Consider the following 227,252-nt stretch of genomic DNA (forward strand, 5'->3'; position numbering starts at 1 on the left):
CTCGGAGTCGTGCAGCATCCAGAAGACCTGCTCGGCCGACGAGGTCGGGTACAGCGGCACGGACTGGGCCCCGACGGTCCACAGCGCGAAGTCGAACAGCGTCCACTCGTAGCGCGTACGGCACATCAGGGCGACCCGGTCGCCGAACCGGACGCCGTGCGCGAGCAGCCCTTTGGACAGTGCCAGCACCTCGTCACGGAACTGCGCCGACGTCACGTCCTGCCAGCGGCCCTCACTGTCCTTGCGGCCGAGCGCGACGTGGTCGGGGTCGTCGAGGGCATGGTCGAAGACCGCGTCCGCAAGTCCGCCGACCTGAGGCGCCGCGGCCAGGGGTGGGACAGTGAACTCGCGCAATGGCTGCTCCTTGTGGCGCTCCGCACAGCGCCGTGACCGTACCCCACGATTTCGTCGGGCGGGAGGGTCCTCGTGAACTGTGGACGAAAGACGTAGACACAGGTCAGGGGTGGTGAGCGGGGAGCGGAGGGGTGCCCGGGAGCCATTTACTGACTGGTCGGTAAGGAGTCCGGCCCTCAATCTCCACCGAATCTGTACCGCGCGATCACCGGCGCTCTACGGGTGACGGTCCCGGTGCGTACCGGATGGAATGCTTCCGTCGACTTTGCTGCACCGCGTTCCGTGTCCCGTCGCCGGGGCCGCCGCCGTTGCCGCGAAGCACCGCCGGGCTGCCACCGTTTCCGGGAGAGCCGTCCTCAGCGGGGCGCGGGGCCGTGCAGCCGGTCGCCCGCTGCCAGCAGCGATGCCGCCAGCGCCTGCGCGGCCTCCTTGGCCGCGTCCCTGCGGCGGCCCTGGAGGAGCACGAAGTCGACGGTGCCCAGCTCGGGCAGCCCCGCCCGGTCCGGCACCGTCACCAGGCCGGGCGGGATCAGCCCCCGCGTGTGGGCCATCACGCCCAGACCGGCGCGGGCGGCGGCCACCAGTCCGCTGAGGCTGCCGCTCGTACAGGCGATGCGCCAGGACCGTCCCGTCTGCTCCAGCACCTCCAGGGCGCGGGCCCGGGTCACGGCCGGCGGCGGGAAGAGGATCAGCGGCAGCGGGCGCTCCGGATCCACCCGCAGTCCCTCGGCCGAGATCCACACCATGCGGTCGCGCCAGACCAGCTCGCCGTGCGTCGCGCCGGGGCCGCGCTTGGCGAGCACCAGGTCCAGCCGGCCCGCCTCCAGCCGCTTGTGCAGGGTGCCCGACAGCTCCACGGTGAGCTCGAGGTCCACCTCGGGATGATCGCGACGGAACGCCTCGAGGATCTCCGGCAGCCGGGTCAGGACGAAGTCCTCCGACGCGCCGAACCGCAGCCGCCCGCGCAGCCGCGTGCCCGTGAACCAGGCGGCGGCCCGCTCCTGTGCCTGAAGGATGGTGCGGGCGAAGCCGAGCATGGCCTCGCCGTCCTCCGTCAGCTCCACGCTGTGGGTGTCACGGCTGAACAGCGGCCGGCCGGTGGCGTCCTCGAGCCGGCGCACATGCTGGCTGACCGTCGACTGGCGCAGCCCGAGCCGGCGGGCGGCCTGCGTGAAGTTGAGCGTCTGGGCGACGGCGAGGAACGTACGCAGCTGGGTCGGGTCGTACACGCCGTCCATCGTAGGTCGGGTCATCGGGGAACGTGATGACAGTGAGTGCGGCGTACGGGATTCCCGATCGGCCGCCGGGAGAGGAGCATGGAGAGGGCACGTCCTGAACCGAGAGCAAGTGGAGCACATGAGCCGCCGCCGCACCCCGCGCCTGCCGTCCTGGCTGCCGATCGATCCCTACATCCTGGCGCTGCTCGGGACCGTGGCCCTCGCGGCACTCCTGCCGGCCTCCGGCCGCGCGGCCGACGTCGCGGGCGGGGCGTCGACGGGTGCGGTGGCCCTCCTGTTCTTCCTCTACGGCGCGCGGCTCTCCACGCGCGAGGCGCTCGACGGACTGCGGCACTGGCGGCTGCACGTCACCGTGCTCGCGGCCACGTTCGTGGCCTTCCCTTTGCTGGGACTGGCCGCCCGCGGGCTCGAACCGACCGTGCTCACGTCCGAGCTCTACAGCGGGCTGCTCTTCCTGTGCCTGGTCCCCTCGACCATCCAGTCGTCGATCGCCTTCACCTCGATGGCGCGGGGCAACGTGCCGGCAGCGATCTGCGCGGGCTCCTTCTCCAGCCTCGCCGGCATCGTCCTCACGCCGCTGCTGGCGGCCCTGCTGCTGGGTGGCGGGGCAGGCGGCTTCTCCGCAAACTCGCTGCTGCGGATCGTGCTCCAACTCCTTGTGCCGTTCCTCGCGGGCCAGTTGCTGCGCCGCTGGGTGAGCGGCTTCCTGGTCCGCCACAAGAAGGTGCTCGGGTACGTCGACCGGGGCTCGATCCTGCTTGTCGTCTACACGGCCTTCAGCGAAGGCATGACCGCCGGCGTCTGGCACCAGGTCACCCCGGTGCGGCTCGGTGCGCTGCTCGCCGTCGAGGCGGTGCTGCTGGCGGCGATGCTGACGCTCACCTGGTTCGGCGCGAAGCGTCTCGGCTTCGGGCGCGAGGACCGGATCGCGATCCAGTTCGCGGGCTCCAAGAAGAGCCTCGCGGCGGGACTGCCCATGGCGACCGTGCTGTTCGGGGCGCAGGCGAGTCTCGCGGTGCTGCCGCTGATGCTCTTCCACCAGATGCAGTTGATGGTCTGCGCGATGATCGCGAAGCGCCGCGCCCAGGACCCGGACCACACGGCGCCTGCCCCGCGCCGTGCCCCTGCCGCGCTGTGAACCCGCTGAACGCGTCGGACCGGCTGCTCCGACGCGGAGGCGCTGCCCCGCCATCGGGCGTGCCGCCGTCGCTCCCAGAGGTGCATGTGTATTCGCCGGCGAGGGAGCACACCGCGGTGCAGGTCCCGCGTTGAATATCTGGCCTGAATGGCTCGGCGACCGGCGACCGGCGACCACGAACGGGCCCGCGACGGCACGCGTGCCGGGTGTTGGGGCAGTGGTGCTCCCGGCGCGGCGGCGAGTGGCGCAGGGGGCGCCGGCCGGGAGGCCAAGGGCGATGAACGCGAGTCCCCGCTGGACCTGTAGTCCTCCGAACCGGAGCTGGAGGAGGCCGGGCCCGGCGCTGATCGGCGACAAGAACTACTTCGGCTGTGACGTCGAGCGGCAGCCGGCCGAGCCGGGCCTCCGGCTGCTGCGGCCGACCCGCACGGACGCGCCGGAGCGGCCAGAGCTGAGCCGTTCGAGCCGCTGCGGCAGGTCGTCGAGACGCTCAGCGCACATACCGATCAGAGCCGGACGATGAGCAGGACGATGTCGTCGCGGGCGCCGCCGGCCACGCCGAGGTGGGCCAGCAGGGCATCCGCGAGGCGTTCCGGGCTGAGGGCGCGGTACCGGCCGAGGGCGTCGGTGAGGCGGGCGAGCCCCGCATCGAGGTCTTCGCCGCGGCGTTCGATCAGGCCGTCGGTGTAGAGCACGAGGGTGTCGCCGGTGGTGTAGGGATGGCCGGCCTGGGGGCGGGGAACGTGCTGCGGTCGGGCACCCAGCGGTGGGTCGGTCGCACGGTCCAGCAGTTCACAGTCACCGTCTGCGTGCAGAAGGACGGGGGGTGGGTGGCCTGCGTTGCTGTAGATGATGAGCTGACTTCGGGTGTCCACGAGTGCTTTGACGGCGGTGGTGTTCAGCGCACCGTCCACCGACCGGGCATACAGGCCCAGGACCTCCAGCGCCTGAGCAGGCCGCTCCAGTGCACGGATGGCGGCGCTCAGAGCGCTGCGCAGCATGCCCATCACGGCTGCGGCCTCCAGCCCGTGGCCCACGACGTCGCCGACCGCGACCGCGAAGCGGCCGTCCGACAGGTCGGCCAGGTCGTACCAGTCGCCGCCCACGTTCAGCGAGCCGGTCGCGGGAAGGTAGCGAACCGCGACGTCCTGGTGCCGGGCCAGGTCCGGTACCTGGAGCATGGCTTCCTGCAACGCGACGGCCACCTCGCGCTCCCAAGTGTGGGCCCGCCGCAGTTCTTCGTTCAGCCGCTGCAGCTCGCGAGCCCGCGCGTAGAGTTCGGCCTCCAGCGTCTGCCACTCGGCAAGCGGCCTGTCGCCGGCGGTATGGGCCTTGACGAATTCAGTCACGTCCTCGGCCCGGTGGATGATCCACGCGACGTTCCCGTCCGGTCCGAGGACCGGCGTGTTGACGGGGGACCACCATCGCTCCTCGAACGCACCCGGCCGGCCCATGACGGGGATGTCGTACCGCTGCAACGCGATGGTGTCCGGCTGCCCTGTCGCCAGGACCCGGCGCAGCGAGGCGCTCAGGTTGTGCACTCCGTCGGCCTCGGGGTTGCCGGGATTGTCAGGGAAGGCATGGAAGACGTACTGCCCGATCAAGGACTCCCGGCTGCGGCCGGTCGCCTCCAGGTAGGCACGGTTGACCTCCACGATCACCAGGTCCGGGCCCAGCACCAGACACGGGCTCGGCGTGGCGGCGAACAGCGCCGCATAGTCCATCCCCGCCATCGCCACCGCCTCCCGCACGCGGTCCACAGCCGGACTCGTCCTTTCACGCTACGACCCGCCCAACGCGCACGCCCGCCACGGCAGCGCCGCCCCGCTGGAGGGAAACCACGGTGCAGGTACCCCTGCACCGTGGATCGGCAGGTCGTCTTAACCATTACGTAGCGGACCCGCCCACAGCCTCGTACGGGCCGACGAGTCGGCCGGCACGCCATTGCGGAGCCCCAGGCGCTTCGGGCGCGCGGGTGCATGGCCGCAGTGGCAGCCTGGAGGTACAGCCCGCCGGGGGCGACGCCCCGCGGCACTCCCTGGAGGGAGGACCGGTGCCGGCTCAACCTCTTGATGACAAGACGGTGGCCTCCCTGGTCGGCGACGCCATCGCCGCCCCTTCGCTGCACAATACGCAGCCCTGGCGGTTCCTCTACTTCAAGGAGAGCCGCACCGTCCATGTACGCTCCGATCCCGAGCGGACCGTCCCGCATGTCGATCCTCAGGGCCGCGCCCTGCGCATCAGCTGCGGTGCCGCGCTGCTGAACCTGCGGGTTGCCGCAGCCCGTGCGGGCTGGGACCCCGTGACGATGCTGCTGCCCGCGCCCGAGGACCCCGGCCTGGTGGCAACGGTGCAGATGCTCTATCCGACGCGTCCCGACGAAGGACTCGCCCGGCTGTATCCCGCGATCCACAGCAGGCACACCAGTCGGTTCCCGTTCGACGAGAGGGACATACCCCCAGCCGTGCGGACCGCTCTGGAAGAGGCCGCGGCGGCGGAAGGGGCCCGTCTGCAGTTCCCCAGTGCGGCGCACCTCGAAACGGTGCTGGAACTCGTCCATGAAGGGGAGGAGCTGCAGCTGTGGGATCCGGGTGTGCAGGAGGACCTGGCGCGCTGGACCCGCACCGATGCGCAGGCCGAGGCCGCAGGGGAGGGCATACCGGAATACGCGTTCGGCCCACGCGAACGAGGCGGCAGGGCTGCGATGCGTGACTTCGCGGGCAGGCGCGACGTGCCCGGCCGGGGCACCGCCGATTTCGAGGCCTCGCCGCATCTGGCTCTGCTGACCACGACTCAGGACCGGCCCGAGGACTGGCTGCGTGCCGGGCAGGCGCTGGAGCGCGTCCTGCTGCTGGCCACTCTCGAGGGCCTGGCCAGCTCGTTCGCCACACAACCGGTGGAGCGGCCCGATCTTCGGTGGGTCCTGCGCGATCCGGTGCACGCGCGCGGAGCGGTGCAGATGGTCATACGCCTCGGCTACGGCCCACCTGGCCATGCAACGCCTCGCCGCCCTGTGTGGGAGGTACTCAACATCGGCGTGTAACCGGACCCCGGCGCGCAGCACCGCATCCGCTCAGCATCCTCGGCGGCACAGCTGTCGACCTGCTCCTGGCCAGCCGCTTCTCTCCCGCCGATGCACAGCGCCGCTTCGTCCGGCCGCTCGACGGCCTGCCCTATGCCGCCGGGAGGTGCGTGGTGCGACCCTGCCGGGCGGCGGTGTGCAGCGCCGCGACGACGGCCGTGGTCGTCGGGTTCGCGGTCTCGGTGTGACGCGTCGCGGCGAACAGGAGGCGCAGGATCGGGCGATCCTCGATGGGCGCCGTGCGAATTCCGGGGGCGGCCGGGTCGATGGCCGTTCGAGGGACGAGCGCGGTGGCCAGGCCGGCCCGTGCGAGGGCGAGCTGGGCTGCGATGTCGGCGGTGATGTAGCGCGTCGTGGGTGTGAAGCCGGCCTGGTGGCAGGCGTGCAGGATCGCCTGACCGCAGTCCGTGGTCGGCGGCGGCACGGCGAGGCTGTGCGTGACCAGTTCCCGCAGGGCGACGGGCCGCTCGTCGGCTTGGTCGGCCGCGGTGACGACGAGCAGCGGATCGTCGAGCAGCGGCGAGACCTCGATGCCTCGGGGCGCGGTATCGGGAAGGTGGTGATACCGCTGACCCAGCACCACATCGACGGTCCCGAGCGCGAGTTCCCGCAGTTGCGCCTGGTCGGTGACCAGACAGGTCACGGTGAGCTGCGGGTGGTGTGAGCCCAGTGCGGTCAGCGCGGGGGCCACGATCCTGGCGACGGTTGACGGCAACGCGGCGAGCGTGGCGGTGGCGCCGACCGTGCCCTTGACCGCCGCGAGGGCGCTCTCGGCTTCCTCCATGGCATCGAGGATCCGGTCGGCGTGTTCGAGGAGCACCCGCCCCGCCTCCGTCAGTGTCACGGTTCGCCCGTCGGGGCGCAGCAGATCGACTCCCACGTCGCGCCGCAGCGCGGACAGTTGCTGGGACACGGCACCGGCGGACAGCGCCAGTGACTGGGCGGCCGCTGCGATGGAACCGCGGGCGGCGACGGTCTTGAGCATGTGCAGACGGCGGATATCCAGCATGACTCGATAGATTACCTAAAGGGTTTCATCAGAAATCATCCCCTTGACCTGATGGGTCATGGTGAGCGACCTTCAGCGCATGGAAATCTTCGACTGCATCGCCGCAGTTGCCCGGCCCATCCACGATTTCGGTGACGAGTTCATGTCCGACAAGGCGACCGCCGCCGTCGGTCTGAGTGCCGGGTTTCCCCCCGGGCGAGGCTTCTACTGCCGCGGACGGTTCGGGGTGCTCGGCGAGGCACCGGCCTCGGTGGTGCAAGCGGCACAGGGCTTCCTCGGCCCCGGCCTGGTCACCGCGGGCTGGCTGGCGGGACGGGCCGTGATGCCGGCGGAGGAAGCCGCTGTCTGCTATGCACAGGCCGTCCGGACGTGGGGGCGCGCCAACATTGCCGCTGACGTGGACGCGGAGCACTTCAACCGCTTGGCACAGCAGCTGATTGACGCCGCCGATGCCGACGCACTGCCTCTGTTCGCCGGCTGGCGCGCGCAGACCTGCCCCGGCAACGACGCGGTCGGTGCGGCCATGCAGCGCATACACGTACTCCGGGAACACCGCGGCGCGTGCCATCTGGCGGCGGTGCGCCTGTGCGGGCTGAGCGCCCGAGCGGCGATGGTCATCAACCTCGGCGTCGAACAGGCAACCCACTACGGCTGGCCAGAGCCACATCCCGTTGCCGCAACCCTGATCCCCCGATGGCAGCGTGCCGAGCAGCTCACCGACGAGCTGCAGGCGCCGCTCTACGCCACACTGACCGACCGGCAGCGTACCGAATTCGCCCAGCTCGTCCACGCGTTGACCGCCTCCCTGACCCCGTGATCGGACATCGAGAACACCAACAGGGGCACGAAGCCCACGCGGGCGCCACCACCGGCGCTGAAGGCCAACCCAGGTCAAGGCCAGGCGCGGCGCGTGTCTTGCCAGGTGGAATGGTGTGCGCCGGCGTCGCGGGGCGCGGCACGATCGCGGCCATGCTGATCGCTCATGAGGGTTGTTCGCCGACGGTCCACCCAACGGCCTATGTTGCTCCGACCGCCACGCTGTGCGGGGACGTGCACGTGGGCGCCGGGTGCCGGGTGCTGTTCGGTGCGGTGCTCACCGCCGAGGGCGGGCCAGTGGAGCTTGGCGAGGGCAGCATCGTGATGGAGAACGCGGTCCTGCGCGGTACCCGACGGGATCCGCTGATTCTGGGACGGCAGGTTCTGGTCGGCCCCACCTCCTACCTGACCGGCTGCCGGGTCGACGACGAGGTCTTCCTGGCCACCGGCAGCCGCGTCTTCAACGGAGCACGGATCGGGACCCGCTCCGAGGTGCGGATCAACGGCATCGTGCATCTGCGCACCGTGCTGCCCGCCGACTCGATGGTGCCGATCGGCTGGGTCGCCGTCGGCGACCCGGTGCGCATCCTTCCGCCGGAGGACCACGACGGGATCTGGGCGGTGCAGAAGAACCTGGACTTCCCCGGCCACGTCTTCGGGCTGGACCGCCCAGCCGACGGCGAGAGCCTGATGCCGGCCATATCGGAACGCTTCGGCCGCGGCCTCGGCCGCCACAGCAACGACCAACAGATCTGAGCCCCGCACGGCTCTCTTCCATGAGTGCTCGCCCCGCCGACCCCGCGTGACCTGCCCGATGCCGGCCGCCGCACACCGATCGCCACCAGCCGCCCCGGCACCCGGCCGCGCATGACGGACCGGCTCACCTCGCACGCCGAAGGCCTGGGCGAAGGCCTCGGCGCAGGCGAGTAGGGGTGCCTGTCACCGATCCTGCTGGCTTGTTCGGCCGTGGCTCGGCTTGCCTGGTGGAGCCGGGGGGTGGATGGCAGGACCGAGCGCCTCCGGTCGCAGTCCGGTCATCAGGGGCAGCGCGTGGGCGATTTGGGGCGGCGGGCGGTGTCGAGGCGCTGGCGGGCCGGGTCCGCGAGCTGTGCGCCGGTGCCTTGGCAGGGCTTTCGTGGGTGGGGGCCGGAGGCCGCGTGCCCACTCCTTCCCGTCCGAACCGTAGAAGGCGATCCCCACCGGCTCCGGGTCGAAGGCATCGCCCCGGTCCCGGTCGATCGCGGCCTCGTCCCCCGGGCCCATCGTGTCCGTGACTGCCAGGCGCGGAACGGGCCCCCGGCCCCGGTCCGGGTCGTACGGCTGGGAAGATCACCTTGTGACGACGTTCGCCATACGCCCCTTCGGCGCCCGCCCCTGCACCCTGGTCGTCTGCCGTGGCTGTTGCTGCGGTGACGCACTCAAGAACCCCGGTACCGATCACGCCGGGCAGCTCGCCGGACTGCGGGACGCCGCCGCCGCGTCCGGGGGGCGGCTCGCGGTGCGGACCAGTGACTGTCTAGGACCGTGCGGTCAGGCCAACGTGATCGTCGTGCAGCCGTCGACAGAGGGGCGCCGCCGCGGGGGGCGTGCCGCGTGGATCGGCTGGGCGCTCGACGACGACGCCACCGACGACGTGCTGGCGTGGGCGGCGGCAGGCGGGCCGGGGATCGCCGAACCGCCGCCGACGCTCACGCTCCAGATGATCCCGCCGCCGTCGGGCGCCGCGCGCAAGCGGTAGCGCGGCTTGCCGCCCGACCCGGTCCGGTTCCGGCGTCCCGCTGTGGGGCAGGACGGTGTCCACGCGGGCGTTGATCACGAGCGGCACTCCGGCATCGTCCGCTGCGGAGCGGACGTGACCAGGACCGGCACGGCACTTGGACGCCGGCCAAGCTGACGCCAGGCCGAGGTGGTGTTCCATCGCGACCACCGATCGATGCCGAAGCGCTCAACTGCGTCGGTACGGCTCTCCCGCGAGAACCGGCTCTCGCGGCGCTCCGACGGCGCCACCTGCGTCGATGGTGCGCGGGCCGCCCATCCGACACCACCTGTTCCGTCGAGGCCGGAGATGCGTACGCATGTCCGATATGCGCAATCTCTTGACGTAATGAGTTCAAATCGGCACGCTCCGTAATCGGACAATCGCGGAGTCGGGCACATCGGCGTGCCCGGCTCGCTGCTTGGATTTCTAGGGGGAATCAATGCACGCGTTATCAACGCGTATGCGTATGCCCATGCCCATGCGGGCTCTCTTGGCCGGATTCGCGGTCCTGGCCCTCGCCCTGAGCGGCCTGGTCGCCTTGGCGCCCAGCGCCTCGGCCGCACCCGTGCCCGACGCCTCGGCCAGCCCCACGGCCGTCGCCCGGTACGGCACCTCGACCGTGACACTGAGACTCGACGGCGAGTCCAGTACTCAATCGACACCGACCGACCTGGTCCTCGTACTCGACGAGTCCGGGAGCATCGACGCCACCGAGTGGGGTCAGCTGAAGGACTTCGCCAAGAGCGTGGTCAACGGCGTGGCGGCCCACGGCCTGTTCACCAACGGCGGCAGGGTCGGTGTCGTCGGATTCGCCGACGGCGTGACACCCCCGGTCAGCGCGCTCAGCGGGGACAAGGACGCCGTCCTGAACGCCATCGATACCAACCCCAAGCAGAACACCGGCACCTGCATCGCCTGCGGCCTGGCCGAGGCCAACGCTGTCATGGGGGCGGACGACCCCGCCCGCAATCAGCTCGTGATCGTCATCACCGACGGCGAGGCGACCAGTGGCGACACCGCCGCCGAGGCCGCGGCACTGCAGGCCAAGGCCACCGTCTTCGCCGTGGGCGTCGGCGGAGGGGTCCAGCAGGCAACTCTGGAGGTCATCGCCAGCGGCCCCGGCTCCGACAACACTTTCTCCGCCGGTGACTTCGCCAACCTCGACACCCTCCTGAAGGCCATCGTCGAGGCGGTCGTGGTGCCCGGTGCCACCCACCCGTCCATCGCCGTCACGCTCGACGCGCCCTGGGAGCTCGTGGCCGGCACCGTGACCGCGAACCTCGCCGGATCGGTCGTGAACAACGTCACCGCCGACGGTTTCACCTGGTCCCGGGCCGATCTCGGGGACGAGGACCTGGAGATCACCTACCAGGTGAAGCACCGCGGTGCCCCCTGCGGGCCGCTGGACGTGAACAAGTCCGTCGTCTACCACGACGACCAGAACGCCTCCGTCACCTTCCCGAAGGTCGTCGTCACCGTCAACTGCCTGCCGCCCGTCGCCGACGCCGGGCCCGACAAGACCGTCGACGAGGGGTCGTCGGTCACGCTCGATGGTTCCGCCAGTCACGACCCGGACGGCACTGTCGTCTCGTACGCCTGGAGCGGTGCCGATGCCGGCGTCGGATCCCTGGCGAACGCCGATGCGGCCGTGGCCACGTACAACGGTCTCGACGACGGCGGCGACGCCGTGACGCTCACCGTGACGGACGACAATGGCCTCACGGACGACGACTCCACCACCGTGACGGTCAAGAACGTCGCCCCGGACCTCACCCTGACCAACTGCCCCGTCGATCCCCACGCCGTCGGCACGGACATCTCCTTCGCCGGCACGTTCACCGACCCGGGCACCCTCGATACCCACACGATGTCGGTCGCCTGGGGCGACGGCACCACCACCGATGTGCCCGGCGTGAACTCCCCGGTGGGCGGCACGCACCAGTACGCGGCCGCGGGTATCTATGACATCGCCGTCACGGTCACGGACGACGACGGCGGCTCGGACACCCAGCACTGCGGCTTCGTCGTCGTCTACGATCCCAACGGCGGCTTCGTGACCGGCGGCGGGTGGATCAACTCCCCGGCCGGCGCCTACCCGGCCGACCCAGGGGCCACCGGGCGCGCGGACTTCGGCTTCGTGTCGAAGTACAAGAAGGGCGCGACCGTACCCACCGGCAGCACGGAGTTCCAGTTCAAGGCCGGAAGCCTCAACTTCCACTCCGCCGACCACCAGTGGCTGGTCGTCGCCGGTGACAAGGCCATCTTCAAGGGCACGGGCACGGTCAACGGCGCCGCAGGGTACTCGTTCATGCTCACCGCAACCGATGGCACGCCGGACACGCTCCGAATGAGGGTGTGGAAGACGGTGGACGACACCCTCGTCTACGACAACCAGATCGGCTCGGCGCCCGACGCCGACCCGACAACCGCCATCGAGGGCGGGTCGATCGAGATCCACAAGGGCTGACGCCCCAAGCTCGGCCGGCGGTTCCCACCCAACGCCGGCCGGGCACGGGCCGTGGACCTCTTCGTCTTCACCGCTTTCATGTGAGCAGGTCGGGCTCTGATCATGTCCGACCTGCTCACATGCCTGGACCGGCTTGTGCGGGTGGCTGCTCGGTCGGTGGGCGGCCCACATCTTGGACGTCGAGCCATGCGTCCCCGGTACTTGGGTGTGATGTATCAGCGATGGCGCCTTTCCTCCCTGCCGGAGCCTGCCGTGTCTTCGGCGTCGCATCTCCGGCTCGACGAGCCCTTGAGGCGAGCGGAGGGTGCCGCATCGAGGGGAGCGGCGCCGCTGCCGTGTTCAGGACAGCCGTCGGGCACCGCGTGTCGGACCGCTGAGCGGCCGCGCACACGGAAGGACCCGGGCGGCGCAGGGGGCGTTCCCCGCCGACCGGGTCCATATCCCGTGCAGCGGGGCGCGTCAGACCCCAGTGCGCAGGGCGATGCGCTCGTCGCCCGCGTACACGTTCATGCTGCTGCCGCGCAGGAAGCCGACCAGCGTCAGACCGGTCTCCGCCGCGAGGTCCACCGCCAGCGACGAGGGCGCGGACACGGCGGCGAGCACCGGGATGCCCGCCATCACCGCCTTCTGCGCCAGCTCGAACGACGCCCGCCCCGAGACCAGGAGGATCGACCGGGACAGCGGCAGCCGGTCGTCCGTCAGCGCCCGGCCGATGAGCTTGTCGACCGCGTTGTGCCGACCGACGTCCTCACGGATGTCGAGCAGCTCGCCCTCCGGCGAGAACAGCGCCGCCGCATGCAGGCCCCCGGTCCGGTCGAAGACCCGCTGCGCCGCCCGAAGCCGGTCGGGGAGGCCGGCGAGCAGAGCGGGCTCGACGCGGACCGGGGGAGTGTCGGCGATCGGGAAGTGCGCGGTGGTGCGTACGGCGTCCAGGCTGGCCTTGCCGCACAGACCGCAGGACGACGTGGTGTAGACGTTTCGTTCGAGGGTGATGTCCGGGACCGGGACGCCGTCCGCGAGCGCCACGTCCACCACGTTGTACGTGTTGGTGCCGTCCTCCTTGGCGCCCGCGCAGTACACGATCGACCGCACCTGGGAGGCGGCGTGCAGCACGCCCTCGCTGACCAGGAAACCCGCCGCGAGCGCGAAATCGTCGCCCGGGGTGCGCATGGTGATGGCGAGCGGCTTGCCGTTCAGCCGGATCTCCAGCGGTTCCTCGGCCACCAGCGTGTCGGGACGGGACGTGACCACCCCGTCCCTGATGCGGATGGTGCGGCGGCGCTCCGTGACCCGTCCCATGGCGATCAGTCCCATTCGTTCGATCAGCGCTGCTGTACGTGTTGATGGCCGAAACGGCCCTTGATGCAAGGGTTGCCGTGGGTCACCGGTGTCGTGGGCGAGGTGACCTTGACGATCTCATTCTCCTGCACAGGGAGGGTGAGGTTGCAGCCGACGCCGCAGTACGCGCACACGGTCGTCGTCCCGGTCCGGGCCGACTCGTCCCAGGTCCCGGCCGCCCGCATGTCGAATTCCGACTTGAAGGAGAGTGCCCCGGTCGGACACACCTCGATGCAGTTGCCGCAGTACGCGCACGCCGAGTCGGTCAGCGGCGCGTCGTGCTCCGTGGAGATACGGGCGTCGAAACCGCGTCCGGCGACGGCGATGGCGAACGTGTTCCGCCACTGGTCGCCGCAGGCGTCGACGCACTTGTAGCAGAGGATGCACTTGTCGTAGTCGCGGACGTAGAGGTCGTTGTCGATCTTCGGTTCCTCGTTCATCCGGGCCGCTTCCGGGCCGAAGCGGTCCGGCTCGGCCTCGTACTCCTTGATCCACTCGGCGGCACGCGGCGTCGTGGACAGATCCGTGGGCGAGGCCGGCAGCCGACGCGCGCCGCGCACCCTTCGGGAAGCTCCAAAGTCCGGGGCGGGAAGCTGTGGGAACACATGCCGCCGTACCGGTCGGTAGCAGCCAAGACTGGGTCTTTCCTGCTTACTGATCGAGGAGAACGCCATCCATGACCGGCTCACGTGTCGTCGCGCTCGGGCACTACCAGCCCTCCAAGGTGCTCACCAACGACGACCTGGCGGCCATGGTCGACACCAGTGACGAGTGGATCCGCAGCCGTGCCGGCATCCGGACCCGCCATGTCGCGGGCCCCGACGAGCCGGTCGATGAGCTCGCATCGCACGCCGCGGCCAAGGCGCTGGCCGCGGCCGGGCTCACGGCCGCCGACATCGACCTGGTGCTGGTCGCCACGTCGACGGCCGTCGACCGCTCGCCCAACATGGCGGCGCGGGTGGCGGCCCGGCTGGGCATGGGCTCGCCCGCGGTGATGGACCTCAATGTCGTCTGCGCCGGGTTCACCCACGCGCTCGCCACCGCCGACCACACCCTGCGGGCGGGTGCGGCCTCCAGGGCGCTGGTCATCGGGGCGGACAAGATGGCCGACATCGTGGACTGGACCGACCGCTCGACCTGCGTCCTCGTCGGCGACGGCGCCGGTGCGGCCGTGGTGGAGGCCACCCCCGAGAGGCAGGAACCCGGCATCGGTCCGGTGCTGTGGGGTTCGGTCCCCGAAATGGGGCACGCCGTGCGGATCGAGGGCACTCCGGCGCGCTTCGCGCAGGAGGGCCAGGCCGTCTACCGGTGGGCCACCACGCAGCTGCCGCCGATCGCACGCAAGGTCTGCGAACGTGCGGGCGTCGCGCCGGAGGAACTCGCGGCGGTGGTCCTGCACCAGGCCAACCTGCGGATCATCGAGCCGCTCGCGCAGAAGATCGGCGCCGTCAACGCCGTCGTCGCCCGCGACGTCGTCGACTCCGGCAACACCTCGGCCGCGTCGATCCCGATGGCGCTGTCCAAGCTGGTCGAGCGCGGGGACATCCGGTCCGGCGACCCGGTGCTTCTCTTCGGCTTCGGCGGGAACCTCTCGTACGCGGGCCAGGTCATCCGCTGCCCCTGACGCCCCGGGGCGGCACACTGAACGGCATGGTGAACAAGTGGAGCGCCGGGCTGCTGCTGTGGCGGCGGCGGGAAACCGGTGTCGAGGTGCTCCTCGGGCACATGGGCGGCCCGTTCTGGGAGTCGCGCGACGAGGCGGCATGGTCGATCCCGAAGGGTGAGTACACCCCTGACGAGGAGCCGATGGCCGCGGCGCGGCGGGAGTTCGCGGAGGAGCTCGGGCTCGAGGCCCCGGAGGGGCAGTGGCATCCGCTCGGCGAGGCGCGGCAGCCGAGCGGCAAGGTCGTGACGGCCTGGGCGTTGGAGGGCGACCTGGACACGTCCCTCGTCGTGCCGGGAACCTTCACCATGGAGTGGCCGCGGGGCTCGGGCCGGTTCAGCGAGTTCCCGGAGATCGACCGGGCGGAGTGGTACGGGCTTGACGAGGCGCGGCGGAAGCTGGTCAGCGGACAGCGGGTCTTCCTGGAGCGGCTGATTCCGCTTGTGGGGCAGGACGGTTGACGTGACCGGTTGGAGGGCCGGCGACGCACCGAGTCGGAGGCCGACCAACTCCTGTCCGTGCGCACGCTGCCGGAGGCGGAGGCCGCCAGGCTCGCGGCCGCGAACTCCGGCACGGCCGGCATCGAGGCCCTCGAGGAGCTGTGCGCCAAGGGGGAGCAGGCGGTCGCGGACGACGACGTCGACCTGGCGGTCGCCACCAACGTCGTCTTCCACGCCAAAGTGATGGAGTTCGCCGGCAACCTGGTCCTGGCGGAGCTCGCCGGGCAGGTCGACCGCAGTGTCCGCTGGTACTGCACCCCGGTCGCCCGGCGGCGGGGACGCCAGTCGTGGATCGAGCACCGCGAACTGATCGCGGCCATCTCCGCCCGCGACGAGAAGCGGGCCACGGAGGTCATGCGGGCGCACACGGAGAACACGCGCAAGACCTACCACCAGCACGAGCAGTCCTGACCCGGCGCCCGGTCGGGCGGGCGGGCGGTTCAGGTGGGCGGGTGGACGGCCGCATGTCGCCGTGCCGAGGTCTCCGTGTCGGTGGTAGCACTGACTGCGCCGACGAAGGAGAGCCGCCGTGGGAAGAATCGTGATCAGCGAGAACGTCTCGCTCGACGGAGTCGTCCAGGACCCGACCGGTGACGAGGGCTTCGAGCGCGGCGGCTGGTTCGCCCGGATCGGCGACAAGGACCGCGGCGCGTGGGCCGAGGCCGAGTTCGACGAGGCGCTGCGCGCCGATGCCCTGCTGCTGGGGCGCCGGAGCTACGAGTGGTTCGCGGCGCGCTGGCCCTCCCGCAGCGGCGCGTGGGCGGACAGGCTGAACAGCATGCCCAAGTACGTCGTCTCCTCGACCCTCGAAGACCCCGACTGGAACAACTCGTCGGTCCTGAAGGGTGAGGTGGTGGGCGCGGTCTCCAGGCTGAAGCAGGAGCTCGGCGGTGAGATCGTCGTCTACGGCAGCCGTCGGCTCGCCCGCACGCTGATGGAGCACGATCTGGTGGACGAGCTGCGGCTGATGGTCCATCCGGTGCTGCTCGGCGCAGGCGAGTCGATCTTCGGCGGGATCAGCGAGGAGAAGCCTGTCCGCCTCCTCGGCAACCGTACCGTCGGTGACGGCCTCGCCTGTCTCACCTACGAGCTCCTCCGCGACGCCTGACCTTCGTACACCCGTCCGTCGCACGTCTCGCGTGCCCGCTTTCATCCAGATTTGCGCACGTTCGAACGTACCCGGTACGGACAAGGGCGACAGGCTCGGCGTCGACCCGGCGACCGCTCTTTGTCCCGGGTGTGGAGAAAGTTGGACCGGACTGCGCGCAAGTTCTTCCCAGTTCGGTGCAGCGCTGCTACGTTCCCCTCGAAAGCCCGACGGAGACAGCCGACCGGGTCCCCAGCCGAAGGCCAGGGGAGGGGAGGGGCACGTGAGACGGATGACCGCTCGACCCGCGAACGCGCATCAGGCGCGACTGCTCCGGCTGCTGCGTGACGGCGGGCCCAACTCACGCGCGCAGCTGGGGGACCAGGTCGACCTGTCCCGGTCCAAGCTGGCCGTGGAGGTCGACCGGCTGCTGGAGACCGGACTCGTCGTCGCCGACGGGCTCGCCGCCTCCCGCGGCGGCCGCCGGTCCCACAACATCAGGCTCGCGCCCGCGCTCCGCTTCCTCGGTGTGGACATCGGCGCCACCTCGATCGATGTCGCCGTCACCAACGCCGAGTTGGAGGTCCTGGGGCATCTCAACCACCCCATGGACGTCCGTGAGGGTCCGGTCGCCGTCTTCGAGCAGGTGCTGTCGATGGCGGCCAAGCTCAAGGCCTCCGGTCTCGCGGAGGGCTTCGACGGCGCCGGCATCGGGGTTCCCGGCCCGGTCCGCTACCCCGAGGGCGTGCCGGTCGCGCCCCCGATCATGCCCGGATGGGACGGCTTCCCCGTACGGGAGGCCCTCAGCCAGGATCTCGGCTGCCCTGTCATGGTCGACAACGACGTGAACCTGATGGCGATGGGCGAGCAGCACGCCGGTGTCGCGCGGTCCGTCGGTGACTTCCTGTGCATCAAGATCGGCACGGGCATCGGCTGCGGCATCGTCGTCGGCGGTGAGGTCTACCGCGGTACGACGGGCAGCGCCGGCGACATCGGGCACATCCAGGTCGCACCCGAAGGCCGGGCCTGCGCCTGCGGCAACCGGGGCTGCCTGGAGGCGCACTTCAGCGGAGCCGCCCTCGCGCGCGACGCCGAGGAAGCCGCGCGGGCCGGCAGGTCGGTGGAGCTCGCCACCCGGCTGGAGGCGGCCGGGCAGCTCACGGCCGTGGACGTGTCAGCGGCCGCCGCGGCCGGCGACGCCGCGGCACTGGACCTCATCCGTGAGGGAGGGAACCGTCTCGGCCAGGTCATCGCCGGGCTCGTCAGCTTCTTCAACCCGGGTCTCGTCGTGATCGGCGGCGGGGTCACCGGCCTCGGCCACACCCTGCTCGCGAGCGTACGGACCCAGGTCTACCGGCAGTCCCTGCCGCTCGCGACCGGCAATCTCCCTATCGTGCTCGGCGAGTTGGGACCGGCCGCCGGCGTCATCGGCGCGGCCCGACTCATCAGCGACCACCTGTTCTCGCCGGCCTGACCGGGCCGGACGACTCGTCACGCACCACAACACCGTCGCAGTACCGAACGGCACCACCCGCACCACCCCCGCAGCGCGGAACACCACGGCGCCACCCGCACGCCGAACACCACCGCACCACCCTGCACACACCGCGCCGCGAACGGCGCCCCGCACTGGTCGCGTGGCATCCAGGCCACGCCCGCTTCCACCCGTACGCCCCGGCACTCATGACGCCAGGGGCGCCCCAGAGCCGCCCGCGATCGCTACCTCAACCCCCGTTCCGCCCTGCCCGCTCACCGGCCGCACCCGCCGAGGGGATTCGTCATGGCACCAGAACCACCCCTGCTCACCATGTCCGGCATCACCAAGTCGTTCCCGGGCGTCCGCGCCCTGGACGGCGTGGACCTCGAGGTCCAGGCCGGTGAGGTCCACTGCCTCCTCGGCCAGAACGGCGCCGGCAAATCCACCCTGATCAAGGTGCTCGCCGGGGCCCACCAGCCCGACGGCGGGGAGATCACCTGGCGGGGCGAGGCAGTCTCCCTCAAGTCGCCCATCGCGGCCATGCGTCTCGGCATCGCCACCATCTACCAGGAACTCGACCTGGTGGAAGGGCTGTCCGTCGCTGAGAACGTCTTCCTCGGGCACGAGCCCACGTCGGCCGGATTCGTCGTGCGCGGCGGGGCGGCCCGCACCGCGGCCGCCGGTCTCCTCAAGAGGCTCGGCCACCCGGAGATCGATCCCGCGCGGCTCGTCGGCGACCTCTCCGCCGCCCAGCAGCAGATCGTCTCCATGGCCCGCGCCCTGTCCCACGAGGTACGGCTCATCGTGATGGACGAGCCGTCCGCCGCGCTCGACCCGGACGAGGTCGACAACCTCTTCCGCATCGTGGGCGACCTGACGGCGGACGGGGTCGCCGTCGTCCACATCTCCCACCGCCTGGAAGAGATCCGGCGGATCGGCGACCGGGTCACCGTCCTCAAGGACGGCAGGGCCGTCGCGGTCGGACTGCCGGCCAAGTCCACCCCGACCCGCGACGTGGTCGCCCTGATGACCGGGCGCAACGTCGAATACGTCTTCCCCGAACGTCCCGCCGCCGGCGCCGCCGAGGGCAGGCAACCGGTGCTGAGCGTCGAAGGGCTCACCCGGCACGGCGAGTTCACGCCCGTCGACCTGGAGCTGCGGCCGGGCGAGATCGTCGGCCTGGCGGGGCTGGTCGGTTCCGGACGCAGCGAGATCCTGGAGACGATCTACGGAGCACGCAGGGCCGACGCCGGCCGTGTCCTCGTCGACGGCACCGCCCTGCGGCCCGGCAGCGTCCGTGCCGCCGTCCGCGCAGGCATCGGGCTCGCCCCCGAGGAACGCAAGGCGCAGGGCCTGCTGATGCTCGAGTCGGTCACCCGCAACGTCTCCATCTCCACGCTCTCCCGCTTCTCCCGCTCGGGCTGGCTCGACCACCGTGCCGAGCGGGCCGCCGCGCAACAGGCCGCCAGGGAACTGTCGTTGCGCCCCGACAACCCCGACGCCCGCATCCGCACCCTCTCCGGCGGCAACCAGCAGAAGGCGGTGCTCGCCCGCTGGCTGCTGCGCGGATGCAAGGTGCTGCTGCTGGACGAGCCCACCCGCGGCGTCGACGTCGGCGCCCGCGCCGAGCTCTACGCAGTGATCCGCCGGCTGGCCGACGAAGGCCTCGCCGTACTTCTTGTATCCAGCGAAGTGCCCGAAGTCCTGGGCCTCGCCGACCGGGTGCTGGTGCTCCGCGAAGGCAGCGTCGTGCACGCGGCGGACGCCCGGGAGCTCGACGAGCACCGCGTACTCGACCTCGTGATGGAAGGGAGCTGAGACGGCATGACGCAGCCGGCCACCCCGGCGCAGCAGGACGCGCCGATGCCTGCCGCCAAGTCCGCAACGGACAAGGGGGGTTCACACCGTCCGCTCGGACTGCGCCTCGACGTCCGCAACCTGTCGCTGCTCGGTGTGCTCGCCGTGCTCGTGGCGGTCGGCGGCATCACCAAACCGGACGAGTTCCTCGCGACGAGCAATCTCCAGCTCGTCCTCACCCAGGCTTCCGTCATCGGTGTCGTCACCGTCGGCATGACCTTCGTCATCACCAGCGGAGGGATCGACCTGTCCGTCGGTGCCATCGTGGCGCTCGCCTCGGTGTGGGCGACGACGGTGGCCACCCAGGAGTACGGCTTCACCGGCATCCTGTTCACCGCGGTGATCGTCGGCGTCGGCTGCGGACTGGTGAACGGCCTGCTCATCGCGTACGGCCGGATGGTGCCCTTCATCGCCACCCTCGCGATGCTCGCCTCCGCCCGCGGTCTCGCCCTGCAGATCACGGACGGCAAGACCCAGATCGTCACCGTCGACTCCGTGCTCGACCTCGGCATCAGGGACGCCTACATCCTCGGCATCCCGCCCCTGGTACTGGTCTTCGCCGCCGTCACCGTCATCGGCTGGCTCGTCCTGGGCCGCACCACCTTCGGCCGGCGCACCGTCGCCGTCGGCGGCAACGCGGAGGCCGCCCGGCTCGCCGGCATCGACGTCCGTCGCCAGCGGCTCTACCTCTACCTGCTGTCCGGCCTGTGCTGCGGGATCGCCGCCTTCATGCTGATCGTGCTGGCCGGCTCCGGCCAGAACACCAACGGCAACCTCTACGAACTCGACGCCATCGCCGCCGCGATCATCGGCGGCACCCTGCTCAGCGGCGGTCGCGGCACCATCGTCGGCTCCGTACTCGGTGTTCTCGTCTTCACCACTATCACCAACATCTTCGCCCTCAACAACCTCGAGAGCGCCGTCCAGCAGATCGCCAAGGGCGCCATCATCGTCGCCGCCGTACTCGTCCAGCACCGGACCCTGCGCGGCCAGGACTCCTGACACCCCGCAGCGTGCGCGGCAGCCGGGCCCGACCCTCCGCGCACCCCCTCTCCGTATATCCGCAGCACCCGCCAGGACCGCCCAGTGAAGGGGTAGACCCGCCATGCCAGAAACCCCGTCCACCAGCCGCAGAGGACTGCTCTTCGGCACCGCCGCGATCGGCGCCGGCGCACTGCTCACCGCGTGCACCAGCAACGAGCCCAAGAAGCAGGAGGCGGCCACCGACAATGCGCCGGTCGCCGACGACAAGCCCGGCAAGGCCGTCACCATCGGCTTCGCGGGGCCCCAGGCCGACCACGGCTGGCTGAACGCCATCAACCAGAACGCCAAGTCGCGAGCGGAGCGTTACTCCGACGTCACCCTGGAGATCACGGAAGGGTCCAACGACACGGCCGCCCAGATCGGGCAGGTCCAGACCCTGATCAACAAGAAGGTCGACGTCCTCGTCATCCTGCCGGCCGACGGCAAGGCACTCACCCAGGTGGGTCTGCAGGCCATGAAGGCGGGCATCCCGGTCGTCAACCTGGACCGCATCTTCGCATCACCGCAGGCCTACCGCTGCTGGATCGGCGGCGACAACTACGGCATGGGCCTCAATGCCGGCAACTACATCGGCGAGCAGCTCAAGGACAAGCCGAACGCCAAGGTCATCGAGCTCGCCGGGCTGGACAACCTGGAGCTCACCAAGCAGCGCACCCAGGGCTTCGACGACGCCCTGAAGAACTATCCGAACATCAAGAAGGTGGCCCGCCAGGCGGCCGACTTCACCGTGGAGTCCGGCCAGGCCAAGATGGCCCAACTGCTCCAGGCCCAGTCGCAGTTCGACGCGCTGTGGAACCACGACGACGACCAGGGCGTGGGCGCGCTGCGCGCCATCGCACAGGCCGGCCGCAAGGACTTCCTGATGGTCGGCGGCGCCGGGGCGAAGTCCGCGATGGACGCCATCAAGGCCGACGACAGCGTACTCAAGGCCACCGTCCTGTACCCGCCGACGATGGCGGCGTCCGCCATCGACCTCGCCCGCGCCCTCGGACAGGGCAAGGGCATCAGCGGCATGGCCGAGCTGGAGATCCCGGCCTCCCTCACCCTCTACTCGGCCGTCGTCACCAAGGACAACGTCGACGAGTACCTGCCCACCGGCTTCAACTGAGCGGAGGCGCGCCCGCCCCCACCGAGCACACCGACGAGACCGTTGACTCCGACGAGGAGGATTCCGTATGCACCAGAGGGACAGTGAGGCCGCACCGCCGACACTCGGCGTCGGCATGGTCGGATACGCGTTCATGGGCGCCGCCCACTCCCAGGGGTGGCGCACCGCGGGACGCGTCTTCGACCTGCCGCTGCGGCCGGTCCTCGCCGCGATCGCCGGCCGTGACGCCGCCGCAGTGCGTGCCGCGGCCGGCAAGCACGGCTGGGCCGCGGCGGAGACCGACTGGCGCGCCCTCGTGGCCCGCGACGACGTGCAACTCGTCGACGTCTGCACACCGGGCGACAGCCATGCGGAGATCGCGATCGCGGCACTGGAGGCGGGCAAGCACGTCCTGTGCGAGAAGCCCCTGGCGAACTCGGTCGCCGAGGCGGAGGCCATGGTCGCGGCGGCCGCACGGGCCCGGCGCAACGGACAGCTCGCGATGGTCGGTTTCAACTACCGCAGGGTGCCCGCGCTCACCTACGCCCGCCGGCTCGTCGCCGAGGGCAGGATCGGCACCCTGCGGCACGTGCGGGTGACCTACCTACAGGACTGGCTGGTGGACCGGGACTTCCCGCTGACCTGGCGGCTCGAGCGCGAGCACGCGGGATCAGGGGCGCTCGGTGACCTCGGCGCCCACATCGTCGACCTCGCGCAGTACCTGGCGGGGGAGCCCTTGGTGGGGGTCTCCGCCCAACTGGAGACGTTCGTCAAGGAGCGCCCGCTGCTCCAGGGCGCCTCCGCCGGCCTGACCGCGTCGGGCGGCACGCAGCGGGGGCCGGTCACGGTCGACGACGCGGCAGTCTTCACCGGCAGGCTGGAGTCCGGCGCGCTGGCCACGTTCGAGGCGACCCGGATGGCCTCGGGCCGTAAGAACGCCCTGCGGCTGGAGATCAACGGTGAGCAGGGCTCGCTCTCCTTCGACCTCGAGCGGCTCAACGAGCTCTCCTTCCACGACCACCACGAGCCCGCCGCCACGGCCGGGTTCCGCCGGATCCTCGTCACGGAGGCGGAGCACCCGTATCTGGAGGCGTGGTGGCCGCCGGGCCACGCGCTCGGCTACGAGCACACGTTCGCGCACCAGGCCCGCGACCTGGTCGAGGCGATCGCCTCGGGGACCGATCCGGTCCCGTCGTTCGCCGACGGGCTCCAGGTCCAGCGGGTGCTGGCGGCGGTGGAGGAGAGCGCACAGAAGAACTCCGTCTACACCCCCGTCCAGGCGGTGGAGGCAGTACAGGCTTGACGGCCGGCAGAGATCCGGCAGGACCCGGTTTGGAGGCGCCATGCCACGCCCGTTCACACTGTTCACCGGCCAGTGGGCCGATCTGCCGCTCGAGGAGGTCTGTTCACTCGCCCGCGACTTCGGCTACGACGGTCTGGAACTCGCCTGCTGGGGCGACCACTTCGAGGTCGACAAGGCCTTGGCCGACCCGTCCTACCTCGACGGCAGGCACGCCCTGCTGGAGAAGTACGGCCTCAAGTGCTGGGCCGTGTCCAACCATCTGGTCGGCCAGGCGGTCTGCGACAACCCCATCGACGAACGCCACCGGGGCATCCTGCCCGCCCGGATCTGGGGCGACGGGGAACCGGAGGGCGTACGGCAGCGGGCCGCCGCGGAGTTGAAGGACACCGCGCGGGCCGCCGCGGCCTTCGGCGTCGACACCGTCGTCGGATTCACCGGCTCGTCGATCTGGCATCTCGTCGCGATGTTCCCGCCGGTGCCCGAGCGGATGATCGAGCGCGGCTACGAGGACTTCGCCGAACGCTGGAACCCGATCCTCGACGTCTTCGACGCCGAGGGCGTCCGCTTCGCCCACGAGGTGCACCCCAGCGAGATCGCCTACGACTACTGGACCACGAAACGCGCCCTGGAGGCGGTCGGCCACCGGCCGGCCTTCGGGCTCAACTTCGACCCGAGCCACTTCGTGTGGCAGGACCTGGATCCGGTCGGCTTCCTGTACGACTTCCGGGACCGGATCTACCACGTCGACTGCAAGGAGGCCCGTAAGCGTCTGGACGGGCGCAACGGGCGGCTCGGTTCGCATCTGCCGTGGGGTGACCCGCGGCGCGGCTGGGACTTCGTCTCCGCCGGACACGGTGACGTGCCGTGGGAAGACGTGTTCCGGATGCTGCGCTCGATCGGCTACGAGGGACCCGTCTCGGTGGAGTGGGAAGACGCCGGCATGGACCGCCTGATGGGCGCTCCGCAAGCGCTTGCCGATCTGAAGCGCTTCGACTTCGATCCTCCGTCGGCCTCGTTCGACGCCGCGTTCTCGGGCGGCGACAGCTAGAAACGCCCAGGTACGGCCCGGTGGCGAGGGATGTCGCCGGGCCGGTCAGGGCTGCCCGGGCACGCCTTTGTCCTGTGCTGGGAAAAAGTTCAACTTCCTTGCTGCACAAGGGCTTTCGGTCCAGGACCAACCCGGCTACGGTCCCATCTCGTGTACACGACATAGGTGGTTCGGGAGTGACGGCGCACTCCGGTTCCACGGCACACCGCCCCGTTCGACCGGCCTTACCGGAGGACATTCGTGCACAGAACAAGGCCCAGGGCCCGCAAGGCTCTCGCACTCCTCACCGGCGGTCTTCTGGCCGCCGGCTCGCTCGCCCTCACCGCGCCGACCACCGCGTCCGCCGCAGACCCCCAGACGGCGGTCGCCGCGGCCGCGGAGGAATTCCAGCAGGTCACACTCGCCAAGGGCGGTGAGGAGACCGGCGAGCCCATGTCGCTGGCCGTCCTGCCCGACCGCAGTGTGCTGCACACCTCCCGCAGCGGCGAGCTGCGTATGACGGACGCCGCCGGCAACACCCGCGTCGTCGGCGCCGTCCCCGTCTACTCGCACGACGAAGAGGGACTCCAAGGCGTCGGCCTGGACCCGAACTTCGCGCAGAACCGTTTCATTTACCTCTACTACGCACCGCCCATGGACACCCCCGCGGGCGACGCCCCGGGCGAGGGCACCGCGGCCGACTTCGCCAAGTACGACGGCGTCAACCGGCTGTCGCGGTTCGTGCTCCGTGCGGACGGCACGCTGGACAACACCAGCGAGAAGAAGATCATCGACATCCCCGCGACCCGCGGCATCTGCTGCCACGTCGGCGGTGACATCGACTTCGACGCCGAGGGCAACCTCTACCTGTCGACCGGCGACGACTCCAACCCCTTCGCCTCCGACGGCTACACGCCCATCGACGACCGGCCCGGACGCAACCCCGCTTACGACGCCCGCCGCACCTCCGGCAACACCAACGACCTGCGCGGCAAGATCCTCCGTATCAAGGTCGAGGCCGACGGCTCGTACTCCATCCCCGAGGGCAACCTCTTCGCCCCCGGCACGGACAAGACCCGGCCCGAGATCTACGCGATGGGCTTCCGCAACCCGTTCCGCTTCAGCGTCGACAAGAAGACCGGAGTCCTCTACGTCGGTGACTACGGCCCCGACGCAGGCACCGCCGACCCGAAGCGCGGACCCGCCGGCCAGGTCGAGTTCGCCCGCCTCACCGGCCCCGGCAACTTCGGCTGGCCGTTCTGCACCGGCGACAACGACCCTTACGTCGACTACGACTTCGCCACCAAGACCTCCGGCGCGACGTTCGACTGCGCGAATCCGAAGAACACCTCGCCGCACAACACCGGCCTGGTCGACCTGCCGCCCGCACAGCCCGCCTGGATCCCGTACGACGGCGGCTCCGTCCCCGAGTTCGGCAGCGGCTCCGAATCCCCGATGGGCGGCCCGGTCTACCACTACGACGCCGGGCTCGACTCCCCGGTGAAGTTCCCCGAGGCGTACGACGGCGACTTCTTCGCCGGTGAGTTCGGCCGGCGCTGGATCAAGCGCATCGACATGGCGGAGGACGGCGCCGCCCGCTCGATCAACCCCGTCCCGTGGACCGGCACCCAGATCATGGACATGGCCTTCGGCCCGGACGGCGCGCTGTACGTCCTCGACTACGGCACCGCCTGGTTCGGCGGCGACGAGAACGCCGGCCTGTACCGCATCGAGAACGCCACCGGCGGACGCTCCCCGGTCGCGGAGGCCTCCGCGGACAAGACGTCCGGCCAGGCGCCGATGCGCGTCAACTTCTCCTCCGGCGGAACCACCGACGCGGACGGCGACGCCCTCACCTACAGCTGGGACTTCGGCGACGGCGCCACCTCCACGGAGGCGAACCCGGTCCACAACTACACCAAGAACGGCACCTACACGGCGACCGTCACGGCGAAGGACCCGACGGGCCGCACCGGCTCCGCCAGTGTCCACATCGTCGTCGGCAACACCGCACCCAAGGTGGAGCTCGAACTGCCCGCCGAGGGCAAGCTGTTCGACTTCGGCGACGAGATCCCGTTCAAGGTGACCGTCACCGATCCCGAGGACGGCACCATCGACTGCACCAAGGTCACGGTGAACTACGTCCTCGGCCACGACAGCCACGGCCACCCCATCACCTCCGCCAAGGGCTGCGAAGGCACCATCAAGACCTCGGCCGACGGCGGACACGACCCGAACGCCAACATCTTCGGAGTCCTCGACGCCGAGTACACCGACGGCGGAGGCGGCGGCCAGGCCGCGCTGACCAGCCACGACCAGGCACAGCTCCAGCCGCGCCACCGGCAGGCCGAGCACTTCGACGGCCAGTCCGGCATCAGGACGTACGACAAGGCGGCCGCCCACGGCGGCAAGACCGTCGGCGACATCAACAACGGCGACTGGATCTCCTTCGAGCCCTACGACCTGACCGGCTCCAAGAAGCTCACCGCCCGCGTCTCCTCCGGCGGCGCCGGCGGCGTCCTCGAGGTGCGCACCGGGGCCGTGGACGGCAAGCTCCTCGGCTCCGCACCGGTCCCCGTCACCGGCAGCTGGGAGACCTTCCAGGACCTCGACGTGGCCCTGCGGGGCGTCCCCGAGCGGACGACGGAACTCTTCCTGGTCTTCAAGGGAGGCGCAGGAGCGCTTTACGACGTGGACGACTTCAAGCTTTCTGAGACCCCCGTCGACAAGGCCGCCGAACGCGTCCTCGTCTTCTCGAAGACCGGCGGCTTCCGCCACGACTCCATCCCGGCGGGTATCACGGCCCTGAAGGAACTCGGCGGCTCCGCCGGCATCACCGTCGACAGCACGGAGGCGGCCGGCCAGTTCACCGCAGCCAACCTCGCGAAGTACGACGCCGTCGTGTTCCTCTCCACCACGGGTGACGTGCTCAACGCCGAACAGCAGAAGGCGTTCGAGGACTACGTCGCGGCGGGCGGCGGCTACATGGGCGTCCACGCCGCGGCCGACACCGAGTACGACTGGGAGTTCTACGGCGGCCTCGTCGGCGCCTACTTCGCCTCCCACCCGCACATCCAGCCCGCCACCGTCCGCGTCGAGGACCACGACCACCCGGCCACCTCGCACATCGACGGCCCCTGGGAGCGCACCGACGAGTGGTACAACTACCGCACCAACCCGCGTGAGCAGGCCCGCGTCCTCGCCACCCTCGACGAGACCACCTACCAGGGGGGCACCATGAAGGGCGACCACCCGATCGCCTGGTGCCAGACCTACGAGGGCGGCCGCGCCTTCTACACCGGCGGCGGCCACACCAAGGAGTCCTACGCCGAGCCGGCCTTCCGTCAGCACCTCCTCGGCGGACTGAAGTACGCGACCGGCCAGGTGACGGCCGACTGCAAGCCGCGGACCGGCTACCGGACCATCTTCAACGGCGAGACCCTCGAGGGCTGGAAGCAGGCCGGGCCGGGCAAGTTCAACGTCGTCGACGGCGAACTGCGCACCGAGGGCGGCATGGGCATGCTGTGGTACCAGGCCAAGGAGCTCGGCTCGTACTCGCTGAAGCTCGACTGGAAGATGGAAGGCGACGACAACTCCGGTGTCTTCGTGGGCTTCCCGGCCTCCGACGACCCGTGGTCCGCCGTCAACAACGGCTACGAGGTCCAGATCGACGCCACCGACGCCGCCGACCGCACCACCGGCGCCGTCTACGGCTTCAAATCGGCCGACCTCCAGGCCCGTGACCAGGCTCTGAAGCCGCCCGGCCAGTGGAACAACTACGAGATCCGGGTCGAGGGAGAGCGTCTGCGGGTCTTCCTCAACGGAGTGAAGATCAACGACTTCACCAACACCGACCCGGTCCGCAGCCTCAAGGACGGCTACATCGGCATCCAGAACCACGGGGCCGACGACCAGGTGTCCTTCCGGGACATCCAGCTGAAGGAGCTGCCCTCCTAGGCTGCGGGCCGGGGCCGCCCATTTGCCGGCGGCGGGCGGGGAGGCGCCGTACCCCCCGCCCGCCGTCCTCCACCACATCGGAAACGTCGACTGGCAGGGAGGCAGCCCGTGACAGACGGGAATGCACGCACCGGAGTCTGGTTCGTCGGAGCACGCGGCTCAGTGGCCACCACAGCCGTCGCCGGATGCGCGGCGGTCACGGCCGGGCTGCACCCGCCGACCGGCATGGTCACAGAGACCCCGGCCTTCGCCGGGGCCGGGCTGCCGCCCCTGTCATCCCTCGTCTTCGGCGGACACGACACCGCCCACTGCCCGCTGCCCAAGCGCGCGGAGCACCTCACCGAAGCGGGCGTCCTGCCGCACGGCCTCGCCTCCGCGGTGCGTGCCGAACTCGCCGCCGCCGACGCCGGGATACGGCCCGGCGGACCGGGCGCCGGCGACACCCGCGGCGACGAGGAACTCATCAGCGCGTTCGCCGCCGACATCGACGACTTCCGCACACGCAACACCCTCGCCCGTGTCGTGGTCGTAGGCGTCTCCTCCACCGAGCCACTGCCCGAACCGGGCGCACTGCGGCTGCCGCCCAGCTCCCTCTACGCGGCCGCCGCCGTGCGCGCAGGCTGCCCCTACGTCAACTTCACCCCTTCCACCGGGCTGCGCACCGACGCCCTCACCCACGCCGTCGCGGCCAGTGGACTTCCCCACACAGGCCGCGACGGCAAGACCGGCCAGACGCTGCTGCGGGCGGTGCTCGCCCCGATGTTCGTGCAGCGTGCCCTGGACGTACGGGCCTGGTCGGGCACCAACCTGCTGGGCGGCGGGGACGGGGCGGCACTGGCCGACCCCGCCGCCGCGGCGGCGAAGAACGCCGGTAAGGAACGCGTCCTCGCCGACGTCCTCGGGCACACACCGCAGGGCGAGGTCCACATCGACGACGTGCCCGCGCTCGGCGACTGGAAGACGGCCTGGGACCACATCGCCTTCGAGGGCTTCCTCGGGTCGCGCATGATCCTCCAGACCATCTGGCAGGGCTGCGACTCGGCGCTCGCCGCACCGCTGGTCCTCGACCTGGCCCGGCTGCTGGCCCGGGCCCATGAGGCGGGCCTGTCCGGGCCGCTGCCCGCGCTCGGCTTCTACTTCAAGGACCCGGACGGCGGACCGGCGGGCCTCTCGGAGCAGTTCGCCGCCCTCCTCGGCTTCGCGGACCGTCTGCGGGAGGCCCGGTGAGGCCGCGCGACTGGGCCGAACTGCTGCGCGTGTCCGCCCTGTTCACCGTGCCCGGTGACGCAATCGCGGGGGCGGCGTCGGCCGGGGGACGTCCCAACAGGGGCACGGCGCTCGCCGTGGGAGCCTCGCTCTGCCTGTACGAGGCGGGCATGGCGCTCAACGACTGGTCCGACCGCGACGAGGACGCGATCGACCGGCCCCACCGCCCGATCCCGTCCGGCCGGATCTCGCCGGCTGCCGCACTGGGCGCGGCAGGAGCGCTGACGGCGGCGGGCCTCGGCCTCGCCGCCCGCGCCGGCCGCCCCGCCCTCGCCGTGGCTACGGCACTCTCGGCGGCGGTCTGGGCGTACGACCTCCACCTCAAGCACACGAAGGCCGGTCCGGCGGCGATGGCGACGGCCCGCGGCCTGGACCTGCTGCTGGGCGCGGCGGCAACGTTGTCCGCGACCGGCCGCCGTACGGCGGCACGGCCGGCCCCGGACCGCGCCGGCCACGGGCGGGGAGGGGGATCGTCCGTCCTGGGATTCGGCACTGCCGCGCCCGCCGCCGCGGTACTGGCCGCGCACACGTACGCCGTCACCACCGTGTCCCGGAACGAGACCCAGGGCGGTTCGACCCGCGCCCCGCTCGCCGCGCTCGCGGCGACCGGCGCGGTCGCCGCCTTCGCGGCGCGACCACGCGGGACGACGGCGCCGGCCGTCACCGTGGTGCTCGCCGCCGCGTACGCCCGTACCGCCGCCGTCCCCTACCTGCACGCCGCGCTCAATCCGTCCCCGCCGCTGACCCGGCGCGCCGTCGGCGGCGGCATCCGCGCCATGATCCCGCTGCAGGCCGCCCTTGCGGCCCGGTCCGGGGCGGGCGTCACCGGGCTCGCTGTGATGGGGCTCGTACCGCTCGCCCGCAAGCTCGCACGGAAGGTGAGCCCGACATGAGCCTCGCCCCCCGCCCGGGAACACGATCGGCCGCCGGCTCGGGCCCGGCGCCCGGCACCGAGTCGGCCACCCGTACCGGCCCTGCCGCTCGCACCGGCCATGGCACCCGCCCCGGTCCGGACGACCGACCGGGAACGGGCACCCGCCCCGGTCCCGACGACCGACCTGGCGCGGACAACGACGGCGCCCACACCCGCGCGGGAGCGGGCCCGGCCTCCGCTACCGGCCCGGCCCCCCACGCCAGGTCCGGCGACGGCGCGGCCGGCGATCGGCTCCGATTCGGCTACGGCACCAACGGGTTGACCGACCTCCGTCTCGACGACGCCCTCGGGCTGCTGTCCGACCTCGGCTACGACGGTGTCGGACTCACCCTCGACCACATGCACCTCGACCCCCTCGCCCCCGGACTTGCCGCGCGCACCGGCCACGTCGCCCGCCGACTCGGCGAGCTCGGCCTCGGCGCCACGGTGGAGACAGGCGCCCGCTACGTCCTCGACCCGCGCCGCAAGCACGGCCCGTCCCTGCTCGACCCCGACCCCGAGGCACGCGCCGCCCGCACCCGGCTGCTGGTCACCGCCGTCAAGGTGGCGGCGGACCTCGGCGCGCACGCCGTGCACTGCTTCAGCGGCATCACCCCGCCCGGCACCGACGCGGACACCGCGTGGAAGCGGCTGGAGGAGGCGATCCTGCCCGTGCTCGACGCCGCGGCCTTCGCCGGCGTCCCCGTCGCCGTCGAACCCGAGCCCGGCCACCTGCTGAAGAACCTCGCCGGCTTCCATCAGCTGCGCACGGCCCTCGGCAACCCCACACCCCTCGGCCTCACCCTCGACATCGGTCACTGCCAGTGCCTGGAACCCGACCCGCCCGCGGACTGCGTCCACGCGGCCGGTCCCTGGCTGCGGCACGTCCAGATCGAGGACATGCGGCGCGGCGTGCACGAGCATCTGCCCTTCGGCGACGGCGAGATCGACTTCCCGCCCGTGCTCGAGGCCCTCGCCGCCACCGGCTACCGGGGTCTGACGGTCGTGGAGCTGCCCCGCCACTCCCACGCGGGTCCCGAACTGGCCCGCCGGTCCATCGAGTTCCTCCGTACCGCAGTCGCGAAGGGAGCACCGGCACCGTGACGCAGACCGCGCCCTGGACCGTTGCGGAAGTCGAGGCCCGGCTGGCCGACGACACGGCCCGCGCCTGGCTCGGCGAAGCACTCGCCGAGGCGGCCGGCGCCGCCCAGGCACCGCCGGCGCCGTCCTCCCCGTACACCGCGCACATCTGGGAACTCCGGTTCGCCGCCGCGGGCCGCCACTGCGGGCAGGACAACGCGGACGCCGTCCGTACCCTGCTGTTGACACAGGCGCGGGCGGGCCTCGACACCCTGACCCGGCTCTACCGGCAGGGCAGTGCCGCCGAACGGCGCGCCGTGCTGCGGGCGTTGCCGTGCCTCGTCGAAGGTCCGCACGCCGTGCACCTGCTCGACGACGCGCTGCGCACCAACGACACCCGGCTCGTCTCCGCCGCCGTCGGCCCCTACGCCGCCGCTCATCTCGACCCGCACGCCTGGCGGCACGCCGTGCTCAAGTGCCTGTTCACCGGGGTGCCCCTCGACCACGTCGCGGACCTCGAACGGCGGGCCCGCGGCGACGGCGAACTCGCCCGAATGCTTTGCGACTACGCCGCCGAGCGCACCGCGGCGGGCCGCGACATCCCCCGTGATCTCGACCGCGTGCTGACCCTGACCGGCGAGAAGCCCCAGCGGCCCCAGGAGCTGTGATGCGCATCTTCGACCCGCACATCCACATGACGTCCCGCACGACCGACGACTACGAGGCCATGTACGCCGCCGGTGTGCGCGCCCTCGTGGAGCCGTCGTTCTGGCTCGGCCAGCCCCGCACCTCCCCGGCCGGCTTCTTCGACTACTTCGACGCCCTTCTCGGCTGGGAGCCGTTCCGCGCCGCCCAGTACGGCATATCCCACCACTGCACCATCGCCCTCAACCCCAAGGAGGCCAACGATCCCCGCTGCACGCCCGTCCTCGACGCGCTGCCCCGCTATCTCGTCAAGGACTCGGTCGTCGCGGTCGGCGAGATCGGCTACGACTCGATGACCCCCGCGGAGGACACGGCGCTCGCCGCGCAGCTCCAGATGGCCGCCGACCACGGCCTGCCCGCCCTGGTCCACACCCCGCACCGCGACAAGCTCGCCGGCCTGCACCGCACCGTCGACGTCATCCGCGAGTCGAACCTCCCCACCGAGCGGGTCCTCCTCGACCACCTGAACGAGACGACCGTGAAGCCTGCCGCCGACAGCGGCTGCTGGCTCGGGTTCTCCATCTACCCCGACACCAAGATGGACGAGGACCGCATGGTCACGATCCTGCGGACCCATGGGATGGAGAAGGTACTCGTCAACTCCGCCGCCGACTGGGGCAGAAGCGACCCGCTGAAGACCCGCAAGGTCGGCGACGCCATGCTCGCGGCCGGCTTCACCGAGGACGACGTCGACCAGGTCCTGTGGCGCAACCCGGTCGCCTTCTACGGCCTCAGCGGCCGACTCCAGCTCGACATCCCGGAGCCGGAGGACCTGCACGAGGGCAACTCCATCCTCCGCGGCGGGGAATGAGGGGAGCAGAGAATGCGCTTCCGTCACCCCGACGGCTCGACCGTCCACCTCTCCTACTGCACCAACGTCCACCCCGCGGAGACACTGGAGGGTGTCCTCGCGCAACTGCGTGACCACTGCGAACCGGTGCGCAAACGCCTCGGCCGCGACCGGCTCGGCATCGGCCTGTGGCTCGCCAGGGAAGCCGCCCGCGCCCTGGTCACCGATCCGGCGGCGCTGCGGGGACTGCGCGCGCAACTGGAGCGGCGCGGCCTCGAGGTCGTCACACTCAACGGGTTCCCCTACGAGGGCTTCGGTGCGGAAGAGGTCAAGTACCGCGTCTACACGCCGGACTGGACCGACCCCGTACGACTGACCCACACCAGCGACCTCGCCCGGCTTCTTGCGGCGCTGCTGCCGGACGACGTCACGGAGGGCACCATCTCCACCCTCCCGCTCGCCTGGCGCACCGGCTTCGACGACGTGGCCGCCGCCACCGCCCGCACCGCGTTGACCACCCTCGCCGAGCGGCTCGACGCCCTCGAGGAGCTGACCGGCAAGTCCGTCCGGATCGCCCTCGAACCGGAACCCGGCTGCACCGTGGAGACCACCGCCGACGCGATCGGACCGCTCACCGCCGTCCCGGGCGACCGGATCGGCGTCTGCGTCGACACGTGCCATCTCGCCACGTCCTTCGAGGACCCGGAATCCGCCCTCGCCGCCCTCGCCGCGGCCGGCGTCACCGTTCCGAAGGCGCAACTGTCCGCCGCGCTGCACGCGCAGAACCCGCACCTGCCGGAGGTGCGCCAGGCGCTGGCCGCCTTCGCGGAGCCGCGTTTCCTGCACCAGACGCGTACCCTCACCGCGGCCGGTCTGCGCGGGACGGACGACCTGGACGAGGCCGTCGCCGGAGGCGCGCTCCCTGACGGCGGCCCCTGGCGGGCGCACTTCCACGTCCCCCTGCACGCGCCGCCCGCCGAGCCGCTCACCTCGACGCTGCCCGTCCTCCGGGACACCCTGACCCGGCTCGTGGGCGGCCCGGAGCCGCGGACCCGCCACCTCGAGGTCGAGACGTACACCTGGCAGGCCCTCCCGCCGGATCTGCGGCCCCGCAACCGCGGTCAGCTCGCCGACGGCATCGCCGCCGAACTCACTCTGGTCCGCGACCTGCTGACCGACCTCGGCCTGAAGGAGCTGCCATGAGCGACACGCGCCCCACTCCGCTGCTCGTCCTCGACGTGGTCGGCCTCACCCCCCGGCTGCTGGACCACATGCCCCGCCTGGGTGCGCTCGCCGCCGCCGGCTCGCAGGCCAACCTGACCACCGTGCTGCCGGCCGTCACCTGCGCCGCCCAGTCGACGTTCCTGACCGGCGTCCTCCCGGCCGAGCACGGCATCGTCGCCAACGGCTGGTACTTCCGCGAACTCGGCGACGTCCTGCTGTGGCGTCAGCACAACGGTCTGGTGGCGGGCGACAAGATCTGGGACGCGGCCCGCCGCGCCCACCCCGGTTACACCGTCGCCAACATCTGCTGGTGGTACGCGATGGGCGCCGACACCGACATCACGGTCACTCCCCGGCCCGTCTACTACGCCGACGGCCGCAAGGAACCGGACTGCTACACCCGCCCGTCGGCCCTCCACGACGAACTCACCGAGAAGTTCGGCACGTTCCCCCTCTTCCACTTCTGGGGACCGGGCGCCGACATCGTCTCCAGCCGGTGGATCGCCGACGCGACCCGCCACATCATGCGCACCCGCCGGCCCGACCTGACCCTGTGCTACCTGCCGCACCTGGACTACGACCTCCAGCGCTACGGCCCCGACGACCCCCGCTCGCTGAAGGCCGCCGCCGACCTCGACGCCGTCATCGGCCCGCTGCTCGACGACGCCGAGCGCGAGGGCCGTACGGTGGTCGCCCTGTCGGAGTACGGCATCACCCGGGTCAGCCGCCCCGTCGACATCAACCGCGCGCTGCGCCGGGCCGGTCTGCTGGAGGTCCACACCCAGGACGGCATGGAGTACCTGGACCCGATGACCTCGCGTGCGTTCGCCGTCGCCGACCACCAGCTCGCCCACGTCTACGTGCGCCGCCCCGAGGACCTCGACGCCGTCCGTGAGGCGCTCGACGGGCTGCCCGGCCTCGGGGAACTCCTCGACGACGAGGGGAAGAAGGCCCACGGTCTCGACCATCCCCGCTCCGGCGAGCTGGTCGCGGTCGCCGAACCCGACGCCTGGTTCACGTACTACTACTGGCTCGACGACGACCGCGCCCCCGACTTCGCGCAGCTCGTCGAGATCCACCGCAAGCCGGGCTACGACCCCGTCGAGCTGTTCATGGACCCGCACGACCCGTACGTACGGCTCAAGGCCGCCAAGGCCGTTGCTCGCAAGAAGCTCGGCATGCGCTACCGCCTCGCGGTCGTGCCGCTCGACCCGTCACCGATCCGCGGCAGCCACGGCCGTCTCCCCGCGAGCGACGAAGAAGGTCCGCTCCTCCTGTGCTCCACCCCCCGCGCCGTCACCGGCCGCGTCGCGGCCACCGATGTGAAGTCCCTGCTGCTGCGGCTCGCCGGCCTCGACTGAGGCGGCGACCGTCACGCGTCCGCACCCCCGTGAAGGAAGAGAGATCATCGTGACCGCGTTCAACGACGATTCCGTCACCGGCGACGGCCTGCGCCGCTCGCTCGGCGTCAGCCGCCGCCGTTTCCTCAGCACCTGCACCGCCGCCGCTGCCGCGGCGATCGCCGCTCCCGTCTTCGGTGCTTCCCCGGCCCTGGCCGTGGACACGGCGGACGACAGAGCCGAGGACCACGGCCGTTCCGCGCTGGTCCCGCCCCACAAGCGTGGCATCATCCTCTACACCGTCCGTGACGCGACCGGCCGCGACCCGCTGTCCACGGATCTGCCGTCGGGCTTCCGCGAGGTCTTCCAGCAGCTGTCCCGCTACGGCTACAAGCAGGTCGAGTTCGCCGGATACCGCCAGCACGCGAACGCCCCGGGCGGCGCGAGCCTGGAGACCGTCGCGGGCGCCAGGCTCATGCGGTCCTGGCTGGACGAGTACGGGCTCACCGCGCAGGGCAACCACGGCTTCATCCCCGGCTCCTGGCCGCTGACCCCGTCGGACCTCGACACCTTCAAGCGCCATCTGGAGATCGCCAACATCCTCGGCATGGGTCACATGGGCACCGGCGGCGACCCCACCGGCAGCTCCTACCGGGCCGACTGGGACGTCGCGGCGGAGAAGTGGAACGCGCTGGGCGGCATCGCCCGCCGCGAGGGCATCAAGCTCTACACCCACAACCACGACTCCGCGTACGGGTTCCTGCTCGACGGCGGTCCGCCGGACGCCCAGGGCCGGCCGACCCGCAGCTCCGGCATCCGCAAGCTCGAGTACTTCCTTCAGGTGACCGACCCCCGCGACGTCTGGCTCGAGATGGACATCTACTGGGCGCACGTGGCGCAGTACAAGTTCCACACGTACACCGCCCACGACGGATCCACCGTGGAGCAGGTCTTCGACCCGGCCGGTCTGGTGGTCCGCCACAACGTGCGCTATCCGCTGTTCCACGCCAAGGACGGCACGGTCAACGCCCAGAACGGCCAGGGCTACGACATGGTGACGTTCGGCGAGGGCGACATCGACTACCGCAGGTTCTTCAGGCGGGTGGGGGCGAAGAACTACCACAACCCGATGATCGAGCACGACGGCGCGCCCAGCGCCACGGTTCCGGGGCAGTCCCTCGAGGTGGCCCGCAAGAGCTACGACAACCTCGCGGCCCTGCGCGCCCGGCACTGACGGCACGTCACCGTTCGGCCGGCGCGTCAGGCGCCGGCCGAACAGTGACGTCCCGAACTGCCGCAGAAAGGCGCTACCGACCAGTAGTGTGAATGTCGTCTCCCGGCCATCATTAAGCGCGAGCATGTCAAACCGTCCGCCCGGAAAGGGCGGACGGCACTCCTCGAGCTGCCCGCAAACCCAGGAGACCCCCCATGCATGCACGCAGCACCCGCACGGCCGGCGCGGCCGCCGGCGCCCTCGCTCTGGCCTTCACCGTGGCCGTCCCCGCCGCGACCGCGCAGGCCACGACGACCGCCGGGGCACCCGCTCGGACACAGGTACAGGCACAGGCACAGAGCGTCGACTACGACACCTGGCGGCGCGACGTCGCCGCGGTCGTCGCCCAGGCCCGCCCCTACATCGAGGAACGCACCGCCGACGCGGCCGGCGAGAAGCAGGCCATCGTCCTCGACATCGACAACACCTCACTGGAGACGCACTTCCACCCGTTCTGGAAGCTGCCCACCCCCGCCATACAGGAGATGCGTGAGCTCGCCCGCTACGCCGACTCCTGTGGCGTCGCCGTCTTCTTCGTGACCGCCCGCCCCGGCATCATCCACTCGCTCACCGACTGGAACCTGAAGCAGACGGGCTACCCGGTCGACGGACTCTACGTCCGCGACCTGCCGGACCTCTTCGGTGAGGTCAGCGCCTACAAGACGGAGAAGCGCGCGGAGATCGAGGCCAAGGGCTACACGATCATCGCCAACATCGGCAACAACACCACCGACCTCGTCGGCGGGCACGCGGAGCGGACCTTCAAGCTCCCCGACTACGACGGCCAGTTGTCGTAGGTCCTTCCAGACACCTCGGACGACGGCCGGACGGCCGCGGTGACCGGTCTCCCGGCCGCCGCGGCCGCCCGGGCCGCACGTCCCACCGTGGTCCCTCAGCCCATGTCCCGGCTGATCGGCTGCGGATCGGCCGCGATCCGGCGCTTGCGCGGCGCCCCGGCGGATGCCGTCCGCACCGGCCACCCCCTCGCAGTCGAACACCCCGGCGACCCGCTGCCCGCCCTCGACTTCGGTCCGCTCATCAACGCGGCCAAGGCCAAGGAGCTGGCCGACCAGGTCGCAGAGGCCGTCGACCGCGGAGCCGTCCCCCTCCGCCGAGGGACGCTCGCCGACGGCCGCTTCCTCCCCGGCCAGGACACCTCCGCCTACCTCCCGCCCGTCACCCTCCTGGGCCCACCGCCGTCGTCCCCGCTGCACCACGCCGAACTCTTCGGCCGGTCGACACCATCGTCCTCGTCGACACGGAGGCGGAACTGCTCGCCGCGACGAACGCCTCCGGCGGCGCACTCGTGGCGACCCTCTCCACGGACGACCCGGCGACCTTCCGCCGCCTCGCCCACAGATTCGCGCCTTCAAGACCGGCCACAACAAGCCCCGTTCGCGCGGTGACCGCGACGAGCTGTTCGGCGGCTTCGGCGCCTCCTGGCGCGGCGCGTTCGTCGTCGGCGAGCTGCTGGTGCGGGGCCGTGACGGAAGGCCCGGCGGGGGAGCGGCTGCCGGGCAGCTTCCCTGACTACCAGCTCAACGCCTGACGGGTCGTCCGGACCCTTGGCCGGACGCCCGCACGTCCCGGTCCGTCCCTTCCCCCGACGCGCCCGGGACGGTGCGGGCCTTAGCCCGTTCGCACCTTCCACGCCGTCACTTTCGCCTCGGCGTGTCCGAAGCGGCGACCTGCGGCAGTGCCGGAAGGAGGCCGGATCCTGCGCCCTACCGGGTGACCCAGGTGCCCGGACCTCGCATTGCGATGATCACCGACTGTGGGTTGCCTCGTACACGGAGCACAGCAGAGGAGCCGCGCAGAGGGCCGGACACTGCTCCGCTGGAGGAAGACATGCGCATCGCCCGTACCGGTCTCAAGGTCGCCGTGATCGTCGGCGCCCTCGCACTCGCCGCGCCGGTCGCCGCGGCCGAGGACAGCGACATCGAGATCAGCCCGCGAAACGCCCCGGGGACCACGGTCACGGTCACCACCACCGCCTGCGGCGATGAGACCTACGGCAAGGGGGAGTCGGAGGCAGGCGGGCAGTTCCACCTCTTCGAGGGCGACCGGAAGGGCGTCCTGGTCGGCGAGTTCCGAGTGCCCGACGATGCCGCTCCGGGCACCGACACGGTGACCCTGAAGTGCCCGCCCCGTACCAAGGTCACCGGTACCCACCGGATCGGCGACCGCCCCAGCGGAGGCGTCGAGGCGGGCTTCGGTGACGCCACCGGCAGGAGCGCACAGCTCGCACTGGGCGGGCTGCTCCTCGCCGGAGCGGTCGCCGGCGGAGCGGCGAGGACGCGCCGCGCCTCCGGCGGCGTCCGGACCTGACGCCACCGCCTCTGCCCACCGGCCCCCGGTCACCGCCACGGCGACCGGGGGCCGGCCGGGTCCCATGCACACCTCCGCCCATTGCCGAGCAAAGGCTGCCCCGATGGACGACGCCCCGACGACACGGACCACCGAAGCGACCCGTCTTCCCTCGTACAAGCTGCTCTTCTGCGCCGCGATCGCCGGGGCCGTGCTGGTGGGCGGCGCGCTGCACGAGGACCGACCACCGCAGCCGGCGCCGGCGCAGCAGCGGGCCGCGGCCGCGCGACCGGCCCCGGAGCGTGCGCCGCAGCCCCCGGCCGTCGGGCCTCTCGCCCCGGCGGAACCCGTCCGCCTGCTGATCCCGGCCATCGGTGTGAACGCCCCACTGACCCGCCTGGGGTTGAACGAAAAGGGCGCGCTGCAGCCGCCGCCGGCCGCCGCGCCCGCCCTCGCCGGCTGGTACGGCGACGGTGCGACGCCGGGGGAGAACGGCACGGCCGTGACCGCCGGACATGTGGACACCCCCGCCGGACGGGGAGTCTTCTACCGGCTCGGGGCGCTCGGCAAGGGCGACACCATCGACGTCGTGCGCAAGGACCGGCGCACAGCCGTCTTCACCGTCGACGCCGTGGAGGTCCACGACAAGAACGACTTCCCGGACGAGAAGGTCTACGGCGATTCCGGTCGGCCCGAACTGCGGGTGATCACGTGCGGCGGCGACCGGTCCGCGAAAGGCGGCTACGAGGGCAACGTCGTCGTCTACGCGACACTCAGCGCCGTGAAGTAGCCACCCGCGCCCCGCCCGACCGCCGGTCCGCGCGCCGTCCCGGTGTCCTCTGGTCGGCGGCGGCGGACGGCCGGACCCGGCGTCCCGCTCGAACACCGGCCGGACCGCGACTGCCGGTCAGCCGATGCCCTGGCGGTCCGGTTCGAGGGCGAAGTCGCCTTCGGCCGGTTCCCGTACCGACTGCCGCACTGCGAGGACCAGCATGTCCCGGTGACGCTCGAGCGGAGCACGCCGCTCAGGAGGGACGAGCCCGAGCAGGTCCTCGAACCCGGCCATCATCCGCCGCGTGACCTGAGGGTTGCCCACCGCGCACCCCCGCAGCTCGGCGAAGCCGAGGTCCACCAGGTCCTCCCACCCGGACACCGGCTGGACCAGCCGCACCAGGCCCTTCCCGTCCTGGTGGTACACCGCGCCGAGCGGCCGGTGGGCGACCACGGCGAGATACTGCACGATCCGGTCCAGGCACTGCACGGCCGTGGTCGGGTCGTTCACGGAAGACGACAAGGCGCGGAGCCCGATGTCGGTCAACTGCCGCAGCCCGAAGGTCAGATCACGTCGGAACGTGCGCTCCACGCCGACCGACACGGCCGACTGGAGCGCCCGCCGGGCCGTGAACGGCAGGGGCCGTCCCGTGCCGCCGTGGACCGTGAGGACGGGCGTGCCGGGCACGACGAAGTCCCCGACCCGGGGGATGAGCCGCAGCATCACGTCATGGCGCCGGGCCACCCGCACCAGCCGGGCGACCTCCACGTCCCGCAGTGCCCCCGAACGCCCCTGGTGACTGACGCGGTCGGTCTCGTCACCGAGCGGCTTCCCGGGGGCGTCGGACCACGGCATGCGCGCCAGCGCCCCGAACGCCTCCCGCGTGACCCGGTCGACCACGGGGCCCACCTTCATCAGCTGGAGCGTCTGCGTCACATAGGCGATGAACAGCAGCAGACTCAACGCGACCATGAGCAGCGTCAGAATGCTCTGCACCACCGGCACGGACGTGACCTCCAGGGGGTCGCGTTCGCTCTCGAACGCCGTCAGCACCAGCAGCGACAGCAGAAACGTGGAGAGGAACACCGAGAAGGTGAGCTTGCTGATGCGGCTCCTGATGAAGATGCGAACGACGCGGGGGCTGTAGTTGCCGGCCGCCATCTGCACCGCGACGAGCGAGATGCTGAAGACGACACCGATGAAGGTCATCATCGCGGACGCGATCGTGGTGACGATGGTCTTGGCGTCGTCGGCGATCGCCATGAGTTCGCGAAGGCTCTGGTAGTCCTCTTCGTCCCGGAGCGTGTCGACGATCAGGGCGTCGAGGGCGTCGGCCAGGGCCCAGACGACGAAGACGAGGACCAGCGCCACGGTGGGGGCGAACCAGAATGTCTCGCGCAGGTGCTCGCGCAACACGGACAGGACGCGGGGCGGACGATAGGTGCGACGTTGACTCACCCGGCCGACGGTAGTCAAACGCAGCGCATCTGCTCGGATACACGCTGTAGCGCAGCTCTCGAGTGCCGCTCGCACCCCACTGACCACGCAATATGCAGGTGAGAGGCACCGCAAACCCCTGGTATTGTTGTCCATGTCGCCGCGGGAGACCGGGGCGAATCACCTGAGTCCGGGTGGCGGAATGGCAGACGCGCTAGCTTGAGGTGCTAGTGCCCTTTATCGGGCGTGGGGGTTCAAGTCCCCCCTCGGACACCAGCAGGACCCCAGTTCGCCTGGGGTCCTTTTGCTTTTCCGTGAGAGCGTGGTGGGGCCCGGGCTGTTCCGTGAGAGCGTGGTGGGGCCGGCGGGGCGCGAGATGGAGCCCCTACTGTGATCGCCATGACCTCTCAGCGGTTCGGTGGATCCTCGCGCATTCGGATGGCCGCGGCAGCGGCGGCGGTCCTGACCGTCGCGGCGGGACTCGGCGTCAGTGCGATGGCACACGGGAGTGTCGCGAAGTACGCGGGGGACGCGCTCTACACGGTCCTGATCCTTGCGCTCGTCGTGCTCGTGGCGCCTCGGGCGCGGCCCTTCGCCGCTGCCGGTGCGGCGCTGGCGTTCAGCTGGGTCGTCGAGTTCTTGCAACTCACCCCGTTGCCGGCCGAGTTGGCCGGGCGGAGCGTCGTCGCCCGGCTCGTCCTCGGATCCACCTTCAACCCGCCCGACCTCTTCTGGTACGCCGCGGGCGCCGCCGTGGGATGGCTTGCCCACGCCTCGTTCGCGCGCCGGTCCGGCCCGCCGCCGCCTCCGGTCCCCGCCCACGCGTATGTAGCGGAAGGCAGGTACTGGGTCCGGCCGCCGGACCGGTGAGCTCGCCGAGGCAGCCCGTGCCGTCAGGGGAAGTCCGGGGACTCGTCGGGGGTAAAGCCCTGCGAGACGGGCTGCCATACGTCGTGGTCCTCAGGCATGATCAGTCGACGCTGCCTCGACAGTCTCGATCAGCTGTGCGGTGCTCAAGGGGACGGCCGCTGCGAAGACCCGCCCGAGGTTTTGGCAGTGCGGCACCGGGCGGAGTTCCTCCGAGTACGGCTCCTCGACGACCGCGAAGAGATGGGCCAGGGTCCGGCCCAGCGGACCTGCCACGGGCGACAGTTGATGCCGGCGGTGCGGACTCGGGCCCCAGCGCCGCACCATCCCGTAAACCGTGCTGAGCGACACTCCCATGACGCTGCGAGTGGTCACAGTAACTGACGCGGCATGCGAACTGGCGATGTCTCCTTCGTGGAGGGGCGCGTGTGACGGGCGGAGGCGACCGTGCCGCCGCGCGAGCGGCAGGGTTCAGTCCGCGGCACCGCTGCGGCGGGCGTAGGCGCGGGCGGCACGGGCCCGGTCTCCGCAGCGCGTGGAGCACCAGTGCCGCCGGCCGTGGGTGCGCAGGAGGAACCGGTCGCAGGGGGCGGAACCGCAGGCCGCGAGGAGGCCTGCGTCCGGTCCGGTGAGCAGGTCGGCGGCGTCGGCGGCCAGGGTCGCCAGCGCGTGGTTGACGGCCTGGTCGGTGGGGTGCGCCTGGACGCGGCGCAACCCCTGGGTGTCGTCCCAGGTGAGCAGGGGTGCGGAGGGTACGGCGGTCAGGGCCTCGTTCACCGCGCGCAGGGATTCCTCTGGCGGGGTGGCGCCGTCGACGCGCGCACCGAACAGGGCGCGTACATGTCCGCGCAGGGTGCGCATCCGCCGGGCGCACACCTCGTACAGCTGCACGTCAGGGGTGGTCAGGTCATGGGCGGCGAGCCAGCGCATGGCGGACGCGGGTGCGCCGAGCAGGTCGTAGCTCTGGCCTGCCGGGAGGGTCGCCGCGGTGTCGGCGAAGTCCAGGGAGCGGTACCGGTCGGCGCCGGGGGCCGGGGGCAGGGCGGTCTTCGCGGGGTCGGTGGCCAGGGTCTCGTCCATATCTCTCATGGTAGCGATTGCGTTTTTCCGTGATGCTTGCTTACTCTATGCATCACGGAAAAAGTGCAAGCTATCCGTGAGAAACGAGGAGACGGCATGTCCCAGCACGACGACCAGCAGTTCCCTGTCCGCGTCTTCGGGGGCCCGACCGCCCTGTTCGAGTACGGCGGCCTGCGCTTCCTGACCGACCCGACCTTCGACGGTCCCGGCGACTACCCCTCGGCCGGCCCGATCCTGACCAAGACCGCGCCCTCCACGGCCACGCCCGCCGAACTCGGCTCCGTCGACGTGGTCCTGCTCTCGCACGACGAGCACGCCGACAACCTCGACACCTCCGGGCGCGCCCTGCTCGCCGACGTCCCGCTCACGCTGACCACCCCCGGCGGCGGGAAGCGTCTGGGGGAAAGGGCCAAGGGCTTGGCCGACTGGGAGTCGATCGAGTTGGAGCGTCCGAGCGGCGGCACGATCACGGTCACCGGTGTCCCCGCCGTCCACGGTCCCGGCCCGCGCGAAGAGGTCGAGCCGTTCACCGGCGAGGTCGTCGGCTTCGTCCTGACGGGGGAGGGCCTGCCGACGGTCTATGTCAGCGGCGACAATGCCTCGCTCGACGCGGTGAGGGAGATCGCCGAGCGCTTCGGCGCGGTGGACACCGCCATCCTGTTCGCGGGAGCGCCCCGCTTCCCCGTGCTCTTCGACGGCGGGCTGCTCGTCCTGGACAGCGCTCAGGCCGCCGAGGCCGCGCACATACTCGGCGCCCGCCGCATCGTCCCCGTCCACCACGACAGCTGGGCCCACTTCACCGAGGGCCGCGACGAACTGGCGGCCGCCTTCACCGCCGCCGGCCTGGCCGACCGCCTGGACCGGGGCTGGATCCAGCGCGCCTGAGCGGACACCTTCCGTTCAGGAACCACGTCCACACCGGCCGGGGCCCGTCACGCGCGGGGCCCGGCCGCGGTGCGCGCGGGCCGGATCCCGGCGTCGAGGAAATCCCCCGAGCACCTCGGCCCGTCCGAGTCCTCAACGGCCATCTGGCGTGCGCCCTGGCCGAGTTGGGCCACGGTAACAACGTCCTGGTCTGCGACGTCGGCATGCCGGTCCCGTCGTCGGGCCCGTGGTCGACCTTGCCTTCCGGGCGGGCATCCCGCCCTTCGCCTACGTGCTCGACGGCCTGCTCGACGAGCTGGTGATCGGTCCGCGACCGCCGCCCACGAGGTCCACGACGCCAATCCGTCAGCGGCCCGCCTGCTGGGGAACGGCTCCCGTCGCTGGACTTCGTCATCCACGACGAGCTCAAGGCCCGCATCCGCGACGCCGGTCCGGTGGTGCGGACGGGGGGAGGCGCGGCCCTGCGCGAACGTACTGCTGCGCTGCGGCGTCTTCGTCTGAAGCGGAACGGGCCGACTGCGACGAGTGTCCGGGTCCGGTCGTCCGTGAGGAAACGGTGGCCGTCTCTTCACGGTGCGTTCCAAAAGCCCGACCGTGATGAATGCCGTGCGGTGGCCCGGGGATCTCACCGGGCCACCGCCTTCGGCGTATTCGGGCGCCCTACCCGCAGAGAGGGATCGTCTCGGTTCCCGGCCCGCCGCCCGTACCGGAATTCCCGCTGCCCGATGATTCGCGGCAGAACGCGACAACGTGCCGGAGCGTGCAAGGCATGCGAATGGGCCCCGGTACTGGAAACGTTCCGGGGCCCGCTCGAGCAATGCACAACCGACAGGGCCCGAAAGCGGTCCTTCTCGGTCTGCGGTGGTATCAGAAGCCGGTCGTCTGCACCGAGACGAGACCGGTGGCCGCGGCGACCGGCACGACTGCCGCGACGGACTGGACGGTGCCGACGACGTCACCGACGTTCACGGCGGCGCCGTAGCTGTTGACACCGACGTGGGCGCTCGCGATACCGCCGGCAATGCCGTCCAGCTCGCTCTCGGAAATTTCGGCGGTCTCAACCGGGGTGAAGCCGTTACGCACTGTCTCTCCTTTTCCGTACGGGGGGATTCCTGAACTGACGCCGACCGTACGCGCGTCAAAGGGGAACGGGCCGACGTGAACCGTCGCCTTGCGCCCGGAATGGGCATCCACGATCAGGACTCCCGTTACCGAGGATGAGATCACGCCAACGGGTCAACCGGCAACTGGCGTTCCGTTTCTGACGGGTGAATACTTCTTCACGACAACACCAAATAGCGTGCACTTTTCCGCGCGGCAGCGGGGGCGAACAGCGCCTCCGTCCCCCCGGGCGCTCGAGGCCTTCGGCCGACCCCCGGGCCTCTGCGGATGCGGCATCGGCGGCCGCCGCTCCGGGTTGTGGCGGCCGGCGGGTCTGACTGCGGGCTGCGGGGGCAGACGAGCCGTAAGCGAACACAATGTGAGGGAGTTGTCCGATGCTGGGTTTGGCCGCCGCGGTGATGTTCTTCATCGCGTTCCTCATCAACGCCGCCGAGATCGATACGAACGAAGTCTTCGCGTCGACGAACGTGATGCTCCTGGGCCTGATGCTGCTCGCACTCCATGTCGCAGGCGTCGGCACGTCCTGGAGGTCCGGCCGGACCCGTCGGCGCTGAGAGCCTGACCCGTACCGATGCCCCGTGCCGTTTCTCGCACACGGCCCGTTCGGCTCGCTCGGTGAATCGAACCGGAGGACATGATGGCCCTGATGACAACGGCGGCCGTGGATGCCGCGGCTGCTTCCGGATGGCTGCACGTCACGGTGATCGTGGTGGCGCTGTCCGTCCTCGTGCACAGCCTGATCCGGCACAACCGCTGACGCCCGCCTCGGGCCGAGCCACGACCCTGGTGGTGCCGACCACCCGACACGAAGTTCCAGGTGACCGGGCCCGGCGGTCCGGGCCCCGGCGGTCCGGACGCCCGGGGCGCCCGACCCCGAGGGGGCATGGCAGGCCCCGGACCGTACGCACACCCCGCCCCGCGCCGGCGGGGACCTCGTCCGGTGACGGCAGGGTGACGAGCGTGCCGCCGTCCCGCAGCACCGCGAGCGACCGCGGCCCGTACTCGCCTCCGATCGAGTCAGCCCTGCGCGGGGTCGTCGGGCCGGGAGCGTCCGGGGCCGCCCGTGGCCGACACGACCCTGAGGCCCGACGCGCCACAGCATGACGCATACGCGCCGGACGTCGTCCGCCACCGCGCAGCTTCGCCTTCGAGGTCGGCGCGCCCGGTGTGCACCGTGCCTCGGCTGAGGGCCGGGGTAGCGGGGCGAGACGAGGTGGAGGGCGGCGGGGCGCGAGAGGGGCGCCGGATCGGACACGTCGCAGATCGGTCAGGAATCGAGAAGCACGGTCACCGGGCCGTCCCTACCATGATCGTCATGGACATCACCATTCACACGAGCTTCCTCCCGCACAACGACCCGGACGCGTCGCTGGCCTTCTACCGCGACGCACTGGGCTTCGAGGTCCGAAGTGACGTCGGACAGGGCACGATGCGCTGGATCACCGTCGGCCCCGTCGGCCGGCCCGGCACGTCCATCCTCCTGGCACCGCCGGCGGCCGACCCCGGCATCACCGAGGACGAGCGCCGCACCATCACCGAGATGATGGCCAAGGGCACCTACGGCTGGATCCTGCTGGCCACCCCGGACCTCGACGGCACGTTCGAGAAGGTGCAGGCATGCGACGTCGAGGTCGTCCAGGAGCCGACCGAGCAGCCGTACGGCATCCGCGACTGTGCCTTCAGAGACCCCGCGGGCAACCTGATCCGCATCCAGGAGCTTCGCTGACCGCTCCGACCGGTGGCGGTCACTCCGCGCAGTCCGTTTCCGGCGCGGTCCCTCCGTGGCGGTCCGTCCGTCGCGGTCCGCTCCTCGCCGTCCGCTCCTCCAAGCAAAGGAGTCTTCTCATGTGTCGTCCCGCATGGGCGCGCGCACTCACTATGGCGCACCGCCTGAGCGAGCTCGCGCGACTGCGTCGCGTCCGTGACCGGATCGACCGGGAGTACGCGCAGCCGCTGAACGTCGAGACACTGGCCCGCGGCGCGGACATGTCCCCCGGCCATCTCAGCCGCCAGTTCCGGAGCGCGTACGGCGAGTCGCCCTACGCCTACCTGATGACACGCCGCATCGAGCGCGCCACTGTGCTGCTGCGCCGTGGCGACCTCAGTGTCACCGAGGTCTGCCTGACGGTCGGCTGCTCGTCGCCGGGGACCTTCACCACCCGCTTCACCGAGCTGGTCGGCATGCCGCCCAGCGCCTACCGGCGCCGCGTGACCCGCACCGCTGAGGGGGCGCCGCGGCCCGTGGCGAAGCAGGCGACAAGAACGGTCAGGAATGAAGAAGCACCGGTCGCAGAGCCGGAACTAGCGTGAGGACCATGGAAAACATCGAGTGCGTCACCCTCGAGGTGGCCGACCCCACGTCCGCCGAAAAGCTCTACACGACCGCCTTCGGCCTGGGCACGCAGTTGCGCCTGCGGGCCTCGGAGGCACCGACGACCGGCTTCCGCGGCTTCACGCTGTCGCTCGTCGTGTCCCAGCCGGCCGACGTCAACGCCCTCGTAGACGCCGCCGTGGAGGCCGGCGCCGCGACGCTGAAGCCCGCCACCAAGTCGCTCTGGGGCTACGGGGGTGTCGTACAGGCCCCGGACGGGACGATCTGGCAGATCGCGTCGTCGTCGAAGAAGGACACCGGCCCGGCCACCCGGCAGATCGACGAGATCGTGCTGTTGCTGGGCGTAGAGGACATGAAGGCCACCAAGCAGTTCTACGTCGACCGTGGCCTCGCCGTGGCGAAGAGCTTCGGCAGCAAGTACGTCGAGTTCGCCACCGGTTCCGGTCCCGTCAAGCTCGCGCTGTACAAGCGTCGTGGCCTGGCCAAGGTGGCCGGCGTCTCACCCGACGGCACGGGATCGCGCCGGCTCGTGATCGGAGGCGACGGCGGATCCTTCACCGACCCCGACGGATTCAAGTGGGAAGCCGCAGCGCCGGCCCCCACCGCCTGATTTTGATGACCGACGCAGTCCGCCCCTGACGGGCGGGCTCTCCACGAACCGACCGGAGGATGCATGACGAGCGCGCCGCCGCGTGGACTCGAGGAAAGACTGCGGGACACCCGCGCCAGACTGGAGAGCGACGTCGATCTCTGGGTCGCGACATCGGGCGCCCCGGGCGGCGTCCACCTCATCCCGCTCTCGTACCTCTGGGACGGGACCGCGTTCCTCATCTCGACGCCGCGCTCCTCGGTCACGAGCCGCAATCTGCTGGCGGACGTGCGGGTGCGTCTCAGCTTCGGGCCGACCCGCGATGTCGTCCTCGTCGACGGCACCGCCGAGCCGGTGGACGTCGCCGGCCTCGCACCCGGTACGGGGGACGCGTTCGCGACGAAGACCGGTTTCGATCCCCGCGAGCTCGACGAGCCGTACCAGTACTTCCTGATCCGGCCGCGACGCATACAGGCCTGGCGTGAGGCGAACGAGCTTCGGGGCCGCGACCTGATGCGCGACGGCTGCTGGCTGGGCTGACCGCGCACGGCGACCCGACCCGTCCGGTCCGCGAGCGGTGCGACCCGCGTCTCCTGTCGTCGTGGGACCGCTGATCCGGCAGGAGCCTGTACATGCCTCATGGAAGGCCTGTCCGTACCGCGGTTGCGCGGTGTAGGCGCCGGGCGGGAGCGTTCTGCGGATCCGGCGACCCGAGCCCGGTGCGTCCGGTCCCTTGCCGCCGTTCTGCCGTGGTGGCCGGCCGCCGTGCGCGGTTCGCGCGGCAGGGCCGCCCGGCGTCGGCGTTCACTGGGCGGAGCGGGCCCCGGGAGCGGCCGCGTCGACGGGGACGAGCACGGCGGTGATGTTGTCGTGCCCGCCCGCGTCCAGCGCGTGGCGGACCAACTCCCTTACGGACGGCAGTAGATCGACGCCGTCCGCCGACGCCCGGGACAGGCGGCTGAGCATGTCCCGCAGGCCTTCGGCTCCGGGCAGGTAGCGCCACAACCCGTCCGTGCAGAGCAGCAGGCGACCGGGCACGGAGGGCCGGTAGCTCCGGACGCGTGCTTCCGTATCGTCCGCGTCCGCGCCCAGCCAGGCGGCGAGGGCGTCGTGTTCCCCGAGGTCGTCCTCGGTGAGCGACATGCCGGTGCCCTCGTCCGGCAACCAGTAGGCCCGGCTGTCGCCGACCGACGCACTCCAGATTCCCGCCGGGCCCGCCACGCCGGCGACGAACGTGCAGGCCGGTGACAGGCCCGTGTCGCCAGGGTCGGCCAAGGCGGCAACCGCCTGTGCCGCGCGGGCCACGGCCTCGCGGAGCGCTGTCTCGGGCAGCACGCCCAACGGCAGTCGCGCCGCCAGCACCCGCGCCCCCACCTCGGCCGCGACCTGAGCGGCGCGCTCCGAACGGGGCGACATGGAGACGCCGTCGCAGACGACTCCGATCGTCCAGTCATCGCGTCGGGTCAGGGCCATGGCGTCCGCGTTGACGTCACGCCGCTTGCCGCGGTCGCTGACGCCCGCCGCGCCGTCCGGGGCCGTGACCTCGAGGTGCGACCGGAAGGCCGGCTGCGCGTGGCCGCATTCCCAGCAGTGGCCGTCCGGGGCGACGATCCCGCCGCACCGGACACACATCTCGTTCTCGCTCATCGGGAGGATCCTGACAGACGGTCCTGCCACGTCCTGGCGCCGGCGGACGTGGCCGGGCGTCCCTCTGTTCACCGGGACCGCGCCCCGCCACTATGGCGGAGCCATGTCAACGCACGCACCCCCCCTCGGCCATGGCCCGTGTCAGGTTCCGGCGCACATCGACCGGCCGGTCGCGGGACGCGCGCGCCGGAAACGGACGGTCGGTCATGTACGGATCCCCCGGCAAGGTGAAGGTGGTCGTCGTGACCGCCCTGACCGCGCTCCTGGCGAGCACGGCGGCCACGATCCCGGCAGAGGCGGCGGCTACGGTGCCACCGCTCCCGCCGACGTCGACCGTGGCCTTACCGAACGAGGCGGCCCCCGTCCCGCCTCCCGCCGCTCCCCTTTCAGCCCCCGTCCCGCCTCCCGCCGCCGGCCCCGTTCCTTCGGCCGCCCCCGAATGGACCCCGCCGCTGAGTACTCGCGGCCGCTACATCGTCGACGCCGACGGCAACCGCTTCAAGCTCAAGTCCGGCAACTGGCACGGCGCGAGCGGCACCTGGACCGGAACCGGCGACCGCGACGACCCGGCGAACCACCACGCGGGCGAGAAGGCGGACCGTATTCCGCTCGGGCTCGATCGGGCCCCCATGTCCGAGATCGTCGCCGGCTTCCGTGAGCTGGGGCTCAACAGCGTCCGCCTGCCCTTCTCCAACGAGATGGTGCACGACCGGCGCCCCGTCGCCGACGCGTCGGTGGCCGCCAATCCGGCCCTGCGCGGTCGTACACCCCTCCAGGTCTACGACGCCGTCGTTGCCGCCCTCACCGGCGCTGGACTCGCTGTCGTCCTCAACAACCACACCAACACCACCCGTTGGTGCTGCGGTGTCGACGGCAACGAACGCTGGAACGCGAGCCGCGCCGACGCCGAGTGGGAGGCCGACTGGCTCTTCATGGCCCGCCGCTACCGTCACGAGCCGCGCGTCGTCGGCGCCGACCTCTACAACGAGGTGCGCCGTTCGGTCTGGGACGACCCCAACTGGGGGCTCGGTGGCCGCCATGACTGGTTCGCCGCCTCGCAGCGCGTCGGTGACCGCATCCTCCAGGAGGCCCATCCGGACCTCCTGATCGTGGTCGAGGGCATCAATTGGACCGGCGTCCCCGTCGACGGCCTTCCGCACGGGCGCCCCACACTGGAGCCCGTGCAGCGGCTGTCCCACACGCTCGTACGGTCAGGCAAGCTCGTCTACTCCGCCCACTTCTACGACTACACCGGCCCTCACCACACCGGCGCCACCGGCGTGGGCGAGACCTCCGACAACCGCTACCGCGACTTCGGCCGCGAGGAGCTGTTCGAGGTACTCGACCGGCAGGCCTTCTATGTGTCCGGCCAGGCCGGCCGGCACTTCACCGCGCCCGTGTGGATCAGCGAGTTCGGCATCGGCGGCCGTGACGAGCACGGCGAGAAGCCACGCGCCTGGTTCGAGAACTTCATCGACCATCTCATCGCCAGGGACGCCGACTTCGCGTACTGGCCGATGGTCGGCTGGCACGAGGACCGCAAGGGCAACGGCTGGGCCCTGCTCCACTGGGACTCCGCCGGTCGGCGCATCGGCGTCTTCGACGGTGACGACTGGCGCGCCGGCGCGTGGAGCCGCCTCGTCGCCGCCGAGGGGCGCACCGGTCCAGTCCCCTACACGGACCGCTGGTCCATGCTCGGCCCGGACCACGGCGACTTCGTCCAGTCGCTGCGGATGCGGGCCGCGGGCGACTGGGACGTCGGCGCACGCAAGGCGGCCTGCCCCGACGGCCAGCGACTGGCCGGCCTGGCCCGTACCGGGGGCCGTGGCCTGTGCACCGACACGACAGCCCGAGATCTCTGGGCGGCCGACGGCCCGTACGAGGTGGTGCGCGACGAGCGCCACGTCGCGGCGGGTGGCGACTGGGCGTCGGGCTACACCAAGCTCCAGTGCCCCACAGGCCACTTCCTCACCGGCTACAGCGTCCGCGGAGCAGCAGTCTCGGCGGCCCTGTGCGTCGCGGCCCGGACGCCGCTCGGTGCGGGCGGCCGGACCGTCTGGTTCGACCGTGGCGACAACCGCCCGCCCGAGGCCCGTGGAGGGGACTTCGCCCATGGCCGGTTCAAGGGCCAGTGCGCGGACGACGAGTACGCGGCCGGTATCGCGTACACCGGCCGCGTGGGCTCGTCCCGGACACCGGACGCGCTGCTGTGCCGGAAGATGGGCTGAGGGGGTCGCCTCGCCGGCACCGGAGCATGAACCGAGGAAGTTGCGAACGCCGGCTGACTCGTTGGAAGGCGGACTCGGCCCAACGGCGCACCAGGCCGAGCACAGGCTCGGCGGATGCGCCGGCTCACGGACGGTGAAGCCTTGTCAGGGACCGTGCACGAGGCACTGGGACGGGAGCCGACGTCGCCGGAGCAGACCAGCGATCGGCCTTCCGCCTCGATGCGCACGGCGAAGGCCGGTATGCCGTGCGCCGGTTGCTGTTCACCAGCGCGCCGCCGGAGCCCGAGAAGGGGCTCCGGCGGCCTTGCGCCCGGACGCTCCCGAGGCGGCCTGACCAGCAAGATCCACGCCGCCTGCGACGCCTCCGCCGACTGCCGGCCTTCGCGCGGGCGATTCCGGGGCTCCAGGTCAGCGCAGCGCCTTCGCGCGGCTCAGCGCGGCCACGCCCACCGCGGCGAGTGCGATCTGGAACAGCCACTCGATCCAGTCGACGCCGTCGGTGTCGGCCACGCCGAACGCGGCGGCGAGAGCGGTGCCGAGGAAGGCGGCGGCGATGCCGACGACGATGGTCCACAGGACGCCGATGTGCTGCCGGCCCGGTACCGCCAGCCGTCCGAGCACGCCGATCAGGGTGCCGATGAGGATCGCGCTGATGATGCCGGAAATCTCCATGATCGTACCCTTCCTGTTGTTCTGTGTCGTGAATACGGGTGCCCCTCATGGCTCGGAGCACGCCTGCTCCCCCTGGAGGGCCGTCCGCATGGTCCGGGCGTTGACAAGCTGACGATGCGTCAGTCACGGTGTGGGGCATGGCGAAGATGCGTGCGCGTCTGCTCGTTCTCCTGGCCGCGGTCCTTGTGGCTGCCGCACTGACGAGCGCCGAAGCGTCCCAGGCCACGGCCACGGCCTCCGCCCCGGACCGGCTGCCCGGCGCCCTGTGGTTCGACGAGCCGGCCGCCGGCATCCTCACCGTCGAGGACGGACGCTTCACCGACGGGCTCGGCCGCGAGGTCGTGCTGCGCGGCTACAACGTCTCGGGCGGGGCCAAGCTCCACGAGAACGGCGGCCTGCCCTTCGCCTCCGTCGCAGACGCCGAGAAGTCCGCGGCCGCGATGCGCAGACTCGGCGGCGCCAACACCGCGCGGTTCCTGCTCTCCTGGGCATACACGGAACCGGTGCGCGGCCGCGTCGACGAGCGTTACCTCGCCGCCGTCACCGAACAGCTGCGCGTCTTCCTCCGGGCCGGTATCCGCGTCTACCCCGACTTCCACCAGGACCTCTACTCCCGCCACCTCTTCCACGAGGACAGCTGGTACACCGGTGACGGAGCCCCCGCCTGGGCCGTGGAACAGGGTAACTACCCGCGCGAATCCTGCGGCGTCTGCCTGTTCTGGGGCCAGAACATCACGCAGAACAAGGCCGTCACCCAGGCGACGTACGACTTCTGGCACAACAGGGGCGGTGTCCAGGACGCCTTCCTCGACACCGCCCGGTCGGCGATGGCGTACCTCGCCGAACATCTCACTCCTCCCGAGTTCGCCGGCATCGCCGGATTCGACCCGTACAACGAACCGCACGCGGGGACCTACGAACCGGGCCAGAGCAGCCGCGCCTGGGAACGGGACGTGCTCTGGCCGTTCTACGAGAAGTTCCGCGCCCGGATGGACGAGGCGGGCTGGCGCGACAAACCCGCCTTCGTCGAACCCAACCTCTTCTGGAACGCCAATCTCGACTTCCAGCGACAGGCAGGCGGCCTCCTCGACGCCGGCGCCGCCCTCGGCCCCCGCTATGTCTTCAACACGCACTTCTACGACCAGAAGGCCATCTCCGGCGTCTTCATGTGGGGCAAGGCGAAGAACGGCCAGTACGCGGGCGACTTCGCCACCGTCCGCGACCGTGCGGCCGGGGCCGGCACGGCGGGGATCGTGAGCGAGTTCGGCCACCCCCTGACGGGGACGGCCGCCGACAAGGCCCCGACCGTGCTGAAGGCGATGTACCAGGCCCTCGACTCCCGCCTCCCGGGCGGCACCTGGTGGTCGCGGCCGCAGGACTCCGGCCCGGTCCTCTCCGGTACCCAGTGGCAGTGGGACATCTACAACGGCCGCCACCACGAGCTCATGAACGGCAACCCCGACAAGGTCCTGACCGAGGGCGACGCCTGGAACGACGAGGACCTGTCCGCCGTCCGCCTCGACGACTCGCGCACCGCCGTGCTCCGCCAGGACGCACGGCTCCTCGACCGCCTCTATCCGAGCGCGACGGCGGGCCGCGTGGTCGGATTCAGCTACGAGGACCGCTCCCGCGACGACTCCACCACGCTCACCTGGAACCCGGTCCCGGCCTCGATGCCACGCCTCGCGGAACTGGTCGGCACCGGCCGGTACGGGGTGCTCCTCTGGCGCCCTGACGGCACGTCCGCCCCGACGGAGCTGCACCTCCCGGCGTCGTTCGACCCTGCCCGTACGACGGTGGTCTCCGACCTCAAAGCGCTGCACGGCCTGCCTTCGTACGAACCCGGCACGCCCGTGGCGGCGGCCCCCGAACCGGGCGGCACGGGCAGCCGCCGCCTCCTGCTCACGTCACAGGGCGGCGACCCGGGCATCCACGTCGCTCTGGTGACGGACGGCGCGACGGCGCCCTCAGCCGACCTGCTGCGGGCGGCCCGCGCGGAACTGACGCAGTGGGCGGGAGGCATGCGCTGAGTCGGGCGGCCGGGACGGCAGCGGGCCGGCAATGCGGTGCCGGCGACGGTGGGCGGGACGAGGGCTGTCGACCGAGTCGTACCGCCAGACCACCGGGACGCGCGGCGCGCATGCGATAGCTGGGTTCCAGCGGGACGCCGATGGCCTGCGTCCCGCGAGGCAGCCGCGGAACCGAGCAACGCCAGACCTCCCGTTGCCGCGATTGTCCGCGCCCGGCCCCTCGGGACCGGGTCGGCCGGAGGGCTCGACTTTGATCACGCACGGCGACGGAGAGCCGTCGATTCCCGAGGCGGGGTGAGCCTTCGCGCTGTCCGTGATTTGAGGTTCGCCTGAGCCAACTGCCCGTTGGAGTGCCGCAATCAGGCGTCTGCGCGTGATCCACGTCACTGGTCATTGTGCCTCGTGATCGCAGCGCGGTAGGAACGGCCCAGCAGATCACCCAGAGCTCTCTTCCATGCATTGCTCAGGGTGACGGGTTTCGGCTCCCTGACCAGGAGCCGTCTCAACACACAAATGAAACGGGGACACATGAGCCGGATCGCGATGCGCACCGCACTGCCTCTCATGACCGCCGGCACCGTACTCCTGGCAGGAGCCGGCGCGAGTGCCGCCGCTCCGGTGGACGAGCCGACTCCGGCCGAGGGCCCGAAGATCGTTCTGGACGACGGACGTGTCGTCGGCGTGGACGACCCCGTCACCTTCACGTTCGAGGGGGAGGAGCCCACGGCCCTGCCCAAGCCGGGAAAGGGGGACATGGGCGTGATGGCCTGCCCGGAGGTGAACAACCGGCCGACGTACACCGTCAAGGGGTCGCCGTACTTCATCGCCGACAAGAAGAAGCCGCAGTCGACGTGGCTGCTGCCACGTCAAACCGTGTCGTGGACGGTGACCGGCAGCCACACCTTCACCTGGGACATCGGCGCCAGCGCCGAGGCGGAGGCGGGGGCCATCCTGGCCAAGGCCAAGGTCAGTGTCGACACCAAGATCAGCAACGCCTGGACGTGGACCGGGACACAGACCGTCACCGACACGAACACCACCTCGAAGGGCTACCGGGCGGTGCTCGGGCAGGTCGGCTGGAAACTCACAGGCGTGAAGACCTGGATCGCTCCGCCCTGCAACGTCAAGAAGAAGACCATCGTCGTCCTGGCTCCGCGGAAGGGCGACATGTCGATCGGGCGGCAGGGTTCATGAGGGGGAAGCAGAGAGCGGACGGCAGGGCCGTACAGCGTCTCTCTGCGGGCCTCTCCGTCGCCCTCGCCGTCACAACGCTGCTAGGTGTAGGGGCGTGCAGCTCGGGCGAGCGGTCCGCATCGCCTTCGAAGAGCCCGGGTACGACGGGATCCGCCGCGGCGGCGACGCCGGACACGGCCGCCGCCGAGGCCGCGAAGTCCGTATTGGAGAAGACCTTCGTCACCAGGGAGTCCCTCGGGGGCGGGTCCGGCGGGCTGCAGCGGCAGTTCGGCAACACGCATCCCACCACACCGGACGACGTGCTGAGCGTGACGTTCGCGTTCACCTGCACGGGTGGCGCCACGGTGAACCTTACGTTCACCGTCGCGGACGAGGAGGTGTCGTCGGCCGCGGGCACCCATGTGTGCGACGGTTCCGTATTCCAGCGGAGCGTCGAGCTGCCCAAACCCGGTCCTCTCGGCTTCTCGGCCGCAGTCACCGGCTCCGAGGGCGGCGGTTACGCATACGCCTACTACGCCGAGAAGAAGCGGCTTCCGTAGCCCGAGCCGGCTGACAGGTACGGCCCCCACCCCCGCCTTGTGCTCGGGCGGGGGCTCAGCCGATGCGGGTGGTCGTGCTCTCGTCGTTGGAACGCGCGCGTGCGCGCCGTAGGAGCGGATGCCCAACTCTCGTCCCACCGCGAGCATATGGACGTTGATTTCGCGCGGCCCCGCGACCCCGACTGTGGCCCCGTCCGGTGGCCGGCCAGGTCGGCCGACGGCTGCCCAGAGCGGATCCGGTGAGCAGGGCGTGGATCTGCCCCGGCGCCGGCGGCGGCCTTCCGGGCAGGTCGTGGCGCCCTCGAGGCGACGACGACCGTGGACCGGGGAGCCGGGGGAGCCGCGCTTTCAGCGCAGAGCGACAAACAGGAGCACGGCCGTCGTCATGGCGGCGGCGGCCCCCGCGGCGACACGCGAGACCCAGCGGCGCGACGGGATCCAGGTCACCTGGGGCCGGGTCACGCCCGCGTAGACGTAATAGACGCGGTTCTGTTCCTCCGCCGGCACCACGCGCGCGAGCGGCAGGTGGCGGATCGAGACCTGCCTGCTCACTTCGCCCCTCCTCTTCACGAGGCTCCGCTCGATAGCGGAACGATGGTGAGCGGCGAGATCCGCGGGCAGCCGGTCCTTCGCCCCCACCACTGCCTCCCGCCACGCGCCCCTGCCCTTGAGCCGTGACCGGATGATCCACGGCGCGCGCGGGGGTGGGGGAGTCACGTCCTCCTCCTCCGGCGCCCGGGTGATCGCCGCGCCCCGCCAGATGGTGAGGCGTCCCTTGCCGGCACATGTGCCGCAGCTCCACCGTCCCCGCCCCTGGCAATGCCCGCACTTCACTTTGCCGTCACCACCGCAGTCGGTGCACAGCGTCCTTCCCCAGCCCAGGCAGCGAGGGCACGCCGTACCGGACGCCTCGCACAGGGCGCAGTCGACGCGTACGCCGGGGCGCTTCACGTTCTGCGGCGCGACGGGTGTCACGGGAGCCTTGCGCGATCCTCCCCGCCCGCGGCACTTGGTGCAGGAAGTGACACTCTTGCAGTCCGTGCACGGCACCTGCGGTTCGCACTGAAGGCGCCCCGTCCCCCTGCAGTCGGTGCACTGCTGCTTGCCGTTGCTGCAGTCGTGGCACGGCACTTCACGGACCGAACCGTCCAGAACGATGTGCACGGTCCCACGCCGGCGAGGATCCTTCGGCGGGTCCTGCCGATAGGCGTCCAGGTCCTCGACGACCGGGCGTCCCGACAGGTCGAACGGCGCCGGGCGGGTCTGCTCGCCCGTCGTCCGCGACTCGATGCAGCGGGTGATGGTGCAGTCGAGAAGAGGCTGGTGCTCGATCCTGGCACTGCTCGCCAGGCGCCGCAGTTCCGTGTCGCCCGAACGTCCCCGGTGCTCGGCGACGGCCGCGAGCACCTCGTCGTCGGGCAGTGCGTCGTTCGATGCGTCGGCCATCGCAGAGTCCCCCTCCACGGTAGCGCCTGGTCACCCGCCGGGCGGCGGCGCCTGTCGTTGCGCAGGGCCCAAGTCTGTCGCAGAGCGCCGATGTCCGGAAGGCCACCACAGCGGCGGGCCGGCCGGCACGCCCCCCGTGTCGCCGCGAGTCCCGGGGTGCGTGGCCACAGTCGGGTCGGGGATCGACGGTGCGCCCGACACCCAACGCACCGCGGGGACTTCTTCACGAAGGAGGCGGCAACCTTCCCACTCGCGGCGACGAACAGTGCAGCAACGGCCCGGACTTCCATCGCCCAGGTCGGTCAAGACGTGTCCTTGTTGATGGCCCCGCCGTTCAGACCATGGGTGAACTGAGTCGTGACGAGCAGTCGCACGGTCCTCTGCGGCCTGTCCTCCCACGCCAGATTGGGCCGGTCGGGATCAACCCACGGCAACGTCACTTCCACAGTGGGGAAGCGGTTCGCGTACTCCTTGATCGCCTTCGCCAGTTCATAGGGCACACGGTGCGGTGCGCCCTTTGTTGCCCTTCGGCGGACCGAAACCGAACTTGCCGTTCACTTTGACGATCTGCCGGACGATTTGGATGTCCTCGCCGTCAACGTCGTCGGGGGATAAGCCGAGCACCTCTCCCTGTCGCAGGACAGCACCCACGGCCAGGTCAACGAGAACGCGGTAGCGCTCCGTCGCTTGCCGCCCGGCCGCCACAGTGTCCTGAGTCCAGGCGAGCGCCTTCGACTTGGGCAGGCGGGGCGCTCGCAGATCGGAATCACGGAACGGATTGGCGGGGATGCGTTTGGCTTTGTGCGCTGCCTGGAGAGTGGATGAGAAGTGCGCCCAGGTGACTACGAGTGTGCCGACCGTCGGTGATCACGTCGCAGGAACGGCGAAGGCCCACTCGATGGGGTTGTCGTTGTGCGCCCCAATGCGCCCATCGTGTGCGCTGTGAGTGCTCTGACGCTGCTGCTTGATCTGGAACTGACTCGCCCGCCGGAGGTTCATCGATCGAGGGCCATCCGGTGGCGTGCCGTCAACTCGGGGGTCTAGCGGTTCGGTTGTGTGAGGTGACAGTCAGGTGAACAGAGAGCAAGTGTTTTCCGCTACGAGCAAGGCCATGGGAGCCGCGACAAGGGTTACGGTCCGAGTCGTCGTGAGGTCTCAGCTCAAGGGAAAGATCGGTGATGTGGCGGCAGAGGCGGCGGGCGAAGCGGCCGGAGCTGCTGCGGGCAGTGTGGTCGAGGATGCTACGAAGGCAACGCTCGACTATGTTGCCGACGATCTGAAGGACGACGCGCAGGAGGTCATGGACGCCTGTGTCGAGGCGGCAGTCGACGGCGTCTCGGCGGTGAAGCAGAGGGTGAAGGATGTCCGTGAGGTCTACGAGACAGTGGCCGCAGCCCCGGATATCGCGAGGTGGGCTGCCGATCGGCAGCTCGGCAAGCTCGAGGATCGCGTTGAGCTCCCGCTCGCTCGAGAAGGGGTAGGGCTTGTGCGCCGTCAGGTGCGTGGCTTCTCAGTGTTCTGAAGGCCTGCCCGACTCGTGCCGACGATGCCATGCCTGGGGTCTGTTCAAGTCCACCGGCGGGATCTGTTACGCCTACCGCGACTGGGCCGGACGCCACTCCGGCGAAGCCGCGTGCACGTCGTGCGAACGTACCGCATCGCTCAACTCGGTAGGCGAGTAGCGTCTGTGCTGGCGTCGGAGCCGGTCCTGGGCGCGCGACCCCCTAATCCTGATCGCCTCGAAGCTGGGAACGGCGGCAATATTTCTTTGCGCACCGCGACTGCGGCGCTATGCCCGCGACAAGGCTCAAGCGACCAAGGGCGGCAAGGGGGCGCGCTACCGCCGACTCCCCGCCAGGAAGGGCATACGCCGTCGCTACACAACTTCGTTTGGATCAGCAGGTGGTGATGCCGGTCGTTCCGGGTGGCAGTCTGGGGCGATGAGACCCTGGAACACCTCCACCGAGGACAACCTGCGGCATCTGCTCAACGAGTGGGATCCGTTGGGCGTCGCTGACGATGTGCAGGACGAGTACGACTGCATGCTCGCCCCTCTCCTCCAGCGGCTCGGTTCCGGCGCCAGCCGGACCGAGATCGGTGAATACCTGCGGCACGAGATGGAAGATCACTTCGGTCTCGACCCTCTGGGCTCGCGGCCGGAAGCAATGGCCGACCGGGTGATGGGCTGGTGGACATCGACCGACCCGGTCGATGGTGTGGCCGGCACATAGCGCTCTTTTCCGACCGTCCGGTCGTTGGGCGGGGCGTGCCGTTGACTGATGCGCAGTGGGCGCGGATCGAGCCGTTGCTTCGGGACCGGGCGCCGAGACGGGTGGCCGCTGGCGGGACCATCGTGAGGTGATCGATGCGAGCGCAACACCGTCTAGCGGTGCGTCAACCGTCTCAAGCAGTGGCGCCGTATCGCCACCCGCTGCGAGAAGACCGCGACCATCTACCTGGCCGGACTCCACATCGCTGGCATCTTCCTCTGGTCCGCCCGGTGATCCAAACGAAATCGCCCAGCCCGGGAGTCTCGGCTCGTAGACGCAGAGACAGTGCCGCCCCGATCATCCGATCGGGCCGGCTTTCTGCTGTAGGCGCGCTGGCGGGAGGACTGAGCCTTGGGAGCCACTGGGGAGTGGGGAGCATTTGGGGAGGGATGCAAACCCTCGGATCAACACTCGTCGGACTCTCGAACGGAACGCATCGGAACTGTTCTGAGCAGGGGATACAAGGTCCACAGGACTCGCCGGTCATGTCGCCGCAGCTGAGGAAAGTTGGCCTGGCAGAACACCGCGTACAACCAGCCGTCGCATCCGAGTTACTTCCTCCGGCGGTGACGATGGGTCCCGGGCCGCGCCGGCGGCCCGGGACGGGGCCGCTCAGGCCGACGCCCCCACCGCGTCGACCAGTTCGGCGAGCGCAGCGGCCAGGGCCTCGAGGCCCGGCCCGGCGGGGCCGCCAGGCTCAGACATGTAGATGTCGCGGCGTATCTCGACCATCAGTGCGCCGACCCGCCGGTCCTTGCCGTAGTGCTTCAGCGGGACGTACGTGCCCGCGAAGGGGCTGTCCTGGCCGGTGCCGCCGAAGCCCGAGAACGCCTTCCGCGCCGCGGCGAGCAGCTCCGGCGGCGTGTGGAAGGAGTCCGTGCCGAGGCAGATCGGGGGCCGGGGGCCATCGCCGTGCAGCTCGTAGGGGAGGGCCTCGGTCGGGTACGAGTGCACGTCGATCACGACCGCCCGCCCCACGGCGTCCAGCCGGGCGTCCACGGCGTCGGTCACGGCCCGCGCGTACGGAACGAAGTAGTCCGCGATCAGCGCCGCCGGGTCGAAGCCGGACGGGCGAAGCCGTTCCCGGTGAGTGGTCCGCGTGTAGACGGCGCCCATGCCGACGGCCAGCATCTCCTCCCGCTCGTCGGGGAAGCGCTCGGGGTCCACGACAAGACGCGAGAGCCCATTGACGAAACGCCAGGGCGCGACGGTCGCGGACGCGGCGGCGATCTCGGCGATCTCGGCCGTGTGGGAGTCGGTGATGTGGTCGAGCTCCGTCTGGAGCGCCGCGTCGTCAAGCACGATGCCGGCGCGTACACCGTCGGGCACGGCCCGGGCGGAGTGAGGGACGTGCAGGATCACGGGAGAGTCGGCCGCCCCGGGCAGGAGCTGGTAGGAGGCCGGGGTGCTGGTGTCGTTCACGTGGTTCCTTGCCGTGGTGGTTCGAACTCGGGGAGGCAGCGCGCCTCTCCGCCACGGAGACACCCGGTCGCCGTGACGCGCGGACGATCTCCACCGACTTTAACGGCGGGGTCCGACAACCACCTTTGGGGCCCAGCGCCGGGCCGTGCGGCCCGCCCACGAGAGAGCCGGCGTGGGCGGCCCGCAATCCGGTGGAGGTGCGTGCCGGCGACGGACATGATGGGCCGCATGACTCACCTCCCCCTTCCTGTAGAGGCCTTGATCGTGGTCGACGTCCAGTCGGCGTTCGTCACCGGCGACGGCGCCGTCCCTGACGCGGCCCGCTTGGTGGACCGGACGACCGACCTGATAGCCCGGGCGCGGAAGAGCGGGGCGCTCGTCGTCCACCTGCAGAACGACGGGCCCACCGGGTCGGAGGACGAACCGCACACCCCGGGTTGGGAACTCCACCACCCTGTCCTGAACGGCCCCACAGAGGTCGTGATCCGCAAACCGCAGGACGACGGCTTCGCACGGACGTCGCTGGGCAGCCTGCTCACCGACTCGGGCGTGAAGTCGATCGCCGTCTGCGGTGTGATGTCGGAGATGTGCGTCCAGGCGACCGCGCGCACGGCCCTTGCGCTCGGCTACCGGGTCGTCCTGCCGCACGACGCGCATGCGACGCAGAACATCCCGGCCGCGCCCGGCATCAGCGACGCGATTCCCGCCGCGACGGTCTCGCGGGTCGCCGAGTGGGCCCTCGGGAGCGACGTCGAGATCACGGCACACGCGTCGGACGTGCACTTCGCGGCCGTGCCTCCCCACGGGCCTCGGTGACGCCCGCGCCCCATAGGCAACGGCCCGGTCGGCCCACGCCCTCACAAGGCGGGACACCCCGGACGGCCGCGCCCGTGCCGTGTGGGGATCGCCGTCGGCGCCGCGTTGTCAGTGGGGTGGGCTTGTATGGGCGCATGACTGTTCATGACGTCGCGGCCGCGCTGCCCGCCATTCCCGACCTGCTGAAGTTGTGCCGTTCGATCGCCATGGCGGAAGCCGTGCTGAACCAGGGCGATTACCGGTACTACACCTTCGACGCAGCATGGTCGGAAACGGAAGAGGTCTTCGCCATGCGCAACGGCAGCGGGGACGAGTTCGACATCGTGTTCTCGCCCGCGGGCGTGTACGTCCGCGGCTTCGACCACGAGTCGCCGATGAGCCCGTACGCAGAAGACGCGGTCTGGCCGGGCGTGCTCGACGACGTGCCCGACGTGTTCCGCGAGTGCGTCGAGGAGCCGGCCTTCATGGACGAGGACATGCCCAGAGTGACCTTCTGCCTGTGGCGCCGGACGGGCGACGACCGCTGGCACGCGGGCCGGATCGACTTCCCCGACGACGGTGACGACCCCGACGGCTCCGGGTGGATGTTCGACCTGCCCGTCGACCCGAGCCCGGAGGCGTTCCAGTCGTTCGCCGAGGACTACTACGAACGGCCCGTCGACCTGGTCGCCGTGCGCCGCATATACGAGCAGCGGCCGTTGACCCAGGACCTGGTGGAGCGTCTGAACCCGGCCGCTTCCTTCGACCAGGCCGTGAAGGAGGCGAAGGAGATGGGCTACCCGGTCTGACGGCCCGACCGGCTCGGGCGTCGCCCGCGCCGAGGGGTACACCGCAGCGCGGGTGCTGCGCCCGCCCGCGTTCGGCTTCGGGTCACCATTGGGTGATGAGCGGCGCGTCCGGTTCGTGCCGCCGCCAGGCTTCGGTGACCCGTGCGATGCGGGCCGGGGCGGCGATGCCGCGCACGGTCGCGATCTTGCCGTCGACGATGTCGAACGTCACGGTGCCGACGACTCGGTCGCCGACCACGAAGAGGATGCCCGGGGAGCCGTTGAGGGCCGCGTAGTGCACGGCAGGCGTGCCCCCGGCGAATCGCCGTTTGGCGGGGGTGGGTTTGAAGCCGGCCCGTGCGACGGCGGCGACACGCTGCGGAGTGTCGAACAGCAGCAGCCTCTCGGCCAGTCCGGCGCCGTCGGAGATCGCCGTCGCGTCGTCGGTGAGCAGCGCCACCAGCCGTTCGGTGCGGCCAGAGGAGGCCGCGGCGAGGAATTCCTCGACGATCCTGCGGGCTGACGCCTCGTCGACTTCGCGGCCACCGCGGCGGCGCGCCGCGGTGATGCGGCGCCGGGCCCGGTGGAGGTGCTGCTGGCTTGCCGACTCGGTCATGTCGAGGATCTCGGCGATCTCGGCGTGACTGTGGGAGAACGCTTCACGCAGGAGGTAGACGGCCCGCTCGAGAGGTGACAGGCGTTCCATGAGAGTCAGCACGGCCAGGGAGACCGATTCACGCTGCTCGAAAGTGTCGGCGGGGCCGAGCATGGGGTCGCCGTCGAGGAGTGGTTCGGGCAGCCAGGCGCCGACGCTGCGTTCGCGGCGGGCCTGTGCCGAGCGGAGCCGGTCGAGGCACAGATTGGTGACGACCTTCGTCAGCCATGCCTCCGGCACCTTGATCAGCTGTCGGTCGGCGGCCTGCCAGTGCAGGAACGCGTCCTGCACGACGTCCTCGGCGTCCGTGGCGGAGCCGAGCAGCCGGTACGCCAACGAGGCCAGCCGGTTCCGGCCGGCCTCGAACCGATCGGTGTCGAAGCGATCAGTGGCGGTGCTGTCCACGCGCACCACCCTAGGCGGCCACGCGCCGGTCGATGGTCGCATTCGGTGCGGCGGCCAGGCGGTTCTTGCGCCTGGGCACGTAGAAGGTCGGGTGCGCGATGCTCCACAGCGACATCTTGAGGATGCCCGCCTTGATCCGCGCGGCCTTCCGGCCGCTCACGTACTTCGCCTTTGCCCGCGCCTCGTCGTCGACCATCTGCAGGATGCCGTCCCGCCGGCCGAGGCTGATGTGGTTGCCCAGGTAGAACAGCTTGACGTTCGCGACCTTGCGGCCGGTCAGGCGTCCCACGATCGCCGCCGTCGCCTGCTGGCCGGTGGAGCCGGCCGAGGCGCAGGACATCGGCAGCGGCCGGCCGTTGTCGCCGACGGCGTAGGAGCTGTCACCGGCGGCGTAGACGTTCGGGTGCGACACCGACCGCATGGTGCGATCGACGACGATCCGACCGTTCTCTGTTACCTCCAGCCCGCTGGTGGCGGCGATGGGGTGGACCGTGAATCCGGCCGTCCACACGGTCGCGTCGGACGCGAGGACGGTGCCGTCGGCGCACAGCACCCGCGTGGCTTCGACGGCTTCGACGCCGGTGTGCTCCAGGACGGTGATGCCCAGCCGGTCGCATGCCCCGCGCAGGTGGCTGCGGGCTCCCGGGGAGAGTGGTGCGCCCAGCTCGCCGCGGGCGATCAGCGTCACCGACAGGCCGGGCCGGGACTCGGCGATCTCGGTGGCCGTCTCGATGCCGGTCAGCCCGTCGCCGACGACCAGCACACTCCCGCCTTCGCGCCGCCTGCCCAGGCTGTCCAGGCGCTCGCGCAGACGCAGCGCCGCGGGCCGGCCGGCGACGTCGAAGGTGTGCTCGGCCACGCCGGGAACGCCGTGGTCGGCGACGTGGCTGCCGAGCGCGTAGAGAAGTGTGTCGTAGCCGATCTCGCCGCCGCCGCCCGCATCGGCCACGGAGACGACCTGGCGCTCGGGGTCGACGGTGGTGACACGGGCCACGCGCAGCCGTATCCCCGTACCCGCGAAGAGGTCGGCGAGCTTCGGAGCCTCGATCTCCTGTCCGGCCGCGAGCTGGTGCAGCCGCAGCCGCTGGACGAAGTCCGGCTCGGCGTTGACCACGGTGATCTCGGTGTCCGCCGGGGCCAGCCGGCGGGCCAGGTTCCCGGCCGCGTAGGCCCCGGCATAGCCGGCGCCGAGGACGACGATGCGGTGCTTCATGTGTCGCTCCTGTCGGTTCACTTGCTCCTTGTGAGTTGAGCGGAACGGCGACCTGATTCCTGACAGGAATATCTTGTGACGTGGGTCACAGGTCGGCGGGGGGGGCGCCGCCCGGCGATGCTCGCGACGCCGAGGTGGCGCGGTCAAAGGCCGGGCTGAACGAGGCGATCCGACCTGTCACCGTCGAAATCGACGTCATGCTCGTCGGGAGGAACGACGTCTGTCGGGGACTGCCACGCCCATGCGGGGCGTTCAGCGGTCGCCGCGCGTGCTTCGTCCCCGTAGTGAGGACAGGACCAGGCGTCCGTAGCGGGTGGTGAGCACCAGTGCTGTTGCCGCCAGGGCGCCGATCAGGGCGACGGCGAGGGCGGTGAGGCCCTGGGCGCCCAGGACCTGGAGGATGCTCAGGGCCGTGCCCAGAGGCAGACCCAGGATCGTCAGGACGCCGAGCGCACCGGCGATCTGCTGGCTCTCCTGGGTCTGAACCAGCCGGGCGTAGTCGGCCGCCTCGGCCAGGATCTCGTCGAACCTGGCAGGCAGCCGGTGCTGGACCTGGAACGTCAGCAGCAATTCATTGGCCGGGCCGTGGGCCGTGAGGTGCTGGCGCCAGTAGGTACTGCGGAAGGTGGCGATGTGCCGTTCCAGGTCGGACACCCGGCGGGCCAGCTCGGGGCCGTCGAAGACGCCGGACAGGCCGTCGGTGAGCTCGTCGATGTGGTCGCGCTGGATGGTGCCGAGGAGCAGGGCGTCGAGGTAGACGGTGCGGGAGTGCAACTCGGCGAAGGCGTAGAAGTCGCTGCCGCCCGGGTCGGCCCGGTGGCCGAGGAACGCGGCACCGTGTCGCAGTACGAGGGCGCTCCAGTCGGCGGATATCCGCAGTGCGTGCTCGGTCCGCCGGGGCCACTCCTCCAGCGGCGTGGGGAAGTCGGCTGCCGTCGACCGTGAGGCGAGGGACCACAGCCACCGGTCGGCGCTCTCCGGCAGCCGGCCCTCGGTGTCCCGCAACGCGGGCGTGTGGTGAACGTCGGGCGTCAGGAACGCAACCGTGTACGGGCGGGCGATCGCGAAGGGCGCGGAAACCCCACGCGGCGTCGCGATGCCGTCGAGCAGGGCGGCGGGGGACAGGGGACCGTCGAGGGGGTCCGGTACGGCGGTGTCGCGTCGGCCGATCGCACGCAGAGTCTCCAGCAGTGCGGGGCCCTCGACGTCGAAGTGGAGGACGGCGAGCGCATGGTCCGGATGCCGGGCGGTGGCGGTACGCAGCAGCTCGGCGCCCTTCAGACGCAGCGCCTCGTGCCGTACGTCCATGAACCGGTGCCAGCGGCAAGGCCGTTCCGGGGTCCCGTACAGGGCACGCGCGGCGGCCGGCGTGAAGTACGTCTCCCGGGTAGCGGCGTCGGTGCGGCGGCTGCCCAGGTCGAAGGGTATGGGCCCGACCTGCCACAGGGGGCGGGCGGTGAGCCGGACCGGCACGATGACGACGAGGGTCTGGCGGACGCCGATGAGGGAACCGAGATCCGTGGCCAACGCGGGAACGCCTCCGATACGGGAACCGGTGATCATTGCGGGCGGGGCTCAGAATACGGGTGGCACGGGGTGGACGTCCCCGGTCGGGCGAGCGACTCATAGGACCCAATCCCATTGCGGAGGGCGACGGTTGATCGCGCGGCGATCAACCGTACGTTCGCTCGGCGGCCCGCCCCTTCGGCTTCGTGACGAGGACCAGCGGATCCTCCTCCCACCGCCCCGCCCCCGACCGGTCCTCTCCGCCGGCGTTCGGTCCCCCGCGGCGGCGTTCATGCGGCGCCCACCGCGAACGGTCCGCCCTCGCGGAAGGCCAGCTCGGCGAAGCGTTCGCCCATGCGGCGGTGTGTCGCGGCGTCCGGATGGAGCTGGTCGGGCAGCGGTAGGTCGTCGAAGTCCGCCTCGCCGTAGAGCTCGCGGCCGTCGAGGTGGTGCAGGTGCGGGTCGTCGGCCGCCCGCTGTCGCACGATGCGGGCCAGTTCCGCCCTGATGACGTTGAGCGTCAGTTTTCCCGCGGCGCGCTCCGCCGGGTCGCCCGCCGCCAGCAACCGCAGCTTCCCGGCGCTGAGTTCGCTGAAGTCGGGGAGGCTGGGACCCGGGGTGTCCTCATGGATGGGGCAGTACAGGGGCGAGACGACCAGCAGCGGCGTGGTGGGATGCCCCTCGCGGATCGTGTCGAGGAAGCCGTGCACCGCGGGGGTGAAGGCCCGAAGGCGCATCAGGTCGGTGTTGACCAGGTTGATGCCGATCTTGACACTGATCAGGTCGGCCGGGGTGTCCCGCATGGCGCGGGCGGTGAACGGGTCGAGCAGGGCGCCGCCGCCCAGACCGAGGTTGGTCAGCTCCACACCGGCGCGCAGTGCGGCCAGCGCCGGCCAGGTCGTCGTCGGGCTCTCGGCGTCGGAGCCGTGGCTGATCGAACTGCCGTGGTGCAGCCACGCCCTGCGGCCCCGGTCGGGAACGGGCTCGACGGGGGCGTCGGTGCGCAGGGCCACCAGCAGGGTGATCTCGTTGTACGGCAGCCAGATCTCGATGTCCTTCTCCTGGTCCGGCAGTCCGGTGAAGCGGACGGTGCCGACCGGGCCGGGCCGGCTCTCCACCGACCCGGTGGCCATGTCGGTCATGAGGACGTTGCCGCCGGTGACACTGGCGCGCCCGGCCGGCCGGCCGTCGACGAGCAGGTCGTACACGCCGTCGGGGCGGGGCGGAGCGCCCTCGTAGGCCACCTTGGTGCGCAGGGCGTCCAGTTCCACGGCGGTGGCCCGGGTACGGAACACAACCCGTACGCCGGAAGGTTGGGACTCCGCCATGGCCACCTGGCCGTCGGGGAACTGCGCCCGGGCCCGGGCGGGCAGCCGGTGGGGGAGCAGGCCCTGCTCGGTGCGCTCCAGATCGAGCGCACCGCGCACCAGGTCCGCGGTGAGGGGTGTGGTGACCCACCCCGTCGGACGGGACGCGGAGGGGGCGGCGGGGACGGCGGGGCGGGGGTCGGGCCGGTGGTTCATGTCCTCAGCCTGTCAACCGGAATCCGGATACGCACATTCTTTTGCCGTGTCGCCCGGCTCGGCGGCCCCGCCTCGGCCCGTGGCGGGGCCCGAACCTCAGGTTCGGGCCCCGGGGCGTCACCGCGCGCGGATCCCGAGGAAGCGCTGCCACCAGGCGGCACGCGGCGGCGCGACGTCGGCCGCCACCGGCATCGGCGGCCGGACCGGCGCGACGGCCGTCGGCAGCGGCTGCGCCTTGGCCGGCGTGCTCGGTTCCGGTGCCTCCACGGCCCCACTGCGACGCGGGGTGAAGCGTGCGGGCAGGCTGTTCAGCCGGGTGGAGACGAGCGAGGAGGTGAAGTCCAGCTCAGCCTCCGACACGGCGAGTTCGATGTCGGGGAGCCGTGCCAGCAGTGTGTCGATGCCGGTGTCGGCGATGGCCCGGCCGATGTCCTGGCCGGGGCACTCGTGCGGACCGGCGCTGAACGCCAGATGCGAACGGTTGCCGTGCACGGGCGCATTCAGGTCGGGCCGGATCTCCGGATCGACGTTGCCGGCCGCCAGGCCGAGCATCACCATGTCGCCCGCCCGGATGACCTGGTCACCCAGCTTGGTGTCCCGTCGCGCCCAGCGGAAGGCGCCGACCGACATGGGCGGAGCGTCCCACATGACCTGGTCCAGGGCGTCCGGCAGAGTCAGGGAACCACCGGAGAGGCTCGCGCGGAAGCGCCGGTCGGTCATGACCGTCCGCAGCGTGTTCGCCATCAGGTTGGTCGTGTTCTCGTGTGCGGCCACGATGGCGTGGCGCAGGTGCTCCATCACCTCCTGGTCGCTGAGCTTCGACTCATGGGCCAGGAGCCAGCTCGCGAGGTCGTCACCGGGGGCGGCCTTCTTCCGCTCCACCAGGTCGGACATGAGGGAGACGACGTACTCGTTGCTCTGCAGCGCCGTCTCTGTGCCCTTGACCATGTTGCGCACGGCCGTACCGAGGGGGAGCGCGTCCTCGTCGCGCACGCCCATCTGGCGCGCGAGGACCAGGACCGACAGCTTCTCCGCGAAATCGGTGACGAGGTCCGCCCGGCCGGTGCGGGAGAACGAGTCGACCAGCTGCTGGGTGTGCCGGACGACGTAGCGGCGAATGCCGTGGCGGTTGAACTTGCCCAGACTCTCCGTCACCGCCGCCCGCAGCCGCGCGTGTTCCGGGTCGTCCGCGAAGACGAGCAGCGGCTGCCAGGCCGTGATCGGCAGGAGTGGCGAATCGGCCGACAACTGCACGTTCCAGATACGGGAGTCGCACGACCACAGCGACGGGCTGCGCATGACGTCGAGGTTCTCCCTGTGCCCGAGGACGAACCACGCGGGTACGTCACCGGGGAGCAGCACGGGCGCCACCTGGCCGTGCTCGCGGCGCATTCTCTCGTAGAGGGCGTACGGTGCGTCCGCCTCGGGCCCGTACAGGCGCTGCCGTCCGTCCAGGCCGTGGGCGTGCGCGGGGCACTGAGGGGGCGGGACGGTGCCAGGCGTTCCGGTGCCGTCTGCATACGGGATGGTCACGAGGCCCTCCGAGGGCGACTGCTTGCGGTCAACGTGATGCCCCAGCCGCCCTTTCAACCCGTGAGTGACACCCCTCCGCGTCCTGGCGAGCGGCGGCCTCTCGGTACGCGCGTCGCTGTGGCACCGAGGCGGTGCGCTGCCTCCGCGTGAGGCGTCCTCTTCGAAGGATCGAGAAGCGGGAAGCGTCCGCAGCATACGCTTCTTGACCCCCAGTCAGCACAACATCACATAACACCACAGGTGCCGCATGGGGGTGTTGCCCTCCTTGTGGCGCCCTCGCGCCGAACCGCTGCGGATGGTGTGATCAGGCCAGGTCATCCCCAGGACGGCCGACCGCAAAGAGCAAGAGAGGACCCCCTTATGTCAGTTGAAGAGCTGGGCAGAGCCGAATCGGTCATCACCCGCGCCCCTGGCGCAGTACCTCTTCTGGGGCATGCGCTCACGTTGTGGCGCGACCCGCTCAAGTTCGTGCAGTCGCTCCGCGGTCACGGCGATGTGGTCCGCGTGGACCTGGGGCGCTTGCCGGTGTATGTGGCCACCACACCCGAACTCGTGCACGAGATCACCGTGGCCCAGGCCCGCAGCTTCGAGAAGGGAAGGTTCTTCGACAGGCTGCGCCCTCTCGCGGGCAACGGCCTGGCGAACGCCGACGGCGAACTGCACCGCCGGCACAGGCGGATGGTCCAGCCGATGTTCTCGAAGGAGCGCATACACGGCTACTCCCACACCATGCGCCGCAATGCAGAGGCGATGGCCGACTCGTGGGCGCCCGGCAGTGTGGTCGACATCCAGCAGGCGATGGCCGCTTACGCCATCGAGACGCTCGCCGACACGATGTTCTCGACCGAGATGGGCATGCCGGCCGTCGACGCCGTGCGCAAGAACCTCCCCGTACTTTTGAAGAATCTCCTCATACGGGCGGCCTCGCCCAAGTTCCTCGACCGGCTTCCGATCCGGGCGAACCGGGACTTCGACAGGGCCGCCGCCCAACTGCGCTCGGTGATCGACGAGGTGGTGGCCCAAGCACGCCGCGACGGACAGACCGACCGGTCCGACCTCCTCACCCTGCTGCTCGCCGCCCAGGACGAGGACAGTGGGCAGGGGCTGACCGACACGGAGGTCAGGGACGAGCTGAGCACCGTGATGTTCGCGGGCGCGGAGACGACCGCGTCCGCTCTGGCCTGGGCGTTCCACGAGCTCGTCGCCCGCCCCGACATCGAGGAGAAGATCGTCGCCGAGATCCGGTCCGTCGTGGCGGAGGGGCCGGTCACGATCGACCACGTCCCGCGGCTGACGAGCATCCGCCGGGTCCTCGACGAGGTGCTGCGGCTGCACGGGGTCACCCTGCTGATGCGCCGGACCACCGTGCCGGTGCAACTCGGTCGGCACCGGCTCCCCGCCGGGACAGAGGTCGCGTTCAGTCTCTACGCCCTGCACCGGGACCCTGCCGTCTACGACGACGCCGCGTCGTTCGACCCCGACCGATGGCTTCCTGAGCGGCGAGCGGCCGTCCCCCGTCACGCCTACGTCCCGTTCGGCGCAGGCAACCGCAAGTGCATAGGGGACCAGTTCGTCTGGACCGAGGCGACGATCGCCATAGCGACCGTCCTGCAGCGATGGAAGCTGAGCCCCGCGCCCGGACACACGCCCAAGGAGGTCGCCTCCGCCGTCGTGCACGCGGACCGCCTCCCCATGACAGTAAGTCCCCGGGACTGACCGGGCGACGGCCGGCATGCGGTGGTCGTCGCGACCGTCGGGCGACCGCGCAAGTGCCGGATCTGGAGGGCACGTTCGGGTCGTCGGCCGGCTGTCCTCGCCGTGGGCTGCCCGCCCGCGCGAGTCACCCGAGCAGCTCGTGCGTCACCGTCACCGGCAGTGCGGGGTTGGCGGCGGCGTGCCCGCCCCGCTTCCCGTCGTCGAGGAGGGTGAGCAGCCGCTCGTCCTGCAGGCGGGCCGCCCCCGCGTGGATCGCCGCGTCCGGGTCGCGGGTGAGCCGGTCGGCGGGTGTGGGCGCGAGCCCGGGTCGAGGACGGCCAGACGGCGCTCGTCGCGGCCGCGTCCGTGAAACATGCGCTCGACCGGGAAACGCGCATGCTCGGTGAGCAGCTCGCGGGCAGTGCCCCGGTGCTCCAGGTAGCCGCAGCGGCAGTTCCGGCGCCGCCGGATGGTTGTGGGCCAGCAGGACCCGTACGCCCAGGTCGTCGTCCGCTGCGAGGAGCCCGATGAGCTTCGCCCTCGTACTCCGGTTCCAGCAGCCTCAGCAGCTGGCCGGCCGGAGTGGCCGGGTTGACGGCCAGGCCCTCGAGTCGCGCGGTCACATCCCGACCGCCTCGTATTAGTCGTTGTAGTGGCGGTTCCCGTCGTACTCATGGTCCTCGGGGCAGGGCAGGGGCTCGGTCACCCATCCCGCAGTCAGGACCAGACGGGAGGTGCGGTGGACGGTCAGGAAGCCGAACGGGCGGTCGATGACCACCTCGACGTGGCGGACGGTGTACCGCGGCGGAGGTGGCATACCGCTGGCCATGACGTTGACCGCGGTCACTGTCGCGGACTCGAAGCCCTTGGCGTCGAACATGGCAACGGCGCCCTGGCCGGCCGAGCCGACCGCCAGCGGACAAGGGCTGATACCGGGGAAGTGACCGAAGCTCGTGTCCATGGCCGTGGACAGGCCGAACAGGGCGGGTACCTTCAACAGATCGTGGGTCGCCGCAACGCGGAACGCGGCCGTGAGGACTTCAAGAACGGGCCGTGGGATCCGGCTGCGTACCTTCGACACCCGCAGGCCCGGGCCGGCCTCCCCGAGGGGAAGACGGTCACCGGGCACCGGGGCAGCGCCGGTGCGGGCGAGAGTGTCGATTCCGTGGCGCAGCACCTGGGAGGGCGTCATGTTCGCCGGGCCGAGCAGAAGATGGACGTCCACCCCTGTTCCGCCGAGGATCTTGAGCACCGTCAAAGGGCCGTCCGCGGTCTCCGCCACGGCCACCCGGTCCAACAGCGAGGTGGTGCGGTGCAGCCCGAGCAGCAACCGCCCCTGCCACGGGCCGTGGTCCGGGACCACCTCCGTCTCGAAAAACGGCCGCAGCCATCGTGTCCGCACCGACTGCGCCGCGGCCAGCACGAGCCGCGTGGACTTGTCGATGTCCACCGGCATCCTGCGGACCAGGCCTTGGGTGCGGTCGTCGACCCATCCGTCGAGCGTCATGCGGTCGGTTGTCCGGTCTCCGGTGATGGTGCCGGTCGTTCCGGCGGGCAGCCGTGCCGCCCAGTCGGCATGCAGCGGCAGATCGGCCCGGGTCCAGAGACCGAACGCGGCCCGTGTGCCGCGGATCACGCCCAGCGCTTCGAGGAATCCGCGCGCGGCTCCGGCCGCCTCGGACGCGGGCAGGCCGGTGGCGTCCCCGAGTTCGTCCCGCGCCGGTCCGCCGGCGGCGTCTTGGAGACAGGCGAGCAGCGGCCACAGGCTCGTGGCGGAGACGACGGTCCCGCCCGGTCCCGGCAGGCCGCCGACCCACCTCTCGGTGAGCCGGTTCACGGCACGTACGGACGTCGCTGTCGGCTGCACTCGATCCCCCGGGTCTCACAAGGCACCGTGACCGTCGGTCCTGAGCACTCAGCGCGCCGGCTTGGCGGCAGTTGGCCGCCACGCCGCCTCGGGTACTGTGTCCGCCTCCGGCGCGGTCACCACCGGGGCGGATCGTCCAGGTCACGCTGGAACAGGGGAACGGGTACCACGGAACAGGACGATCACTCGCATCCTCGCCGGTGGTGGAACCGACGTCCAGGGGTTATCGCGAGGGCCGGCCGCTGATCGATGACCGAGGCGCCTTGGCGTTTCATCGATTGATGCGCACGGGAGCGATGAGTTCCGGCGGTGCCAGCGGTCTGCTTCAGTGACGGAACAGACATGAGGAGATACGACGATGGTCGAGATCAAGACCCGCACGCTGGAGACCCCCGGTGCCACGATCTGGTACGACGTGCGGGGAGGCCGGGCCGATGCCGGGGCCGACGAACCCGTCCTGTTCTTGGTCGGTTCACCGATGGACGCGAGCGGTTTCGTCACGCTCGCGTCGCACTTCACCGACCGGACGGTCGTTACCTACGACCCGCGCGGGGCCGGCCGCAGTGTGCGTAAGGACGGCGCGACGGAGATCGTGCCCGAGGAGCACGCCGACGATCTGCGGCGGGTGATCGAGGCGCTCGGCGCCGGGGCCGTGGACATGTTCGCGAGCAGCGGTGGTGCCGTGAACGCGCTCGCCCTCGTGTCGCGGCACCCGGAACTGGTGCGCACACTCGTCGCGCACGAGCCGCCGGCCGCGCCGGTCCTGCCGGACAGCGAGGCGGCGCTGGCGGTCTGCGCGGACATCCATGCGACGTACCTGCGAGACGGACTGGGTCCCGCGATGGCCAAGTTCATCGCGATGGTCGGCCGCAAGGGGCCCTTCCCGGCCGACTGGGCCGACGAGCCGGCCCCCGACCCCGCCGCCTTCGGACTGCCGACGGAGGACGACGGCTCGCGCGACGACCCGCTGCTGGGCCAGAACATGCGCGGTTGCACCGGCTACCGGCCCGACTTCGACGCGCTGCGCGCCGCCTCCACGCGCATCGTCGTCGCGGCGGGCAAGGAGTCCGAGGGCGAGATCTGCGCGCGCGCCGCAGCGGAGGTCGCCGCCGGACTGGGCACCGAGCCGGTGATCTTCCCCAGCGACCACGGTGGCTTCATGGGCGGCGAGTACGGCCAGCACGGGGCGCCGGCCGAGTTCGCGCAGACTCTCCGCGAGGTGTTGCACGCGGAGGGCTGACGGGCGCTCAGGCCCAGGGTGGGTGCGGGGGCGCGCCGGAGAGGGGGAGCGGGGCAGCAGCGTTTCGCGGACGACGATCCGCTGCATGCCCCGCCCGAGCCGCCGCCCACACGCCACGGCTGCTGGGAGGTGACCTCCGGTCGGCTGCGGGCCGTCGAGCAGTAGCTGCGCGAGACCACGCAGATGCAGGTCGAAGAAGGCGGCCGGGCAGTCACGCGTCAGCCGCCACGCGCGCTGCCCCTAGAGCGGCGCCGCAGCATCGGTGAGGCCCAGTTGGTCGGCCGGCACCGGCAGGTCCGTGAGCGAGAAGTGCTTCCGTTTCGACCTGCTCGACGCGCGGGTCAAGTGAGCACCCCTCCGCCGGAAAGGCGGTGCCGACAGACGCGTACGCTTCGTCGACGGCGGCCACACGTACCCCCCGGCTCGCCAGGTGGTTCCGCCAGGGAGGCGATGGTGCCGCGCGGCATCGAGTAGCCCGGCGAGAGCAGCATCAGCGGGAAGCGACCGGGCGCGGGCGGGTGCCCATGCGCAAGAAAGTGCGTGCGTGCGGACCTGACGGTTCCGGCGGGGACGACACCGCCGGGACCGTCAGCTTTGCAGCAGGCGGGCTTCCTCACCGCACATGTACGCCGCCGGAGTGCCCGTTCCCGGCCGGGTTCGACGACGGCTGGGACCTCTACACCAAGTCGGACACCGGGCCCATCGGCGCCGTGACCATCGAGGACTCCCTCGCCTACGAGAACGGCACCCTTTCCGACGGCACGCAGAACTCGAGCGGTGACCGCAACGGCTACAAGCTCGGCGGCGAGGACATCAAGGTCGACCATGTCATCCGGCGCAACATCGCCTACGACAACGGCAAGCACGGTTTCACGTACAACAGGAACCCGGGCACGATGACGGTCTCGGACAACATCAGCATCGACAACACCGAGCGCAACTTCTCCTTCGATGCGGGCACTTCGGTGTTCCGGAACAACGTCTCGTGCCGCAGCGGCGACGGCTCGAACGACAAGACCGTGGGCAACGCCGACAGCACGAACCAGTTCTGGACCGGCTCCAACGGCTCCCGCTGCTCCGCCTACGCGGGAGCGTTGAACTGGTCGTACGGGGCTGACGGTCGCCTTGGAGTCACCTTCGGGGGCAGGGCGGTCACGCGGTAACCTGCCGCGCACGGTACCTGCCTGCCCGGCCCATCCGGTTCACGGACGGGCCGGGCCGGGCCGCGGAGACGCAGCGCCAGCGCCGTCCAGCGCCACGAAGAGATCGACCACGATGCTCACCGGGACGTGATGCGGACGTGATGCCTGGTAGATCTAGGTCCTTGGGAAGGTTCCGCGGGAGGTGCGGGGATGAGTTTCCGGCTGGCGGCGTACGCCGTGTGCATCAAGGACGGTCGGGTGCTGCTGGCCCGGCACGTATCACCGAAGGGTGAGTCGACCTGGACTCTTCCGGGCGGCAGGGTCGAGCACGCGGAAGATCCGTTCGACGCTGCAATCCGGGAAGTCGCTGAGGAGACCGGATGCGACGCCATGGTCGAGCGCCTGCTGGGGGTGGACTCGAGGGTGATCCCCGCGGCTACCGCGCGTGCGGGAGTCGAGCACCAGAATGTCGGCATCTTCTACCAGGTCCGCATCACCGGCGGCCGACTCCGGCCTGAGCCGAACGGTGAAACCGCCGAGTCGATCTGGACCCCCATTCCCGACGTCGCTCGCCTGCGTCGCTCCTCACTGGTGGACATCGGCGTCGCTATGGCGCAGACCCTTCCGGTAACCGGCCACGTCGCTCCCGTCCCGGTCGGCGGCCTGATCCAGCACTGAGACGCCACCAGTTATCTGGCCCGGTCGGCAGGCATCCGGCACCGGATCATGGAAGGCGGCCGACAAGCATGCCAAAGACAGAGGCACCCGGCCGCTCAGGCGGGCATGGGCTCCAACTCGGCCTCGTCGAAGGGCGGGTAGCTTTCGCCGCCGATGCGCTCGGCCGCGTCGATGTAGTCGGCGAGCACGTCACGGGAGCGGGCGAGCGTGGCCATCTGGTCGTTCAGTCGCTGCAGCCGTGACCGCATCGCGGCCAGCAACTCGGGGCAGCCGATCAGCTCCGGGGCCTCCCCGACCGCACAGGGCAGCAGATACGCGATGTCCTCGGAGGACAGCCCGGCACCGAGCAGATGCCGGATCTGCTTCACGCGCAGCACGGCGCTCTCCTCGTACTCGCGATAGCCGTTCGAGCCGCGGTCCGCCTCCAGCAGGCCCTGGGCCTCGTAGTAGCGCAACTGGTGGGCGTTCACGCCCGTCCGGCGACTGAGTTCCCCGATCCGCATCGAAACCTCGCTTGACCTTCACACCGGTATCAACGTTGACGATGCTGCCATGAACAACGAACCCGACACACCTGTGACAGTCATCGGACTCGGACTCATGGGCCGGGCACTTGCCGGCGCCTTCCTGAAAGCCGGGCATCCCACAACCGTCTGGAACCGTACGGCCTCCAAGGCGGACCAGTTGGTGGCCGACGGCGCACGGCTTGCGCCGACGGTCGGCGACGCGATCGGGTCAGGTTCCCTGGCGATCATCTGCGTCACCGACTACGAGGCCGTGCGGGAACTGCTCGGCGCGAGCGATGTCGAGCTGAAGGGCACGACGTTGATCAACCTGACCTCGGGCGACTCGGCCCAGGCCCGGGAAGCCGCTCGATGGGCCGAACAGCGAGGCGCCCGCTACTTGGACGGCGCGATCATGGCCGTCCCGCCGGCCGTCGGAACCGCGGAGGCGGTGATTCTGCACAGCGGTCCGCAGCCGGACTTCGAGGCGCACAAGTCGACACTCGAGGCCCTCGGTACCGTCACCTACCTCGGTGCGGACCAGGGGCTGGCGTCCCTGTACGACGTGGCCGGCCTCGCCATGATGTGGAGCGTCCTGAACGCCTGGCTCCAGGGCACTGCCATGCTGCGGACGGCCGGTGTCGACGCCGCGACGTATGCGCCGTTCGCGCAGCAGATCGCTGCCGGCGTGGCCGAATGGCTGCCGGGGTATGCCGAGCAGATCGACAGGGGCTCCTTCCCGGCCGAGGTGTCCGCGCTGGAGACCGACGCGAGGGCCATGGCGCACCTGATCGAGGAGAGCGACGCGCTGGGGGTCAATGCCGAACTGCCGAAGCTGTTCAAGGCGATGGCCGACCGTGCGATCGCCGCCGGGCACGGCGGGGAGCAGTATCCCGTCCTGATCGAGGAGTTCGCCAAGCCCAGCGGCGACGCCTGACCCATGCGACACGGGCATTCAGCCTCGGCGTTGCGCGGGCCGGGCTGTCCCGGGCCTTCCGCCCGCACGTCGACGAGGTGCTGCGCTGCCTTGCCGACGTGAGGCCGGCACGCCGGTCCCCGTGCGGGCCCATCGCTGATGCTCCCGTCCGCCTCACCGCTGCGGGGCGCCACACTCCGGGACGTCGGGCAGCCGGCTCCCCGGCGCGCCCGGTTGTCGGCGTCCACCGTGCCCGTGGCGTGAGGGCCGGACGGGGGCAGATCCACTCCTGCCGCGGCCCGCGTGGCCGGATTGTCCGCCGGCGCTGGCTTCGCCGTCTTGACGTCGGCCGTGCCGCCGGACCTGCGCGGACATGGCGCGCGGCGCACCGAGCACCTTCGGGATGAAAGGTAAGATCATCATTTCTTATGTCGCAAGCATCGACGGGGGATGCGTATGTCGTTCGAGGAGGAGTGGGCCGGTCTGAAAGCGGATGCGCTGGCACGCCAGTCCACCGCGATGCGGCTCAATCAGGTCGCTGACCCTGGTGGCGGCGCCAAGTCCGCGCCCGGTGGGGAGCTCGACTACAACACAGCGTCCATCAACGGCAATGCGAATCTACTGATCGAGATCGCGGGATTCCTGCACGAAGGAAGGCCCGACGGCGACATCTGCACCATGGCGAGGGAACCCAGGGCGCACAGCGACGTTGCCACGCAGGTGAATCGCTTCAGCACTTTCGCGAACGATCAGTTCCTCGACACGGTCGCCCTCCTCGCGGCGCTGTCCACGAAGCTGAGGACCGCCGGAAGCGACTTCGTGAAGGTGGACGACGACAAGGCCGCCCGGTTCCTCAAGTTGATGCTCGAAGGCGACTACGTGGCACCGGAGGCACGGTGAGCGGGATCAGCTACCGCAAGGACGTCGAATTCCTGGAGGAGTGCAACCCGGCCCTCGTCGAGCGCAACGCCGACGAGTTCAAGCGCATCCGCGACATGCTCACGGAGGTCGACAGCCCGGCCGAGCGCGCGGAGAAAAAGACGCACTGGTACAGCGAGGGCAGCAAGCACTACGAAGCGCGTGTGGCGGAGGCCCGGAAGCTGTTGGCAGGCCTTGCCGAGGGGTACGGCAAGGCAGCTGGAGCTCTGAACGCGTATGCGGGCGCTCTCGAGACGGCCAAGAGCCACTACTCCAACGGAAAGGCGGACGAGCGGGCCCTCGCCTCGCTGATCGGCACGAAGGGCACGGCGATCACCCGTGAGGCTCAGGACGCGGAGCCGATGCGCCAGTGGGAGGATATGAGGGGGACGACCGGTGTACTCGACTTCTTCGCCGAACTCACGATGGACGTCGACGACATCCGGGACGAGGCCAACCGTCTCCATGACGCCGCCGGAGGCAACTTCCACCTCGCCAAGGTCTGTGAGAAGGAAGCGCGCGACGTATGCGTCCACGGCCTGAAGCAGGCCTACGACCTGCTGCCCGAGTTCCGTGTCAGGATCGATGAGAGAGTGGACATCCTTGCGGCCATCGCGGCGATGCGCAGCGAGGCGACGGAGGCACGGAGCAACCCGCTGACCCGTCTGCCCGGCAGCGGTCCCAAGCAGGACTTCACCGCACCCGTCGGGGACGCTCTTGTCTCACCGACGCTCCAGGACATCCGGACGCGGCTTTCCCACCTACCGGGAGCAACGGACAGCTACTGGTCCCCGCCGTCGTCGGACCAGGAACGCAAGGAGTGGATCTCGGCGAACAAGGCGATCATCGAGGCCGCCGCGAAGAACGCGGGCCTGCCGGCGGACATGGTGGCGGGCATAGCCTGGAACGAGATCGGTGGGCAGCCGGGAGTCCTGGACGACATCACCGACACGGTCCGTGAGCAGGCAGACGCCCCTTGGGGGCTGAGCCCCGTATCACCGGAGAACCTTCCGTGGCGGCTCGCAGGCAACCCCGACGAAACGTCCTTCGGTCCCATCGCGATCCAGGTACGCCGCGGCGCCGAGGTCCTCGGCTACGACCCGGCCGACCTTACAGAGCATCAACGGGCGGTCGTGGAGGAGTCACTGCAGGACCCGGGACAGAACATCTTCATCGCCTCGGAATACCTTGCTCAGTTGAAGGCAGAGAGCGAGTTCGCCGACGTGCCTCCCGAGGACATGACCTCGGCCCAGTACCAGGAACTCGCCGCTCGCTACAACGGTGGGCCCAACTGGGAGGGCAGCAAGGCCCAGGGCTACGGCGACCGGATGGTCGACAACCTGGACAACGCAAGGGAAGCATTGCGCTGATGTACGACCGTACACAGCAGTCGACAACCTCCGGCGAACAGGGATGCCTCCGGTGGGTTCTCGGCGTACCGCTGGTGATCCTCTACCTCGTCGCCGGATGGTTCTGCTGGACCGCGCTCACCATCCGGCCCTCGGGGCCGTGGGACGACGACGCCCGCGCCGGAATCGTCCTGTCCTGCGTGCTGACCATCGCTGCCGCGGGTCTTGCCCTGCTGATCACCCTCACCCCATCGGCGCGACGCGCGATGAACAGGTGGTGGCTGGCGCCGCCGGTGGTCCTGGCCCTGGTGGCGGCGGTGCGGTGGGCAGTGACGAACTAGAACTCCAGCAGACGCTGGCATCGACAACATGCAAGTGGACGCGTTCGCCGCCGTTCTTGCCGAGTCGATGAGCATCCCGGACGTGGAGCGCGACGAGCTGCAACGGCGGTGCCGCACCCCGATCGAGGCGGGCAAGGAGAGCGAGAGTCCTGGGAAGAGGCCTGCGGAGCCGACTGTATCCGAGGCCACGACCCGCGGTCGCCGCGATCGGCACCGGGTGTGCCTGCCGCGCTCTAAATGGACCTGAAGAAACAGCCCTGATCCGACAGGTGGCTCCTGGATGGCGAATGCCTCGCGCCACCGCCCGCCAGGGTGCACACGGTGCTGAGGCGACCACTGTGGGACGGCAAGGAGAGTGCGGGCGGCTTATGGCAGAACTCCCCGACAGCTGACAGAAAGTCATATCGTCGCTCCTGCGTGATACGGCAGGCCGGAGTGACGGGAGACGGATCTACCCATGCAGGCCAAAGAGACGCTGTTCGCCGATCTGGTGCAGGGCAGGGCCCAGCAGTTCCAAGTGCCGCTCTACCAACGGACGTACTCCTGGACCGAGAAGCAACTCGCCCAGTTGTGGAGCGACATCCTCGAGCAAGCCGAACTGCTGGAGACCGACGACAAGGCCAGCACCCACTTCCTCGGCTCCGTGGTCCTCGCGCCGTCCCCGCAGAACGAGGCGACGTTCCCGCGATGGCTGGTCGTCGACGGACAGCAGCGGCTCACCACGCTCTCCCTGGCGCTCACGGCGATCCGTGACCACATCGCCGACGCTCGACCGGACGAGGCCGAGCGGATCGGCGAGGAGTACCTGATCAACAAGCGGAAGAGCGGGAACGACCACTTCCGTCTGCTGCCGACCCAGGCCGATCGAGCTCAGTACGCCGCGCACGTCCGAGGCGCGCACGCGGAACACGGAGCCGGCGACAGCGTCGCCGCCGCCTACAAGTTCTTCCGCCGCAAGCTCGTGCAGGCCGAGGACCCGGCCGCACCGCAGGATGTGTTCCGCATTGAAGAGGCGATCACCTCTCGGCTGACGCTTGTCTCGGTCACCGCAGAACGCGGTGACAACGTCCACCGCATCTTCGAGTCGCTCAACAACACGGGTCTCAAGCTCAGCCAGGCCGACCTGCTGCGGAACTACCTGTTCATGCGGCTGCCCGAGCGCGGTGAGCACGTGTACGAGACGTACTGGCTGCCATTGCAGGACAGCCTCAGCAACGAGGAACTCGAGCAGCTCATGTGGCTGCAACTTGTACTCGAGGGCGACGACCGCGTACGCCGCCAGGACCTGTACACCGCCCAGCAGCAGCGTTTCGAGAAGGGAGCGGCGAGCGAGGAGGAGATCGAGGCCTACATCAAGGAACTCCGCCGACGCAGCGTCCACTTCCGCAAGATGATCCACCCTGGGGAGGAAGCGGACCCGTCGGTCCGCGCACATCTGCGCCGTCTGCACGACTGGCAGGCGATGGTGACCTACCCGGCTCTGATGCTTCTGCTCGACCGGCGCGAACGCGGACACCTCGACGCGGCGGAGACCGCCCGCGCCCTGTCGTACATCGAGAGCTTCCTGGTACGGCGGACCATTTGCCGCGTGCCGACGAACAACCTCAACCGGATCTTCCAGTCCGTGCCGGCTCAGCTTCCGCTCGACGTACCCGTCGCGGACGGACTGCATCAGCTGCTCTCGTCCCCGAACCGTTTCTGGCCCGACGACGACGAGTTGCGGGACAAGATCCGCAGCGCGCCGTTCTACCAGTACGGGCGGTGGCATCAGCGCAAGCTCGTGCTTCAGCGGCTCGAGGAGAGCTACGGCCACCCGGAACCGGTGGACTTCGCCGCCGCACAGCTCACCATCGAGCACGTCATGCCGCAGGCACCCGGGGACGAGTGGCTCCGCATGCTGGCGGAGGACGGGTCAGGGGAGGAAAGCGCGGAAGAACTGCACGCCCGCCTGCAGCACACCCTCGGGAATCTGACCCTCACCGCCCTCAACTCCGAACTGTCCAACCACCCGTTCGAACGCAAGCAGGGTCTCTTGGACGGCAGTCATCTGGAGATGAACCGCCGCATCGCCGCCACCGAACGCTGGGGCGCCCGTGAGATCCTCACGCGTGCCGACGATCTCGCCGACCGTGCCGCTGCGCTGTGGCCCGCCCCGCTGCGCCACGTACGCCGCGCAGAGCGCTCCCGCGACTGGCACCTCGCCCACCAGGTGCTTGCCGCGCTGCCGCACGGCACATGGACCTCTTACGGAGACCTCGCGGCATTCCTCGGCTCGGGTGCCCAGGCCGTCGGCAACCACCTCGCCAACACCGCGGGTGTGGCCAACGCCTACCGGGTACTCAACGCCGACGGGCGGGTGTCCTCCGGGTTCCGCTGGGTCGCCCCTGAGGAGGAGCAACAAGACCAGGACGTCCGCGCCCGCCTGGTCGCCGACGGAATCCACTTCACAGCCACCGGCGCCGCCGATCCCGCCCAACGATTGGTCGGCGACGACCTCGCCCTGCTGCTCACCGGCGCCGAGGACGACGGGGGAGCGGACGAAGACCAGGCGCAGGTGGCCGCATCGGAACAGGGGCACGAGACACGGACCGAACGCTTCCGCCGTCAGCTCACAGCGGACGACAGTCCCGAGACAGTGGCAGCGGTGTACGAGCTCTTCGCCACGTGGGAGGGGCTCGGCGGCTGGGTCGGCCACGGCGCCGGACACGTCACCACCAGCGCCTATCTGATGCTTGGCGAGGCAGGGAATCCGGGGCGCGGTATCTGGCCGATGACCTTCTACCCGGGCAGCGGCCGCGGCGGGTCGGTGGAAGTGGTGTTCCAGTATCTCGCGGCACGTGAACCGTTCACCGACCGGCCGCTGCGGGCCGAACTCCTGCGGCGGCTCAACGAATTGGGCGGTGTCGACATCCCTGAGGGCAAGCTGGAACTGCGTCCCGGCTTTCGGCTCTCACTGCTCGAGAAGGAGCGCAACAGGCGACTACTGGCACAGACGCTGGCCTGGTTCCGTGACCGATGGGAGGAACGGGACGAGCTCTGAACCGCGCGGCCGACGACAGGGGCTACGACGAACGGGCCGGGCCCAGGCGGTTGAGATGTCAGGTACGTGCCGCTCGACGCACTGTCCTCTACTTCACGGTTCGGCCAGGACGTCCAGCGTCGCGAGAGCGCCGTCTTCATCCACACACCGCAATGGGCATCGCCTCATTTGACGACACCGGCCGACGCAGCCGCCCCTGCCCCCAGCCCCGCCTGCGGCTGTCCACCGTCGACGGGGATGTGGGCGCCGTTGACGGCCTCGGAGGCGGGGGAGAGGAGGAAGGCGACTACGCGGGCCACCTCCTCGGCGTTCAGCAGCCGCCCGCTGGGGTTGCGGGCCGCATAGGCGGCATAGGCCTCCGGATCCCGCTGCCGGAGCCGGTCCCAGCTCTTGCCGGGCAGGAGGATCGAGCCAGGGCTGACGGTGTTCACGCGCACCCGGTAGGGCGCCAACTCCTGGCACAGCGCGCCCGCGAGGTAGATCTCCGATGCCTTGGCCGCACCGTACTGGGCGGGGAATCGTGGCTTCCAACCGGAGATCGAGGAGATGAGCACCACGGAGCTGCCCGGTCGGAAGGCCTCGAGCGCCGACCTTACGGCCCGGACCGCGTGGCCTCCGTTCAGTTCCCACGTCGCCTGCCAGTCCTCCCGTGTCGAGTCGAGGAGACCACCGCCGCGTTTGCCACCGATGTTGGCGACCAGGCCGTCGAGGCCGCCGAGCCTGGCGGCTGCGTCGACGGTGAAGTCCTCCAGTTCGTCCGGGGCGAGCACATCGACGGATCCTGTGACGACCGTGCCGCCGAAGTCCTCTTCCACGGATGAAGCCGCGCGTGCCAGAGTCTCGCTGTCCCGGCCACAGATCGCGACCGACGCCCCTTCCGCCGCGAGGAGGCGGGTGACCGCGTAGCCGAGGCCGCGGCTGCCTCCGGTCACCAGGAACGTCCGCCCGCGCAGGCCGTAGGAGACGGCAGGTGCTGTGCTCTCTTCCATGAAGGTCACTCTGCCATCCGGCTGCTCCAGCTCATCAACGCACCAGTTTGCGGATGACGATGCCGACGATGAGCGTGGTGAACAGCATGCCCGCGGCCGTGAACGAGACGGCGAGCGCGGACCATTCGGCCGTCTTCAAGTCCGAGGGCATCCCGGTGCCGACGTTCAGCCACAGTGCCAGGGCCAGTACGAACGACTTCCCCGCGAGAGTGACATCCGCCAGCCCCTGCCCGGGGGAACGTAACGCACCCGCCAGGTGGAGTACGACCGCTGTCAGCAAAACGCCCGTTGCCAGGACGCGGGCCGGGTTACGGGCCCGCACTCCCCAGCCGAGAACACCCCCGAGCAGGCCGCGCGTGATACCGCGACGGATCGGTGGTAGGAGGCGGGCCTCACGCTGTCTGGCGAGGTAATAGAGCTGATCAACCTCACGGTTTCGGTTCCGCCTCGCCAGAGCGGACCGGACGGACTCCAGTGCCACGGCACTGACTTCGGTGAACGAGCGCTCCAGGAACGAGACGATCTGGCGCCCGTCGCGGAACACCTGCCCGGACAACTCCATGTCTCCGATGCTGGAGGAGTCGTCGAGGCTGTAGCGGGAGGCACCGGCGGGCAGCCCGAGAGTTCCGGTCACAGAGGAACCGTGCAGGCTGATCACCGAAGACGTCTCGGAGGACGAAGTGAGTGAAAGAACTGTCGTGTTGTGCAGGGAGAGGCGTGCGGTCGCTCCGCCGGCGTCGGTGCCGCCGCTGTCGTCGGTCTTCAGACCGTGGACGTCGACCGGGCCCCGGACGGTGCTGTTGGTGATCGTGCTGTCCTCGGCGGGGATCACCAGGCCGTTGACACGCACGGTTTCGCTGCACCGCAGCTCGTTCGCCCGAAGTGGCTGGTCCAGACGGACGCGTTGCAGGGTGAGCTCCGGGGTGTCGACACCGTCGAGTTCGAGAGCGGACAGCCACAGATCGTCGAAGGTGATGTCCTCACGGGCGCGCAGACCCCGGACCTCTACGCGTGGACGGCCGCGGCGGCCGCCGGTGACCTGGCTTCGGATCGTCAGTGCCGACAGGCGGGTGTTGCTGATCCTGACCGGCCCACGGAGGGCGTTGATCTGCACCAGTTCCTCCACACGCAGCCGCTCCAGGCGGACGCCGCTGCAGGAGTGGAGAGCAAGGAAGTCCAATGCGGTGTCCGTGACCGTGACGTCACAGCCCATCGAAGCGTTCCGGATGGTCAGGCGCCCGATGCGGGAGTTGACCACCAGCACGGCGTCCGCCTGGGCGTGGTCGATGACGAGCTCGTCGAAATGGCATGACCGCACCGTCAGCGTTCCGTCCACGCTGAGACGGTCCAGGAAGACGCGGTCGCCGGAAACACTGTCCAGAAGGAGGTCTGTCGTCACCTCGTCATGGCGAAGGTGGACACTGCGGTCGGCGACCGTTCGCTGTCGACCGATTCTGGCCAGGTCCTCGAGCGTTCTGATGGTTCCCACGAGCATCCCCCTGCTGCGTGTGGCGGTGGTCGTTCGCTTCCACGGCCTGCCCGTGCCGGTGGGAGGTCACATGTGGGCTCGAGCCGGTGGGCCAGGCTCGAGGCCGAGCGTCGCGAACAGGTCTTCGGGGTGCACGGCTTGCGGTGCCCGGTCCGCTGCTGCCGCGATGTCCTTGGCTGTGCGTTCCGCGTCCGACCTGTCCGTGCGGACGACCAGGTCGAAGAGATTCCGTAGATCGGAGCCGAGCAGGTCCTGGGCTGTCTCGTCCCAGGCGGCGAGCCGCTTGGCCGTGTCGGTGTCCCCGCGTTGCCGTGAGCGTGTGTCGCACACGTCCCTCGGCACCCAGAGCAGCACGCGCAACCACTGCACCGGCGCACCTCTCAGCAGCATGCGCATGTCCGCGACATTGCCGATGTGCGTGACGGGGACCAGACCGTGGTCCTGAGGTTCTGTCAGGGACTGGCGGTCGACGGCGTAGATGTTGCCGTAACGCCGGGTCTCCACGACGATCCGGTCCTGCCGGCGCAGCGATTCGAGCTCCTCGGCCGACACGAATCGGTAGCCCGTCGACCGTCCGGATCCATGCTTCAGCTTCGTCACCAGCCGGAAGCGGGGGTCGACGGTCTGCAAAGCTGCCGTCACGGTGTCCTTGCCCGATGTGGGCGGCCCGTACAGGACGACTGCGCTCACGCGTCCCCCAGAAGCCGTTGTGCGACGGACTCGACCTGCTCGGCCAGCGGGCGGGAAGCGCCGATACGGTTGTCGATCACGTGGTGGGGAACGACCGGCCGGCGATCGATGTCGATTCCGCTCGTGTACTCGGGCCAGTGAGTGAGCTTCCACGTGTCGCGCGAGGCGTCGCGTGAGATGAGCCGGTCACGCATGGACTCCAAGTCGCTGTCCACCCACAGTGTTTCGAATCGGGCCCCGATCCTCCCGCACCTGCGCCGGACGCGCGCTGTCCACTGGGCGTCAGCACTCTCGGCGAGGAACGGTGCCACCGCCACCACGGAAATGCCGCACTCGAGGTTCTCCCAGACGGACTTCATGAGGCAGGCGTACTCCAGCGGCCGGGCGTGCTCGAGATACATCTGGCTGTGCCGGTCGTCCGGGTCCCCGCCCAGGGCCTCGAGGAGCCGCTCGGTCATCGGCCGGCTCAGCGTGTCCTTGTCGAGCATCGCCCATCCGGTGGCGGACGCCAGGATCTTCCCGGCCTCGGACTTGCCGGAGCCGGCGTAGCCCGCCACCAGGGCAAGAGTGATGGTGCTTGCGCCCAACGCTGTGGTCACTTCGCCCGCCCCCTGGATGACTTGAACACCTGTCACCAAGTTTAAGGGCAGTCGGCGCCTAGGTGATCAAGATTCCGTGATGACGGGCGAGTTGTCGGGTGAGCCGCGCCGTCTGCTCGCAGCAGGCAGAGGAGACGCGCCAATGAGCAGGGCGGCGACGGCGGCAGCATGGCAGTTGCGGGACAGGCCGGCCTTGGTGTCGGGCCGTCCTCGCGATCCGACGGGTCTTGTGTCAGAACGCGTGCAGACCAACCCGGGGCTGTTCGGAGCTCACGTTCTCGATGTAGATCTCCATCCATGCGACCTTGCGCCGCCGATCGTCCCCCACACACGGTGGACAGACGCTTGCCCGGAGGGGGCCCTTCAGCGTCTGGGGCTCCGCGAGGCCAAGGTGTCTGAAGAGCTCACGCTTCGGCGTAAAACTGCTCTTCCACCGAGCCGGTGGGGCTTCTGACCGTAGGCCCTTCGCGATCTGTTCCGCGGTGGTTCTGTCGGTGCGGAAGGTGAGGATGTAGCTGTCCTCTTGAAAATTGACCTGTACGGCGCCCTTCACCTCTGAGGCGCCCTCTGGGATCCGGATCCTCATGAAGCCGGCTGCCTCAGCTGCGCCGACCCCTTCTTCCAGTACGGGTAAGGGCTGTTGCGCGTGACCCCGCCCGGGTCTCCGACGGAGCAGGAAGCGATCAGCTGCGCGGGGAACAGGGCGGCGAGCACGCTCCAGCGCTTGTACCGGGTGCTCACCGGTTCTCCTCGTCGCCCCGCGAGTCGTCACCGCGACTGCCCTCGCGGCCCGGGTCACCCGGCTTGACGGCGGGTTCCGCATCGCTGCTCATGTCGTGGTTGTAAGTCGAGCTGCTGTCGAGCATGTCGAATCCTGGGCGATGCCGACTGACGATCCGCCGCATCAGCCTTGATCTGATCCCACTCGTCTCAGGCCATGGTCTCTCCCCCGATTGATCACTTCCACGCAAACGTACAGAGCGGCATTCGCAACAGGGAGACATAGCCCTCGCCATGAGTGCGCAAGAGGTGGCCGAATCGTGGTGTTCTGGGCTTCGCTGTACGGCAAGGTGACATTTCCGTGCCGAACACCTGGCGCGGCACCATCGCAGGCTTGAGAGTTTCACGTTCAGCGCCCGCGACCGATCACACTCCCGCCGCGTACGTCCAGAAGTCCCGCATCGGCTCAGGGAACGTCGGGCCGGACATCTGCAGCTGGGTGAGAAGGATCGTGACGGTGCCCGTGGACGGGATGACATGGGCGGCCGTGCCAGTGCCGCCGACCCAGCCGTAGCGGCCCGGGACGCTCCACGGTTCGACCGGCTCCACGTCGACCGCCCCGCCGAAGCCCCAGCCCATGCCCTCCAGGAACAGGCCACCGGCCTTGCGCTGGGACACGGTCAGGTAGTTGGTGGTCATCCGCCCCACGGACTCGGCTGTGAGCAGGCGGTCGCCGGATGCCGTCGCGCCCTGGTCGAGGAGCATGCGGGCGAAGGAGTGGTAGTCGTCGACCGTCGAGACCAGACCGCCCGCGCCGGACGGGAACGCGGGCGGCGTGCTCCACTGGCCGTCCGGTGTGTCGGCCAACTCGAGGGCGCCCATGGGATCCACCCGGTAATAGCTGGTGAAGCGGTCGCGCTTGGCCGGCGGTACCGCGAACGCGGTGTCGGCCATGCCCAGCGGCTCGAAGAGCCGTTCCGCCAGGAAGTCCGGCAGCGAACTGCCCGAGACCCTCGCGATCAGTACGCCCTGGATGTCGGAGCAGATGTTGTACAGCCAGGCCTCGCCCGGCTGGTAGAGCATCGGAATCCGGGACAGCGCGGCCATCCACTCATCCGTCGGAGGGACGGCCCGCGGCTGCGGCGGACCCTGCTTCAGCTCACTGACCAGCGGTTCGACCGCCGGCAGTGAGAAGTCGGACGGGAAGCCGTACCCGGCGCGCGAGACCAGCAGGTCGAACACGGTGATCGGCCGCTCCGCCGGAACCACGTCGTCGACCGGACTGTCCGGCGTGCGGACGACCATGGGGGAGGCAAGCTCCGGCAGCCAGGTCCCGACCGGGTCGTCCAGCGCGATCCTGCCGTCCTCGACGAGCATCATGACCGCAGCGGCCACGACGGGCTTGGTGATCGAGGCGATACGGAAGATCGTGTCCCTGGCCATCGGAGCTGTGCGCTCGGCATCGACGTGGCCCACGGCCTGTACGTCCACCTGATCGCCCCGCGCGACCATGGCCACCGCGCCGGGGAGCGACTCGGTGTCGACGTGTTCACTCAGGACGTTGTGCAGATCGGTCATCGGGCCACCTTCTCGTGTGTGCGGTCAGAAGAAGGACTGCCACAGCGACAAGGAGTCATCGCTCGCCCCATCAGCGGGACCGTCAAGAGGCGTCGACCCGGTCACACCGGTCCCCAAGTCCGGATACGGTCCCGCCAACCGGGCCGCGCGCCAGGCCGTCGAGCAGCGCGGCCCCTCGGCTCTCCCGGATCCAGCGGCAGCGCTTGCGCACAAGCGCGGCACCCAACACGGCTCATGTCGTGCGCGCCCCGGACGCGCCTGCAGTGCGGTGGACACCGAGCGCAGCGCCGCCCGCACCTCGTCGCTTCCCGCCCCCTGGGCGGTGAAGCACGCCGACCGCGTGGCGACACAGGCCACCGCGCAGGCCGCCCGCGGGGCGGCAACGGCCCACCGTGCAGGCCTCCGCGGGAGCACCGGCCCATCGCGCAGGTGGCCCGTCCGGCCCATCAGTACGCGCAGTCCGCGGCTCGGGGTGAACACACTGTTGCCCATGGCAGAGCAACGTGAACGCCGCGGCCGCGCCGCGACCGCTGTCTCCTCCCCTCCGCCGGTGGAGGGACCCGAGGAGGCCGCCGGCCGGGCCTGTCGGTGCATCACCGGACTCACCGGTCACCCGGCGGAGGGAGTGTCCGCCATCAGCCGTTCCGAGGACGGCTGGCACGTCGACGTCGATGTGCTGGAGGTGCCGCGCATTCCCGACACCACGAGCCTGCTCGCCACGTACGAGGTGGAACTCGACCGGGACGGCGAGCTCCTGCGCTACCGCAGGGTCCGCCGCTACCGGCGCGGTGCGGCCGACGACTGAAGCCACCGCGCAGCCGACCACCGCGCAGCGGTACCCGAAAGGACGGCCCGCCATGACCACCACTTACACCGAGCAGGTCGCGTGTGTGCCCCGCGCGGGCACTCTGTACGACGTCATCGAGATCATCCTCGACCGCGGCATGGTGATCGACATCTTCGCCCGCGTCTCCCTGGTCGGCATCGAGATCCTCAAGGTCGACGTGCGCATCGTCATCGCCAGCGTCGACACCTACCTCCGCTTCGCCGAGGCCTGCAACCGCCTGGACCTGGAGACCGACACCCGCAGCAAGACCGTGCCCGAGCTCTTCGGCGGCGGGGCCGTGACCAGAGCGGTCGGCAAGAAGGCGGCGGGGAAGGCCGTCAGGTCGATGGGCGAGAAGGTCAGGAGGGCCGTCGGGGCCCGGGACGGCGACGAGGACGTGGAGCCGGAGGAGGAAGCACCGGCGGAGGACGAGGCCCTGGCGGAGGAGCAGGCCCTCGAGGAGGAGCCCCGCCCGCGGCGGCGGACCGCCACCAGGACCCGCGGCAGCCGCCCGCGCACGGCCCGGCGCGCCGAGGAGGACTGATCTGTGATCGCACGGGACCTGTACGTCTACGGCATCGTCCGCGCCGGTCACCGGCTCCCGTCCGGAGTCGTCGGCGTCGGTTCGCCGCCCGCTGCGGTGCGCGGCCTCCCCGCGGGCCGACTGGCGGCCGTGGTCAGCGACGTGCCCGAGGGACTGCGCGCCCGCAGACGCGACCTGATGGCCCATCAGGACCTCCTCACCTCCCTCGCCGCGCACGGCGCGGTTGTGCCCATGCGCTTCGGCACCGTGTGCGGCGGCGAGGACGTTCTTGTGGAGCGGCTGGCCGCGACCGAGCGCCACCACCTGACCTGCCTGGACCGCATCGACGGCCGCGTGGAGATGAACCTCAAGGTGCTGCCGGCCCAGGAGGACGGGCTGGCCGACCTCCTCAGGGACGACGCGCACGTACGGCGGCTGCGCGACGAGGCGCGCCGCCGCCCCGGCTACGAGGCGAACCTGCGCCTGGGCGAGGCGGTGACGGCGGGCCTGGAACGCCGGGCCCGGGAAGCGGCGGCACATCTGCTCCGCGAACTCTCCGCACTCGCCGACGGCACCGCCGCGGGGCCGGAGGTGGCCGGATGCGTCCTCAACACATCCTTCCTGGTCGACGGTTCCGGTCACGACCGGTTCACGGCCGCCGTCTCGCGCCTGGCCGCCGGCCACCGAGGCCGCGCCGAGCTGAAGCTGACGGGGCCGATGCCCTGCTACAGCTTCGTCGGCCCCGAGCACGCACCGGTCGGGGCCTGAGCGGCATGGGCCTGCTGACCGGGATCCTCCTGTTGCCGCTCGCACCCGTCAGGGGCGTCGCCTGGCTTGCCGAGCGCATCAACGACGCGGCGGAGCACGAGCTGTACGACCCGTTGGTCCTGCGGGCGCGGCTCGCGGCCCTGAACGAGGCGCTGGAGGGCGGGGAGATCGACATCGAGGAGTTCGAACGCGAGGAGGAACGGCTGCTCGATCTGCTCGAGCACCGGATGTTCCGCGCACCGCCCGCCGCCACCGAACCGACACCAGGAGCGCACCGATGAACGACAGCACCGGGACGGCGCTCGCAGCGACGGGGGCCCGGAACACCGCGTCCTGGGACGCACCCGCTTCGACGGCGGCCCCCTACGGGCCGCGCACAGCGAATCTCGCCGACATTCTCGAACGCGTTCTCGACAAGGGCATCGTCATCGCCGGCGACATCAAGATCGACCTTCTCGACATCGAACTGCTGACCATCCGTCTGCGGCTGTTCATCGCCTCGGTCGACACCGCCAGGAAGGCCGGCATCGACTGGTGGGAGACCGACCCGGCGCTCTCCTCACGTGCCGCCCGCGATGCGCTGGCCGAGGAGAACCAGCGGCTGCGCGAACGGCTCGAAGCGCTGGAGAGCGGTGACCCCCCGACAGCGGGGGCGGGCGTGGCCGGGGAACCGGCCGGCACGTGACCCCCGCCCTCGCACCCGTCACTTCCCCTCCCCTTCCCCGGGCGAGCCCGGGACCTTCCACATGAGGAGCACCCGATGACGGCGGCCCCTTGCACGACCGACGTCTCCACCGCCACCTACGTCTTCGCCGTCTGCCGCGGCGGCGACCTCGCCGCCCTCGAAGGCCTGGCGGGCCACACGGAGGGCGGACACGTCCGCCTGCTGCCCGTCGGCTCCTTCACCGCCGTGGTGCAGGACGTGCCGGCCGACAGGTTCTCCGAGGAGGCCGTGCGGGAACGGCTCTCCGACGGCGCGGAACTCGAGCGCTGCGCCCGGACGCACCACGCCGTGGTCTCCGCGACGGCGCGCTGCGCCCCTACCGTCCCCCTGCCGCTGGCCACCCTCTACCTCGGCGACGAACGCGCGCGCACCGCGCTCGGGAAGCGCGAGCGGCGCCTGCACGCCGCGCTGGACCGCATCGAGGGCCGCGTCGAGTGGAGCGTGAAGGCGTACGCCGTACCGGTGCTCCCCGACGCACCGGCCGGGCGTCCGGGAGCTACCACCCCGGCCACGGCCCCCAACGCCCCCTCTTTGGACGGTCCCGGTGCCGGCCTCGCCTACCTCGAGCGGGTGCGCAGCCGGAAGCAGGCGCGCGACCACCGGCAGGAGACCGCACTGCGCGCCGCCGAGAAGGTGGACACCGCCATGCGGGACCTCGCGGTGGCCGCCCGCCGGCTGCGCCTGTACGGCCCGGGCCCGGGCAAAGACCGCCGTACCCAGGTGCTCAACGCCGCCTACCTGGTGGCGGCGGGCCGCGAAGAGGAACTGGCCGCGGCCCTCGGGCGGCTGCGGCAGGAGGCGGAGGCGGATGGCGTCCGGATCGAGGCCTCCGGGCCTTGGGTGCCCTACTCCTTTGTGGACGGGGGCGACACCGATGACCTCGACGGCTGAGACCGTCCCGTGGGACGGCGCCTGGGAGGAGGGCGGCCCGCTCGGCGTGCCCCTGGTGGACCTGCTGGACCGGGTCCTGGGCACCGGTGTGGTCGTCAGCGGCGACCTGGTGATCGCCATCGCCGAGGTGCCCTTGGTGCGAGTCTCCCTGCACGCGCTGCTGTCCTCGGTCAACGAGCGCGTCCCCGCGCCATGGGGGGACGGTGGACCACTGTGACGGCGGACCGGGTCGACCTCGACGCCGACACTGTCGGACGCGACCTCGTCGCACTCGTGCTGACCGTGGTCGAACTGCTGCGGCAACTGATGGAACGGCAGGCGATCCGCCGCATCGACGAGGGGGACCTCACCGACGACCAGGTGGAGCGCATCGGCCGGACTCTGATGCTGCTGGACGAACGGATGGCCGAACTCCGCGACCACCATGGGCTGTCGCCCGAGGACCTCAACCTCGACCTGGGCCCCCTCGGGACGTTGCTCCCCCGGGATTGACCCCGCGCCCTGATCCCCAAGGCAGGAGCGGCCGGCGATCGCCACCCAGTGGTCGACGCGGTCCGGGGCGCAGGCGACAGGGAGCCGCGGTCGGCGATCGGGCGGATCCGGTCGGATTTCGCCCTGGCTCCGCAGAGTCCGTGAGATACACGCTGCCGTGACGGGTCCCGCGAACGAAGAGACCTCGGGGAGACCCCCGGCCGGCCGGGGGACCGCGCCAGGGGGTCTTTGACCCCATGCTGCGGCGCGCTCTCCGGCGGCCGGCAGACCCCGCGCACCTCAGCGCCGCAGATGCCCCAGCACCGACCGCACCGCCCGGGCCACCGCCTCCCGTGCCTCGTCCGTGTGGTCGATCGTCTCGAAGCCGTGATGGCCCTGCGGCACGTCGACGATCTCGACAGTGGCCTCGCAGTCCTCGGCGGCGGTCAGGAATTCCTCGACCGTCGCCGCGATCTCGGGCCGTTCCAGTCCCACCCGGGTCAGTACGACCGGCAGTCGGCCCGCCTTGCGCACCATGGCCGCCGGGCGGAACCGGGAGTCGGTGAGCGGCCACTGCGGCAAGGGCGCGAGCACCGGATACGTCGCCGTGACGCAGCGCAGCCACGCCGGGGGCGCCGCGAGCCAGTCCGCCGACAGGAGCCCGCCGCCGGAGAAGAACCACAACGCCACCCGATCCCCGTCGACGCGCGGATCCGCCCGTACGAGCCCCACCGCTTCCGCGACGTCCTCCGCGGCACGCCCGTAGTCGGTGAGGTCGTGCAGCCGGTGGTCCAGCGTCACGCCCACCGCACCCAGCGACGCCACGTACGAGGCGTAGCCCACGAAACCGGGCCAGTCCCGCGGGGTGGGGCGTACCTCGGCGGAGACAGGGCCGCCGTGGACGAAGACCACCGCGGGGCGGGGCTCGTCGGTGTCGGGGAGGTAGAGGTCCACCCGTCCCGTGCGCTCGCGGTGCTGCTCCGGTACTTCGAGGAGGAACGGCCGCAGATGCCCGGGCTGCTCGCTCACGGACGGGGAGATCCGGTGGCCCTCTCCCGCGGCGGCCCGGCGCAGCACCTCGGCCAGCTCGCCCGGCGTGGAGAGCATCGGCCAGTGCCCGGTGCCGAGTTCGAAGAAGGTCACCCGGGGGTCGGTGAGCACCTGGAGGCGGGGGTCGCCCAGGCCGACCAGGCCCTCGACCATGGCGATGCTCGAGCCGTTGGCGACGCACAGGACGCCCGTCGTCGGCACGCCGGACAGCGCGCCCGAGAGCCGCAGGGGCCGGGTGAGCGTGCCCTTCGGCTGCGGGGCGGCGAGCCGGGTCAGCCGCGCCAGCGCTTCGGCCGGGACTCCGTCGGTGCTGCCCCATCGCTGCCATTCGTCGGCCGGAGGCGGTGGGATCAGCCCGTCCTCCGCCGCCTGCCCTGCCACGGCCGCTCCTTCTGCCGTCGTCCCCGTTTCATGCGTGGTGTCCGCCAGCAGTTGGTGGACCGTCTGGTCGGGAACCAGCGCGAGGGCGGCGTCGCCGTCCTGCGGCATGCCCGCGTCCAGGTGGACGATCCGGGCGACGCGCCCCGAGCGGCGGTCGGCGGCGCCCAGTACAGGGTGGATGCCGTAACCGTGGCCGACCAACACGACGTCCGGTGCCGCCGGTTTTGCCGGAGCGGGCTCCAGATGGTCGATCAGCTGCACCAGGTCCTGGATGTGCGTCTCCAGGTCCGTGTCGGGGCCCGCCAAGTGGCGGCGGTCGCCCATTCCCGTGAGTGTCACGGGATGCACCTCGGCGCCCGACTCACGGAGTGTCGCGGCCACGTCGCGCCAGATCCAGCCGCCGGTGAAGGCGTCCGACACCAGGATGAAAACCGTCATCACGTCTCCTCGTATACGTGGTCCGCACGACCGGCCGGTCGGGCCGTCCGTGCTCGCCGGTACCGTAGGAACTCCCCCTGAGGGAGGTTCAACCTTGTCGCCTGACGGCATGTGGAGCATCGGAGAGCTCGCGGAGCACGCGGGCGTGACCGTCAAGACCGTCCGCTTCTACTCCGACCGCGGACTGCTGCCCGAAGCCGCTCGCAGCAGCGGGGGCCACCGGCGTTACGGCCCGGAGGCGATCGAACGGCTGCGCCTGATCCGCTCGTTGCGCACCCTCGACCTGCCGGTCCCCGTCGTCGGCAGGGTCCTCGACGAGGAGGACGCGCTGGAGGACGTCGTCGCGGGGCAACTGCGGGCGATCGGCTCCCGGATGACCGCCCTGCGCTGGCGGGAGGCCTCCCTGCGGCTGCTCCAGGACTGCACCCCCGAGGAACGCGTGGACCGGCTGCGGCTGATCGGTTCCGTGACCGCCCCGCCCAGTACGGCGGCGCTGGCGCGCTTCTGGCGGCGCTGGCTGCCCGCACGGCTGCCGGCCCGAGTGGCGTCCGCGGTCGTCGACCAGGCCGTTCCACAGCCACCGGACGACCCGGCCCCGGGCCAGGTCCTCGCCTTCGCGCGGCTGCACGCCCTTGTCTCAGGGCCCTGCCACGGCAATGAGGACTGCCGGCCCGCGGCGCACCGGCCGGACACGGGGTACCGCCCGGCCGTGCTTTACGAGGGTCTCGGCGAGGCGTACGGGCTCGCGGCGCGGCACATGCTCGACCGGCAGCCGCCGCACGAGGGTGAAGCGCTCGACTGCTTCGTCGCCGCCTACGCCCGCTCGTGCGGTACGCGCGACACACCTGACTTCCGCCGGCTGCTCGCCGGCCAGCTCGCGGCGGACCCTCGGATCGACCGCTACTGGCAGCTCGCCGGCGAGCTGTTCGACCCGTCGCAACCGACTCCCGGCGCTGCCCACGACTGGCTCTGCGCCGCGTTGAACCCGGTTCAGGCGGCCGGGGCGTCCGCCTGAACCGGCACCGCTCCTGCCGGGTGTGCGTCCGGGCCGGGCCGGACGGCGCCGGGGGGTTCGCAGGCCGAGGCCGGCCCGGGTGCCTCGCTCTGGACGACCGCCTCGCCCCCGAAGCGTCCGTCTGGACCGGGCAGCTTGCCCCGGTGCGTCCGCCCGGGCACGCCCCTCGCCCGCGCTCGCCCGCCCTGGGGCGAGTGCCTCGCGCCCCTCCCGGCGGCCGGGCCGGCCACCGCCACCACCGTTGGCACGGGCCGACAGCGCTCCCCTGTGCGGACCCGGTCGGGGGGCGGCCGTCGTCGTCGGCGAGGATGGGCGGGTGGCCCATCGCATCAGCACCCTGATCTCCGCGCTCGGCGTCTTCGCCGCCTCGATGCTGCTCATCGCCGCCGTCGTCGAATACCGGGCGGGCGCCTCGGCGCTGTGGGTGGGGCTCGGCGTCCTCGTCTTCGTGAGCGCGGTCCACACCCTCGTGCGTGACATCCGGCGCCCCCGCGCGCGTTGGCGTCCGCGCCGGCCTACGCCCGACGAGTAGGCGGCGTCAGCGGCCTCGCAGCTTCCGTCCGGCGGCCGGTGGCCGCACCGCCTCGCGGCCCCAGGCACCCGCATTGTCCGCCGGTTTCGACACCCGGCATGCGCTCCGTCAGGACCGGTCGTCCCTCCGTCGTCGCCCGCTCCTCCAGCGCGCGATCCCCTCGGGCGCTACCGCCGACCCCCCTTCCGAACCCCTCGCGGGGTCGGCGGTAGCGCCCGAAGGGTCGGTCGCCGAGTCGTTCGAAGCGCTCCTTGCCGGGCCGGCCGGAGCGCCCGAAGGCTCGCCCGGAGGGCCCGTCGCGTCGGCCGGAGCGCCCCCCGCCGGCTCGGCCGGAGTGTCCGCCGCCGGCTCGGCCGGAGCGCCCTTCGCCAGGTCCGCCGGAGTACCCGCCGCCGGCTCGGCCTCAGCGCTCCTTCCCGGGCCGGCCCGAGCGTTCCCCGCCGGCTCGGCCGGAGTGTCCGTGAGCCGGTCGGGCGTCGGGCCGCCCACCGTATGGGGGCGGCGGAGCAGCCAGGAGGCCAGGGGTTCGGTCCAGCGGGTCGTGAGTGGGCCGATGAGTACGAGGATGAGGACATAGGCCGCCGCCAGCGGGCCGATCCTCGGCTCGGTCGCGGACGCCAGGCCCGCGATCACGATCGAGAACTCGCCGTGGGCCACCAGTGTGCCGCCCGCACGCCAGCGGCCGCGGGCGCCGATGGCCGCGCGGCGGGCCGCGTACCAGCCTGTGGCCGTCTTCGTCACCATGGTGGCCGCGGCGAGTGCGAGCGCGGTGAGCAGGACCGGCGGGATATCGTTCGGGTCGGTCGAGAGGCCGAAGAAGACGAAGAACACCGCCGCGAAAAGGTCCCGCAGCGGCGCCATGATTTTGCGCGCCCCCTCCGCGACCTCGCCCGACAGGGCGATGCCGACCAGGAACGCACCGACCGCGGCGGACACCTGGAGCTCCTGGGCGATGCCCGCGACCAGCAGGGTGAGGCCGAGCACGACGAGCAGCAGCATCTCGGGGTTGTCGGAGGACACCGCCCGGCTGACCAGCCGGCCGTGGCGCAGGGCCACGTAGAGCACGAGGCCGACCGTGCCGAGCGAGATCAGCAGCGCGATGCCCGCGCCTGCCAGGCCCAGACCGGCGATCAGCGCGGTGAGCAGCGGCAGGTAGAGGGCCATCGACAGGTCCTCGATGACGAGCACGCCGATGATGACCGGCGTCTCGCGGTTGCCCAGGCGGCCCAGGTCGACGAGGACCTTGGCGATGACTCCCGACGAGGAGATCCACGTGACGCCGCCCAGGGCGACGGCACCCACCGGGCCCCAGCCGAGCAGCAGCGCCGTGCCCGCCCCCGGCAGGGCGTTGAGGACGAAGTCCACGACGCCGGACGGGTACTGGGTGCGCATGCTGTCGACCAGTTCGGACGCGCTGTACTCGAGGCCCAGCATGAGCAGGAGCAGGATGACGCCGATTTCGGCGCCGACGGCCACGAAGTCGCCGCTCGCGCTCAGCGGCAGCAGCCCGCCGGAGCCGAAGGCGAGTCCGCCGAGGAGGTAGAGGGGTACGGGGGAGAGACCGAAGCGGCCCGCGAAGCGGCCGGTCAGGCCCAGACCGAGCAGGATCGCGCCGAGCTCGATCAGCAGCATCGTCGTGTCGTGCACGGTCAGCCTCCGGCGATGATCTCGGCGAGGGCGTCGACGCCCTCCCGGGTGCCCACCGCGACGAGCGTGTCGCCCGTGGCGAGCCGGAAGCCGGGGCCGGGGGACGGATGCGCCCCCGTCCGTCGCAGCACGGCGACGACCGACGCGCCGGTTCTTGTCGAAGCGCGGGCGTCACCGAGCGGCCGCCCGACGTAGGGCGACCGGGCTCCGACGGGGATGTGCTCGGTGACGAGGTCGATGCCGTCGGTCCGTACGGCGTCGATGGGTTCGGCGTCGAGGAGATGGGCCAGCGCCGTGGCCTCCTCCGGCCCCAGCGGTACGGAGAGGAGGCAGGCGTCGGGGTCGTCCGCGCCGTAGAAGCCGAGGAAGCGGCGGCCGTCGTTGTGCACGACGACCGAGACGTGGTGGCCGCTTTCCGTGCTGAAGTCGAACTGGGTGCCGACGCCCGGCAAAGGGGTGCGACGGGTGGTCATGCTCGCCTCCCGGGAGCGGCTCCCCGAGGGAGAGGATGCGTCCTGGATCGTTATATATCGTTATGCACTGTTTTTTGGGGGGTGCTGATCAGTCTAAGGAGCCGGTCGCCGTAACGAACGTGATCACTGGGGCGTACCGACGTGACCACTGGATCCGTACAGGTTGGGCACGGGTGCCGCGGTCCCATGTCACAGACCTGTCGGGCCCACTCGTTCCATGTGCGAGAGCCCGTTTCGGAAGCAGGAAGGGTGATGACCGTGCGAGTGTTCGTGGCAGGCGGGGCCGGGGTCCTGGGGCGGCGGCTGGTGCCGCAGCTCGTGGCCAGGGGGCACCAGGTGACGGCCATCTGCTGGCCGCCGCCGAGAAGGCCGGCGTGTCCCACGTGGTCGCACAGAGCTACGCCGGCTGGAACGGCATCCGCGAGGGCGGACGGGTGAAGACGCAGGAGGACCCGCTCGACCCGATGACGGGGACGGCGGCGGGCCCGGGGATGGAGGCGATCCGGTACGTCGACGACGTGGTCGTCGAGGCCGGCGGCGCGGCCCTGCGGTACGGCGGGTTCTACGGGCCCGGTGCCACCGACGCCCAGGTCGAGCTCGTACGCAAGCGGCAGTTCCCGCTCGTCGGGGGCGGCACCGGCCACAGCTCGTGGGTGCATGTCGACGACGCGGCGAGCGCCACCGTCCTGGCCGTGGAGCAACGGGCGAAGGGAGTGTTCGACATCGTCGACGACGAACCGGCCCCGGCCGCCGAGTGGCTGCCCCACCTGGCGGAGTGCGTGGGCGCGAAGCCGCCGATGCGGGTCCCCCGGTGGCCGGCCCGGCTGCCGGCCGGGGAAGTGGCGGTGGCGATGATGACCGAGGGGCGCGGCTTCTCCAACGCCAAGGCCAAGCGGGAGCTCGGCTGGGAGCTGCGGTATCCGTCGTGGCGGCAGGGCTTCCGGGACGGCCTCCTGTGACCCGGACGGACGCGTTGGAGGAGCAGCGGCCGCTGTGGTCCGGTCGCCTGAGTGCTCCGCGGAGCCGGTCCGCTCGCCGCGAAGCGGAACGCGGCCGGGATCTGTGACGCAACCAGCTTCCCAGGTAAGGGAGTTGCTTGCCGTCCGTAGCAGGTCCTGCGAAGATCGTGCGATCGTCCCGTGACCGGGAAGAACGGGCGTCGAGCAGTGAGGGAGCCCCGCATGACCGGGACCGAGCCGGCCGCATTACGCATCGACACCAGCAGGCCGCACCCGGCCCGGGTGTACGACTGGTTCCTCGGCGGCAAGGACAACTACCCGGTCGACGAGGAGCTCGGCCGGCAGATCATGGGCGTCGACGGGACGGCCCGGCACGTCGCCAGGACCAATCGCTGGTTCATGCAGCGCGTCATCCGCTGGCTGGCCGGCGAGGCCGGGATTCGCCAGTTCCTCGACATCGGTACCGGCATCCCCACCGAGCCCAACCTGCACCAGGTGGCCCAGGGCATCGCCCCCGATGCCCGGATCGTCTACACCGACAACGACCCCATCGTGCTGACCCATGCGGAGGCGCTGCTGCGCAGCAGCCGTCAGGGTGTCACCGACTATGTGCAGGCCGATGTGCGCGAACCCGGGCGCATCCTGGCGCAGGCCCGGAAGAACCTGGACTTCACGCGGCCCGTGGCGCTCTCCCTGGTGGCGCTGACGCACTTCCTCGGCGACGAGGACCGCCCCTACGACCTGGTGGCCCGGCTGGTGGACGCCCTCCCGTCCGGGAGCTACCTCGTACTGTCGCAGCTGACCGCCGACTTCGATCCGGTCGCCGTCGGGCGGGGCGTGGCGATGTACGCGGCCGGCGGCGTGACCCTCGCGCCCCGTACCCGGGACGAGATCGCCCGCTTCTTCGACGGCCTGGAGCCGGTGGAGCCCGGGATCGTCCAGCTGACCGATTGGCACCCCGAGCTCGCCGTGGGCGAGAGCGTGGACGAGAACGCCGTGATCTCGCTGTACGGTGCGGTGGCCCGCAAGCCGTAGCCGGAGGGAGCGGACGGGACGGGAGCCCGCCGGGTCACCGCCTGAGGGGCAGAGCCGGCGCGTGGCCGGCGGCCGGAGAGCCGTGAGCCCCCAAAATCCGCTTATGATGCACCGGTGTTCGATTCCCGGCACATCAAGACGTTCCACGAAGTGGTCAGGACCGGATCGTACTCGGCCGCCGCGCGTGCCCTCGGCTACACCCAGCCCGCCGTCACGCAGCAGATGAAGGCCCTCGAACGCGACGTCGGCTCACCGCTGTTCGTCCGGGTCGGCCGGGGCATGCGGCTCACCGAGGCGGGCGAGGCGCTGTCCAGGCACGCGACGGCGATCCTCGACTCGATGTCGGCCGCGCAGGAGCAGGTGAACGCCCTGACCCGGCTGCGCGCCGGGCGGGTCCGCCTCTGCGCCTTCCCGAGCGCCAACTCCACCCTTGTCCCCGAGACGCTGGCCCGCCTCACGGCCGCGCACCCCGCCATCCGCGTCGACCTGCTGGAGAACGAGCCGCCCGAGTCGCTGCGGCGCCTGGCGCGGGGCGAGTGCGACATCTCGCTCGCGTTCACCTACCCGGGGCTGCACGAGGAGGTGCCGGAGGAACTGGTGGAGATCCCGCTCCTCGAGGACCAGCTGACCGTGCTGCTGCCCGGCGGCCACCACCTCGCCCGGCGGCGGATCGTCCGGCTCACCGACCTGGCGGCGGAGCGCTGGATAGCCGGCTGCCTGCGCTGCCGCGCCAACCTCCTGCACGAGTGCGCGGAGGTGGGCTTCGTCCCCGACATCGCCTTCATGACGGACGACAACCTGGCCGTGCAGAGCCTCGTCGCGGAAGGGCTCGGCGTCGCCATGATCCCGGCGCTCGTACTGAACTTCATGCGCCACGCCAAGGTTGCCGGCCGCCCGCTCCAGCCCGCCTCACGGCGCAAGATCTCGGCGTACGTGCTGAAGGAGCACCTGCGCATCCCCGCGACCGCGCTCGTCCTCGCGGAACTGAGGACGGTCGCCGCGAACAAGACCGGCTGCTGACCGGGCGGCAGCCGGGCAGGCTCCCCAAAGGCCCATGCATAAGCAGTGCTTGGGGAAACCGAAGAAACAGTCGTTGGACGTAATGGTTCCGCCGTTCGAGGCTTGTCGGTATGACTCCGGCTCCGACCGCGCAGAGCGCATTCACGGCCCCCCGTACCACTGAACGTCTCGACGCCCTCATAGCCGGCGTGCGCGAGGTGGTCGGGCGAGGGCTGCCGCCCGACCCGACGGCGTACCTGGTCGGCGAACGCCTGGCGCCGCATCTGGGCGCCGACGACCTGCTCACCCCGGAGCAGCGGCAGAGCGACCCGGACCGCTACCGGCAGCACCTCCTGCACGCCGAGCACGACGGCAGCTTCTCCGTCGTCGCGCTCGTCTGGCTGCCAGGACAGGGGACCTCCGTGCACGACCACGTCTCCTGGTGCACCACCGGCGTGCACGAGGGCCAGGAGCACGAGCGGCGCTACCGGCTCGTGCCCGCCGCCCGCGCGGACGGCACCGCGCGGCTCGTCGCCACCGCCGACGTGGTCGGCGAGCAGGGCGACTTCTGCGGTTTCGCCCCGCCCGGAGACATCCACCGGGTCTGGAACCCGGGCCCCTCCACCGCGATGTCCCTGCACGTCTACGGCGCCGACATATCCCGGCTCGGCAGCAGCGTCCGCCGCGTCTATGCCCTGCCGGCCGACCGCTGATGGCGCTCCTTCGGGACCGCCCCGCCGCACCTTCCCGGGTCCGCGCGGCAGGCACCCGGCTGCGAGGGCTCACGCTCGCGGCCCTCGGCGTCGCGCTCGCCTGGTCCGTCCACCGGATCCTGCCCGGCGTACCCATGCTCACCGCCGCCGTCGTGCTCGGCGTCGCCGCCGCGCACCTGCCCCGGCTGCGGGCGACCGTACGCGGACCGGCCCGGCCGGGACTCTCGTACGCGGGGCGACGGCTGATGCGCGCCGGGATCGTGCTCCTCGGCCTGCGGCTCGGCCTCGACGACGTGCGGGGCCTCGGCTGGAGCACCGTCGCCATGGTGCTCGGCGTCGTGACGGCCACGCTCCTCGGGACCTGGTGGCTCGGCCGGCGGCTGGGACTGACGGGTGACCAGCCGCTGCTCATCGCCACCGGCTACGCCGTCTGCGGCGCGTCGGCCATCGGCGCCGTGGGGGAGGTACGGGACAGCGACGAACGGGACGCGGCCACCGCCGTCGCCCTGGTCACCCTCTGCGGGACGTTGGCGATCGCCGTACTTCCCCTCCTCCAGGGGCCGTTGGGGCTCGGTGCCGCCGAGTTCGGCCGCTGGGCGGGCGCCAGTGTCCACGACGTCGGCCAGGTCGTCGCCACCGCGCAGACCGCGGGGGACGCCGCGCTGGGCGAGGCCGTGCTCGTGAAACTGATGCGGGTGGCGATGCTCGGCCCGCTCGTCGCCGTCGTCGCGCTGGCCGCCCGCCGCGGGAACAGGGCCAGTAAGGGGGCGAGCGGTGCGCGAGGGGCGCCTCTTGTGCCGCTCTTCGTCGTGGGGTTCCTCGCCGCCATGGCCCTGCGCAGCACCGGGCTGCTGCCCTCGGCGGCGCTGGAGACCGCGCACGTCGCGCAGGAACTGCTGCTCGCCGCCGCCCTGTTCGGGCTCGGCAGCGCAGTCGACCTGCCGTCCCTGACCCGCACCGGCGGCCGCGTCGCGGCACTCGGCCTGTCGGCGTGGCTGGTCGTGGCGGGGCTGTCCTACGCGGGAGTGCTGCTGGTGGCGTGACCGGCGCCGGAAGGTGAGCCGCGGGCGGCCGGGCGCGTACGCCGTACGCGAGGGGAGACGTGTCGTGCCCGGGGGCCGGGAAGCCCATGCGTCCCGACAACGGCCGCATGTGGGGTTGCGGCGTGGCCGGTCGGCCTCCCGGCAGTCCCGGGCACACACGGAAACTAGGGCCCCCTGACCCGTGCTGCCTATAGGGACCCGCTCATCTACCTATACGCAAAGAATCGACCGGGCCCGGGTGCCACGCGGCCCTCTCGCCCGCCGCTGTGCCGTCGGCCGCCCCGGCTCATTCGGGGCGCTGGGCGCGCGTCCGGGAGAGACTCTGCCTGGACAGCGACTCCAGCTTGCGCCGGGCCCTGGCGACATGCTGCTCCACCGTACGCGGCGACAGATGCAGCGTCGCCGCGATCTCCCGGTTGGTCAGGCCCGTCGCCGCCAGGTCCGCCACCTCCTGCTCGCGCGGCGAGAGCCGGTCGCCGTAGCTCGGCCGGCCGCGCGGCCGCTGCTCGTCGGCTGGCTGGTGCGCCCGCAACTCGGCCCGGATGCGGGCGGCGTCCCAGACCGCGCCGAGCTCGGTCAACTGCTCTACGCACGAGGTCAGTTCGGCCACCACGGCGGCCGTGTCCGTACCCGATGCCAACTGGCAGCGCGCGGCCCCCTCGGTGGCCAGAACCGTGGCGTACGGGCGTGGCATGCCCGCGTATTCGAGGGCCGCCCGGCGGTACCGTTCGGCCGCGGTCCGCGGGTCGCCGTCCGCCTCGGCGAGCAGCGCGCGGCACCAGTCCAGCGCCGCCGCCGACGCGGGTGCCTGGCGGCCGTCGAGGCCCGCCTCGTATTCGTCGATCATTCCCTGCGCGGTGTCGCGCCGGCCCGCGCGCAGCGTCGCGTCGACGGCCCACGGCGCCAGCTCCGCCGCCCACACCCACACGCCCTTGTCCCTGATCCGGTCCCAGGCCATCGACGCCTCGGCAACCGCCGTTCCGACGTCGTCCCGGACCAGGGCCATCCGGATCAGCGCGCCGGAGGCGGCCGCCACGTGCGGTACGGCGGAACCGTCCGTCTCCCGCGAGCCGTCGCCGGCGAGCCACGCCGTCGCCTGCTGCCACTCGCCCCTGGAGATCGCCATCAGCCCCAGCACGGTACGGCCGTCGACGCCCTGGCCCGGCATGGTGTCCGCCTCCGCCACGAACGCGCGGGCCCTGCCGGTCAGTTCCGACCAGTCGCCCTCGGCCCAGTCCAGCAGCAGCGAGGTGCCGCGGGCGCCCTGCTCGACGTACGTCGCTCCGCTGCGGGCCGCCAGGTCCACACCCTCGGCGAGGAGTCCGCGGGCGGGTCCGAGCCGGCCCAGCCAGAGCGCGCCGTCCGCCGCGTTGCACAGGCCGCGGGCGACGTGCTGGCGGCAGGCGGCGTCCTCCGTATCCCTCGGCAACTGCTCGAGCACCTGCCAGGCCGCCGGGTCGCCGATGTACATGAGAGTGCCCGCCCGGTTGGCGGCGACCGCGGTACGGGCCTCCTCGTCGCCACTGTCCGCGCCGGCCTTCTCCGCGCGCTCCAGCCAGTACAGGTTCCGTTCCAGCGGCACCGTCGACAGCAGCGGCATCGCCAGCGCCGCCATGGCCCTCGCCGCCATCAGCGGCCGCTCCTCGAGTTCCTCCACCGCCTGCTGGAGCTCCAGCCAGCCCTGCATGCCCGCGACCGCCTGGTTGCACAGCAGCAGACCGAGGTCGAGCCGGATCTGTCCCCGCACGGCGGCCGGCAGGGACTGCTCGTCGAGGATCTGCCGCAGCACCGTCACCGTCTGGTCGCTGCGCAGCCCCAGCACGGCGCTGTGCGCCAGCAGCGGCGCGAGCCGGGCCCGCGCGGCAGGCGGCACCGTCGGACGGGACAGCGTCCGCTCGAGGATGTCGATCGCGGCCTGGTGCTCGCCGTCGGCCGCGCACTGGAGCGCCGCGTGCTCCACGGCCCGCAGCCACGCCTTCGTCTGACCGCCGTGCCGGCGGTGGCGGGCCAGCGGCACCCACGGCACCGGGTGCCTGCGGCCGAGGGCCGTGGCGGCCCTGCGGTGCATCTCGCGGCGGACGGGGCCCGGCACCTGCCCGTAGACCGCTGTCGCCGCCATCGGGACGAAGAATCCGTAACGGCCCTCGGTGTCCTCCCGCAGCACGCCCGCGCGCAGCGCCTCGACCAGGGCCTCTGTGCCCTCGCCGTCGTCCGCGCCGGCGACCGCGGCCAGCTCGTCCGCCTCCACCGGCTCGTCCAGCACGGCGGCGGCCCAGGCGAGGTGCCGGGCCCGGTCCGTGAGCGCCGCGGTACGGCCGAGGGCGAGGTCGGCGAGACGCGGCGGGACGCCCACTGCCTCCAGGTCCCTGACCGAGTAGCGCTCCCGCCCGTCGCCCGACTCGCGCAGCAGCCGCACCGTGTCGGCGACGACCTGCGGCACGCCCCCGGACCGTTGCTGGACGCGGACGATCAGGTCGGAGGGGCAGCGGCCGGGGTCGAGTCCCTGCTCGACGAGCTCGCGGACCTGCCGGGCGTCAAGGGGGCCGAGCCGCAGGCGCAGTACGGCGAGGGAGGCGGGGAAGTGGGCCCCCCTGCCCAGAGGGAGGCCGGGCTCGCGCAGTTCCTCCGGGCGGTACGTGACGATCGCCGCGAGCCGGTCCGGTGGCCGGTCGAGGAGCCCGCGCAGAAGTTCGAGGGCCCGGCGGTCGGCGCGGTGGACGTCCTCCGCGACGAGGAGGAAGCGCTCGCCCCGTTCGAGGAGGGATGCCAGGGCGCCCGGCAGATCGGCGGGGGCGGTCGGTTGCAGCGGGACGCTGCCCGCCGCCGTCTCGGCCGTCTTCTGCCGGGGCCGGCACTCGACGGCCGCTCCGGACGACGAGAACGAGACGACCACACTGCGCACGGACCGGGCCGCGGCGGCGCTCACCAGACGCGACGCGAGGCGCGTCTTCCCGGTCCCGGCCGGGCCGTCGACCAGCAGCAGCGCGGGCTCGTCGGCGGACGGCCCCGCGAGCACGCGCTCCAGCCACCGGCCGGCCGCCTCGTCACTCCACGTGTCCACCGAATCACTCTCCTCGGAGATTCCAAGGCATTTCGATTCTTTACGTATACGGGTTTCAGTGTCCCTGATTGAACGGGAGGTGTCCGAATACGAGTGTTGGCGTTGCCGCAGAACAGCTGCGTGGCTTTCGACGGCCAGGTTGGAGAAGGACTCCCCGGCCGCTGGACCTGAGTCAGGGCGATGCCGCCCGACCGAACAGGAGCCCATGTGATCGCCATGGAACGTGCACCGAGCCCTGCCCCCGGGCGGGCCGGGCCCACCTCGGCGTTGCGAAGCCTGGCCCATTGCGCCATGCCCGCCACGCCGGAGGCCGCACGCGCACTCCGGCGCTTCGCCAGGGCAGTCGCACGCCGATGGCGACTGGCCGAGCACTTCGACGAGGCGCTGTCCGTCATCGTCACCGAACTGGTCACCAACGTGGTGCTGCACAGCGGCAGCCCATGGGTGTCCACGGTGATCAGCGTCCGGGGCGACGCGCTGACGGTCGAGGTCATGGACGGTGGCCGCTGGAAGCACCGGGTGACCCGCCGGCAGGAACCGCTCGACGCCGACGTCCCCTGCGGGCGCGGTCTGCGCCTGGTCGACGCCTACGCGACACGGATCATGACGCACCGCATGGAGCTGGGCAGTGTGGTGCTCGCGGAGATCGCGCTCCACACCAGGCCGCCCTTCGTGCGCGACCCGCTCCAGGCCTTCGACGCACATCTGTGAAACGGCCCGGTGCCGCTCCGGATCATCCGGAACGGCACCGTGTGCGCGTGCGGCTCAGCGTGCGCCGAGCAGGTGGTCCATCGCCAGCTGGTCGAGGCGCTCGAACGCCATCCCGCGCTCGGCGGCGGCGTCCACGTCGTAGTCCTCGAACGCCGTCCGATCGGCCAGCAGCGCCGCCAGCCCGTCGTCCGCCGTCGGCCGCGCCAGCTCGTCGAGGCGCGAGGCTCGCAGTGCCTCACGGACGTCGGGGTCGGCGCGAAAGGCCGCGGCGCGCTCCTTGAGGAGCAGGTAGTTGCGCATGCAGCCCACCGCCGACTCCCACACGCCGTCGAAGTCCTCGGTCCTCGGCGGCTTGAAGTCGAAGTGCCGCGGGCCCGCGTAACCGGCCGTCTCCAGCAGGTCGACCAGCCAGAACGCGGACCGCAGGTCACCGGCGCCGAAGCGCAGATCCTGGTCGTACTTGATGCCGCTCTGGCCGTTCAGGTCGATGTGGTAGAGCTTGTCCGCCCACAGCGCCTGCGCGATGGAGTGCGGGAAGTTGAGCCCCGCCATCTGCTCGTGGCCGACCTCCGGGTTGACGCCGTACAGCTCCGGGCGCTCCAGGCGCTCGATGAACGCCAGCGCGTGGCCGACCGTCGGGAGCAGGATGTCGCCGCGGGGCTCGTTCGGCTTGGGCTCGATGGCGAAGCGCAGGTCGTAGCCCTGCTCCGTGACGTATTCGCCGAGCAGGTCGAAGGCTTCCTTCATCCGGTCGAGCGCGACGCGCACGTCCTTGGCGGCACCGGACTCCGCGCCCTCCCGGCCGCCCCAGGCGACATACGTCTGCGCGCCCAGCTCCACGGCCAGGTCGATGTTGCGGATGGTCTTGCGCAGCGCGTACCGGCGCACGTCGCGGTCGTTGGCGGTGAAGCCGCCGTCCTTGAAGACCGGGTGGGTGAAGAGGTTGGTCGTCGCCATCGGCACGATGAGGCCGGTGGCGTTCAGCGCCTCACGGAAGCGCTTGATGTGCGCCTCGCGCTCGCTGTCGTTCGACCCGAAGGGGATCAGGTCGTCGTCGTGGAAGGTCACACCGTACGCGCCGAGATCGGCGAGCCGCCGGACGGACTCGGCAGGGTCCAGGGGCGGCCGGGTCGCGTCCCCGAACGGGTCCCGGCCCTGCCAGCCGACCGTCCAGAGGCCGAAGCTGAACTTGTCCTCGGGGGTGGGGGTGAAGCGTTCCGTCATGGCCATGTCCGCCTTGGATCACTGTTTGTTTTCTGACCTTACTAATAATGCACATCGATGTCCGATTGCAGAAGTCCCTCGTGCACTGTTGTAGCGCGGGCGCGTGACGTAATTTGTTTCCAGCTCGGCCAAATGGCCGCGCGCGGGCCCATGGGAGAGGTGCGGCTATGCCGGCGAACGCGGTCGTCATCGGGGTGGACAGCTCCACACAGTCCACGAAAGCGGCGTTCACCGACGTCACCACCGGGCGGCTCCTCGCCGTCGGCAGGGCGTCCCACCACGTCACCGGCGAGAACGGCGCACGGGAGACCGACCCCGAGGTGTGGTGGCAGGCCCTCGCCCACGCCGTCGCCGCCGGCCTCAAGGAACTGGCCGGTCTCGGCATCGAACCGGCCGCCGTCACCGGCATCGCGGTCGCCGGACAACAGCACGGACTGGTCGTCCTCGACCGCGCCGGCGCCCCGTTGCGGCCCGCCCTGCTGTGGAACGACACTCGCTCCGCGCCGCAGGCCGCCGCCCTCACCGAGGCACTCGGCGGCTCCGACGCGTGGACCGCCCGGACGGGCTCCGTCCCCGTCGCCTCCATGACGGCCGCCAAATGGCAGTGGCTGCGCGAGAGCGAGCCCGCCGCCGCGGACGCCGCGGCGGCGGTGCGCCTCCCGCACGACTTCCTCACTGAACGCCTCTCCGGCGTCGCCGCCACCGACCCCGGCGACGCCTCCGGCACCTGCTGGTACTCGACCGCGACCGGCGCCTACGACCCGGCACTGCTGGACCTCGTCGGCCTCGACCCGGCGCTCCTGCCGACCGTCGCGGCGACCGGCGCCACCCGCGTCGGCCCGCTGACGCCCACCGCGGCGGAGCGGCTCGGCCTGCCCGCCGGGATCGCGGTCGCCGCCGGAACCGGTGACAACATGGCCGCGGCCGTCGGCCTCGGACTCGGCGGAGCGGGACTGCTCGACCACCCGGCCCTCAGCCTCGGTACGTCGGGCACCGTGTTCGCCGCGAGCCGCACACGCCCCGCGTCACCGGTGCTCGCCGGGTTCGCGGCGGCGGACGGAACGTACCTGCCGCTCGCGTGCACCCTGAACTGCACCCTCGCCGTCGACAAGGTCGCGTCCCTGCTGGGCCTGGACCGGGAAGCGGCGGAAGCGGGTGGCGAGGTCGTCCTGCTGCCGTACCTCGACGGCGAACGGACGCCCGACCTGCCGGGCGCGTCCGGCATGCTGACCGGTCTGCGCCACACGACGACCCGCCAGCAGATCCTCGGCGCCGCCTACGAAGGGGCGGCCGTGACCGTGCTGCGCGCCCTCGACGAGGTCATGCGCGCCTGCGGCCAGGACCCGGCGGATCCCGATACCGCCGCGCGCCCCCTGCGGCTGGTCGGCGGTGGGGCGAACGGCCGCCACTGGGTGGAGACCGTGCGCCGTCTGTCGGGCCGCCCCCTGCTGATCCCCGCCAACGGCGAACTCGTCGCCCTCGGCGCCTCCGCGCTGGCCGCGGCGGCGGCGACCGGAGCGGATCCGGTGGCACTGGCGGCGGACTGGGGAGCGGGCTCGGGGACGCAACTGGAGGCGGTGGAGCGGGACATGGAGACGTGGGAGCGGGTGTCGTCGGCGGTGGAGAGGGCGGCGACGGGCTGACGGGGGCGTGCCTCAGGGGGCCGCGCCGCCGCGCGGGGCATGTTTCCCCCGCCCCTTCCCGAGACCGGGCTCCGCCCGGACCCGTACCACGCTCCGCGCGGTTCCCAAACGCCGGACGGGCCGGATCTGCCAGGCATGTCCGGCCCGTCCGGCGTTGAGACCCCGCCGATGCGTGTGGGCGCTGTGGTGCCCTTCCGTGCGTCAGTCCGTCACGCGCTCGAAGACGGCCGCCAGGCCCTGCCCGCCGCCGATGCACATGGTCTCCAGCCCGTAGCGGGCTTCCCGGCGGCGCATCTCGTGTGCCAGGGTCGCCAGTATGCGGCCTCCGGTCGCGCCCACCGGGTGGCCGAGCGAGATGCCGGATCCCTTCACGTTGATCCGCTCGTGGTCGGCCTCCGACAGGCCGAGTTCCCGGGTGCACGCCAGGACCTGCGCGGCGAAGGCCTCGTTCAGCTCGATCAGGTCCAGGTCGGCGAGCTTCAGCCCGGCCCGGTCCAGCGCCGCCCGGGTCGCCGGTACGGGGCCGATACCCATCGTCCCGGCGGGCACCCCGGCCCGGGCGAAGGACACCAGGCGCACCATCGGGGTCAGGCCCAGCCGCTCCGCGGCACCGGCGCTCGTCACCAGGCAGGCCGCCGCCGCGTCGTTCTGCCCGCTGGCGTTGCCCGCCGTGACCGTCGCCTGCGGGTCGGAGCCGATGGTGAGGGGCCGCAGCGAGGCGAGCTTCTCCGCCGTGGTGTCCGGGCGCGGGTGCTCGTCCGCCGAGACCAGCGTCTCCCCCTTGCGGCCGCGTACGGGGACGGGCACGATCTCGTCGTCGAACAGCCCGGTCTCCATGGCCCGGCCGGCCCGCTGCTGGGAGCGCAGCGCGAGGGCGTCCTGGTCCTCCCTGCTGATCCCGTACTCGCGGCGGAGGTTCTCCGCGGTCTCGATCATGCCGCCGGGCACCGGGTGGTTGACGCCGCCCGCGGTCACCCTGCCGCGTGCCAGGGAGTCGTGCAGCTGAAGGCCGGGGCCCTTGATGCCCCAGCGGCCGTCGTGGGTGTAGTACGGGGCCGCGCTCATCACCTCGACGCCGCCCGCGATCACCACGTCGCTGAAGCCGGCCCGGATCTGCATGGCCGCGTCCAGCACCGCCTGAAGGCCCGAGCCGCAGCGGCGGTCGACCTGCACCCCGGTCACGGACACCGGCAGCCCGGCGTCCAGGGCGGCCACCCGGCCGATCGCCGGGGCGTCCGACGTGGGATAGGCGTGACCGAGGATCACCTCGTCGACCCGGTCGGGGGCGATGCCGGTGCGCCGCACCACCTCCGCGATCACGTGCGCCGCGAGAGCCGCGGGGCGCAGGCTCGACAGGCCGCCGCCGAACCTGCCGATCGGGGTGCGGAGCGGTTCGCAGATGACGACATCGGACTGACCGGACATGCGGTGGCCTTCCTGGGTACGGGCGGTGGATGCTCTGCCGACCCTTCCACCGGCCGCCGCGTCCGGTCCAATATCCGATCGGGACCGATTGAGACGGCGGACGAATCAATCGGGCGGGCGGTGAGGGGTCGGTCCGCGCAGGGCGGTGAGAGTCGGTCGCGCCGGCGGTGAGGGGTCAGTCACGCGGCACGCCGGCCGGTCCGGGGGCGTCGGCAGCGCCTCGGCGGCCACCGCCAGCACACTGCGCAGGGCCGCGGACGGATTGTCGGTGCGCCAGGCGAGCGCTGCCTGGAGACGGGTCGGCGGGCCGGCCAGCGGCCGGTGCACCAGGCCCGTCTGCTGGATGTGCAGACAGGAGGAGAGGGTGAGCGTCACTCCCACGCCCGCCGCCACCAGCGCCAGGATCGTGTACGAGTCGGGGGCTTCCTGCACCACCCGTGGATGGAACCCGGCGTCCTCGCAGGCCCGGAACGTGGCATCGCGCAGCGTGGAGCCGGCGTTCGCGGGGAAGCTGACGAACGGCTCCGCGGCCAGGTCGGCCACCGCGATCCGCTCACGGCTCGCGAGCGGATGGTCCTGCGGCAGCGCGCACAGCAGCTCCTCCTCGCCGATCACCCGCGTCTCGACACCGGGCCGGCCGGCAGGCAGCCGCACGAAGCCCAGGTCGAGCGAGCCGTCCGCGACCTTGGCCAGGGCGACATCCGCGTACGTCTGGCCCTGCATGACCAGCTCCAGGCCGGGATGGGCGGCCCGGACCGCCCGCGTGAGCAGCGGCAGGGAGTCGTGAGAGGAGGCGCCGGCGAAGCCCACCGTGACGCGCCCGTACTCTCCCTGGCCCGCCGCCTTCGCCACCCGTACGGCGATGTCCAGATCGTCCAGGACGGTGCGTACCGGCTTGAGGAAGGACTGCCCCGCGCTGGTGAGCCGCACCGAGCGGGTGTTGCGCTCGAAGAGCTGCACGCCGAGCTCGCGCTCCAGCTGGCGGATCTGCTGGCTCAGCGGCGGCTGGGCAATCCGGAGCCGTCTGGCGGCGCGGCCGAAGTGCAGTTCCTCGGCGACCGCGAGGAAGGAGGTCAGATGGCGCAGTTCCACGGTCGTCCCGTTCCGTTCCAGCCGGATCCACTGGACGCCGGTGGCTATTTCTCCTGACGTCTCAATGTGACCTTAATTTGGTATTGGACAGTAATCAATGGTGCTGGCAGCGTGTGGGCCGTGGACAAGACCATGACGATGAAGGACGCGATCGCCTCGTTCGTGCACGACGGCGACACGGTGTCCCTCGAAGGCTTCACCCATCTCATCCCGACGGCCGCCGGCCACGAAATCATCCGCCAGGGCCGCAGGAACCTCATGGTGGTGCGGATGACGGCGGACATCGTGGTGGACCAGCTGCTCGCGGGCGGCTGTGTCACCAAGCTGGTCTCCTCCTTCGTCGGCAACTCCTCGGCCGGCTCGCTCGGAGAGCTCCGGCGGCGTATCGAGTCCGCCGACCCCGAACCGCTGGAGTTCGAGGAGTACAGCCACTACGGGATGATCTGCCGCTATCTCGCCGGTGCTCAGCGGCTGCCCTTCCACCCGCTGCGCTCCTATGCCGGAAGCGACCTCCCGTCGGTCAACCCCGGCATCCGCAAGGTCACTTCGCCCTACCCGGGCCCGGACGGCGCCACGGAGGAGATCTACGTGGTCCCGCCGGTCCACCCGGACGTGACCATCGTCCACGCGCAGCGCGCGGACCGCGCCGGCAACACCCAGGTGTGGGGCCTCACCGGCGTCCAGGCGGAGGCGGTCCACGCCGCGAAGAAGGCCGTCGTGGTGGTGGAGGAGATCGTCGAGGACGAGGTGGTGCGCTCGGACCCCAACCGGACCGTCATCCCCTCGCACGCGGTCCATGCCGTCGTCGCCTGCCCGCGCGGCGCCCACCCGTCCTTCGCCCAGGGCTACTACGACCGGGACAACGCCTTCTACCGGTCCTGGTCGCACATCAGCAAGGACCCCGCCCGGCTGCGGGACTGGATGGCCGAGTGGGTCCACGGCACCCGCGACCACGCCGAGTACGTAGCCAAGCAGGGCGAGGAGTTCTGGGCGGGGCTGGCCGTGGGCGAGGCGATGAGCCTGCCCGTGAACTACGGACGACGGCTGTGACCGCGCCACCGGCGGACGCACAGCCGGACCGGCGGGCCGAACGACGACCGAACGACGACCGAACGACGGAGAGAAGAAGATGACAGCCGCCGGCACCGCGACCTCCTCGGAGCTCCTCTCCGTCGTCGCGTCCCGTGAACTCGCCGGGCGACGGACCGTTTTCGCCGGGATCGGCCTGCCCACCCTGGCCGCCTCGCTCGCCCACCTCACCGTCGCGCCTCGCCTCGAGATCGTCTACGAGTCGGGCGTCTGCGGCGCACACCCCTCCCAATTGCCCGAGACGATCGCCGACGCGGTCCTCATCACCGGCGCGGAGGCCGTCCTGTCCATGGCGACCCTCTTCGGCTCCGTCCTCCAGGGCGGTCACATCGATGTCGGCTTCCTCGGGGCCGCCCAGATCGACCGCCACGGCAACCTCAACTCCTCCGTCATCGGCGACTGGGACAGGCCGAAGGTCCGCCTCCCCGGCTCCGGCGGAGCCATGGAGGTCATGGCCAACTCGGGCGAGGTGTTCGTGGTGATGCGCCGTCACGATCCCCGCTCGTTCGTGGCCGCACTCGACTTCTGCACCTCGCCGGGCCCCGATCGGGCGCTCGCCGACGGCATCACGCCGCGCGGCGCGGGAGTCACCCGCGTCATCACCGACCTGGGCATCCTCGCCCGCGCGGGCGCGGGGGAGGAGCTGCGGCTGGTCGCCGTGCATCCGGGTGTCACCGTCGACCAGGTCCGCGCCGCCACCGGCTGGGACCTCCAGCTCGCCGACGAGGTCGACACTGTCGAACCGCCCACCGCGGCCGAACTGCGGCTGCTCCGGGAGGACGTCGACCCCGGTCGCGTCTATCTGCGCTGAGACAGGGCCGGGCGCCTGCTCGCCTCCATCGTCTCGGTCGCGGCGTCGATCGCCGAGCGGGCGATCGCCGCGCCCGCCGACATCGATCTCGCCGTCACCGCCGGCCTCCGCTACGCACGGTCCGCTCGCGTGGGGCGACCGGACCGGCGTGACACGGAGTTCGACGGCAGCGAGCGCACTCGCCGGCCCTCCGGCTTCGACCAGGCGGGCGCCGGCGTGGTCGTCACCGAGGATCCCGGCGCGGAACCGCCGACACTGCTCCAGCCCTCCGGCATCACGACGCAGCACCCGCCCCTGAGGTCCCTGCCCTGACCGTGACCGCTGCACGGGGACAGGCGCTCCATCACGCCGGCTGGCGCGGCGCGTACGCCACCGGGTCGGCCAGGACGTCCTGGACGACGAGGGCCGCCGCCCCCCGGGCGGCGTCCGCCGCGGGGGAGGACGCCCGCAGGCGGGCGCTCGTCGGGGACCACAGGCCGGAGACCACGCGCGCCTCCAGCTCCGCGCCCGTCGGCGGGCCCAGCCACGGCATCAGGGGCCGGTAGACCCCGCCGAGCACGACCGCGTCCGGGTCGAAGAGGTTCACCGCGCCGGACAGCGCGCGGCCCAGCGCCCTGCCCGCCCCTGACAGCGCGGCGAGCGCCGCGTCGTCGCCCGCCCGTGCACGGGCTTCCAGTTCCGCCATGCCCGCCGCGCCGGCTCGTTCGTCGAGGCCCGCCGCACGCAGCAGCGCGGCCTGCCCGGCGTACTGTTCCAGGCAGCCACGGGATCCGCACCGGCACAGCGGGCCGTCGTCCGAGACGGAGACATGACCGATCTCGCCGGCGAAGCCGTTCGCCCCGCGCAGCAGTTCGCCGTCCAGCACCAGCGCGCCGCCGACCCCGATCTCACCTGAGAGGTACAGGAAGCTGCGCACGTCGCCGAGGCCGCCGAACCACAGCTCGGCGAGCGCGGCGAGGTTCGCCTCGTTCTCCGAGTGCACCGGCAGGGCGGGCAGGCCCGGGCGCAGCGCGGCGAGGGCCTCGGCGAACGGGCTCTCCGCCGGGACGGAGGTCCAGCCGAGGTTGGGCGCCTGGAGCACCGAGCCGCCCGAGATCAGGCCCGGCAGGGCCAGCTCCGCGCCGACCGGCCGCAGTTCCTGCTCAGTCGCCGACGCCAGCGCGCGGGCCGCGATCCGGGCGGCGCGGCCGAACACCTCCGCCGGCGCGGCGCCCCGGTTGTCCAAATGCTCCACGAGCCGCACCCGGTCGGTGCCGGCGAGGTCGACGACGCACACCGCGACGTAGTCGACGTTGATCTCCACGCCGACGCCCGCGAGGCCGGTGCGCGCGACCTTGAGCACCGTGCCCGGACGGCCCGCCTGGCCGCTGAACGTCTTGCCCGACTCGGAGAGGAATCCGCTCTCGATCAGCTGCTCGACCAGCGAGGAGACGGCGGCACGGGTCAGGCCCACGCGTGCCGCGACACCGGCGCGGGTGGCCTCGACCTGGTCGCGGACCGTCCGCAGGACCAGGCTGAGGTTGTGCCGGCGCACGGTCTCCCGGTCGGCCTTCGGCTCCATCGGAGTCCGGCCGCCCGTCCTGGCGCGGGTGCTGCCTGAGTGATTGCCGTTCATATTGCCGCTGAGCCTAGGCGATGCCTGTGACGTGCCGGTCGCCGATCCCCGCCGCGTCAGGCGTCGGCCGGGTCCGCCTCCCGCTCACCGCGCGGTTCCCTCGCGATGCGCAGCTCGTCGTCGCTCAGCGGCGGCCCGGTCAGCGGCTTCAGCGCCGGGCCGCGGAGCACCGCGAGCGCGATCTCCGGCTTCAGCAGGGAGCCGGTCGGCGCGGACAGGGTCATCACGTCGAACAGGGCCTTGGCGACGAGTGGCCGTCCCGTCGCGGTGAGCATCAGCCGGTCGACGTAGTGTCGGAGCACCTTCGCCGCCGCGCCCGGGTCCTTGCCGATCGCCCCGGGATAGAGGATGTCCTGTCCGGTGGCCAGGTCCCACGCCGTGCCGACCGGCCCGGCGAGCGAACGCTGCACGCGGCGGGCGAGCCCGGGGGAGCCCATGCCGTGCAGGGCCAGCGCCCGCCGCAGCGCGAGGACGCCCTGGGCGGCGACCGACATACCGTGCCCGTAGACGGGGTTGTAGGTGGCGACCGAGTCGCCGACGGCGACGAAGCCCTCCGGCCAGTCGCGCAGCTTCTCGTAGTAGCGGCGGCGGTTGACGGTGCTCCGGGAGACGACGACGTCCGTCAGCGGTTCGGCGTGGGCGATGAGCTCGGCGACGACGGGATGGCGGACGGAGCGGGCGAAGTCCTCGAACTCGTCGGCGGCGTTCGTGGGCTGTCCGCCACGCGTGCCGGACAGCGTCACCAGCCACCGGCCGCCCTCTACGGGCACGATCGTGGCCGTGCAGCCCGGCCTGGGCTCACGGGCGTCGGCCTGCACATTGACGACCGGGTACTCCTCCGAACCCGCGGGGGCGCGGAAGATCCTGCTGGCGTAGGCGAGCCCGGAGTCGACCTTCTCCTCCCGGACCTCGCCGACGCCCAGCCCCTTCAGCCACTCGGGGGCCCGCGACCCCCGGCCGCCGGCGTCGACGACCAGGTCGGCGGGGAGCACCCGCTCGCCTGTCTCCTCGCCGCGCACCCGTACGCCGGTGACCCGGCCGGCGGCGCCTTCCAGACCCAGCAGTTCGGTCCGACACAGGACGGTGACCCGGGGGCTCGTGAGCACCTGGTCCCGTACGACCCAGTCGAGCAGGTCCCGGCTGCAGGCGATGAGGAACTGCATCTCCGGGAAGCGGCGGAACCAGCCCTGTGCCGACATCGACACCAGCCCGGTCGGCAGCGGGATCCGGCGGGCGCCCGCGGCGAGCCAGCGGTCCGTGGTGCCCGGCAGCAGTGACTCGATCGCCCGTGCCCCGCCAGACCACAACAGGTGCGCGTGGTGCGCCTGGGGGAGGCTCCTGCGCGACAGCGGCCCCTCCGGCAGGACGTCGCGCTCGACGACCGTGACCTCCTCGGCGTATTCGCGAAGGACGCCGGCCGTCAGCATGCCGGCCAGGCCGCCGCCGATGACCACGGCTCTGCGCGGTTTGTTCCTGCTGGTTCTCACGGGATCGCTGCTCATAGGGTGCCGCTCTCTGACCTGGCCGTACGCAGGCGTGCTCCCGCGACGACGGGTGAATGACGCAGGGCGAGGGACATGCGCACCAGATCACGCGGTCCCGTGGCTGCGACGGAGGTGTAGGCCTCTGCCGACCTGACGATCCGCCCCTCGGGGTCGGCGGCGCGGGCCCGCAGTGCCGCGGCGACCATCGCCGCGTCCGCGATCGCGTCCGCCTGCCGGGGGTCGGCCCCTTCGGCGACCGCCTGGTCGTAGGCGTTCGCCCGCAGGACGCGATCGAAGTACGGGTCGAGCTGGAGCATGCCGTCGTGGATGTCGGACTCCCGTTGCGTCACCCGCAGCTCGACCGGAGAGAGCCATGAGATCCGCACCGAGGGGCTGTGGTCCGGGGCGGCGGAACGCAGCTCGCGCCACAGCGTTCCGAGCCGCCGGTAGGCGGCCCAGGCGTGCCAGCTGTCGGACAGCCGCTGGCCCGCGAGCGGCAGTACGAAGCCGACGGCGCTCAACAGCGCGCCGACCGAGGCGAGCGGCGGCGCGGCGAGTGTGGACAGGTAGTCCCAGTCGTGGCCTGCCCAGCGGGCGCCGACGGCGGACGACTTGGTGACTCCGTAGGCGAGGTTGAACAGCGATCCGACGACGATGGTCACCAGCCCGCCGCGGAGCCAGCCGCGGACCTTGAGCGACCAGCGCCAGCACAGCACGGTCATGCCCACGGCGGCGACGCTGTGGGCGGCCAGGTAGAGCGCGATCATCTCGCGCATGTACGGCGTCCTGGCGTAGTAGGTGTCCAGGTCCCGCAGTCGTTCCACCGGGGCGTCGCCCATGGCGAAGAGCACGATGAGCGCCACGACGACGACACTGTACGCGCCCATCCAGCGCAGGGAGATCCGGCGGGTCTCCTCGGGCGGTCCGCCGCGCCAGTTGACGAGGAGGACCAGGCAGGAGGCGCTGAACGCGGAGAGGATGCAGTAGACCAGCGGGGCCGAGATGTTGGGGACACCGGTGATGCGGTTGACCTCGGCGATGGTCGGCGGCGCGGCGAAGAAGAACGTGGACGCGCCGAGGACGAGAAGTGCGCAGACGGACCGGAGGAGCGGGTCGCGCCAGTCGCGCCGCATTCCCGGGATCTTGAACGCGAGTGCGATTCCGAGGGCGGCTGCGGGGATGTAGTAGTCCGGTCCGTTCACGCCTCAGCCCTGTGGCCCGCGGTATCCCAGCGACGCCTCGATGCGGCCGGCCAGCCCGTCGCGGCGGACCGGACCCCTTCCGTTCGAACCGGCCAGCCAGGCACGGCACTTGCTGCCGAGCAGCAGGCCGAAGCTCTCGGCCTCGTTCTCCTCGGCCTGGTCGAAGCGGGTGCGGGCGGCGACCTTGAGAACGGTCGCCTGGAGGTCGGCCTCGTGGGACAGCAGCCGTGCGGCGACGGCGGCGCCCTCGACGTGGTGGCTGCAGTGCCCGGCCTTCATGTGCCACAGCTCGTGGCCGAGAATCACCAGCTGGTGGTCGGGAGCGGTGCGCTCCTCGATCACCACGAGGTCCTGCTCGGCCATGTCGAGCCACAGCCCGCTGGCGGTGCCCGGAGGGAAGGACGCCATGCGGTAACGCACGGGCCTGCCACGGTGTTTGCTCATGCCCCGGCACAGGGCGGAGTAGAGGTCCGCGGGTTCTGCCGGTGCGGGCAGATCGATTCCGCCGACCAGCTCGCCGCACAGCCGGCGCATCTCTTTGCCTATGCTCACCGCTCTCCCCTCCCCGTCAGAACCTGTTGAGACACGTACAAATCCAAGCCTGTCCGGAAATCAGGGCTCCGTGGGAGCGTCAGGCGCCGGCTTCACGCTCTCCAGAAGCATGTCGAGCCATTCGGTCACCTTGTCCCGGTGCTTGTCGGTGGGGAGTTGCGCCGCGCGCCAGGCGATGCCGCGTACACCGTGGTCCTGGAGCAGCCGCTCCAGCGGGTCGCCGTCGCCCGTGTAGTCGTGCAGCAGACTCTGCTCCGTGCGCTGGAGGGCGCTGTCGAGCGCGTCGGCGTCGTCGGCGGTCAGGAACCCGGCGTGCACCTTGAAGAAGCGCTGGATCGCGTCACAGTGCTCCATCGTCGGGCGGCGGTCGCCGTTGATGAGCGCACCCGCCTGCTGGCGCGACATCCCAGCGCCGTCGGCGATCTCCTGCTGGGTGTACCGGCGGCCGTTGGCCTTGAGCCGGGTACGTCGCAGCAGGTCGAAGCGTTGCAGGAAACGTGCCTGGAGGTCCGGTTCGCCGGCCGGCCGTCCGTCGAGGAGGGCCCGCACGACGTCGGCGGGAACCCCCGACGCCTCGGACAGCTTCTGGACGTCGAAGACCTCGCTGTGGCTCATTCCGAGCTTGTCCGCAAGTTCGGCGACCCGGGCAACCGATGCCGCCAGAGGGCCTGTGGCCGTCGGACCCGGAACCGAGAAGCCGTCTGTCACCAGTAGGTCTCCTAGATCACGCGAGGTAGCCCCGCATCCTATGGGGCTGCCGGAAGTTAACCCTATTCAGGTCACGGCAGCCAAGGTCTTGCCACAGCTGTGGCGCGAATTAAGCGCTCAGCGGCGTGGAATGCCACGATAGTTGACATCCCCTCGTTCGCGGTAGCAGGATCGCCACGCGGTGTGAAGATCCAAAGGGTGCTGTCGCAGCGGGACTTGCGGCCGGCTCCGAGAAGGGTGGCGTTCTCGATGACACATGAGGCGGGCGTCGAACGCCGGGGTGTCCAAGGACGCCTCAGGCCCGTCGGCGCCGCGCGGGCCACGGCCCGTACGAAGAGGCTCGGGGACGCCCTCAAGCGACGCCGTGAGGAACTGGGCCTGAGCCTGGAGGAGGTCGCGGCCCGCCTCGGCATCACCGCCTACACCTACGCCACCTGGGAACGCACCCCGGGCCGGCAGTGGCCCGAGGACACGCTCTGCGCCCTGATCGACGCCCTGGAACTCAACGACCAGCAGGGCGGGCGGCTGCTGCGCCTCGCCGTCGACCGTGACGTGCCGGTGCGGTACGACTCCTTCGGCGGGGAGACGCCCGTCAGGCCGTCAGGTCCGGTGCCGCCCTCACGTCCGGTGCGCCGCCCGGCGCCGTCCGGACCCGCCGCGCCGGTCCCGCCGCCGGTGCCCGTACGTCCGCCCGAGCCCAGGCCGCCGTCGCGGCAGGAGGAGCCGTCGGCCCCCGAGACGCAGGCCTATCTGCGGGACTACGCCACGATGATGGACGCGGTGCCGCTGCCTTCCGTGCTCTTCGACCGGCACTGGGACGTCGCCCACGCCAACCCCGCGTTCGATGCCCTCTTCCGTGACATCGGACCCCATCCGACCGCCATGCCGGACCGCAACTTCCTGCGGTTCGTGCTCTTCCACCCCGACGCGCGCACGGTGCTCGACGAGCACGAGACGAGCTGGTGCCTGCCGTTGATGGCGCAGTTGGCCGCGGCCCTCGACAAGCACGGCGACGACGATGCGCTTCAAGCCATTCGTGACGACATCGCGGACGACCCGATCATGGACGCCGCGTACCGGTGCGGGCTGCCGCACTGGATGAGCGCCGTGGGCGCGCTCGCGATCCACCACGACGGAGCCGTGCGCCCGGTGAACCATCCGGACCCGCGCTGGGGCCGCACCCAGTGCAGGATCATCGACGAGACGCCGACGACCCTGCGGGACAGGGAGTACACCCGGATGACGCTCGTCCTGAGGGAGAACCGGTCGAGCGCGGTGCCCGGCGTGCGCCGGGGCAAGACCCATCTGCGGGCCGTCTCCGGCGGCTGACCGGAGGCCGGAGCCTCTCCGGCCGGTGCCGGGCCTCCGCGCCCGGCACAGCTCCCGGCATCCGCTGGGCACTCACCCACATGATCGATGAGACGGGCCGTTACGCGCGCCACGCGGACGTCACCGCGAACTCATCGAAGGCTCGACCGGTCGCTGATGAACCGCCGGGCCGGCACGGTCGATCGGCCGGAGTCGGGTGGCGAAGCCGGTGAAGGCGTCCGGGAGGCGAACTCGTCCAGGCCTCAGCGCATCGCGGCGATCGCCCACTCCGCGACGAGCGCGACCGCCACGCCGATGCCCAGGACCAGGGTGGCCCACCGGGTGCGTCCGGCGCGGCTGAGGACCAGCGCGCTGCCGGAGAGGATCAGCGCGATGCCGTAGAAGCCCACGGTGAGTACCGAGTTGGTGCTGCCCAGCCGCAGCGCGAGCATGGCACCCACCGCGATCATGATGGCGGCCGACAGGGCTATCCGGACACGGCGGGCCTGGCGCGGTGTGAGGCCCTGCCGTTCGGGGCCCGTGTTCGCTTCCGACATGCACAGAAGCCTATCCCGGCGGATCGCCTGGCGGTCCGGCGGACCTCGCGGGTGCTCCGGCTCAGCCCCGTGCCGAGCCGGTCAGGCCGGCCGGCCAACGCGGCGTGGTGCCAGTGAGTTGACAGGTCATCAAGAACAGCGGGATGGGCGGCGTGTACGGGCTCGGGCCGTCCGGTCGGCAGATCAGCCGGGCGCCGCTGGCGGGCACCCGTGCCCCGCGGGCGTAGTGGGACGGCAGCGGCCAGATCAGGTCGAGGTCGGAGCCGGCGGGAACGATCCACCACCACCAGGCCCCGTCGGCGAACACGCAGCCGGTGCTCCGCATCCGGGCGAGCAGGCGGATTCCGTAGTGCGCGGGGACGCCGACCGCGTCGCACCCCAGCGTGGTGGGGAGCGCGGCGGGGACCTCGAGTCTGCTCAGGAGGTCGGCATCGTCGTGACGCACGCCCCGGGACAGGAGCGGCGCCAGGTTCCTCAGCACGGCCACTCCGACGCCGATGCCCCTTCCCTGGACACGGCACCGGATATGAAGGGCAGTTCGGCCCAGACGACGCGGCCCACTCCCGGCGCGGCGTCGTACGTGCCCCAGGCGCGGCTCACCGCCTCCACGAGCAGCAGTCCCCGCCCGCGCTCGCCCTGCGAGCCGTGGCAGACGCGCGGGCCGGTGGTGGCGGCGCCCTGGTCCTGCACCGTCACGCGCAACCGGCCCGCGCCGGCGAGGAGTTCGCAGCCGACCAGATGGCCGCCGGTGTGGACGATGGCGTTGGTGAACAGCTCGGAGAGCACGAGCAGGGCGGTGTCGCGGGCGTCTCCCTCGACGCCCCAGCTTCCCAATCGCGCGGAGACCAACTTTCTTGCCCGTGAGACCTGTTCGGCGCGCGCCGGCAATTCGAAGGCATACCGGGTGAGATCGGTCCCCGCAAGGGAGTCCAGGAGCTCGTTGGCGAGCGCGTCACGGTTCACACGACCACTCTCCCGCTGCAGCCATCACATTGGCAACCCCCACTATGAAAAATTCAGAGTGGGCATATTCATTGAATGGGTGCCATGGCACACTGCTCGCAAACAAGCACGTGGGGAGGTCTCGAAGTGAGTGAACCGCGGTCCGCCCCCACCGTGGGGCAGGTCGTTCTCGGCAAGCGTCTGCAGGATCTGCGGGAGCGCGCCGGCCTCAGACGCGAGGAAGCGGCCAAGGTCCTCCGCGTAGCCCCCGGCACCATCCGCAGGATGGAGACCGCCGAGGTCGCGCTGAAGATCCCGTACGTCCAACTGCTCCTCGGCGCCTACGGGATCGGCGACGAGGAGGCCCGCGGTTTCGTCGAGCTGGCCGAAGAGGCCAACAAGCCCGGCTGGTGGCAACGTTTCCACGACGTCCTGCCCAACTGGTTCAGCATGTACGTCAGCCTGGAGGGTGCCGCAAGCCTCATCCGTGCGTATGAACCGCACTTCGTGCCCGGTCTGCTCCAGACCGAGGACTACGCCAGGGCCATCATGATCGGCGGAGCCATCGGCCACACGGAGCCGGACGACGTCGAACGCCATGTGGCGCTGCGCATGGAGCGCCAGTCCCTGCTGACCCGCCCGGACGCCCCCAAGCTCTGGGTGATCATGGACGAGACGGTGCTGCGCAGACCCGTCGGCGGGCCCGGCGTGATGAAGGCCCAGATCGAGAAGCTGCTCGAGGGCGCACGGCTTCCGAACGTCACCTTGCAGATCGCCGAGTTCGCGGCCGGCCACCATCCCGGCACGTACGGACCCTTCGTCCTCTTCCGGTTCGCGGTGGCCGAGCTCCCGGACATGGTCTACAGCGAGTACCTGACCGGTGCCGTCTATCTCGACGCGCGCCCCGAGGTCGCCACACACCTCGAGGTCATGGACCGCATGGCGGCTCAGGCCGCGACAGTACAACGCACGAAGGAGATCCTCGACGATCTCCGCAAGGAGCTGTGAATGAAACGCATATACAACGGAATGCCGGCCGCCGAGCTGGGTGAGGAAGGCTGGCACAAGCCCTGGAGCGGCGGCAACGGCGGCAACTGCGTCGAGACCATGAAGCTGGCCGACGGCAGGGTCGCGGTGCGCCAGTCCGCCGACCCCGACGGACCGGCCCTGATCTACACCTCCGGCGAGATCGAGGCGTTCATCCAGGGAGCGAAGGCGGGCAAGGCGGATTTCCTGGTCGCCTGACCTGCTGCCGCGGGGGCAGCAGGCCGGCACGGCATCAGGAGTACGGGCACGGGAGCGGCGCTCCGGCGGCCCCGAACACGCTCGCCGAGGCCGTGGTGGTGCGGACCCACCGCACCACCACGGCCCACCGCACCACCACCCTCAACGGTCCATGACGACCAGGGAGTCGACCCGGCGCTCAGCCGGGACCGCGAATACCGGAACACGTCCGCCCGGGGTGATCGACCCGAGGACGCGCGCCCCTCGGGCACCCGTGCACGCAGGCACGGTGCCGGCCACGCCGTGCACCGTCAGGAAGCCGAGCACGGCGAAGGCGTACGCCTCCTTCGCGGCGGCCGGCACCCCCAGCTCATCGGAGGTGCGCAGCGGTGTTCCGGCCAGCTCGGCCCGCAGCGCAGCCATCAGCGCCGGGTTGTGCGTGCCGCCTCCCGACGCGACGACCTCGGTCGCGCCCAGCGGCCGCAGCGCGTCCGCCACGGTCCGCGCGGTCAGCCGCGTGAGCGTGGCGATCACGTCCTCGGGCGGCAACGGGCCCACGCCGCCCAGCGCTTCACGCACATGGCCCGTGTGGAACAGCTCCTTGCCGGTCGTCTTCGGCGGAGGCAGCCGGTAGTACGGCTCCGCCAGCAGTTGGTCAAGGAGCGGCTGATGGACCCGTCCCGCGGCAGCCAGCGCCCCGTCCATGTCGTAGCGGAGCCGTCCACCCGTCAGCTCCACCACCGCCGCGTCCACCAGGGCGTTCGCCGGCCCGGTGTCGAACGCGACCGGGTCCCCCGCACCGCCCGCCACGGTGACGTTCGCGATCCCTCCCAGATTGAGGGCTGCCGGCACGCCCGGCCGGGCGCGCAGCCACAGCAGATCCACCAGGCTGACCAGCGGGGCGCCCTGACCGCCCGCCGCCACGTCCCTCGGACGGAAGTCGGACACCACCGTGCAGTCCGTCGCCTCCGCGATCCACGCCGGCTGCCCCAGCTGGAGCGTGCCGTGGACCTGCCCGGCCTCCGCCCAGTGGTACACGGTCTGCCCGTGCGAGGCCACCAACTCCGCTCGCCCCGCGCACAGTTCATGGTCCGCGCGGACCGCCGCCGCGGCGAACGCCTGCCCGATGCGGGTGTCCAGCAGGCACACCCGCTCCAGCGAGGTCGCGGCGGGCGGCAGCGCTCCCGACAGCGCCGTGCGCAGCTCGTCGTCGTACGGCTCCCGGATCAGGCCGAGCGGGGACAGCTTCAGCGTGCCGTCCTCCAGGACGATGTCGGCGGCCGCGGCGTCGATCGCGTCGTACGACGTCCCTGACATCAGCCCGACGACCCTCACCGCAGCGCCCTGCGGTGATCGTCGCCGCGCAGCGTGAGGAGCGCGAACACGCTGACCGCGCAGGTGGCGGCCGCGTAATAGGCGGGGATGTCGACACTGCCCGTCCGTTTGATGAGCTCGGTGATGACGAGGCCCGCGCACCCCGAGAAGACCGCGTTGGACAGCGCGTACGCCAGGCCGAGTCCCGTACAGCGCACCGACGTCGGGAACATCTCCGCCAGCATCGCCGGCCCGGGGCCCGCGAGCAGGCCCACCACGGCGCCGGCTGCGAAGACCGCGGCGCCCTTGGCGGCCGCCGAAGCCCCCTCGTCCTGAAGGAGGTTCATCAGCGGCAGGGCCAGCAGCACCACCAGGGACGCACCTGTCAGCATCACCGGCCGCCGGCCGACCCGGTCGCTGAGCAGCCCCGCCGGGATGATCGACGCCGCGAAGCCCAGGTTCGCCAGGACCGTGGCGATCAGCGCCTCCCGGAACGACGCGTTCAGACCGAACTGCAGATACGACGGCAGCACCACCAGGAAGGTGTAACCCGCCGCCGCCCAGCCCATGATCCGGCCCGCGCCGAGCACGATCGCCCGCACGACCTCCCGGGGCGGCGGTGGCGCGACCGGCGCCGCCTCCGCCTCCCGGAAGCGCGGCGTCTCCTCGAGACGCAGCCGCAGCCACAGGGCGACCGCGCCGAGGGGAAGCGTCAGCAGGAACGGCAGCCGCCAGCCCCAGTCCTTCAGCGCCGCCTCCGACAGCACGGTCGCCAGCAGCGCCGCCGCCCCCGCGCCGCCGAGCAGGCCGAGCGCCACCGTGAACGACTGCCACGACCCGTACAGGCCGCGCCGGCCGGGCGGCGCGAACTCCGTCATCAACGACACGGCCCCGCCGAACTCGCCGCCCGCGGACAGTCCCTGGACGATGCGCAGCAGGGTGAGCAGCCACGGCGCCAGGGCGCCCATGGTGGCGTACGTCGGCAGCAGACCGATCAGGGTGGTGGCGAGCGTCATCAGGCCGATGACAAGGATCAGCGTCGGGCGGCGCCCGATCCGATCACCGATCCGGCCGAACAGCGCGGCCCCGACCGGGCGGAAGAAGAACGCGAGCGCGAACGACGCGTAGGTCTTCACCAGTGCCTCGACGTCGCTGCCGCCCTCGGGCGTGAAGAAGTTGGCGGCGATGATCGTGGCGAAGTAGCCGTAGACACCGAATTCGTACCACTCGACGAAATTGCCGACCGAACCGGCCAGCAGCGCACGGCCGGAGCGGACGGGCGAGGCTTCGGACCGTTCGGCGGAGGTGGTCATTCCTCCTTCCTGCCCACCGGGACAAACCCGGACTCCCGTCCTGCGGCCACCGCTGCGCCGACAGCACCCGCAGGCACGGCCCGGCGCCGCCGGACCAGCATCCCGGCCACCACCGCGGCGGCCGCGAGGGCGTACGCCGTCGTGCCCACCACCGAGCTGTCCCCGTCGAGGTGCACCGACACGTACTTGGCCGCTCCCGCTGCCGCGACGCCCAGCCACTCCCACCGGCCGTCCAACGCGACCAGCGCCACCAGGAGCAGCGCGTACCAGGAGTATCCCGGCGTCATCAGCAGGAACACCGTGCCCGTCACCGCCACGGCGCCGCTCCAGGGCCGTTGCGGGTCGCCGCGGCGCACGACGTGCACGACCACCGCCGCCGTCACCAGCAGCGCCGCGGGCAGAGCCCAGGCGTCGGGCAGCACCAGCCGCAGCAGCGCGTAGCGGTTGCGGGCCGACGGGTCGTCGTATCCCTCCTCCTCGGTGTAGCCGCCCAGGTAGCCGAGCACGGAGCCCTCCGACAGCAGCACGTGCGGCAGGTACGTCACCGCCACAACGGCCGCGGCCGGCACCAGCACGGCCGCCGCGTCCCGCCACCGCCGGACGCCGGACAGCGCACCCGGCAGCACCACCGCGGGCAGCAGCTTCGTCGCCACCGCCGCCCCGAGCAGCACACCGCCCTCGAAGCGCCCGCGCACCACCACCCACAGTCCCACCACCGCGAGCAGGACTCCCAGAACGTCGGCGTGCGCGTTGTTCACCGCCTCCACCGGGACCGCCGGACACCACGCCCAGAGTGCGGCCTGCCGCGGATCACCGCGACGGCGCAGCACCAGCACGAGCGCGACGGTCGTGCCGACCGTCAGGAGCGCACCGCCCGTCTGGAGGGCCTTGTGCCGGGCGTCCTCGGGCGACAGCGCGTGGACGACCAGGAAGTAGCCCTGCGCCACCGGCGGATAGATGGTGTGCTCCTGCGGTCTGTTGATCCGGGTGCAGTGTCGCTCGCCCGCGGGCCCGTCGATGCGCGACCGCTCCGGCAGCGCACAGTCCGCTCCGCGCGGGAACAGCCAGTCGTCGCGCAGCCCGGCGAGCGCCGGATCGGCGGGCGGACGGTCGTACGGCGACATCCCGGCCGCCTGCACCCTGCCGTCCCAGGCGTAGCGGTAGGAGTCGGTGCTCGTACGCGGCGGGGCGAGCAGGCCCGTCGCCGCGACCGCGACGCCACCCGCGACGACCAGTGCCACGGCGTGCCGCACGGGCGTCCTGCGCAAGGCGAGGACGGCCGCCGCGAACAGCAGCCAGCAGGCGGCGTACCACCGTGCGAGGCCGCCTGGATCGGTGACGTAGCCGTCCTTGAGGACCGTCGCCGCCAGCACGGCCGTCAGGCAGGCGACGAGGAGACAGGCGGTGAGCGTGCGCGTGTTGATCACGGTCACCAGCCTTCCAGCGTCAGCGGCCCGAACGGGGGAGACGCCTCCTGACGTCCGCGTTCCGTAAGGTGTCGGATCCCTCGCACCGGCCCCGGCGGAGGTCTCATGGAAGACATGAGGATCCGACCACCGATCACCCTCCGGCCGCCGGGCTTCACCGGCAGGCTGCACGACGCCCGCACGGCCACCTCCGTCGGCCGCCTGCTCGGCGTGGCGATCGCCGTGTGCTTCGTGACCGGGGTGATCAGCCATTACCTGCAACGCCCGCCGGACTGGCTCGCCGGCTCGCTGCCGAGCCGGCCGTACTGGGGTTACCGCCTCAACCAGGGCCTCCATGTCGCGAGCGGCATCGCGGCCGTCCCGCTCCTGCTCGTCAAGTTGTGGACTGTATATCCGAGGCTGTTCGTGCGGCCCGCGCTGCGCTCCCTGCGGCACGCCCTCGAACGGCTGTCGGTGGGCGTGCTGGTCGCCGCGGCCCTCTTCCAGCTCACCACGGGACTGCTGAACACCGCGCAGTGGTACCCGTGGCCGTTCTCCTTCGTGCCCGTCCACTTCGCGGTGGCCTGGCTGCTGGCGGGCGCCCTCGTCCTGCACACCGCCGTCAAATACCCGCAGATCAAAGGCCACTGGAGCCGGCGCTCGCCCGGAACGCTCGAACTGCCCGCCGCGGACGGACCGGACCGGCGCTCCCTCCTCACCGGCGTCGCCGCGGCCGTGGGGGCGGTCACCCTCACCACCGTCGGCCAGTCCCTCACCCCACTGCGGCGCCTGGATCTCCTCGCGCCCCGTCACCCCGACCACGGAGCGCAGGGCCTGCCCGTCAACCGCACCGCCGTCGCGGCCCACGTGAGCGTCCCGGATCTCACCGGCTGGCGGCTCACCGTCACCGGCCCCCGCCCGTACACGCTCACCCTCGACGAGCTGGCCGCACTGCCCCAGCACACTGTGACCCTGCCCATCGCCTGCGTAGAAGGCTGGAGCAAGTCGGCGCGCTGGACCGGCGTACGTGTCCGGGACCTGGTGGAGCGGGCCGGCGCACGACCCGGCACCGCGCTGAGGGTCGTATCGCTGGAGCGGCGCGGCGCCTACCGGGTGATGGAGATGGGCGGCGGATACACCGACGACCCGCTCACACTCCTCGCGCTGCGCCTGGGCGGCGAGGTCCTCTCCCTCGACCACGGCTTCCCCGCCCGGATCATCGCCCCCAACCGTCCCGGCGTGTGGCAGACCAAGTGGGTCGGCAGGATCGAGGTGCTGTGATGCGTATCGCGACAGGGGCAGCCGGCGTCGCCCTCATGGGCGTCGGCGTCTTCCTCCTCCTCAGTGGCGGGCAGGCAAAGGACGTCGCCCTCTGGCTGGCGGGAGCGGTCGTCCTCCACGACATCCTTCTCGCCCCGCTGGTGCTCGCCGCCGGGCTGCTCCTCGCACGGCTCCCCGGCCGGGGACCGCTGCGCGGGGCGCTCGTCACCGCCGGCTGCCTGACGCTGATCGCCCTGCCGGTCCTCTTCGCCCCCGGAACGCCGCACAACCCCTCGGTCCTTCCACTGGACTATCCGCGCAACTGGCTGCTGTCCCTTGCCGCTGTGGTCCTCGCCACCGCGGCGGTGGTACTCCTGCGGCGGCTGCGCGGCACGGCCGCCGTCAGGCGGCTCCGAACGGACGGTCACGGCGCGCGTCGTGGAGCACGGAGCCCCACCAGTCGAGCTGGTCGAGCATCGTCTTGGCCGCGGAGGTGGGGCCGTCGGGGTCGATGAGCGTGCCGTCGGGAGCGAACAGCTCGTAGTAGCGGGGGAACGAGACCATGTCGCGGACCGTGTGCGCGTGCAGCTCACCGAACACCTGGCGCAGCTGCTCGATCGCCAGCAGACCGCCGCTGCCGCCGCTGTAGCCGACGAAGCCGATCGGCTTCGCCTGCCACTCGGTGTAGTGCCAGTCGATCGCGGCCTTCAGGGACGCCGGGAAACTGCGGTTGTAGTCCGGTGTCACCACCACGATCGCGTCGGCCGCCGCGAGCCGCCGTGTCAGCGGGGCCATGTCCGCCGGCCGCTCCATGTCGGGCTGGAGCGCCGGCGGCAGGGGCGGCAGGTCCAGCGGCAGCGGTGTGTCCGCCAGATCCACCACCTCGACACCGAACCGGCCGTGCTGCCGGGCCTGCTCGGCGAACCACTCGGCGACCACGGGACCGAAGCGGCCCTGGCGGACGCTGCCGATGACCACCACCAGCTCGAGCTTCTTGGCGGACTTCTTCTCGACGTTGTTCTCGGACACGTATGTACTCCTCGAAGGACAGGGACGGCCCCCCTCGGGGCCGACGCGTCCCAACCTGCCGTCCCGGGCGGCACCGAGAAAGGCCGGGCCGAGACTGGTAGTGACAGGGCCACCGTCCCGACGCTCCGGGCTGTTACGTTCGAACGGTGAGCGACAACGAGTTGGGCCTGTTCCTGCGCACGCGCCGCGAGGCGGTCGCCCCCGCCGACGTGGGCCTGCCCGCCGGTCCCCGACGCCGTACTCCCGGCCTGCGCCGATCGGAGCTGGCGACGCTCGCCGGCGTGAGCGTCGAGTACGTGACCCGCCTGGAACAGGGCCGGGATCGGCGGCCCTCCCCGCCGGTGCTCTCCGCGCTCGCCGACGCGCTGCGGCTCTCGGCCGGCGAACGTATCCACCTCCACCGGCTCACCAAGTCCGCCGACGCCGGCTTCAACTGCATGGGCGGCGCGAGGCCGGCTCGTGACGTCCGCCCCACCGTGCGGGCCCTGCTCGAACGGCTCGAGCCCGCGCCCGCGGTGCTCGTCAACCGGCTGAGCGAACTGCTGGCCTGGACCGTAGGGTACGAGCGGCTGTTCGGCCCGCTCGGCATGCTCGACGGCACCCCGCCCAACGCGGCCCGCTTCGTCCTCACCGACGACCGGGCCCGCGCCGCCTACCCCGACTGGGAACACGTCGCCGACGAACAGGTCGCGTCGCTGAAACACGGGCCGTTCCGCGCGGACACGCACATCGCGGCCCTGGCGGACGAGTTGACCGTGACGGTCGGCACGGTCTTCACCGACCGGGTGGAACGACTGCCGGGGCTCCCGCGGGCGAACGGCGTCACGCGTTTGGTGCACCCGGAGGCGGGGGAACTGCGGCTCGCCTACGAGACGCTGGACCTGCCCGCGGACGACGACCAGCGCCTGCTGGTCCACGTGCCCGCGGACGCGGCGTCCGCGGCGGCGCTGGACGCGCTGACGGGGCGTCGGCCGGGGGCGCTGCGGGCGGTCCCGGGCGGCTGACGGTACCGCTGCGCGGGGTGAATCGGCCCGCGCCGTCGCCCGACACGCCGTACCGGATCGGGAGGGGAACGCACTGCGTCTCGGCGGAGGCCGCCGTCCGCCATCGCGTCGACGTCCTGCGCGCCGGGCTCCCGCCCGGCGCTGACGTTCCGGCGCCTCGGCCGACCGGTCCGGGGCGGCGGACCGGAACGACCGCGCCCGAGCCACGACACCCTGACCGAGCATCCCGCCCCCTGCCGCGGGCGTTGTTCTGCTGTCGCCGGTCAGCGCCCCTGGGAGGCGGGCGGGGCGACGGGCAGCCGGACCGCGCTGTATCCGGCCCGGCTCCTGGGCCGAGTTACGCGGCTCGGTCGTAGGTGTAGTGCGGGGTGTGGTCGAGCATGTCGGCCGGGGTGACATCGTTCCAGGGACGCATGGTGTCGTGGAGGTCGACGACGTTCGCGGTGCCTGTCTCGGGGAGATACGGGGAGTCGGGGTGCAGGGCCTGCCATTCGGTCCAGAGCTTGTCGATGAAGGCATGGTGCAGCCAGAACACCGGGTCGTTCGGTGAGACTCCGGTGGCCATATGGCCGCCGACCCAGACGTGCACGCGGTTGTGGAGGTTCACTCCACGCCAGCCTTCGAGGTGGTTGCGGAAGCCGTCGGAGGCGCTGTTCCAGGGCGGCATGTCATAGGTGCTCATCGCGAGGACGGTGTCGACCTCGGCGCGGGTGGGGAGTTGACGGCCGCCTGCGCCGAGCGCCCGGCGCAGGTAGCCGCGTCCGTCGACCCGTATGGAGATTCCCCAGCCGCCGGTGGCGGCGGCGAACGGCCCGTCCATCACCTGTCCGTCCCTGCTGCGGCCGCTGCCGCCGAGGAAGTCCGCCGCCCAGAGTGAGGCGGCGGGCGTGCGATCGGCGGTCCAGTCCCAGTACGGGAGGGCGACGGACGGGTCGACGGACTGGAGAGCCTGCTCGAATTCGATGAGGAAACGTCGGTGCCAGGGCAGGAAGGACGGGGACCGGTGGCCGACCCGGTCGCCGCTGTCGGTGTCACCCATGATGAAGGCGTTGTGGGTGGTGACGAACGAGTCGTAGCGGCCACCGCGCTTGAGTTCGAGGAGTGCGTCGACGAAGGCGCGCTTCTCGGTGCTGGTCAGGTCTGCCTGGTTCTTGCGTACGGTCATGGTGACTGGTGCTCCGGGCTCAGGAGAGGGCGAGGGGGACGAGGGCTGCGCCCTGAAGTTCCCGGACAGCGGCGCGAGCCGCGGCGCGCGGGGTGGAGAGCGGCTCGTAGTGGGTGATGACGCTGATCCATGTGCCGTCGGCGTTGCGCATGAGGTGCAGCTCCTCGCCGTCGACATGCACGGTCCAGCCGCCGCCATGGTGGTCGTGGTGGCCGCCGCCGTGGCTGGGTGCGCCCTGGATGCGGCGGCCCAGGTAGACCTCGTCGAAGGCACCGGATGCGTCGTGGGCGTGCGGCGTGGCCGGTGTCTTCGGTGCTCGGTCACGTGCGCTGCCGACGGCGGGCGCGGCGCCGATGACCGCGAGGCCGGCGGCGGCGCCGACGGCGCTGAGGGCCTGGCGGCGGGTGAATCGGGACATGGAGGGTCTCCCCAGGTGCAAGGTGTTTCGGGACTGCAGTGCGATCGACACCGCGGTCGCATGCCTACCTGGGTCCGGCCGGTGAGCCGAAACCGGCGGTACGGGGTTGGGCATCAAGTGGACAACTGGCCATGTGAGGTACAAACTTGAATAAAGTTGATCTTACTCTGGCGTCGCCTTCGCCTCGCCCCTGAGCGGAGATTCCACCATCGACGTGGCCAAGAGGCGGAGAATTTGCGGTGAGGGGCCTTCGGTTGTGTCCACCCTCACGTTCTCAATATGACCGGAACATATGCCTGTGCCGGTGTCCGTGAAAACCGGCATCGTGCTCGCCGAGCACTACCTCCGAGGCGATACGGTGCCCGCCGCAGGGGAGAGGGTCGGCCCGGCCAAGGGACGAAGCCGGGCTCCTGCACTCGCGTCGAGGGCGCTGGACATCGGCCAGGGCGGTAGGGGTCGGGTCCGGCGTGGCCTCGAGCCGCCGGGTATGGACGACGGCGACCGTGCCGTGCTGCTCCGGCGGTTCACCGGCGAGGCCCGCGCAGCGGTCCCTCTCAGCCACTCCGGGATCATCACCATCCATGACGTCGTGGAGTACCACGGTGCCCCCGTCATCGTCATGGAGTTGATCCGCGTGCAGTCCCTGGCCGCCGCCATCCGCCGCCGGGGCCGGCCGCCCGTGCAGCGGGGGGCGAGATCGGCGGCGCCCTGCTCGACGCGCTGACCGAGGCGCACGGAGCGCGGATCACCGACCGTGACATCAAGCCGGACAACGTGCTCCTGACCAAGGACCGTGTCGTCCTCGCCGACTTCGGTATCGCCCACCTCGCGGACGCCAATCAGGCCGTGGAACGCCCGCCGCAGGCGCTATGCCTCTACCCCCCCCCCCCGCCGCATCGCCACGAACCGTCGCCCTCCGGCCCCCCACACGTCCTTTGGCCCCCACCCCGCCGCCCGCCCGTACCGCAGCAGTGCCTCCGTGCCCACCCGGGCCCAGGGGAACGCCGAGCCCTCCGCCGTCGTGCCGTCGAAGACCTGGACGACAGTGCGTTCGTCCACGTCCAGCGGGGCCGCCTCCGCGATCAGCAGACCGCCGGGCCTGACGAGTTCGGCCACCCGGGACAGGAGCGCGCCCGGGTCGCCGCCGATGCCGGTGTTGCCGTCGATCAGCAGAGCCGTGTCCCAATGGCCCTCCCGCGGCAGGGGTTCGAACACGGAGCGGCGCAGCGCGCTGCCGCCGATGCGTATGGCGCGGGCCACGGCCTCCGGGCTGAGGTCGATGCCGAGCGCGGTCCGCCCCTGCGCGGCGAGCGCGGCGACCAGGCGACCGGGACCGCAGCCGATGTCCAGGACGGCTCCGTGGCTGTGGGAGAGGACCGTGCGATCGGCGGCGTCCGGTTCCGCGCACCAGCGTTCGACCTCAAGGGGCAGCAGCCGGCCGTCGGGGCGGCGCAGGAACAGCGGGCCGCGGCCGGTGCGAAGGGCGTCCGTGTACGGGTCGGCCTGCCACGGAGGCGCGGTCACCGCGCCCCCGCCCCCGCTCCTGAGCCGGCCTTGGCCGTCGTGACCAGCGCCGCGGCGAACCGCGTGTGTGGTGCGGCGGTGGCCACCGCACGGGCATCGTCGGGCGTGTCGACGTCCCGTAGCGTCGGCAGTTCACGCACCGTCAGTCCGGCTCCGACGAGCCGCTTTCGCTGTGCGGCGCCCGTGTCGGGCGACGACATGGGTACGCCGAGCACGAGCCGGCCGTGCAGGGCGGGCGAGCCGAGGCCGAGGGCCCAGAACCCGCCGTCGTCCGCAGGGCCGAACGCGGCCTCCCCGGGGCCCGGTTCCAGCCCGGCGGTGAGGAGCCGGGGTGAAACCTGCGGGGTGTCCATCCCGATCAGCAGGGCCGGCCCCTCGGTCCCGCACAGCGCGAAGGCGGCCGCGAGCCGCGCGTCGAGGCCGCCGCCGCACTGCGGTGCGACCTCGAGGCCCGGCGGCAGCCACGCCCCCGATTCTCCGTCGAGCACCAGGATCCGCCGGCGGGCGGGGGTGGCGAGGACCGCGTCGAGGGTGTCCCGCAGGGCGGCCTCGGCGAGCGCGGCGGCCGCCTTCGGGGTGTAGGCGGGGGTGAGCCGCGTCTTGACCCGGCCGGGCACCGGTGCTTTCGCGATCACCAGCAGCGTGCCGTTCACAGGGTGCCGCCGTTCACCGGGGAACGCGGCTGTTCCGCCAGGACCGCGCCCATGTCCCGTACGGCGTGCCAGGTGCCCCGCCAGGTGCCCGTCACCTTCGACTTTCCCGTTCTCGGCAGGTAGGGGACGTCGACCTCCGTCACCCGCAGGCCCGCGTCGCATGCGCGGACCACCATCTGGAGGGGGTAGCCGCTGCGGCGGTCGGTCAGATCGAGGGCCAGCAGGTCGGCGCGGCGCCCGGCCCGAAGGGGGCCGAGGTCGCGCAGCCGCAGGCCGGTGCGCCGGCGCAGCATGCGGGACAGAGCGGCGTTGCCGGCCCGGGCGTGCGCCGGCCACACTCCCCGCTTCTGCGGTCGCCGCCGCCCCAGCACCAGGTCCCAGTCGCCGTCCGCGATCCGCCGGACGAACCCGGCCAGCAGTCCCGGGTCGAGCGACGCGTCGCAGTCGCAGAAGCACACGTACTCGGCCTCCGCCGCCCGCAGCCCCGCATGGCAGGCGGAACCGAAGCCGCGCCGGGGCTCTGGTACGACGAGGGCGCCGAGCGCGCGGGCGATCTCGGCGGAGCCGTCCGTCGAGCCGTTGTCGACGACGATCGCCCGCCAGCCGGCCGGGATGCGGGACAGCACCCAGGGGAGTGCCTCCGCCTCGTCGAGGCAGGGCAGGACGACGTCTGCGGTCAGCATGCCGCCCCCGGTCCGTCCGCGGCGAATTCGGCCATGCCTTCGTCGAAGCCGATGCGGGGTTTCCAGCCCAGTTCGGTGCGCAGCCGTGCCGAGTCGGCGGTGATGTGCCGAACGTCGCCGAGTCGGAACTCGCCGGTGACGACCGGCTTCGGCCCGCCGTGCGCGGCGGCCAGCGCGGCCGCCGTCTCACCGACGGTGTGCGGGGTGCCGCTGCCGGTGTTGTACGCGGTGAGGACTCCCGGCTGCCGCCCGTGGACCGCCTCCAGGGCGACGGCGTTCGCCTCGGCCACGTCCCGCACATGGATGAAGTCCCTGCGCTGTCCGCCGTCCTCGAAGACGCGGGGCGGCTCGCCGCGTTCGAGTGCCGACCGGAAGAAGGCGGCGACGCCGGCGTAGGGGGTGTCGCGCGGCATCCCTGGGCCGTACACGTTGTGGTAGCGCAGCGCGACGGCGCGTCCGCCCGTCGATCTGGCCCAGGCCGCCGCCAGGTTTTCCTGCGCCAGCTTCGTCGTGGCGTACACGTTCCGCGGGTCGACGGGCGCGTCCTCGTCGACGAGACCGGGGACGAGCGCGTCGCCGCAGGTGGGGCACAGCGGCTCGAACCGGCCGGCCGCGAGGTCGGTCGCGGCGCGCGGACCGGGCCGTACCCGGCCGTGCCGGGCGCAGTCGTAGCGGCCCTCGCCGTAGACGACCATCGACCCGGCGAGCACCAGATCCAAGACCCCTGCTTCAGCCATCGCCGCGAGCAGCACGGCCGTGCCGTGGTCGTTGCAACTGACGTAGTCGGGCGCGTCGGAGAAGTCGGTGCCGAGGCCGACCATCGCCGCCTGGTGGCAGACGGCGTCCACGCCGCGCAGTGCGTCGGCCACCGCCACCGGGTCCCGCACGTCCGCGTGGATCCACGCGGCGCCGGATGGCAGGGGCGGCCCGGGACGGGCCGCGGAACGGGAGACGGGGAGCAGGGCGTCGAGGACCACCGCGTCATGGCCCCGCGCGGTGAGCGCCGTGACGATCTGCGAGCCGATGAAGCCCGCGCCGCCTGTGACTAGTACACGCATGCTGCGACGCTACGGCGGGCGGACCCGCGGATCGCCGGTCCGCGCCGTGCCGTCACAGGTACGTAAGGACTGCGCTGCTCCGGTCGGGTGCCCCGCTCCGCCTTACGGGGCTGTCAGATACGCCAGCCCCGGATGCGCGGCCCGGTAGCCGTCGAGGAGGCGGCGGGCCACGCTCACCGAGTCGACCAGCGGATGCAGCGCGAAGGCCTTCACCGCGCCCGCCCGTGAACCGCTCTGCGCCGCGGCGAGCACCTCGCGTTCGACTGCCTTGACCGCGGTGACGAGCCCGACCGCGTGGTACGGGAGAGGGTCGACGCTCACCGGATGGGCACCGCCGGCGTCGACCAGGCAGGGGACCTCGATGACGGCATCGGCGTCCAGCACGGAGAGGGTGCCGCGGTTGCGGACGTTGAGGATCAGCGTGGTGCGCTCGTCGCGGGCGACGGCCCGCATCAGGGCGAGCGCCACCTTCTCGTAGCCGCCGGACTCCAGGTCGTCCTCGTCGCGTTCGCCGACGCCCGCCGCGTCCCGGTTGGCGGCCATGTATGTGGCCTCCCGCTCGGCGAGCGTACGGCGCCAGGCCGTCAGGGCCGGTGTGTCGGAGCGCTCCATCTCCGCGTAGAAGCGGTGCTGTTGGCGGCCGAGGAACGCGCCCCGGGTCTGTTCGGCCTCCGTGTAGGCGCGCACCGTCTCGCGGTTGAAGTAGTAGTAGTGCAGGTATTCGTTGGGCACGGCCCCCAGCGACCGCAGCCACTCCGGCCCGAAGAGCCTGCCCTCCTCGAAGGAGGACAGCGCGTCGTCGTCGGCGAGGAGCTGCGGCAGTCGGTCGCGTCCGCCGACGCGCAGGCCGCGCAGCCAGCCGAGGTGGTTGAGGCCCACATAATCGATCCAGGCGCTCGCGGGGTCGGCGCCCAGCACCTTGGCCACCCGCCTGCCGAGCCCCACCGGCGAGTCGCAGATCCCGATGACCCGGTCGCCGAGGACATGGCTCATCGCCTCGGTGACCAGGCCGGCCGGGTTGGTGAAGTTGATGACCCACGCGTCGGGGGCGAGCGCCGCGATCCGGCGGGCGATGCCCACGGCCACGGGCACGGTGCGCAGCCCGTAGGCGATGCCGCCCGCGCCGACGGTCTCCTGGCCGAGCACGCCCTCGCGGAGGGCGACCCGCTCGTCCTCCGCCCGGCCCTCCAGCCCGCCGACCCGGATGGCGGAGAAGACGAAGTCCGCGCCGCGCACGGCCTCGTCGAGGTCCAGGGTCACGAAGACCTCGGGCGCGTCCGGGTGCCCGGCCGCCTGCTCGGCGAGCACCCGGGACACCGCGTCCAGCCGGCCGCCGTCCACGTCGTGCAGGGTGACGCGGGTGACCCGCCCCTCTCCTTGATCGCCGAGCAGCGCCCCGTACACCAGAGGGACCCGGAATCCGCCGCCGCCGAGAATGGTGAGCTTCATGCCCGTACGCTACTCGGCGCCCGCGGGCGGGCCGGTCCTACGGGGGTGATGCGTCGGAGGCCCGGCGCGTCCGCACCGAGGGGCCGAGTCGTCATCCGAGGTCGAACGCGTTGGGCAGGCCGAGGCGGTGGCGCGTGCGGTCGTGCCGTTTGAAGGGCTCCATCTCAGGGGCACGGAACAGCGGTGTGATCGTGCAGCGTGGGGCGGTGGAGCCGGCGTTGTCCAGCAGGGCGTTGACGGCGGCGCGGGCGGACGCGTTCGCGCCCTCCATGGTCGCGAGGTCGATGTCGACCGAGACGTAGTCCCCGGCGAGGAAGAAGTTCGGGATGCGGGTCGCGGCCTGCGGGCGGTTGTGGAAGGTCCCCACCGGGTGGATGAGGAGTTCGTCGTCGTTGGTGGGGTGCGGGGTGCCCAGGCCATCGACGCCGGGGTCGAGGAACCAGGAGTGCAGGGCGCTGTCCTTGAGGACCACCTTGCCGGTGTCGTTCAGCGCCGCCTTCAGCTGTGTCCACACCTCTTTGGCGACCTCCGTGCGGGTGCACTGCTTCGCGGTCCTGCCGTACAGGATGCCGGGCCGGTCCCATTCGGAGACGTCCACCGACAGGCAGTCCACGGCCACGCCGTCGCCGTAGTCGGCCGGGAAGTCGCGGCCGGGCCAGTGCGCGGCCTGCTGGATCGCGGTCAGCGCCCAGGGCGAGTCGATGCAGTTGAGGTGGCCGTGCAGCAGCGGGGCGCGCTCGGTGAGATAGAACTGGATGCCGGTCATCCAGTCGGTCCGAAGCTTGTCGCAGCGCACGAGCTGCGGGTCGGCGGCGCGCAGTGCGGGTCCCCAGGTGCGCCGGGCGTGTTCCACCGGCATCGCGGAGATGTAGTGGTCGGCGGTCACCGTCTCGCGCCCGCCCTGCGGGTTCTCGATCACGGCCGCGGTGACCCGTCCGGCGGCGTACTTCACCTCGCGTACGGTCCAGCCGACCTTGAACTCCACGCCGAGGGAACGCAGATGGGTCACCCACGGGTCGATCCAGGCCTCGTTGGTCGGGGCGTCGAGGATGCGGTCCAGCGGGCCGTCGGCCCCGCGGCCCAGCGCGTTGAGGACGAACGCCTCGAACAGGGTGGCGACGGTACGGGTGCTGGCCTCCTCGGCCTTGGTCGCGACGATATTGCGTGTGAGCCCGACGGCGAGGATGCGCCGGTAGTCGTAGCTCATCTCCTCCGCCCTGATGAACTCCCACCAGGGTGTGGCCTCCCAGGTCCGGTCGCGGCGCTCGTCGCAGCTGGTGAGGAAGACGAGCATGCGGTTCACGAAGTACGCGGTCTCGTGGAAGGGGATGCCGAGGGCCGTGTCCAGCATCGCGGTCAGGGCGCGGCGGATGTCGTCGAGGGTGAGGCCGGGGGGCCGGTGGCCGGGCCAGGGGAGCGGGATGCGCAGGTCCTCGCGGCCGGTGCGGCTGAACGACATCTCGGCCGGTGCGACCAGGTTGTCCCGGACGCCGCCCGGCTTCCCCGGGAAGGGGATGCGGCGCATGGTGTCGGGCAGGTTGTGGTAGATCCCGGGGATGAAGCGGAAGCCGTGCTCCGCGGGCAGGGGTCTGCGGCCGCCCCTGGCGCTGTCGGGCACGTCCATGCTGCGGGCCTTGCCGCCGAGCGCCCGGCGCTCGTAGACGGTGACCCGTAACCCGCGCTCGGCGAGTTCATGAGCCGCTGTCAGCCCGGCGACGCCGCCGCCGAGGACGGCGACGGAGAGGGCCGGCGCGGCGGCGGCCGCGGTCCCGGAGGCCGTGGCGGTCGCCAGTGCCGCGGTGCCGCCCACGGCTGCGGCGCCCGCCATGAACGTGCGTCGTGAGGTAGGCCGTGCGGTACGCCGTGACGTGCCGGAACGATCCATCCGAAGCCCCTTACCGACGGTAACTTTCGTTTCCGGCGCTGGAGCATACGGAGGTCCCCCACGACTCGGAAGCCACGCGTGGGCCGCCATTGCTCAATGGCTGGAAAATGAAGCCATGGCCCGACGAACCAAACACACCAGAAGCACCATGCCTCCCACCCTCACCGCCGAGTCGCCCTGCCCGTGCGGGCTGCCCGCCCCGTACGGGGAGTGCTGCGGCCGGTTCCACAGCGGGGAGGAGTCCGCGCCCACGGCAGAGCTGCTGATGCGCTCGCGCTACAGCGCCTTCGTCGCCCATGACGCGGCGTACCTGCTGCGCACCTGGCACTCGTCGACCAGGCCCCGGCACCTGGAGCTGGACCCGGGCATGCAGTGGACCTCACTCGAGATCGTCGCCACCACGGAGGGCAGCGCCTTCCACTCGAGAGGCACCGTGACCTTCCGTGCCCGCTACCGCCACCACGGCAACCGGGGCGAGCTGCACGAGCACAGCAACTTCGAGCGTGAGAACGGCGCTTGGGTGTACGTCGACGGCACCTTCATCGACTGAGGACGCGGACGGTCAGCGCCGCCGGCGCGGCATGACCGTGAGCCGCGGGTCGTACGCGGCCAGCACCTTGTTCGCCCGCGCGAGAGTGGCGAGCGCGTGCTCCCGGTCCGCCCGGTCCTCCGCGCACAGTGGCCCGCGGAACAGGCTCACCTCGCGAGCCGCGCACTCGGCGTCGATCTCCGCCTGGAGGATGTGGACCGGCATGCAGGACCCGATCAGCGCCGCGACGCGGTCGGGGATCGGCACCGGGACGAGGGGGGAGGCGGTCACGTGAAGTCCTTCTTTACCGTACGGGTCGCCCCGTGATCTCTCGTTACGCGGGAGTGAGTCGACCGCGTCCCGGCGGCGCTGCTCAGGAGGACGAGGGCGCCGTACGAGAGGCGCGCACCGCACCCTTCGCCCGGCTGTCCGCCCCCGGCGGCACCGCCGACATACCTTACGCGAACGCCGCCGAAGCACCCGAATCGGCGGCCTTGCGGCGCAAAGGAGGGCACGGGCGGCCGGAATCGGGGCCTCGGGGGCCGAATGCGCAGCTCAAGTGGGTGGAACGGCGAGCGGGTTGATCACTGCGGGGCCGCGGCGGGCCCTTCACGTCGCACCGCCGCCATGTTCCGGCCACGGCCGGAACGTGCCCGCCCCGGTGGTCCGGGCGGCCGGCGGCCGCCCTCTGTGGATCTGCGCGGCCTCCTGCGTGGCCAGGAGTCCCCGCGGCCGGCAATGCGAAAGCGCAGTTCAGGCCATTGCTGACGCCATGCGCAGCGTCATGCCTGCCCGCGGCGCCGGCCGGAGCACGGGCCTGTCGGCCGGCACGGGCCCCTCGGCCGCGGGCCCGAGGGTGACACTGGCCACACTCGGCCCGGGGATCGCCGACGGGGAGATCGTCCGGCCGGGACGAGCCCTCCCGCGGCCCGCCACCGGTGACGGGCGCCCGGTGATCACCGGCCCGCGGATGAAGCATTCCGGTCGCCTTCATCGATCACCGCGCGCCGCCCGCGGCAGGCGCGGACCGGCGGTCCGGTTTGCGGTCCGGAACAGTGGCGGGGCACGCCGTGCGACAACGGCAAGGAGTTCGTCCCCGCCGCCGACGAGGCACTGCCCGCCAACACCCGGCTGATGATCGAAGGCGAGACCGTACTGCGTACCCGGTCCGAACACGGCAGGGCACTCGAGGACTTCGCGGGCGGCGCCGGAAAACTCGCGGCCCGCTGAAGGACTCGGCCACCGACCTGCGCGAACGCCGCCGCACCAGGCGCCGCGGGACAGATCAGCGGGCTGCTCCGCGACCTCGACCCGGCCGTCGGCGTCGTCGTGGCCCACCCGGACGACGGCCGGATCCCGGCGACGACCCTTCGCTCACCCGCCTGACGGCGGCAGCACCTGGGCCAGGTCGTAGCTCACCGGCTCCTCCAGCTGCGCGTACGTGCAACTGGAGGGGTCCCGGTCCGGGCGCCACCGCCGGAACTGCGCCGTGTGCCGGAAACGGTCACCCTCCATGTGGTCGTAGGCCACCTCCACCACCCGCTCGGGCCGCAACGCCACCCACGAGAGGTCCTTCTTCCCGGACCAGCGGCTCGGCGCCCCCGGCAGCCGCGCGCTCGCATGGGCGCTCTCCTCCGCCCAGGCGGCCCACGGGTGACCGTCCACCGGATCCATGAGCAGCGGCTCCAGCTCCGCCACCAGCTCCTCGCGCCGCTTCATCGAGAACGCCGCGCAGACGCCGACGTGCTGGAGCGCCCCCGAGTCGTCGAACAGCCCGAGCAGTAGCGAACCGACGACCGGGCCGCTCTTGTGGAAGCGGTAGCCGGCGACGACGACGTCGGCGGTGCGCTCGTGCTTGACCTTGTACATCAGCCGGGTGTCCGGCCGGTAGGGCAGATCCAGCGGCTTGGCGACGACGCCGTCCAGCCCCGCCCCCTCGTACTGGTCGAACCACTGCTGCGCCACCTCGACGTCGGTCGTCGTCGGCGTGAGATGTACCGGCGGCCGGGTGTCCGCGAGGGCCTCCTCGAGCCGCTCCCGGCGCGCCCTGAACGGGGCGTCCATGAGCGACTCGTCGCCCAGCGCGAGCACGTCGAAGGCGACGAAACTGGCCGGCGTCCGCTCGGCGAGCATCCGCACCCGGGAGTCCGCCGGATGGATACGTTCCGTGAGCCGGTCGAAGTCCAGCCTGCCTTCGTGCGCGATGACGATTTCCCCGTCGATGACGCAGCGCGTGGGCAGATTCTGGGAGAGCGAGGCCACCAGCTCAGGGAAATACCTGGTGAGAGGCTTGCCGGTGCGGGAACCGATGACCAGATCGTCCCCGTCACGGTGCACGATCGCCCGAAAGCCGTCCCATTTCGCCTCGTAGTGCATTCCCGGCGGAATCTTCTTGACGGCCTTGGCGAGCATCGGCTTCACGGGCGGCATCACGGGCAGATCCATGGGTCGATTCTGCCCGATATGCGACATAATCGTGCTCGGCCTACCGTGGCCCACATGGGTGCAGCGGTGGAACTGGAAGCAGGCGGGCGGAGCGTACGGCTGTCCAACCCCGACAAGATCTACTTCCCCGCGCGGGGATTCACCAAGCTGGACGTGGCCCAGTACTACCTGTCCGTCGGGCCTGGCATCCTGCGCGCGCTGCGCGACCGGCCCACCACCCTCGAACGCTATCCGGAAGGCGTCGAGGGCGAGTCCTTCTTCCAGAAGCGTGCCCCCAAGTACCTCCCCGACTGGATCCCGACCGCCCACATCTCCTTCCCCAGCGGGCGCACCGCGGACGAGATCTGCCCCACCGAGGTCGCCGCCGTGATCTGGGCCGCCAACCTCGGCACTCTGCCCTTCCACCCCTGGCCCGTACGCAGGGACGCCGTCGACCACCCCGACGAGCTGCGCATCGACCTCGACCCGCAGCCCGGCACCGACTTCAAGGATGCCGTCAAGGCCGCCCTCGAACTGCGTCCCCTGCTGGAGGAGCACGGCCTGCGCGGCTGGCCCAAGACTTCCGGAGGCCGCGGGGTCCACGTCTTCGTGCCGATCGAACCCCGCTGGGAGTTCACCGGCGTACGCCGCGCCGCCATCGCCGCGGCCAGAGAACTCGAGCGGCGGATGCCGGGGCGGGTCACCACGGCATGGTGGAAGGAGGAGCGCGGCGAGCGGATCTTCGTCGATTACAACCAGACCGCCCGCGACCGCACGATCGCCTCCGCGTACTCCGTCCGCCCGAACCCGAACGCGCTCGTGTCCGCCCCGCTGCGCTGGGACGAACTCGAAGACGTGTCCCCCTCGGACTTCGACCTGGCCACGATGCCGGGGCGGTACGCGGAACTGGGGGACGTGCACGCCGACATGGACGACCACGCGTTCTCGCTGGACAGCCTGCTGGAACTGTCGCGGAAGGACGAGCGCGACCACGGGCTGAGCGACCTGCCGTACCCGCCGGACTATCCGAAGATGCCAGGGGAACCGAAGCGGGTGCAGCCGAGCCGGGCGAAGAAGCCGGCGGGCTGAGCGGACGCCCGTGCTCGGCCCGGCCACCGTCTTCTGTCCCCTGTCGGCCGGTCCCTGCCCGGCGATGGGCGTGGCCGCCACGAGTTGGTGATCTCGCGGAAGCGCGACTCGCGCTCGTCGTAGTCCGGTCCCGCGGTCATGGAGGCGAGGGACGACGGCTGCGTGCGTCCTCGGACCCCCATGGCGCGGTCGACACCACCACCTTGCCGTCGGCGGGGTCCAGGAGTCGGCGGCCAGGCAGCCCGGCGTCCGACGGCGCCTCGGCGACCCGGTGGACACCCGCGACGAATCCCGCCGGTGGCAAGGGTGCGGTCAGTGGCCGGCGACCATGCCGACCTTCATACCGGTCTCCTCGTGGCTGCTCGACAATGGGACGTCTGTTGCTGCCGGGCATGACGCGGTGTCACGGCTGCGGCGCCGACTCGCGCCATTCGCGCCCGATACCGCGCATCAGCGGCGGGTAGACGAGCAGGTGCCGGAAGGGTGCGATCGCCGCCATGTACGCCTTGCCGAACAGGCCGTTGGGCTTCACCAGCACGGCCATCCGGCCGCTGTAGCCACCGGACCCGTCCGGGACCCAGCTGAGGTGCATCACCCCGTGCATGGTCCGGTTGGCCATTTCCGCCGCCCACTCGTCGTCCGTCAGGTAGACCGAGGTGAAGGGGAGGAGGTCGAACTCCGGCCCCGTCGGGCCGTCGCGCAGATCCTGGGGCAGCCGGTCGCGCAAGGTCGGAACCCGGGAGCCCACCCCCGTCTTCGGATTGTCCCAGCCGAACAGTTTCCCGAGCTTCCAGCGGATCGCGAAGAGAGTGCGGGCAACCCGTGAGGGATTGTCCGATGTGTCTCCCACGGACATGTTACGCACCAGTCGCGGGAAGTCGTCGGGGCCGCCGGGCGTCGGCAGCGCCCAGACGTCATAGAGGCGGAAGTCGTGCGCGATCTCGTGTATCCGCCAGGGGCGGGATGTGTGCGCGGTGTCGGGGAGCTTCACGAGTGTCTCTCCTTCGATGTGGCGGAGTACGAGAGGTGCGTGGCACGGGGATCGAGCCCGAGGGCGCCGGCCGCGGCCGCGGCCACGAGCGCTGCGTCCTGCGGTACTTGGCCGGCCAAAGCGATGGACGCGCCTTCGACGGCGCCGACGTAGGCGAGTGCGACGTCCCTGGCCGGTGGCCCGTCGGGAATCGACCCGGCCTCGCGTCCGGCCTCGATGAAGCCGACGCAGGTGTCGGTGAGCGCTTGGTAGCCCTTCTCCACCTCGTGCGCGATCGGATGGTCCTGCCCGGAGAACTCCAGGCGCAATGCCATCGCCACGCGGGCGATGTCGCGACGGCAGAAGACGGTGTGGGCGCGCGCGAGCGTGAGCAGCGCCGCGACCGGATCCGACTCCTGCTCGACCTGGCGGCCGACCTCCTGGTCCCAGGTGTCCAGAACCCACTGGGACGCCGCCAGGGCCAGGTCCTGCTTGTCCTTGAACTGGTGGTAGAGCGCGCCGCGTGTGTACCCCGCCTCCCTTGCCACCTGCTCGAGCACGAGGTTGCCGTAGCCGTAACGGGAGAGCCCCCGCGCGGCCGACTCCAGGAGCGCGTTGCGCGTGCGTGTCCGGCGCTCTGCCTGTGTGGAACGACGTGGGCTCGGGGAGTCCCCTCCGTCTGATCGGCTTGGTTCCTCCTGACGTACATGCATGCACGTATCTTACTCGCGGCTCGACGGCCGTCGGCCCACGCCCCCTCACCGAGCCGTTGGTGCACGTCAGCAACGTCGAGGTACAAATTCACCGGCGCCGGCTCAACCACCGCCCGCCAGGCGGTCGGAACGCTGCCGGTGTCCCGGGCGCCGGTGCGTTGCGTCCCGCCCGCTGCCGCGGAGCAGGACCGGCCCCGGCACCGGGGCAGAACCGTCCACCGCGTCGTACCGTCGTGGGCCCTGCTCCGGGTCAGCCGGTGCCGGCCGCCAGGTAGTCCGTCAGGGAGCGGCGGGGGGCCCAGCCCTGGGTGCGGGCGCGGGACACGTCGAGGACGACCGTGTGGGCGAGCTGGTCCACCGCGTAGCGGCTGAGTGCCGACTCGGTGCCGGCGCGGCGTGCGACGGCCTCCGCCGTGCGGGCCGCGAAGTCGGCGAGGCCCAGCGGCAGATGCCGGAGACGGGTCGTCACCCCATGGGCACGCAGGACCTGTTGCAGGGCCGAGTCCCTGGCGTACGGCCAGGGGTCGGCGATGTTGTACGCGCCGGGAGGCCAGCCGGGCGCCGCGAGACACGCGTCGGCCAGGTTCTCGACCGCCGTGAGGCTCAGCCGTACGTCCGGGCCCGGGAGCAGCAGCGTGCCCGCCCTGACCCGGGACAGCAGACGAGGCAGGAGTTGGGTGTCACCCGGGCCGTACACGGCACGGGGTCGCAGCACCACGGCGCCCGCCCGGAGGGCGAGTTCCTCGCCGGCGGCCTTGGTGCGCCCGTACGCATTGAGGTGCCCGGTCCGTGGATGGTCCTCGCGGATCAGGCGACGGTCGAGGCGCGGGTCGTAGACGCTGGCGCTGCTCACCCACACGACGGGACGGTCCCCGGCCGCTGCCAGCAGCCGTGCGGTGCCCTCCACGTTGACCGCGTGCATGCGCGCCTCCGCGCCGGAACCGGGCGGGGGGTCGCCCACCGCGGCCGCGCAGTGCACCACCCGGTGGACGCCGGACAGGTCGGGCCGGCCCGACGCGGCGTCCCAGAACCGGAACTCACCGACCGGTCCCGGGCGGCGGCCCAGGCACACCACGTCGGCGCCCTGCGCCGCGGCCGCCCGTGCGACGTGGCCGCCGCAGAAGCCCGAGGCGCCCGTCACGGCGATACGGGTCACCGGGCCACCTCCACGGAGGAACGGACGACCAGCTTGCGCCAGCTGGGGAGGGCTGCCCCGCGGTCCACGACGGCACTGACGACGACGGGGCGATGGGCCGACAACACCGCCAGTACGTCGGCCAGTTGAAGCCGGGCGAGCCGGGCCCCGGGACAGGTGTGCGGACCGGCGCCGAAGACAAGGCGGGCCACGTCCGGGGCGGCGGGCCGCTCGGCGTCGGGGCCGCTGCCGTGCGCGTCCACCGCGTGACGGGCGACCAGCAGCAGACGGTCGCCGGACCGCACCGGGCAGCCCGCCACCGTCCCGTCCGCCGCGGCGACCCGCGGCAGCAGGGGTGAGGCAGCTGTGACCCTCAGCAGTTCGTCCACCAAGGGCAGACGCAGTCGTTCGTCCGCCGCATGGTCCCAGAGTCCGGCGTCCGCGCACCAGGCCACCGCCCTGGGCAGCGCGGCGAGCGTCGTGTTGACGGCGGCGACCGCCACCATCGCGGACAGCGCGTCGTCCCCCTCGCCGAGCAGCCGCCGCAGTCGCTGTGTCGCACGGGCCGACGCGGCATGTGCTCCCGGCCGGCGGGGGCCGGGGAGCTCACTGCGGACCGAGGCGGCGGCCAGATCGGCAGCGGCCGCCGCCACCGCGGCCGGGGACGCCTCGGAACCGAGCAGCGCGCAGACGACCGTGCCCGACAGTTCGCCGGCGAGTGCCACGAGGTCCACCTCGCCGCCCTCGGCCAGCGGTTCCAGTCGTCGGGCGAGCAACGGTCGCCACACGCCGCGCAGTTCCTCGACACCGTCCGCACCGAGTGCACGAGCCAGGGCCCGACGCCCGGCGCGATGTCCCGCGCCCTCCTGGTCGAACAGCACTCCCGCGTCGTCGTGGCCCGCCGCGCGCAGCGCCGATCGCGCCGCCCCTCCCGTCGTCCCGGCGGCCGTACGGTCGAGGGGCAGGCGGGTCAGTACCTGGCGGTAGGCGTCGGTGTCGTGTACGAGCACCGTGCGGCCGATCCGGCGGACGGCACGGCCGCGGGTGGCGGCGAGCAGGGCGAAGAGGAACGGATGGGAGCGCAGATAGACCCGGCGGTCACGCCGCCGCGCCCGCGCGAGCCCCGTGCCGGCAGTCATCGGGAAGCCTCCTTCGCGGCGAGACGTTCCGCCGCGAGGAGAGCCGTGGCCGCCCGGTCCGGCTTGCGGGACCGGCCGGACAGCGGGACGTCCGCGAACACCAGCGCGTCCGGGCGGGCGGAGCCCATCCTGCGCAGCGGTCCGGCGAGAGCGGAACGCAACTGTGCCTCCCCGTGGCCGGACCGGGGCTGAACGACGGCGACCAGCCGCTCGTCGCCGTCGCCCGCCGGAACGCCGACGAGTACGGCGAGCTCGACCCCCGGCACCTGGAGGGTGGGCTCGTACAGACCCGGGTAGATGTTCTCCGCGCGCCGCAGCACCATGTCCTTGCAGCGGCCCTCCAGCACGATTCGGCCTGTGGTGTCCAGATGTGCCCGGTCGCCGGTGCGCACCCAGGGGTCGGGAGCCTCCCCGAGGTAGCGGTGCCTGGCCGCGGGGCCGGTCAGCAGCAGCTCGCCGCCCTCGGTCCGCACCTTGACGCCCGGAAGGGGAGGACCGACGAGATCGCCCGCCCCGTCGAAGGCCGCCTTGTCGCGTGATTCGACGGCAGCGGCGGGGAACAGTTCGGTGAGCGCGTACACCCCCCAGGCCTCCGCGGCGCCCGCGCCACGGACCCGGCCCAGCAGTTCGGCACTCGCCGGCGCCGACCCCGTCCACACCCTGCCCGTGAACCGTGCCCCGGCGCGGAGGGCGTCCCGCAGTTGCGGCGGTGTCAGATAGGTGTCCTGGGGGCACAGCCGCCGCAGCTGCCGCGCGAGGACCTTGGGCGAACGCGCGGGCAGCGCCACCGGCGCACCCTGGGCGAGTGACGGTACGAGGACGAAGAAGGTCCCCCCGACGACCGGTAGGTCCGTCCGGGCGCCCATCAGCGCCGAGACCGTCTCCATCCCGGCGGCGAGCCCGGAGCGGGTGTGCACGACGGCCCTCGGCCGGGAGGTCGTGCCGGAGGTGAAGACGATGACGGCGTCACCGTCGGCGTGGTCACCGGCGGGGACACGGACGTCGGCCCGGCCGAGCGCGGGCGCACAGCCGGGGAGCCTGCGGCCGACCGTCGCCACCGTGCCGAACTCGTCGAGGACGGGCAGGGCGAGCCGTGCCCGCGCCGCCAGTGGGCGGGCCCACCCGGCGACCGCCTGCGCCGCGGCGTCGGCCAGCACGAGCGAGGGCCGGGCCGACGCGAGACGGGCGCGCAGCACATCGGGACCCGCGCCCGGATCGAGAACCGCGCCCCGCAGCCCGAGCCGCCACAGGGCGAGCAGGACGGCGAGCGCCCGGGGACCGGGACGTACCGCGACACCGACGGTGTCGCCCGGGCGCAGTCCACGCGCGTGGAGCGAGGAGGCGTACGCGTCGGCCAGGCCGGCGAGTTCGCCGCGGGTCGCACGGACCCGGGGACGCCCGGTGCGCGTGGCGCCGAGCACGGCGGGCTTCTCCGGAGAGGCACGCAGGGCATGGTCGAGTCGGTCGAGCATCAGAGCCGTCCAGCGGTAGGTGACAGTACGTCGGGATGCGCGGGTGGGCGCCGCGTCAGCGGGGGTCGTCCCCGCGTCCGCCGCTGCCCTGGTCCAGGTACCAGCGGGCCGTGCCCCGGATGCCGTACGCCCGGAGTCTGCGGGTGGAGTTCTCCACGACCATGTCCCGGCAGCGCACGATCCGGTCCGTCTGCCGCCGCACCCGGTTCAGGAACAGCCGGTCCGTCGGCGAAGGCCGGCGGGGCATGCCGCCGCAGGCCAGATACAGGTCGGCGGTGACGGCCATGTTGTTCCCGGCGTGCATGCGGTACGGGGCGAGGTAGCCGTTCCTGCGGGCGTGCGCGGGCCGGAGTCTGCCGAACAGGGCGGCCAGGCGGACCAGGGCCGAGAATCCGGCCCGCCCGAGCGGTCCGTGCTCGTCACGGCGGGCGACGATCCGCCCGCACACCAGCGCCGGTCCCGGCCGGTCCGTCATCGCGGCGCGGGCGGCGGCCGTCCAGCCGGGCCGGGGCAGGCAGTCGGCGTCGGTGCGGGCGAGCAGGGTCGCACCCCGTGCGATGGCATGGCGGAAACCGGAGTCCACGGCGCAGCCCACACCCTTCTCCGGCTCGTCGATGACCTCCACGGGGAACGGCGCGTCCGAGGCGAAGCCCCGGGCGATGGCGCCGGTACGGTCCGAAGAGGCGTTGTCGACCACGAGCAGCGTGAAGTCGCGGTCCCGTTGCGCCGCGAGCGCCCGCAGCGTGCCGGTGAGCCGTTCCTGCTCCTGGTGTGCGGGCACGATCACCCAGAGGTCGTTCATGACTTCTCCCAGATCATCGTCATGATGCTGATGCCGCCGCCGAGACCGACGAACAGCACCCGGTCGCCGGTCGCCAGTTCCCCGTACGCCCGCTCCAGTTGCACACCGATGCTTGCGCTGGCGATGTTGCCCAACTCGGGGACGGTGACCACGAGCTTGTCCGCGGGGGCGCCGGTCAGTTCGGCGAACCGCTCGAGGTAGGGCACGGTCACCTGGTGCACCAGGACCCTGGCAAAGCCGTCCCAGTCGAGGCCGGCGCGGTGCAGTGTGCGCTCCACGACCGAGGCGCCCACCTTCTCGAAGACACCGCGCAGTTCGTGGCCGTCTCCGCGGAAGTAGGTGTGCTCGTCGCCGCGCGGGTGCCGGGAACCGCCGCCGGGGATGCCGCCGACCTCCCAGTGCTCGGAGTGCGTCTCGGTGTCCACGTCGAGGATGCCGCCGTGCTCCACCGCCTCCAGGACCACGGCCGCGCCGGCGTCGCCGAAGGTGTAGCCGGCGAAGCCGTCCCGGAACTCGGCGAAGTCGGCCGGTGAGCGGCGTATCGCGCGGGTCGGGGTCTCGCCCGTGACGACGAGGGCGCGCCGCGCCCGGCCGGCCAGGATCGTGCTGCGGGCGACGTCGATGCCGTTGACGAAGCTGTTGCAGGCATTGGTGACATCGAGGGCGTGTGCCTTCGAGCCGAGCTCGGCCTGCACGATGTGCGCCGTCGCGGGTTCCACCATGTCCCGTGACGCGGAGGCGAACAGCAGCAGGTCGATGTCGTGCGGACCGAGCGACGCGTTGGCCAGCGCCCGGCGCGCCGCGCGCAGGGCGAGCGTCGAGGCGTACTCGTCGTCGGCCGCGACGTGGCGGCTCTCGATGCCGGTGGCCTGGGCGAGCAGCGTGCCCGGCAGGGACTTCGCGATGTGCCGGGTCGCTTCGCGCTGCAGGCTGTGCGATGTCAGCACCGCCTCGGGAAGAGCGCTGCCGACGCCGGTGATACCGACCCGCGGACGCGGATCGCTCGTTTGTTTGAGCATGCGGCGATGGTTTCAGGCCTTGATCGGCGTCGCCTGAGTACGCCTGCTCAATTACGGGGAGGCCGGGCTGAGTAGTCGAGACCTGGTCCTTCGGCCGGGTGGGCTCGCCCCCTCCGCTGAGCTCACCTCTTGCGGGCGTCCCAGGGGGTGCCGAGCCAGCCGTCGAAGGAACGGATCAGGGCCACCAGAGCGGCCCCCAGCCGCCAGTCCAGCCCCGGTGCGCACAGTCGCAGCTTGTCCCCGAACGCCTTGAATTCCAGGAGCAGTTGTCCGCTCGCACGCCACATGACGCGCCGAGGGCCGCGGGGCAGGTCGCCACTGCCTTCGACCAGGGCGGCCACGAGGAGCAGCGGCAGCAGGGGGGACAGGAGCCACCACACGAGCCACCAGAAGATCCGGCCCTTGTAGCCGACCGCCTCCGGCAGACCGGGCTGCCGCACCGTCCAGCGGGTCCGCACGCCCCATCCGCGTAGCGCCTTCTTGTGGACGAGCGTGCCGATGACCTCTCCGTGCGCGCCGAGCACCTGGAACGTGGTGACTCCGCCGCGCGCGGACTCGGTCACCACGGTGGCCACGCGGCTCCCGCGGTGCTCATCGGCCCACAGGACGAAGGAGCGGGCACCGCGGGCGCGCGCCGCGAGGTAGGCGGGTATGCCGCCGGGCGGGAGCTCGCGCTCCACATAGGCGACAGGCCGGGGCGGTCCGGAGCCGTCGGTGAAGTCGACCACGTCACGGACGGACGCGGGGACGCCGCCGCCTTCCCTGTCCTTGAGCCGCGCCGGAGGGATCCTCATGGTCACGACAGCCGTCACGTGCATGCTCCTTCATGGTCCGTCCCCTTGGCGCGGAGACCGCGCCCCCTGTCCTGCCGGGCCCGGCTCCGAACCCGCGCCGGATCGCCCGGGCGCTCGGACACATTAGCGGCGTGGGCGGAACGGCCGACTGCCCCACCGCCTTTGGACGGTGGGGCAGTAGGTTCCGGGAAGCCGCAGCGGCTCACCCGGTGGGCATCAGAACTCCTTGATCCTGATGTTGCGGTAGGAGATCACGTCCGTGGTGCCATGGACCTGGAGGCCGACGTAACCGGTGGCGTAGCGGCGGCCGTCCGTGCCTGGGTCGTCCGACCGGGGCGGCTGGAAGACCTGACCGCCGGTGTTGTCGAACTCGTTGATCAGCTTGCCGTTGCGGTAGACCGAGTAGTGCTGGCCCTCCACACGGATCTCGTAGTCGTTCCAGGTGCCCTTCGGCGTCACACCCGCGCCGCCGAGGCCGACGCGGTCGAAGCCGTAGATCGAGCCGCTCTTGTACATGTCGCCGTCGGGACGGTCCAGGATCTGCACCTCATGGCCGTACTTGATGGCGACCCACTCCGGGCGGGACTCCTCCGGGTTGTCGTGGACGTACGGGAAGCGTACGAAGACACCGCCGTTGGCGTTGCCGGCGCCGGGGGCGTCGTCCCGCCACTGGAGCTTCAGGGAGAAATCGCCGTACTGCCGCTGCGGAAACCACAGCATGCCCATGCCCGGCACCGTGGTGCTGCTCGTCATGGCTCCGTCCTCGCTGAGCGAGAACCTCCCGCCGCCGACGTGCTGCCACTTGGCGAAGGTCTCCTCCGTGCCGTCGAAGATGTCGCGGTAGCCGCCTGTCTGCCCGGGCCTGCCGATGCCCGACTCCCTGGCCGCGCGGGTGATCTGCCGGTACTCACGGCTGTCGATGACGCCATCGTCGAGGAGCCGCTCGAGCACCTCGTCCACGTGCTTGAGGAACAGTGCGTGCGACGACCAGTCCTTCTCGTCCTCGATCAGCTCGTTGATGGTGCAGCGGCTGCCCGTCATGCGGTTCGGGATGCCGGTGTCGACCGTGCCGACGATGACCGTCGCACGCTCGTCGTATTCGGGGCACACGGGCGCGGGGACGCCGCCGCCCTCCGCGACCGAGAACGTCAGGCTCTTGGCCTGCGAGGTGTTGCCGGCGTTGTCGGTCGCCCGGTAGAGGACCGTGTGGTAGCCGACCCGGTCGACGACCACCGGAGCCGTGTAGGCGAGGTAGGGGCCGCCGTCGAGGGAGTACTCGACCTTGTCGACGCCCGAGCCGCCGGAGTCGACCGCGACGACCGTCACGGTGGCCCGGCCGATGTAGGCGCCGTCGGAGTTCTGCCCGCCGGAGATCCCCGCCGTGGTCTGCGGCGGCTCCTTGTCCTCGGCCGGCGGTGAGACGATCGTGAAGTCCACGGCCTTCTCGGCCGCGGCGTTGCCGGCCCTGTCGGTGGCCCGGTATCTGACCGTGTGCGCGCCCGTCTCGTGGACCATCACCGGGGCTGTGTACGGCTGCCAGGCGCCGGTACCGACCGCGTACTCCACGGTGTTGACGCCGGAGCCTGTGTCGGAGGCGGTCACGGTGACCGTGGCCATCCCCAGGTAACGGCCCTGGTCGTCCTTCTCCCCGCTCACCGTGGCCGAGGTCTCCGGTGAGGTGGTGTCGTCCGTGGGCGGCGCGGCGACGGTGAAGTCGACGGACCTCTCCGCCTCGACGTTGCCCGCCTTGTCGTACGCGCGGTACCGGAGGGTGTGGGCCCCGACCTCGTCCACGACGACGGGCGTCGTGTACGGCTGCCAGGGACCGTCGGCGCCGAGCGCGTACTCGATCTTGTCGACGCCGGCGCCCTCGTCGGTGGCCGCCAGAGTGACCGCGGCCTGGCCGATGTAGGCGCCGTCGGCGTTCCGGTCACCTTCCACCTTCACCGTCGTCACGGGCGCGGTGGTGTCCTCGCCGCTGCCCGCGGTGACGGTCAGGATGCCCTGCATCGAGCCGTGACCGGGGATGGTGCAGTGGTAGAAGTAGCGGCCCTCGGTCAGATTGACCCGGGCGGTGTGCTTGCCTCCCATGTCGTCGTTCGGGTTCGCCAGCAGGTTCAGCTGGACGTCGTTGTTGAACTCGACGTCGGAGACCGAGAACGTCAGGGTGTGCGGCATCCCGGTGGTGTTCCCGGTGGCCGCGCTGTTCTCGAAGACGATCGTCGCCGGACCGGCCACCGCGGTGGTCGGGAACGACAGATAGCGGTCGATGGGGTCACCCGCGGTCCATGTCAGGACCTGTTCCGCGGCGGCCTGCGGGGCGCTGGTCCGGCCGTCGTCGGTCTTGCCGTACGCTGCGGCCGACATCAGCCCGACCACCATCGCCACGGCGGCCAGCAAAGCCGTCCACACGCTCGCGGTTCTGTGTCTCACGGTCACTGCGCCGCCTTCCTCGCCAGCTGGTCCGCGGCCGGGGTCGCCCCGCCGCCCTTGTAGGTCACGCGCCACAGCGCGGAGTTGGAGTCGGAGGTGAAGAAGCCGCGCCCGTAGTCCAGGACGTACAGCGATCCGTCGGGCGCGAACTTCCAGTCCATGAGGTTGCGGATTCCGCCGGTGCCGGTCGGGATGATCTTCTTGAGCGACTCGGCGTGCACCGGGAGCCCGCCCTTGCCGACCGTCCTCGGATCGGTCAGCACCGCGTGCCTGGGCTGGTCGCCGTCGTAGAAGTCACCGACGAACCACTTGCCGTCCCAGTACGCGGGCCACTTGACCGCCGAGTCGCTCGCCGAGTCGAAGCGGTAGACGGGGCCGTTCATGGTGGCCTGGCCGCCGCCCCTGAGCCACGGCAGCAGCAGCTTCTGCTCCTCCTGCTTGTAGCTGGGAACGCCGTTGGCGTCACGCGGGTAGTCCACGCCGCCGCCCTGCGGCGAGTACCAGATGGTGTTCGGCGTGACGGGCGGCAGGTTCACCAGACCGTCGTTGTTCGGCGACTCGTTCTTCGGCGCGTCGCAGTCGTACCAGCCGAGCGGCTGGGCCGGGTCGGGCAGATTGCGGTCCCGGTAGGGCTGGTTGTTGCCCATGCAGTACGGCCAGCCGTGGTTGCCGGCCTGCGTGATGGCGGCGAACGTGTCGTACTTGGCCGGACCCCAGGTCGTCGAGGGGGCGCCTGCGTCCGGACCGACCCATCCCGCGTAGAGGATGTCGGTGCTCTTGTCGACGAAGATGCGTGCCGGGTTGCGCACGCCCATCACGTAGATCTCGCCGCGGGTCTTTCCGCCGCCCTCGGCCGTCTCCTCGCCCGTGAAGAGGTTGCCATCGGGGAGGGTGTATGTGCCGTCGTCCTCGGGGTGGATCCGCAGGATCTTGCCGTTGAGGTTGTTGGTGTTGCCCGCGGTGCGGCGTGCGTCGGCGAAGGACACGCCCATGAAGCTCGGCTGCGGGTTGTTGCCCGAGTATCCGCCGCTGAAGCCGGACGAGTTGTTGTCGCCGGTGGCGATGTAGAGGTTGCCCTTGGAGTCCCAGGCCATGCCGCCGCCGGAGTGGCAGCAGCTGTGGATCTGTACCGGCCAGTCGAGCAGCACCTTCTCGCTCGCCGGGTCCAGCCGGTTGGTGGCCAGGTCGAGCGTGAAGCGGGAGACGCGACGCTCGGCCATGTGGGTCTCGCGGTCGATCTCCGAGTGGGGTGTGTAGTGCAGATACACCCAGCCGTTGGTCATGAAGTCCGGGTCCAGCTCGATCCCGAGCAGCCCCTCCTCGCTCTTGACCAGCTCGTCGCCGCCGCCCTTGTTGCCGAAGACCGTCAGCGCACCGGCCTTGGAGACCTTCTTGGTCTTCGGGTCGTAGACGTGGACCTCGCCCTGGCCCTTGCCGATCTCCGGGTTGTTCCAGTCGGTGACGACCGGCCGGGAGGAGTCGGCGCCGCCGCGCCCGATGTACAGCACACGGCCGTCGGGTGCGACGACCAGCCCGTGCGGTTCGCCGATCTGGTCGTTCTGACCCGGCTGGTTGGCCCGGGTGACCCGCTCGGCCGTGTAGTTGGCGTCGATCGTCGCCTTGCAGTCGGCCTGGGAGACGCGGGTCGTCCAGGCGAGCGCGCCGCGCAGATGGTCGCGGAAGTCGGTCTCCGCGAAGCTGTCGGCCGTGCCGCCCATGCCGGTGTAGAAGGAGCGGCCGCCGTCGTAGTCACGGCACCAGGAGATCGGATGGTCCCAGCCGTTGCCCTTCGCGGCCGGCGTGTAGGAGTTCTCCTTCAACCGGGCCACCGTGTGCACCTTGCCCGACGGGTTCTCCGCCCAGTTGAACCACTTGTCGGGCCGCTTCCACTGCAGGGGCAGCGACTTGGTGGCCGGATGGACGCGGTCGCCCACCTCGACGACGGCGCGCTGGGTGCTGCTGGGCGCGCCCGTCGGCCGGGCGCCGATCAGACCGGTGAACCAGTCGGAGTACGGCTCGGTGCGCGCGGCTTCGTGGATGCCGACGAATCCGCCACCCGCCTCCAGATAGGACTCGAGGCCCGCCTCCTGATCGGGATCGAGCACATCGCCGCCGCCGGTCAGGAACACGACCGCGTTGAAACGGCCGAGCCGCTTGGCGTTGGTGAACACCGCGGGATCGTCGGTGGCTTCGGTCCTGAAGCGGTTCGCGGCGGGGCCGGTCAGTCCGATCGTCTCGATCGCTGCGATACCGGCCTCGACGGCCGGCGACTCCGCCGTGGCGGAGCCGTGGAAGACGAGCACCTTCACGTTCGCGCCGCCGGGCGGCGACGGCAGGGACAACGTTGTCGCCGGTGGCTCCGGATACGGTTCGGCGCCGGCGGGGCTGCCGCCGCCGAGCAGCGACGCGGTCATGGCGCCGACGCCGAGTGCCGCTGCCAGGAGGTGCTTTCGGGATCTCGTTCTTCCGGACCTGTGATGTGGTGCGCGCTGCATGGGTCACCCACCCCTCTGTGGTCACAACAACAGCCGTTGAAGCTAGACCTCTTCTCGCGGTTCGCCAATAGGTATGACTGCGATGCGACCAACTTTGTCCTGACCGTGGATAAACGAGGCCCGCCCGGCTACCGTGTGGCCGTCCCCGGGGTCATTCGCCCCGTCAATCTCTGCCGACGACTGGAGAGTTCGACATGGACAGACGGAGCTTCAACCGGCGTCTGCTCGCGGGCGGCGCGGCCGCGGCGGCCACAGGTGTGACATCGTTGTCGATCGCTTCCGACTCCAAAGCGGCGCCGGCTCCGGTGAAGGGCGCGCCCCGCCTCGCTCCGGCCGGCGGCCAGGTACGGCACCTCAAGATGTACGCCGAGAAACGGGCCGACGGATCGATGGGCTACGGCCTCGAGAAGGGCAGGGCGACCGTCCCCGGGCCACTGATCGAACTCGTCGAGGGCGACACGCTGCACATCGAGTTCGAGAACCTCATGGACGTGCCGGTCAGCCTGCATCCGCACGGCGTCGACTATGACATCTCCAACGACGGCACCAGGATGAGCCGGAGCCACGTGGAGCCGGGCGCCACCCGCACCTACACCTGGCGCACCCACGCACCCGGCCGCCGTGCCGACGGCACCTGGCGGCCGGGCAGCGCGGGCTACTGGCACTACCATGACCACGTCGTCGGCACCGATCACGGCACCGGCGGCATCCGCAAGGGCCTCTACGGCCCGATGGTGGTGCGCAGGAAGGACGATGTCCTTCCGGACAAGCAGTTCACGATCGTCTTCAACGACATGACCATCAACAACCGGCCGGCGGCCGATCCGCCCAACTTCCTTGCCACGGTGGGGGACCGGGTCGAGATCATCATGATCACGCACGGCGAGTACTACCACACGTTCCATATGCACGGTCACCGCTGGGCGGACAACCGGACGGGCCTGCTGTCAGGCCCCGAGGACGTCAGTCGGGTGATCGACAACAAGATCACCGGCCCGGCCGACTCCTTCGGCTTCCAGGTGATCGCCGGCGAACACGTGGGTCCGGGTGCGTGGATGTACCACTGCCACGTGCAGAGCCACTCGGACATGGGGATGGCCGGGTTCTTCCTCGTCGCCAAGGAGGACGGCACGATCCCCGGCCACGAACCTCACCATCCCGCCTCCGAAGAGGGCCACGCCCATTAGATTCCGGCGCGCGGCCCGGGCCTGGGCCGAGGCGCTCAGGTCCCACACCTCCCACGTGGTGTGTGGCGCGGCCTGCACATGGATGCGCGGGCCGCGGCACCCCACCCGGCGGCGGCCGACGGCCGATCCGTCGGGCCGGACGAGTGCGGTGACCGCGTAGGACTCGGCGGCGGTGCCGGTGAGCGTGCACAGGACGAGCCGGTCGGCCTCGTCCCCGTACCCGCCGAAGAGGGCGGCACCGCCGCCGTGCACCGCCACGGCCTGGGCCCCCGCGACACCGGTGCTCCGCACCCGCACCGGCTCCCGGTCGCGGATCCGCAGCAGCGGCCAATAGGTGTACGGGTACGTCCATGCCGTGTCCCCGTCCACATTCAGGGCGTAGCACTCCGCGACGAGCCCGATGTCCGGCGACGGTTCCAGAGCCCACAGGGCCTCACCGGTGCGTGCGCCGTACGGCGTTTCGCCGGGCGCGCCGTGAAGGTTTCGGGCGGGATCGGTAGGAGACTCGGGGATCGACGGCGGCCGTCTCCGAAGGAGGACCTGTGCTCAGCGCTCCCTACGTCACCGGCTCGCCCAACTGGATCGAGCTCGGCACGCCCGACGTCGAAGCCGCCAAGACGTTCTACGGCGGCGTGTTCGGCTGGACGTTCGTGTCGGCGGGGCCGGATGCCGGCGGTTACGGCATGTTCCAGCTCGACGGGAGGACGGTCGCCGCCGTGATGACCGTGCCGCCGGACAAGGGCCCGCCGGGCTGGAACGTCTACTTCCAGACGCCTGACGCCGACGCCATGGTCAAGGCCGTCGAACAGCGCGGCGGGAGTGTCGTGGTCCGGCCCATGGACGTGTCCGACCAGGGGCGGATGACGATCTGCCTCGACCCGGCGGGAGCGGCCTTCGCGGGCTGGGAACCGGGCAAGAACAAGGGACTCGACCGGGTCAGCGACATCGGGGCGCTCGGGTGGCTCGAGCTGTTCACCCCCGATCCCGCCTCCGCCCTGGCGTACTACGGCGGCATCTTCGGCTGGGAAGCCTCCGAGATGCCCATGCCGGACGGCAGCGGCTACTACACCATGGTCCGTCCCGGCGGCGCGGCGCAGGACACCACGTTCGCCGGCGTCCTCCAGATGAGCGCCGATCGGCTCAGGGCGTCGGGCGGGCCCTACTGGCTGGCGTATTTCGGCGTCGAGGACTGTGACGCCTCGGTGGCCAGGGCGCAGGAACTGGGCTCGGAGATCAAGCGGGCACCCGTCGACGTTGAGGGTGTCGGCCGGTTCGCGAAGCTGGCCGATCCGGCGGGCGCGCGGTTCGCCCTCGTCCAAGGCTTCACTGCCGCGGGAGCGACCGGTGGGACCCGTCCGCCGGGCGGCCGTTGAATGTTCGTTGACACGATGTTTATCAGCGGCGGGCAGCGTGGTCCGCATGCCGATCAACACCACAATCACCACCGAACACGAACTCTCCTGGCAGGAGAGCGCGTTGTGCGCCCAGGCCGGTCCCGAGTTCTTCTTCCCTGCCCCCGGCTCCTCCACCCGTGAGGCCAAGCAGCTCTGTGGAGCGTGCGAGGGCCGGGCGGCCTGCCTGGAGTACGCGCTGACACACGACGAGAGGTTCGGCGTCTGGGGCGGCCTGTCGGAGAAGGAACGCCACCGCCTCAAGCGCACGGCCCGCTGAGCGACCCCGGCCGCGCCGCGCACAGCCGGCGCGGCAGGCCCACGAGCTGACAGCGCGGCTCACGGGTCCGGGCGCGCCGCCGGGCGGCACGACAGCCACCCGGCGCGGCGGCTCATGAGCCGATGCGGAAGGTCTCTCCGTAGACCCGCCAGGTGAGAGGCGTGTCCAGGTCCATGTTCCCCTCGCGCAGGAACACCCGCTGAGCGGTGTCGATCCGCGAGGAGTCCCTGGTCTGTTCGGTCCTCTGGCGGCCGATCACGGTCCGGCCGGCGTCGAGGAAGGCATTCAGGTAGGCCTTCTCGTCGCCGCCCTCCGCCGCGGTGTCGGCGGCCTTCATCGCGGCCTCGCGGATGCCGTAGAAGCCGTCCGGGCCGAGCCCCGGCCCGTGGAGCACCATCGCGTCGTAGTAGATGAACTGGCCGAGCGTGGACAGGCCGTCCATCTTGGCCAGCCGCACGGCCGGGTCGAAGTAGATCCGGTCGCGCATCACGTCCTGTGCCTTGCGGAACCGGGGGTCCTCCGCGGCCTTCGCCCACGCCGCCTCGAAGGGCGCGCCCAGTCCCTCGTGCGAGTCGCTGCCGTCGACCTCGCGGAGCGCGGGGAGGTACGCGGCGAGCGGGTTGTCCGGGTGCTCGGCCGTGAAGTACTCGACGAGCTGGAGCATGTCGTTCGTACCCGAGCAGAAGCCGATGATCCCGGCCGTGTAGCCGTTGCCGTCGCCGATGTCCTCGATGGCGCCGTACTGGCGCTTCCAGTCCAGCGTCGAGTTCTCGGCGCTCGACACCAGCCGGGCGGCGATCTCTTTCTTCGCGGGGTCCGCGAGGCCCGGCGGCAGCGCGTCGATGCGGTCGTCCCGCTCGCGCTGCTGTGCCGGGCTGCCCGCCTTGAGCGGGTCCGGGGCGAAGGCGGTGGGGCTGACGCGCAGGCTCGGGTCGTCCTTGGGGCGTAGCGACTCGCCGCCTCCGCCGAAGTAGACGGAGGCGGCAACAGCTACAGGGGCGCCGAAGAGGACGACGCGCGTCAAGGGTTTCACGCGGGACAGCGTACGGTGCCGCCCCGCGCCCCAGTAGTCCCGGGTTCGGCCCGCCCGTACGGTCGCGGCCGGGGCCCGGCCACCTTCGCCGCAGGCCCTCGTCGGGAGCGAGGGCCACTGACACCGCATGCCCTCGTCCGAAGCGGAGGCCACCGGCGCCGGCGTTGGCCGGCGTGGGTCCTCAGCCGGCGGCGCGCGCCGCCATCCGGGCCTTGCGGGCGGCGAGCTTCTCGTCGAACTTGAGCGCCTCCGCGTCCAGCCCGTTCATGTACAGGCCGAGCTCCTCCTGCGCCTTGAGGCCCTCCGGGCCCAGACCGTCGATCTCCAGGACCCTGAGGTAGCGCAGCACCGGCTGGAGCACGTCGTCGTGGTGGATACGCATGTTGTAGATCTCGCCGATGGCCATCTGCGCGGCGGCCCGCTCGAAACCGGGCATACCGTGCCCCGGCATCCGGAAGTTCACGACCACGTCCCGCACGGCCTGCATCGTCAGGTCGGGGGCGATCTCGAAGGCCGCGCCCAGCAGGTTGCGGTAGAAGACCATGTGGAGGTTCTCGTCGGTGGCGATACGCGCCAGCATCCGGTCGCAGACCGGGTCGCCCGACTGGTGGCCGGTGTTGCGGTGGGACACGCGCGTCGCAAGCTCCTGGAAGGCGACGTACGCCACGGAGTGCAGCATCGAGTGGCGGTTGTCGGACTCGAAGCCCTCCGCCATGTGGGCCATCCGGAACTGCTCGAGTTTGTCCGGGTCCACGGCGCGCGAGGTGAGCAGGTAGTCCCGCATCACGATCCCGTGCCGGCCCTCCTCCGCGGTCCAGCGGTGCACCCAGGTGCCCCAGGCGCCGTCGCGGCCGAAGAGCGTCGCGATCTCGTGGTGGTAGCTGGGGAGGTTGTCCTCGGTGAGGAGGTTCACCACCAGCGCGATCTTGCCGATGTCCGTGACCTTGGACTGGGCGGGGTCCCAGGCCTCTCCGTCCTCGAAGAAGCCGGGGAAGTTGCGGCCGTCGGAGAAGGGGACGTACTCGTGCGGCATCCAGTCCTTGGCGACCTTCAGATGGCGGTTGAGCTCCTTCTCCACGACCTCTTCCAGCGCGTACAGAAGTCGCGCGTCTGTCCACGCTTCCGAACTGCCGAGGTGGGGAGAGGTGATCGTCACGGGGGCTCCTGGGGGACGGGAGAGTTACCTACGTACTCGTAGGTTACGAAACCGTAGGTTAAGCACGTCATAAGGCCCCGTCCAAGCCCGGATCCGCGATGCCCGACTACGTACCGTTATAAGGGCAGCTCCGGCGCGGTAGGGAGAGCCGTGTCACGGTCTCCTTCTGCTACCGAAGCGGCCGGATCATTCGCTGTCCGCCGGACGCGTCGGAGCAGGCGGCACGGCGGGTCGTCGCGCCGTGCCGCCTGCCCCGCGGCTGTCGCCGTACGGTGCGGCGCGGCCGGGCGGGTCGGACCGGTCTCCCGGTGCCTCGCCGCCGGCCGCGCCGCAACCTCACCCGAGGGGACCGCACGCTCACCCCGTCGGGAACGCCCCTTCCCGCAGCTCCTCCGCCGAGACGTCCCGCAGCCCGCCGTCGAGCAGCAGCCGCCGCGTGACGCCGATCGAGTCGAGGAACGACGCGTCGTGGCCGGCCACGATCAGGGCGCCCCGGTAGGACTCCAGGGCGGCCGTCAGACTGCGCACGCTCGCCATGTCGAGGTTGTTCGTCGGCTCGTCCAGCATGAGCAACTGAGGCGCGGGTTCGGCGAGCAGCAGCGCCGCGAGTGCCGCACGGAACCGCTCGCCGCCCGACAGTGTCCCGGCCGGCTGGTCGGCCAGGGCGCCCCGGAAGAGGAAGCGCGCCAGCCGTGCCCTGATCTGGTTGTTCGTGGCGCCGGGTGCGTAGCGGGCCACGTTCTCGACGACGCTCAGCCCGTCGTCGAGGAGGTCGAGGCGCTGGGGCAGGAAGCGGAGCGGGACTTCGGGCACCGCCTCGCCCGCCACCGGCTCCAGCTCTCCGGCGATCGTGCGCAGCAGGGTCGTCTTGCCCGCGCCGTTGCGCCCCACGAGCGCGATCCGTTCGGGTCCGCGCACCTCGAGCTCTCCCTGCACCTCCGCCCCGTACCGGAGCCGCAGGTCCCGGAGCCGCAGCACCTCGCGACCGGGGTGGACCAGTGTGCTGGGCAGCTCGATACGGATCTCGTCGTCGTCGCGTACCGCCTCCACGGCCTCGTCGAGGCGCTCCTTCGCCTCCGCGAGTCTCTCGCTGTGGAGGATGTGGTGCTTGCCCGCCGACTCCTGGGCCGAGCGCATGCGGGACCGCATCACGATTCTCGGCTCCCGTTTGGTGTCGTACATCTTCTGGCCGTACCGCTTGCGACGGGCCAGCTTGATGTGGGCGTCGGCCAGTTCGCGTTTCTGGCGCTGCACGTCGGCCTCCGCGACACGCACCATCCTCTCCGCCGCCTCCTGTTCGACGGCGAGCGCCTCCTCGTAGGCGGAGTAGTTGCCGCCGTACCAGGCGACCTCTCCGTCGCGCAGATCGGCGATCTGGTCGACCAGTTCCAGCAGTTGACGGTCGTGGCTGACGACCAGCAGCACACCTGACCAGCGCGTCACCGCGTCGTAGAGGCGCCGGCGGGCGTACAGGTCGAGGTTGTTGGTCGGTTCGTCGAGCAGCAGCACGTCGGGACGCGCCAGCAGTAGCGCCGCCAGCCGCAGCAGGACCGCCTCGCCACCGGAGACCTCGCCGATTGTGCGGTCGAGACCGATGTGGCCGAGACCCAGTTGATCCAGGGTGGCGTGCGCGCGCTCCTCGACGTCCCAGTCGTCGCCGACCGCGGTGAAGTGCTCCTCGCTCGGATCGCCCGCTTCGATGGCGTGCAGCGCGGCGCGGGTCCGGGCGATGCCGAGGACCTCGTCCACCCGCATGCCGGTGGCGAGCACCGCGTTCTGCGGCAGGTAGCCGATCTCTCCCATGGTGCGGACCGAGCCCTCCGTCGGTACGAGCTCGCCGGCGAGCAGCTTCAACAGGGTGGACTTCCCCGAGCCGTTGAGCCCGATCAGCCCTGTGCGGCCCGGCGCGACCGCGAGGTGGAGGTCCTCGAAGACGACGGTGCCGTCCGGCCATGCGAAGCAGAGTTGGGAGCAGGTGAGAAAGGTGGGGGAGGTAGACACGTGGCCTCCGGTTGCTGGGTACGGGCTGGGAGCAACGGTGGAGACACCTGTGCGACGTGACGGATGCCGGAAAGGGGCCGTGAGAGATGCCGAAGACGCCGGGAACGAGGAAAAGTCCCGGTCGGGGACAGCGGACGGCATGAATCGTCGAGGTCGCACGCAAGCGCACAGGCGTGAGCCGTGCTGCACGGTGTCTCAAGACCTCAGACGTGCAACGTCCTACTCCGATCGACGACAACAGAACCGCCATACACCGTAAGAAGCCCCCGGGACCGTGTCAACGGCATTTCTCCGGCCCGGGGAACGGTGCCGCAGGGCTCGGCCGGCGGCTGAGGCCGTGCGGTGGCGGGAAGTGGCGGAGGGCGTCAGGCGGCGTCGCGCAACAACTCCGTCAGGTCCTGGTCCAGCCCCAGGTACAGGTGCTCGAGCCCGACCGGGACCGCCTCGTGCGCGCGCTCGAGGAAGCGCCGCAGATCCCCGGTGCGGATGTGCACCATGGCCATGCCCTCCGGGGCGTGGAACTCCAGCACCGTCCGGTCGTAACCGTACGGCCGCAACCGCACGTCACCGAGGCCGGCCGGTTCATGGACACCCTCCGCGAGCAACTCCCGCGAGAACGCCCAGGACACATCCGTGCCCTCCAGGGTGGCCGGTCCGGGGAAGTCGATTCGGACGGCGAAAGGATCACGGCGGTCGTAGTGCAGCGTCGCGGGAACGGACTCCATCTGCGGTGCGGACGCGACGAGTCGGGCCTGGACGGTCTGCTCGATGACGGTGGACAAGCCCCGCTCCTTCGTGTGCGGCTCGCTGGGTCCTGATGGCGCAGGTCTCCCTGATATCTCAGAAGACGTCGGAAGGACCGATTCCGTGCACCCGGGAAGAGAGTGACATGTGTCACCGCCCGCCGTCCGGCGCACACTCGGATCACCACACGGCGGAGCCGGTGCCACGCACCCTGGACGGGTCCCGGCGTGTGGGCTAGCTTCCAGCGCCATGAGGTCCATGGGGAAGACGAGACGAACGCTGTCCATGGGGCTGTGCGCCCTCGCGGTGGCGGCCGCGACCGCCGTACCGGCGCGGGCGGAACAGGCGCCCCCGGCGGCGGACCGGCCCGCGGCGGCCGGTACCCCGGGCTGGAGCCTGAAGGACACCGGAACCGATGTGCGGTTCCGGGGCCTCGCGCCCGTCAGCCGGAAGACCGCATGGGTGGCCGGGTCCAAGGGCACCGTGCTGCGCACCACCGACGGCGGCCGGAGCTGGCTGGACGTCTCACCGCCCGGAGCCGGCACGCTCGAGTTCCGTGACGTCGAGGCGTTCGACGGCCGGCGCGCGGTGGTCCTCGCCATCGGCGAGGGGCAGGCGTCCCGGGTGCTGCGGACCGAGGACGGCGGGGCGAGCTGGACCGAGTCGTTCCGCAACACCGACGCCAAGGCGTTCTACGACTGCATCACCTTCTTCGACAGCCGGCACGGCCTGGCCATGAGCGACCCCGTGGACGGGAAGTACCGCATCCTCTCCACCGGCGACGGCGGGCGGTCCTGGAAGGTCCTCCCCGACGCCGGCATGCCGCCCGCCCTGCCGGGCGAGGCCGGCTTCGCCGCGAGCGGCCAGTGCCTCGTCAGCTCCGGCCCGAAGGACGTCTGGCTGGCCACCGGCGGCGGTGCCACGGCGCGGGTGCTGCACTCCCCGGACCGCGGGTTGAACTGGACCGTCGCGGAGTCGACGATCCCGGCCGGCGACCCCGCACGCGGCGTCTTCGCGCTCGCGTTCCGCGACCGGACGCACGGCCTCGCGGTCGGCGGCGACTACCGCGCCGACCAGGCCTCGCCCCGGGCCGCGGCCGTCACGGCCGACGGTGGCCGCAGTTGGCGTCAGGCCCAGACCCCGCCGCCCGCGTACCGCTCCGGTGTGACCTGGCTTCCGCACAGCAGGGCCGCCGCCCTCGCCGTCGGGCCGACGGGCACGGACCTGACGACGGACGGCGGCCGGACCTGGCGCACGGTCGACACCGGCTCGTTCGACACCGTCGACTGCACCCCCGACTTCGGCTGCTGGGCCTCCGGGGAGAAGGGCCGGGTCGCGCGTCTGGAGTTCTGAGACCGGGCGGTCGGGCCGTCAGGGAGCCGGCTGCTGGCGGTAGGGAGCCAGTTCCGGCGCTGTCTTCGTCGCGATGAACTCGGTGATCCGGTAGGCGCACACGGCGCCGACGACGAAGGGGTCGGTCGCCGCGATCTTCTCGATGCCGGCGCGATCGTCCCCGACCGCGAGGATGATCCCGCCGTCGCGCGGCTTCTTCCTGCCGGAGGCGATGAAGACGCCCTCCTCGTACAGGTCGTCCAGCCATGCCACATGGGCTTCCATCAGCGGTTCGACGCGCTCGACCGGCGCGGTGTAGGTCAGTTCCATCACAAACATGACCGCCACGCTACCGGGCCCCTGCCACCGGGCGGCGGTCGCTCGGGGGCAAGCCATACAGTGGGCGGCATCATGAAGATCGTCGAAGCGCCCTCCGGCTGGCCCGTGAACGAGGAAGAGGCCCTGGCCGTCCAGGACGAACTGCGCACCCGCGTCGTCCTGGACGAGCCTGGCCCACCGGTCGGCACCGGGCTGGTGACCGGCGTCGACGTGGCGTACGACGACGACCGCGATGTCGTCGCCGCGGCGGCGGTCGTGCTGGACGCGGCGACGCTGGCCGTGGTGGAGGAGGCCACGGCCATCGGCCGGATCACATTCCCCTACGTGCCCGGGCTGCTTGCCTTCCGCGAGATCCCGACGGTGCTGGCTGCCCTCGAGTCGCTCACGGCCGGACCCGGCCTGGTCGTCTGCGACGGCTACGGCCGCGCGCACCCAAGGCGGTTCGGGCTGGCGAGCCACCTCGGGGTGCTGACGGGGCTGCCCTCGATCGGCGTCGCGAAGAACCCGTTCGTCTTCACCTACGGCGAACTCGGGGTACGGCGGGGCGACTTCGCGCCTCTTCTTGCCGACGACGGCGAAGAGGTCGGCAGGGCGCTGCGCACCCAGCGGGGCGTGAAGCCGGTCTTCGTCTCCGCGGGTCACCGGGTGACGCTCGACGCGGCATGTGCCCACACGCTGCGGCTGGCGCCCGAGTTCCGGATCCCGGAGACGACCCGGCGCGCGGATGCCCTGTGCCGGAGGGCGCTCGTGGAGGCGACAGGCGTGTGACGGCCGCGGCGCCCGCGTCGGGGTGGGGCCCGTCACGTCCGTGACGGGCCCCACCCGTGGTTCAGGCGGCCTTGCCGCCGTCGATCGCAGCCGAGTACCCGAAGGCGGACACGGCCTGGTAGTACGTCCACGCCGTCGAGTTGCACGCGGTGCGGGTGGCGCCGGAGTACCGGTTGCACACCCGCTTCAGGTCCTCGTAGAACGCCGAGTCCAGTCTGGACTTGTTGGCGTCGAAGCTACCGACGGCCTTGTAGTTCCGATAGCCGAAGTCATGGCGTGCGCATGACATCCTGAAAGGGAAGCCGAACGGGTTGTCCGGCGACGTGGAGCAGTAGTCCGTGGACCAGTTGAAGCCGTAGGCGCTCCAGGCGCCCTGGTTGGCCCGGGCGGCCGCCCAGGCGTTGTAGCTGGTGGCGCTGGTCTGGGTCCAGGAGCTGAGCACCTGGAGCTTGTCGGCGGGGGCGGCGGAGGCCGACCCGGCGGGGATCAGAGCGGCGGGCAATGCCAGAGCGGCCGACACGAGCGGCAGGGCGAAACGGCGACGCATGCAGAAACCTCCACGTATGGACGGGGGTCGGTGCGCGCCACGTGGCCTGTCCACGGGCAGGTCCAGAGTCCTGCTATACGCGCGTCCTGCACAGCCTTTGCGTCGCATGCAACGGATGAAATCTTCGTGTCGGACCGGAGGGTCGTGGCTCCGACACCGGCCACAGGCAAAGGAATTGATGACGGGTCCGCCCCGCAGGGTCGTTCAGGGCCGGCGGCCGTGGAAGGGTGCGGCGCGGATCGTTGGTTCTCCCAGGGGATGAAGTGGCCGCCGTGGTCGTGGGCGTTGACGCTGACGTGGTTGAACCAATCGGCCCGCGGCCCGGTCTTGAACGCCCCGGACGCGCTCGTCGGCGGTGCGGACGCCGGGCGGGTTCTCGTATGCGACGAAGGTGAGGCCGACCGGGTGGGATGCGGTCGTGGGAGGGGGCCCAGGGGTAGGGATGGGCGTCGGCGTACTAACGCGTCGACGTGGCGACGGAGTTGTTCACCCAGTGGATCGTTGCGTGGGTGAGCAGGTCGTCCCTCGTGAAGACGGAGTCGCCGTCACCGCCGTTGTCGCTCCAAGCGTTCCAGCACTCCTGCAGCCAGGCGAGCAGTCCGGCGGGTGAATCGCTCGGCCCGGGGGCGAGGGCGGCCGCTCGCCGACCCGGCCGCGTTCGGCGGTGACCCCGCCGACGCCTTCGACGTCACGGGCGCGCAGGTCCTCGAGGACCTCGTCGGACACATGGATCGGGGCCGGCTCCAGGGGGAAGGCGCGCGGGGTGGTCATGGCGTGGTCCCCTCGGGGAGGGGCGTGTCGTTCCATGCCAGGGCGGGTCCGGGGCAGGGCTGCCCCGGCCAAGGCGGGACCCGGGCCCGGCCGCGGGGGCAAAGGCCCGCGCGGGGCGGGGGCAGGAATGTACCCCGCCCCCGCGCGCGTACCGCGGGGCTGCGACCGCCGCGTCGGCTACCGGGTGTGTGCCACCCGGAAGTGGATGCCTGCCCGCTGGAGCCGCGTCAGCAGCGCGTCGCCCATCGCCACCGCCGGCGTCACCTGACCGGAGGTCCTCGGCAGCGTGTCGCCCGCCATGCACATCGCCGCTTCCGCCAGGATCTTCGCCGTCTCGTCGTAGCCCGGGTCCCCGCCCTTCACCTCGGTGAAGACCCGGCGCCCGCCGCCCTCGCCGACGAAGCGCACCGAGAACCAGCTCTCCGCCCGGCGCTTGGCGCTGGGGCCGTCACCCGGGGCGTAACGGCCCGTCAGCCACCGCCGTGCCGCGGGGATCTGCGCGAGGACGAGGCCCGCGCCGACGGCGGCCGGGCCGCCGAGGGCCATCGGCAGGGTCTTCACCGCCGCGTAGTGGCGGTAGCGGAAGTCGGGGCCGTAGCGTTCCAGCGCGCGCGCCGAGCGGACCACGATCTGCGCGTCGATCGTCGGCAGGGGCAGCGCCCATGCCCCGGTCTCCCGGCTGAAGCGCGGCCCGCCGAGCGGGGCCTGCGCCCGGCGGCCGACCAGCCGCGGTTCGTGGAGCCGGCGTTCGCGTGCGGCGCGCAGCGTTTCACGGCCGCGGCCCATGGCGTTGAGCGCCGAGGCAAGTGTGCCGCCGGAGAACATCGCGTTGGAGCGCACGAAGCCGTCGACGGTGAGCGGAACGCCTTCGGGCAGCCGCTGCACGGTGAAGTACACGCCGAGGTCGTGCGGGACGGAGTCGAAGCCGCACGCGTGGAGAAGGCGTGCGCCGGTCTCTCGGGCCCGCGCGTCGTGCCGCACGTACATCAGGTCGACGAACTCGGGCTCCCCGGTGAGGTCCAGGTAGTCCGTACCGGCGTCGGCACATGCCGAAACAAGGCCTTCGCCGTACCAGACGTACGGGCCGACCGTCGTGGCGACGACCCTGGCGGAGCCGGCGAGCTCCCGCATCGAACCGGCGTCGGCGGCATCGGCCTCGATCAGCGCCAGGGCCGCGCACGACGGGTTGATGACGGCCAGTTGCTCCCTCAGGTGCTCGAGCTTGTCGCGGCTGCGTCCCGCGACTGCCCAGTGGCAGTCCTCGGGCGCGTGCCGCGCCAGATACTCGGCGGTCAGCCGTCCGACGAATCCGGTGGCCCCGAAGAGCACGATGTCGTACGGGCGCTGCGCGCGGTCCGTCCCGCTGTGGCTGTTCACTGGCTCCTCCGCCGTCAGGCTGTCCCGGCGGATCGGGGCGGCAGACCCTGCCCCACGCCGTTGTCGCTGGCTGAGGCTAGCGCGCGCGGCGGCCACGCAGAAGATCCGGTTTCCCTTGGTGATCCACCGGTGATCAAGTGGGTCGAGACTCTAAGCGCTTGCTCGGCCCAAACCCTTGTCATAACTGGAACGCGTTCTTACCATCACTGGTGTTACATCATTTGTGTCACATAGCTGGGGGCTGAATGACAGCGTCAGGTATCGGCCCGCTGGCCGGGGTGCGAGTGGTGGAGCTGGCAGGCATCGGGCCCGGCCCGTTCGCCGCGATGCTCCTCGGCGACCTCGGGGCCGATGTCGTGCGCGTCGACCGCCCCGGCGGTGCCGGGCTGGCCATCGACCCGGCGTACGACCTCACCAACCGCAACAAGCGCTCCGTACTCATCGACCTCAAGGCGGCCGACGGCCCCGCCCGCGTCCTCGATCTCGTCGAGCGCGCCGACATCCTCATCGAGGGCTTCCGGCCCGGCGTCGCCGAGCGCCTCGGCGTCGGCCCCGACGACTGTCTCGGCCGCAACCCACGTCTGGTCTACGGACGGATGACCGGCTGGGGCCAGCAGGGCCCGCTTGCCCAACGCGCCGGCCACGACATCGCCTACATCGCCCTGACCGGCACACTTTCCATGATCGGCAGTGCCGGCGAGCCGCCCACCGTGCCCGCCAACCTCGTCGGCGACTACGCCGGCGGCTCCCTCTACCTCGTCATCGGCGTGCTCGCGGCCCTCCAGCACGCGCGCGCCGAGGGCGGCAGCGGACAGGTCGTCGACGCGGCCATCATCGACGGCGCCACGCACCTCGCCACGATGATCCACGGGATGATGGCCGCCGGCGGCTGGCAGGACCGCCGCGGCGCGAACCTCCTCGACGGCGGCTGCCCCTTCTACGGCACCTACGAGACCGCCGACGGCCAGTACATGGCGGTCGGCGCGCTGGAGCAGCAGTTCTACGACGAGTTCGTCGAACTGCTCGGCATCAAGGACGACATCCCGGCCCGCAAGGACTTCGACCGCTGGGGGGAGCTGCGCCAGGCCGTCGCTGACCGGTTCAGGTCCCGTACCCGCGCCGAGTGGACCGCCGTGTTCGAAGGCACCGATGCCTGCGTCGCCCCGGTGCTCTCGCTCCGCGAGGCCCCCGGCCACCCGCATCTCGCCGCCCGTGGGACGTACGTCGACCACGGCGGCATCACCCAGCCCGCTCCCGCGCCCCGCTTCTCCGCCACCCCCACAGCCGTGGGCCGGGGCCCCGCCCAGCCCGGCGCGGACACCGCGGACGTCGCCAGGGACTGGGACGTGCCCGCCATCCGGCCGCAGGAGGACCGTTGAAGCGCCAGATCTTCACCGCCGAGCACGAGGCGTTCCGTCAGTCCGTGCGCACCTTCCTCACGAAGGAGGTGGAGCCGCACTACGAGCAGTGGGAGAAGGACGGGATCGTCAGCCGCGACGCGTGGCTGGCCGCCGGCCGCCAGGGCATGCTGGGACTCGCCGTGCCCGAGGAGTTCGGCGGCGGCGGAAACGACGACTTCCGGTACGCCGCGGTGCTGCACGAGGAGTTCACCCGCGCGGGCGCGCCCGGCCTGGCCATCGGCCTGCACAACGACATCATCGGCCCCTACCTCACCTCCCTCGCCACCGACGAGCAGAAGCGCCGCTGGCTGCCGGGGTTCTGCAGCGGCGAGATCATCACCGCGATCGCGATGACCGAGCCGGGCGCCGGCTCCGACCTCCAGGGCATCCGCACCACGGCGGAGGACCGCGGCGACCACTGGGTGCTGAACGGCTCCAAGACCTTCATCTCCAACGGCATCCTCGCCGACCTGGTGATCGTCGTCGCCAAGACCACTCCCGAAGGCGGCGCGCACGGACTGTCGCTGCTGGTCGTCGAGCGGGGCGCGGAGGGATTCGAGCGCGGCCGCAATCTCGACAAGATCGGCCAGAAGTCGCAGGACACCGCCGAGCTGTTCTTCAACGACGTCCGCGTCCCCAAGGAGAACCTGCTCGGCGAGCTCAACGGCGCCTTCATCCATCTGATGACCAACCTCGCGCAGGAGCGGATGGCGATCGCCGTCGCCGGCATCGCCGCGGCCGAGCATCTGCTGGAGATCACCACCGAGTACGTCAAGGAGCGCGAGGCCTTCGGCCGGCCGCTCGCGGGGCTCCAGCACATCCGCTTCGAGATCGCCGAGCTGGCGACGGAATGCGCGGTCACCCGTGCCTTCCTCGACCGCTGCATCACCGACCACGCCAACGGGGAGCTGGACGCCGTCCACGCCTCGATGGCCAAGTGGTGGGCGACCGAACTCCAAAAGCGCGCCGCCGACCGCTGCCTCCAGCTCCACGGCGGGTACGGCTACATGAACGAGTACCGCGTCGCCAGGGCATTCACGGACGGACGCATCCAGACCATCTACGGCGGCACGACCGAGATCATGAAGGAGATCATCGGTCGTTCCCTGCTCGGCTAACCCTCTTGAAAGGCTGACCAGTGAGCACCGAAGCGTACGTGTACGACGCGATCCGCACCCCGCGCGGTCGCGGCAAGGCCAACGGGGCCCTGCACGGCACCAAGCCGATCGATCTCGTCGTCGGACTGATCCACGAGATCCAGGCCCGGTTCCCCGGCCTGGACCCGGCCGCCGTCGACGACATCGTGCTCGGCGTCGTCGGACCGGTCGGCGACCAGGGGTCCGACATCGCCCGGATCGCCGCCATCGCTGCCGGGCTCCCCGACACCGTCGCCGGCGTCCAGGAGAACCGCTTCTGTGCCTCGGGTCTCGAGGCCGTCAACATGGCCGCGATGAAGGTCCGCTCCGGCTGGGAGGACCTCGTCCTCGCCGGCGGCGTCGAGTCGATGTCGCGTGTACCCATGGCCTCCGACGGCGGCGCCTGGTTCGCCGACCCGATGACCAACTACGAGACCAACTTCGTCCCGCAGGGCATCGGCGCCGACCTGATCGCGACCCTCGGCGGCTGGTCGCGCCGCGACGTCGACGAGTACGCGGCGATGTCGCAGGAGCGGGCCGCCGCCGCGTGGAAGGACGGACGCTTCGACCGCTCGGTGGTCCCCGTCCGCGACCGCAACGGCCTCGTCGTCCTCGACCACGACGAGCACATGCGCCCCGGCACCACCGCGGACTCCCTCGCGTCCCTCAAGCCGTCCTTCGCGGGCATCGGGGACCTCGGCGGCTTCGACGCCGTCGCTCTGCAGAAGTACCACTGGGTCGAGAGGATCGACCACGTGCACCACGCCGGAAACTCCTCCGGCATCGTCGACGGCGCCGCCCTCGTCGCCATCGGCAGCAAGGAGGTGGGCGAGCGATACGGGCTCACCCCGCGCGCCCGGATCGTCTCCGCCGCGGTCTCCGGCTCCGAGCCGACGATCATGCTCACCGGTCCGGCGCCCGCAACCCGCAAGGCACTCGCCAAGGCAGGGCTGACCATCGACGACATCGACCTCGTCGAGATCAACGAGGCCTTCGCCGGCGTCGTCCTGCGCTTCGCCCAGGACATGGGCCTCTCCCTCGACAAGGTCAACGTCAACGGCGGTGCCATCGCCATGGGCCACCCGCTGGGCGCGACCGGGGCGATGATCCTCGGCACCCTCATCGACGAACTGGAACGCCAGGACAAGCGGTACGGCCTCGCCACCCTCTGCGTGGGCGGCGGCATGGGCATCGCCACCGTCGTCGAGCGTCTCTGACCCCCGTCCTCACCCGCCATACGGAGCAGCCAGACCATGAGCGAGTCCACCACCATCCGCTGGGAACAGGACGAGACCGGCATCGTCACGCTCGTCCTCGACGACCCGAACCAGTCCGCCAACACCATGAACCAGGCCTTCAAGGCCTCGATCGCCGCGATCGCCGACCGGGTGGAGACCGAGCAGGAGTCCATCCGCGGCATCATCTTCACCTCCGCGAAGAAGACCTTCTTCGCGGGCGGCGACCTCAAGGAGATGATCAAGGCCGGACCGCAGGACGCACAGTTCGTCTTCGAGGCGGGCATGGGCATCAAGCGCGCCCTGCGCCGCATCGAGACCATCGGCAAGCCCGTCGTCGCCGCCATCAACGGCGCGGCGCTCGGCGGCGGTTACGAGATCGCCCTCGCCTGCCACCACCGCATCGCCCTCGACGCGCCGGGCTCCAAGATCGGTCTGCCCGAGGTCACCCTCGGCCTGCTGCCGGCCGGCGGCGGCGTCACCCGCACCGTACGCCTCATGGGCATCGCGGACGCGCTGCTGAAGGTGCTGCTCCAGGGCACCCAGTACAGCCCGCAGCGTGCCATGGAGAACGGCCTGGTCCACGAAGTGGCCGCCACCCAGGACGAGATGCTGGCCAAGGCCCGCGCCTTCATCGACGCGAACCCGTCCTCGCAGCAGCCCTGGGACGTCAAGGGCTACAAGATCCCCGGCGGCACCCCGTCCAACCCGAAGTTCGCCGCCAACCTGCCGGCGTTCCCCGCGAACCTGCGGAAGCAGACCGCGGGCGCCCCCTACCCGGCGCCGCGCAACATCCTCGCGGCAGCCGTCGAGGGCTCTCAGGTCGACTTCGAGACGGCCCAGGTCATCGAGGCGCGCTACTTCACCGAGCTGGTCACCGGCCGGATCGCCAAGAACATGATGCAGGCCTTCTTCTTCGACCTGCAGGCCGTCAACTCCGGCGCCAGCAGGCCGAAGGGAATCGAGCCGCGGCGCGTCCGCAAGGTGGCCGTCCTCGGGGCCGGCATGATGGGCGCCGGCATCGCGTACTCCTGCGCGCGGGCCGGCATGGAGGTCGTCCTCAAGGACGTCAGCGCCGAGGCCGCCGCCAAGGGCAAGGGCTACTCGGAGAAGCTGTGCGCCAAGGCCGTGTCACGCGGCCGCACCACCCAGGAGAAGGCCGACGCGCTGCTCGCCCGGATCACCCCGACCGCCGACGCCGCGGACCTCGCGGGCTGCGACGCCGTGATCGAGGCGGTCTTCGAGGACACCGCGCTCAAGCACAAGGTCTTCCAGGAGGTCCAGGACGTCGTCGACGCGGACGCGCTGCTGTGCTCCAACACCTCCACCCTGCCGATCACCGTGCTCGCGGAAGGCGTCTCGCGGCCCGACGACTTCATCGGCCTGCACTTCTTCTCGCCCGTCGACAAGATGCCGCTGGTGGAGATCATCAAGGGCGAGCGTACCGGTGACGAGGCGCTGGCGCGCGCCTTCGACCTGGTCCGGCAGATCAACAAGACGCCGATCGTCGTCAACGACTCCCGCGGCTTCTTCACCTCCCGGGTCATCGGCCAGTTCATCAACGAGGGCGTGGCGATGGTCGGCGAGGGCGTCGACCCAGTCTCCGTCGAGCAGGCGGCCGCGCAGGCCGGCTACCCGGCGAAGGTGCTCTCCCTGATGGACGAGCTGACCCTGACCCTGCCGCGCAAGATCCGCAACGAGGCGAAGCGCGCCGTCGAGGAGGCGGGCGGCACCTGGGCCGGACACCCGTCGGACACCGTGATCGACCGGATGGTCGACGAGTTCGGCCGTCCCGGCCGCAGCGGCGGCGCGGGCTTCTACGACTACGACGAGGACGGCAGGCGCGCCGGTCTGTGGCCGGGGCTGCGTGAGCACTTCACCAAGCCGGGCGCCGAGATCCCGTTCGACGACATGAAGGAGCGGATGCTCTTCTCAGAGGCCCTGGACACGGTGCGATGCCTCGAGGAGAACGTCCTGCTCACGGTCGCCGACGCCAACATCGGCTCCATCATGGGCATCGGCTTCCCGGCCTGGACGGGCGGCGCCCTGCAGTACATCAACGGCTACGAGGGTGGCCCGACGGGCTTCGTGGCCCGCGCCCGCGAGCTGGCCGAGCGCTACGGCGACCGGTTCCAGCCGCCGGCGCTGCTGGTGGAGAAGGCGGAGCGCGGCGAGGTCTTCACGGACGCGTGACCGTCACGACGGCGGCAGTCACCGGCCCCGCCGGTAGCTGCCGCCGTCCTTCGTGCGGGTCAGCAGACCCGCCACGACCAGATGGCGGCGCAGGGCCGCGCAGTCGTCGTGCACGGTGAGCAGCGCGTCGTTGACCTGGCGTTCGGTGTAGTCGCGGTCCCGCTCGAAGAGCGTCTCCGCGAGGTGCGCGAGCAGCTGCTCGCGGCGGGCCGGCTTGCGGGGGATCGCGGTCAGCCGACCGTGGGAGAAGAGCGCGTGCACGTTGTGAGCGGTACTGGTTCCTTGATCGGACATGGCCGGAAGCCTCCTGCACCGACCGGCCCCGGGCAACTTGTTTGCGCCCGCCTCGGGCACCCGCTCACTCCGCCTCCGCGTCGAACGCCGCGCGCAGTTCCTTCCGCAGGGATCGCTGGAACGCCGTCACCAGTGCCTGGATCACCATCGGCTGCATATGGGCGGACAACGACTTCATCGCCGCCACATGGTCCGGGTCCGACTCGCGTGCGCGGTAGGGGCCCCAGACCTCGTCACGGAACAGCCGGCTCAGGTCCTGCGCGGCGGCCCGTGCGTGCTCCAGCAGCACGGTGCGCGACGCGAGGATCGTCTCGTGCGCGATCGGCACGTCGAGCAGTTCCACGCCGAGCCGCAGCAGACCGCCGTCCAGCCGGTAGGTGTTCGGCGTGGACCGGTCCAGCACCCCCATCGCGGCCAGCCGGCCGACGTCCTGGTCGGAGAGCGCCCTGCCGGCCCTGCGCTCCAGCTCCTCGCGGGTGACCTCCTCCGCCGACTCCGGGGCCCAGGATGCGACCAGCGCACGGTGGATCGCCAGGTCCTGCGGGCTCAGGTCCGGCGGCAGCTGCTCCAGGTAGCGCTCGATCGCGGCGAGGGTCATGCCCTGGTGCTGCAACTCCTCGATGAGGGCCAGCCGGGAGAGATGGTCCGTGCCGTAGTGCCCGACCCGGCGGGGACCGATCACGGGCGGGGGCAGCAGCCCGCGCGTGCTGTAGAAGCGGATGGTGCGCACGGTGACCCCGGCGCGCGCGGCCAGTTCGTCGACGGTGAGCGTCGGCTCCTCGGTCCCGGTCGCCATGAGGCCTCCTTCTGCTGAACCACACCGGTGCAACAGTATTGCTGTCTCACCGGTGTTGTGAAAGCGGTGGGACGGCCGAAGATCCGTTGTCGGTGGCGGACCGTACGGTTGAGCCATGTCAGGGATCAGATATGTCCGGGGGGACGCCACCGCGCCGCAGGCGAAAGGCGTCAAACTGATCGCGCACGTGTGCAACGACCTGGGCGGATGGGGCAAGGGATTCGTCCTGGCCCTGTCCCGGCGCTGGCCGGAGCCTGAGGCGGCGTACCGCCGCTGGCACCGGGAGCGCGCGGGCAACGACTTCGCGCTGGGCGCAGTGCAGTTCGTCCAGGTCGACCCGCATGTGTGGGTGGGCAACATGGTGGGCCAGCGCGGGATGCGCACCGGCAGCCAAGGCGTCCCGGTGCGCTACGAGGCGCTCGACAGGGCGCTCGCACAGGTGGCCGACAAGGCCCTGGAGCTCGGCGCGTCCGTCCATATGCCACGGATCGGCTGCGGGTTGGCGGGCGGCAAGTGGTCCCGCGTCGAACCCCTGATAACCGAGCGCCTGACGGCCCGGGGTGTCGCGGTCACGGTGTACGACCACGGCGACTGACGCCGTGCTCCGCCGCCGGTGGGACGGCCGCCGACTCACTGACGGCCGGCCCACCGACGGTCGGCAACGACCTGCCGACCCGCTGGTCGGCCCGGGGGCGCCCGTGGACCGTCGGCGGGCACGCCGGACGTGGCGAGGGCGTGCCCCGCCGGTGCGGGGCACGCCCTGGTGCGTGGCTCCGAAGGTCAGTAGACGGCGACGCCGTACGCGCTGAGCGCTTCCTTGACCGGCTGGTGCAGCGCGGAGCCGCTCGTTCCGGTGCAGCCCGCGCTGCCGGAGTGGATGCCCAGCGCCGTCGAGCCGGCGAAGTGGGCGCCGCCGCTGTCGCCGCCCGCGGAGCAGGCGGTGGTGCGCACGAGGTTGTACACCGGCCCGTCGCCGTAGTTCACGGTGACGTTCACAGCGGTCACCGTGCCGCTGGTGAGCCGGGTGGTGGAGCCGCTCTTGCGGATGGACTGGCCGACGATCGCGTCCGCGGCGGAGGTGATGTCCTGGTGGGTGCCGTTGTACAGGTTGACGTTGCCCGCCGGCATGGAGCCGTCGGTGTAGCGGACGATGCCGTAGTCGTTGGTCGGGAAGTTGGTGCCCTCCCGGGTGCCGATCGACGGCCCGTCGGAGGTGGCGGACCAGCTGCTCGCCGAGTTGGTGCAGTGCCCGGCCGTCAGGAAGTAACGGGTTGTCGCCCTCGCCACGTTGAAGGCGGCGGAGCAGCGGTAGCCGCCGCCGTAGATCGCGTCGCCGCCCGCCACCTCCTTCTTGAATACGCCGGCGACGCGTTTGATGCTCACGGCGTCCCCGAGCCGGGCCGCGACCCCCCGCAGCTTCGCCATGGAGGCCGCGGACACGGTGCTGTCGGCCTCGACCGCGACCTTGTTGGTCGACGGGTCGATTCCCCATGAGGTCCCGGTGATCTTCGCCTTGGACTCCAGGGTGTTCATGGCGGCCCGCAGCTGAGCCATGCTCCGGGTGACGAGCTCGGCGCGGGCCCCGGTGAAGCGCACCCGCTCCGCGGCCTCGGCGTCGATGACGGTGACCACGAGTTCGCCGCTGGCGGCGTCGAGGTACGAACCGGCGGTGCGGTCGCCGAGGTCGCGTTGGAGGGAGGTGTGCAGGGTGTACTGGGCGGGTGAGGCGGCGACGCCGGGGCTCGGGTTACCGGCGGCGTCGCCCTCGGCGGCGCCGGCCGTACCGGAGCCGAGGCCGACGGCGGTCAGGGCCAGCAGGGCGGGAAGGCAGATGCGCGCGCGAAGCGTGCGTCTCATGGGGGCCTCTCCTTCATTCGAGTCCGGGTGGGGGGTGCCTGACGGCAAAGTGGACTGGACCAGTCCGGAGTGCGGACTCAATGTGACATGACCCTGACACAGACACAAGGCCGCCGTCGGCGGCTTGCGCCTACTGGCCCCAGGCAATCACCGGATAGTGGTCGCTGAGATTCGTGTACGTGTACGTGGTGCCCCAGCTGGAGACGGACCACGGCACACTGACCTCCTTGATCACCTCATTGGTCCAGCCGGAGGGCCTCGCGTGCCCCGCTCGGTGCAGAACATGGTCGAGGTCCTCCCGCGGGTCGTCGGGGTAGCGCTCCGCCGCGATCGAGTTCTCCTCGGTGTCGAAGGAGTACGGGTGTCCGGTCCGGGCGTCCGCCCCGGCCAGGCCGGCGTCGGCGAGCATCGAGGTGTACTCGGCCGAGTGGGAGTCCACATTCAAGTCGCCCGCCACGACGACCTGTTCGGACGCCGGGATGTTCTTGGCGTCCAGGAACGCGTCCATCGCCCGGAACTGACGGCTGCGCATCTCGGCCGCCTCACCCGCGCCGCAGCCGGGGTCGGTGGACTGCGCATGCGTGCCCACCACGTGCACCCTGGTGCCGTTCACATCGAGGACCGTGTAGACGAAGCCCTTGTTCGACCACCAGTCGGCGCCGCACGCGTCCTTGTAGACGTACTGCTCCTTGCGAACGATCGGCCATTTGCTGAGGACCGCGACCCCACCGTCCTCCGGGGTGGTCGAGGAGTACGAGCCGCCGGTCGCGTCCCAGCCGTCCTTGCTCCGGCCCATCACCGGCGTACGGTGCGGGTACTGGGAGGCTGCGTTGCGCAGCAGCGCGTCGGACGACGAGTTGTCGAAGGCCTCCTGGAGCACGACGACGTCGTTGCCCTGGAAGAAGGAAGCCGCCGGTATGGCAGCGGCCCGGTGGTCCTGGCCCCAGTTCGGGTAAAGGGACTTGCTGAACAGGAACGCGTTGTACGTGAGGACCTTCAGGCCCGGTGTCGCCCCGGCGGGCGCGGCCGAGGCCGTGGGCGCCGCGCCGGCGAGTGCGGTGGCGGCGAGCACGGTGGACAGGGCGGCGGACACGGCGGCGCCGGGTACGCGGCGGAGCTCGATGTGCGGCACAGAATCTCCCGTTCATGGTGGGGGGTTCCGCCGGTCGACGGACCGGCGCCGCACATCAAAGCAGCCGTAGTTACCTTCTGGTAATGGGTAGGTGCCCGCTTTCTGTATTCCGGCCGTCGGTTCAGGGGTTGAGCGGGAGCTTGAAGCCCACATGCGAGCCGGTGAAGCCGAGTTGCTCGTAGAAGCGGTGGGCGTCGGGGCGGGCCGCGTCCGAGGTCAGCTGGACGAGTCGGCAGCCCTGCTTGCGGGATTCCTCGATCGCCCACTCCATCAGCAGCCGGCCGAGACCCTGGCCGCGCGCCGAGCCGTGGACGCGTACGCCTTCGATGATCGAGCGGGTGCTGCCGCGCCGCGACAGGCCGGGAACGACGGTCAGCTGGAGGGTGCCGACGACGGTCCCGTCGCGCTCGGCCACCATCAGGAACTGGTTCGGATCGCTCCTGAGCCGCTCGTACGCCGTCCGATAGGGCTCCATGTCGTCCGGGGTCTCCCGGGTCGCCCCCAACGGGTCGTCGGCGAGCATGGCCACGATGGCAGGGATGTCGTCCGCGACGGCGGACCTGATCACGATATCCGTCATGAGGCGCAGGCTAGCCGGGGCCCTGTGCGCCACCCGGCGCCGCCCTGGCCGCACCGCGGGAGCCCCGGCGGGCAGGGGGAGACGGCAGGTCTGTACGGGAGTTGTACGGGCGGGCGGGCGTGGCCCCGGTATCGCGGACCCCGTTGAACCCTGGCCGAGTGCAACGGGGTTGGCGTGCGCCGGGTGCCAGCGGGGTGAACTCGGGGACGGAAGGGCGTGAGGACGGTGCGGGACACGCGGAACAGTCGCACGGCGGAGAACGGGCTGCGCTGGTTCAAGAGCAGCTACAGCGGGTCGGGCGGCGGCGACTGCGTGGAGGTGGCCGTCGCCCCGGGTGGCGTGTACCTGCGGGACTCGAAGGTGACGGGTGACGGGCCGGTGCTGCGTCGGTCGGGACGAGTGGGCCGCTTTCGTGTCACTCGCTGCGGCGTAGACGCCCTCGCGGTACCCCGACGCCGGCCGGGCGCCCGCGGTACGGGTCGCATACTGGGAGGTGACCGACCGGGCACACCCAGGAGAGCCGATGAGCCGCGCCACCAGCGACGAACCCCTGCCGCCTCCGCCCGGCGGCGTGCTCTGGGGCCTCGCCGGTGACGTCCGCGCCCTGCTGATGCTGCCCGCGGCGCTCACCATGCAGGTCGCCCATCCCGCCGTCGGCGCGGGTGTCGACGAGCACTCCGTCTTCCGCACCGACCCCTGGGGCCGCGGCGAAAGGTCCCTGCGCTCGCTCCAGCTGTGGATCTACGGCGGCGAGGCGGCCGCCGCGGAGGGCCGCAGGCTCCGCGAACTGCACCGCACCATCCAGGGCACCGACGCGCACGGCCGCCGCTACCACGCGCTGAGTCCGGCCTACTACTCCTGGGTCCACGCCACCGGCTTCCCCGTGTACCGACACGCCGCCAGGTACCTGGTGCGGGAGCTCACCGAGGCCGAGGAGCGGCAGCTGTACGCGGAATGGCTCCAGGTCGGCCGGATACTCGGCATCCACGACCGGGACATGCCGCAGACGATCGAGGAGTTCTGGCCCTACTACCGCAAGATCCTGGCGGACGAACTCGAGGCCACCGTCGTCGTACGGGAACTGGTGGACCTGGACCAGCCGGTCCCCCCGCCGGACCGGGGGCCGCGGGCGGTCCGAGTGGTGCTGCGCGCACTGTGGCCACTGCTGCGCCCGCCGCTGGCCCGGTTCCGCCGGTTCATGACCATCGGACTGATGCCGCCGGAGGCCCGAGATGCCATCGGCCTGCCCTGGACCGACAGGCAGGAGCGCAGGCTGCGGCGCTTCGCCCGGGTCGTACGGGCCGTGGTTCCCGTACTCCCCGAGCGGCTGCGCTACCTGCCCCTCGCCCGCGAGGCGCGCCGGGCGGAGCGGCTCAGACCAGGCCCCCACGCTCGATGACGGACGCGTACCAGCGGGCACTGTCCTTGAACGTGCGGCGCTGGGTGGCGAAGTCGACGTGCACGATGCCGAACCGCTTGCTGTAGCCGTACGCCCACTCGAAGTTGTCGAGCAGCGACCAGAGGAAGTAGCCGCGCACGTCGGCGCCGTCCGCGATCGCCCGGTGCACCGCCGACAGATGTGCGTGCAGGTAGGCCACCCGCTCGGGGTCCTTCACCTCGCCGGACGGGTCGGCGTAGTCGTCGTACGCGGCGCCGTTCTCGGTGATCACCAGGGGTACGCCCGGCAGGTCGTCGCGCAGTCGGATCAGCAGCTCGTGCAGCCCGTCGGCGTCCACCGGCCAGCCCATCGCGGTGCGCGGACCGGGCGCGGGCAGGAAACGGACATGCTGCTCGGCGCCCGCCCACGGGGAGGGGGCCGCCGCGCCGGAACCCGCGGCGACGACGGTGGGGGAGTAGTAGTTGATGCCCAGCGAATCGATCGGCGTGGAGGTCACGTCCAGATCCCCGTCGAGGACGAACGACCAGTCGGTGACCGGCGCGCTGTCCCTGACGAGGTCCTCGGGCAGCCGGCCGCGGAAGACGGGGTCGAGGAAGATGCGGTTGCCCACGGCGTCGATACGGCGGGCCGCGTCCAGGTCGGCGGCCGAGTCGGAATGCGCCCGCACGGCATGGAGGTTGAGCGTCAGCGACACCTCGGCGGACGGCGGCAGCTCGGCGCGCAGCACCTGCGCGGCCCAGCCGTGCGCCAGGTTCAGGTGGTGGGCCGCGCGCAGCGACGCCAGGGGAGAGGTGCGGCCGGGGGCGTGTTCCCCGCTGCCGTAGCCGAGGAAGGCGGCGCACCACGGCTCGTTGAGCGTCGTCCAGGTCGCGACCCGGTCGCCGAGCGCCTCGGCCATGATCCCCGCGTACTCGCCGAAACGCCGCGCCGTCTCCCGCTGCGGCCAGCCGCCCGCGTCCTCCAGCTCCTGCGGCAGGTCCCAGTGGTAGAGCGTGGCGACCGGGCGGATGCCGGCGCCGCGCAGCTCGTCGACGAGCCGGCGGTAGAAGTCGAGGCCCTTCTGCACCGCGGGACCGCGGCCGGTGGGCTGCACCCGCGGCCAGGCGATCGAGAACCGGTAGTCGGTGACACCGAGGCGGCGCATGAGGGCTACGTCCTCGTGCATCCGGTGGTAGTGGTCGGCGGCGATGTCGCCGGTGTCGCCGTTGCGGACCTTTCCCGGGGTACGGCTGAACGTGTCCCAGATGGAGGGCGTACGGCCGTCCTCGGCGGCCGCGCCCTCGATCTGGTAGGCGGCGGTGGCGGTGCCCCAGCGGAACCCGGCGGGGAACCGGAGTGTCGTCGTGGCGTCGGGGCGTGCGTCGAGCGCGGTCATGAGGTGGAACTCCCAAGGAGTGAGACGTCGGTGCGGAGGCGGTGGATCGGTCAGCCCTTGACCGCGCCCTGCATGATGCCGCCGACGATCTGGCGGCCGAGCAGGCCGAAGACCAGCAGCACCGGGAGCGTGCCCAGCAGGGTGCCCGCCATGATCACGGACTGGTCGTGGACGTAGCCGCCGCCGAGCTGGCGCAGCGCCACCTGGACGGTCGGTTCCTGCGAGGAGAGCGCGACGATCGGCCAGAAGAAGTCGTTCCAGGCGGCCATGAAGGTCAGCATGCCGAGCACGGCCATGCCGGGCCTCGCGATCGGCACCACGATCGACCAGAAGATCCTGGCGGTGGAGGCGCCGTCCACGCGGGCCGCTTCGATCAGTTCGTCCGGCAGCGACTGCACGAGGTACTGGCGCATGAAGAAGACACCGAAGGCGGACACCAGCCCGGGCAGGATCACCGCCTGGAGCTGGTTCACCCACTGGAGTTCGGCGATCAGCATGAACAGCGGGATGACGCCGAGCTGTGGCGGGATCATCATGGTGCCGACCGTGATCGCGAGCAGTGCGCCCCGGCCGCGGAAACGCAGTTTGGCGAAGGCGAAACCGGCGAGCGTGCAGCACAGGACGGTGCCGACGGTGATGGAGCCGGAGACGATGAAGGAGTTGACCAGCGCCTTGCCGATGTCCGCCTCCTCCATCACCGCCTCGAAGTTGCGGATCAGATTGGAGCCGGGCAGCAGCGTCGGCGGGACCTTTGCCAGGTCGGCGTTGGAACGGCTGGCGGCGACGATCGTCCAGTAGAACGGGAAGGCGGAGACCAACACGGCGGCGATCAGGACGGCGTAGGCGAGCTTGCCGCCCCTCATCGTGCGGCCGGCGCCCGACTTCCGCCCGCGGTGCCCCGGCACCTGCGTCTTCTCGGTGGCCGGTTGCTTCGTCGGCGGTTCGGCGAGCGCGGTCATCGGCCGGCCTCCTTGCGGGAACGACGGCGCGCGATCAGGGCATTGGCCCCGACGAGCACCAGGATCAGCAGGAACATCACCCAGGCGATGGCGGCGGCACGGCCCAGGTGGAAGAAGCCCCACCCCTGCTCGTACATGTACAGACCGAGCGTCTGGTACTGGTGTGAGATGCCGCCGGAGATGGAGCCCTCGAACAGCAGCGGCTCACCGAAGAGCTGGGTCGCGCCGATCGTGGACACGACCACGGTGAACAGGATCGTGGGGCGCAGTCCCGGGAGCGTGACATGGAAGAACTGCCGCCACCGTGAGGCGCCGTCGACCTCCGCCGCCTCGTACAACTCGCTCGGGATGGACTGCATGCCCGCCAGATAGATCAGCGCGTTGTAGCCGGTCCAGCGCCAGATGACGATGGTGGAGACGGCGATCTGCGAGGCGACGGTGCCGGTCTGCCAGTCGACCGGGCCGAAACCGACCAGTCCCAGCACGTAGTTGATGAGTCCGAAGTCGCGGCCGAACAGCTGGGCGAAGACGAGCGTGGCGGCGGCCACGGAGGTGGCGTACGGCAGCAGCATCGCGGTCCGCAGGAAGGTGCGGCCACGCAGCCGGTAGTTGAGCAGGTGGGCCAGGCCCAGTGCCATCACCAGCTGCGGCACGGTGGAGAGGACACCGATGGTGAATGTGTTGCGCAGCGCGGTCCAGAAGAACTCGTCGCCGAAAAGCGCGGTGTAGTTGCCGAGCCCGCGCCACTCCATGTCGCCCGGCGTCTGGAGCTCCACCCGGTAGAGCGAGACGAACGCCGTGTAGATCAGAGGGAAGAGCCCGAAGGCGGCGAACAGCGTGAAGAACGGGGCTATGTAGGCGTACGGCGAGACCTTGCGCCAGGCGCGCCGCACGGCCGGCGGCCGGGGCGGCGCGACCGGCTTCGCGGAAGCGGTGAGGGTCACGGTGCGGCCCTTCGAGGATGAGTCGGTACGGGGCGGGGGCCTTCGGGCCGGGCCGGTGCGGGGAGTGGTCGGGATGCGGACCGGCCCGAAGGAGCTGCTCGGCGGGCGTCAGCCGATGGTGTTCTCGACGCCCTTCTTCGCGTTCCCCCACGCCTTCTCGGACGAGATGCCCTTGCGTTCGACCTCGCTCAGCGCGTTGGTGATCTGCTGGTTGACATTCTGGTCGTGCACACCGAGGACCTGGACCGGGGCCGCCTTGGCCGCGTCACCGAAGATCTGACCGATCGGCGCGCCGGAGAAGTAGGGGTCGGTGGCGCCGGCGACCTTCTCGATCGCGCCGGTGGAGGACGGGAAGTTGCCCTGCTTATGGAAGAGCTTGGCCTGCTGTTCGGGAGCGGTGAGCCACTGGATCAGCTCGTACGCCTCCTTCTTGTGCTTGGCCGCGCGCGGCACGGAAAGGTAGGAGCCGCCCCAGTTGCCCGCGCCGCCGGGCAGCTTCGCGATGTCCCACTTGCCCTTGCCCGAGTCACCGGCCTGGCCCTTGATGTAGCCGAGCATCCAGGCGGGGCAGGGGATCGTGGCGAAGGAACCGGCGGCGAAGGCCTGGTTCCACTGCGGAGACCACTGGTCGAGCTTGGCGCTCAGGTCGCTCTCGGCGGCCTTGACGGACGTGTCCCACGCGGTCTTCAGGGCCGGGTTCGTCTCCCAGATCAGCTTTCCGGAGGCGTCGTAGTAACGCTCCTCCTCCTGGCCGATCATGATTGAGAAGAGGCTGCCGACGCTGTCCAGCCAGGCACTCTTGGCAGGTGCCTTGGCCTTGTACTGCTTGCCGAGCTCGAGGTAGCCGTCCCAGGTCGACCACTTCTTCGCGAGTTCCTCGCGGTCGGTGGGCAGCCCGGCCTGCTTGAACAGGTCGGTGCGGTAGCACATGGCCTCGGGGCCCACGTCCGTGCCGAGACCGAGGACGGCCCCGTCCTTCGTCGTGGCGGCGGCCCACTTGGCGTCCGCGAACTGGCTCTTCAGCTTGTCCGCGCCGTACTTCTGCAGGTCCTCGAACTTGTCGGCCTGCTGCTGGGTGACCGACGCGATCCGGCCGACCTCGATGCCCTGGACGTCCGCGAGACCGCCGCCGCCGGCCAGCCGGGTCTGCAGCGACTTCCAGTAGTCGGCCTCGTCCTCGGTGTCGGTCTGCTTGATCGTGATGTTCGGGTGCAGCTTCTGGTACTCCGCGTAGAGGCCGGCCTCCTTGTAGCCGAAGGAACCGAAGAGGTCGACGGTGAGCGTGACCTTCCCGCCCTCGCCGTCGGAGGCCGTGTCCGAGGAGCCGGACCCGCAGGCGGCGAGCAGGGCCCCGGCGAGCGTGACCGCACCCAGGCGGACGGCGGCCCTTTTGGCGGCTCTGGCTATGGGCATGGGAAGCCTCCCTTGGCTTCGGGGTGGGACGAGAACGCTTGAGAGCGCTCTCAAATATGCGCTTGGAGCGTGCCCTCAGGTGACTCTTCGCGTCAAGACTCGAAGACATAACGGTCTGGACTCAGGTATCAACTGTCAGCTGTGTTCGGTCTATTGACACTTGTGTTTCGGGGGTTTTACGTTTCGGCCATCTGAGAGCGCTCTCAGCCACCCCTACCCGTGATGACTTGAGGTGCCGTTCATGCCAGCCCCCCGCACAAGGCCGGCCGCCGCGCTGGTCCTGGCCTCAGCCCTGGCCGCTGTCGGCCTGGGCCCGGCCGCCGCACCCGCGGCCGCCGCCACCGTCCCCATAGGTTCCGGCAGCTACTCCGACACCCGCCCCGCCGGAACGTCCGGACCGACCACCAACACCGGAGCCCCGGTCACCCCCAAGGTCACCGCCGCGGCCAAGAGCCGGCCGGTGCCCACCAACGACTGGTGGTCCTCCCTCGCCTTCCAGCGCTACGGCGACAACCCGTACTCGACCCCCATGTACGGGCACCCCCTCACCTACCAGGCCACCGCCGGCGGGCTCGACGTGGGCTACCCCACCACCCCCGCGATCGTCGGCGACGGCCGGCAGTACGAGTTCGCCCACAAGCGCGACCTCACCATCGGCCTGACCGGCCTCAATTCGCCGGACACCAAGGCCGACGACTGGTCCGACTGGACCGTCACCCCCTACTGGTCCGACGGCACCCGCACCCTGCGGACCACCATCGGCCACGGCATGCCGTTCGTATACGCCAAAGGCTCCGGCGGAAACGCGCAGATCACCACCGCCGCCGCGCCGGCCGTCTTCGCCGACCAGGGCAACGTTCTCGGCATCACCGTCGCCGGACACCACTACGCCCTCTTCGCCCCGACCGGCAGCGACTGGAACATCTCCGGATCCACGCTCACCGCGGGCCTCGGCTCCAAGGACTACTTCTCCGTGGCCGTCCTGCCCTCAACGGGGGCGCTCGCGACGTACAAGAAGTACGCCTACAGCTTCGTCACCGGCTCCCGGGCCGCGTGGAGCTACACCGGCGGCACGGTCCAGGCCACGTACACGCTCACCACGGAGGCCAAGGAGGGCACCGAGCGCGGCACGCTCCAGGCCCTCTACCGCCACCAGTGGCTGAACACCACGGACCCGCTCACGACCCACACCTACGTATCGCCGCGCGGCACCATGAAGGTGCGGGAGTCCGCCTCCTTCACCACCAGCCAGAAGGCCTCGCCGGTGCTGCCGGCCCTGCCGAAGTCGGACGCCGCCGACACGGCCCGGCTGCGCGGCTATCTGAACGAGGTGGCGAACGCCTCCGACCCCTTCTCCGGGGCCACCGACACGTACTGGACCGGCAAGGCGCTCGGCCGTCTCGCCCAGCTCGTGCCCGTGGCCGAGCAGATCGGTGAGACCGGCACCCGCGACAAGCTCCTCGGCCTGATCAAGGGCAGGCTCCAGGACTGGTTCACGGCCGGCGGAGCGAACGAGTTCAGCTACGACAGGGACTGGAAGACCCTCACCGGCTACCCGGCCTCCTACGGTAGCGACACCGAGCTCAACGACCACCACTTCCACTACAGCTACTACGTGTACGCCGCGGCGATCGTCGCCCAGTACGACCAGGCCTGGGCCGCCGACTCCGCCTGGGGCGGGATGGTCAAGACCCTGGTGCGGGACGCCGCCAACGCGAGCCGCACGGACACGGCCTTCCCCTTCCTGCGCGGCTTCGACGTCTACGCCGGGCACAGCTGGGCCTCCGGCCACCAGGGCTTCGCCGCCGGCAACAACCAGGAGTCCTCCTCCGAGTCCACCAACCTCAGCGCCGCACTGGTCCTGTGGGGTTCGGCCACCGGTGACGCCGCGCTGCGCGACCTCGGCGCGTATCTGCTGACCACAGAGGCGGAGTCGATCGCGCAGTACTGGTTCGACGCCGACGAGCAGGTCTTCCCGTCCTCCTTCGGCCACGACACGGCCGGCATGGTCTGGGGCAGCGGCGCCGCCTACGCCACCTGGTGGACCGCCAACCCCGAGGAGATCCACGGCATCAACGTCCTCCCCGTGACCGGCGGTTCGCTCCACCTCGGTGGGGAGAAGGCGGCGATCCGGCGCAACATCGCCGAGATGGAGCGCGAGAACGGCGGCCCGGCCGTCGAGTGGCGCGACATCCTCTGGGAGTTCCAGTCGCTGGCCGACCCCGCCGCGGCCAAGGCCAAGTGGGACGCGGGCCATGCCGGCTACACCCCTGAGCAGGGAGAGTCCAAGGCCCACACGTACCACTGGATCTCCACCCTCGACCGGCTGGGCGCGCCCGACACCACGGTGACCGGCAACATCCCGACGTCCGCCGTCTTCACCAAGGGCACCACACGGATCTACGCCGCGCACAACCACGGTGCCACGGCCCGCACGGTGACCTTCTCCGACGGCAAGACCCTCTCCGTGCCCGCCCGTTCCACCGCGACCGGCACCGGGACCGGCGGCGGCGACCCCGACCCCGACCCCGACCCGGATCCGCCGACGGGCAACACCTTCCAGCTGCGCAGCGGAGGCGCGCTGACCACGGCCACCGGCGGCACGGCGGGCAGCGACACCATCGCCTCCGCCGGCGGCGCCAACTACGACGGCACCCCGCACCAGCCGCTCGTCTACGAGATCCGGGGCGTCAACGGCACCGTCACCCCGGGCGCGTCCACCGCCTTCCGCCTTCAGGTCGACGCGGGCAGCACGGTCGGACTCGGCCAGCAGGCGCGCGTCAGCTACGACCTCACCGGCGACGGCACCTTCGAACGGACGGAGACGTACCACTACTTCGCGACCGACCCGGTCACCGGCTGGGAGGAGTACGCACACTCCCGCGGCCTCAAGTCCTCCACCGGGACGCTGGGCAACCTCAACGGTGGCACCCTGCGCCTCGAGGTGTGGAGCGCCATCGGCAACGGCACCGCCAAGCTGCAGACCGGGACCGACAAGTCGGTGCTGGTGATCCCCTACAGCTGAACCGCTCCCCCCACAGGAACGCGGCGGGCGTCGGAGGTCAGGCCGATGCCCGCCGCACCAGTGTGGTCGGGGTGATGACGGACGCGGGGGCGTCGCCGCCCGCCTCGTTCAGCAGCCTCATCAGCAGCCGGACCATCAGCCTGCCCATGCCCTCGACGTCCTGGCGCACCGTGGTCATGGGTGGCTCCGTCGTCCCGACGACCGAGGCCATGTCGTCGAACCCGACCAGGGCCACGTCCTCCGGTACCCGGATGCCCCGCTCACGCAGGGTGCGCAGCGCGCCCGATGCCATCAGGTCGTTGGAGACGAAGACGCCGTCCACGTCCGGGCGGCGGTCGAGCAGCTCGGCCATCGCCCGGGCGCCGCTCTCCTCGGTGAAGTCGCCCTGGCAGAAGAGACCGGGGTCGGCGTCCACCAGGACGTCGTGGTAGCCGTCTATGCGGTCCAGCGCGGAGGTCTGGTCGCGGGGGCCGGCGATGTGCGCGATGTTCCTGCGGCCCAGCGAGACCAGATGACGCACCGCCTCCCTGGCGCCGCCGCGGTTGTCGGCGTCCACGTAGGGCACGGCCAGGTCGGAACCGGCGGCCGGACGCCCGCCGAAGACCGTGGGGATCTTCGTCCTACCGATGAGCGCGGGCAGTCTGTCGTCGTTGTGGAGGGAGAATGCGAGCGCGCCGTCGACGTGCCCGCCGCCGAGGTAGCGGGCGATCCGGTCATGGTCTCCGGGGCCCTCCACCCACAGCAGCACCAGCTGGGAGTCGTGCGCCGTGAGCTCACGGCTGATTCCCCGGACCTGCTGCTCGAAGAAGGGGTCGGAGAAGATCCGGAACTCCGGCTCCGCGATGATCACCGCCACCGCGCCGTTGCGCCGGGTGACCAGGGTGCGCGCCGCGTGGTTGGGTACGTACCCGAGCTCCTCGACCGCCCTGCGCACCTTGTCGACCAGGGGTGCGCGCACGCCCGCACCGCCGTTGACGACCCGGGAGGCCGTGGCACGGGAGACGCCAGCGCGCGCCGCGACGGCTTCCAGGGTGGGGCGGGACCCCGTGGTCTGCTCGGTCAAGGCGGGTGCTCCTCGTCTGCTCCGGTGCTCCGGCACGCCGGTCGGTGGCATGATCCGATACCGACAGGATATCTGCCCCGGCCGACATCCTGAGAGCGCTCCCAGCCCCGGGCGCCGGCCCTGGTCCGCCACCCGGGCCGGCCCGGCGGCGCGGCGGCGCGGCGATGCCGACCACACCGTGCCAAGACATGCAGACTTTGTCCGGCCGGGGCATCTGACGCGAGCCGGACGGGCCGGCCGGCCCCGAGCCCACCGCGGGCAGCCGGCGTTGACCGCCCCCTGTCGCAGCGCAGCCGGCCGGAGTACGTTGCCGGGGCCATGCCGATACGTGTACCGGACCGGATCCCCGGAGGCAGTATCCGAATGACGACCCGAATCCGTGTCCGCACGCTCGCCCTGACGGCAGCGGCCGCAGCGCTCGCTGTGCCCCTGGTCACCGGCCCCGCCGAAGCGGCATACACCACACCCCGTACCGGATTCGAGAACAGCGGCGGCGCGCGCTGGACCGGTGAGGACGAGGAACGGGCCTTCCTCGCCGACGTCGACCGCGCCGCTGAACGGATGTCCGTCGAGCAGATCGGCACGAGCGGACAGGGGCGTCCACTGCGGCTCGTCCACCTCGGTAACGAGACGTCCCCGCACACCGTGCTGCTGATCTGCAGTCAGCACGGCGACGAGCCGGCAGGCCGCGAAGCCTGTCTGACCACCGTCCGCGACCTCGCGTTCGCCCGCGACGAGGCGACCCGCCGGCTGCTGTCCCGCACTCGCCTGCTCGTCCTGCCCACCACCAATCCCGACGGCCGTGCCGCCGGCACCCGGGGCAACGCGGACGGCGTCGACGTCAACCGCGACCACATCGCGCTGAAGACCGCGGAGGGGCGGGCCGTCGCGGCCGTCATCCGCGACCGGCAGCCGGACGTCGTCTACGACCTGCACGAGTACGGCGCCACACCGCCCTACTACGACAAGGACCTCTTCGATCTGTGGCCCCGGAACCTCAACACCGACGCCGCCGTGCACCATGAGGCGCGGACCCTGTCCGGGGCCTACGTCCGGCCCGCCGCGAACCGTGCGGGCCACTCCACCGGTACGTACGGCATCTGGACGGACCCCGTCACCGGCGAGCCCCTCCGGCAGACCGCGGGCGACGGACAGGAGCGCATCCTGCGCAACACCGGCGGCCTCAAGCACGCGGTGGGACTGCTGATCGAGAGCCGCGTCGACGCACTGACCCCGCAGGAGAAGGCCGACCCGGCGCTCAATCACCGCCGCCGGGTGAGCAGCCAGCTCTCCGCTCTGAGCGGCCTGTTCGCCTTCAGCGCCGAGCGCCTCGGCCGGATCGAGGCCGCCACCGCGGCGGCCCGGCGCGCGGGCTTGGCGGACCGCGGACCGGTGTACCTGGGCGGCGCCGACAACGACCCGGCGGGACCGGACGAGTTGATCGCGGACCCGCCGTGCGCCTACCGTCTCGACGCCGGCCGGTACGCAGAGGTCAAGGACGAACTGGCTCTCCACGGCGTCTTCGCCCGGCCCGTCGCCGACGGCGCCGTCGTACCGCTGCGGCAGTCACTGCGGAATCTGGTTCCGCTGCTGCTCGACACCCGTGCGGCCTATCACATCATCACGGGAGAACCGGTGGAAGCCTGTTGATACCGGGAGGAGTGTGACTCGTGTGGTAGGGGGTAGCGGGCAGTGAAATCAGGCTCCGCTGAATCATGAAAGGTGCCCCGTGTCGCGCGACGTACAAAAGCCGGGCAAACGGCTGTGGTATCCCGTCAAGGCGGCGCTACCGGGGCGCCATCCGCACGAAGACAGAGCACCCGTCACGGACCGGGTGGTGTTCGGCGTGACGGCGGTGCTCACACTCGCCTTCGTGTTCTGGGGCTCGGTGTTCACGGAGACGTTGGAGAGCGCCTCCGACACCTTGCTGAACGGCCTGATGCACAACGGCGGCTGGGCGTTCGTACTGGCCGCATCGGGCTTCGTGATCTTCGCCCTCTGGCTCGCCATCAGCCGCTACGGCCGGGTCCCGCTCGGACAGGAGCACGAGGGGCCGGAGTTCCGCACCGTCTCCTGGGTCGCGATGATGTTCAGCGCGGGCATGGGCATCGGCCTGATGTTCTACGGAGTCAGCGAGCCGCTCGCGCACTACACGACGCCGCCACCGGGCACCGACCCGATCGACTCGGCGGACGCCATGGAGACCGCTCTCGCCACCACGCTCTTCCACTGGACCCTGCACCCGTGGGCGATCTACGCGGTGGTCGGCCTCGCCATCGCCTACAGCACGTTCCGGCGCCGCAGGCGGCAGAACATCAGCGCCGTCTTCGAGCCGCTGATGGGCAAGAAGCGGGCGGAGGGGGCGCCGGGCCGGGTGATCGACGTCCTGGCGATCTTCGCCACGCTCTTCGGCTCCGCGACGTCGCTGGGCCTCGGCGCCCTGCAGATCGGCAGCGGGTTCCAGGAACTCGGCTGGATGGAGAAGGCCGGTACGGGACTGCTCATCTCCATCATCGCGGTGCTGACCGTGTGCTTCGTGTTCTCGGCCGTGTCGGGTGTGGAGCGGGGCATCCAGTGGCTGTCCAACACCAACATGGTGCTGGCGACCGTGCTCGCCCTCTTCGTCTTCGTCGCCGGACCCACCATCCTCGTACTGGATCTGATTCCCACCTCGCTCGCCTCCTACTTCGAAGAACTGCCGCAGCTCGCGGGCCGGACGGAGGCGGCGACCGGCGGCGGTGACGTCGCGGACTGGCTGAGCAGCTGGACGGTCTTCTACTGGGCCTGGTGGATCTCGTGGACGCCGTTCGTCGGCATGTTCATCGCGCGCATCAGCCGCGGCCGCACCATCCGTCAGTTCGTCGGCGGCGTCATCCTGGTGCCGAGCACGGTCAGCCTGGTCTGGTTCGCCGTCTTCGGCGGCACCGCGATGAAGCTTCAGGAACAGCGCAGGCTGGGCGACGAGACGACGCCGGAGGGTCAGCTCTTCGGCGTGCTCCAGGAGTTCCCGATCGCCTCGGTGATGAGCCTCCTGGTGATGATCCTCGTCGGCATCTTCTTCGTGTCGGGCGCCGACGCCGCGTCGATCGTGATGGGCACGCTGTCTCAGAAGGGCACCTTCGAACCGGCGCGGGTGGTCGTCATCTTCTGGGGCGTGGTGACCGGCGCGGTGGCCGCCGTGATGCTGCTCGTCGGCGAGGGCAAGGGTGACGCGCTCGCCGGCCTTCAGCACCTGACGATCCTTGTCGCGGCGCCGTTCGTGCTGGTGATGATCGGTATGTGCGTGGCCCTCATGCGCGATTTGCGCCAGGACCCGCTGATCGTCCGGGGCGAGATCGCCGAGGAGGCGGTGGAAACCGCGGTGATCGCGGGACACGAGAAGTACGCGGGCGAGTTCGAGATCCGCATCGGCCCGGGAACAGGCCCGGAGGCGGGCCGGATCCGCGTCGAGGAGGAGACCCCGCCGGAGTCGGACGAGGAGCCGGAACGACGCAAGGACCGCCCGGACCAGGGCTGACGAATCCGGCCCGACCGGCAGTCACCGGCGTGGGCGGCGGCGACCGCGGGCCGCCGGCGGGGCGCCGGTGACCGAGGCCGACGAGGAAGGCCGTGGGTCGTGGGAGCTGCTGGTCATGCCCCCATGGCGCGCGGTACTTCCGGCTGACCGCCCACGGCCCCGCCGCCGGCGACTGCCCGCCGGCACCCTGTCCGCCGCGCCGTCCTGGCCCCTGGTCAGGCTCTTCTGGAGCGCTGCTCGCGCGGCGGAAGGAGCTGCTCCCTCAGCGCCGTGAGCTGGTGCGAGTGCTCGACCGCGCGGGTCTCGTCCAGGGTCGTGAGGGCGAGCAGCAGCGCGTCGGCGACGACGAGTCCCGTCAGGGCCTCGTTGGTGATGCCGGTCGGTGTGTGGGGCGCGGTGAGGATCGCGTCGACCCGGTCCTCGAACGCCTCGCCCAGTTCGTCCGTCACGAAGACGACCTTCGCCCCCACCGACCGGGCACGCTCCACCAGCACCGTGAGCTCCGACAGCGGCCGGCCGGGCTGGAAGATGACCACGGTGTCGCCCTGCGCCAGTGACAGCAGGGGGTCGGCGAGTGCGAACCCCGTGGCGCCCACGAACCGCGCGCGGCGGCCGATGCGGCCCAGGGCCAGAGCGAGATGGCGCGCCGCCAGCTCGCACGCGGCGACGCCGTAACAGAGCACCTCACGGGCGTCGGCGAGCGCGGCCACGGCCTGCTGGAGGGCGTCGGTGCCGGTGAGGCGCCGGCACTGCTCGATACGGTCCTGAGTTTCGTCGAAGACGTCGTTCCAGATGGTCTGCAGGTCCTGGCCGACGTGCGCGATGCGCTGTTTCAGCCGGACCTCGGGAGCCAGCGCCGAGGTGAAATCCGCCGCCAGTTCCCGCTTCAGCGCGGGAAGTCCCGCGTAACCCAGGCGCTGGAGGGCGCGGACGACCGTGGCGTTGCTGGTGCCGCTGGCGGTCCCCAGTTCCTGGGCGCTGGCGAACATCACCTGCTCGGCGGGCGCGCTGACCAGGTACTGCGCGACGGTGCGCTCGGCGGCCGACAGCTCGTCCCACTGGTCGCGCACGGTGGCGCGAAGGCGGGTCAGACCGCCCGGTGCGGCGCTGCCGGATTCTGGATTCTTCATTACAGGTATTGACTCCTACGTTACGGCCGTTACGCTCGTGTGTATTCCGTTCCAGGATCTCGTGTTCTCGGAACGAACATTACAGCACGCATGTGTCCCGAGGAGTCCTGGCGATGAAACACGCCCTTCCCGTCATCGAAGTGTCGGGGACCCCCGTCGAGCGCGGCCGCCAGTACGGATCAGCGGGCGCCCCACAGATCGGGACCGCTCTCGCCTATTACGCGGAGGCGTTCGGAGCGTCCTCCGGCCTTACCTGGCAGCAGGTCACATCCCGGGCGGCCCGTTGGCTCGAGCCCGTCCGTGACTACGCACCCCACCTCCTGGAGGAGATGCAAGGCATCGCCGACGGCGCCGGCGTCGGCCTGCTCGACATCCTGGCACTCAACGCACGCGGCGAGGTCATCTACGACGACTCCTTCGCACGGATGCGGGAGCACGACGGCCCCGGCGCGCGGGTTCCCGAGGAGGAGCCGCCGGACGGCTGCACCTCGTTCGCCGCGTACGGCCCCGCCAGCGGCGACGGCCACGTATGGGCGGGCCAGAACTGGGACTGGCGCGCCGGGGTCGCGGACACCGTCGTCATGATCCGCGTGATCCAGCCGCCGAAACCGACCGTCGTCATGCAGGTGGAGGCCGGACAGATCGGCCGCCAAGGCGCCAACTCCGCCGGCATCGCACTCAACGCCAACGGGCTCGGCGGCCGCTTCGACGACACGGTCGGCCTCCCGCAGACCGTGATCCGGCGCAGCGTCCTCGACCGCTCCACGATCACCGACGCCCTCGACGAGCTCTGCCGCACCCGCGCGCACATCGCCAGCAACGCCCTGCTGACGTGCCGCGAGGGATTCGCCATCGACCTCGAGACCACGCCGGCCGGCCACGGCTGGATGTACCCGACCGACGGCCTGCTGGTGCACGGCAACCACTACCAGGCGGGCGTCCCCGCCGCCCTCGCCGCGGGTTACCGCCCGATGGCCGCCGATTCGCTGGTGCGGGTGCCTCGCGCGGCGGAGGGCCTGAGCCTGCTGCGCGGGTCCACCGGCGCCGACGAGTCGCGGAAGCTCATCAAGCAGGCGATGTCGGACCACCTGGGCCACCCCGAGTCGCTGTGCACCCACATCGACCCCCGAAGACCACAGATCAAGCAGTGGCAGACGCTCGTCTCCTCGTGCGTCGACCTCACCACGGGCGACTACCACGTCACGGCGGGCACGCCCTGCGACCGCGAGTACCAACACCTGCCCTGGAATCTCTACGACGGCCCCCACGCCCCGAACTGACGCTGTTTCCGTTCTTTGTCCTTCCCCGCTCAGGAGCCCACATGAAGCTCAGAACCACCGCCGCCGCCGCCGGCCTCGCCGGGGCGATGGCCCTCACCACCGCGTGCAGCGGCGCGGACACCACCCGCCCCGCGGGAGCCGGCGCCACCGCCGACGCCGCCCAGCTCACACTCACACCCACCACCGCGAAGGCCAAGGGCGAAGTCCCCACCGTCAACTGGTTGCTGGAGGACGAACCGGACTCCCTCGACCTGGACACCCAGGGCGGCAGCGCCGGCCGCACCGTCCTCAGCAACGTGTGCGAGCGGCTTTATCAACTCCGGCCCGACATGTCCGTGCAGCCCTCCCTGGTCCGGCAGGCCACCCGACCGGACGCCAAGACCCTCGTTCTCGCCCTGCGCGACGACGTCCTCTTCCATGACGGCTCCGCGATGACGGCGGACGACGTCATGTTCAGCCTTCAGCGCCACGCCCGGCCGGACATGGAGCAGTCCGACGAGTTCGACAACGTCGCGGAGATGACCAGGAGCGGCGACCTCGAGATCACCATCACGTTCAAGCAGCCGGACGCGCTGTTCACCAAGGCCCTGGCCGGTGACGCCGGACTGGTCTACAACCGCGAGCAGGTCGAGAAGTCGGGCAAGGACTTCGGCACCCCCGGACAGCCCGACGCCTGCTCGGGCCCCTACCGGCTCGCCGACTGGAAGTCCGGCGACTCGATCGTCATCAACCGCAGCGACACCTACTGGGGCGAGAAGCCCCTCACCCAGCAGGTCGTGTTCCGCTGGGCCGACGACAGCGCCATGGTGAACGCGCTGAAGACGGGCGCCGCCGACGGCACGTACGCGGACTCCATCAGCACGGCCGCCGCACTACGGGGCACCAAGGGACTCGACCAGCACTACGGACCGAGCACCGCCGCCCTCGCCCTGATCCCCACGGAGCGCGGCGGGCTCGCCGACCCGGACATCCGCAGGGCCCTCGCGCTCACCCTGGACCGCGCGGGCATCGCCCGCTCCGGCTACGGCGGTCTCGTCGAGCCGTGGGCCACCCCCGTCGGATCAGGCGCCTGGGGCTACGAGAAGGAAGCCTTCGCCGACGCCCAGAAGCAGCTCACAGGCGCCCCGGCCCGCCCCGACGGAGACGACATCACCGCCGCGAAGAAGCTCGTGGAGAACGCCAAGGCGGCTCCCGACAAGCCGATCGTCATCGGCACGGACAGCAGCCAGGGCCGCCTGGTCATCGCCAACGCCGTCCGCGCCGCGCTCCAGCAGATCGGCCTGAAGAGCCAGATCAAGACCGTCCCGCCCGCCGAGTACGGCGAGTTCTACGGTGACAAGGAGGCACGCGCCGACATCGACGTGCTCGTCGCCGACTGGTACATCTCCAAGAGCGACCCCATCGGCTTCTACGACAACGGCCTCTCCGACAGCTCCAACAACTGGGTGGGATTCCACAGCCCGGAGTACGACAGCAAGGTCAAGGAAGCGATGCGGACCCTGGACGACAAGCAGCGCGCCGCGCTCGTGATCGATGTACAGCGCCGGTTCAGCGAAGCCGCGGTGTGGATCCCCGTCGCGCAGATGCCCACGGCTCTCGTCGTCGACGACAAGCTGACAGGCCCGCCGGCGTCCATGGCCTACCTCTACTACCCCTGGGCCGCGGCGCTCGGTGCGAAGTGAGCTGAACGACCATGATCGCCGCAACCGGGCGACGGCTCGGAGGACTGTTCGCCACACTGCTGGCCGCCTCCTTCGTGATCTTCGCCGCCGTGTACGCCGCCCCCGGCGACCCCGCCGTCTTCCTGGCCGGGGGCCGTGACAAGCTCACCCCCGAGCGGCTGGCCGCCGTCCGGGAGCAGTACCACCTCGACGAGCCGCTGGTCCTCCAGTACGGCCGCTGGCTCTGGGACTGCCTCCACCTCGACCTCGGCCGCTCGTTCCAGTACGGGGACCAGGTCGCCGATCTGCTGGCGGCACGGTTCCCCACGACCCTCGCCCTTGTCGCCTATGCCACCGTCCTCTTCGTGGCCCTGGGCGTGGGCGCGGGGATCCTTGCCGCCGTCCGCCGCGGCGGCTGGGTGGACTCCGCGGTCGTCGGCGGCACCACCCTCGCCGCGTCCGTCCCCTCGTTCGTCGGCGGCATAGCCCTCGTCGGGCTGTTCGGGGTCCGACTCGGCTGGTTCCCGGTGACCGGCAGCGGCGAAGGCTTTGCCGGCACGGTCCACCACCTCACCCTGCCCGCCGTCGCCATGGCGCTCGGTGCGCTCGCCGTCATCAGCCGGGTCACCCGCCAGGCCATGGTGGACGCGGGCGCGGCCGACCATGTCGCCGTCGCCCGCGCCTCCGGGATCCCGGAGCGCGAGATCGTCCGCCGGCACGTCCTGCGCAATGCGCTGGGCCCGATCATCACCATGTGCGGCCTTGTCACCGCCGGGATGCTCGCCGGGACCGTCGCCATCGAGACCGTCTTCGGGCTGAGCGGCATCGGCTCGCTGCTCGTCGGCGCGATCAACAGCCATGACTTCCCGGTCGCCCAGGCGGTCCTGCTGGTGATGGTCACCGGCTATGTCGTGGTCACCACCGCCGTCGACCTGGTGCACCCGCTGCTCGACCCCCGTCTCAAGGCCGTGAGGAGTCCCGCATGACCGCCGTCCCCGCCGGCGGGCTGCTGCCCGTCGGCAAGCGCTCCCGCCGCTCCCTCGGTGCGGCGGTGGCTGCCGGCTTCCTCGGACTGGTGGTCCTCGCCGCTGTGTTCGCCCCGCTGCTCGCCCCGTACCCGCCGGACGCCGTCGACCTCTCTTCCTCCCTCGTCGGCACCGGCGCGGAACATCCGCTCGGCACGGACGCTTCCGGCCAGGACCTGCTCTCCCGCGTGCTGTACGGCGCCCGGACGAGCCTGATAGCACCGGTCCTGCTGCTCGCGTTCGCGTCCGTCCTCGGTGTCGCGCTGGGCACCCTGGCCGCCTGGCGCGGCGGATGGGTGGACACACTGGTGTCGCGTGCCACGGATGTGATGTACGCCTTCCCCGGCCTGCTGTTCGTCGTCCTGATCATCGCCGTGTTCGGCGCCGGTACGACCACATCCGTGCTGGGGCTCGGGCTCGCCTTCGCCCCCACGATCGCCAAGTACACGCGCAGCGTCGCACTTTCCGAGCGGGCGAAGCCGTACATCGACGCCTACCGGGTGCAGGGCATGGGAGGCGCGCGCATATGTGTGCGCCACCTGGTCCCGAATCTCGCACGGTCGATCGCCGGCTACCTCGTCGTCCTGTTCGGCGAGGCCCTCATGAGCCTCGCGACGCTCAGCTATCTGGGCTTCGGCGCCCAGCCGCCCAGCTCCGACTGGGGCCTGATGGTGCAGGAGGGCCAGGCGGCCATCGTGCAGGGCGCCCTGCTGCCCGCGCTGGTGCCGGGCACCGCCATCGCTGCCGTCGTGGTGGCCTTCAACGTCGTCGGGGTCCGCGCCGCCGACCGGCTCGGATCCAGGAGGTAGCCGCGCCATGCTGCTCGACATCAAGAACCTGACCGTCCATTTGCCGGGCGCCGCCCGTCCGTTGCTTGCGGAGGTGTCCCTCCGGGTCCGCACCGGCGAGGTCGTCGGCCTCGTCGGTGAATCCGGCTCGGGCAAGTCCACCACCGCGAAGGCCGCGCTGAGCATCCTTCCCGATGGCGCGCGAACGGAAGGGAGGGTGCTGGTCGACGGAGCGGACGTGCTGCCGATGACCGGGACACGCCTGCGCGAACACCGTGCCCGCACGGTGGCCATGGTCCACCAGGACCCGCGCTCCGCCCTCAACCCCGTGCGCCGGGTCGGCGACTTCCTCGTCGAAAGACTGGTCCGCCCCGGTGAAGGCTCCCGTAAGGACAGGCGCAGAGCGCTGGGCACCGCGGTCGAACTCCTCGACGCCGTCGGCCTGCCCGACCCCGAACGGCGCGTCAGGCAGCGGCCGCACGAGATGTCCGGAGGCATGCTGCAGCGCGTCGTCATCGCCGGTGCGCTCGCCGCCGAGCCTCGCCTGCTGCTCGCCGACGAGGCCACCAGCGCCCTGGACGTCACCACCCAGGCGGAGATCCTCGCCCTGTTGCGCAAGCTGCGCGGACAACGGGAGCTGGGGGTGCTGTTCATCACCCACGACCTGCATCTCGCCGCCGCCTACTGCGACCGGCTGTACGTGATGTACGCGGGCCGTGTCGTCGAGGAGCAGCAGGCGCGACGCCTCTTCGGTGACGCCCGGCACCCGTACACCATGGGCCTGCTGGACTGCTCGCCGGAACTGGGCGGGACACGACGGGCGATCCGTCCGATCCCCGGCCGACCCCCGTCACTCGCGGACGCATTCCCCGGCTGCCCCTTCACGGCACGCTGTCCCCACAGCGAACCCGCGTGCGAAACCTGGACCCCGGAGCCGCTGCCCGTCGCCGGCGCCGGCACGGCCGCCTGCCGCCGGATCGGCGAACTGCCCCCGGGCGGTCCGCCCGGCAATCCGGAGGCAGGCACCGCCGAGGACCCCGTACAACCGGCCGCCCCGGCCGTCAGGAGCACACCATGAACGGCAACAGCCCCCAGGACGGCCCGTCCCTGCTCGTGGTCGAAGGGCTCCACAAGACCTTTCGGCTGCCGGGCGGCGGCACTCTCACCGCGGCCGACCAGGTGTCGTTCACCCTGCCGGAGGGCGGTTCGGTCGGCATCGTCGGCGAGTCGGGCTCCGGCAAGAGCACCGTGGCCCGCATGCTGGCCGGTCTCGAGAGGCCCGACGCGGGCACCGTCACCGTGAGCGGCCGGGACCGGCGCTCCGCGCGTCGCGGCGGCCGCTCCCGGCGCACCCGGCTGGCCCGGGCACGCGAGATCCAGATGGTCTTCCAGGATCCCTACGTCTCCCTCGACCCGCGGCTCACCGCGGACCAGTGCCTCCGCACCGCCCTGCGGCTGCACGGGCACTCCGCGGTGGAGGACCGCATCCGGTCACTGCTCGACCGGGTCGGCCTGGGCGCCCGCGAGGCCGAGGCCAGGCCGCACGAACTCTCCGGCGGACAACGCCAGCGTCTCGCCATCGCGCGCGCCCTCGCCGTCGACCCGCGCATCCTGGTGCTCGACGAGGCGGTCGCGGCCCTCGACGTGTCCATCCAGGCCCAGATCCTCCAACTCCTCGCAGAGATCCGCGAGGACACCGGTGTGGCCCTGGTGTTCGTCAGCCACGACCTGGCCGTGGTGCAGCACATCACGGACGAGACCGTCGTCATGCGCAGGGGCACCGTGGTCGAACAGGGGCCGACGGACCAGGTGCTGCGCACACCGCGGCACGCGTACACACGGCTTCTGCTCACCTCCGTCCCGCACCAGGACTGGGACCCGTCGGACGTGGTCCGTGCCCGGGCCCAGGCGGCGGAGGCGGAGGCGGCTTGAGCGACGACCGTTCCCGGGGGCGTGCCGGGCCGCCGCGGTGCGCGGTTCGGCCTGGGCGACGTGCGTCCGGGACCGCTCCCCACAGCGTCGCGCGGAATACGCCGCTACCTGGGCGCGCGCACTCTCGCTCGGAATGACGAACCGGCTCCCTACCGTGCTGCCGGGTTGGAGCCGGGACCAGGACCATGGACGGCGACGGCTGCCCGCCACTCGGGCCGCGACATGCAAGAACCTACGAGACGGGCTCCCTGCGCCGGCATTGTCCGGATCAGGTGGTGGGGGTCGCCCTCCGGTCCTTGGACCTTCGGACCTCTCAGCCCGACCGTCGACGTCGGCCCCGGCGGGTATCTCCGCCAAAGTCGGCTACTCCGGTCGAACTCCCTCGCTCGCCTCGTAGGCCACTACCAGAGTAACGCTCCGCGCATGCCGTAAAAAGGGGTGAAAGGGAAAAAATCAGGGCTCTTTGCCGGGCGGGTGCCCATGCTCTGCGAGGCCGTGTCATCGGGCTCCGCACCTGATCGTCCCCACCGGATCCCCGGGGCGCAGCTGGCCACCAGACTCGCCACCAAGCCGCCCCGGACACGGCCTACCCGACGAGCGCGACCGCCGCCTGCGCGCAGCCCCAGGCCACGGTGATGCCGGCGCCGCCGTGGCCGTAGTTGTGGACCAGCAGAGCCCCACCCGGCAGGCGCTCCGACTCGATCCGCACGCCGGTGTCCCGTGCGGGCCGCAGACCCACCCGGTGCCCGAGCACCTTGGCCCGGCCGACCTCCGGGTGGATACGGGCGCACCGCTCGACGATGGCCGCCGCGGGGGCCTCGTGGGGCACCAGGTCCCAGGAGTCCTCCTCGGCGGTGCCGCCCAACAGCAGCCGCCCCGGCTGCGGAAGGAGGTACGTCGTCGCGCTCGAGGCGTGGTCGACCGCGGTGAACCACTCCTCGACGCCCGGGTTCTCCACCACCACCAACTGCCCCCGCACCGGCCGCACGGACGGATCGGGCACCAGCTCGCGTGCGCCGAGACCGGTGCAGTTGACCACGACAGAGGCGCGGCTCTCCGACTGCGCCCGGGCGAGGGAACCGGCCTGGCGCCCCTCCACGGTGCCGCCCGCCGCCTCCAGCCGCCGCCGCAGCCAGCCGAGATGGACCGGCATGTCGATCAGCGGGATCCGGGCCCGCAGGCCGGCGGCGAATCCCGGCGGCAGCTCGTCGCGGCCCGCCTCCCGCAGTCCTTCCACCCTCGCGGCCCAAGGACCGAGGTCGACGAGCCGGGTCTCCGCGTGGACGCCGGGCACCAGCCGTACGCCCGTCTCCTCCGGCCGGTCCGCCAGCGCCGCGTACACCCGCAGTGACATAAGGGACCACTCGCCGACCAGCTTCTCCGGCTCGATGCGATACGGCCACCACAGCCCTCCCGCCACCGCCGACGTGGTCGCGCCGGCGGGATCCCGGGACCACACCCGCACCCGCCTGCCGCTCTCCGCCAGCACGACGGCGGTGGTCAGCCCCACCACCCCGCCGCCCAGCACCAGTACGTCGCCGCTCATGCCGGGACCGTAACCCATGGCGTTCCATGCTCAGAAGACCGCGCGGTTGGGCAGAATCACGACATGTCTGCCGAGTACGCGACCTTCGGGCTGGCGCCGGCGATGCGGACCGGGGGAGTCCTCGCCGATGGTGCCTACCAGGTGCACCGGGACTTCACCGACTTCATCGTCGACGGCCGGCCGCTGCTTCACCGGCTCAGTGACCTCGACGCCGTCTCGCCGCTGGCCTCCGACATCCCGCCCGCGGTCTTCACCGACCATCTCCGCCGTCTGCTCCTCGAAGCGGAGGCGCCACTGAGCGACGGCCGGTATGTGATCTACGGCTGCCCCGAATGCGAGGGGCTCGAGTGCGGGGCCGTCACGGCCGTGATCGAGCGCGACGGCGACGACGTCGTGTGGCGGGACTTCGCCTGGCAGACCGACCGGACGGCCGATCTGGAACTCAACGGCTACCACGGCATCGGTCCGTTCCGTTTCCGCGGCGATGAGTACCGGGCGGCGCTGGAGCAGCTGCTGCCCGGCCCCAAGGAGGCCGCGGCCCGCCGCCGCGTCCTGCTGATCGGCGCGCGGGTCGCGGTCCTCGCCAAGCTTGCAGCCGCCCTGCGGTCCATCGGCATCGGCGCCGACATCGCCCACGACGCGGCCGGAGTCCCGGCCGAGGAGCTCGGCGCGTACCAGGCCGTCGCCTTCGGCCGGGCGGTCACGGAGGCGGACCGCGTCGCGGTGCGGGAGGCGTTCGCCCTCGCCGGCGCGCAGGTGGAGTACGTGGACGGGCTCGCGCCGATCATCCCGCTGCTGGTGGCTCAGGTCGAGCTGGCCCTGGACCGGAGTCCGGTCGGGCAGCGGCGCCTGCGGGGACTCGCGGTGAAGGGCGGGGAGGCGGTGGTCGAGGTGGCCTCCGAATGCCGCGTCCGTCTGGTGGCCTACCGTCTCGATGCGCTCCACCGCACCCGCGTCCGGGAGCTGTTCGACGGGACGCTGCAGCCCGGGACGCACCGAATTCCGCTGGACGCCAGGGCGGTCAAGGGACGATCCTTCGTCGTGGCGCGCACCATGGGGGGCGTGCTCGTCACGCCGGTTGCGCGATGATCCGACAAGAGGCCCGGGCGAGCCGCTGAATCGCCGCCGCATGCATCACTCACGTCACGTACATCACACGCCTCGCACGTGTGCGGCCCTGAACCGGAGGTCCGCCTCCCCGCGCCCATGAGCGAGAGGAGCAGCGGACGTGCCTTCCGCACTCGTGCCCCTGACGAGCTCCGCCGAAGCCGGCGCCCGCGAGCCCATTCCTGCTGGGACCATCTCTACGCGGCGCCCCTGTGGCCGCTGCACGGCGCGAACCTCGGCACCCTCGCCCGCACCTGCGACGCGGTCGGCGCATGCATCACCGTCCCGCGTTTCCCCTGGGTGCCCGAAGCACTGGCCCGCGGCAACACCCTGCGCAAGCCGGTGTGCACCCACCGGACCGGCGACCCGCTGGGATGGCTGGCCCGGCAACGGGAGCGGGGAGCGCGCATCGTCGGCGTCGAGCTGGCCGACGAGGCGGTACGCCTCGCCGACCTCGCGCCGGCGAGACGCCCGACCGTCATGGTCCTCGGCCACGAGCAGCACGGGATTCCGCCGGAAGCGCTCGACCTGCTCGACGAGTGCGTGGAGATCCCGATGATCGGCACCGGCTCGAGCCTGAACGTGGCCGTCGCCGGCTCCCTCGCCCTGTACAAACTCGCCGGACTCCTCTGACCCGCAAGAAGCCCTAGGATTCACTCCCTGATGACTGCAACTCTCGTCGCCAAGGACCTCGCCGCCGGACACGGCGACCGCTCGCTCTTCGCCGGGCTCGACCTCGTCGTCGCACCCGGCGACGTGATCGGTCTCGTCGGCGTCAACGGAGCGGGCAAGTCCACCCTGCTGCGTCTGCTCGCCGGACTCGACCGGCCGGAACAGGGCGAGCTGCGGCTCTCCCCGCCGACCGCGACCGTCGGCCACCTCCCGCAGGAGCCCGAGCGCCGCGAAGGGGAGACCGTCCGGGCCTTCCTCGCCCGCCGCACCGGCGTCGCGGCGGCCCAGACCGCCATGGACGCCGCCGCCCAGGGCTTGGCCGACGGCGTCGAGGGGGCGGACGACGCCTACGCCACCGGCCTGGAGCGCTGGCTCGACCTCGGCGGCGCGGACCTCGACGAGCGCGCGGAGGAGGTCGCCGGTTCGCTCGGCCTCACCGTCGACCTCGACCAGCCGATGACGTCCCTGTCGGGCGGCCAGGCCGCACGCGCGGGTCTCGCCTCCCTGCTGCTGTCCCGCTACGACGTGTTCCTGCTCGACGAGCCGACCAACGACCTCGACCTGAGCGGTCTCGAGCGCCTCGAGACCTTCGTACAGGGTCTGCGGGCCGGCACGGTCGTGGTCAGCCACGATCGCGAGTTCCTGACCAGGACCGTCACCAAGGTCCTCGAACTGGACCTCGCTCAGCAGCAGATCACCCTCTACGGCGGCGGCTACCAGGCGTACCTGGAGGAGCGCGAGACCGCCCGCCGGCACGCCCGCGAGGAATACGACGAGTACGCCGACAAGCGGGCCGCTCTCGAGGGCCGCGCCCAGATGCAGCGGAACTGGATGGACAAGGGCGTCAAGAATGCCCGCCGCAAGGCCACCGACAACGACAAGATCGGCCGCAAGATGCGGAGCGAGGCGAGCGAGAAGCAGGCCGCCAAGGCACGCCAGACGCAGCGCATGATCGAGCGGCTCGACACGGTGGAGGAGCCCCGCAAGGAGTGGGAGCTGCGGATGGAGATCGCCGCCGCCCCGCGCTCCGGCTCGGTGGTCGCCACCCTTCGCGAGGCGGAGGTGCGGCGTGGTGGCTTCCGGTTCGGCCCGGCGTCGTTGCAGATCGACTGGGCGGACCGCGTGGCCGTCACCGGCGCCAACGGCTCCGGCAAATCGACGCTGCTCGCCGCCCTGCTCGGCCGGCTTCCCCTCGACTCGGGACACGCGTCGCTCGGCTCGGGTGTCGTCGTCGGCGAGGTCGACCAGGCACGCGGGCTCTTCTACGGCACCGAGACGCTGCTGGACGCGTTCTGCGCGGCCGTCCCCGACACCGAGCCGGCCGAGGTCCGCACACTGCTGGCCAAGTTCGGACTCAAGGCCGGTCATGTGATGCGCCCGGCGACCACCCTGTCACCGGGCGAACGGACCCGTGCCGCGCTCGCGCTGCTGCAGGGACGTGGCGTGAATCTGCTGGTTCTGGACGAGCCGACCAACCATCTCGACCTGCCCGCCATCGAACAACTCGAGGCGGCGCTCGACTCGTACAAGGGCACGCTGCTGCTGGTCACCCACGACCGCCGGATGCTGGACGCCGTCCATGTCACCCGCCGTGTCGAGGTGGCCGACGGCAAGATCACCGAACTCTGAGCCCGATCCGGCCCCGATCCGAGGCCGTCCGTGACCGGCCCCGATCCGAGGCCGTCCGTGACCGGCCCCGATCCGAGGCCGTCCGTGACCGGCCGCTGCGACGCGGCCGGATGCGGGACGGCCGCTTCCGGGGCCGGGGGTGCCCCGGCCCCAGGCGCATTCAGCGGTTCTTCGGGTCCACCAGGCCCGCGCGGCGCAGTGCGTCCGCCATCGCGCTGTTCGACGGGGCCGGGGCCTGGCGCGGTGTGCCGGCGCCACGACTGCTACCGCCGTTGCCGCCACCACGGCCGCCCCCGCCACCCGCACCACGGCGCTCGCGGCCCGCGCCGCCACCGCCCTGGCGCTGCTGCGGGGGACGTCCGCCGCGCTCACGCCGGGGCGCACCTGCGTCCGCCTGCTGCGCCGACGCCTCATCGTCCAGCCGCAGCGTCAACGAGATCCGCTTGCGCGGGATGTCGACGTCGAGCACCTTCACCTTCACCACGTCGCCCGACTTCACCACGTCGTGCGGGTCCTTGACGAAGTTCCGGGACATCGCCGACACATGCACCAGACCGTCCTGGTGGACACCGACGTCCACGAACGCTCCGAACGCGGCGACGTTGGTGACCACGCCCTCCAGTACCATCCCCGCGGCGAGGTCGCCGATCTTCTCGACGCCGTCCTTGAAGGTGGCGGTGCGGAACGCCGGACGGGGGTCGCGGCCGGGCTTCTCCAGCTCCCGCAGGATGTCCGTCACGGTCGGCAGGCCGAAGGTCTCGTCCACGAACTCGGCCGGCCGCAATGATCGCAGGACGGAGGTGTTGCCGATGAGGGACGCCACCTCTCCACCGGTCGTCTTCACCATCCGCCGCACCACCGGATACGCCTCCGGGTGCACGCTGGAGGCGTCCAGCGGGTCGTCACCGCCCCGGATGCGCAGGAAGCCCGCGCACTGCTCGTACGCCTTCGGGCCGAGCCGTGCCACGTCCTTGAGCGCCTTGCGGGAACGGAACGGGCCGTTGGAGTCGCGGTGCGCGACGATGTTCTCCGCCAGCCCGGCGCCGATGCCCGACACCCGGGAAAGCAGCGGCGCCGACGCCGTGTTGACGTCGACGCCGACACCGTTCACACAGTCCTCGACCACCGCGTCGAGCGACCGGGACAGCTTCACCTCGGACAGGTCGTGCTGGTACTGCCCGACGCCGATCGACTTCGGGTCGATCTTGACCAGCTCGGCCAGCGGGTCCTGCAGCCGGCGCGCGATGGAGACGGCACCGCGCAGCGACACGTCCAGACCGGGCAGCTCCTGCGAGGCGAACGCCGAAGCCGAGTACACCGAGGCGCCCGCCTCCGACACCATCACCTTGGTCAGGTTCAGCTCCGGATGCCTGGTGATCAGGTCGCCGGCCAGCTTGTCGGTCTCGCGGGAGGCGGTGCCGTTGCCGATCGCCACCAGCTCGACGGCGTGCTCCTTGGCGAGACGGGCCAGCTTCGCGAGCGACTCGTCCCACTTGTTCGCGGGAACGTGCGGATAGATCGTGTCGGTGGCTACCACCTTGCCCGTCGCGTCGACGACGGCGACCTTCACCCCGGTACGGAAGCCGGGGTCCAGCCCGAGGGTCGCGCGGGTGCCCGCCGGGGCGGCGAGCAGCAGATCGCGCAGGTTGGCCGCGAAGACCCGCACCGCCTCGTCCTCGGCGGCCGTACGCAGCCGCAGCCGCATGTCGATGCCGAGGTGCACCAGGATCCGGGTGCGCCAGGCCCAGCGGACGGTGTCGCCGAGCCACTTGTCGCCGGGACGCCCGCGCTGCGCGACACCGAAGCGGGCCGCGACGATGCCTTCGTAGGACGAGGGGCCGTCGGTCGGCTCCTCCGGCTCCAGGACCAGATCGAGGACCTCCTCCTTCTCGCCGCGGAACATCGCGAGGATCCGGTGGGAGGGCAGCTCGGTGAAGCCTTCCGAGAAGTCGAAGTAGTCGGCGAACTTGGCGCCCGCCTCCTCCTTGCCGTCCCTCACCTTGGCGGCGAGCCGGCCGCGGGTCCACATCCGCTCGCGCAGTTCACCGATGAGGTCGGCGTCCTCGGAGAAACGCTCCGTCAGGATCGCGCGCGCTCCCTCGAGGGCGGCGGGTGCGTCCGCGACGCCCTTGTCCGCGTCGACGAACGCGGCGGCTGCCGCGAGCGGGTCCACCGACGGGTCGCTCAGCAGGCCCTCGGCCAGCGGCTCGAGCCCCGCCTCGCGGGCGATCTGAGCCTTGGTGCGCCGTTTCGGCTTGAACGGCAGGTAGATGTCCTCCAGCCGAGCCTTGGTGTCGGCGGCCCCGATCCGGGCCTCCAGCTCTTCCGTGAGCTTGCCCTGCTCGCGCACGGACTCGAGGATCGCGGTCCGCCGTTCCTCCAGCTCCCGGAGATAACGCAGCCGTTCCTCGAGCGTGCGCAGCTGCGCGTCGTCGAGCATCTCGGTCGCTTCCTTGCGGTAGCGAGCGATGAACGGCACGGTCGACCCGCCGTCGAGCAGCTCGACGGCCGCCTTCACCTGCCGCTCACGTACGCCGAGCTCCTCGGCGATCCTGCCTTCGATGGACGTCGTCACGGTTCCCCGACTCGCCTTCTCGTGCTCGCTGTGCTCGCTGTGCTTGAGAGTGCATTGTGCCGGGTGGCCGGGGGCCGTGTCGCGTGCCTCAGACGCGCCGTGTCCTGCCACCGCGCGAGGCTCCGCCGAAGAGCCGGGCCAGGAGCCGGAACGGCAGCGTCACCACGGTGGCGATCGCCGAGCCGACGGTACGAAGTGCGTCCGCTATGGCGCTGAGCACAATTGACCTCCAATGACGGGGGCGTTGGACTACGTCGGGTAGCCGGGATCGCCTCTCCGCAAACGTCTCGGCCCGCCCCCGTCCCGGAGTCTCAACCCTTGCCCGTGAGGTCCTCGGGGAACGCGCCGGCGAGCGCGGCGCTCGTCAGGAAGCCGCGGCCGAGCTCCGTGAGACGCTCGACGCCCTCCGCGCCCAGGTGCTCGTACGGTGCCCGGTCGAGCCGGTCGGTGTGCTCCTCCAGCTCGGCCCGCAGCGCGGTGCCGGCCTCCGTCAACTCGCCCTCCGCGTCGATAAGTCCGCGCTCCCGCAGGCGGGACTGCGCGGCCTCCCAGTCGGTCCGTCCCCAGCCACGGGTGGCGAGGATCCAGCGCGGCGCCATGCCCTTGCCCGTGGCGGTGTGGCTCACCAGCGCCTCGAGCGGGTCGAGACCGGCCGCGAGCAGCGCCGCGAGATGCCCGTCGCCGCGGTGCTCCCGCAGGAGGGTCGCCGCGTGCCAGTACGCCAGGTGCGGCTCTTGTGGGACGGGCAGGTCGGCGTGGGCCGCGTAGAGGGGACGGGCGTGACGGGTGCACGCCTCGGCCGCCCGCAGCGCGAGTTCCGCAGCTTCTGCCATCTCGGGGGAGGCGACGGCGTCGTCGCCGAGCAGCCGGCGCAGGGTGGTGTCGACGGCGCGCAGCCGCGCTGCGAGCACCGCCTCCGGCGGGGCGGTGTCCCAAACGGCGGGCAGGTGCTCCGCGATCAGCTCGTGGTTGAAGTTGTAGAACGCGGCGGCCACGGCACCCGGTCCGACCGCGCCCATAGCGGCGCCGCGCCCCGCGAAGTAGGCGGCTCTGGGGTCCTCGACACCCAGCTGTGCGAGCTCGGCGGTGAAGTCGGGGGAGAAGTAGACCGTCGAGTGCAGCGGGTTGAGGGCGTTGTGGCAGCGGCGTCCCGCGCGCGGAGGCAGAGAAGTCATGGCCGCACGTTACCGACTGGTCGGTACGGGCGGAAGTCCGGGACCCGTCCCTCGGTGGCGATGGCAGGAAACGTGGGGTTCTCGTCATTGCAGCCATGGTCGTGCCGCGAGAAGGATGGGACTCGTGACGGAGTCCACAACAGAACCTGCGAAGCGGCCGACGACAGGACGGACGCTGCTCGTCGTCCTCTTCGACCATGTGCAGAGCCTCGATGTGACGGGGCCGGTCGAGGTCTTCGAGGGTGCCCGCCGGGCCTGCGGAGACCCGTCCGCGTACCGGATCCGTACCGCCTCGCTCGACGGCTCGCCGGTACGGACCTCCAGCGGTCTCACCCTGGTCCCTGACGGGGACCTCGCCCGTGAACCCGCGCCCCACACCCTCCTCGTCCCCGGCGGCGAGGGCACCCGCCGCCCGGATCCGCGGCTGATCGACTGGCTCCGTGACCGGGCGCCGCACGCCGGACGCCTGGTGTCCGTGTGCACCGGCGCGCTGCTGCTTGCGGAGGCCGGGCTGCTCGACGGTCGCCGCGCCACCACCCACTGGGCCGTCTGCGACCACCTTGCCGGCGCCTACCCGGAGGTCGAGGTCGACCCCGACCCGATCTTCGTCCGGGACGGCAGGCTCTCCACCTCCGCGGGCGTCACGGCGGGGATCGACCTGGCGCTGGCACTGGTGGAGGAGGACCTCGGCCGGGACGTCGCCCTCACCGTGGCCCGCCATCTGGTCGTCTTCCTGCGGCGTCCCGGCAACCAGTCGCAGTTCAGCGCCCAGCTCGCGGCCCAGACCGCGCACCGCGAACCGCTGCGGTCCGTGCAGCACTGGGTCACCCAGCACCCCGAGGCCGACCTCTGTGTCGAGGCGCTCGCGGACCGCGCGGGCCTGTCGCCCCGGCATTTCGCCCGCGCCTTCCAGGCCGAGACGGGCACGACACCCGGCCGCTACGTGGAACGCGTGCGCCTCGAGCACGCCAGAAGGCTCCTGGAGGACACCGCCGACGGAGTAACGAAGATCTCCCGCGCCTGCGGATACGGCACCACGGAGGCGATGCGGAGGGCCTTCGTGAAGGCCCTCGGGGTGTCCCCGGCCGAGTACCGCCGCCGCTTCCGCGGACCCGCACGACCCACCCGCTGAACCCTACGAAGGGAACCCCCGTGCCCACGCAGATCGCCGTCCTGCTATTCGACCGTTTCACGTCACTGGACGCCGTCGGCCCCTACGAGATGCTCTGCCGCCTCCCGGACGCCGACGTCGTCTTCGTCGCCGAACGCAAGGGTCCCGTGGCGAACGACCGTGACCAGCTCTCGCTCGTCGCCACCAGGACCTTCGACGAGGTGACGGCTCCGGACATCGTCCTCGTCCCGGGCGGCCCCGGCCAGGACGCCCAGATGGGGAACGAGACCCTGCTGGACTGGCTGCGCGCAGTGGACGCCACGAGTACCTGGACCACGTCGGTGTGCACGGGCTCGCTGCTGCTCGCCGCGGCCGGACTGCTGCAGGGCCGTGAGGCGACCTCCCACTGGCTCGCCCTGGAACAGCTGGAGCAGCTCGGCGCCAGGCCGACCGGCCGCCGGGTCGTGACGGACGGCAAGTACGTCACGGCCGCCGGCGTCTCCTCCGGCATCGACATGGGCCTGACCCTTGTCGGCAGGCTGTCCGGTGACGAGCACGCCCGGGCCGTGCAGCTGCTCACCGAGTACGACCCGCAACCGCCCTACGACGCCGGCTCACCCATGAAGGCACCCGCACACCTGGTGGAGGAGTTCCGCACCAAGAGCCGCTTCGTCCTCCGGTAGCCCGGCACGGGTGCGCCGGGCCGGTGCGGCCGGTGTCAGCCGGCTCCCGGCGCCCACGAGAAGCGCGGCGCACGCCGCTCGAGGAAGGCGGCGACCCCCTCCGCGGTGTCGCCGCTGCCGCGCGCCTGCTCGGCCCAGTACGCGTCCCGGTCCGCGCGGCCTGCGGTGAACTCCTTCGCCGCACACTGCGTGAGCTGGGACCTCGACACCAGGATTCTGGTGAACTCGGCCGCCCGCCGCCCCAGTTCGTCCCCCGGCAGCACCTCGTCGACGAGCCCGGTCCGCAGCGCCCGCCCGGTGTCGATCAACTCGCCGGAGAACAGGAGGTACTTGGCCGCGGCCGGACCCACCAGTGCCGCGAGCCGACGCGTCGAACCCGCCGGGTAGACGATGCCCAGCTTGGCCGGTGTGACCCCGAACAGCGTGTCGCGCTCGGCGAAGCGCAGGTCGCAGGCGACGGCGAGCTGACAGCCGCCACCCACGCAGTAGCCGCGCACCACGGCGAGCGTCGGCTTGGGGAATGCCGCGAGGGCCTCCTCCGCATGCACGGCCAGCGCCTGCGGGTCCTCGCCGGGCAGCCGCAGCGACGAGATGTCCGCCCCAGCACAGAACGTCCCGCCCTCGCCGGTCAGCACCAGTGCCCGTACGGCCGGGTCCGTTGCCAGTTCTCCGAGAAGCTCCGGAAGCGCCCGCCACATGTCCGCGGTCATGGCGTTGCGCTTGGCGGGATTGCTGATCACGACCGTGGCGACACCGTCCGCGACGGTGTGCCTGAGCCGGGGCGGATGCGTGCTCGGGGACTCCATGCGCCGGATGCTATCCGGCGGGCACGAACCTATGATCAAGAAGGGGTGCCGCTGCCACGGGGGTTCGCCGAGGAGTCGTCCGATGACCCGTACCGCGCACCAGGAGAAGGACCACCGCAGGCGGGAGAAGAGCCTGCGCCGACGTTTCGGGAGACTGGCGGCGCTCGGCGCGATCCTGGCCGCGGGCGGTCTGGTCGGTCTGGTCTACACGGGTGTGGCGACCCTCACCTCGATGCTCCTGTTCGGCTGGCTGCTGCTGATCTGCGGGATCGTCGGCCTGCTCCACGCGGTCGAGTCGCGCGGCACCAACTTCTTCTGGCTGGCCGTCGTGGTCGCCGCGCTGAACATCGCGGCCGGCGCGATCGTCATCCGCCATCCGGAGACCGCGGCGGCGGGCCTCACCATGTTCGCCGCGCTGCTGTTCCTGACCGGTGGACTCTTCCGGCTGGCGGGCAGCATGGTGGTCCGCGGCCCGCAGTTCGGCTGGACCCTGGTGCAGGGTGCCTTCGACCTGCTGCTGGGTGTGCTGGTGCTGGCCGACTGGCCGGACAGCAGTTGGTACGTGCTCGGCACCTTCTTCTCGCTGGCGCTGCTCTTCGACGGTCTGGGCCTGATCGCGATGGGGGTCGGTGGCCGGCGCGTCATCAGCATGGTCACGGAGCAGGAGGAGGGAGCGCGGGGGAGCCGGGAAAACCCTGATAAGAGTGCTGAAACGATCGATCCGGGGAAGCGGGCAGAAGGGGGTTCCGACCAATCACACAACTGACCCTGTCATACGCACCCGGTCAAAACGCGTCGATAGGCGTTCACTTCCGTTCAGCGGTACGGCACGGACCAACTGACTACCAACACTTGTTACCCGAAGGTCAGTGGGACGAGCCGAAGGTGGGTGCCGGACTATGGAGAGCCGCGGGAGCGTGCCGGCCCGGCCGCTGTCGTACGAGGGCGTCTGGCGGTTCACCGCTCCCGCACTCGACGTGTCCGTCCCGCAGGCCCGGCACGCCGTACGGGACCTGCTCGCCCGCCAGGGCGTCCCTGTCGCCGACGACGTGGTGCAGGGCCTGCTGTTGATCGTGTCGGAGCTGGTCACCAACACCGTGCGGCACGCCGCTCTGCTCTCGCCGGAGGTCGCCGTCGAGGTTGCCATCGGAACTCACTGGGTGCGGGTCTCGGTCGAGGACAACCATCCCTACCGTCCCAAGGCTCTGGAGACCGATGCCGCCCAGACGGGCGGCAGAGGACTGCTGCTGGTCCGCGAGATCACCAGGGAGGCCGGCGGCACCTGCGACGTCGAGCACACCGCGAGCGGCGGCAAGATCATCTGGGCGGAGCTGCCGCTGGTGCACCGGTTCCAGGACGGCACGGCGCCCGTATGAGGCGCCGCGCCGTGGAGCAGGCGGCGCCTCTCACCAGCCTCCGGCCGGCCCCGTCAGCTCCCTGACCGCGGGCCTGGCCGCGTCCAGCACCGTCATGAACCAGGCGGAGAACGTCGCCCGACCGTGCAGGTCGGTCAGCTCGTCCGGCGTCACGAACGCCGTCTCGCTGATCTCCTCCCGATCCGGCAGCAGCGGCGCCTGCACCATTCCGACGAAGAGGTGGTTGTACTCCTGCTCGACCAGCCCGGACTCCGGGTCCGGGTGGTTGTAGCGGACCGTGCCCGCCTCTGCGAGCAGCGAGGGGGAGACCCCCAGCTCCTCGTAGGTGCGCCGGGCGGCCGCGGCGAACGGCGCCTCGCCCGGGTACGGGTGGCCGCAGCAGGTGTTCGACCAGACACCGGGGGAGTGGTACTTGCCCATCGCGCGGCGCTGCAGCAGCAGCCGCCCCTGCTCGTCGAAGAGGAACACCGAGAACGCGCGGTGCAGCTGACCGGGCGCCCGGTGGGCGGAGAGCTTCTCCGCCGTGCCGATGGTGTTGCCCTCCTCGTCGACCAGCTCGAGCAGGATCGCTGGTGATGTGCCGTTCGACGAACTGGTCGCCGCGGTGGCTGGTGTGATCGGCATAACCGTCCTTCGCATCGGTCCTCGGCCCTGCGGTCCTTCCGGAGGAAGGACCCTGGGCCCCGCTCAGTCTGCCGTACAAAAGCGGCTTGTCCGTACTTCGGTGGCCGCCTGGCATGTCCGTCCCGCCCCGCCGGCCGGAGCAGGGCGGGACGGCAGCCGGTCAGACGCCGAACGCCGCCGGATAGCGGACCGTGCCCTTCGGCACCTCTTCGCGGCCGTCGAGCGTCAGAACCATCAGGGCCTCCTCCGGTACCTCGAAAGATGTCCTGATCCCGTGCTTCGCCGCGACCTCGAAGCCGAATCTCGGGTAGTACCCGGGATGCCCCAGGACGACGACCGGTCCGTCACCGCGCGACCGCGCCGCGTCGAGCACCGCCCGCACGACCGCCGTCCCCGCCCCCTGCCGCTGGTGGCGGGGCGCGGTCGCCACCGGCGCCAGGGCGAGCGCGGGTGTGCCGCCGATCCGGCACCGGGTGAGCAGCGCGTAAGCGGCGACCGACCCGTCCTCGGCCTCCGCCACGTACGACAGCCCCGGTAGCCACGCCTCGGCGTCCAGGCGGAGCGAGTCCACGAGGGCGGCCTCCTCGGGGGTGGGGAACGCGGCGGCGTTGACCGCGCGCACGGCCGGGATGTCGGCCGCCGTCTCCGGCCGGGTGCGCCAGCGGGAGTCGGCCGGGCGGAGCACGTAGCCGGTGTAGCCGAACTCCGCGCCGTGGTCCCTGCGCATGGCGATCTCCGCGCGGGTGGCGGCCACCGCCTCCGGCATGCCGGGCGCGCCGGGGTCCGCGGCGTCGGCCCGCTCGCCCAGCGGGCCGTAGTACTCGTCCCAGTCGCTCTCGGGCTGCCGGTACAGCCCGAGCACGGTGTAGCCGGCCGCGACGGCCGCCGAACAGTTGTCGGCCGTGCCGCGCAACGGGTAGTGCGCGTCCCAGAAGGCGCGGGCCTCCGGGGACGGCTCGGCCGTTGTCCACTCGCACTCGGTCATGACCAGGCTGCCGCCGGTGGGGGTCCCCCCACGCCGCAGGGCGTAGGGGGAGAGCAGCCGCCGCCACTTCTCGAGAGCGGTGTCGAAGCCGATGCTGTAGGCGGAGCTCTCCGCCCAGACGAGGTCGAACGATCCGTCGGGGAAGGGGAGGTCTCCCATGTCGGCGTTGACGGTGACGATCGAGTCACCGAGGCCGCGCGCCACGGCGCTGTGCCGCAACTCGTCCAGGAACGGCTGGTGCAGATCGACCGCCGTCACCAGTGCGCCGGCCCGCTCTGCCAGCAGCAGGGCCGAGCGGCCGGGACCGCAGCCGAGGTCGAGCACGCGCGGCCGGGCGGGCAGGGGGGCCACCGCCGCGAGCAGCCGCGCAGAGGTGTCGTCGGATCCGGGACCCTGCCGCGGGAGGCCGTGGTGCAGGGCGAAGAAAGCGTCGTGCAAAGCGTTGTCGGACAACGTGGAAACCCTTGTTCACGGGGCTCCGGCCGACGTGCGCGATCGGACCGGCGGATACCGGACAGGATCGGATCAGGGTCGGACGGAAGCCCGGAGGATGAGGAAGGACCGGGCATGCGCAGGGCTGGGGGTACCACCACGCCGCCAGGCGTAGGGGGACTTTGCTGCGACGGTCATCAACCTCAGCTCCTCTCGAGGGTCGTGGGTCGTCCGCGTCCGCGGAAACCCTAGCAGGGGCGGGTGGTCCCGCTCAGTGGCAGAGTCTCGCCTCGTGCTCGGCGTGCCCGACCGGCTCCAGCTGGAAGGTGCAGTGCTCCACGTCGAAGTGCTCGCCGAGGCAGCCCTGGAGGTCGTGCAGCATCTTCTCGTGGCCCACCGAGTCCAGCGCTTCCTGGCTGACGACCACGTGCGCCGAGAGCACCGGCATTCCGGACGTGATCGTCCAGGCGTGCAGGTCGTGCACGTCCGCCACGCCGGGCAGGGCCAGTATGTGCGCACGCACCTCCTCCATGTCGACGCCCTTGGGGGCCGACTCCAGCAGCACGTTCAGCGTCTCCCGCAGAAGCCGCAAGGTGCGCGGCACGATCATGACGCCGATGGCCAGGGAGGCGATCGGGTCGGCGTATTGCCACCCGGTCGCCAGGATGATCCCCGCGGACACCAGGACCGTCACCGAGCCGAGCGCGTCCGCCATCACCTCGAGGTAGGCGCCGCGGACGTTGATGCTCTCCTTCTGGCCCCGCATCAGCAGCGTCAGCGAGACCATGTTCGCCGCCAGACCGACGACGGCGAAGACGACGGTCAGGCCGCCCCTGGTCTGTGCCGGCTCCATGAACCGCTGCACCGCCTCCACGAGCAGGAAACCGCCGACGCCGAGCAGCAGCAGACAGTTGGCGAGCGCCGCGAGGATCTCGGCCCGGGCGAACCCGAACGTGCGGTTCACCCCGGCCGGCCGGTTGGCGAAGTGGATCGCGAGCAGGGCCATCCCGAGGCCCACCGCGTCCGTCGCCATGTGCGCCGCGTCCGCGAGCAGTGCCAGCGAGCCGGACAGCACTCCGCCGACGACCTCAAGCACAGTAACGCCGAGCGTGATGGCGAGGGCGATCCGCAGCCGGCTTCGGTGAGCGGCGCCCGCGGTGCCCGTGGGCGGCGGCCCGCCGTGAGTATGCCCGTGGTCGTGCCCTGCCCCCATGTCGATGCCTTTCGCTCTTGGTGCGCGTTGCTCGGCCGAGGCTCAGTCAACTACGGGTGGGGGGTATCGGGCAACACGGCACTGAACACCGTTGTCATGTGCTCTGACCTGCGGAAATGCTTGCAGGTCAGAGCGTCCTCGCCAGATCAGTAGGGTGCTGCCTCGGGCTGTCCGGGGCCAGACCGTCGGACACGGCCGCCCGTTCGCCGGCCGCCGTCACGGCGTGCGACAGACGCGCGATGGAACCCGCTCCACGTGCGATGTGCCACGTCACGGGCTCTCCCAAGGACCTCGGTTTGGAGGGCGGGGCGTGGATCGACAATGATGATCTCGGCGGGCCGCCAGGGCGTAAACGGCCGGTGAACTCCCGCTTCCGTGCATCCGATAGCCTCTGCCGACGTGCCGCCGCCCGTGTGCGGGCCGAGCCGCCGTGGACCAGCACCGTCAGCGCCAAGGAGTGAGTTCGTCTGTCGACCGCCATCCTCACCGGTCCGCCGGTACCCGGGTCGTCGCTCGAGGGCGATCTGCGGTCGCTGGGCTTCGACGTGCGGGTCGCCAACGGCCCTGAGCACACCGCCGCCCTGATCGAGGCCGTGCCCGGTACCGAGAGGGTCGCCGTGGTCGACCCGCGCTTCGTGGGCCATGTGCACGCCCTGCGGCTGGCGCTGACCGACCCGCGCTTCCCCACCGCCGCCGTCACCGGCGCACTCACCGCCCAGCCGGCCGGACGCGCCGCGCTGACCGGCGCCGTGCGCGCCGTCTCCGCCACCGTGCCGGCCGGCGCGGGAGCCGTCGCCGGCGACGGCGTCGTAGACGGTGTGACCGCCGAGCTCGAGGCCCGCGGCATGTCCGTCCATCACCCCGAGCTCGGTTCGCTGGTCGCCGCCGTGCCCTCTGACGCGGAGGAACGCCACCGGGCGCGCGCCGCCGTCGAAGCGGTCGACGACGAGGCGGTGCGCCTGCGTTCCGCCGTCAAGGCGCGCGACGGCTTCTTCACCACCTTCTGCATCAGCCCCTACTCCCGCTACATCGCACGCTGGTGCGCCCGCAGGGGACTGACGCCGAACCACGTCACCACCGCGTCACTGCTCACCGCACTCGTCGCGGCCGGCTGCGCGGCCACAGGCACCCGTCCCGGCTACATCGCCGCCGGCCTGCTGCTGCTCTTCTCCTTCGTCCTGGACTGCACCGACGGGCAGCTCGCCCGCTACTCCCTGCAGTACTCGACGCTCGGCGCGTGGCTCGACGCGACCTTCGACCGGGCCAAGGAGTACGCCTACTACGCGGGACTCGCCCTCGGTGCCGCCCGCGGCGGCGACGACGTCTGGGTGCTCGCCCTCGGCGCGATGGTGCTCCAGACGTGCCGGCACGTCGTCGACTTCTCCTTCAACGAGGCGAACCACGACGCCACGGCCAACACGAGCCCCACGGCCGCCCTGTCCAGCAAGCTGGACAGTGTCGGCTGGACGGTCTGGCTGCGCCGGATGATAGTTCTGCCGATCGGCGAACGCTGGGCGATGATCGCCGTGCTCACCGCCGTGGCGACCCCGCGCATCGTCTTCTACGCCCTGCTCGTCGGCTGTTCCCTCGCAGCCTGCTACACCACCGCGGGCCGGGTGCTGCGTTCGCTGACCCGCAAGGCGCACCGCACGGACCGTGCGGCCCAGGCGCTCGCCGACCTCGCGGACTCGGGGCCGGCGGCGGAGACAGTGGCCCGTGCGACCGCCCGCGTCGCAAAGAGGCTGCCGGGCGCGGCGCCGCTCGCGGCGGCCGCCGTGGGCGCGGCCGGGCTGCTGGCGACAGCCGCCTTCACCGGCTTCGGCAGCCCCTGGACGCTGGTCGCCGCCCTCGCGTACACGGCCACGTCGGGGCTCGCCGTCGCCCGACCCCTCAAGGGCGCCCTCGACTGGCTCGTCCCCCCTGTCTTCCGGGCCGCCGAGTACGGCACGATCCTGCTCCTTGCCGCGCACGCGGAGGTGAACGGGGCGCTGCCAGCCGCTTACGGGCTGGTAGCGGCCGTCGCGTACCATCACTACGACACGGTGTACCGCATCCGCGGTGGCACCGGCGCGCCGCCGCACTGGCTCGTCCGGGCCGTCGGCGGGCACGAGGGGCGGGTCCTGGCAGTCGCTGTGCTCGCTTTCCTGCTGCCCGCGGACATCACCATCGCGCTGACGGTCCTCGCTGTGGCCGTGGCGGCCGTGGTGCTGGTCGAGAGCGTTCGCTTCTGGGTGTCCTCGCAGGCACCCGCAGTACATGACGAAGGAGAACCCGCATGATTGGCCTCGTTCTGGCAGCCGGTGCCGGAAGGCGTCTTCGCCCCTACACCGACACGCTTCCGAAGGCCCTCGTGCCGGTGGACGGGGAGACCACGGTCCTCGACCTGACGCTGGGCAACTTCGCGGAGATCGGGCTCACGGAGGTGGCGATCGTCGTCGGCTACCGCAAGGAGGCCGTGTACGAGCGCAAGGCGGCGCTCGAGGCGAAGTACGGCCTGAAGCTCACCCTCATCGACAACGACAAGGCGGAGGAGTGGAACAACGCCTACTCCCTGTGGTGCGCCCGTGACGTTCTCGCCGAGGGCGTGATCCTCGCCAACGGCGACACCGTGCACCCCGTCTCCGTCGAGAAGACCCTGCTCGCCGCCCGCGGCAACGGCCAGAAGATCATCCTCGCCCTCGACACGGTGAAGAACCTTGCCGACGAGGAGATGAAGGTCATCACCGCTGAGGGCAAGGGTGTCCAGCGGATCACCAAGCTGATGGACCCGGCGACCGCCACCGGGGAGTACATCGGCGTCACGCTCATCGAGCCGGAGGCCGCCGCGGACCTCGCGGACGCGCTGAAGACGACGTTCGAGCGCGACCCCGACCTCTACTACGAGGACGGCTATCAGGAGCTCGTCAACCGCGGTTTCACGATCGACGTGGCGCCCATCGGCGACGTCAAGTGGGTCGAGATCGACAACCACGACGACCTCGCGAAGGGCCGTGACATCGCGTGCCAGTACTGACCCGGCTCATCCCCTCACCGGTCGTCGTCGACGTCCGGGCGGGCGCACTGGACGACCTGGCCGGCATCCTCGCCGACCAGCGGATCTCCGCGTCCGGCCGGCTGGCGATCGCGATCAGCGGCGGCTCGGGACAGGTACTCCGGGCGCAGATGGCGCCGACGCTGCCCGGCGCCGACTGGTACGAGGTCGCCGGCGGCACCATCGACGCAGCCGTCAAGCTGGCCGACGACATCAAGGGCAAGCGGTACGACGCCGTCGTCGGCCTCGGCGGCGGCAAGATCATCGACGTGGCGAAGTACGCCGCGGCACGGGTCGGCCTCCCGCTCGTCGCCGTGGCGACGAACCTCTCGCACGACGGCCTGTGCTCGCCGGTCTCCACGCTCGACAACGACAACGGCCGCGGCTCCTACGGCGTCCCGACGCCCATCGCCATGGTCATCGACCTCGACGTGATCCGCGAGGCCCCCGTCCGCTTCGTCCGCTCCGGCATCGGCGACGCGATCTCCAACATCTCGGCGATCGCCGACTGGGAACTCTCCCAGCAGGTCACCGGCGAGAAGGTCGACGGCCTGGCCGCCGCCATGGGCCGCACCGCAGGCGAGTCCGTGCTGCGCCACCCCGGCGGCGTCGGCGACGACGAATTCCTCACCGTTCTCGCCGAGGCCCTGGTGCTGACCGGGATCGCCATGTCGATCAGCGGCGACTCCCGGCCCGCCTCCGGCGCCTGCCACGAGATCAGCCACGCCTTCGACCTGCTCTATCCCAAGCGGGCGGCCAGCCACGGCGAGCAGTGCGGACTGGCAGCGGCCTTCGCGATGCACCTGCGCGGTGCGGGCGAGCAGGCCGGCCTGTTCGCCGAGGTGCTGCGGCGGCACGGTCTGCCCGTACTCCCGCAGGAGATCGGCTTCTCCGCGGACGAGTTCGTGCGCGCCGTGGAGTACGCGCCGCAGACCCGCCCGGGCCGTTTCACCATCCTCGAGCACCTCGACCTCGACCATGACCAAATCAGGGACGCGTACGCCGACTATGCCAAGACCATCAGTAGCTGAACTCCGCCCGGTCGTTCACCCCGCGGGTGTGAAGGACCGGCGCAGCGGTGAGCACTGGGGCGGCCGCCTCTACATGCGCGAGATCTCCCTGCGGATCACCCGCCTCCTGGTCACCACCAAGGTCACGCCCAACCAGCTGACCTACGTGATGACCCTCGCCGGTGTACTGGCAGCTCCCGCCCTGCTCGTGCCCGGCATATGGGGGGCCGTACTAGGTGTCGTCGCGGTCCAGCTCTATCTGCTGCTCGACTGCGTCGACGGCGAGGTGGCCCGCTGGAAGCAGCAGTTCTCGCTGTCCGGTGTGTACCTGGACCGGGTCGGCGCCTACCTGTGCGACGCGGCGGTCCTGGTCGGTTTCGGTCTGCGCGCCGCGGATCTGTGGGGCAGCGGCCGGACCGACTGGCTGTGGGCCTTCCTCGGCACCCTCGCCGCGCTCGGCGCGATCCTGATCAAGGCCGAGACCGATCTGGTCGGTGTCGCCCGCCACCAGGGCGGGCTGCCGCCGGTCAAGGAGGCGGCGGCCGAGCCGCGCTCCTCCGGAGTGGCACTCGCCCGCCGCGCCGCCGCCGCGCTGAAGTTCCACCGGCTGGTCCTCGGCATCGAGGCGTCCCTGCTCATCCTGGTTCTGGCCGTCCTCGACGAGGTCCGGGACGACCTGTTCTTCTCCCGTCTCGGCGTCGCCGTGCTGGCCGGCATCGCGCTGCTCCAGACGCTGCTCCACCTCGTGTCCGTCCTCGCTTCGAGCAGGCTGAAGTGACGGCCCCGCTGAAGCTCGGCGCCGTCGTCATCACGATGGGGACCCGGCCCGACGAGCTGCGCGCCCTTCTCGACTCGGTCGCCAAGCAGGACGGCGACCCCATCGAGGTGGTCGTGGTCGGCAACGGCGCTCCCGTGGTGGACGTGCCCGAGGGTGTGCGCACGATCGACCTGCCGGAGAACCTCGGCATCCCCGGCGGCCGCAACGTCGGCATCGAGGCCTTCGGCCCCGGCGGCTCGGACGTCGACGTGCTGCTCTTCCTGGACGACGACGGACTGCTCCCCGAAGCGGGCACCGCCCAGCTGGTCCGGGAGGCCTTCGACGCGGACCCGGGCCTGGGCATCGTCAGCTTCCGCATCGCGGATCCCGAGACCGGGCTCACCCAGCGCCGGCACGTCCCGAGGCTGCGTGCCTCCGACCCCATGCGCTCCTCTCGGGTCACCACCTTTCTCGGCGGTGCCAACGCCGTGCGCACGAAGGTGCTGGCCCAGGTCGGCGGGCTTCCCGACGAGTTCTTCTACGCCCACGAGGAGACGGATCTCGCCTGGCGCGCACTGGACGCCGGCTGGTCCATCGAGTACCGCGCGGACATGGTGCTCCTCCACCCGACCATGCCCCCCTCCCGGCACGCGGTCTACCACCGGATGGTGGCCCGCAACCGGGTATGGGTGGCTCGGCGGAACCTGCCCCTGCCTCTGGTGCCCGTCTACGTGGGGGTGTGGCTGCTGCTCACCCTTCTGCGGCGCCCGACACTGCCGGCCCTCAAGGCGTGGTTCGGCGGCTTCCGGGAGGGATGGCGCACCCCCTGCGGACCGCGCCGCCCGATGAAGTGGCGTACGGTGTGGCGTCTTACCAGGCTGGGCCGACCTCCTGTCATCTGACAAGCTCGGTTCTGAGAGCATCGGGGCGACGAGCCGCTGAGGCCGCGCCCCGAACTGCCGCGCATCTTGAAGACGAAAGTTTCAACTTGTGAGTGACACAACCCATGACGGTGCCATCCTGACGAGCCGCACGCCGTCGCAGGACGACGGCCTGTCCCCGTCACAGCTCGCCGCCAAGTACGGCCTGACCGTCAGCGGCGCCCGCCCGGGCCTGGCCTCGTACATCAGGCAGCTCTGGGGCCGCCGCCACTTCATCGTGGCCTTTTCGCAGGCCAAGCTGACGGCCCAGTACAGCCAGGCGAAGCTCGGGCAGCTCTGGCAGGTGGCGACGCCGCTGCTGAACGCGCTGGTGTACTTCCTGATCTTCGGCCTGATCCTGGACGCGGACCGGGGCTTCAGCACCGAGGTCTACATCCCGTTCCTGGTGACCGGTGTGTTCGTGTTCACCTTCACCCAGAGCTCGGTGATGGCGGGTGTGCGGGCGATCTCGGGCAACCTGGGGCTGGTGCGCGCCCTGCACTTCCCTCGGGCGTCGCTGCCGATCTCCTTCGCGCTCCAGCAGCTCCAGCAGCTGCTGTTCTCGATGATCGTGCTGGTGGCGGTGGTGGTCGGCCTCGGCAGCTACCCGGCCCTGTCCTGGCTGCTGGTGCTCCCCGCGCTCGCGCTGCAGTTCGTGTTCAACACCGGCCTGGCCCTGATCATGGCCAGGCTCGGAGCGAAGACCCCCGACCTGGCGCAGCTGATGCCGTTCGTCATGCGCACCTGGCTGTACGCCTCGGGCGTGATGTTCTCCATCCCGGTGATGCTCGCCGACAAGCCGGCCTGGATCGCGGACGTCCTCATGTACAACCCGGCCGCGGTCTACATGGACCTCATCCGGTTCGCGCTGATCGACGGCTACGGTTCCGAGAACCTGCCCTCGCACGTCTGGGCGGCCGGTCTGGGCTGGGCCCTCCTGGTCGGCTTCGCGGGCTTCGTGTACTTCTGGAAGGCTGAGGAGCGGTACGGCCGTGGCTGAGAACATCGACAACAGAGCCGGGGCGCGCGTCCCGACCGTCATCGCCGACGACGTGCACATCGTGTACCGGGTCAACGCCGGCAGCGGCGGAAAGGGCAGCGCTACCGCGGCGCTGAGCCGGATCCTGCGCCGGGAGAAGGGCGAGGCGCGCGGTGTGCGCAAGGTCCACGCCGTGCGCGGCGTGACCTTCACCGCCTACCGCGGCGAGGCGATCGGCCTGATCGGCACCAACGGCTCCGGCAAGTCGACCCTGCTGCGCGCCATCGCCGGTCTGCTGCCGGCCGAGAGCGGCAAGGTCTACACCGACGGCCAGCCCTCACTGCTCGGCGTCAACGCCGCGCTGATGAACGACCTGACCGGCGAGCGCAACGTCATACTCGGCGGCCTGGCCATGGGCATGTCGCGCGAGGAGATCCGCGAGCGCTACCAGGGGATCGTCGACTTCTCCGGCATCAACGAGAAGGGCGACTTCATCACCCTGCCGATGCGCACGTACTCCTCCGGCATGGCGGCCAGGCTCCGCTTCTCCATCGCCGCGGCGAAGGACCACGACGTCCTGATGATCGACGAGGCGCTGGCCACGGGTGACCGCCGATTCCAGATCCGCTCCGAGGAGCGCATCAGGGAGCTTCGCAAGGAGGCCGGCACGGTCTTCCTCGTGAGCCACAGCAACAAGTCGATCAGGGACACCTGCGACCGGGTCCTGTGGCTGGAGAAGGGCGAACTCCTGATGGACGGTCCGACCGACGAGGTCATCAAGGCGTACGAGAAGGAGACGGGCAAGTAGCCCCGGTTCCCCAGCGCCCGCAAGGCCCTCGCCGGTCGGCCGGCGAGGGCCTTCCGCTTGCCGCCGGCCTCCGGCGGTGCGGTGCACCGGTCCGTCGACGGGCAGTCAACTTGCCCGGGATCCGGGAAGGTTGGACCCGAACGCGGTGTTGTTCCGTTCTGTACGGGACCCCGGGGCGTCGTTCGGCTTTGTACAACGTAAGCTGTACCGGGACCGAATCGCGGCAAGTGGGGCGATATGTCGCGATCCGATCGGCCGGGCCTTCGGTCGCGGGGTGGCAGGCAAGCGGCACAGCGTGCGGCGGCGTGTCCGAAATGGGATGTATTGAGTAGACAGTGTAGAACGGGAGATGTGATGGCCATGACGGGAAGTCTCCAGCTCCGCGAGCCCATCGCCGTCTCCGTTCCCGGCAGCGCGCAGTGACGGGCACCGTGCACCCGCGCGCCGACGACCCGGCCCGCGGCACCCTCGACAAGGCCGCCGACGAGAACTTCCCCGTCGCCCCGTTCTTCCTGCCCCGCGCCTGGCGGGACGACCTCATGGCCGTCTACGGCTACGCCCGGCTCGTCGACGACATCGGCGACGGCGATCTGACGCCCGGCGGCGCCGACGCCCGCCACCTCGGCATCGGACCGGA

206 protein-coding genes, 1 tRNA gene and 12 pseudogenes (2 of these 219 cut by a window edge) are annotated in these 227,252 nt (G+C 71.3%); 124 read left to right on the forward strand and 95 right to left on the reverse strand.

The annotated features are described in order from the left end of the window. On the reverse strand, window positions 1-354 hold the 5' portion of the coding sequence (locus tag MDN94_RS21630) for an AMP-dependent synthetase/ligase (protein ID WP_482727534.1). The gene continues 1,470 nt to the left of window position 1, outside the view; the window shows 354 of its 1,824 coding nt (coding positions 1-354); it begins with the start codon at window positions 352-354; its stop codon lies off the left edge, out of view. A gap of 356 nt (window positions 355-710) precedes the next feature. Next, the gene (locus tag MDN94_RS21635; protein ID WP_482728200.1) at window positions 711-1,592 is read right to left on the reverse strand and encodes a LysR family transcriptional regulator; all 882 of its coding nucleotides are present in this window, start codon (window positions 1,590-1,592) and stop codon (window positions 711-713) included. Window positions 1,593-1,710: 118 nt separating this feature from the next. On the opposite strand from MDN94_RS21635, the gene MDN94_RS21640 reads away from it, so the two are divergent. Then, on the forward strand, window positions 1,711-2,730 hold the full coding sequence (locus MDN94_RS21640) for a bile acid:sodium symporter family protein (protein WP_482727535.1): 1,020 nt from the start codon (window positions 1,711-1,713) through the stop codon (window positions 2,728-2,730). A 506-nt stretch (window positions 2,731-3,236) separates the two neighbouring features. On the opposite strand, the gene MDN94_RS21645 is transcribed toward MDN94_RS21640, so the two are convergent. Further along, complete coding sequence (locus MDN94_RS21645; protein WP_482728201.1) at window positions 3,237-4,463, reverse strand: PP2C family protein-serine/threonine phosphatase; 1,227 nt, start codon at window positions 4,461-4,463, stop codon at window positions 3,237-3,239. Between the two features lie 320 nt (window positions 4,464-4,783). Here MDN94_RS21645 and MDN94_RS21650 point away from each other — a divergent pair, with 320 nt between their 5' ends. Continuing rightward, window positions 4,784-5,773, forward strand: coding sequence for an Acg family FMN-binding oxidoreductase (locus MDN94_RS21650; RefSeq protein ID WP_482727536.1), 990 nt, complete (start codon window positions 4,784-4,786; stop codon window positions 5,771-5,773). A gap of 130 nt (window positions 5,774-5,903) precedes the next feature. Here MDN94_RS21650 and MDN94_RS21655 read toward each other — a convergent pair whose 3' ends face one another. Then, on the reverse strand, window positions 5,904-6,821 hold the full coding sequence (locus MDN94_RS21655; RefSeq protein WP_482727537.1) for a LysR substrate-binding domain-containing protein: 918 nt from the start codon (window positions 6,819-6,821) through the stop codon (window positions 5,904-5,906). 79 nt (window positions 6,822-6,900) lie between these two features. Between MDN94_RS21655 and MDN94_RS21660 the strand changes: the two genes are divergently transcribed. The 5 genes from MDN94_RS21660 to MDN94_RS21680 all read left to right on the forward strand — a co-directional run bounded on the left by MDN94_RS21660 (window position 6,901) and on the right by MDN94_RS21680 (window position 11,863). Continuing rightward, window positions 6,901-7,638, forward strand: coding sequence for a helix-turn-helix domain-containing protein (locus MDN94_RS21660; RefSeq protein WP_482727538.1), 738 nt, complete (start codon window positions 6,901-6,903; stop codon window positions 7,636-7,638). A 152-nt stretch (window positions 7,639-7,790) separates the two neighbouring features. After that, on the forward strand, window positions 7,791-8,393 hold the full coding sequence (locus MDN94_RS21665) for a gamma carbonic anhydrase family protein (protein WP_482727539.1): 603 nt from the start codon (window positions 7,791-7,793) through the stop codon (window positions 8,391-8,393). A gap of 24 nt (window positions 8,394-8,417) precedes the next feature. Next, complete coding sequence (locus MDN94_RS21670; RefSeq protein ID WP_482727540.1) at window positions 8,418-8,567, forward strand: hypothetical protein; 150 nt, start codon at window positions 8,418-8,420, stop codon at window positions 8,565-8,567. A gap of 406 nt (window positions 8,568-8,973) precedes the next feature. Next, entirely contained in the window at window positions 8,974-9,375 is a 402-nt protein-coding gene (locus tag MDN94_RS21675; RefSeq protein ID WP_482727541.1) for a thioredoxin domain-containing protein, read from the forward strand. A 499-nt stretch (window positions 9,376-9,874) separates the two neighbouring features. Continuing rightward, a complete protein-coding gene (locus tag MDN94_RS21680; RefSeq protein ID WP_482727542.1) occupies window positions 9,875-11,863 on the forward strand; it encodes a VWA domain-containing protein in 1,989 nt (662 codons plus the stop codon). Between the two features lie 459 nt (window positions 11,864-12,322). Here MDN94_RS21680 and fdhD read toward each other — a convergent pair whose 3' ends face one another. Continuing rightward, complete coding sequence (gene fdhD, locus MDN94_RS21685; RefSeq protein ID WP_482728202.1) at window positions 12,323-13,162, reverse strand: formate dehydrogenase accessory sulfurtransferase FdhD; 840 nt, start codon at window positions 13,160-13,162, stop codon at window positions 12,323-12,325. A gap of 23 nt (window positions 13,163-13,185) precedes the next feature. Beyond that, window positions 13,186-13,743 (reverse strand): annotated as a pseudogene (locus tag MDN94_RS21690) (4Fe-4S dicluster domain-containing protein); the annotation flags it as partial. Between the two features lie 134 nt (window positions 13,744-13,877). Between MDN94_RS21690 and MDN94_RS21695 the strand changes: the two are divergent. The 23 genes and pseudogenes from MDN94_RS21695 (at window position 13,878) to MDN94_RS21805 (ending at window position 39,891) form a co-directional block, all read left to right on the forward strand. Then, entirely contained in the window at window positions 13,878-14,825 is a 948-nt protein-coding gene (locus MDN94_RS21695; protein WP_482727543.1) for a beta-ketoacyl-ACP synthase III, read from the forward strand. 26 nt (window positions 14,826-14,851) lie between these two features. Then, window positions 14,852-15,325 (forward strand): NUDIX hydrolase, encoded by a 474-nt coding sequence (locus tag MDN94_RS21700; protein WP_482727544.1) that lies wholly within the window; start codon window positions 14,852-14,854, stop codon window positions 15,323-15,325. Window positions 15,326-15,352: 27 nt separating this feature from the next. Further along, window positions 15,353-15,775: pseudogene (locus tag MDN94_RS21705) on the forward strand (FCD domain-containing protein); the annotation flags it as partial. A 118-nt stretch (window positions 15,776-15,893) separates the two neighbouring features. Further along, window positions 15,894-16,472 carry a dihydrofolate reductase family protein gene (locus MDN94_RS21710; RefSeq protein WP_482727545.1) on the forward strand — a complete coding sequence of 193 codons (579 nt, stop codon included), beginning with the start codon at window positions 15,894-15,896 and terminating at the stop codon, window positions 16,470-16,472. A gap of 271 nt (window positions 16,473-16,743) precedes the next feature. Next, window positions 16,744-17,925 carry an ROK family transcriptional regulator gene (locus MDN94_RS21715; RefSeq protein WP_482727546.1) on the forward strand — a complete coding sequence of 394 codons (1,182 nt, stop codon included), beginning with the start codon at window positions 16,744-16,746 and terminating at the stop codon, window positions 17,923-17,925. 306 nt (window positions 17,926-18,231) lie between these two features. Continuing rightward, entirely contained in the window at window positions 18,232-19,746 is a 1,515-nt protein-coding gene (locus MDN94_RS21720) for a sugar ABC transporter ATP-binding protein (RefSeq protein WP_482727547.1), read from the forward strand. Between the two features lie 6 nt (window positions 19,747-19,752). After that, complete coding sequence (locus tag MDN94_RS21725; protein WP_482727548.1) at window positions 19,753-20,787, forward strand: ABC transporter permease; 1,035 nt, start codon at window positions 19,753-19,755, stop codon at window positions 20,785-20,787. A gap of 103 nt (window positions 20,788-20,890) precedes the next feature. Then, the gene (locus MDN94_RS21730; RefSeq protein WP_441261738.1) at window positions 20,891-21,937 is read left to right on the forward strand and encodes a substrate-binding domain-containing protein; all 1,047 of its coding nucleotides are present in this window, start codon (window positions 20,891-20,893) and stop codon (window positions 21,935-21,937) included. Between the two features lie 67 nt (window positions 21,938-22,004). Continuing rightward, window positions 22,005-23,219 carry a Gfo/Idh/MocA family protein gene (locus MDN94_RS21735; protein WP_482727549.1) on the forward strand — a complete coding sequence of 405 codons (1,215 nt, stop codon included), beginning with the start codon at window positions 22,005-22,007 and terminating at the stop codon, window positions 23,217-23,219. Window positions 23,220-23,259: 40 nt separating this feature from the next. Continuing rightward, window positions 23,260-24,267, forward strand: coding sequence for a sugar phosphate isomerase/epimerase family protein (locus tag MDN94_RS21740; protein ID WP_482727550.1), 1,008 nt, complete (start codon window positions 23,260-23,262; stop codon window positions 24,265-24,267). Window positions 24,268-24,507: 240 nt separating this feature from the next. Next, window positions 24,508-28,203: a ThuA domain-containing protein gene (locus MDN94_RS21745; RefSeq protein ID WP_482727551.1), complete on the forward strand. Its 3,696-nt coding sequence runs from the start codon at window positions 24,508-24,510 to the stop codon at window positions 28,201-28,203. A 108-nt stretch (window positions 28,204-28,311) separates the two neighbouring features. Continuing rightward, a complete protein-coding gene (locus tag MDN94_RS21750) occupies window positions 28,312-29,430 on the forward strand; it encodes an inositol-3-phosphate synthase (RefSeq protein WP_482727552.1) in 1,119 nt (372 codons plus the stop codon). Then, window positions 29,427-30,362 (forward strand): SCO3242 family prenyltransferase, encoded by a 936-nt coding sequence (locus tag MDN94_RS21755; RefSeq protein ID WP_482727553.1) that lies wholly within the window; start codon window positions 29,427-29,429, stop codon window positions 30,360-30,362. The genes MDN94_RS21750 and MDN94_RS21755 overlap by 4 nt, the downstream gene beginning before the upstream one ends. Before the next feature lie 299 nt (window positions 30,363-30,661). Continuing rightward, window positions 30,662-31,486: a sugar phosphate isomerase/epimerase family protein gene (locus MDN94_RS21760; protein WP_482728203.1), complete on the forward strand. Its 825-nt coding sequence runs from the start codon at window positions 30,662-30,664 to the stop codon at window positions 31,484-31,486. Beyond that, window positions 31,483-32,130, forward strand: coding sequence for an EboA domain-containing protein (locus MDN94_RS21765; RefSeq protein WP_482727554.1), 648 nt, complete (start codon window positions 31,483-31,485; stop codon window positions 32,128-32,130). Before MDN94_RS21760 ends, MDN94_RS21765 begins: the two co-directional genes overlap by 4 nt. Continuing rightward, window positions 32,130-32,978 (forward strand): TatD family hydrolase, encoded by an 849-nt coding sequence (locus tag MDN94_RS21770; protein ID WP_482727555.1) that lies wholly within the window; start codon window positions 32,130-32,132, stop codon window positions 32,976-32,978. The genes MDN94_RS21765 and MDN94_RS21770 overlap by 1 nt, the downstream gene beginning before the upstream one ends. Before the next feature lie 12 nt (window positions 32,979-32,990). Then, entirely contained in the window at window positions 32,991-34,160 is a 1,170-nt protein-coding gene (gene eboE / locus MDN94_RS21775) for a metabolite traffic protein EboE (protein WP_482727556.1), read from the forward strand. Beyond that, entirely contained in the window at window positions 34,157-35,542 is a 1,386-nt protein-coding gene (locus MDN94_RS21780; RefSeq protein ID WP_482727557.1) for an alkaline phosphatase family protein, read from the forward strand. The genes eboE and MDN94_RS21780 overlap by 4 nt, the downstream gene beginning before the upstream one ends. Window positions 35,543-35,591: 49 nt before the next feature. Further along, window positions 35,592-36,755 carry a sugar phosphate isomerase/epimerase family protein gene (locus tag MDN94_RS21785; protein WP_482727558.1) on the forward strand — a complete coding sequence of 388 codons (1,164 nt, stop codon included), beginning with the start codon at window positions 35,592-35,594 and terminating at the stop codon, window positions 36,753-36,755. 194 nt (window positions 36,756-36,949) lie between these two features. Then, window positions 36,950-37,591 carry an HAD family acid phosphatase gene (locus tag MDN94_RS21790; protein ID WP_482727559.1) on the forward strand — a complete coding sequence of 214 codons (642 nt, stop codon included), beginning with the start codon at window positions 36,950-36,952 and terminating at the stop codon, window positions 37,589-37,591. A 168-nt stretch (window positions 37,592-37,759) separates the two neighbouring features. Then, window positions 37,760-38,343 (forward strand): annotated as a pseudogene (locus MDN94_RS21795) (aldehyde dehydrogenase family protein); the annotation flags it as partial. Between the two features lie 299 nt (window positions 38,344-38,642). Next, entirely contained in the window at window positions 38,643-39,122 is a 480-nt protein-coding gene (locus MDN94_RS21800) for a sortase (protein ID WP_482727560.1), read from the forward strand. 103 nt (window positions 39,123-39,225) lie between these two features. Continuing rightward, window positions 39,226-39,891 carry a class F sortase gene (locus tag MDN94_RS21805; RefSeq protein ID WP_482727561.1) on the forward strand — a complete coding sequence of 222 codons (666 nt, stop codon included), beginning with the start codon at window positions 39,226-39,228 and terminating at the stop codon, window positions 39,889-39,891. 117 nt (window positions 39,892-40,008) lie between these two features. Here the strand turns inward: MDN94_RS21805 and MDN94_RS21810 are convergent, their stop codons facing one another. Then, a complete protein-coding gene (locus MDN94_RS21810; protein WP_482727562.1) occupies window positions 40,009-41,331 on the reverse strand; it encodes a DUF2254 domain-containing protein in 1,323 nt (440 codons plus the stop codon). Between the two features lie 167 nt (window positions 41,332-41,498). Between MDN94_RS21810 and MDN94_RS21815 the strand changes: the two genes are divergently transcribed. Both MDN94_RS21815 and MDN94_RS21820 read left to right on the forward strand, forming a co-directional pair. Next, window positions 41,499-41,586: transfer RNA gene (locus MDN94_RS21815), tRNA-Leu, on the forward strand. 123 nt (window positions 41,587-41,709) lie between these two features. Continuing rightward, on the forward strand, window positions 41,710-42,180 hold the full coding sequence (locus MDN94_RS21820; protein WP_482727563.1) for a ribosomal maturation YjgA family protein: 471 nt from the start codon (window positions 41,710-41,712) through the stop codon (window positions 42,178-42,180). A 90-nt stretch (window positions 42,181-42,270) separates the two neighbouring features. On the opposite strand, the gene MDN94_RS21825 is transcribed toward MDN94_RS21820, so the two are convergent. Further along, window positions 42,271-42,453 (reverse strand): hypothetical protein, encoded by a 183-nt coding sequence (locus MDN94_RS21825; protein ID WP_482727564.1) that lies wholly within the window; start codon window positions 42,451-42,453, stop codon window positions 42,271-42,273. 195 nt (window positions 42,454-42,648) lie between these two features. Beyond that, complete coding sequence (locus MDN94_RS21830) at window positions 42,649-43,257, reverse strand: ABATE domain-containing protein (RefSeq protein ID WP_482727565.1); 609 nt, start codon at window positions 43,255-43,257, stop codon at window positions 42,649-42,651. Window positions 43,258-43,353: 96 nt separating this feature from the next. On the opposite strand from MDN94_RS21830, the gene MDN94_RS21835 reads away from it, so the two are divergent. Together MDN94_RS21835 and rbsD are read left to right on the forward strand one after the other, a co-directional pair. After that, entirely contained in the window at window positions 43,354-44,142 is a 789-nt protein-coding gene (locus MDN94_RS21835; protein ID WP_482727566.1) for an MBL fold metallo-hydrolase, read from the forward strand. Window positions 44,143-44,243: 101 nt separating this feature from the next. Continuing rightward, window positions 44,244-44,643: pseudogene (rbsD, locus tag MDN94_RS21840) on the forward strand (D-ribose pyranase). Between the two features lie 366 nt (window positions 44,644-45,009). Here the strand turns inward: rbsD and MDN94_RS21845 are convergent. Next, window positions 45,010-45,225, reverse strand: coding sequence for a hypothetical protein (locus MDN94_RS21845; RefSeq protein ID WP_482727567.1), 216 nt, complete (start codon window positions 45,223-45,225; stop codon window positions 45,010-45,012). 413 nt (window positions 45,226-45,638) lie between these two features. On the opposite strand from MDN94_RS21845, the gene MDN94_RS21850 reads away from it, so the two are divergent. The 5 genes from MDN94_RS21850 to MDN94_RS21870 all read left to right on the forward strand — a co-directional run bounded on the left by MDN94_RS21850 (window position 45,639) and on the right by MDN94_RS21870 (window position 48,725). Next, window positions 45,639-45,818: a hypothetical protein gene (locus tag MDN94_RS21850; protein WP_441261764.1), complete on the forward strand. Its 180-nt coding sequence runs from the start codon at window positions 45,639-45,641 to the stop codon at window positions 45,816-45,818. A gap of 761 nt (window positions 45,819-46,579) precedes the next feature. Beyond that, a complete protein-coding gene (locus MDN94_RS21855; protein ID WP_482727568.1) occupies window positions 46,580-46,990 on the forward strand; it encodes a VOC family protein in 411 nt (136 codons plus the stop codon). Between the two features lie 119 nt (window positions 46,991-47,109). After that, a complete protein-coding gene (locus MDN94_RS21860) occupies window positions 47,110-47,574 on the forward strand; it encodes a helix-turn-helix transcriptional regulator (protein WP_482727569.1) in 465 nt (154 codons plus the stop codon). Between the two features lie 5 nt (window positions 47,575-47,579). Then, window positions 47,580-48,206, forward strand: a complete 627-nt coding sequence (locus MDN94_RS21865; protein WP_482727570.1) for a VOC family protein — start codon at window positions 47,580-47,582, stop codon at window positions 48,204-48,206. A gap of 63 nt (window positions 48,207-48,269) precedes the next feature. Then, window positions 48,270-48,725 (forward strand): pyridoxamine 5'-phosphate oxidase family protein, encoded by a 456-nt coding sequence (locus MDN94_RS21870; protein ID WP_482727571.1) that lies wholly within the window; start codon window positions 48,270-48,272, stop codon window positions 48,723-48,725. 264 nt (window positions 48,726-48,989) lie between these two features. On the opposite strand, the gene MDN94_RS21875 is transcribed toward MDN94_RS21870, so the two are convergent. After that, a complete protein-coding gene (locus tag MDN94_RS21875; protein ID WP_482727572.1) occupies window positions 48,990-49,832 on the reverse strand; it encodes a PP2C family protein-serine/threonine phosphatase in 843 nt (280 codons plus the stop codon). Window positions 49,833-50,038: 206 nt separating this feature from the next. Here MDN94_RS21875 and MDN94_RS21880 point away from each other — a divergent pair, with 206 nt between their 5' ends. Then, window positions 50,039-52,060, forward strand: coding sequence for a glycoside hydrolase family 5 protein (locus MDN94_RS21880; RefSeq protein ID WP_482727573.1), 2,022 nt, complete (start codon window positions 50,039-50,041; stop codon window positions 52,058-52,060). A gap of 264 nt (window positions 52,061-52,324) precedes the next feature. Beyond that, window positions 52,325-52,423, forward strand: a pseudogene (locus MDN94_RS21885) (IS5/IS1182 family transposase); the annotation flags it as partial. A 45-nt stretch (window positions 52,424-52,468) separates the two neighbouring features. Here MDN94_RS21885 and MDN94_RS21890 read toward each other — a convergent pair. Then, complete coding sequence (locus MDN94_RS21890) at window positions 52,469-52,732, reverse strand: GlsB/YeaQ/YmgE family stress response membrane protein (RefSeq protein ID WP_482727574.1); 264 nt, start codon at window positions 52,730-52,732, stop codon at window positions 52,469-52,471. 137 nt (window positions 52,733-52,869) lie between these two features. Between MDN94_RS21890 and MDN94_RS21895 the strand changes: the two genes are divergently transcribed. From MDN94_RS21895 to MDN94_RS21905, 3 genes are all read left to right on the forward strand, one after another. Beyond that, the gene (locus MDN94_RS21895; RefSeq protein WP_482727575.1) at window positions 52,870-54,762 is read left to right on the forward strand and encodes a cellulase family glycosylhydrolase; all 1,893 of its coding nucleotides are present in this window, start codon (window positions 52,870-52,872) and stop codon (window positions 54,760-54,762) included. Window positions 54,763-55,290: 528 nt separating this feature from the next. Beyond that, the gene (locus MDN94_RS21900) at window positions 55,291-55,956 is read left to right on the forward strand and encodes a hypothetical protein (RefSeq protein WP_482727576.1); all 666 of its coding nucleotides are present in this window, start codon (window positions 55,291-55,293) and stop codon (window positions 55,954-55,956) included. Further along, on the forward strand, window positions 55,953-56,495 hold the full coding sequence (locus tag MDN94_RS21905; RefSeq protein WP_482727577.1) for a hypothetical protein: 543 nt from the start codon (window positions 55,953-55,955) through the stop codon (window positions 56,493-56,495). The genes MDN94_RS21900 and MDN94_RS21905 overlap by 4 nt, the downstream gene beginning before the upstream one ends. Window positions 56,496-56,843: 348 nt before the next feature. Here the strand turns inward: MDN94_RS21905 and MDN94_RS21910 are convergent, their stop codons facing one another. Beyond that, a complete protein-coding gene (locus tag MDN94_RS21910; protein WP_482727578.1) occupies window positions 56,844-57,941 on the reverse strand; it encodes a hypothetical protein in 1,098 nt (365 codons plus the stop codon). A gap of 302 nt (window positions 57,942-58,243) precedes the next feature. Continuing rightward, window positions 58,244-58,441 (reverse strand): hypothetical protein, encoded by a 198-nt coding sequence (locus MDN94_RS21915; RefSeq protein WP_482727579.1) that lies wholly within the window; start codon window positions 58,439-58,441, stop codon window positions 58,244-58,246. A 572-nt stretch (window positions 58,442-59,013) separates the two neighbouring features. On the opposite strand from MDN94_RS21915, the gene MDN94_RS21920 reads away from it, so the two are divergent. The 3 genes and pseudogenes from MDN94_RS21920 to MDN94_RS21930 all read left to right on the forward strand — a co-directional run. Then, window positions 59,014-59,463, forward strand: coding sequence for a hypothetical protein (locus MDN94_RS21920; protein ID WP_482727580.1), 450 nt, complete (start codon window positions 59,014-59,016; stop codon window positions 59,461-59,463). 418 nt (window positions 59,464-59,881) lie between these two features. Beyond that, window positions 59,882-60,172 (forward strand): hypothetical protein, encoded by a 291-nt coding sequence (locus tag MDN94_RS21925; RefSeq protein ID WP_482727581.1) that lies wholly within the window; start codon window positions 59,882-59,884, stop codon window positions 60,170-60,172. After that, window positions 60,169-60,308: pseudogene (locus tag MDN94_RS21930) on the forward strand (transposase); the annotation flags it as partial. The gene MDN94_RS21925 and the pseudogene MDN94_RS21930, both read left to right, overlap by 4 nt. A 515-nt stretch (window positions 60,309-60,823) precedes the next feature. Here MDN94_RS21930 and MDN94_RS21935 read toward each other — a convergent pair. Beyond that, window positions 60,824-61,633 (reverse strand): N-formylglutamate amidohydrolase, encoded by an 810-nt coding sequence (locus MDN94_RS21935; protein WP_482727582.1) that lies wholly within the window; start codon window positions 61,631-61,633, stop codon window positions 60,824-60,826. A gap of 228 nt (window positions 61,634-61,861) precedes the next feature. Between MDN94_RS21935 and MDN94_RS21940 the strand changes: the two genes are divergently transcribed. After that, window positions 61,862-62,449 (forward strand): isochorismatase family protein, encoded by a 588-nt coding sequence (locus MDN94_RS21940; RefSeq protein ID WP_482727583.1) that lies wholly within the window; start codon window positions 61,862-61,864, stop codon window positions 62,447-62,449. 134 nt (window positions 62,450-62,583) lie between these two features. Further along, window positions 62,584-63,237 (forward strand): hypothetical protein, encoded by a 654-nt coding sequence (locus tag MDN94_RS21945; protein WP_482727584.1) that lies wholly within the window; start codon window positions 62,584-62,586, stop codon window positions 63,235-63,237. An 82-nt stretch (window positions 63,238-63,319) separates the two neighbouring features. Here the strand turns inward: MDN94_RS21945 and MDN94_RS21950 are convergent, their stop codons facing one another. From MDN94_RS21950 to MDN94_RS21970, 5 genes are all read right to left on the reverse strand, one after another. After that, window positions 63,320-64,276 (reverse strand): sigma-70 family RNA polymerase sigma factor, encoded by a 957-nt coding sequence (locus MDN94_RS21950; protein ID WP_482727585.1) that lies wholly within the window; start codon window positions 64,274-64,276, stop codon window positions 63,320-63,322. Between the two features lie 10 nt (window positions 64,277-64,286). Then, window positions 64,287-65,489 (reverse strand): NAD(P)/FAD-dependent oxidoreductase, encoded by a 1,203-nt coding sequence (locus MDN94_RS21955; protein WP_482727586.1) that lies wholly within the window; start codon window positions 65,487-65,489, stop codon window positions 64,287-64,289. 252 nt (window positions 65,490-65,741) lie between these two features. Next, the gene (locus MDN94_RS21960) at window positions 65,742-67,052 is read right to left on the reverse strand and encodes a hypothetical protein (protein ID WP_482727587.1); all 1,311 of its coding nucleotides are present in this window, start codon (window positions 67,050-67,052) and stop codon (window positions 65,742-65,744) included. 233 nt (window positions 67,053-67,285) lie between these two features. After that, the gene (locus MDN94_RS21965; RefSeq protein ID WP_482727588.1) at window positions 67,286-68,518 is read right to left on the reverse strand and encodes a GDSL-type esterase/lipase family protein; all 1,233 of its coding nucleotides are present in this window, start codon (window positions 68,516-68,518) and stop codon (window positions 67,286-67,288) included. Window positions 68,519-68,635: 117 nt separating this feature from the next. Further along, window positions 68,636-70,051: a cytochrome P450 gene (locus MDN94_RS21970; protein ID WP_482727589.1), complete on the reverse strand. Its 1,416-nt coding sequence runs from the start codon at window positions 70,049-70,051 to the stop codon at window positions 68,636-68,638. A 360-nt stretch (window positions 70,052-70,411) separates the two neighbouring features. Between MDN94_RS21970 and MDN94_RS21975 the strand changes: the two genes are divergently transcribed. Then, a complete protein-coding gene (locus tag MDN94_RS21975) occupies window positions 70,412-71,767 on the forward strand; it encodes a cytochrome P450 (RefSeq protein ID WP_482727590.1) in 1,356 nt (451 codons plus the stop codon). A gap of 619 nt (window positions 71,768-72,386) precedes the next feature. Here the strand turns inward: MDN94_RS21975 and MDN94_RS21980 are convergent. Then, window positions 72,387-73,583: a serpin family protein gene (locus tag MDN94_RS21980; protein ID WP_482727591.1), complete on the reverse strand. Its 1,197-nt coding sequence runs from the start codon at window positions 73,581-73,583 to the stop codon at window positions 72,387-72,389. A gap of 388 nt (window positions 73,584-73,971) precedes the next feature. Here MDN94_RS21980 and MDN94_RS21985 point away from each other — a divergent pair, with 388 nt between their 5' ends. The 3 genes and pseudogenes from MDN94_RS21985 (at window position 73,972) to MDN94_RS21995 (ending at window position 76,673) form a co-directional block, all read left to right on the forward strand. Further along, window positions 73,972-74,853, forward strand: a complete 882-nt coding sequence (locus MDN94_RS21985) for an alpha/beta fold hydrolase (protein WP_482727592.1) — start codon at window positions 73,972-73,974, stop codon at window positions 74,851-74,853. Between the two features lie 656 nt (window positions 74,854-75,509). After that, window positions 75,510-76,016, forward strand: a pseudogene (locus tag MDN94_RS21990) (silent information regulator protein Sir2); the annotation flags it as partial. Between the two features lie 189 nt (window positions 76,017-76,205). Then, on the forward strand, window positions 76,206-76,673 hold the full coding sequence (locus tag MDN94_RS21995; protein WP_482727593.1) for an NUDIX hydrolase: 468 nt from the start codon (window positions 76,206-76,208) through the stop codon (window positions 76,671-76,673). 95 nt (window positions 76,674-76,768) lie between these two features. On the opposite strand, the gene MDN94_RS22000 is transcribed toward MDN94_RS21995, so the two are convergent. Continuing rightward, window positions 76,769-77,176: a MerR family transcriptional regulator gene (locus MDN94_RS22000; RefSeq protein WP_482727594.1), complete on the reverse strand. Its 408-nt coding sequence runs from the start codon at window positions 77,174-77,176 to the stop codon at window positions 76,769-76,771. 49 nt (window positions 77,177-77,225) lie between these two features. On the opposite strand from MDN94_RS22000, the gene MDN94_RS22005 reads away from it, so the two are divergent. From MDN94_RS22005 to MDN94_RS22025, 5 genes are all read left to right on the forward strand, one after another. Continuing rightward, window positions 77,226-78,113: an NAD(P)-dependent oxidoreductase gene (locus tag MDN94_RS22005; RefSeq protein WP_482727595.1), complete on the forward strand. Its 888-nt coding sequence runs from the start codon at window positions 77,226-77,228 to the stop codon at window positions 78,111-78,113. A gap of 429 nt (window positions 78,114-78,542) precedes the next feature. Then, window positions 78,543-78,992, forward strand: coding sequence for a hypothetical protein (locus MDN94_RS22010; RefSeq protein ID WP_482727596.1), 450 nt, complete (start codon window positions 78,543-78,545; stop codon window positions 78,990-78,992). Further along, the gene (locus tag MDN94_RS22015; protein WP_482727597.1) at window positions 78,989-80,380 is read left to right on the forward strand and encodes a hypothetical protein; all 1,392 of its coding nucleotides are present in this window, start codon (window positions 78,989-78,991) and stop codon (window positions 80,378-80,380) included. The genes MDN94_RS22010 and MDN94_RS22015 overlap by 4 nt, the downstream gene beginning before the upstream one ends. Continuing rightward, window positions 80,380-80,700, forward strand: a complete 321-nt coding sequence (locus MDN94_RS22020) for a hypothetical protein (RefSeq protein WP_482727598.1) — start codon at window positions 80,380-80,382, stop codon at window positions 80,698-80,700. The genes MDN94_RS22015 and MDN94_RS22020 overlap by 1 nt, the downstream gene beginning before the upstream one ends. 457 nt (window positions 80,701-81,157) lie before the next feature. Next, complete coding sequence (locus MDN94_RS22025; RefSeq protein ID WP_482727599.1) at window positions 81,158-83,740, forward strand: GmrSD restriction endonuclease domain-containing protein; 2,583 nt, start codon at window positions 81,158-81,160, stop codon at window positions 83,738-83,740. Window positions 83,741-83,904: 164 nt separating this feature from the next. Here MDN94_RS22025 and MDN94_RS22030 read toward each other — a convergent pair whose 3' ends face one another. The 7 genes from MDN94_RS22030 to MDN94_RS22060 all read right to left on the reverse strand — a co-directional run bounded on the left by MDN94_RS22030 (window position 83,905) and on the right by MDN94_RS22060 (window position 89,805). Beyond that, on the reverse strand, window positions 83,905-84,729 hold the full coding sequence (locus MDN94_RS22030) for an SDR family NAD(P)-dependent oxidoreductase (protein ID WP_482727600.1): 825 nt from the start codon (window positions 84,727-84,729) through the stop codon (window positions 83,905-83,907). A gap of 34 nt (window positions 84,730-84,763) precedes the next feature. Beyond that, complete coding sequence (locus MDN94_RS22035) at window positions 84,764-86,218, reverse strand: hypothetical protein (protein ID WP_482727601.1); 1,455 nt, start codon at window positions 86,216-86,218, stop codon at window positions 84,764-84,766. A 66-nt stretch (window positions 86,219-86,284) separates the two neighbouring features. After that, window positions 86,285-86,908: a nucleoside/nucleotide kinase family protein gene (locus tag MDN94_RS22040; protein WP_482727602.1), complete on the reverse strand. Its 624-nt coding sequence runs from the start codon at window positions 86,906-86,908 to the stop codon at window positions 86,285-86,287. Further along, window positions 86,905-87,507 carry a P-loop nucleotide/nucleoside kinase family protein gene (locus MDN94_RS22045; protein ID WP_482727603.1) on the reverse strand — a complete coding sequence of 201 codons (603 nt, stop codon included), beginning with the start codon at window positions 87,505-87,507 and terminating at the stop codon, window positions 86,905-86,907. The genes MDN94_RS22040 and MDN94_RS22045 overlap by 4 nt, the downstream gene beginning before the upstream one ends. 582 nt (window positions 87,508-88,089) lie before the next feature. Then, entirely contained in the window at window positions 88,090-88,248 is a 159-nt protein-coding gene (locus MDN94_RS22050) for a hypothetical protein (protein ID WP_482727604.1), read from the reverse strand. Continuing rightward, window positions 88,245-88,373 (reverse strand): hypothetical protein, encoded by a 129-nt coding sequence (locus MDN94_RS22055; RefSeq protein ID WP_482727605.1) that lies wholly within the window; start codon window positions 88,371-88,373, stop codon window positions 88,245-88,247. The genes MDN94_RS22050 and MDN94_RS22055 overlap by 4 nt, the downstream gene beginning before the upstream one ends. Window positions 88,374-88,653: 280 nt before the next feature. Continuing rightward, on the reverse strand, window positions 88,654-89,805 hold the full coding sequence (locus MDN94_RS22060; RefSeq protein WP_482727606.1) for a serine hydrolase domain-containing protein: 1,152 nt from the start codon (window positions 89,803-89,805) through the stop codon (window positions 88,654-88,656). Window positions 89,806-90,295: 490 nt separating this feature from the next. Here MDN94_RS22060 and MDN94_RS22065 point away from each other — a divergent pair, with 490 nt between their 5' ends. The 8 genes from MDN94_RS22065 (at window position 90,296) to MDN94_RS22100 (ending at window position 94,029) form a co-directional block, all read left to right on the forward strand. Further along, on the forward strand, window positions 90,296-90,610 hold the full coding sequence (locus MDN94_RS22065; protein WP_482727607.1) for a gas vesicle protein GvpO: 315 nt from the start codon (window positions 90,296-90,298) through the stop codon (window positions 90,608-90,610). 52 nt (window positions 90,611-90,662) lie between these two features. Beyond that, window positions 90,663-91,175 (forward strand): gas vesicle protein GvpJ, encoded by a 513-nt coding sequence (gene gvpJ / locus MDN94_RS22070; protein WP_482727608.1) that lies wholly within the window; start codon window positions 90,663-90,665, stop codon window positions 91,173-91,175. A gap of 3 nt (window positions 91,176-91,178) precedes the next feature. Further along, on the forward strand, window positions 91,179-91,922 hold the full coding sequence (locus MDN94_RS22075; protein ID WP_482727609.1) for a GvpL/GvpF family gas vesicle protein: 744 nt from the start codon (window positions 91,179-91,181) through the stop codon (window positions 91,920-91,922). Between the two features lie 5 nt (window positions 91,923-91,927). After that, on the forward strand, window positions 91,928-92,203 hold the full coding sequence (locus tag MDN94_RS22080) for a gas vesicle protein GvpG (RefSeq protein WP_482727610.1): 276 nt from the start codon (window positions 91,928-91,930) through the stop codon (window positions 92,201-92,203). Next, the gene (locus MDN94_RS22085) at window positions 92,200-92,607 is read left to right on the forward strand and encodes a gas vesicle protein (RefSeq protein WP_482727611.1); all 408 of its coding nucleotides are present in this window, start codon (window positions 92,200-92,202) and stop codon (window positions 92,605-92,607) included. The genes MDN94_RS22080 and MDN94_RS22085 overlap by 4 nt, the downstream gene beginning before the upstream one ends. A gap of 75 nt (window positions 92,608-92,682) precedes the next feature. Beyond that, window positions 92,683-93,537 carry a GvpL/GvpF family gas vesicle protein gene (locus tag MDN94_RS22090; protein WP_482727612.1) on the forward strand — a complete coding sequence of 285 codons (855 nt, stop codon included), beginning with the start codon at window positions 92,683-92,685 and terminating at the stop codon, window positions 93,535-93,537. After that, entirely contained in the window at window positions 93,521-93,754 is a 234-nt protein-coding gene (locus MDN94_RS22095) for a gas vesicle protein (RefSeq protein ID WP_453459651.1), read from the forward strand. Before MDN94_RS22090 ends, MDN94_RS22095 begins: the two co-directional genes overlap by 17 nt. Beyond that, window positions 93,730-94,029 (forward strand): gas vesicle protein K, encoded by a 300-nt coding sequence (locus MDN94_RS22100; RefSeq protein WP_482727613.1) that lies wholly within the window; start codon window positions 93,730-93,732, stop codon window positions 94,027-94,029. The genes MDN94_RS22095 and MDN94_RS22100 overlap by 25 nt, the downstream gene beginning before the upstream one ends. Before the next feature lie 279 nt (window positions 94,030-94,308). Here MDN94_RS22100 and MDN94_RS22105 read toward each other — a convergent pair whose 3' ends face one another. Beyond that, entirely contained in the window at window positions 94,309-95,877 is a 1,569-nt protein-coding gene (locus tag MDN94_RS22105; RefSeq protein WP_482727614.1) for an alpha/beta hydrolase, read from the reverse strand. A 109-nt stretch (window positions 95,878-95,986) separates the two neighbouring features. Between MDN94_RS22105 and MDN94_RS22110 the strand changes: the two genes are divergently transcribed. After that, complete coding sequence (locus MDN94_RS22110) at window positions 95,987-96,892, forward strand: helix-turn-helix domain-containing protein (protein WP_482727615.1); 906 nt, start codon at window positions 95,987-95,989, stop codon at window positions 96,890-96,892. 316 nt (window positions 96,893-97,208) lie between these two features. Next, the gene (locus tag MDN94_RS22115) at window positions 97,209-97,424 is read left to right on the forward strand and encodes a hypothetical protein (protein ID WP_482727616.1); all 216 of its coding nucleotides are present in this window, start codon (window positions 97,209-97,211) and stop codon (window positions 97,422-97,424) included. A 513-nt stretch (window positions 97,425-97,937) separates the two neighbouring features. On the opposite strand, the pseudogene MDN94_RS22120 reads toward MDN94_RS22115, so the two are convergent. Both MDN94_RS22120 and MDN94_RS22125 read right to left on the reverse strand, forming a co-directional pair. Then, window positions 97,938-99,071: pseudogene (locus MDN94_RS22120) on the reverse strand (cation:proton antiporter); the annotation flags it as partial. 2 nt (window positions 99,072-99,073) lie between these two features. After that, a complete protein-coding gene (locus tag MDN94_RS22125; protein ID WP_482727617.1) occupies window positions 99,074-99,544 on the reverse strand; it encodes a cation:proton antiporter regulatory subunit in 471 nt (156 codons plus the stop codon). 374 nt (window positions 99,545-99,918) lie between these two features. On the opposite strand from MDN94_RS22125, the gene MDN94_RS22130 reads away from it, so the two are divergent. The 5 genes from MDN94_RS22130 (at window position 99,919) to MDN94_RS22150 (ending at window position 104,293) form a co-directional block, all read left to right on the forward strand. After that, window positions 99,919-100,503 carry an NAD-dependent epimerase/dehydratase family protein gene (locus MDN94_RS22130; RefSeq protein ID WP_482727618.1) on the forward strand — a complete coding sequence of 195 codons (585 nt, stop codon included), beginning with the start codon at window positions 99,919-99,921 and terminating at the stop codon, window positions 100,501-100,503. Between the two features lie 222 nt (window positions 100,504-100,725). Then, window positions 100,726-101,538 carry an SAM-dependent methyltransferase gene (locus tag MDN94_RS22135; protein WP_482727619.1) on the forward strand — a complete coding sequence of 271 codons (813 nt, stop codon included), beginning with the start codon at window positions 100,726-100,728 and terminating at the stop codon, window positions 101,536-101,538. A gap of 114 nt (window positions 101,539-101,652) precedes the next feature. Next, window positions 101,653-102,558, forward strand: a complete 906-nt coding sequence (locus tag MDN94_RS22140) for a LysR substrate-binding domain-containing protein (RefSeq protein WP_482727620.1) — start codon at window positions 101,653-101,655, stop codon at window positions 102,556-102,558. A gap of 110 nt (window positions 102,559-102,668) precedes the next feature. Beyond that, entirely contained in the window at window positions 102,669-103,250 is a 582-nt protein-coding gene (locus MDN94_RS22145; RefSeq protein WP_482727621.1) for a cysteine dioxygenase family protein, read from the forward strand. Further along, window positions 103,250-104,293 (forward strand): YeiH family protein, encoded by a 1,044-nt coding sequence (locus MDN94_RS22150; protein WP_482727622.1) that lies wholly within the window; start codon window positions 103,250-103,252, stop codon window positions 104,291-104,293. The genes MDN94_RS22145 and MDN94_RS22150 overlap by 1 nt, the downstream gene beginning before the upstream one ends. A 286-nt stretch (window positions 104,294-104,579) precedes the next feature. Here MDN94_RS22150 and MDN94_RS22155 read toward each other — a convergent pair whose 3' ends face one another. After that, window positions 104,580-107,354, reverse strand: a complete 2,775-nt coding sequence (locus MDN94_RS22155; protein ID WP_482727623.1) for a LuxR C-terminal-related transcriptional regulator — start codon at window positions 107,352-107,354, stop codon at window positions 104,580-104,582. 291 nt (window positions 107,355-107,645) lie between these two features. Between MDN94_RS22155 and MDN94_RS22160 the strand changes: the two genes are divergently transcribed. Beyond that, window positions 107,646-108,065, forward strand: a complete 420-nt coding sequence (locus MDN94_RS22160; RefSeq protein WP_482727624.1) for an ATP-binding protein — start codon at window positions 107,646-107,648, stop codon at window positions 108,063-108,065. Between the two features lie 54 nt (window positions 108,066-108,119). Here MDN94_RS22160 and xylA read toward each other — a convergent pair whose 3' ends face one another. Further along, window positions 108,120-109,289 (reverse strand): xylose isomerase, encoded by a 1,170-nt coding sequence (gene xylA, locus MDN94_RS22165; RefSeq protein WP_482727625.1) that lies wholly within the window; start codon window positions 109,287-109,289, stop codon window positions 108,120-108,122. Window positions 109,290-109,456: 167 nt separating this feature from the next. On the opposite strand from xylA, the gene xylB reads away from it, so the two are divergent. Beyond that, window positions 109,457-110,932: a xylulokinase gene (xylB, locus tag MDN94_RS22170; protein ID WP_482727626.1), complete on the forward strand. Its 1,476-nt coding sequence runs from the start codon at window positions 109,457-109,459 to the stop codon at window positions 110,930-110,932. Window positions 110,933-111,133: 201 nt separating this feature from the next. Here xylB and MDN94_RS22175 read toward each other — a convergent pair whose 3' ends face one another. Together MDN94_RS22175 and MDN94_RS22180 are read right to left on the reverse strand one after the other, a co-directional pair. After that, window positions 111,134-112,357, reverse strand: coding sequence for an acetyl-CoA C-acetyltransferase (locus MDN94_RS22175; RefSeq protein ID WP_482727627.1), 1,224 nt, complete (start codon window positions 112,355-112,357; stop codon window positions 111,134-111,136). Between the two features lie 105 nt (window positions 112,358-112,462). Next, entirely contained in the window at window positions 112,463-113,449 is a 987-nt protein-coding gene (locus tag MDN94_RS22180) for a LysR family transcriptional regulator (RefSeq protein ID WP_482727628.1), read from the reverse strand. Between the two features lie 132 nt (window positions 113,450-113,581). On the opposite strand from MDN94_RS22180, the gene MDN94_RS22185 reads away from it, so the two are divergent. From MDN94_RS22185 to MDN94_RS22195, 3 genes are all read left to right on the forward strand, one after another. Continuing rightward, window positions 113,582-114,499 (forward strand): CoA transferase subunit A, encoded by a 918-nt coding sequence (locus MDN94_RS22185; RefSeq protein ID WP_482728204.1) that lies wholly within the window; start codon window positions 113,582-113,584, stop codon window positions 114,497-114,499. 79 nt (window positions 114,500-114,578) lie between these two features. Then, entirely contained in the window at window positions 114,579-115,349 is a 771-nt protein-coding gene (locus MDN94_RS22190) for a CoA-transferase subunit beta (RefSeq protein WP_482727629.1), read from the forward strand. A gap of 129 nt (window positions 115,350-115,478) precedes the next feature. Further along, window positions 115,479-115,661 carry a hypothetical protein gene (locus tag MDN94_RS22195; RefSeq protein WP_482727630.1) on the forward strand — a complete coding sequence of 61 codons (183 nt, stop codon included), beginning with the start codon at window positions 115,479-115,481 and terminating at the stop codon, window positions 115,659-115,661. A 31-nt stretch (window positions 115,662-115,692) separates the two neighbouring features. Here the strand turns inward: MDN94_RS22195 and MDN94_RS22200 are convergent, their stop codons facing one another. From MDN94_RS22200 to MDN94_RS22220, 5 genes are all read right to left on the reverse strand, one after another. After that, window positions 115,693-116,964 (reverse strand): ROK family protein, encoded by a 1,272-nt coding sequence (locus tag MDN94_RS22200; RefSeq protein WP_482727631.1) that lies wholly within the window; start codon window positions 116,962-116,964, stop codon window positions 115,693-115,695. A 56-nt stretch (window positions 116,965-117,020) separates the two neighbouring features. After that, entirely contained in the window at window positions 117,021-118,466 is a 1,446-nt protein-coding gene (locus tag MDN94_RS22205) for an FAD-dependent oxidoreductase (RefSeq protein WP_482727632.1), read from the reverse strand. Further along, a complete protein-coding gene (locus tag MDN94_RS22210) occupies window positions 118,463-119,650 on the reverse strand; it encodes an MAB_1171c family putative transporter (protein WP_482727633.1) in 1,188 nt (395 codons plus the stop codon). The genes MDN94_RS22205 and MDN94_RS22210 overlap by 4 nt, the downstream gene beginning before the upstream one ends. A gap of 3 nt (window positions 119,651-119,653) precedes the next feature. Beyond that, complete coding sequence (locus MDN94_RS22215) at window positions 119,654-120,184, reverse strand: toxin-antitoxin system, toxin component (RefSeq protein ID WP_482728205.1); 531 nt, start codon at window positions 120,182-120,184, stop codon at window positions 119,654-119,656. 78 nt (window positions 120,185-120,262) lie between these two features. After that, entirely contained in the window at window positions 120,263-120,910 is a 648-nt protein-coding gene (locus MDN94_RS22220) for a helix-turn-helix domain-containing protein (protein ID WP_482727634.1), read from the reverse strand. Between the two features lie 249 nt (window positions 120,911-121,159). Between MDN94_RS22220 and MDN94_RS22225 the strand changes: the two genes are divergently transcribed. Both MDN94_RS22225 and MDN94_RS22230 read left to right on the forward strand, forming a co-directional pair. Further along, complete coding sequence (locus MDN94_RS22225; RefSeq protein WP_482727635.1) at window positions 121,160-122,239, forward strand: MmyB family transcriptional regulator; 1,080 nt, start codon at window positions 121,160-121,162, stop codon at window positions 122,237-122,239. A 50-nt stretch (window positions 122,240-122,289) separates the two neighbouring features. Next, window positions 122,290-122,396: pseudogene (locus MDN94_RS22230) on the forward strand (mycothiol transferase); the annotation flags it as partial. A gap of 85 nt (window positions 122,397-122,481) precedes the next feature. On the opposite strand, the gene MDN94_RS22235 reads toward MDN94_RS22230, so the two are convergent. The 3 genes from MDN94_RS22235 to MDN94_RS22245 form a co-directional block, all read right to left on the reverse strand. Further along, window positions 122,482-122,775 carry a hypothetical protein gene (locus tag MDN94_RS22235; RefSeq protein WP_482727636.1) on the reverse strand — a complete coding sequence of 98 codons (294 nt, stop codon included), beginning with the start codon at window positions 122,773-122,775 and terminating at the stop codon, window positions 122,482-122,484. 61 nt (window positions 122,776-122,836) lie between these two features. Further along, complete coding sequence (locus MDN94_RS22240; protein WP_482728206.1) at window positions 122,837-123,244, reverse strand: hypothetical protein; 408 nt, start codon at window positions 123,242-123,244, stop codon at window positions 122,837-122,839. Window positions 123,245-123,249: 5 nt separating this feature from the next. Further along, window positions 123,250-123,738 carry an ATP-binding protein gene (locus tag MDN94_RS22245; protein ID WP_482727637.1) on the reverse strand — a complete coding sequence of 163 codons (489 nt, stop codon included), beginning with the start codon at window positions 123,736-123,738 and terminating at the stop codon, window positions 123,250-123,252. A gap of 126 nt (window positions 123,739-123,864) precedes the next feature. Between MDN94_RS22245 and MDN94_RS22250 the strand changes: the two genes are divergently transcribed. Together MDN94_RS22250 and MDN94_RS22255 are read left to right on the forward strand one after the other, a co-directional pair. Then, window positions 123,865-124,725, forward strand: coding sequence for a helix-turn-helix domain-containing protein (locus MDN94_RS22250; RefSeq protein ID WP_482727638.1), 861 nt, complete (start codon window positions 123,865-123,867; stop codon window positions 124,723-124,725). After that, on the forward strand, window positions 124,726-124,962 hold the full coding sequence (locus tag MDN94_RS22255) for a DUF397 domain-containing protein (RefSeq protein WP_482727639.1): 237 nt from the start codon (window positions 124,726-124,728) through the stop codon (window positions 124,960-124,962). Window positions 124,963-125,103: 141 nt separating this feature from the next. On the opposite strand, the gene MDN94_RS22260 is transcribed toward MDN94_RS22255, so the two are convergent. The 3 genes from MDN94_RS22260 to MDN94_RS22270 are packed head-to-tail and all read right to left on the reverse strand — an operon-like array spanning window position 125,104 to window position 128,995. After that, window positions 125,104-126,276 (reverse strand): anhydro-N-acetylmuramic acid kinase, encoded by a 1,173-nt coding sequence (locus MDN94_RS22260; RefSeq protein WP_482727640.1) that lies wholly within the window; start codon window positions 126,274-126,276, stop codon window positions 125,104-125,106. Continuing rightward, window positions 126,273-127,568: an MFS transporter gene (locus tag MDN94_RS22265; protein WP_482727641.1), complete on the reverse strand. Its 1,296-nt coding sequence runs from the start codon at window positions 127,566-127,568 to the stop codon at window positions 126,273-126,275. Before MDN94_RS22265 ends, MDN94_RS22260 begins: the two co-directional genes overlap by 4 nt. After that, on the reverse strand, window positions 127,565-128,995 hold the full coding sequence (locus MDN94_RS22270) for a glycosyltransferase 87 family protein (protein WP_482727642.1): 1,431 nt from the start codon (window positions 128,993-128,995) through the stop codon (window positions 127,565-127,567). The genes MDN94_RS22265 and MDN94_RS22270 overlap by 4 nt, the downstream gene beginning before the upstream one ends. A gap of 105 nt (window positions 128,996-129,100) precedes the next feature. Here MDN94_RS22270 and MDN94_RS22275 point away from each other — a divergent pair, with 105 nt between their 5' ends. Then, a complete protein-coding gene (locus MDN94_RS22275) occupies window positions 129,101-130,255 on the forward strand; it encodes a molybdopterin-dependent oxidoreductase (RefSeq protein WP_482727643.1) in 1,155 nt (384 codons plus the stop codon). Window positions 130,256-130,636: 381 nt separating this feature from the next. Here the strand turns inward: MDN94_RS22275 and MDN94_RS22280 are convergent, their stop codons facing one another. Next, window positions 130,637-131,263 carry an NADPH-dependent FMN reductase gene (locus tag MDN94_RS22280; protein ID WP_482727644.1) on the reverse strand — a complete coding sequence of 209 codons (627 nt, stop codon included), beginning with the start codon at window positions 131,261-131,263 and terminating at the stop codon, window positions 130,637-130,639. Window positions 131,264-131,409: 146 nt separating this feature from the next. Between MDN94_RS22280 and MDN94_RS22285 the strand changes: the two genes are divergently transcribed. Then, a complete protein-coding gene (locus MDN94_RS22285; RefSeq protein ID WP_482727645.1) occupies window positions 131,410-132,267 on the forward strand; it encodes a helix-turn-helix domain-containing protein in 858 nt (285 codons plus the stop codon). Window positions 132,268-132,604: 337 nt separating this feature from the next. Here the strand turns inward: MDN94_RS22285 and melC2 are convergent, their stop codons facing one another. Further along, a complete protein-coding gene (gene melC2, locus MDN94_RS22290; RefSeq protein ID WP_482727646.1) occupies window positions 132,605-133,432 on the reverse strand; it encodes a tyrosinase MelC2 in 828 nt (275 codons plus the stop codon). A 19-nt stretch (window positions 133,433-133,451) separates the two neighbouring features. Then, complete coding sequence (gene melC1, locus MDN94_RS22295; protein WP_482727647.1) at window positions 133,452-133,850, reverse strand: apotyrosinase chaperone MelC1; 399 nt, start codon at window positions 133,848-133,850, stop codon at window positions 133,452-133,454. 304 nt (window positions 133,851-134,154) lie between these two features. Here melC1 and MDN94_RS22300 point away from each other — a divergent pair, with 304 nt between their 5' ends. Then, window positions 134,155-134,574, forward strand: coding sequence for a hypothetical protein (locus tag MDN94_RS22300; RefSeq protein ID WP_482727648.1), 420 nt, complete (start codon window positions 134,155-134,157; stop codon window positions 134,572-134,574). A 143-nt stretch (window positions 134,575-134,717) separates the two neighbouring features. Here the strand turns inward: MDN94_RS22300 and MDN94_RS22305 are convergent, their stop codons facing one another. From MDN94_RS22305 to MDN94_RS22330, 6 genes are all read right to left on the reverse strand, one after another. Beyond that, window positions 134,718-135,374, reverse strand: coding sequence for a class I SAM-dependent methyltransferase (locus MDN94_RS22305; RefSeq protein WP_482727649.1), 657 nt, complete (start codon window positions 135,372-135,374; stop codon window positions 134,718-134,720). Beyond that, window positions 135,371-136,027, reverse strand: coding sequence for a TIGR04282 family arsenosugar biosynthesis glycosyltransferase (locus MDN94_RS22310; RefSeq protein ID WP_482727650.1), 657 nt, complete (start codon window positions 136,025-136,027; stop codon window positions 135,371-135,373). The genes MDN94_RS22305 and MDN94_RS22310 overlap by 4 nt, the downstream gene beginning before the upstream one ends. Beyond that, on the reverse strand, window positions 136,024-136,710 hold the full coding sequence (locus tag MDN94_RS22315) for a glycosyltransferase family 2 protein (RefSeq protein ID WP_482727651.1): 687 nt from the start codon (window positions 136,708-136,710) through the stop codon (window positions 136,024-136,026). The genes MDN94_RS22310 and MDN94_RS22315 overlap by 4 nt, the downstream gene beginning before the upstream one ends. Beyond that, a complete protein-coding gene (locus tag MDN94_RS22320) occupies window positions 136,704-137,768 on the reverse strand; it encodes an NAD-dependent epimerase/dehydratase family protein (RefSeq protein ID WP_482727652.1) in 1,065 nt (354 codons plus the stop codon). The genes MDN94_RS22315 and MDN94_RS22320 overlap by 7 nt, the downstream gene beginning before the upstream one ends. Window positions 137,769-137,870: 102 nt before the next feature. Further along, window positions 137,871-139,217 (reverse strand): 6-phospho-beta-glucosidase, encoded by a 1,347-nt coding sequence (locus MDN94_RS22325; protein ID WP_482727653.1) that lies wholly within the window; start codon window positions 139,215-139,217, stop codon window positions 137,871-137,873. 91 nt (window positions 139,218-139,308) lie between these two features. Continuing rightward, complete coding sequence (locus tag MDN94_RS22330; RefSeq protein ID WP_482727654.1) at window positions 139,309-141,045, reverse strand: hydroxysqualene dehydroxylase; 1,737 nt, start codon at window positions 141,043-141,045, stop codon at window positions 139,309-139,311. Window positions 141,046-141,217: 172 nt separating this feature from the next. Between MDN94_RS22330 and MDN94_RS22335 the strand changes: the two genes are divergently transcribed. Then, entirely contained in the window at window positions 141,218-141,652 is a 435-nt protein-coding gene (locus MDN94_RS22335) for a YchJ family protein (RefSeq protein WP_482727655.1), read from the forward strand. Window positions 141,653-141,664: 12 nt separating this feature from the next. Here the strand turns inward: MDN94_RS22335 and MDN94_RS22340 are convergent, their stop codons facing one another. After that, the gene (locus MDN94_RS22340; RefSeq protein ID WP_441261864.1) at window positions 141,665-141,922 is read right to left on the reverse strand and encodes a hypothetical protein; all 258 of its coding nucleotides are present in this window, start codon (window positions 141,920-141,922) and stop codon (window positions 141,665-141,667) included. 783 nt (window positions 141,923-142,705) lie between these two features. Here MDN94_RS22340 and MDN94_RS22345 point away from each other — a divergent pair. Continuing rightward, a pseudogene (locus MDN94_RS22345) lies at window positions 142,706-142,969 on the forward strand (ABC transporter substrate-binding protein); the annotation flags it as partial. 36 nt (window positions 142,970-143,005) lie between these two features. Here MDN94_RS22345 and MDN94_RS22350 read toward each other — a convergent pair. Further along, window positions 143,006-144,076, reverse strand: a complete 1,071-nt coding sequence (locus tag MDN94_RS22350) for an ATP-dependent DNA ligase (RefSeq protein ID WP_482727656.1) — start codon at window positions 144,074-144,076, stop codon at window positions 143,006-143,008. Window positions 144,077-144,130: 54 nt separating this feature from the next. Here MDN94_RS22350 and ligD point away from each other — a divergent pair, with 54 nt between their 5' ends. Next, on the forward strand, window positions 144,131-145,144 hold the full coding sequence (gene ligD / locus MDN94_RS22355; RefSeq protein WP_482727657.1) for a non-homologous end-joining DNA ligase: 1,014 nt from the start codon (window positions 144,131-144,133) through the stop codon (window positions 145,142-145,144). A 403-nt stretch (window positions 145,145-145,547) separates the two neighbouring features. Here the strand turns inward: ligD and MDN94_RS22360 are convergent, their stop codons facing one another. The 10 genes from MDN94_RS22360 to MDN94_RS22405 all read right to left on the reverse strand — a co-directional run bounded on the left by MDN94_RS22360 (window position 145,548) and on the right by MDN94_RS22405 (window position 158,035). After that, window positions 145,548-146,135: a DUF2867 domain-containing protein gene (locus tag MDN94_RS22360; RefSeq protein WP_482727658.1), complete on the reverse strand. Its 588-nt coding sequence runs from the start codon at window positions 146,133-146,135 to the stop codon at window positions 145,548-145,550. Then, window positions 146,132-146,827: a TetR/AcrR family transcriptional regulator gene (locus MDN94_RS22365; RefSeq protein ID WP_482727659.1), complete on the reverse strand. Its 696-nt coding sequence runs from the start codon at window positions 146,825-146,827 to the stop codon at window positions 146,132-146,134. The genes MDN94_RS22360 and MDN94_RS22365 overlap by 4 nt, the downstream gene beginning before the upstream one ends. A 250-nt stretch (window positions 146,828-147,077) precedes the next feature. Further along, window positions 147,078-147,983, reverse strand: coding sequence for an NAD-dependent epimerase/dehydratase family protein (locus MDN94_RS22370; RefSeq protein ID WP_482727660.1), 906 nt, complete (start codon window positions 147,981-147,983; stop codon window positions 147,078-147,080). After that, the gene (locus MDN94_RS22375) at window positions 147,980-149,101 is read right to left on the reverse strand and encodes a cytochrome P450 (RefSeq protein ID WP_482727661.1); all 1,122 of its coding nucleotides are present in this window, start codon (window positions 149,099-149,101) and stop codon (window positions 147,980-147,982) included. Before MDN94_RS22375 ends, MDN94_RS22370 begins: the two co-directional genes overlap by 4 nt. After that, window positions 149,098-150,573 (reverse strand): class I adenylate-forming enzyme family protein, encoded by a 1,476-nt coding sequence (locus MDN94_RS22380; protein WP_482727662.1) that lies wholly within the window; start codon window positions 150,571-150,573, stop codon window positions 149,098-149,100. The genes MDN94_RS22375 and MDN94_RS22380 overlap by 4 nt, the downstream gene beginning before the upstream one ends. 55 nt (window positions 150,574-150,628) lie before the next feature. Continuing rightward, on the reverse strand, window positions 150,629-151,375 hold the full coding sequence (locus tag MDN94_RS22385; RefSeq protein WP_482727663.1) for a glycosyltransferase family A protein: 747 nt from the start codon (window positions 151,373-151,375) through the stop codon (window positions 150,629-150,631). Continuing rightward, the gene (locus tag MDN94_RS22390; protein ID WP_482727664.1) at window positions 151,372-152,394 is read right to left on the reverse strand and encodes a 3-oxoacyl-ACP synthase III family protein; all 1,023 of its coding nucleotides are present in this window, start codon (window positions 152,392-152,394) and stop codon (window positions 151,372-151,374) included. The genes MDN94_RS22385 and MDN94_RS22390 overlap by 4 nt, the downstream gene beginning before the upstream one ends. 122 nt (window positions 152,395-152,516) lie before the next feature. Beyond that, complete coding sequence (locus tag MDN94_RS22395; protein WP_482727665.1) at window positions 152,517-153,206, reverse strand: hypothetical protein; 690 nt, start codon at window positions 153,204-153,206, stop codon at window positions 152,517-152,519. A 198-nt stretch (window positions 153,207-153,404) separates the two neighbouring features. Next, window positions 153,405-155,570 carry an OmpL47-type beta-barrel domain-containing protein gene (locus MDN94_RS22400; protein ID WP_482728207.1) on the reverse strand — a complete coding sequence of 722 codons (2,166 nt, stop codon included), beginning with the start codon at window positions 155,568-155,570 and terminating at the stop codon, window positions 153,405-153,407. Window positions 155,571-155,623: 53 nt separating this feature from the next. Then, window positions 155,624-158,035, reverse strand: coding sequence for a ThuA domain-containing protein (locus tag MDN94_RS22405; protein WP_482727666.1), 2,412 nt, complete (start codon window positions 158,033-158,035; stop codon window positions 155,624-155,626). Between the two features lie 275 nt (window positions 158,036-158,310). On the opposite strand from MDN94_RS22405, the gene MDN94_RS22410 reads away from it, so the two are divergent. The 3 genes from MDN94_RS22410 to MDN94_RS22420 all read left to right on the forward strand — a co-directional run bounded on the left by MDN94_RS22410 (window position 158,311) and on the right by MDN94_RS22420 (window position 160,974). After that, entirely contained in the window at window positions 158,311-159,303 is a 993-nt protein-coding gene (locus MDN94_RS22410) for a multicopper oxidase domain-containing protein (protein ID WP_482727667.1), read from the forward strand. A gap of 542 nt (window positions 159,304-159,845) precedes the next feature. Continuing rightward, window positions 159,846-160,676 carry a VOC family protein gene (locus MDN94_RS22415; RefSeq protein WP_482727668.1) on the forward strand — a complete coding sequence of 277 codons (831 nt, stop codon included), beginning with the start codon at window positions 159,846-159,848 and terminating at the stop codon, window positions 160,674-160,676. Between the two features lie 46 nt (window positions 160,677-160,722). Beyond that, window positions 160,723-160,974 carry a WhiB family transcriptional regulator gene (locus MDN94_RS22420; protein WP_482727669.1) on the forward strand — a complete coding sequence of 84 codons (252 nt, stop codon included), beginning with the start codon at window positions 160,723-160,725 and terminating at the stop codon, window positions 160,972-160,974. Between the two features lie 112 nt (window positions 160,975-161,086). On the opposite strand, the gene MDN94_RS22425 is transcribed toward MDN94_RS22420, so the two are convergent. From MDN94_RS22425 to ssgD, 4 genes are all read right to left on the reverse strand, one after another. Next, window positions 161,087-161,998: a chitosanase gene (locus MDN94_RS22425; RefSeq protein ID WP_482728208.1), complete on the reverse strand. Its 912-nt coding sequence runs from the start codon at window positions 161,996-161,998 to the stop codon at window positions 161,087-161,089. Window positions 161,999-162,188: 190 nt separating this feature from the next. After that, window positions 162,189-163,163 carry an acyl-ACP desaturase gene (locus MDN94_RS22430; RefSeq protein ID WP_482727670.1) on the reverse strand — a complete coding sequence of 325 codons (975 nt, stop codon included), beginning with the start codon at window positions 163,161-163,163 and terminating at the stop codon, window positions 162,189-162,191. A 357-nt stretch (window positions 163,164-163,520) separates the two neighbouring features. Then, window positions 163,521-165,164 carry an ABC-F family ATP-binding cassette domain-containing protein gene (locus MDN94_RS22435; protein ID WP_482727671.1) on the reverse strand — a complete coding sequence of 548 codons (1,644 nt, stop codon included), beginning with the start codon at window positions 165,162-165,164 and terminating at the stop codon, window positions 163,521-163,523. Window positions 165,165-165,529: 365 nt separating this feature from the next. Next, entirely contained in the window at window positions 165,530-165,946 is a 417-nt protein-coding gene (ssgD, locus tag MDN94_RS22440) for a spore wall synthesis regulator SsgD (RefSeq protein WP_482727672.1), read from the reverse strand. A 211-nt stretch (window positions 165,947-166,157) separates the two neighbouring features. Between ssgD and MDN94_RS22445 the strand changes: the two genes are divergently transcribed. After that, window positions 166,158-167,261, forward strand: coding sequence for a WD40/YVTN/BNR-like repeat-containing protein (locus MDN94_RS22445; RefSeq protein ID WP_482727673.1), 1,104 nt, complete (start codon window positions 166,158-166,160; stop codon window positions 167,259-167,261). A gap of 18 nt (window positions 167,262-167,279) precedes the next feature. Here the strand turns inward: MDN94_RS22445 and MDN94_RS22450 are convergent, their stop codons facing one another. Then, window positions 167,280-167,579, reverse strand: coding sequence for a YciI family protein (locus MDN94_RS22450; RefSeq protein ID WP_482727674.1), 300 nt, complete (start codon window positions 167,577-167,579; stop codon window positions 167,280-167,282). A 72-nt stretch (window positions 167,580-167,651) separates the two neighbouring features. Here MDN94_RS22450 and MDN94_RS22455 point away from each other — a divergent pair, with 72 nt between their 5' ends. Continuing rightward, complete coding sequence (locus tag MDN94_RS22455) at window positions 167,652-168,347, forward strand: endonuclease V (RefSeq protein ID WP_482727675.1); 696 nt, start codon at window positions 167,652-167,654, stop codon at window positions 168,345-168,347. A gap of 61 nt (window positions 168,348-168,408) precedes the next feature. On the opposite strand, the gene MDN94_RS22460 is transcribed toward MDN94_RS22455, so the two are convergent. From MDN94_RS22460 to MDN94_RS22470, 3 genes and pseudogenes are all read right to left on the reverse strand, one after another. Continuing rightward, window positions 168,409-168,894, reverse strand: coding sequence for a phospholipase (locus MDN94_RS22460; RefSeq protein ID WP_482727676.1), 486 nt, complete (start codon window positions 168,892-168,894; stop codon window positions 168,409-168,411). Window positions 168,895-169,139: 245 nt separating this feature from the next. Then, window positions 169,140-169,531: pseudogene (locus MDN94_RS22465) on the reverse strand (epoxide hydrolase); the annotation flags it as partial. 311 nt (window positions 169,532-169,842) lie between these two features. Further along, window positions 169,843-171,042, reverse strand: a complete 1,200-nt coding sequence (locus tag MDN94_RS22470; RefSeq protein WP_482727677.1) for a saccharopine dehydrogenase family protein — start codon at window positions 171,040-171,042, stop codon at window positions 169,843-169,845. A 245-nt stretch (window positions 171,043-171,287) separates the two neighbouring features. On the opposite strand from MDN94_RS22470, the gene MDN94_RS22475 reads away from it, so the two are divergent. Genes MDN94_RS22475 through MDN94_RS22490 form a run of 4 tightly spaced genes read left to right on the forward strand, consistent with a single transcriptional unit; the run spans window position 171,288 to window position 177,006 of the window. Beyond that, window positions 171,288-172,421, forward strand: coding sequence for a CaiB/BaiF CoA transferase family protein (locus tag MDN94_RS22475; protein ID WP_482727678.1), 1,134 nt, complete (start codon window positions 171,288-171,290; stop codon window positions 172,419-172,421). Further along, on the forward strand, window positions 172,418-173,560 hold the full coding sequence (locus tag MDN94_RS22480) for an acyl-CoA dehydrogenase family protein (protein ID WP_482727679.1): 1,143 nt from the start codon (window positions 172,418-172,420) through the stop codon (window positions 173,558-173,560). Before MDN94_RS22475 ends, MDN94_RS22480 begins: the two co-directional genes overlap by 4 nt. A gap of 20 nt (window positions 173,561-173,580) precedes the next feature. Further along, complete coding sequence (locus tag MDN94_RS22485) at window positions 173,581-174,795, forward strand: acetyl-CoA C-acetyltransferase (protein ID WP_482727680.1); 1,215 nt, start codon at window positions 173,581-173,583, stop codon at window positions 174,793-174,795. A 36-nt stretch (window positions 174,796-174,831) separates the two neighbouring features. Then, window positions 174,832-177,006 carry a 3-hydroxyacyl-CoA dehydrogenase NAD-binding domain-containing protein gene (locus tag MDN94_RS22490; RefSeq protein ID WP_482727681.1) on the forward strand — a complete coding sequence of 725 codons (2,175 nt, stop codon included), beginning with the start codon at window positions 174,832-174,834 and terminating at the stop codon, window positions 177,004-177,006. An 18-nt stretch (window positions 177,007-177,024) separates the two neighbouring features. On the opposite strand, the gene MDN94_RS22495 is transcribed toward MDN94_RS22490, so the two are convergent. Next, window positions 177,025-177,300, reverse strand: coding sequence for a DUF2087 domain-containing protein (locus tag MDN94_RS22495; RefSeq protein ID WP_482727682.1), 276 nt, complete (start codon window positions 177,298-177,300; stop codon window positions 177,025-177,027). Window positions 177,301-177,364: 64 nt separating this feature from the next. Next, the gene (locus MDN94_RS22500; RefSeq protein WP_482727683.1) at window positions 177,365-178,096 is read right to left on the reverse strand and encodes a MerR family transcriptional regulator; all 732 of its coding nucleotides are present in this window, start codon (window positions 178,094-178,096) and stop codon (window positions 177,365-177,367) included. 115 nt (window positions 178,097-178,211) lie between these two features. Between MDN94_RS22500 and MDN94_RS22505 the strand changes: the two genes are divergently transcribed. Beyond that, the gene (locus MDN94_RS22505) at window positions 178,212-178,691 is read left to right on the forward strand and encodes a macro domain-containing protein (RefSeq protein ID WP_482727684.1); all 480 of its coding nucleotides are present in this window, start codon (window positions 178,212-178,214) and stop codon (window positions 178,689-178,691) included. Between the two features lie 185 nt (window positions 178,692-178,876). Here the strand turns inward: MDN94_RS22505 and MDN94_RS22510 are convergent, their stop codons facing one another. The 3 genes from MDN94_RS22510 to MDN94_RS22520 all read right to left on the reverse strand — a co-directional run bounded on the left by MDN94_RS22510 (window position 178,877) and on the right by MDN94_RS22520 (window position 181,665). After that, entirely contained in the window at window positions 178,877-179,953 is a 1,077-nt protein-coding gene (locus MDN94_RS22510) for a S1 family peptidase (RefSeq protein ID WP_482727685.1), read from the reverse strand. A gap of 130 nt (window positions 179,954-180,083) precedes the next feature. Continuing rightward, window positions 180,084-181,085, reverse strand: a complete 1,002-nt coding sequence (gene sph / locus MDN94_RS22515; RefSeq protein WP_482727686.1) for a sphingomyelin phosphodiesterase — start codon at window positions 181,083-181,085, stop codon at window positions 180,084-180,086. Between the two features lie 121 nt (window positions 181,086-181,206). Beyond that, complete coding sequence (locus tag MDN94_RS22520; protein ID WP_482727687.1) at window positions 181,207-181,665, reverse strand: GNAT family N-acetyltransferase; 459 nt, start codon at window positions 181,663-181,665, stop codon at window positions 181,207-181,209. Window positions 181,666-181,890: 225 nt separating this feature from the next. Between MDN94_RS22520 and MDN94_RS22525 the strand changes: the two are divergent. Further along, window positions 181,891-182,098: pseudogene (locus MDN94_RS22525) on the forward strand (DUF397 domain-containing protein). Between the two features lie 90 nt (window positions 182,099-182,188). Then, a complete protein-coding gene (locus tag MDN94_RS22530) occupies window positions 182,189-183,064 on the forward strand; it encodes an oxygenase MpaB family protein (RefSeq protein WP_482727688.1) in 876 nt (291 codons plus the stop codon). Here the strand turns inward: MDN94_RS22530 and MDN94_RS22535 are convergent. The 4 genes from MDN94_RS22535 to MDN94_RS22550 form a co-directional block, all read right to left on the reverse strand. Continuing rightward, window positions 183,039-184,439: a GH1 family beta-glucosidase gene (locus tag MDN94_RS22535; protein WP_482727689.1), complete on the reverse strand. Its 1,401-nt coding sequence runs from the start codon at window positions 184,437-184,439 to the stop codon at window positions 183,039-183,041. The two genes, MDN94_RS22530 and MDN94_RS22535, sit on opposite strands and share 26 nt — an antisense overlap. A gap of 50 nt (window positions 184,440-184,489) precedes the next feature. Next, window positions 184,490-185,398, reverse strand: a complete 909-nt coding sequence (locus MDN94_RS22540) for a carbohydrate ABC transporter permease (protein WP_482727690.1) — start codon at window positions 185,396-185,398, stop codon at window positions 184,490-184,492. Then, window positions 185,395-186,342 (reverse strand): carbohydrate ABC transporter permease, encoded by a 948-nt coding sequence (locus MDN94_RS22545; protein WP_482727691.1) that lies wholly within the window; start codon window positions 186,340-186,342, stop codon window positions 185,395-185,397. The genes MDN94_RS22540 and MDN94_RS22545 overlap by 4 nt, the downstream gene beginning before the upstream one ends. Before the next feature lie 108 nt (window positions 186,343-186,450). Continuing rightward, a complete protein-coding gene (locus tag MDN94_RS22550) occupies window positions 186,451-187,755 on the reverse strand; it encodes an ABC transporter substrate-binding protein (protein ID WP_482727692.1) in 1,305 nt (434 codons plus the stop codon). Window positions 187,756-187,996: 241 nt separating this feature from the next. Here MDN94_RS22550 and MDN94_RS22555 point away from each other — a divergent pair, with 241 nt between their 5' ends. After that, window positions 187,997-190,780: a glycosyl hydrolase gene (locus MDN94_RS22555; RefSeq protein WP_482727693.1), complete on the forward strand. Its 2,784-nt coding sequence runs from the start codon at window positions 187,997-187,999 to the stop codon at window positions 190,778-190,780. A 37-nt stretch (window positions 190,781-190,817) separates the two neighbouring features. On the opposite strand, the gene MDN94_RS22560 is transcribed toward MDN94_RS22555, so the two are convergent. Beyond that, window positions 190,818-191,843 carry a LacI family DNA-binding transcriptional regulator gene (locus MDN94_RS22560; protein WP_482727694.1) on the reverse strand — a complete coding sequence of 342 codons (1,026 nt, stop codon included), beginning with the start codon at window positions 191,841-191,843 and terminating at the stop codon, window positions 190,818-190,820. 363 nt (window positions 191,844-192,206) lie between these two features. Here MDN94_RS22560 and MDN94_RS22565 point away from each other — a divergent pair, with 363 nt between their 5' ends. Next, window positions 192,207-193,493 carry a M14 family metallopeptidase gene (locus MDN94_RS22565; RefSeq protein ID WP_482727695.1) on the forward strand — a complete coding sequence of 429 codons (1,287 nt, stop codon included), beginning with the start codon at window positions 192,207-192,209 and terminating at the stop codon, window positions 193,491-193,493. A gap of 112 nt (window positions 193,494-193,605) precedes the next feature. Continuing rightward, window positions 193,606-195,360, forward strand: coding sequence for a BCCT family transporter (locus tag MDN94_RS22570; protein WP_482728209.1), 1,755 nt, complete (start codon window positions 193,606-193,608; stop codon window positions 195,358-195,360). A 215-nt stretch (window positions 195,361-195,575) separates the two neighbouring features. Here MDN94_RS22570 and MDN94_RS22575 read toward each other — a convergent pair whose 3' ends face one another. Then, window positions 195,576-196,490, reverse strand: a complete 915-nt coding sequence (locus MDN94_RS22575) for a MurR/RpiR family transcriptional regulator (protein WP_482727696.1) — start codon at window positions 196,488-196,490, stop codon at window positions 195,576-195,578. Window positions 196,491-196,603: 113 nt separating this feature from the next. Between MDN94_RS22575 and MDN94_RS22580 the strand changes: the two genes are divergently transcribed. Genes MDN94_RS22580 through MDN94_RS22605 form a run of 6 tightly spaced genes read left to right on the forward strand, consistent with a single transcriptional unit; the run spans window position 196,604 to window position 203,176 of the window. Further along, window positions 196,604-197,770 carry a C45 family autoproteolytic acyltransferase/hydrolase gene (locus MDN94_RS22580; protein ID WP_482727697.1) on the forward strand — a complete coding sequence of 389 codons (1,167 nt, stop codon included), beginning with the start codon at window positions 196,604-196,606 and terminating at the stop codon, window positions 197,768-197,770. 41 nt (window positions 197,771-197,811) lie between these two features. After that, window positions 197,812-199,452, forward strand: a complete 1,641-nt coding sequence (locus MDN94_RS22585) for an ABC transporter substrate-binding protein (RefSeq protein WP_482727698.1) — start codon at window positions 197,812-197,814, stop codon at window positions 199,450-199,452. Between the two features lie 11 nt (window positions 199,453-199,463). Continuing rightward, window positions 199,464-200,417, forward strand: a complete 954-nt coding sequence (locus tag MDN94_RS22590; RefSeq protein WP_482727699.1) for an ABC transporter permease — start codon at window positions 199,464-199,466, stop codon at window positions 200,415-200,417. Next, window positions 200,414-201,265, forward strand: coding sequence for an ABC transporter permease (locus tag MDN94_RS22595; RefSeq protein ID WP_482727700.1), 852 nt, complete (start codon window positions 200,414-200,416; stop codon window positions 201,263-201,265). Before MDN94_RS22590 ends, MDN94_RS22595 begins: the two co-directional genes overlap by 4 nt. Window positions 201,266-201,272: 7 nt before the next feature. Continuing rightward, window positions 201,273-202,322 carry an ABC transporter ATP-binding protein gene (locus MDN94_RS22600; protein WP_482727701.1) on the forward strand — a complete coding sequence of 350 codons (1,050 nt, stop codon included), beginning with the start codon at window positions 201,273-201,275 and terminating at the stop codon, window positions 202,320-202,322. After that, on the forward strand, window positions 202,319-203,176 hold the full coding sequence (locus MDN94_RS22605; RefSeq protein ID WP_482727702.1) for an ABC transporter ATP-binding protein: 858 nt from the start codon (window positions 202,319-202,321) through the stop codon (window positions 203,174-203,176). The genes MDN94_RS22600 and MDN94_RS22605 overlap by 4 nt, the downstream gene beginning before the upstream one ends. Before the next feature lie 586 nt (window positions 203,177-203,762). On the opposite strand, the gene MDN94_RS22610 is transcribed toward MDN94_RS22605, so the two are convergent. Beyond that, window positions 203,763-204,722, reverse strand: a complete 960-nt coding sequence (locus tag MDN94_RS22610; RefSeq protein ID WP_482727703.1) for an FAD-dependent oxidoreductase — start codon at window positions 204,720-204,722, stop codon at window positions 203,763-203,765. A 63-nt stretch (window positions 204,723-204,785) separates the two neighbouring features. On the opposite strand from MDN94_RS22610, the gene MDN94_RS22615 reads away from it, so the two are divergent. From MDN94_RS22615 to MDN94_RS22625, 3 genes are all read left to right on the forward strand, one after another. Beyond that, window positions 204,786-205,811 carry an oxidoreductase gene (locus tag MDN94_RS22615; RefSeq protein WP_482727704.1) on the forward strand — a complete coding sequence of 342 codons (1,026 nt, stop codon included), beginning with the start codon at window positions 204,786-204,788 and terminating at the stop codon, window positions 205,809-205,811. Window positions 205,812-205,928: 117 nt separating this feature from the next. Further along, entirely contained in the window at window positions 205,929-206,462 is a 534-nt protein-coding gene (locus MDN94_RS22620) for a TrmH family RNA methyltransferase (RefSeq protein WP_482727705.1), read from the forward strand. 30 nt (window positions 206,463-206,492) lie between these two features. Continuing rightward, on the forward strand, window positions 206,493-208,130 hold the full coding sequence (locus MDN94_RS22625) for an ABC-F family ATP-binding cassette domain-containing protein (RefSeq protein WP_482727706.1): 1,638 nt from the start codon (window positions 206,493-206,495) through the stop codon (window positions 208,128-208,130). Window positions 208,131-208,290: 160 nt separating this feature from the next. Here MDN94_RS22625 and MDN94_RS22630 read toward each other — a convergent pair whose 3' ends face one another. The 3 genes from MDN94_RS22630 to MDN94_RS22640 form a co-directional block, all read right to left on the reverse strand. Next, on the reverse strand, window positions 208,291-210,705 hold the full coding sequence (locus tag MDN94_RS22630) for a Tex family protein (protein ID WP_482727707.1): 2,415 nt from the start codon (window positions 210,703-210,705) through the stop codon (window positions 208,291-208,293). Between the two features lie 88 nt (window positions 210,706-210,793). Next, window positions 210,794-210,925, reverse strand: coding sequence for an LPFR motif small protein (locus MDN94_RS22635; protein ID WP_268247290.1), 132 nt, complete (start codon window positions 210,923-210,925; stop codon window positions 210,794-210,796). A gap of 91 nt (window positions 210,926-211,016) precedes the next feature. Beyond that, entirely contained in the window at window positions 211,017-211,880 is an 864-nt protein-coding gene (locus tag MDN94_RS22640; protein WP_482727708.1) for an SCO6745 family protein, read from the reverse strand. Between the two features lie 115 nt (window positions 211,881-211,995). Between MDN94_RS22640 and MDN94_RS22645 the strand changes: the two genes are divergently transcribed. Next, window positions 211,996-213,012 carry a GlxA family transcriptional regulator gene (locus MDN94_RS22645; RefSeq protein ID WP_482727709.1) on the forward strand — a complete coding sequence of 339 codons (1,017 nt, stop codon included), beginning with the start codon at window positions 211,996-211,998 and terminating at the stop codon, window positions 213,010-213,012. 20 nt (window positions 213,013-213,032) lie between these two features. Beyond that, entirely contained in the window at window positions 213,033-213,674 is a 642-nt protein-coding gene (locus MDN94_RS22650; protein WP_482727710.1) for a DJ-1/PfpI family protein, read from the forward strand. Window positions 213,675-213,709: 35 nt separating this feature from the next. Here the strand turns inward: MDN94_RS22650 and MDN94_RS22655 are convergent, their stop codons facing one another. Next, on the reverse strand, window positions 213,710-214,480 hold the full coding sequence (locus MDN94_RS22655) for an enoyl-CoA hydratase/isomerase family protein (protein ID WP_482727711.1): 771 nt from the start codon (window positions 214,478-214,480) through the stop codon (window positions 213,710-213,712). Between the two features lie 82 nt (window positions 214,481-214,562). Here MDN94_RS22655 and MDN94_RS22660 point away from each other — a divergent pair, with 82 nt between their 5' ends. Continuing rightward, window positions 214,563-215,246 carry an HdeD family acid-resistance protein gene (locus MDN94_RS22660; protein ID WP_482727712.1) on the forward strand — a complete coding sequence of 228 codons (684 nt, stop codon included), beginning with the start codon at window positions 214,563-214,565 and terminating at the stop codon, window positions 215,244-215,246. Between the two features lie 133 nt (window positions 215,247-215,379). Beyond that, window positions 215,380-215,856, forward strand: coding sequence for an ATP-binding protein (locus MDN94_RS22665; protein WP_482727713.1), 477 nt, complete (start codon window positions 215,380-215,382; stop codon window positions 215,854-215,856). Between the two features lie 30 nt (window positions 215,857-215,886). On the opposite strand, the gene idi is transcribed toward MDN94_RS22665, so the two are convergent. From idi to MDN94_RS22680, 3 genes are all read right to left on the reverse strand, one after another. Beyond that, window positions 215,887-216,480, reverse strand: coding sequence for an isopentenyl-diphosphate Delta-isomerase (gene idi / locus MDN94_RS22670; RefSeq protein WP_482727714.1), 594 nt, complete (start codon window positions 216,478-216,480; stop codon window positions 215,887-215,889). Between the two features lie 160 nt (window positions 216,481-216,640). Continuing rightward, window positions 216,641-217,918 carry a bifunctional class I SAM-dependent methyltransferase/N-acetyltransferase gene (locus tag MDN94_RS22675; protein ID WP_482727715.1) on the reverse strand — a complete coding sequence of 426 codons (1,278 nt, stop codon included), beginning with the start codon at window positions 217,916-217,918 and terminating at the stop codon, window positions 216,641-216,643. Between the two features lie 250 nt (window positions 217,919-218,168). After that, window positions 218,169-219,110: a cation diffusion facilitator family transporter gene (locus MDN94_RS22680; RefSeq protein WP_482727716.1), complete on the reverse strand. Its 942-nt coding sequence runs from the start codon at window positions 219,108-219,110 to the stop codon at window positions 218,169-218,171. 467 nt (window positions 219,111-219,577) lie between these two features. On the opposite strand from MDN94_RS22680, the gene MDN94_RS22685 reads away from it, so the two are divergent. The 8 genes from MDN94_RS22685 to hpnC form a co-directional block, all read left to right on the forward strand. After that, window positions 219,578-221,389: a DUF5941 domain-containing protein gene (locus tag MDN94_RS22685; RefSeq protein ID WP_482728210.1), complete on the forward strand. Its 1,812-nt coding sequence runs from the start codon at window positions 219,578-219,580 to the stop codon at window positions 221,387-221,389. After that, complete coding sequence (locus tag MDN94_RS22690) at window positions 221,386-222,123, forward strand: phosphocholine cytidylyltransferase family protein (protein ID WP_482727717.1); 738 nt, start codon at window positions 221,386-221,388, stop codon at window positions 222,121-222,123. Before MDN94_RS22685 ends, MDN94_RS22690 begins: the two co-directional genes overlap by 4 nt. Next, entirely contained in the window at window positions 222,111-223,172 is a 1,062-nt protein-coding gene (locus MDN94_RS22695; protein ID WP_482727718.1) for an iron-containing alcohol dehydrogenase family protein, read from the forward strand. The genes MDN94_RS22690 and MDN94_RS22695 overlap by 13 nt, the downstream gene beginning before the upstream one ends. Further along, window positions 223,150-223,929, forward strand: coding sequence for a CDP-alcohol phosphatidyltransferase family protein (locus MDN94_RS22700; protein ID WP_441261997.1), 780 nt, complete (start codon window positions 223,150-223,152; stop codon window positions 223,927-223,929). Before MDN94_RS22695 ends, MDN94_RS22700 begins: the two co-directional genes overlap by 23 nt. Before the next feature lie 35 nt (window positions 223,930-223,964). Next, the gene (locus MDN94_RS22705; protein WP_482728211.1) at window positions 223,965-224,810 is read left to right on the forward strand and encodes a glycosyltransferase family 2 protein; all 846 of its coding nucleotides are present in this window, start codon (window positions 223,965-223,967) and stop codon (window positions 224,808-224,810) included. Window positions 224,811-224,898: 88 nt separating this feature from the next. Next, complete coding sequence (locus tag MDN94_RS22710; protein ID WP_482727719.1) at window positions 224,899-225,828, forward strand: ABC transporter permease; 930 nt, start codon at window positions 224,899-224,901, stop codon at window positions 225,826-225,828. Continuing rightward, window positions 225,821-226,615: an ABC transporter ATP-binding protein gene (locus MDN94_RS22715; RefSeq protein ID WP_441261999.1), complete on the forward strand. Its 795-nt coding sequence runs from the start codon at window positions 225,821-225,823 to the stop codon at window positions 226,613-226,615. The genes MDN94_RS22710 and MDN94_RS22715 overlap by 8 nt, the downstream gene beginning before the upstream one ends. Before the next feature lie 419 nt (window positions 226,616-227,034). Next, window positions 227,035-227,252 carry the 5' portion of a squalene synthase HpnC gene (hpnC, locus tag MDN94_RS22720; RefSeq protein WP_482727720.1) on the forward strand. The gene runs 703 nt beyond the window's last position, so only the first 218 of its 921 coding nucleotides appear in the window; its start codon is at window positions 227,035-227,037; its stop codon lies off the right edge, out of view.

It is taken from the genome of Streptomyces sp. WAC00040 (assembly GCF_056835925.1).

What these genes read in the sequence shown, in the direction of transcription:
- MDN94_RS21635 (WP_482728200.1), bottom strand. Translation starts at nt 1,592, where the DNA reads ATGGACGGCGTGTACGACCCGACCCAGCTGCGTACGTTCCTCGCCGTC.
- MDN94_RS21640 (WP_482727535.1), top strand. Translation starts at nt 1,711, where the DNA reads ATGAGCCGCCGCCGCACCCCGCGCCTGCCGTCCTGGCTGCCGATCGAT.
- MDN94_RS21645 (WP_482728201.1), bottom strand. Translation starts at nt 4,463, where the DNA reads ATGGCGGGGATGGACTATGCGGCGCTGTTCGCCGCCACGCCGAGCCCG.
- MDN94_RS21655 (WP_482727537.1), bottom strand. Translation starts at nt 6,821, where the DNA reads ATGCTGGATATCCGCCGTCTGCACATGCTCAAGACCGTCGCCGCCCGC.
- MDN94_RS21660 (WP_482727538.1), top strand. Translation starts at nt 6,901, where the DNA reads ATGGAAATCTTCGACTGCATCGCCGCAGTTGCCCGGCCCATCCACGAT.
- MDN94_RS21665 (WP_482727539.1), top strand. Translation starts at nt 7,791, where the DNA reads ATGCTGATCGCTCATGAGGGTTGTTCGCCGACGGTCCACCCAACGGCC.
- MDN94_RS21680 (WP_482727542.1), top strand. Translation starts at nt 9,875, where the DNA reads ATGCGGGCTCTCTTGGCCGGATTCGCGGTCCTGGCCCTCGCCCTGAGC.
- fdhD (WP_482728202.1), bottom strand. Translation starts at nt 13,162, where the DNA reads ATGGGACGGGTCACGGAGCGCCGCCGCACCATCCGCATCAGGGACGGG.
- MDN94_RS21695 (WP_482727543.1), top strand. Translation starts at nt 13,878, where the DNA reads ATGACCGGCTCACGTGTCGTCGCGCTCGGGCACTACCAGCCCTCCAAG.
- MDN94_RS21700 (WP_482727544.1), top strand. Translation starts at nt 14,852, where the DNA reads ATGGTGAACAAGTGGAGCGCCGGGCTGCTGCTGTGGCGGCGGCGGGAA.
- MDN94_RS21715 (WP_482727546.1), top strand. Translation starts at nt 16,744, where the DNA reads ATGACCGCTCGACCCGCGAACGCGCATCAGGCGCGACTGCTCCGGCTG.
- MDN94_RS21720 (WP_482727547.1), top strand. Translation starts at nt 18,232, where the DNA reads ATGGCACCAGAACCACCCCTGCTCACCATGTCCGGCATCACCAAGTCG.
- MDN94_RS21725 (WP_482727548.1), top strand. Translation starts at nt 19,753, where the DNA reads ATGACGCAGCCGGCCACCCCGGCGCAGCAGGACGCGCCGATGCCTGCC.
- MDN94_RS21730 (WP_441261738.1), top strand. Translation starts at nt 20,891, where the DNA reads ATGCCAGAAACCCCGTCCACCAGCCGCAGAGGACTGCTCTTCGGCACC.
- MDN94_RS21735 (WP_482727549.1), top strand. Translation starts at nt 22,005, where the DNA reads ATGCACCAGAGGGACAGTGAGGCCGCACCGCCGACACTCGGCGTCGGC.
- MDN94_RS21740 (WP_482727550.1), top strand. Translation starts at nt 23,260, where the DNA reads ATGCCACGCCCGTTCACACTGTTCACCGGCCAGTGGGCCGATCTGCCG.
- MDN94_RS21770 (WP_482727555.1), top strand. Translation starts at nt 32,130, where the DNA reads ATGCGCATCTTCGACCCGCACATCCACATGACGTCCCGCACGACCGAC.
- eboE (WP_482727556.1), top strand. Translation starts at nt 32,991, where the DNA reads ATGCGCTTCCGTCACCCCGACGGCTCGACCGTCCACCTCTCCTACTGC.
- MDN94_RS21780 (WP_482727557.1), top strand. Translation starts at nt 34,157, where the DNA reads ATGAGCGACACGCGCCCCACTCCGCTGCTCGTCCTCGACGTGGTCGGC.
- MDN94_RS21790 (WP_482727559.1), top strand. Translation starts at nt 36,950, where the DNA reads ATGCATGCACGCAGCACCCGCACGGCCGGCGCGGCCGCCGGCGCCCTC.
- MDN94_RS21800 (WP_482727560.1), top strand. Translation starts at nt 38,643, where the DNA reads ATGCGCATCGCCCGTACCGGTCTCAAGGTCGCCGTGATCGTCGGCGCC.
- MDN94_RS21805 (WP_482727561.1), top strand. Translation starts at nt 39,226, where the DNA reads ATGGACGACGCCCCGACGACACGGACCACCGAAGCGACCCGTCTTCCC.
- MDN94_RS21820 (WP_482727563.1), top strand. Translation starts at nt 41,710, where the DNA reads ATGACCTCTCAGCGGTTCGGTGGATCCTCGCGCATTCGGATGGCCGCG.
- MDN94_RS21830 (WP_482727565.1), bottom strand. Translation starts at nt 43,257, where the DNA reads ATGGACGAGACCCTGGCCACCGACCCCGCGAAGACCGCCCTGCCCCCG.
- MDN94_RS21835 (WP_482727566.1), top strand. Translation starts at nt 43,354, where the DNA reads ATGTCCCAGCACGACGACCAGCAGTTCCCTGTCCGCGTCTTCGGGGGC.
- MDN94_RS21850 (WP_441261764.1), top strand. Translation starts at nt 45,639, where the DNA reads ATGCTGGGTTTGGCCGCCGCGGTGATGTTCTTCATCGCGTTCCTCATC.
- MDN94_RS21855 (WP_482727568.1), top strand. Translation starts at nt 46,580, where the DNA reads ATGGACATCACCATTCACACGAGCTTCCTCCCGCACAACGACCCGGAC.
- MDN94_RS21860 (WP_482727569.1), top strand. Translation starts at nt 47,110, where the DNA reads ATGTGTCGTCCCGCATGGGCGCGCGCACTCACTATGGCGCACCGCCTG.
- MDN94_RS21865 (WP_482727570.1), top strand. Translation starts at nt 47,580, where the DNA reads ATGGAAAACATCGAGTGCGTCACCCTCGAGGTGGCCGACCCCACGTCC.
- MDN94_RS21870 (WP_482727571.1), top strand. Translation starts at nt 48,270, where the DNA reads ATGACGAGCGCGCCGCCGCGTGGACTCGAGGAAAGACTGCGGGACACC.
- MDN94_RS21875 (WP_482727572.1), bottom strand. Translation starts at nt 49,832, where the DNA reads ATGAGCGAGAACGAGATGTGTGTCCGGTGCGGCGGGATCGTCGCCCCG.
- MDN94_RS21880 (WP_482727573.1), top strand. Translation starts at nt 50,039, where the DNA reads ATGTACGGATCCCCCGGCAAGGTGAAGGTGGTCGTCGTGACCGCCCTG.
- MDN94_RS21890 (WP_482727574.1), bottom strand. Translation starts at nt 52,732, where the DNA reads ATGGAGATTTCCGGCATCATCAGCGCGATCCTCATCGGCACCCTGATC.
- MDN94_RS21895 (WP_482727575.1), top strand. Translation starts at nt 52,870, where the DNA reads ATGGCGAAGATGCGTGCGCGTCTGCTCGTTCTCCTGGCCGCGGTCCTT.
- MDN94_RS21900 (WP_482727576.1), top strand. Translation starts at nt 55,291, where the DNA reads ATGAGCCGGATCGCGATGCGCACCGCACTGCCTCTCATGACCGCCGGC.
- MDN94_RS21905 (WP_482727577.1), top strand. Translation starts at nt 55,953, where the DNA reads ATGAGGGGGAAGCAGAGAGCGGACGGCAGGGCCGTACAGCGTCTCTCT.
- MDN94_RS21910 (WP_482727578.1), bottom strand. Translation starts at nt 57,941, where the DNA reads ATGGCCGACGCATCGAACGACGCACTGCCCGACGACGAGGTGCTCGCG.
- MDN94_RS21925 (WP_482727581.1), top strand. Translation starts at nt 59,882, where the DNA reads ATGAGACCCTGGAACACCTCCACCGAGGACAACCTGCGGCATCTGCTC.
- MDN94_RS21940 (WP_482727583.1), top strand. Translation starts at nt 61,862, where the DNA reads ATGACTCACCTCCCCCTTCCTGTAGAGGCCTTGATCGTGGTCGACGTC.
- MDN94_RS21945 (WP_482727584.1), top strand. Translation starts at nt 62,584, where the DNA reads ATGACTGTTCATGACGTCGCGGCCGCGCTGCCCGCCATTCCCGACCTG.
- MDN94_RS21955 (WP_482727586.1), bottom strand. Translation starts at nt 65,489, where the DNA reads ATGAAGCACCGCATCGTCGTCCTCGGCGCCGGCTATGCCGGGGCCTAC.
- MDN94_RS21960 (WP_482727587.1), bottom strand. Translation starts at nt 67,052, where the DNA reads ATGATCACCGGTTCCCGTATCGGAGGCGTTCCCGCGTTGGCCACGGAT.
- MDN94_RS21965 (WP_482727588.1), bottom strand. Translation starts at nt 68,518, where the DNA reads ATGAACCACCGGCCCGACCCCCGCCCCGCCGTCCCCGCCGCCCCCTCC.
- MDN94_RS21975 (WP_482727590.1), top strand. Translation starts at nt 70,412, where the DNA reads ATGTCAGTTGAAGAGCTGGGCAGAGCCGAATCGGTCATCACCCGCGCC.
- MDN94_RS21985 (WP_482727592.1), top strand. Translation starts at nt 73,972, where the DNA reads ATGGTCGAGATCAAGACCCGCACGCTGGAGACCCCCGGTGCCACGATC.
- MDN94_RS21995 (WP_482727593.1), top strand. Translation starts at nt 76,206, where the DNA reads ATGAGTTTCCGGCTGGCGGCGTACGCCGTGTGCATCAAGGACGGTCGG.
- MDN94_RS22000 (WP_482727594.1), bottom strand. Translation starts at nt 77,176, where the DNA reads ATGCGGATCGGGGAACTCAGTCGCCGGACGGGCGTGAACGCCCACCAG.
- MDN94_RS22005 (WP_482727595.1), top strand. Translation starts at nt 77,226, where the DNA reads ATGAACAACGAACCCGACACACCTGTGACAGTCATCGGACTCGGACTC.
- MDN94_RS22010 (WP_482727596.1), top strand. Translation starts at nt 78,543, where the DNA reads ATGCGTATGTCGTTCGAGGAGGAGTGGGCCGGTCTGAAAGCGGATGCG.
- MDN94_RS22020 (WP_482727598.1), top strand. Translation starts at nt 80,380, where the DNA reads ATGTACGACCGTACACAGCAGTCGACAACCTCCGGCGAACAGGGATGC.
- MDN94_RS22025 (WP_482727599.1), top strand. Translation starts at nt 81,158, where the DNA reads ATGCAGGCCAAAGAGACGCTGTTCGCCGATCTGGTGCAGGGCAGGGCC.
- MDN94_RS22030 (WP_482727600.1), bottom strand. Translation starts at nt 84,729, where the DNA reads ATGGAAGAGAGCACAGCACCTGCCGTCTCCTACGGCCTGCGCGGGCGG.
- MDN94_RS22055 (WP_482727605.1), bottom strand. Translation starts at nt 88,373, where the DNA reads ATGCTCGACAGCAGCTCGACTTACAACCACGACATGAGCAGCGATGCG.
- MDN94_RS22060 (WP_482727606.1), bottom strand. Translation starts at nt 89,805, where the DNA reads ATGACCGATCTGCACAACGTCCTGAGTGAACACGTCGACACCGAGTCG.
- MDN94_RS22065 (WP_482727607.1), top strand. Translation starts at nt 90,296, where the DNA reads ATGGCAGAGCAACGTGAACGCCGCGGCCGCGCCGCGACCGCTGTCTCC.
- gvpJ (WP_482727608.1), top strand. Translation starts at nt 90,663, where the DNA reads ATGACCACCACTTACACCGAGCAGGTCGCGTGTGTGCCCCGCGCGGGC.
- MDN94_RS22080 (WP_482727610.1), top strand. Translation starts at nt 91,928, where the DNA reads ATGGGCCTGCTGACCGGGATCCTCCTGTTGCCGCTCGCACCCGTCAGG.
- MDN94_RS22085 (WP_482727611.1), top strand. Translation starts at nt 92,200, where the DNA reads ATGAACGACAGCACCGGGACGGCGCTCGCAGCGACGGGGGCCCGGAAC.
- MDN94_RS22090 (WP_482727612.1), top strand. Translation starts at nt 92,683, where the DNA reads ATGACGGCGGCCCCTTGCACGACCGACGTCTCCACCGCCACCTACGTC.
- MDN94_RS22095 (WP_453459651.1), top strand. Translation starts at nt 93,521, where the DNA reads ATGACCTCGACGGCTGAGACCGTCCCGTGGGACGGCGCCTGGGAGGAG.
- MDN94_RS22100 (WP_482727613.1), top strand. Translation starts at nt 93,730, where the DNA reads ATGGGGGGACGGTGGACCACTGTGACGGCGGACCGGGTCGACCTCGAC.
- MDN94_RS22105 (WP_482727614.1), bottom strand. Translation starts at nt 95,877, where the DNA reads ATGACGGTTTTCATCCTGGTGTCGGACGCCTTCACCGGCGGCTGGATC.
- MDN94_RS22110 (WP_482727615.1), top strand. Translation starts at nt 95,987, where the DNA reads ATGTGGAGCATCGGAGAGCTCGCGGAGCACGCGGGCGTGACCGTCAAG.
- MDN94_RS22125 (WP_482727617.1), bottom strand. Translation starts at nt 99,544, where the DNA reads ATGACCACCCGTCGCACCCCTTTGCCGGGCGTCGGCACCCAGTTCGAC.
- MDN94_RS22135 (WP_482727619.1), top strand. Translation starts at nt 100,726, where the DNA reads ATGACCGGGACCGAGCCGGCCGCATTACGCATCGACACCAGCAGGCCG.
- MDN94_RS22145 (WP_482727621.1), top strand. Translation starts at nt 102,669, where the DNA reads ATGACTCCGGCTCCGACCGCGCAGAGCGCATTCACGGCCCCCCGTACC.
- MDN94_RS22150 (WP_482727622.1), top strand. Translation starts at nt 103,250, where the DNA reads ATGGCGCTCCTTCGGGACCGCCCCGCCGCACCTTCCCGGGTCCGCGCG.
- MDN94_RS22160 (WP_482727624.1), top strand. Translation starts at nt 107,646, where the DNA reads ATGCCCGCCACGCCGGAGGCCGCACGCGCACTCCGGCGCTTCGCCAGG.
- xylA (WP_482727625.1), bottom strand. Translation starts at nt 109,289, where the DNA reads ATGACGGAACGCTTCACCCCCACCCCCGAGGACAAGTTCAGCTTCGGC.
- xylB (WP_482727626.1), top strand. Translation starts at nt 109,457, where the DNA reads ATGCCGGCGAACGCGGTCGTCATCGGGGTGGACAGCTCCACACAGTCC.
- MDN94_RS22175 (WP_482727627.1), bottom strand. Translation starts at nt 112,357, where the DNA reads ATGTCCGGTCAGTCCGATGTCGTCATCTGCGAACCGCTCCGCACCCCG.
- MDN94_RS22185 (WP_482728204.1), top strand. Translation starts at nt 113,582, where the DNA reads ATGACGATGAAGGACGCGATCGCCTCGTTCGTGCACGACGGCGACACG.
- MDN94_RS22190 (WP_482727629.1), top strand. Translation starts at nt 114,579, where the DNA reads ATGACAGCCGCCGGCACCGCGACCTCCTCGGAGCTCCTCTCCGTCGTC.
- MDN94_RS22200 (WP_482727631.1), bottom strand. Translation starts at nt 116,964, where the DNA reads ATGAACGGCAATCACTCAGGCAGCACCCGCGCCAGGACGGGCGGCCGG.
- MDN94_RS22205 (WP_482727632.1), bottom strand. Translation starts at nt 118,466, where the DNA reads ATGAGCAGCGATCCCGTGAGAACCAGCAGGAACAAACCGCGCAGAGCC.
- MDN94_RS22215 (WP_482728205.1), bottom strand. Translation starts at nt 120,184, where the DNA reads ATGCGCCGGCTGTGCGGCGAGCTGGTCGGCGGAATCGATCTGCCCGCA.
- MDN94_RS22225 (WP_482727635.1), top strand. Translation starts at nt 121,160, where the DNA reads ATGACACATGAGGCGGGCGTCGAACGCCGGGGTGTCCAAGGACGCCTC.
- MDN94_RS22235 (WP_482727636.1), bottom strand. Translation starts at nt 122,775, where the DNA reads ATGTCGGAAGCGAACACGGGCCCCGAACGGCAGGGCCTCACACCGCGC.
- MDN94_RS22255 (WP_482727639.1), top strand. Translation starts at nt 124,726, where the DNA reads ATGAAACGCATATACAACGGAATGCCGGCCGCCGAGCTGGGTGAGGAA.
- MDN94_RS22265 (WP_482727641.1), bottom strand. Translation starts at nt 127,568, where the DNA reads ATGACCACCTCCGCCGAACGGTCCGAAGCCTCGCCCGTCCGCTCCGGC.
- MDN94_RS22275 (WP_482727643.1), top strand. Translation starts at nt 129,101, where the DNA reads ATGGAAGACATGAGGATCCGACCACCGATCACCCTCCGGCCGCCGGGC.
- melC2 (WP_482727646.1), bottom strand. Translation starts at nt 133,432, where the DNA reads ATGACCGTACGCAAGAACCAGGCAGACCTGACCAGCACCGAGAAGCGC.
- melC1 (WP_482727647.1), bottom strand. Translation starts at nt 133,850, where the DNA reads ATGTCCCGATTCACCCGCCGCCAGGCCCTCAGCGCCGTCGGCGCCGCC.
- MDN94_RS22315 (WP_482727651.1), bottom strand. Translation starts at nt 136,710, where the DNA reads ATGCTGACCGCAGACGTCGTCCTGCCCTGCCTCGACGAGGCGGAGGCA.
- MDN94_RS22320 (WP_482727652.1), bottom strand. Translation starts at nt 137,768, where the DNA reads ATGCGTGTACTAGTCACAGGCGGCGCGGGCTTCATCGGCTCGCAGATC.
- MDN94_RS22325 (WP_482727653.1), bottom strand. Translation starts at nt 139,217, where the DNA reads ATGAAGCTCACCATTCTCGGCGGCGGCGGATTCCGGGTCCCTCTGGTG.
- MDN94_RS22330 (WP_482727654.1), bottom strand. Translation starts at nt 141,045, where the DNA reads ATGGCGGGCGCCGCAGCCGTGGGCGGCACCGCGGCACTGGCGACCGCC.
- MDN94_RS22335 (WP_482727655.1), top strand. Translation starts at nt 141,218, where the DNA reads ATGGCCCGACGAACCAAACACACCAGAAGCACCATGCCTCCCACCCTC.
- MDN94_RS22350 (WP_482727656.1), bottom strand. Translation starts at nt 144,076, where the DNA reads ATGGATCTGCCCGTGATGCCGCCCGTGAAGCCGATGCTCGCCAAGGCC.
- ligD (WP_482727657.1), top strand. Translation starts at nt 144,131, where the DNA reads ATGGGTGCAGCGGTGGAACTGGAAGCAGGCGGGCGGAGCGTACGGCTG.
- MDN94_RS22365 (WP_482727659.1), bottom strand. Translation starts at nt 146,827, where the DNA reads ATGCATGTACGTCAGGAGGAACCAAGCCGATCAGACGGAGGGGACTCC.
- MDN94_RS22375 (WP_482727661.1), bottom strand. Translation starts at nt 149,101, where the DNA reads ATGACTGCCGGCACGGGGCTCGCGCGGGCGCGGCGGCGTGACCGCCGG.
- MDN94_RS22380 (WP_482727662.1), bottom strand. Translation starts at nt 150,573, where the DNA reads ATGCTCGACCGACTCGACCATGCCCTGCGTGCCTCTCCGGAGAAGCCC.
- MDN94_RS22385 (WP_482727663.1), bottom strand. Translation starts at nt 151,375, where the DNA reads ATGAACGACCTCTGGGTGATCGTGCCCGCACACCAGGAGCAGGAACGG.
- MDN94_RS22390 (WP_482727664.1), bottom strand. Translation starts at nt 152,394, where the DNA reads ATGCTCAAACAAACGAGCGATCCGCGTCCGCGGGTCGGTATCACCGGC.
- MDN94_RS22400 (WP_482728207.1), bottom strand. Translation starts at nt 155,570, where the DNA reads ATGGTGGTCGGGCTGATGTCGGCCGCAGCGTACGGCAAGACCGACGAC.
- MDN94_RS22405 (WP_482727666.1), bottom strand. Translation starts at nt 158,035, where the DNA reads ATGACCGCGTCGCTGCTCGGCGGCGGCAGCCCCGCCGGCGCCGAACCG.
- MDN94_RS22410 (WP_482727667.1), top strand. Translation starts at nt 158,311, where the DNA reads ATGGACAGACGGAGCTTCAACCGGCGTCTGCTCGCGGGCGGCGCGGCC.
- MDN94_RS22420 (WP_482727669.1), top strand. Translation starts at nt 160,723, where the DNA reads ATGCCGATCAACACCACAATCACCACCGAACACGAACTCTCCTGGCAG.
- MDN94_RS22445 (WP_482727673.1), top strand. Translation starts at nt 166,158, where the DNA reads ATGAGGTCCATGGGGAAGACGAGACGAACGCTGTCCATGGGGCTGTGC.
- MDN94_RS22450 (WP_482727674.1), bottom strand. Translation starts at nt 167,579, where the DNA reads ATGTTTGTGATGGAACTGACCTACACCGCGCCGGTCGAGCGCGTCGAA.
- MDN94_RS22455 (WP_482727675.1), top strand. Translation starts at nt 167,652, where the DNA reads ATGAAGATCGTCGAAGCGCCCTCCGGCTGGCCCGTGAACGAGGAAGAG.
- MDN94_RS22460 (WP_482727676.1), bottom strand. Translation starts at nt 168,894, where the DNA reads ATGCGTCGCCGTTTCGCCCTGCCGCTCGTGTCGGCCGCTCTGGCATTG.
- MDN94_RS22475 (WP_482727678.1), top strand. Translation starts at nt 171,288, where the DNA reads ATGACAGCGTCAGGTATCGGCCCGCTGGCCGGGGTGCGAGTGGTGGAG.
- MDN94_RS22490 (WP_482727681.1), top strand. Translation starts at nt 174,832, where the DNA reads ATGAGCGAGTCCACCACCATCCGCTGGGAACAGGACGAGACCGGCATC.
- MDN94_RS22495 (WP_482727682.1), bottom strand. Translation starts at nt 177,300, where the DNA reads ATGTCCGATCAAGGAACCAGTACCGCTCACAACGTGCACGCGCTCTTC.
- MDN94_RS22500 (WP_482727683.1), bottom strand. Translation starts at nt 178,096, where the DNA reads ATGGCGACCGGGACCGAGGAGCCGACGCTCACCGTCGACGAACTGGCC.
- MDN94_RS22505 (WP_482727684.1), top strand. Translation starts at nt 178,212, where the DNA reads ATGTCAGGGATCAGATATGTCCGGGGGGACGCCACCGCGCCGCAGGCG.
- MDN94_RS22510 (WP_482727685.1), bottom strand. Translation starts at nt 179,953, where the DNA reads ATGAGACGCACGCTTCGCGCGCGCATCTGCCTTCCCGCCCTGCTGGCC.
- MDN94_RS22520 (WP_482727687.1), bottom strand. Translation starts at nt 181,665, where the DNA reads ATGACGGATATCGTGATCAGGTCCGCCGTCGCGGACGACATCCCTGCC.
- MDN94_RS22530 (WP_482727688.1), top strand. Translation starts at nt 182,189, where the DNA reads ATGAGCCGCGCCACCAGCGACGAACCCCTGCCGCCTCCGCCCGGCGGC.
- MDN94_RS22535 (WP_482727689.1), bottom strand. Translation starts at nt 184,439, where the DNA reads ATGACCGCGCTCGACGCACGCCCCGACGCCACGACGACACTCCGGTTC.
- MDN94_RS22540 (WP_482727690.1), bottom strand. Translation starts at nt 185,398, where the DNA reads ATGACCGCGCTCGCCGAACCGCCGACGAAGCAACCGGCCACCGAGAAG.
- MDN94_RS22550 (WP_482727692.1), bottom strand. Translation starts at nt 187,755, where the DNA reads ATGCCCATAGCCAGAGCCGCCAAAAGGGCCGCCGTCCGCCTGGGTGCG.
- MDN94_RS22555 (WP_482727693.1), top strand. Translation starts at nt 187,997, where the DNA reads ATGCCAGCCCCCCGCACAAGGCCGGCCGCCGCGCTGGTCCTGGCCTCA.
- MDN94_RS22565 (WP_482727695.1), top strand. Translation starts at nt 192,207, where the DNA reads ATGACGACCCGAATCCGTGTCCGCACGCTCGCCCTGACGGCAGCGGCC.
- MDN94_RS22575 (WP_482727696.1), bottom strand. Translation starts at nt 196,490, where the DNA reads ATGAAGAATCCAGAATCCGGCAGCGCCGCACCGGGCGGTCTGACCCGC.
- MDN94_RS22580 (WP_482727697.1), top strand. Translation starts at nt 196,604, where the DNA reads ATGAAACACGCCCTTCCCGTCATCGAAGTGTCGGGGACCCCCGTCGAG.
- MDN94_RS22585 (WP_482727698.1), top strand. Translation starts at nt 197,812, where the DNA reads ATGAAGCTCAGAACCACCGCCGCCGCCGCCGGCCTCGCCGGGGCGATG.
- MDN94_RS22590 (WP_482727699.1), top strand. Translation starts at nt 199,464, where the DNA reads ATGATCGCCGCAACCGGGCGACGGCTCGGAGGACTGTTCGCCACACTG.
- MDN94_RS22595 (WP_482727700.1), top strand. Translation starts at nt 200,414, where the DNA reads ATGACCGCCGTCCCCGCCGGCGGGCTGCTGCCCGTCGGCAAGCGCTCC.
- MDN94_RS22600 (WP_482727701.1), top strand. Translation starts at nt 201,273, where the DNA reads ATGCTGCTCGACATCAAGAACCTGACCGTCCATTTGCCGGGCGCCGCC.
- MDN94_RS22605 (WP_482727702.1), top strand. Translation starts at nt 202,319, where the DNA reads ATGAACGGCAACAGCCCCCAGGACGGCCCGTCCCTGCTCGTGGTCGAA.
- MDN94_RS22610 (WP_482727703.1), bottom strand. Translation starts at nt 204,722, where the DNA reads ATGAGCGGCGACGTACTGGTGCTGGGCGGCGGGGTGGTGGGGCTGACC.
- MDN94_RS22615 (WP_482727704.1), top strand. Translation starts at nt 204,786, where the DNA reads ATGTCTGCCGAGTACGCGACCTTCGGGCTGGCGCCGGCGATGCGGACC.
- MDN94_RS22620 (WP_482727705.1), top strand. Translation starts at nt 205,929, where the DNA reads ATGAGCGAGAGGAGCAGCGGACGTGCCTTCCGCACTCGTGCCCCTGAC.
- MDN94_RS22625 (WP_482727706.1), top strand. Translation starts at nt 206,493, where the DNA reads ATGACTGCAACTCTCGTCGCCAAGGACCTCGCCGCCGGACACGGCGAC.
- MDN94_RS22640 (WP_482727708.1), bottom strand. Translation starts at nt 211,880, where the DNA reads ATGACTTCTCTGCCTCCGCGCGCGGGACGCCGCTGCCACAACGCCCTC.
- MDN94_RS22645 (WP_482727709.1), top strand. Translation starts at nt 211,996, where the DNA reads ATGGGACTCGTGACGGAGTCCACAACAGAACCTGCGAAGCGGCCGACG.
- MDN94_RS22655 (WP_482727711.1), bottom strand. Translation starts at nt 214,480, where the DNA reads ATGGAGTCCCCGAGCACGCATCCGCCCCGGCTCAGGCACACCGTCGCG.
- MDN94_RS22660 (WP_482727712.1), top strand. Translation starts at nt 214,563, where the DNA reads ATGACCCGTACCGCGCACCAGGAGAAGGACCACCGCAGGCGGGAGAAG.
- MDN94_RS22665 (WP_482727713.1), top strand. Translation starts at nt 215,380, where the DNA reads ATGGAGAGCCGCGGGAGCGTGCCGGCCCGGCCGCTGTCGTACGAGGGC.
- idi (WP_482727714.1), bottom strand. Translation starts at nt 216,480, where the DNA reads ATGCCGATCACACCAGCCACCGCGGCGACCAGTTCGTCGAACGGCACA.
- MDN94_RS22680 (WP_482727716.1), bottom strand. Translation starts at nt 219,110, where the DNA reads ATGGGGGCAGGGCACGACCACGGGCATACTCACGGCGGGCCGCCGCCC.
- MDN94_RS22690 (WP_482727717.1), top strand. Translation starts at nt 221,386, where the DNA reads ATGATTGGCCTCGTTCTGGCAGCCGGTGCCGGAAGGCGTCTTCGCCCC.
- MDN94_RS22700 (WP_441261997.1), top strand. Translation starts at nt 223,150, where the DNA reads ATGCCAAGACCATCAGTAGCTGAACTCCGCCCGGTCGTTCACCCCGCG.
- MDN94_RS22705 (WP_482728211.1), top strand. Translation starts at nt 223,965, where the DNA reads ATGGGGACCCGGCCCGACGAGCTGCGCGCCCTTCTCGACTCGGTCGCC.